The 208,938-nt window shown below is 48.2% G+C and carries 165 protein-coding genes and 1 rRNA gene; 53 read left to right on the forward strand and 113 right to left on the reverse strand.

What is annotated here, in order from left to right; genetic code table 11:
- The 3 genes from ACFQNF_RS06335 to leuB all read right to left on the reverse strand — a co-directional run.
- A 16S ribosomal RNA gene (locus ACFQNF_RS06335) occupies positions 1-185 on the reverse strand; the annotation flags it as partial.
- Between the two features lie 368 nt (positions 186-553).
- On the reverse strand, positions 554-1,516 hold the full coding sequence (locus ACFQNF_RS06340; protein ID WP_380187007.1) for an Asd/ArgC dimerization domain-containing protein: 963 nt from the start codon (positions 1,514-1,516) through the stop codon (positions 554-556).
- 214 nt (positions 1,517-1,730) lie between these two features.
- Positions 1,731-2,795: a 3-isopropylmalate dehydrogenase gene (leuB, locus tag ACFQNF_RS06345; protein WP_380187009.1), complete on the reverse strand. Its 1,065-nt coding sequence runs from the start codon at positions 2,793-2,795 to the stop codon at positions 1,731-1,733.
- Between the two features lie 344 nt (positions 2,796-3,139).
- On the opposite strand from leuB, the gene ACFQNF_RS06350 reads away from it, so the two are divergent.
- Entirely contained in the window at positions 3,140-3,355 is a 216-nt protein-coding gene (locus ACFQNF_RS06350; RefSeq protein ID WP_380187011.1) for a DUF1653 domain-containing protein, read from the forward strand.
- A gap of 80 nt (positions 3,356-3,435) precedes the next feature.
- Here ACFQNF_RS06350 and ACFQNF_RS06355 read toward each other — a convergent pair whose 3' ends face one another.
- Positions 3,436-4,230, reverse strand: a complete 795-nt coding sequence (locus ACFQNF_RS06355) for an outer membrane protein OmpK (RefSeq protein ID WP_380187013.1) — start codon at positions 4,228-4,230, stop codon at positions 3,436-3,438.
- A gap of 486 nt (positions 4,231-4,716) precedes the next feature.
- Between ACFQNF_RS06355 and purT the strand changes: the two genes are divergently transcribed.
- From purT to ACFQNF_RS06370, 3 genes are all read left to right on the forward strand, one after another.
- Positions 4,717-5,913, forward strand: coding sequence for a formate-dependent phosphoribosylglycinamide formyltransferase (gene purT / locus ACFQNF_RS06360; protein WP_380187015.1), 1,197 nt, complete (start codon positions 4,717-4,719; stop codon positions 5,911-5,913).
- 2 nt (positions 5,914-5,915) lie between these two features.
- Complete coding sequence (locus ACFQNF_RS06365; protein WP_380187017.1) at positions 5,916-6,305, forward strand: group II truncated hemoglobin; 390 nt, start codon at positions 5,916-5,918, stop codon at positions 6,303-6,305.
- A 210-nt stretch (positions 6,306-6,515) separates the two neighbouring features.
- Positions 6,516-8,147 (forward strand): methyl-accepting chemotaxis protein, encoded by a 1,632-nt coding sequence (locus ACFQNF_RS06370; protein ID WP_380187018.1) that lies wholly within the window; start codon positions 6,516-6,518, stop codon positions 8,145-8,147.
- A gap of 61 nt (positions 8,148-8,208) precedes the next feature.
- On the opposite strand, the gene ACFQNF_RS06375 is transcribed toward ACFQNF_RS06370, so the two are convergent.
- The gene (locus ACFQNF_RS06375; RefSeq protein ID WP_380187020.1) at positions 8,209-8,406 is read right to left on the reverse strand and encodes a DUF3460 family protein; all 198 of its coding nucleotides are present in this window, start codon (positions 8,404-8,406) and stop codon (positions 8,209-8,211) included.
- Between the two features lie 33 nt (positions 8,407-8,439).
- Positions 8,440-9,216 carry an inositol monophosphatase family protein gene (locus tag ACFQNF_RS06380; protein WP_380187022.1) on the reverse strand — a complete coding sequence of 259 codons (777 nt, stop codon included), beginning with the start codon at positions 9,214-9,216 and terminating at the stop codon, positions 8,440-8,442.
- Between the two features lie 347 nt (positions 9,217-9,563).
- Here ACFQNF_RS06380 and bfr (ACFQNF_RS06385) point away from each other — a divergent pair, with 347 nt between their 5' ends.
- The gene (gene bfr, locus ACFQNF_RS06385) at positions 9,564-10,034 is read left to right on the forward strand and encodes a bacterioferritin (RefSeq protein WP_046353139.1); all 471 of its coding nucleotides are present in this window, start codon (positions 9,564-9,566) and stop codon (positions 10,032-10,034) included.
- Between the two features lie 11 nt (positions 10,035-10,045).
- The gene (gene bfr, locus ACFQNF_RS06390; protein WP_380187024.1) at positions 10,046-10,513 is read left to right on the forward strand and encodes a bacterioferritin; all 468 of its coding nucleotides are present in this window, start codon (positions 10,046-10,048) and stop codon (positions 10,511-10,513) included.
- Between the two features lie 101 nt (positions 10,514-10,614).
- On the opposite strand, the gene dut is transcribed toward bfr (ACFQNF_RS06390), so the two are convergent.
- The 3 genes from dut to ACFQNF_RS06405 all read right to left on the reverse strand — a co-directional run bounded on the left by dut (position 10,615) and on the right by ACFQNF_RS06405 (position 13,621).
- Positions 10,615-11,064, reverse strand: a complete 450-nt coding sequence (dut, locus tag ACFQNF_RS06395; protein WP_380187025.1) for a dUTP diphosphatase — start codon at positions 11,062-11,064, stop codon at positions 10,615-10,617.
- Between the two features lie 4 nt (positions 11,065-11,068).
- Entirely contained in the window at positions 11,069-12,250 is a 1,182-nt protein-coding gene (coaBC, locus tag ACFQNF_RS06400) for a bifunctional phosphopantothenoylcysteine decarboxylase/phosphopantothenate--cysteine ligase CoaBC (RefSeq protein ID WP_380187027.1), read from the reverse strand.
- A gap of 426 nt (positions 12,251-12,676) precedes the next feature.
- The gene (locus ACFQNF_RS06405) at positions 12,677-13,621 is read right to left on the reverse strand and encodes a helix-turn-helix transcriptional regulator (protein WP_380187029.1); all 945 of its coding nucleotides are present in this window, start codon (positions 13,619-13,621) and stop codon (positions 12,677-12,679) included.
- Between the two features lie 173 nt (positions 13,622-13,794).
- Here ACFQNF_RS06405 and ACFQNF_RS06410 point away from each other — a divergent pair, with 173 nt between their 5' ends.
- From ACFQNF_RS06410 to ACFQNF_RS06440, 7 genes are all read left to right on the forward strand, one after another.
- Positions 13,795-15,762, forward strand: coding sequence for a TonB-dependent receptor domain-containing protein (locus tag ACFQNF_RS06410; protein ID WP_380187031.1), 1,968 nt, complete (start codon positions 13,795-13,797; stop codon positions 15,760-15,762).
- Between the two features lie 113 nt (positions 15,763-15,875).
- Positions 15,876-16,565 (forward strand): RadC family protein, encoded by a 690-nt coding sequence (gene radC, locus ACFQNF_RS06415; RefSeq protein ID WP_380187033.1) that lies wholly within the window; start codon positions 15,876-15,878, stop codon positions 16,563-16,565.
- 50 nt (positions 16,566-16,615) lie between these two features.
- Positions 16,616-17,593 carry a hypothetical protein gene (locus ACFQNF_RS06420; RefSeq protein WP_380187035.1) on the forward strand — a complete coding sequence of 326 codons (978 nt, stop codon included), beginning with the start codon at positions 16,616-16,618 and terminating at the stop codon, positions 17,591-17,593.
- Positions 17,594-17,761: 168 nt separating this feature from the next.
- The gene (locus ACFQNF_RS06425) at positions 17,762-18,970 is read left to right on the forward strand and encodes a branched-chain amino acid ABC transporter substrate-binding protein (RefSeq protein ID WP_380187037.1); all 1,209 of its coding nucleotides are present in this window, start codon (positions 17,762-17,764) and stop codon (positions 18,968-18,970) included.
- Between the two features lie 148 nt (positions 18,971-19,118).
- On the forward strand, positions 19,119-19,946 hold the full coding sequence (locus tag ACFQNF_RS06430) for an HDOD domain-containing protein (protein WP_380187039.1): 828 nt from the start codon (positions 19,119-19,121) through the stop codon (positions 19,944-19,946).
- Positions 19,947-20,245: 299 nt separating this feature from the next.
- On the forward strand, positions 20,246-20,992 hold the full coding sequence (locus ACFQNF_RS06435; RefSeq protein WP_380187040.1) for a basic amino acid ABC transporter substrate-binding protein: 747 nt from the start codon (positions 20,246-20,248) through the stop codon (positions 20,990-20,992).
- Positions 20,993-21,082: 90 nt separating this feature from the next.
- Positions 21,083-21,883 carry an amino acid ABC transporter permease gene (locus tag ACFQNF_RS06440; protein ID WP_082752573.1) on the forward strand — a complete coding sequence of 267 codons (801 nt, stop codon included), beginning with the start codon at positions 21,083-21,085 and terminating at the stop codon, positions 21,881-21,883.
- Positions 21,884-22,073: 190 nt separating this feature from the next.
- Here the strand turns inward: ACFQNF_RS06440 and ACFQNF_RS06445 are convergent, their stop codons facing one another.
- From ACFQNF_RS06445 to ACFQNF_RS06455, 3 genes are all read right to left on the reverse strand, one after another.
- Entirely contained in the window at positions 22,074-22,994 is a 921-nt protein-coding gene (locus ACFQNF_RS06445) for a hypothetical protein (protein ID WP_380187042.1), read from the reverse strand.
- Between the two features lie 313 nt (positions 22,995-23,307).
- Positions 23,308-24,048, reverse strand: coding sequence for a 23S rRNA (guanosine(2251)-2'-O)-methyltransferase RlmB (gene rlmB / locus ACFQNF_RS06450; RefSeq protein ID WP_380187044.1), 741 nt, complete (start codon positions 24,046-24,048; stop codon positions 23,308-23,310).
- Positions 24,049-24,125: 77 nt separating this feature from the next.
- Positions 24,126-26,630 carry a bifunctional diguanylate cyclase/phosphodiesterase gene (locus tag ACFQNF_RS06455; RefSeq protein WP_380187046.1) on the reverse strand — a complete coding sequence of 835 codons (2,505 nt, stop codon included), beginning with the start codon at positions 26,628-26,630 and terminating at the stop codon, positions 24,126-24,128.
- 395 nt (positions 26,631-27,025) lie between these two features.
- Here ACFQNF_RS06455 and mfd point away from each other — a divergent pair, with 395 nt between their 5' ends.
- The 6 genes from mfd to serB all read left to right on the forward strand — a co-directional run bounded on the left by mfd (position 27,026) and on the right by serB (position 37,813).
- Positions 27,026-30,427, forward strand: coding sequence for a transcription-repair coupling factor (gene mfd / locus ACFQNF_RS06460; RefSeq protein ID WP_380187047.1), 3,402 nt, complete (start codon positions 27,026-27,028; stop codon positions 30,425-30,427).
- A 224-nt stretch (positions 30,428-30,651) separates the two neighbouring features.
- Positions 30,652-30,849 carry a DUF1737 domain-containing protein gene (locus tag ACFQNF_RS06465; RefSeq protein ID WP_380187049.1) on the forward strand — a complete coding sequence of 66 codons (198 nt, stop codon included), beginning with the start codon at positions 30,652-30,654 and terminating at the stop codon, positions 30,847-30,849.
- A gap of 30 nt (positions 30,850-30,879) precedes the next feature.
- On the forward strand, positions 30,880-34,944 hold the full coding sequence (locus tag ACFQNF_RS06470) for a DEAD/DEAH box helicase (RefSeq protein ID WP_380187051.1): 4,065 nt from the start codon (positions 30,880-30,882) through the stop codon (positions 34,942-34,944).
- A 413-nt stretch (positions 34,945-35,357) separates the two neighbouring features.
- Positions 35,358-36,053 (forward strand): UPF0149 family protein, encoded by a 696-nt coding sequence (locus ACFQNF_RS06475; RefSeq protein WP_380187053.1) that lies wholly within the window; start codon positions 35,358-35,360, stop codon positions 36,051-36,053.
- Between the two features lie 71 nt (positions 36,054-36,124).
- The gene (locus tag ACFQNF_RS06480) at positions 36,125-36,874 is read left to right on the forward strand and encodes a substrate-binding periplasmic protein (protein ID WP_380187055.1); all 750 of its coding nucleotides are present in this window, start codon (positions 36,125-36,127) and stop codon (positions 36,872-36,874) included.
- Positions 36,875-36,973: 99 nt separating this feature from the next.
- Positions 36,974-37,813, forward strand: coding sequence for a phosphoserine phosphatase SerB (gene serB / locus ACFQNF_RS06485; protein WP_380187057.1), 840 nt, complete (start codon positions 36,974-36,976; stop codon positions 37,811-37,813).
- Between the two features lie 199 nt (positions 37,814-38,012).
- Here serB and ACFQNF_RS06490 read toward each other — a convergent pair whose 3' ends face one another.
- Both ACFQNF_RS06490 and ACFQNF_RS06495 read right to left on the reverse strand, forming a co-directional pair.
- Positions 38,013-38,573 carry a hypothetical protein gene (locus tag ACFQNF_RS06490; RefSeq protein ID WP_380187058.1) on the reverse strand — a complete coding sequence of 187 codons (561 nt, stop codon included), beginning with the start codon at positions 38,571-38,573 and terminating at the stop codon, positions 38,013-38,015.
- A complete protein-coding gene (locus tag ACFQNF_RS06495; protein ID WP_380187059.1) occupies positions 38,563-40,440 on the reverse strand; it encodes a hypothetical protein in 1,878 nt (625 codons plus the stop codon). The genes ACFQNF_RS06490 and ACFQNF_RS06495 overlap by 11 nt, the downstream gene beginning before the upstream one ends.
- Before the next feature lie 1,016 nt (positions 40,441-41,456).
- Here ACFQNF_RS06495 and ACFQNF_RS06500 point away from each other — a divergent pair.
- Positions 41,457-43,463, forward strand: coding sequence for an exotoxin A binding domain-containing protein (locus tag ACFQNF_RS06500; RefSeq protein ID WP_380187060.1), 2,007 nt, complete (start codon positions 41,457-41,459; stop codon positions 43,461-43,463).
- 245 nt (positions 43,464-43,708) lie between these two features.
- Here the strand turns inward: ACFQNF_RS06500 and ACFQNF_RS06505 are convergent, their stop codons facing one another.
- From ACFQNF_RS06505 to ACFQNF_RS06535, 7 genes are all read right to left on the reverse strand, one after another.
- Positions 43,709-43,924, reverse strand: a complete 216-nt coding sequence (locus tag ACFQNF_RS06505) for an integrase core domain-containing protein (RefSeq protein ID WP_380187061.1) — start codon at positions 43,922-43,924, stop codon at positions 43,709-43,711.
- Between the two features lie 20 nt (positions 43,925-43,944).
- On the reverse strand, positions 43,945-46,098 hold the full coding sequence (locus ACFQNF_RS06510) for a type I secretion system permease/ATPase (protein WP_380187062.1): 2,154 nt from the start codon (positions 46,096-46,098) through the stop codon (positions 43,945-43,947).
- Between the two features lie 73 nt (positions 46,099-46,171).
- Entirely contained in the window at positions 46,172-56,374 is a 10,203-nt protein-coding gene (locus ACFQNF_RS06515) for a calcium-binding protein (RefSeq protein ID WP_380187064.1), read from the reverse strand.
- Between the two features lies 1 nt (position 56,375).
- Positions 56,376-56,984 carry a hypothetical protein gene (locus ACFQNF_RS06520; RefSeq protein WP_380187065.1) on the reverse strand — a complete coding sequence of 203 codons (609 nt, stop codon included), beginning with the start codon at positions 56,982-56,984 and terminating at the stop codon, positions 56,376-56,378.
- Between the two features lie 23 nt (positions 56,985-57,007).
- Positions 57,008-58,423, reverse strand: a complete 1,416-nt coding sequence (locus ACFQNF_RS06525) for an HlyD family type I secretion periplasmic adaptor subunit (protein WP_380187067.1) — start codon at positions 58,421-58,423, stop codon at positions 57,008-57,010.
- A 319-nt stretch (positions 58,424-58,742) separates the two neighbouring features.
- On the reverse strand, positions 58,743-58,958 hold the full coding sequence (locus ACFQNF_RS06530) for an integrase core domain-containing protein (RefSeq protein WP_380187069.1): 216 nt from the start codon (positions 58,956-58,958) through the stop codon (positions 58,743-58,745).
- Positions 58,959-59,061: 103 nt separating this feature from the next.
- Positions 59,062-59,193, reverse strand: a complete 132-nt coding sequence (locus tag ACFQNF_RS06535; RefSeq protein ID WP_380187071.1) for a hypothetical protein — start codon at positions 59,191-59,193, stop codon at positions 59,062-59,064.
- Positions 59,194-59,674: 481 nt separating this feature from the next.
- Here ACFQNF_RS06535 and ACFQNF_RS06540 point away from each other — a divergent pair, with 481 nt between their 5' ends.
- The 6 genes from ACFQNF_RS06540 (at position 59,675) to ACFQNF_RS06565 (ending at position 67,441) form a co-directional block, all read left to right on the forward strand.
- Positions 59,675-61,621, forward strand: coding sequence for an NAD(P)-binding protein (locus ACFQNF_RS06540; RefSeq protein ID WP_380187073.1), 1,947 nt, complete (start codon positions 59,675-59,677; stop codon positions 61,619-61,621).
- A 275-nt stretch (positions 61,622-61,896) separates the two neighbouring features.
- Complete coding sequence (locus ACFQNF_RS06545; RefSeq protein ID WP_380187074.1) at positions 61,897-62,100, forward strand: hypothetical protein; 204 nt, start codon at positions 61,897-61,899, stop codon at positions 62,098-62,100.
- A 392-nt stretch (positions 62,101-62,492) separates the two neighbouring features.
- Positions 62,493-62,750: a hypothetical protein gene (locus ACFQNF_RS06550; protein WP_380187075.1), complete on the forward strand. Its 258-nt coding sequence runs from the start codon at positions 62,493-62,495 to the stop codon at positions 62,748-62,750.
- Positions 62,751-63,207: 457 nt separating this feature from the next.
- The gene (locus ACFQNF_RS06555) at positions 63,208-64,734 is read left to right on the forward strand and encodes a Fic family protein (protein ID WP_380187077.1); all 1,527 of its coding nucleotides are present in this window, start codon (positions 63,208-63,210) and stop codon (positions 64,732-64,734) included.
- A 651-nt stretch (positions 64,735-65,385) separates the two neighbouring features.
- Entirely contained in the window at positions 65,386-66,255 is an 870-nt protein-coding gene (locus tag ACFQNF_RS06560; protein WP_380187079.1) for a hypothetical protein, read from the forward strand.
- Positions 66,256-66,259: 4 nt separating this feature from the next.
- Positions 66,260-67,441 carry a hypothetical protein gene (locus tag ACFQNF_RS06565; RefSeq protein ID WP_380187081.1) on the forward strand — a complete coding sequence of 394 codons (1,182 nt, stop codon included), beginning with the start codon at positions 66,260-66,262 and terminating at the stop codon, positions 67,439-67,441.
- 224 nt (positions 67,442-67,665) lie between these two features.
- Here ACFQNF_RS06565 and guaA read toward each other — a convergent pair whose 3' ends face one another.
- Positions 67,666-69,243, reverse strand: a complete 1,578-nt coding sequence (guaA, locus tag ACFQNF_RS06570; protein ID WP_380187083.1) for a glutamine-hydrolyzing GMP synthase — start codon at positions 69,241-69,243, stop codon at positions 67,666-67,668.
- A gap of 201 nt (positions 69,244-69,444) precedes the next feature.
- On the opposite strand from guaA, the gene ACFQNF_RS06575 reads away from it, so the two are divergent.
- Complete coding sequence (locus ACFQNF_RS06575; RefSeq protein WP_380187084.1) at positions 69,445-69,873, forward strand: GNAT family N-acetyltransferase; 429 nt, start codon at positions 69,445-69,447, stop codon at positions 69,871-69,873.
- A 91-nt stretch (positions 69,874-69,964) separates the two neighbouring features.
- On the opposite strand, the gene ACFQNF_RS06580 is transcribed toward ACFQNF_RS06575, so the two are convergent.
- The 4 genes from ACFQNF_RS06580 to ACFQNF_RS06595 all read right to left on the reverse strand — a co-directional run bounded on the left by ACFQNF_RS06580 (position 69,965) and on the right by ACFQNF_RS06595 (position 75,102).
- Positions 69,965-71,539: an oleate hydratase gene (locus ACFQNF_RS06580; RefSeq protein ID WP_380187086.1), complete on the reverse strand. Its 1,575-nt coding sequence runs from the start codon at positions 71,537-71,539 to the stop codon at positions 69,965-69,967.
- Positions 71,540-72,036: 497 nt separating this feature from the next.
- Entirely contained in the window at positions 72,037-73,122 is a 1,086-nt protein-coding gene (locus ACFQNF_RS06585) for an extracellular catalytic domain type 2 short-chain-length polyhydroxyalkanoate depolymerase (protein WP_380187088.1), read from the reverse strand.
- A gap of 367 nt (positions 73,123-73,489) precedes the next feature.
- Complete coding sequence (dacB, locus tag ACFQNF_RS06590) at positions 73,490-74,908, reverse strand: D-alanyl-D-alanine carboxypeptidase/D-alanyl-D-alanine endopeptidase (RefSeq protein ID WP_380187089.1); 1,419 nt, start codon at positions 74,906-74,908, stop codon at positions 73,490-73,492.
- Positions 74,905-75,102 (reverse strand): oxidoreductase-like domain-containing protein, encoded by a 198-nt coding sequence (locus ACFQNF_RS06595; protein WP_380187091.1) that lies wholly within the window; start codon positions 75,100-75,102, stop codon positions 74,905-74,907. The genes dacB and ACFQNF_RS06595 overlap by 4 nt, the downstream gene beginning before the upstream one ends.
- 16 nt (positions 75,103-75,118) lie before the next feature.
- On the opposite strand from ACFQNF_RS06595, the gene dnaX reads away from it, so the two are divergent.
- From dnaX to recR, 3 genes are all read left to right on the forward strand, one after another.
- A complete protein-coding gene (gene dnaX, locus ACFQNF_RS06600; protein ID WP_380187093.1) occupies positions 75,119-76,876 on the forward strand; it encodes a DNA polymerase III subunit gamma/tau in 1,758 nt (585 codons plus the stop codon).
- Positions 76,877-76,892: 16 nt separating this feature from the next.
- The gene (locus tag ACFQNF_RS06605) at positions 76,893-77,222 is read left to right on the forward strand and encodes a YbaB/EbfC family nucleoid-associated protein (protein ID WP_380187095.1); all 330 of its coding nucleotides are present in this window, start codon (positions 76,893-76,895) and stop codon (positions 77,220-77,222) included.
- A gap of 282 nt (positions 77,223-77,504) precedes the next feature.
- Positions 77,505-78,101: a recombination mediator RecR gene (gene recR, locus ACFQNF_RS06610; protein WP_046353170.1), complete on the forward strand. Its 597-nt coding sequence runs from the start codon at positions 77,505-77,507 to the stop codon at positions 78,099-78,101.
- Between the two features lie 60 nt (positions 78,102-78,161).
- On the opposite strand, the gene ACFQNF_RS06615 is transcribed toward recR, so the two are convergent.
- The 14 genes from ACFQNF_RS06615 to ACFQNF_RS06680 form a co-directional block, all read right to left on the reverse strand.
- A complete protein-coding gene (locus ACFQNF_RS06615) occupies positions 78,162-78,482 on the reverse strand; it encodes a type II toxin-antitoxin system PemK/MazF family toxin (protein WP_380187097.1) in 321 nt (106 codons plus the stop codon).
- The gene (locus ACFQNF_RS06620) at positions 78,476-78,724 is read right to left on the reverse strand and encodes an AbrB/MazE/SpoVT family DNA-binding domain-containing protein (RefSeq protein WP_380187099.1); all 249 of its coding nucleotides are present in this window, start codon (positions 78,722-78,724) and stop codon (positions 78,476-78,478) included. The genes ACFQNF_RS06615 and ACFQNF_RS06620 overlap by 7 nt, the downstream gene beginning before the upstream one ends.
- 81 nt (positions 78,725-78,805) lie before the next feature.
- Entirely contained in the window at positions 78,806-79,138 is a 333-nt protein-coding gene (locus ACFQNF_RS06625; RefSeq protein WP_380187101.1) for a DMT family transporter, read from the reverse strand.
- A gap of 88 nt (positions 79,139-79,226) precedes the next feature.
- Positions 79,227-80,315 (reverse strand): ABC transporter ATP-binding protein, encoded by a 1,089-nt coding sequence (locus ACFQNF_RS06630; protein ID WP_380187103.1) that lies wholly within the window; start codon positions 80,313-80,315, stop codon positions 79,227-79,229.
- Between the two features lie 179 nt (positions 80,316-80,494).
- On the reverse strand, positions 80,495-81,346 hold the full coding sequence (locus tag ACFQNF_RS06635; RefSeq protein ID WP_380187105.1) for a carbohydrate ABC transporter permease: 852 nt from the start codon (positions 81,344-81,346) through the stop codon (positions 80,495-80,497).
- The gene (locus tag ACFQNF_RS06640) at positions 81,336-82,238 is read right to left on the reverse strand and encodes a carbohydrate ABC transporter permease (protein ID WP_380187107.1); all 903 of its coding nucleotides are present in this window, start codon (positions 82,236-82,238) and stop codon (positions 81,336-81,338) included. The genes ACFQNF_RS06635 and ACFQNF_RS06640 overlap by 11 nt, the downstream gene beginning before the upstream one ends.
- A 168-nt stretch (positions 82,239-82,406) precedes the next feature.
- Positions 82,407-83,651 carry an ABC transporter substrate-binding protein gene (locus tag ACFQNF_RS06645; RefSeq protein ID WP_380187108.1) on the reverse strand — a complete coding sequence of 415 codons (1,245 nt, stop codon included), beginning with the start codon at positions 83,649-83,651 and terminating at the stop codon, positions 82,407-82,409.
- Positions 83,652-83,812: 161 nt separating this feature from the next.
- On the reverse strand, positions 83,813-84,421 hold the full coding sequence (locus ACFQNF_RS06650; protein ID WP_046353492.1) for a response regulator transcription factor: 609 nt from the start codon (positions 84,419-84,421) through the stop codon (positions 83,813-83,815).
- A gap of 112 nt (positions 84,422-84,533) precedes the next feature.
- Complete coding sequence (locus tag ACFQNF_RS06655; RefSeq protein WP_380187110.1) at positions 84,534-86,804, reverse strand: PAS domain-containing sensor histidine kinase; 2,271 nt, start codon at positions 86,802-86,804, stop codon at positions 84,534-84,536.
- Between the two features lie 354 nt (positions 86,805-87,158).
- Positions 87,159-87,839, reverse strand: a complete 681-nt coding sequence (locus tag ACFQNF_RS06660) for a Bax inhibitor-1/YccA family protein (RefSeq protein ID WP_380187112.1) — start codon at positions 87,837-87,839, stop codon at positions 87,159-87,161.
- A 68-nt stretch (positions 87,840-87,907) separates the two neighbouring features.
- The gene (locus ACFQNF_RS06665) at positions 87,908-88,975 is read right to left on the reverse strand and encodes an enoyl-CoA hydratase/isomerase family protein (protein WP_380187114.1); all 1,068 of its coding nucleotides are present in this window, start codon (positions 88,973-88,975) and stop codon (positions 87,908-87,910) included.
- A 211-nt stretch (positions 88,976-89,186) separates the two neighbouring features.
- Entirely contained in the window at positions 89,187-90,626 is a 1,440-nt protein-coding gene (gene tldD / locus ACFQNF_RS06670) for a metalloprotease TldD (protein WP_380187116.1), read from the reverse strand.
- A 263-nt stretch (positions 90,627-90,889) separates the two neighbouring features.
- Positions 90,890-91,693: a carbon-nitrogen hydrolase family protein gene (locus ACFQNF_RS06675; RefSeq protein WP_046353180.1), complete on the reverse strand. Its 804-nt coding sequence runs from the start codon at positions 91,691-91,693 to the stop codon at positions 90,890-90,892.
- Positions 91,694-91,704: 11 nt separating this feature from the next.
- Positions 91,705-95,496 (reverse strand): YhdP family protein, encoded by a 3,792-nt coding sequence (locus ACFQNF_RS06680; protein WP_380187118.1) that lies wholly within the window; start codon positions 95,494-95,496, stop codon positions 91,705-91,707.
- Between the two features lie 134 nt (positions 95,497-95,630).
- On the opposite strand from ACFQNF_RS06680, the gene glnE reads away from it, so the two are divergent.
- Positions 95,631-98,315: a bifunctional [glutamate--ammonia ligase]-adenylyl-L-tyrosine phosphorylase/[glutamate--ammonia-ligase] adenylyltransferase gene (glnE, locus tag ACFQNF_RS06685; RefSeq protein WP_380187120.1), complete on the forward strand. Its 2,685-nt coding sequence runs from the start codon at positions 95,631-95,633 to the stop codon at positions 98,313-98,315.
- Between the two features lie 59 nt (positions 98,316-98,374).
- Here glnE and ACFQNF_RS06690 read toward each other — a convergent pair whose 3' ends face one another.
- The 9 genes from ACFQNF_RS06690 to ACFQNF_RS06730 form a co-directional block, all read right to left on the reverse strand.
- Positions 98,375-98,836 (reverse strand): hypothetical protein, encoded by a 462-nt coding sequence (locus ACFQNF_RS06690; protein ID WP_380187121.1) that lies wholly within the window; start codon positions 98,834-98,836, stop codon positions 98,375-98,377.
- 112 nt (positions 98,837-98,948) lie between these two features.
- Positions 98,949-100,754, reverse strand: a complete 1,806-nt coding sequence (aspS, locus tag ACFQNF_RS06695) for an aspartate--tRNA ligase (RefSeq protein WP_380187123.1) — start codon at positions 100,752-100,754, stop codon at positions 98,949-98,951.
- Positions 100,755-100,921: 167 nt separating this feature from the next.
- Positions 100,922-101,566, reverse strand: a complete 645-nt coding sequence (locus tag ACFQNF_RS06700) for a DUF502 domain-containing protein (RefSeq protein ID WP_380187125.1) — start codon at positions 101,564-101,566, stop codon at positions 100,922-100,924.
- An 11-nt stretch (positions 101,567-101,577) separates the two neighbouring features.
- Positions 101,578-101,793 (reverse strand): FmdB family zinc ribbon protein, encoded by a 216-nt coding sequence (locus ACFQNF_RS06705; protein WP_380187126.1) that lies wholly within the window; start codon positions 101,791-101,793, stop codon positions 101,578-101,580.
- A 120-nt stretch (positions 101,794-101,913) separates the two neighbouring features.
- Positions 101,914-102,594, reverse strand: a complete 681-nt coding sequence (locus ACFQNF_RS06710; RefSeq protein WP_380187127.1) for a Fe2+-dependent dioxygenase — start codon at positions 102,592-102,594, stop codon at positions 101,914-101,916.
- Positions 102,595-102,704: 110 nt separating this feature from the next.
- Complete coding sequence (locus ACFQNF_RS06715) at positions 102,705-104,951, reverse strand: TonB-dependent receptor (RefSeq protein ID WP_380187128.1); 2,247 nt, start codon at positions 104,949-104,951, stop codon at positions 102,705-102,707.
- 82 nt (positions 104,952-105,033) lie between these two features.
- Positions 105,034-105,450, reverse strand: a complete 417-nt coding sequence (locus tag ACFQNF_RS06720; RefSeq protein WP_380187129.1) for an ExbD/TolR family protein — start codon at positions 105,448-105,450, stop codon at positions 105,034-105,036.
- Between the two features lie 2 nt (positions 105,451-105,452).
- Entirely contained in the window at positions 105,453-106,130 is a 678-nt protein-coding gene (locus tag ACFQNF_RS06725; protein ID WP_380187131.1) for a MotA/TolQ/ExbB proton channel family protein, read from the reverse strand.
- A gap of 12 nt (positions 106,131-106,142) precedes the next feature.
- The gene (locus ACFQNF_RS06730) at positions 106,143-106,817 is read right to left on the reverse strand and encodes an energy transducer TonB (RefSeq protein WP_380187133.1); all 675 of its coding nucleotides are present in this window, start codon (positions 106,815-106,817) and stop codon (positions 106,143-106,145) included.
- Positions 106,818-107,138: 321 nt separating this feature from the next.
- Between ACFQNF_RS06730 and ACFQNF_RS06735 the strand changes: the two genes are divergently transcribed.
- Positions 107,139-107,774 carry a LysE/ArgO family amino acid transporter gene (locus ACFQNF_RS06735; protein ID WP_380187135.1) on the forward strand — a complete coding sequence of 212 codons (636 nt, stop codon included), beginning with the start codon at positions 107,139-107,141 and terminating at the stop codon, positions 107,772-107,774.
- Positions 107,775-107,885: 111 nt separating this feature from the next.
- Here ACFQNF_RS06735 and ACFQNF_RS06740 read toward each other — a convergent pair whose 3' ends face one another.
- Positions 107,886-110,612: a PAS domain S-box protein gene (locus ACFQNF_RS06740; protein ID WP_380187137.1), complete on the reverse strand. Its 2,727-nt coding sequence runs from the start codon at positions 110,610-110,612 to the stop codon at positions 107,886-107,888.
- A 443-nt stretch (positions 110,613-111,055) separates the two neighbouring features.
- Between ACFQNF_RS06740 and dapA the strand changes: the two genes are divergently transcribed.
- The 4 genes from dapA (at position 111,056) to ACFQNF_RS06760 (ending at position 114,810) form a co-directional block, all read left to right on the forward strand.
- Positions 111,056-111,934, forward strand: coding sequence for a 4-hydroxy-tetrahydrodipicolinate synthase (dapA, locus tag ACFQNF_RS06745; protein WP_380187138.1), 879 nt, complete (start codon positions 111,056-111,058; stop codon positions 111,932-111,934).
- 22 nt (positions 111,935-111,956) lie between these two features.
- Positions 111,957-113,090 carry an outer membrane protein assembly factor BamC gene (gene bamC / locus ACFQNF_RS06750; RefSeq protein ID WP_380187140.1) on the forward strand — a complete coding sequence of 378 codons (1,134 nt, stop codon included), beginning with the start codon at positions 111,957-111,959 and terminating at the stop codon, positions 113,088-113,090.
- Positions 113,091-113,316: 226 nt separating this feature from the next.
- Positions 113,317-113,532 carry a Lar family restriction alleviation protein gene (locus tag ACFQNF_RS06755; RefSeq protein WP_380187142.1) on the forward strand — a complete coding sequence of 72 codons (216 nt, stop codon included), beginning with the start codon at positions 113,317-113,319 and terminating at the stop codon, positions 113,530-113,532.
- A 297-nt stretch (positions 113,533-113,829) separates the two neighbouring features.
- Positions 113,830-114,810, forward strand: coding sequence for a serine/threonine protein kinase (locus ACFQNF_RS06760; RefSeq protein WP_380187143.1), 981 nt, complete (start codon positions 113,830-113,832; stop codon positions 114,808-114,810).
- Between the two features lie 218 nt (positions 114,811-115,028).
- Here the strand turns inward: ACFQNF_RS06760 and nagA are convergent, their stop codons facing one another.
- From nagA to ACFQNF_RS06810, 10 genes are all read right to left on the reverse strand, one after another.
- On the reverse strand, positions 115,029-116,171 hold the full coding sequence (gene nagA / locus ACFQNF_RS06765; protein WP_380187145.1) for an N-acetylglucosamine-6-phosphate deacetylase: 1,143 nt from the start codon (positions 116,169-116,171) through the stop codon (positions 115,029-115,031).
- Positions 116,161-116,592, reverse strand: coding sequence for a PTS galactosamine/N-acetylgalactosamine transporter subunit IIA (agaF, locus tag ACFQNF_RS06770; RefSeq protein WP_380187147.1), 432 nt, complete (start codon positions 116,590-116,592; stop codon positions 116,161-116,163). The genes nagA and agaF overlap by 11 nt, the downstream gene beginning before the upstream one ends.
- 53 nt (positions 116,593-116,645) lie before the next feature.
- On the reverse strand, positions 116,646-117,542 hold the full coding sequence (locus ACFQNF_RS06775; RefSeq protein ID WP_380187149.1) for a PTS system mannose/fructose/sorbose family transporter subunit IID: 897 nt from the start codon (positions 117,540-117,542) through the stop codon (positions 116,646-116,648).
- Positions 117,529-118,296: a PTS N-acetylgalactosamine transporter subunit IIC gene (gene agaW, locus ACFQNF_RS06780; protein ID WP_380187151.1), complete on the reverse strand. Its 768-nt coding sequence runs from the start codon at positions 118,294-118,296 to the stop codon at positions 117,529-117,531. The genes ACFQNF_RS06775 and agaW overlap by 14 nt, the downstream gene beginning before the upstream one ends.
- Positions 118,297-118,307: 11 nt before the next feature.
- A complete protein-coding gene (agaV, locus tag ACFQNF_RS06785) occupies positions 118,308-118,787 on the reverse strand; it encodes a PTS N-acetylgalactosamine transporter subunit IIB (RefSeq protein WP_380187153.1) in 480 nt (159 codons plus the stop codon).
- A gap of 448 nt (positions 118,788-119,235) precedes the next feature.
- The gene (locus ACFQNF_RS06790) at positions 119,236-120,396 is read right to left on the reverse strand and encodes an SIS domain-containing protein (RefSeq protein ID WP_380187155.1); all 1,161 of its coding nucleotides are present in this window, start codon (positions 120,394-120,396) and stop codon (positions 119,236-119,238) included.
- Positions 120,393-121,676: a D-tagatose-bisphosphate aldolase, class II, non-catalytic subunit gene (locus tag ACFQNF_RS06795; protein WP_380187157.1), complete on the reverse strand. Its 1,284-nt coding sequence runs from the start codon at positions 121,674-121,676 to the stop codon at positions 120,393-120,395. Before ACFQNF_RS06795 ends, ACFQNF_RS06790 begins: the two co-directional genes overlap by 4 nt.
- 24 nt (positions 121,677-121,700) lie before the next feature.
- Entirely contained in the window at positions 121,701-122,483 is a 783-nt protein-coding gene (gene agaR / locus ACFQNF_RS06800; protein ID WP_380187158.1) for a transcriptional repressor AgaR, read from the reverse strand.
- A gap of 464 nt (positions 122,484-122,947) precedes the next feature.
- A complete protein-coding gene (locus tag ACFQNF_RS06805) occupies positions 122,948-123,412 on the reverse strand; it encodes a CreA family protein (protein ID WP_380187160.1) in 465 nt (154 codons plus the stop codon).
- A 107-nt stretch (positions 123,413-123,519) separates the two neighbouring features.
- Positions 123,520-124,572: an oxidoreductase gene (locus tag ACFQNF_RS06810; protein ID WP_380187161.1), complete on the reverse strand. Its 1,053-nt coding sequence runs from the start codon at positions 124,570-124,572 to the stop codon at positions 123,520-123,522.
- 244 nt (positions 124,573-124,816) lie between these two features.
- Here ACFQNF_RS06810 and ACFQNF_RS06815 point away from each other — a divergent pair, with 244 nt between their 5' ends.
- Positions 124,817-125,947, forward strand: a complete 1,131-nt coding sequence (locus ACFQNF_RS06815) for a GNAT family N-acetyltransferase (RefSeq protein ID WP_380187163.1) — start codon at positions 124,817-124,819, stop codon at positions 125,945-125,947.
- Positions 125,948-126,354: 407 nt separating this feature from the next.
- Here ACFQNF_RS06815 and ACFQNF_RS06820 read toward each other — a convergent pair whose 3' ends face one another.
- From ACFQNF_RS06820 to ACFQNF_RS06900, 17 genes are all read right to left on the reverse strand, one after another.
- Positions 126,355-127,725 (reverse strand): class II fumarate hydratase, encoded by a 1,371-nt coding sequence (locus tag ACFQNF_RS06820; protein ID WP_380187165.1) that lies wholly within the window; start codon positions 127,723-127,725, stop codon positions 126,355-126,357.
- Between the two features lie 11 nt (positions 127,726-127,736).
- Complete coding sequence (locus tag ACFQNF_RS06825) at positions 127,737-128,102, reverse strand: hypothetical protein (RefSeq protein WP_380187167.1); 366 nt, start codon at positions 128,100-128,102, stop codon at positions 127,737-127,739.
- A gap of 337 nt (positions 128,103-128,439) precedes the next feature.
- Entirely contained in the window at positions 128,440-129,660 is a 1,221-nt protein-coding gene (locus tag ACFQNF_RS06830; RefSeq protein WP_380187169.1) for an MFS transporter, read from the reverse strand.
- Between the two features lie 187 nt (positions 129,661-129,847).
- Positions 129,848-133,213, reverse strand: a complete 3,366-nt coding sequence (locus tag ACFQNF_RS06835; RefSeq protein WP_380187171.1) for a PAS domain-containing hybrid sensor histidine kinase/response regulator — start codon at positions 133,211-133,213, stop codon at positions 129,848-129,850.
- A 129-nt stretch (positions 133,214-133,342) separates the two neighbouring features.
- Positions 133,343-133,807 (reverse strand): c-type cytochrome, encoded by a 465-nt coding sequence (locus tag ACFQNF_RS06840; protein WP_380187173.1) that lies wholly within the window; start codon positions 133,805-133,807, stop codon positions 133,343-133,345.
- A gap of 146 nt (positions 133,808-133,953) precedes the next feature.
- Entirely contained in the window at positions 133,954-136,191 is a 2,238-nt protein-coding gene (locus ACFQNF_RS06845) for an alkaline phosphatase D family protein (RefSeq protein ID WP_380187174.1), read from the reverse strand.
- 102 nt (positions 136,192-136,293) lie between these two features.
- Positions 136,294-137,181, reverse strand: coding sequence for an ABC transporter substrate-binding protein (locus ACFQNF_RS06850; RefSeq protein WP_380187175.1), 888 nt, complete (start codon positions 137,179-137,181; stop codon positions 136,294-136,296).
- Between the two features lie 150 nt (positions 137,182-137,331).
- Complete coding sequence (locus ACFQNF_RS06855; RefSeq protein ID WP_380187176.1) at positions 137,332-139,056, reverse strand: ABC transporter ATP-binding protein; 1,725 nt, start codon at positions 139,054-139,056, stop codon at positions 137,332-137,334.
- A gap of 11 nt (positions 139,057-139,067) precedes the next feature.
- On the reverse strand, positions 139,068-140,129 hold the full coding sequence (locus ACFQNF_RS06860) for an ABC transporter permease (protein ID WP_380187178.1): 1,062 nt from the start codon (positions 140,127-140,129) through the stop codon (positions 139,068-139,070).
- A gap of 13 nt (positions 140,130-140,142) precedes the next feature.
- Positions 140,143-141,081, reverse strand: a complete 939-nt coding sequence (locus tag ACFQNF_RS06865; RefSeq protein WP_380187180.1) for an ABC transporter permease — start codon at positions 141,079-141,081, stop codon at positions 140,143-140,145.
- A gap of 25 nt (positions 141,082-141,106) precedes the next feature.
- Positions 141,107-142,891, reverse strand: a complete 1,785-nt coding sequence (locus tag ACFQNF_RS06870; protein WP_380187182.1) for an ABC transporter substrate-binding protein — start codon at positions 142,889-142,891, stop codon at positions 141,107-141,109.
- 99 nt (positions 142,892-142,990) lie between these two features.
- Positions 142,991-144,976, reverse strand: coding sequence for a M3 family metallopeptidase (locus ACFQNF_RS06875; protein ID WP_380187184.1), 1,986 nt, complete (start codon positions 144,974-144,976; stop codon positions 142,991-142,993).
- A 172-nt stretch (positions 144,977-145,148) separates the two neighbouring features.
- A complete protein-coding gene (locus tag ACFQNF_RS06880) occupies positions 145,149-145,568 on the reverse strand; it encodes an ExbD/TolR family protein (RefSeq protein ID WP_380187186.1) in 420 nt (139 codons plus the stop codon).
- Positions 145,569-145,665: 97 nt separating this feature from the next.
- Complete coding sequence (locus tag ACFQNF_RS06885) at positions 145,666-146,052, reverse strand: ExbD/TolR family protein (RefSeq protein WP_380187187.1); 387 nt, start codon at positions 146,050-146,052, stop codon at positions 145,666-145,668.
- A gap of 53 nt (positions 146,053-146,105) precedes the next feature.
- A complete protein-coding gene (locus tag ACFQNF_RS06890) occupies positions 146,106-146,843 on the reverse strand; it encodes a MotA/TolQ/ExbB proton channel family protein (RefSeq protein WP_046353214.1) in 738 nt (245 codons plus the stop codon).
- Between the two features lie 36 nt (positions 146,844-146,879).
- Positions 146,880-147,530, reverse strand: a complete 651-nt coding sequence (locus tag ACFQNF_RS06895) for a hypothetical protein (RefSeq protein ID WP_380187189.1) — start codon at positions 147,528-147,530, stop codon at positions 146,880-146,882.
- Between the two features lie 379 nt (positions 147,531-147,909).
- Positions 147,910-150,411, reverse strand: a complete 2,502-nt coding sequence (locus tag ACFQNF_RS06900) for a TonB-dependent receptor plug domain-containing protein (RefSeq protein WP_380187190.1) — start codon at positions 150,409-150,411, stop codon at positions 147,910-147,912.
- 793 nt (positions 150,412-151,204) lie between these two features.
- On the opposite strand from ACFQNF_RS06900, the gene ACFQNF_RS06905 reads away from it, so the two are divergent.
- Entirely contained in the window at positions 151,205-151,900 is a 696-nt protein-coding gene (locus tag ACFQNF_RS06905; RefSeq protein ID WP_380187191.1) for a crotonase/enoyl-CoA hydratase family protein, read from the forward strand.
- A 159-nt stretch (positions 151,901-152,059) separates the two neighbouring features.
- On the opposite strand, the gene ACFQNF_RS06910 is transcribed toward ACFQNF_RS06905, so the two are convergent.
- The 3 genes from ACFQNF_RS06910 to ACFQNF_RS06920 all read right to left on the reverse strand — a co-directional run bounded on the left by ACFQNF_RS06910 (position 152,060) and on the right by ACFQNF_RS06920 (position 153,578).
- A complete protein-coding gene (locus ACFQNF_RS06910; RefSeq protein ID WP_380187193.1) occupies positions 152,060-152,530 on the reverse strand; it encodes a WbuC family cupin fold metalloprotein in 471 nt (156 codons plus the stop codon).
- Positions 152,531-152,534: 4 nt separating this feature from the next.
- A complete protein-coding gene (locus ACFQNF_RS06915; protein ID WP_046353219.1) occupies positions 152,535-152,765 on the reverse strand; it encodes an RNA-binding S4 domain-containing protein in 231 nt (76 codons plus the stop codon).
- Positions 152,766-152,837: 72 nt separating this feature from the next.
- Positions 152,838-153,578, reverse strand: a complete 741-nt coding sequence (locus ACFQNF_RS06920; RefSeq protein ID WP_380187195.1) for a spermine/spermidine synthase domain-containing protein — start codon at positions 153,576-153,578, stop codon at positions 152,838-152,840.
- A gap of 6 nt (positions 153,579-153,584) precedes the next feature.
- Here ACFQNF_RS06920 and ACFQNF_RS06925 point away from each other — a divergent pair, with 6 nt between their 5' ends.
- Positions 153,585-153,866, forward strand: a complete 282-nt coding sequence (locus ACFQNF_RS06925) for a GIY-YIG nuclease family protein (RefSeq protein ID WP_380187196.1) — start codon at positions 153,585-153,587, stop codon at positions 153,864-153,866.
- Positions 153,867-153,904: 38 nt separating this feature from the next.
- Here the strand turns inward: ACFQNF_RS06925 and ACFQNF_RS06930 are convergent, their stop codons facing one another.
- The 6 genes from ACFQNF_RS06930 to cysM form a co-directional block, all read right to left on the reverse strand.
- Entirely contained in the window at positions 153,905-154,246 is a 342-nt protein-coding gene (locus tag ACFQNF_RS06930; protein WP_380187198.1) for a LiaF transmembrane domain-containing protein, read from the reverse strand.
- A gap of 40 nt (positions 154,247-154,286) precedes the next feature.
- Positions 154,287-155,489, reverse strand: coding sequence for a tryptophan--tRNA ligase (locus tag ACFQNF_RS06935; RefSeq protein WP_380187199.1), 1,203 nt, complete (start codon positions 155,487-155,489; stop codon positions 154,287-154,289).
- 55 nt (positions 155,490-155,544) lie between these two features.
- Positions 155,545-156,186 (reverse strand): site-2 protease family protein, encoded by a 642-nt coding sequence (locus ACFQNF_RS06940; protein WP_380187200.1) that lies wholly within the window; start codon positions 156,184-156,186, stop codon positions 155,545-155,547.
- Between the two features lie 124 nt (positions 156,187-156,310).
- A complete protein-coding gene (locus tag ACFQNF_RS06945) occupies positions 156,311-156,934 on the reverse strand; it encodes an L-threonylcarbamoyladenylate synthase (RefSeq protein WP_380187202.1) in 624 nt (207 codons plus the stop codon).
- Positions 156,935-156,937: 3 nt separating this feature from the next.
- Positions 156,938-157,807: a 3',5'-nucleoside bisphosphate phosphatase gene (locus ACFQNF_RS06950; RefSeq protein ID WP_380187204.1), complete on the reverse strand. Its 870-nt coding sequence runs from the start codon at positions 157,805-157,807 to the stop codon at positions 156,938-156,940.
- Positions 157,808-157,896: 89 nt separating this feature from the next.
- Complete coding sequence (gene cysM, locus ACFQNF_RS06955; protein ID WP_380187205.1) at positions 157,897-158,775, reverse strand: cysteine synthase CysM; 879 nt, start codon at positions 158,773-158,775, stop codon at positions 157,897-157,899.
- A gap of 138 nt (positions 158,776-158,913) precedes the next feature.
- Between cysM and ACFQNF_RS06960 the strand changes: the two genes are divergently transcribed.
- Positions 158,914-160,272 carry a sodium-dependent transporter gene (locus ACFQNF_RS06960; protein WP_380187206.1) on the forward strand — a complete coding sequence of 453 codons (1,359 nt, stop codon included), beginning with the start codon at positions 158,914-158,916 and terminating at the stop codon, positions 160,270-160,272.
- Between the two features lie 195 nt (positions 160,273-160,467).
- Here the strand turns inward: ACFQNF_RS06960 and ACFQNF_RS06965 are convergent, their stop codons facing one another.
- The 22 genes from ACFQNF_RS06965 to ACFQNF_RS07070 all read right to left on the reverse strand — a co-directional run bounded on the left by ACFQNF_RS06965 (position 160,468) and on the right by ACFQNF_RS07070 (position 188,977).
- Positions 160,468-161,601, reverse strand: a complete 1,134-nt coding sequence (locus tag ACFQNF_RS06965; RefSeq protein WP_380187208.1) for an MFS transporter — start codon at positions 161,599-161,601, stop codon at positions 160,468-160,470.
- A 4-nt stretch (positions 161,602-161,605) separates the two neighbouring features.
- Complete coding sequence (locus ACFQNF_RS06970) at positions 161,606-161,935, reverse strand: EscU/YscU/HrcU family type III secretion system export apparatus switch protein (protein WP_380187210.1); 330 nt, start codon at positions 161,933-161,935, stop codon at positions 161,606-161,608.
- Complete coding sequence (fliK, locus tag ACFQNF_RS06975) at positions 161,925-162,962, reverse strand: flagellar hook-length control protein FliK (protein ID WP_380187212.1); 1,038 nt, start codon at positions 162,960-162,962, stop codon at positions 161,925-161,927. Before fliK ends, ACFQNF_RS06970 begins: the two co-directional genes overlap by 11 nt.
- Before the next feature lie 2 nt (positions 162,963-162,964).
- Entirely contained in the window at positions 162,965-163,357 is a 393-nt protein-coding gene (locus ACFQNF_RS06980) for a DUF2802 domain-containing protein (protein ID WP_380187214.1), read from the reverse strand.
- A 36-nt stretch (positions 163,358-163,393) separates the two neighbouring features.
- On the reverse strand, positions 163,394-163,711 hold the full coding sequence (locus ACFQNF_RS06985; protein ID WP_380187216.1) for a flagellar protein FliT: 318 nt from the start codon (positions 163,709-163,711) through the stop codon (positions 163,394-163,396).
- A complete protein-coding gene (gene fliS / locus ACFQNF_RS06990) occupies positions 163,698-164,159 on the reverse strand; it encodes a flagellar export chaperone FliS (protein ID WP_380187218.1) in 462 nt (153 codons plus the stop codon). Before fliS ends, ACFQNF_RS06985 begins: the two co-directional genes overlap by 14 nt.
- Before the next feature lie 104 nt (positions 164,160-164,263).
- Positions 164,264-166,645 carry a flagellar filament capping protein FliD gene (fliD, locus tag ACFQNF_RS06995; protein WP_380187219.1) on the reverse strand — a complete coding sequence of 794 codons (2,382 nt, stop codon included), beginning with the start codon at positions 166,643-166,645 and terminating at the stop codon, positions 164,264-164,266.
- Between the two features lie 39 nt (positions 166,646-166,684).
- Positions 166,685-167,071, reverse strand: a complete 387-nt coding sequence (locus tag ACFQNF_RS07000; RefSeq protein ID WP_380187221.1) for a flagellar protein FlaG — start codon at positions 167,069-167,071, stop codon at positions 166,685-166,687.
- Between the two features lie 74 nt (positions 167,072-167,145).
- Positions 167,146-168,792, reverse strand: a complete 1,647-nt coding sequence (locus tag ACFQNF_RS07005; protein WP_380187223.1) for a flagellin N-terminal helical domain-containing protein — start codon at positions 168,790-168,792, stop codon at positions 167,146-167,148.
- Positions 168,793-168,924: 132 nt separating this feature from the next.
- Complete coding sequence (locus ACFQNF_RS07010; RefSeq protein WP_380187225.1) at positions 168,925-173,682, reverse strand: glycosyltransferase; 4,758 nt, start codon at positions 173,680-173,682, stop codon at positions 168,925-168,927.
- Complete coding sequence (locus ACFQNF_RS07015; RefSeq protein WP_380187227.1) at positions 173,679-174,944, reverse strand: class I SAM-dependent methyltransferase; 1,266 nt, start codon at positions 174,942-174,944, stop codon at positions 173,679-173,681. Before ACFQNF_RS07015 ends, ACFQNF_RS07010 begins: the two co-directional genes overlap by 4 nt.
- 14 nt (positions 174,945-174,958) lie before the next feature.
- The gene (pseI, locus tag ACFQNF_RS07020) at positions 174,959-176,011 is read right to left on the reverse strand and encodes a pseudaminic acid synthase (RefSeq protein ID WP_380187228.1); all 1,053 of its coding nucleotides are present in this window, start codon (positions 176,009-176,011) and stop codon (positions 174,959-174,961) included.
- Positions 176,012-176,053: 42 nt separating this feature from the next.
- Positions 176,054-177,508 carry a UDP-2,4-diacetamido-2,4,6-trideoxy-beta-L-altropyranose hydrolase gene (pseG, locus tag ACFQNF_RS07025; RefSeq protein WP_380187229.1) on the reverse strand — a complete coding sequence of 485 codons (1,455 nt, stop codon included), beginning with the start codon at positions 177,506-177,508 and terminating at the stop codon, positions 176,054-176,056.
- Positions 177,508-178,212: a pseudaminic acid cytidylyltransferase gene (gene pseF, locus ACFQNF_RS07030; RefSeq protein ID WP_380187230.1), complete on the reverse strand. Its 705-nt coding sequence runs from the start codon at positions 178,210-178,212 to the stop codon at positions 177,508-177,510. Before pseF ends, pseG begins: the two co-directional genes overlap by 1 nt.
- Positions 178,209-179,348 (reverse strand): UDP-4-amino-4,6-dideoxy-N-acetyl-beta-L-altrosamine transaminase, encoded by a 1,140-nt coding sequence (gene pseC / locus ACFQNF_RS07035; protein ID WP_380187232.1) that lies wholly within the window; start codon positions 179,346-179,348, stop codon positions 178,209-178,211. The genes pseF and pseC overlap by 4 nt, the downstream gene beginning before the upstream one ends.
- On the reverse strand, positions 179,345-180,340 hold the full coding sequence (gene pseB, locus ACFQNF_RS07040) for a UDP-N-acetylglucosamine 4,6-dehydratase (inverting) (RefSeq protein WP_380187234.1): 996 nt from the start codon (positions 180,338-180,340) through the stop codon (positions 179,345-179,347). Before pseB ends, pseC begins: the two co-directional genes overlap by 4 nt.
- A 254-nt stretch (positions 180,341-180,594) precedes the next feature.
- Positions 180,595-181,464 (reverse strand): UTP--glucose-1-phosphate uridylyltransferase GalU, encoded by an 870-nt coding sequence (galU, locus tag ACFQNF_RS07045; protein WP_380187267.1) that lies wholly within the window; start codon positions 181,462-181,464, stop codon positions 180,595-180,597.
- 396 nt (positions 181,465-181,860) lie between these two features.
- On the reverse strand, positions 181,861-184,251 hold the full coding sequence (ligA, locus tag ACFQNF_RS07050) for an NAD-dependent DNA ligase LigA (protein WP_380187236.1): 2,391 nt from the start codon (positions 184,249-184,251) through the stop codon (positions 181,861-181,863).
- Between the two features lie 291 nt (positions 184,252-184,542).
- Positions 184,543-185,106 (reverse strand): hypothetical protein, encoded by a 564-nt coding sequence (locus ACFQNF_RS07055; protein ID WP_380187237.1) that lies wholly within the window; start codon positions 185,104-185,106, stop codon positions 184,543-184,545.
- 151 nt (positions 185,107-185,257) lie between these two features.
- Positions 185,258-186,454: a cell division protein ZipA C-terminal FtsZ-binding domain-containing protein gene (locus tag ACFQNF_RS07060; protein WP_380187239.1), complete on the reverse strand. Its 1,197-nt coding sequence runs from the start codon at positions 186,452-186,454 to the stop codon at positions 185,258-185,260.
- 677 nt (positions 186,455-187,131) lie between these two features.
- Positions 187,132-188,082: a DUF808 domain-containing protein gene (locus ACFQNF_RS07065; RefSeq protein ID WP_380187241.1), complete on the reverse strand. Its 951-nt coding sequence runs from the start codon at positions 188,080-188,082 to the stop codon at positions 187,132-187,134.
- Between the two features lie 28 nt (positions 188,083-188,110).
- Positions 188,111-188,977, reverse strand: a complete 867-nt coding sequence (locus tag ACFQNF_RS07070) for an MBL fold metallo-hydrolase (protein WP_380187243.1) — start codon at positions 188,975-188,977, stop codon at positions 188,111-188,113.
- Positions 188,978-189,060: 83 nt separating this feature from the next.
- On the opposite strand from ACFQNF_RS07070, the gene ACFQNF_RS07075 reads away from it, so the two are divergent.
- From ACFQNF_RS07075 to ACFQNF_RS07090, 4 genes are read left to right on the forward strand one after another with little or no spacing between them, the layout of a single operon-like run.
- The gene (locus ACFQNF_RS07075; protein ID WP_380187244.1) at positions 189,061-189,393 is read left to right on the forward strand and encodes an ArsR/SmtB family transcription factor; all 333 of its coding nucleotides are present in this window, start codon (positions 189,061-189,063) and stop codon (positions 189,391-189,393) included.
- The gene (locus ACFQNF_RS07080) at positions 189,383-189,814 is read left to right on the forward strand and encodes a YeeE/YedE family protein (protein ID WP_380187246.1); all 432 of its coding nucleotides are present in this window, start codon (positions 189,383-189,385) and stop codon (positions 189,812-189,814) included. The genes ACFQNF_RS07075 and ACFQNF_RS07080 overlap by 11 nt, the downstream gene beginning before the upstream one ends.
- Before the next feature lie 7 nt (positions 189,815-189,821).
- The gene (locus tag ACFQNF_RS07085) at positions 189,822-190,238 is read left to right on the forward strand and encodes a DUF6691 family protein (protein WP_380187248.1); all 417 of its coding nucleotides are present in this window, start codon (positions 189,822-189,824) and stop codon (positions 190,236-190,238) included.
- Positions 190,235-191,941: a SulP family inorganic anion transporter gene (locus ACFQNF_RS07090; protein ID WP_380187250.1), complete on the forward strand. Its 1,707-nt coding sequence runs from the start codon at positions 190,235-190,237 to the stop codon at positions 191,939-191,941. The genes ACFQNF_RS07085 and ACFQNF_RS07090 overlap by 4 nt, the downstream gene beginning before the upstream one ends.
- Positions 191,942-192,111: 170 nt before the next feature.
- Here ACFQNF_RS07090 and motD read toward each other — a convergent pair whose 3' ends face one another.
- From motD to ACFQNF_RS07115, 5 genes are all read right to left on the reverse strand, one after another.
- Positions 192,112-192,924 (reverse strand): flagellar motor protein MotD, encoded by an 813-nt coding sequence (motD, locus tag ACFQNF_RS07095; protein ID WP_380187252.1) that lies wholly within the window; start codon positions 192,922-192,924, stop codon positions 192,112-192,114.
- Between the two features lie 102 nt (positions 192,925-193,026).
- Complete coding sequence (locus ACFQNF_RS07100; protein WP_380187254.1) at positions 193,027-193,959, reverse strand: S49 family peptidase; 933 nt, start codon at positions 193,957-193,959, stop codon at positions 193,027-193,029.
- Positions 193,952-194,302, reverse strand: coding sequence for a Rieske (2Fe-2S) protein (locus tag ACFQNF_RS07105; protein WP_380187255.1), 351 nt, complete (start codon positions 194,300-194,302; stop codon positions 193,952-193,954). The genes ACFQNF_RS07100 and ACFQNF_RS07105 overlap by 8 nt, the downstream gene beginning before the upstream one ends.
- Positions 194,295-194,951, reverse strand: coding sequence for an HAD-IA family hydrolase (locus ACFQNF_RS07110; RefSeq protein WP_380187257.1), 657 nt, complete (start codon positions 194,949-194,951; stop codon positions 194,295-194,297). The genes ACFQNF_RS07105 and ACFQNF_RS07110 overlap by 8 nt, the downstream gene beginning before the upstream one ends.
- Entirely contained in the window at positions 194,944-195,900 is a 957-nt protein-coding gene (locus ACFQNF_RS07115; protein ID WP_046353254.1) for an RluA family pseudouridine synthase, read from the reverse strand. The genes ACFQNF_RS07110 and ACFQNF_RS07115 overlap by 8 nt, the downstream gene beginning before the upstream one ends.
- Positions 195,901-196,693: 793 nt before the next feature.
- Between ACFQNF_RS07115 and ACFQNF_RS07120 the strand changes: the two genes are divergently transcribed.
- From ACFQNF_RS07120 to ACFQNF_RS07160, 9 genes are all read left to right on the forward strand, one after another.
- Complete coding sequence (locus ACFQNF_RS07120) at positions 196,694-199,627, forward strand: Rne/Rng family ribonuclease (RefSeq protein ID WP_380187259.1); 2,934 nt, start codon at positions 196,694-196,696, stop codon at positions 199,625-199,627.
- 538 nt (positions 199,628-200,165) lie between these two features.
- Complete coding sequence (locus tag ACFQNF_RS07125; RefSeq protein WP_046353256.1) at positions 200,166-201,095, forward strand: branched-chain amino acid ABC transporter permease; 930 nt, start codon at positions 200,166-200,168, stop codon at positions 201,093-201,095.
- A gap of 16 nt (positions 201,096-201,111) precedes the next feature.
- On the forward strand, positions 201,112-202,221 hold the full coding sequence (locus tag ACFQNF_RS07130; protein ID WP_380187260.1) for an ABC transporter permease subunit: 1,110 nt from the start codon (positions 201,112-201,114) through the stop codon (positions 202,219-202,221).
- Positions 202,218-202,988, forward strand: coding sequence for an ABC transporter ATP-binding protein (locus tag ACFQNF_RS07135; RefSeq protein ID WP_380187261.1), 771 nt, complete (start codon positions 202,218-202,220; stop codon positions 202,986-202,988). Before ACFQNF_RS07130 ends, ACFQNF_RS07135 begins: the two co-directional genes overlap by 4 nt.
- Positions 202,989-203,061: 73 nt before the next feature.
- The gene (locus ACFQNF_RS07140; RefSeq protein WP_380187262.1) at positions 203,062-203,778 is read left to right on the forward strand and encodes an ABC transporter ATP-binding protein; all 717 of its coding nucleotides are present in this window, start codon (positions 203,062-203,064) and stop codon (positions 203,776-203,778) included.
- Between the two features lie 295 nt (positions 203,779-204,073).
- On the forward strand, positions 204,074-204,817 hold the full coding sequence (locus tag ACFQNF_RS07145; protein ID WP_380187264.1) for a YdcF family protein: 744 nt from the start codon (positions 204,074-204,076) through the stop codon (positions 204,815-204,817).
- Positions 204,818-205,223: 406 nt separating this feature from the next.
- Entirely contained in the window at positions 205,224-205,847 is a 624-nt protein-coding gene (locus ACFQNF_RS07150) for a helix-turn-helix transcriptional regulator (protein ID WP_046353261.1), read from the forward strand.
- Between the two features lie 28 nt (positions 205,848-205,875).
- Positions 205,876-207,177 (forward strand): serine/threonine transporter, encoded by a 1,302-nt coding sequence (locus ACFQNF_RS07155; RefSeq protein WP_380187265.1) that lies wholly within the window; start codon positions 205,876-205,878, stop codon positions 207,175-207,177.
- A gap of 199 nt (positions 207,178-207,376) precedes the next feature.
- Positions 207,377-208,780 (forward strand): L-serine ammonia-lyase, encoded by a 1,404-nt coding sequence (locus ACFQNF_RS07160; protein ID WP_380187266.1) that lies wholly within the window; start codon positions 207,377-207,379, stop codon positions 208,778-208,780.
- Positions 208,781-208,938 lie beyond the last annotated feature (158 nt).

Raw genomic sequence — 208,938 nt, forward strand, 5'->3', positions numbered from 1 at the left:
CCTCAGGGCGTATGCGGTATTAGCTATCCTTTCGGATAGTTATCCCCCATTACTAGGTACGTTCCGATATATTACTCACCCGTTCGCCACTCGTCAGCGGAGCAAGCTCCCTGTTACCGTTCGACTTGCATGTGTAAAGCATGCCGCCAGCGTTCAATCTGAGCCAGGATCAAACTCTTTAGTTTAATCACTAAGCTAGTACTTACTGGCTTACTTTATTCAGAGCAACCATCGCTGGTCACTCCTTACTAATGCAAGCACTTGTTTCGCTTCCGAATCAAGCACTCACACTCATCGACTGTATTTTTTTAAAGATCATTCGCTGCGGCTAGAACACTGTGTTGCTGTGCGTGCTGCAGCGAGAGGGCGAACTATACCGGCAGGGTCCTACCCGGTCAACACCCTTACTAAGATAAAACCGAGCAAGTCGCTAAGTCATTGATTAAACTGCACCACAAAAATAAATCAACACTCCCCGGCGAATAAAAGGCCAACTCAAACACTTGCTCTGGCATAGGAAAAGCCCACCAACAGGTGGGCTTCATGATAAACCTTAAGCCGCCGCGCCTAATAAGCGCAGCACCGCCATCGCGCCCAAGCGAGTATTATCCCCCGTCAGCCAAAGCGAAACACCCTGTCCACTGGAGCGTACACGGCTTACCCATACTTTATCGCCACCAATTACATCTTGTGGCGTAACCAAGCCTGCCGCGCCTTGCGCTTCTAATAGATAAACGCCTTCTGCATCTGTTAATGCCGCTTTTAAGGTATTTAAAGTCACATCATCCGCAAAGCGTACATTTAAGCTAATGCCATGACCAAAGAACATCGGCACACGGGTGCACGTCAGCGACATCGGCACATCCACACAAACGCTAGCCACTTCGGCAATGATGCGTGCCTCTTCAACACTGGCGCCAAACTCATCAATCGCACCAATGGAAGGGTGCAAATTAAACGCCATGCGCTTTGCGTAATGCTCGATTTGTACTTCGCTCTGCGCAAACAAGGCACGCGTTTGCTCGGATAGCTCGTCAATCGCCCGCTTGCCGTCTTGCGACACCGACAACATGGCCGTCACGGTTAAGCCAGAAAATGGCGCGGCTTTTGCTAATGCCTTGAGCACAGGCAACAAGACCGTGGTCACTTCGTGCGGCATGCGCGCTACACCGCCGCGTTTTAGGCGAGCATCAGCTTCCGCCAATGGCACATCGGCACCACCACTTAAATCGACCACGGCCGCGCCAGCATCCGCAGCAATTTTGGCAAAGCGCGCGGCGCAAGCGGTGTCTTCACCGCAGAACACCACCAAATCAGGCACTTCCCAGTTGAATTCTTCAACGCCCATAATCGGGAAATCTTGCCCACGAAACTCGACCATCTCGCCTTCATCCGCTACGGTCAGAGGGTAAAAAGTCGAGAATGATTGGGATGTTGCGCCCAATACTTCTAATAATGTTTCACCCGAAGTGCTATTTGCCCCAACAACAGCCAGAGAAAGCGGTTTTACAGCCATGATCAAATCCTTTTTAAAAAATACAAAAACCTAAATCTGTAGACACAGAGAACACGAAGTTAAAAACAGCACACGGAGAAAAACCGTAGGAATAGCCTCCATTAAAGAATGGCACGGCGGATCTGCTTTTGTTCACGGTTTTCGTCGTTGTACTGTCATAAAACAAACAGGGCGCAATATGCGCCCTGCTTATAGATGCGTCCATCTCACTATTTTACAAGGCCGCGACCACTGCGTCGCCCATTTCTGAGCAGCTTACTTTGCGGGTGCCTTCCTCAAAAATATCAGCGGTACGCAAACCATCGGCCAGCACTTTTTTCACCGCGCTTTCAATCCGCTGCGCAACTGCTTCTAAATTAAAGCTGTAACGCATCATCATCGCCACCGACAGAATCGTCGCGAGTGGATTAGCTAGATTTTTGCCTGCAATATCGGGCGCAGAGCCGTGACTAGGCTCGTACAGACCTTTATTATTAGCATCCAAGGACGCGGATGGCAGCATGCCGATCGAGCCAGTCAGCATCGATGCTTCATCGCTCAGAATATCGCCAAAGATATTGCCGGTGACCATCACATCAAATTGCTTAGGATTACGCACCAATTGCATGGCCGCGTTATCCACATACATATGGCTGAGCGTCACTTCAGGGTATTCCTTAGCCACATCAATCATGATTTCTTTCCAAAATTCAGTGGTTTCCAGCACATTGGCCTTATCCACCGAACACAGTTTTTTATTGCGCTTCATCGCAATACCGAAAGCCACATGGGCAATGCGGCGCACTTCTGATTCGGCGTAGAGCATGGTATTAAAACCTTCACGCTCACCGGCCGCATTGATGCGAATACCGCGTGGCTGACCAAAATAAATATCCCCCGTCAGCTCGCGCACAATCATGATATCTAGGCCACTGACCACTTCTGGCTTGAGCGTGGAAGCATTCGCCAGCTCAGGGTAAAGAATGGCTGGGCGTAAATTAGCAAATAGGCTTAAATCTTTACGAATCGCCAATAAACCACGCTCTGGGCGTAGCGGGCGATCCAGATTATCGTAAGCAGGGCCACCCACCGCCCCCAGCAACACCGCATCGGCCTCACGCGCTAATTTTTGCGTGACTTCTGGATAAGGCGAGCCGTACTGATCGTAAGCAGCACCACCCAAAGGCGCTTCTTCAAGCGTGATCGCTAGGCCTTCTTTTTGCAGCACTTCCAATACTTTGCGGGCTTCTCTGATAATTTCTGGGCCAATGCCATCGCCTGGCAATACTGCAATCTTCATACCGATCAACCTTTTGCTAGTCTTTAAATAGATTACAAGCGCAACAAGCGCTTGCGTAAAGATTCGCCCTGAATCTTACCTGCTATCGTCAAATACAGCCACTGTAAGGCACAGTTTTATCATCCCCACGCAGATTGAAGCACATGAACGCGTGGGCATAAAAACCTTGCCACCCTACAAAACCTCCTCCCCGGCAAAACTCACCTTGTGCCGTCATAAAAGAATTACTAAATCCAAACAATCAAACGGCTATTGTTTTACATGCGTAAAATAGGCAAAAAGCATATCTACTTATTTTAATATTTACCCAATACAAACAATCCATTAAACAATAAGGATATTCAATGAGCATCGTTGAAAACGGTATTTACCAGCATTATAAAGGCCCGCTTTACCAAGTAATGGGGGTCGCCAAGCACAGTGAAACCGAGGAAGAAATGGTGGTTTACCGCTGCCTTTATGGTGCGTTTGATCTTTGGGTAAGGCCGCTGGCGATGTTTACTGAGGAAGTCACTTATAACGGCGAAACGATGCCGCGCTTTCGTTGGCATTCAAAATAGTGAAATGACGTGGCATAAGTCATTTTGCACAACAAAAAACCCGCCATAGCGGGTTTTTTAAACATCATATCAATCCACAATTAGAAATTATATTTAGCCGTATAAATCATGGCATTCTGGTATGAAGCAGAGCCTAATTTATGATCTGCATAACGATATTGCAAGCCTGTGGTGAATTCTTTGCTGACATTCCACCAAAGAGAAACCGCGCCATTCTGACCCGTTGCATTACCCTTAGTAACTCCCCCTGCAGGGCTGCCCATCGTTAAGAACTGATCATCACGATTAAACTCTGTTTCGTGCCATTGCGTTGCCATAAAGGATTGGCCCAGCATCTGAAAACTATAGCCAGCCACATAACCCGCCATCACGCCATTAGCGTGTGCGCCGATATTGCGATCAAACTGCTGATGGCCACCAATAAAAGGCTTAATCCAGAAGTTACCATTTGAAAGGCTGGTACCCAAACCCAAAACACGGTTCTGGCTAAAAAAAGCACCATGATCGCGCGCATCATAAATATGCACATAGGCCTGCAATGGCACACCACCTAATTGCACTAAATTAAAGCGAGCAATGGCTTTAGCTGCATAGCGGCGCTTATCACGACCATCTGTTTCGCTGGCTCCCTTAGTTGGGTTTTCAACATCAAAGAAACCGTATGCTTCGCCCCAATCGCCACCAAAGCCACCCTCTACTTCTAAAAAGGCAAAGTCTTTTTTACCGGCAAATGCGCCTGCATTTGTGCGATCTTCGGTGCCATTAGACCAGTCCAGCCAATTAACACTCACATTCTTGAATGACCAATCATTAGCAGCAAATGCAGCAGGAGTAGCCAGGACGCTGGCTGCGACTAAAATATTGCGGAGTTTCATATTAAGCTCATCATTTTATTATTTAATTCGGTAGAAATCTGTAAACACGCAGCCCCCCAACCGATACAGGGGAGCGCAGCATAACGAGTTTATTTACGCCAGTAAATAAAATACGTTTAAAAAGCAGACTAATGGATTTAGCCGCGAATATTCTTGATAAAACATAAGAAAAGCTAACTATTACCATACGCAAACAATGCCAATGGAATAAAAAATAATAGAATTTATAAATAAAAAATCAGCAATAAATCAATACACTTACAACAATCCATTTTTATTCACACGAACAAACACACATTTCAGCTCGATTAGATTAAATCCATTTAAAAAACAAAGCACTACAATAAACACTGCAGCTCTAAGCATCTTAAGTCTGTTTCTTTTCAAGAGACAGTTTGATTGACTCATCTCGCGTTGGCAGCAAGCCAATCACGCAGCTGCATGTTAAAATCCGCCCCCTTCAAGTCTCTTGCCCCGGAAAAAACTATGCGTATCGGCACGCCTCTTTCTGCCTCCGCCACCAAAGTGATGCTGCTAGGAAGCGGCGAGCTAGGTAAAGAAGTCATCATCGCCTTGCAAAGGCTGGGCGTTGAAGTGATTGCGGTCGATCGCTATGCCAACGCGCCCGGCATGCAAGTGGCGCATCGCAGCCATGTGATTAATATGGCCGACCCGATTGCGCTGCGTGCCTTAATTGAGCTAGAACGCCCACATTTAATCGTGCCTGAAATCGAAGCAATTGCAACTTCTACCCTTTTAGAGATTGAGGCAGATGGCCTTGCCACGGTGATTCCAAGCGCGCGCGCCACTCATCTCACCATGAATCGTGAAGGAATTCGCCGCCTCGCTGCCGAAGAGCTAGGCTTGCCGACCTCCAGCTATCAATTCGCATCGTCTCTTGATGAAATGCGCAGTGCGATTGATGTTATCGGCTTACCGTGCCTGATTAAGCCCGTGATGTCGTCCTCTGGCAAAGGGCAATCGTTTATTCGTAACGCCGCCGAAATCGACGCCGCTTGGAGTTATGCCGCCAGCGGTAGCCGTGTTAATCAAGGCCGGGTGATTGTGGAAGGCTTTGTGGATTTTGAGTACGAAATCACCCTGCTGACCATCCGTGCGCTAGGCCAGTCTGGCGAGATTGAAACCTTTTTCTGCGACCCCATCGGCCATATCCAAAAAAATGGCGATTATATAGAAAGCTGGCAACCACAAGCGATGCGCCCACTGGCCTTAGAGCGCGCCCGTGATATTGCCCAGAAAATCACCCAAGATTTAGGTGGACGGGGTTTGTTTGGTGTGGAGCTGTTTGTAAAAGGCGACGATGTTTGGTTCTCCGAAGTCAGCCCGCGCCCGCACGATACCGGCCTTGTGACCCTCGCTAGCCAGCGCTTTTCAGAGTTTGAACTCCACGCCCGCGCTATTTTAATGCTGCCGATTGATGCCACGTTGCGCGAACCCGCAGCCAGCGCAGTGATTTACGGCGGCATGGAAAAAACTGCGATTGCCTTTGAAGGCCTAGAGCAAGCGCTGGCCGTACCGCGTGCCGATCTGCGACTATTTGGTAAGCCAGAAAGCTTTACCCGCCGCCGCATGGGCGTGGCACTGGCGGCAGGCGTAGACACCGATGAAGCACGTAGCCGCGCCAAGCTGGCTGCCAGTTTAGTTAAGCCAGTAAAAGGTTAAATATGCAAAAAGTAGCAGAAATGACGCCTTACCAACTCTTAGGTGGCGATGCGGTATTGCGCCAATTAGTCGATCGCTTTTACGACATTATGTATAGCGACCCACGCGCCAGCGGTATTCGCGCCATGCACAATCAAGACAGCACGCTGATTCGCGATAAGTTTTTTGATTTTTTATCGGGTTGGCTAGGCGGACCGCAGCGCTTTATTGAAAAACACGGCCACCCCATGCTACGTGCACGCCACATGCCTTTTTCGATTGGAGAAGATGAACGCGATCAATGGTTGATGTGCATGTTTCAGGCCATGGAAGAAACTCCGATGGAAACCACTTTGCGTGAGCATTTAGAAGATGCGTTTTTCCGCACGGCTGACTTTATGCGTAATAAATAACACCCACTCAATACCCTGCAATTAATACCTGATTGACCCCACATCATTATGCCAATACCGTATTCATTCAATTGAATGCGGTATTTTTTTTGCTCAAGGCGCCGATTAAATCCCTTCTTTAAAATATTCTTCGACCCATTGCGCTTTCTACTGGCAATACCGTCAATCAACTCTACAATCTATAACAACTGCTTCCCTTTGGAGAACTCCATGCTATCTAAATTTACAATTGCCGCAAGGCTGGCTGGTGGGTTTGCCCTGCTGCTTTTTTTACTCGTCAGCGTGGGTGCAATCGGCCTGTGGGGGCTTAATCGCCAAGAAAGCTTAAGCAACAATATGCTGCAACATAACTTAGGCTATTCACTCGATTTAATTGAAGCACGCCATCAAATCACCGATTTACGCCGCTTCGAAAAAGATATTTTTCTTAATTTTGAAAATGCAGAAAAAATAACCGAGTACAAAAGCAAATGGGATCAAGCACTGGATAAAACACAAGCTGCGATCAAAAGCAGCGAAAGCAATGCTGAAGCAGCCGACCTGCAAAAAATTAACGAATTAAGTCAGAATCTAAAAAGCTACGCCGAAGGATTTAAAGACGTATTTAAAGAAATCCAATCAGGTAAATATCAAAAAGCCAGTGAAATCAATGCTGCCTTTTCTAAATTTAAAGAACCTGTGCGCGCCATGCAAGATGGCCTGACCAAGCTGGCTGACGATGCCATCAACCTTGCCAAAGGGATGGACGAAACCCTCAGTACACTGACGGCAGCCACCATCAGCATCTCACTTACTCTGATGTTTTTTGCCATTTTAATTGGCATAGCCAGTGCCTTGATGATTATTCGCAGCATCCGTCGCCCGCTTGCTGCCCTGCAAGAAACGATTACAGAAATAGATAATACCGGCAATTTAGCCCTGAGATTAGATCAATCGGGACAGGATGAAATCAGCCAATCTTCAGCAGTGATTAACCGCCTGCTGATCAGCATGAGTAAAGTGATCAGCGAATCACGCAAAAACTCCAGCCTATTATTAATTTCATCTGAAACGCTTTCTACTGCAGCCCGGCAAATGACGGATTCATCAGAGATTCAATCGTCGGCATCCAGTGCCACCGCTGCCGCAGTCGAAGAGCTTTCCGTCAGTGTCAATATGATCTCCAGCAGCGCAGAAGGACTAAACGCAGAAGCACGGCGTGGCGCATCTACTGCCGCCGAAGGCGCACTCTCTGCCAACCGCACTGCAAATGAAATCCGTCAGATTGCAGAAAACATCAACAGCTCGGCCGCAGTGATCGATCAGCTCAATCAACGCTCTGGTGAAATTGGCAGCATTGTGATGGTGATTAAAGACATTGCCGATCAAACCAATCTGCTGGCGCTCAATGCCGCCATTGAAGCAGCCCGGGCAGGAGATTTAGGCCGTGGCTTTGCCGTTGTAGCTGATGAAGTCAGAAAACTGGCTGAACGCACCACCCAAGCCACCACCGAAATCACCAGCAAAATTGAAGCCGTGCAAAGAGACACCAGCACCGCCTCAGAAGGAATGCAGCACGCCAGCCGCATGGTGGAAAGCGGCGTTAGAAACACACAAAGCGTGGCTGAATCGCTGGCCAATCTGGAGCAGCAATCCAAAAACACCGTGAACGACATCGCCCAAATGGCCGATGCCATTGGCGAGCAAAGTTCGGCCAGCCAAGATATTGCCAACAATATCGAAAAAATTGCCCAGGCAAGTGAAGAAAACCACGCTACCGCCAGCAGCACCAGCGATCTTTCTGAAGAGCTACGCGGGATTGCTTCAACACTTAATACCCTGATCAGTCAATACCGCACTTAAATAACGTCCACGTAAAAACACCGCCGTTTTCTCAAACGGCGGTGTTTTTTATGCCTAAGACTTAATCAGCCTGATAAGGGTAAGGCTTTTGCTGAATCTGTGACGCCACCGTGCGAGCACGCTCGTCTAAATCCAACGGCGCTTTATCCCAAAGCAGTGCACGGCCTTCTAACTGGCCTTCAGCCACTTCAGGATTATCCCCCAAATAGCCACGCATAAACTGGGTGAATTCTGAAACGTATTGAGTGTTCTTAAACATGGTCATCCACGTTAGATGTGACGAATAAATCCATTATACCGCGTTCAGCAGAAATGGCAGAGCTGCCGCATGTAATATTGGGTTTGCAGCGGCCAAAACCCGCCCTTCGCTATGCATATCCAGCGCTTTGCCCTGCCAATCGGTCATACGCCCACCTGCACCGTTCACCACAGGGGCAAGCGCGGCAAAGTCATGTAGTTTTAAGCCTTCTTCCACCACTAGCTCCAGCCAGCCGCTTGCCACCTGCGCATACAAATAACCATCGCCACCATAGGTATTAAAGCGGCACTGCTCTGACAAACGCGCAAAGCCAGCCGCGCCTGCATCCAGGTACTGCGGCCCCGTTGTGCCTAATCTTGCCCCTTGCAGCTGCTCGATTTGATTGGCCACCACCGGCTCGCCATTGAACCAAGCCCCCTGCCCGGTAATACCCAGCCAGCGCTCATTCTGGATCGGCTGATTAATAATGCCCAATACCGGCTTGCCGTGATGTAAGAGACCTATCAGCGTTACAAACAAGGCCCTACCCACGGTAAACGACTTGGTGCCATCAATCGGGTCCAGCACCCACACCCACTCGGCGTCTTCTCGCTCGTGGCCAAACTCTTCGCCGATGATGCCATCTTGCGGACGGATTTTTTGGATCAACTCGCGCATGACACGCTCCGCCTCACGATCTGCAATGGTCACGGGGCTGTGGTCATTTTTATCATCAATCGCCAGCGGGCTACGAAAATACGGGCGTATCGCTGCAGCGCTGGCGTCCGCCAGTTGCGCCGCAAGTGCAATCATTTCATCGGGCAATCGCATTTGAACTCCGAAGCAGAAATAGAGGGATGCAAAAGTAGCATAAACCACAGTTAAATAATAATGGTTTTTATTCATTGAATAATATGATTGTAAACATTGAAGCAATTGAAATTAATCCTCATTTATATTTCAACAAAAATCCATAATATAAAAAAGAACCATTCTTAATAAAAACCAATAAATTTCAAATGGCACAATAAACAGTGGCAAAGCCTAAAAAAAAGAATAAAATGAGCGCTGAGATATAAAAATAGATTTAATGCAATTAGTTCTCATTAGGGAGCAAATCCCAAAATCACCCGCAGCTTATTAATCATAAATAAGCGCTGGCCACTGGAGAATACAAAATGCAAGGTAGCAAACTCGTCCTTAGCTCGCTCAATAGCGTACTAGGCAATGAATTAATTGCAATCAATCAATTCTTCTTACACGCGCGTATGTACCGTAACTGGGGCTTAAAAAAGCTGAACGACGCCGTATATCACGAATCAATTGATGCCATGAAACGGGCAGACAAGCTGATCACTCGCATTCTGATGCTTGAAGGCCTGCCTAATTTACAACAGCTCGGCAAATTGTATATCGGCGAAAATACGCCTGAAATGCTGGAATGTGATCTAAAACTGGTCAGCAGCCATCTCACCACTTTGCGCCAGGCCATTGAAACCTGTGAGCTGGAGCAAGACTACGTTTCACGCGATATTCTGGAAGACCTGCTCGAAGACGAAGAAGAATACGTTGATTGGCTAGAAACCCAAGCCGAATTACAAGTTTCACTCGGCCTAGCAAATTATCTCCAATCACAAATCGACGCCTAAGGAAGATCATCATGCAAGGTAAACAAAATGTAATCGCAGGCTTAAAAGAGCTGCTGGTTACCGAACTCACCTCCGTCGACCAATATTTTGTACATAGCCAGATGTATCACAACTGGGGCTATAGCAAGCTCTATGAGCGCATCGATCACGAGCGCCAGGATGAAATTGGTCATTCCACCCTTTTAATTGCCCGTATTCTCTTCCTCGGTGGCATTCCCGATGTAGCAGGCCGCGATGCCCTGCGTATTGGTGCCGATGTGCCAGCCATGCTGCACAACGATCTGCTCACCGAATACGATGTAGCCACCGCCCTTAAACGCGTTATCGCGGTTTGCGAGCAAGAGCAAGACTATGTCACCCGTAATATGCTGATTAAGCTTTTAGACGATACAGAGCAAGATCATGCACATTGGCTAGAACAACAACTCGGCCTAATTAAAGCCATTGGCCTGCCTAATTACTTGCAGAGCCAAATGTAAAGCTGGCAACCCTGCCATAAAAAAGCCGCGTCTTTCTACCTACAGAAGACGCGGCTTTTTCGTGCCATTTCAATCGGCTACTTAGCGATTGATTGGCAGAATCAATGCTTACCCGTACTACCAAACCCACCTTCACCACGATCTGAATCGGAAAATTCATCGACCAGATTAAATTCCACCTGCACCACGGGCACAATCACCAGCTGGGCGATGCGCTCCATCGGCTGGATGGTAAATGGCACTTGGCTGCGATTCCATACCGAGACAAAAATTTGTCCTTGGTAATCTGAATCGATCAATCCCACTAAATTGCCCAACACAATGCCGTGCTTATGGCCAAGACCGGAGCGCGGCAGAATCATGGCGGCAAGGCCCGGATCATCCAAATGCAGTGCCATGCCGGTTGGCACCAGCTGAGTGGCTCCCGGCGCCAGCTCCATCGGTACATCAAGGCAAGCGCGTAAATCAAGGCCAGCGGAGCCTTTGGTGGCGTATTGCGGCAGATTTTCTTTCAACCGACCATCTAAAATCTTTACATCAATCTGAGACATTTTCTTACCTTTTTTGATAAAGCCGCGCGATATGCGCAATCAAACGGCGTGCTACATCGAGCTTGGGGGCGCGAGTTAATCGGGTTTCACCATCATCATCAAGCAAAATAATTTCATTTTCATCAGAGCCCATCGCGTTTTGCACTAAATTAGCCGCCAGCAGCGGTAGTTTTTTGCGCTTACGCTTGGCTTCTGCGTATTCCAGTAGGTTTTCAGATTCAGCAGCAAAGCCCACGCAAAATGGTGGATTATCCCGCGCCGTGATATTGGCCAGAATATCCGGATTAGGGCCCAACTCCAAAGTAAGGATATGCGCGTCTTTTTTGATTTTTTGCTCAGAAGGATTAAGCACGTAATAATCAGAAACGGCGGCCACACTGATAAAGATATCGGCTTCTTCTACTTCAGCATTCACGGCTTGCAGCATTTCCTCGGCACTGACCACATCAATACGGCGGCAACCTAGTGGCGTAGGCAAGGCCGTTTCGCCTGACACCAGCACCACATCCGCACCAGACTCCCAAGCCGCACGGGCAATGGCGTAGCCCATTTTGCCTGAGCTGCTATTAGTGATGCCACGTACGGCGTCGATACGCTCGAACGTGGGGCCTGCAGTAATCAATACCCGCTTACCGGACAATAATTTAAGCTGAAAAAATGCATCGATATGCTGCAACAGCGCTTCAGGCTCCAGCATCCGGCCAAGACCTATTTCTCCGCAGGCCTGCTCGCCCTCACCCGGCCCCAGAATATGCACGCCATCAGAAATCAGCTGCGCCACATTGCGCTGATTAGGCGGGTTTTCCCACATTTGCCGATTCATGGCGGGCGCTAATAACAGCGGGCAATCTCTGGCGGCCACTAAGGTAGACAGCAAATCATCCGCAAAACCATTTGCCACTTTCGCCATAAAATCAGCCGTAGCCGGAGCCACGACAATGGCGTGAGCGCCGCGGGTTAAATCAATATGCGCCATATTATTCGGCGCGCGACCATCCCATAGATCAACAAACACGGGGCGGCCCGATACCGCTTGAAAGGTAACCGGCCCAACAAAATGGGTTGCGGCCTCAGTCATCACCACTTGAACTTCATAAGACGCTTTCGTGAGTAAGCGCACCAGTTCCACAGATTTATACGCGGCAACGCCGCCGGTGACCCCAAGTACGATGCGTTTTTGGCTCATGGCTAAGCTCTCTTAAATAAGACACAGACGATAGTTTAACTGAGGATAGACCATAAGTACTGTTGGATAGGAGTAAGCCGGAGCCAGACATTTGTAGAGAAGGCACTGAGCATTACTGACGTATGCGTAGCGCGGGCAAAGCCAGTCCATTTTTTACATACTTAGTTCAACCGCTCTACACAACAAAATTTAGATGGTCTCTCTATTTTTGACAGAAGCATTGAATGCTGTGGTTATAGCCATATATTTCGGACTGGGACGGTAGAAAGTGCTTGTTGCTGAGGTAAAGGCGTCGTTTTTTCACGGACTATGTCGACGTTCTTCTATAAGAGGTCTGACTTGCTTGTGAAGCAGGCAGCAGACTGGGATTTTACCGGCCCCGCTGTGTTAACAGGGCTTTGATTTTTCCAAACGGTGCAGGCAAGACTAAATACCCCCTCGCACCGCCTGCCTTGGTGTAAAGCCAAATTCACGCTTAAACGCAGTAGCAAAGTTAGCAGGGTTGCTATAGCCAGCCAGAAGAGCGGCATCCAGCACGCTGCACGCTTCGCCTTCCAGTGTCAGGCGGGCTTCTTGCAATTTGTGGCGACGTAGCCAGGCAAAGATACTCATGCCATGCACGGCTCTAAATTCTCTTTGCAAGGTCGTGGCATTGCTGCCCAGCGCCAAAGCCATTTGCTCCAGCGACATTATACAAGCGCCATCTGATTGTAATAATTCAATTAACTCCGCCACACGGCTGCGCGAACGAGCCTTGATAGGCACCGCTTGATTAAGCTCGCCCAAAGCAGCCAGAATCAGCTCCAGCGCAGCGCATTCACAATATATTTTATGCAAATAAGGTGTGCGATATGCGGGCTGTAACAGGCCATTGGCCAGCTGTAATATTTGGCGGCTGGCACTCAGTTTGCGATGGGCCAAATGCTGCGTGCAAAACTGGGCAACGCTCTTAAAATCAGCCATAGCAGATAATCCGCCCTCTTCGAACCAACTTGGCTCTAAAGCGATCACAACCTGACGCTGATATCCGGGCTGATTAATACTGCGCTGCAACACCTCGTCTTCAACACTGGAAACCAGCAGGCAACGATTATCTGCACCCAGCTCCAACGGCAAAGCACCGAAGCGGGCATCCACTTTTCCTTCCAGCATCATAATCAGCCTTAGACCGGGGCTAAGCGGGCCTTCACTTCGATGCGCCTGCAAAAATTCAATCTCATTGCCATGCAACGCTAAGCCCGGACGCAGATCCTCCACCACAAAGCGGCCACGCAGCAGCGGGCCTTCTTGCCGGGTCACTTCGTGCTGTGCTTCATCGCCAAATAAGCGAGCCAGGTCGGCTTGATGAAAATCAATGTCGCTCTTACTCATTTCAGACCTCTATATCGCGCGACAAAAAACACATCCCGCCGAGGAGATTTGCCGTTATCGCAAAGCTTTTATTGCCATACACAAAGGACATCAGGCACGACGTGTGTAAGAATGCCACCATTCTAATGAAAATCATTCTCATCTGAAAGATAAGAATGTTGATGGAGCTTTTGATGTTGACCCTACCCCCGCTTCCTGTGCGCGCCTTAGTGGCTTTATTGCCATTGGCCTTCAATGTTTATGCCGAAAATATTGTTCAGCTACCCGCAGTGCAAGTTGAAGCGCAAACGCCCACCCAAGATGGCGTAATTGGCCGAACTGAGCTGCAAAAAAGCCAGGCACGTGATTTACACGATGTGTTTCGCAACGATGCTGAGGTGAGCATTGGCGGAGGTGGCAGCCCGGTCACTCAAAAAATGTACGTACGCGGCGTAGAAGAAGCCCTACTCAATGTATCGGTGGATGGTGCCACGCAAAATAATCATCTGTATCACCATCAAAGCGCGCTGATTATTGATCCGGCTTTAATTAAGCGTGTTGAAGTAGAAAAAGGCACGGCAGCGGCCAGCGCTGGCCCTGGCGCTTTAGGCGGCGCGATGCGCGTACTGACTGTTGATGCGGCAGATCTATTACGGGAAGGCCAGAACACAGGGGCTATTTTGTCGGGCAGTGTAATGAGTAATGACGGCTGGAAAACCGGCGCAACGGTGTATGGCCGCTTTGGCAGCGTGGACGCCTTATTATCTGCTAGCCACCTTGATCTGGCTGATTACAAAAGCGGTAGCGGTGTAGAAGAAATCAATTCAGGCTCTGAGCAGCGCAATCTCTTATTTAAGCTGGGGCTTAATCTGGCCGAAAATCAACGCCTGTCTATCAATCATCAAGCCAGCGAAGATAAAGGCGTCCGCTATTTACGCGCCAATATGGTGGGCTTCAAACACCCCGTTTTGCCCAATGAAGCCATGCCACAAAGCCTGCTGCGTAATACCACCACATTCAAATACGATGGCAGCGGTTTTGGCCCTGTTGCCCGCATTGAATCAACGCTTTATCAATCAAAAATAGAAGGTGATCGTACCGACAAAACCGGCGCGTACAGCAGCGAATCGCTCACCACCCAAGGCTTGGATATCGGATTAAAAAGCGCCATTGGCGATCACATCGTTAAATACGGCCTGAACTTACGTAAAGAAAGCTCACAAAGCAATCAGATCCGCAACCCTTACGGCAATACCGGCAGTGGCAAAGAAGAAAATAAAATAGCGGGTGGCTATGTTGAAGGCCTGCTCGACTTTGGCAGGGTAAATCTAAGCAGCGGGCTGCGTTACGATCGCTACAACTACACTGATAATCATCAGCAAAACTTTAAAAGCGATGGCTTTTCGCCAAGCGCGGGCGTAAGCGTGCAAGTCAGCGACAGCCTCTTACTTAAAGCAGGCTATGCTCAGGCACTGCGTGGTGCGGGCCTCAATGAAGTCTTTTTACTCGATATGATCGAGTGGAAAAACGCGCCAAAAATCGAGCCAGAAAAAGCCAGCAATACTGAAGTCGGCTTTGTCTTCGCTAACAATGGCTTTAAGTTAAGCGGAAATTTATTCAAGCAGCGCATCAAAAACTTTATTGATGTCACCGAATGCAGCGCTGACGCGGATTGCAGAACGAATGTAGGCGATGCCGAAATCACTGGTTATGAGCTCAGTACAGGTTACCAACTCGGCAGCCTGCGTCTTGGCGCATCCGTCGCCAAAAGTGATTCAGATCGTAATGGCCGCGCCTTCAATGATGGCAATCAGGGCCTAGGCACCAGCTATGGCCGCAGCTGGACCACCTATGCCGCCTACGATATGCCTGCCTATGATGTACAGCTGGGCTGGCAAGGGCGCTTTGTAGAGGCCTTGGATTACCAGCCTGTATCAAGCAATGCCACGCTGACCAAGGCAGGCTATGGCGTTAACGATGTATATGTAAACTGGCTGCCGCTTAATAAAGACACACTCACCGTGCGTCTGTCGGTAAAAAATATCTTTGATCAGCAGTACTACGATCAAGCCACCTTTGCCTACCATGGCCGCCTGAAAAAAGTATTGGGCCATCCAGAAGCGGGCCGTGATGTGCGTTTAGAAGCCAGCTACAAGTTCTAAAAGCAATAATCCAAGGGGCAAAGCCTGCTAAGCGCCGAGCCCCTGTACCACCCATCATCGGATGCATGCAAAACCAGCACCACAAACGGCCTACACTCAAAACATCCTATTGAATGATGTCTTTGCTGATGGCAATCACCGACTGGCCCGAAGACGAGCGCCCCAGAGAGAAGCTACTGGCCCACGGTGCAGAAAGCCTAAGCGACGCTGAGCTGCTCGCGCTGTTTTTACGCGTCGGCGTGAAGGGTAAAAGCGCAGTCGATTTAGCCCGTGATCTGCTGCTTTACTTTGGCTCTTTAGAAAAACTATTCCATGCGCCGCATAATGCACTGTGCCAGATTCATGGCATGGGCTCGGCCAAGTACTGCCAGCTACAAGCCATCCTCGAAATGTCTAAACGCGCACTTAGCGAAGAGCTGCGCAGCAATGACGCGTTTACCTCACCCGCATCGGTTAAAGCGTTTTTAAAACTACGGTTGCGCGGCTTGGATCACGAAGAATTCCACGCCCTGTTTCTAAATACCGCCCACCAGCTCATCAGCGCCGAAACACTATTTAAAGGCTCACTTTCTGAAACCCGCATTTACCCCCGCGAAGTAGCAAGGCGCGCTTTAACCCTGAATGCGGCCGCCGTCATCGTGGCGCATAATCACCCATCGGGCAGCCCGCAGCCTTCTGATGCAGATCTCCACATCACCCAACAATTACGAAATACCTTAGAAATAATTGATGTACGCTTACTTGATCACTGCATTGTTGCCGCACATCAGGTCATCTCGATGGCAGAACTCGGCCTGCTCTAAATAAGCCAGTGTCAACGTCGATAGGAGAGAGATACTCTGGAGCCGCCATCATGCGCATCACACACAGCCAGGTCAGCCTTGTTGCTGAGCGTTATTTTCATTCCGAACAAACACAATCATTCCGCATCAATCTGCAAGCCGCCAACCGCCCTTCTCCACCCGATACCGAAGTAGAAATTTCCTCAGCGGCACACAATCAATTTTCTTTAAGTACGCTTGATCAGCGTGTTTCACTGATTAAAAGCTTGCTGGAAAGTATTCTGGGTTATGAAATCAAATTCTGGGGCTTTGATAAAGAGGCGCCCGCAGAGCCAGTACTCGAGCAAGCCGAGCAAAACCCTCCGCTGTCAACGCAAGGTGGCTTTTCTATTGAATCGGCAAATCACTATTCAGAAACAGAAAGCACTCAGTTTCAGGCAAAAGGCAAAATACAAACGTCTGATGGCCGGGAAATTCAATTTGCGGCTGAGCTGTCTTTAAGCCGCAGCTACCAGTTTTCCACACAAACAGGCGTTTATTCCGGCAATCTAGAAAAACCCAAAAAAGACCCGCTAGTGATCAATTACGCCACTCCTGCCGCCCTTTTGTCAGACAAAAAATTCAGTTTTGATCTCGCAAGCGATGGCTCGCAACAGAAAGTAAGCTTACTCAAATCTGGCAGCGGCTTTCTTGCTCTGGATAAAAATGGGGATGGCAAAATAAATCAGGGCAGCGAGCTATTTGGTACACAAAGCGGCAATGGCTTTGCTGATTTAACACAATATGATGAAGACAAAAATAGCTGGATCGACGCAGGAGACAGTATCTTTGCCCAATTAAAACTCTGGATCAAAGATGATAGCAACAATGAGCAACTGCTTAGCCTCAGCGACAAAGGCATAGGCGCGCTCTTTCTTGGCCATGCTAAAGCGAATTTTGATCTAAACAATCAGCATAATGAGCAACTGGGCCAGATACGTGCATCGGGTATTTATTTAAGGGAAGACGGCAGTGGCGGCAGCATGCAGCAAATCGACCTTACAATCTAAATTGCACAACAAAAGCAGGTAAAAATACCATACCAGAGGGATGTGTTGCGCCTTAGATACAGCTCTCTACTATTTCCCGTAATTCGATTGCGACTGCAATAGTGAATAGCCTCTAATAAGGCAGGCATCGGCCTGCTGAAGCAATAATTCACACCAAGGAATAGAGATATGACTATTGCACGTTACAGCCTTATCGCGGCTGCCATTCTGACTCTCGGCGCTTGTGGCAAACAAGAAGCCCCCAAAGATGTGGCCAGCCAAGCGGCCGCTGAAACAGCTCAGCCTGCTGCAAGCAGCAGCGGCGACACCGTAAAAATCGCTCACTCAGCCCCGCTTACCGGCAATAACGCTCACTTCGGTAAAGACAACGAAAACGGCACACGCATGGCCATTGACGAAGTCAATGCTGAAGGCGGCGCGGATATTGGCGGTAAAAAAGTAAAATTTGAACTGGTTTCTGAAGACGATCAAGCCGATCCCAAAACTGCAACCACCGTGGCCCAACGCTTTGTCGATATGAAAGTCGCTGGCATTATTGGCCATATGAATTCTGGTACATCCATTCCCGCATCCAAAATTTATGCTGACGCGGGAATTCCACAAATTTCCCCATCAGCAACTGCCGTTGCTTACACAGCACAAGGTTTTAAATCTACTTTCCGCGTGATGAGCAATGATGCTCAGCAAGGTAAAGTACTGGGTGATTTTGCAGTTAAAAAACTAGCCGCCAAAAAAGTAGCCATTATTGATGACCGTACAGCTTATGGCCAAGGCTTGGCGGATGAGTTTGAAAAAGCCGCCAAAGCAGCGGGTGCTGAAGTGGTTAAGCGTGAATTCACCACCAATCAGGAAACTGACTTCAATGCCATTTTAACCAGCATTAAAGGTGCAAAGCCTGATCTGGTGTTTTATGGTGGTATGGATGCGCAAGCCGCACCGCTTAAAAAACAAGCTAAAAAACTGGGCATTGTCGCAAAAATCATGGGCGGCGATGGCACACAAACCCCTGAATTTATTAAGCTAGCGGGTGCTGATTCTGAAGGCATGGTGTCTTCAAGCCCTGGCCAATCAAAAGAAAGCATGCCCGGTGGCGCTGAATTTTTAACAAAATTCAAAACCAAGTTTGGCGTAGATGTTAATCTCTATGCGCCTTACAACTATGACGCCACCAAAGTCATGATTGAAGCCATGAAGAAAGCAGGCTCGGTGGATCCTGCCAAGTACCTGCCTGAGCTACATAAAATCGAATACAAAGGCGTTACTGGCGTCATTAGCTTTGATGAGAAAGGCGATATTAAAAATGGCCCGATCACCGTTTACCAAGTAAAAGGTGGTAAATGGGAAGTCATCGAAGTGGTAGCAGGTGAAGCAAAGTAAGCTTCATTAAAACGCAATTAAAAAAGGCGACCCTCGTGTCGCCTTTTTTTAAAATAGCAGACTTGGATTCGCTAGCGAATAGCTTGGCCTTGATCTAGGATAAAACGGCATTCAAATAAAAATGCACGCAATACGGGAGAGCGAGACCATGAAACTTGAAGAAGTCTTTGAACAAACGCATAAACTGCCAACCATACCCAAAGTGGTTCAGGAGCTAATAGACAGCTTTAGTAAAGATGATATTGATATCGAGACCATTGCCAAGAAAATCGCACTCGATCAAGTCATTACCGCTAAAGTACTGCGCTTGGCTAATTCTGCGCACTTTGGCTCATCGAGGCAAATTGCCTCAGTGAATGAAGCCGTCGTTGTCCTTGGTTTTAACACCGTACGCACCTTAGTCGTTGCCTCCGGTGTGACCGGCGCATTTATCACTACACCAGGCTTTGATCGCAAGCGCTTCTGGAAGCACAGCCTGCGCGTTGCAACACTGGCTAAATGGCTATCCAAACAAGCCAAATACAATGGTGAAATTGCCTTTACTACCGGCATGATTCATAGCATTGGTGAAATGCTGATTCATATTGTGGCGCCTGAGCTTGCCGCAAAAATTGATCAGTATGTAGAAAACGGCGCAGCTGACCGGGTGGCCTTAGAAACCAATAATATTGGTTTTGATTATGTCATGGTGGGGGAAGAGCTTGCCCGTCGCTGGAATTTTCCGGTAGAAATCCAAATGGCTGTTAAATATCAGAACATGCCCAGCGAGCAAGATCCAAGCTCAAAACTCAGCCATATTTTGCATCTGGCGCTCCACATTGCCCACCATGAAACCACAAGCGAAAATGAGCAGGCATTAGCCAATAGCTTGCCAGCATCCTCGCTTGATGCACTTGCCCTTGATGTGGATGCTTTAAGTACCCACCTTGCAGAGACCAAAGAACTTGCCTCCGGCATGGAAGAAATGATCGGCTAGTTATTTGCCAAGCCGTGCCCTGCTGCGGACTAAAAACAACACATCCGCCTCACAAAAAACCGGCAATATGGCCGGTTTTTTGATGTGCAGGCAATGAAAACTCACCCCAAATAATACTCAATACGCATTAATATCTGAGCTAATAAAACACAAGCATCTCAGACTTCCACAATGCAAAAAAATAGCGTTTAAAATGCGGGATTAGCCTGATATTCAAACCAGAGGTCAACACTTAGTCTTGTCTTGCCGGATGCCTCATAGCAAAGAATCGGCAAACCACCCAATGCGGAGATTTAACAATGTTCAGCAAAAAAAATATAATTCTATTGCTTGCTAGTGCCTCGCTGTTTGTTTCTCCTGTATATGCTGCCAAGGTTTATCAAGTCGCAACCGATGCCGCATATGCTCCATTTGAATCCGTAAATGAAAAAAAAGAAATCGTCGGCTTCGATATGGATGTTATTAAAGCTGTTGCACTCAAAGCAGGCATGGAAGTTCAGCTGCACAACACCCCTTGGGAAGGTATTTTTGCAACGCTTAGCTCTGGCGATCGCGATTTAGTCGCCTCTGCCGTAACCATCACCCCTGAGCGCAAGCTCAGCATGGACTTCTCCGACCCTTACTTTGAAGCCAAGCAACTGATTGCTGTCGCCAAAAAAAGCAATATCAGCAACTTTACAGCACTGAAAGGTAAGAAAGTGGGTGTACAAACCGGCACAACCGGTGATGAAATCGTTCAAAAGCTGCTAGGCAAAACCAGCCCAAATATCAAGCGCTTCGAATCCACACCTTTAGCCATTAAAGAGCTGCAAAATGGCGGCGTTGATGCCGTTGTTGCTGACAATGGCGTCGTAGTCAATTTTATCACCAACAACAAAGCATCTAATTTGAAAACCATTGATGATGCAACTTTCGCAAAAGAATTCTACGGATTTGCTGTAAAGAAAGGTAATAAAGAGCTCTTAGAAAAACTAAACAAAGGCATCGCCGCAATTAAAGCCGATGGTACTTACGATAAAATCCACAAGAAATACTTCGGTAACTAAGCTTAATCATTTAAAATCGGCTTAACTCTTCATAAGCGCAAACCTGCTGGCTTGCGCTTTTTTATTCCGCAATCTGAATATGGCATGACAATGGATTTCATTACCTTTTGGCAACAGATGCAAACCGCCGTTCCCCTTCTTTCTAACTTTCAATTACAGATTGTCTGGGAATATCGCTCACTCTTTATCGATGGCATGCAGATGACCATCGGCATCACCCTAATTGCCGTGGTATTTGGTACTTTAATCGGTTTATTTGCAGGAATGGCACGCCTTGCCGATGTAAAGCACGGCCTGTGGAAATACCCCGTACTCCTCCTCATCCGCTGGCCTTCATCTGCCTACGTCACCTTTTTCCGTGGCACGCCTTTATTTGTGCAGATTTTGCTCACCCACTTTGCCGTCATGCCCATGCTGGTCCATCCAACCGATGGCTTGCTGATCAGCGGTGACCTGGCCTCAACACTTCGCCAGGATTACGGCGCATTTATGTCAGGCCTTGTGGCGCTCACCCTGAATGCGGGCGCTTATATCACCGAGATTTTCCGCGCGGGTATTCAATCCATTGCCAAAGGCCAGTTTGAAGCATCACGCTCCCTAGGGATGAATTACTGGCAAACCATGCGCTTTGTGATTATCCCGCAAGCCTTCCGCCGCATGCTGCCACCACTAGGCAACGAAGCCATTATGCTGCTCAAAGACAGCTCGCTGGTATCCGCTATTGGTCTTGCTGAGCTGGCTTACGCTGCCAGAACTGTGGCGGGTGCTTACTCCCGATACTGGGAGCCTTACCTTACGATCTCCTTCCTCTACTTAATTCTTACCCTGCTAATGGCTGCAGGCGTTAATAAGCTAGAAAAACATTATCAAGCCAGCGGGGGCATTCACTAAACCACGCCAGCCCCATTAAACCGGGCAAGCCAGGCAGTCAAAAGGGCGGAGTTCTGTGCATACAGAGCTCCGCCTTTTTGACTGCCTAATACTTGCCATTTACTGCTTTATGAGCTGCACCTTACTGCCTACATAGGAGCAAGCCAAAAAGTCAGCAATCGCACAAAACCACCATCACAGCCAGTCTAGACTATCCGCTCTGTGCGTTCAGCAAGCGATCCATCGCATTTAAAAGCTCGCTCCGCCCCGCCAAATCACTGGCATCCCAAAGTACAGACAACGCCTCGGCTAGAGTGGCGATATGGATATTACTGCGCAGCTGTAAAGCAAACTGCAATAGATGCTGAGGCCAGTCAGCATCAGAGCATTCTCGCCAAGGCAAGGGGGGCAGTAAGTGATCATCTGTTTCCCCGTACTGAACAAATACCGTGCTTGCAATAGATTGGTAAGCCTGCTGTATTTCATCCGTATTCAGCCCTATTCTGGCTTTATAAAGCCAAGCCAGCGCAATAAGGTGATGCGCAAAAAACCCTGGGCATCGTGCGCATAACTTTAATGCGCTGGCAAAATCAAATCGCTGCGCGCTCACTGAGCAATCCTCAGCAACCCCATAAAACGCATGGGCAATAAACTCGACAAAACGCTCTAATAACAAAGCGCGCTGAAAAGGATTTGTTATTACTTTTTCTGCTTCAACAAAAGAAAGCCAAATCGATAAGCGATGTGCCAAATAACTGGATTCGCTTAATGCACGCAGGCGAAAATGCATCATCAGCGCGGCTAAACCAATTTGCTCTACCCAATCTTGCGCAGCGCGATAAGCTAAAGGGAATACAGCGGAAATCATAAAACGCTCAGCCGCACGCGGGCCATATTTAATAGGGAAAGAAAGTTGCGGAGTGATGGGCCCCGCCATTGCCGGCGTATTAAAAAACTGCGCATGCTCAAGCAGCTGCTCGCTATATATCGTCCATTGTGGAAAACGCAATCGCAAAGCATTGAGTGCCAGCGCCGCTTTCACCCGATGAGGGTCTTCCACTTCGGCAACGGCCAAAAGCGCAAAAGGCAAGAGTTTTTCTAAAGAGAGGGGATGCAGATCAGATGATGGCATGGCGATCTTTAGGCAAAGAAAACCATGATAAAACGAGGAAAATTACAGATCTAATTCATTAATACAATGGCATTGATAGCCTGATGCAATCAGTAAGTCAACGCGTGAGCAGAACTACCCACGCGCTAACCGCAATGACTCATCATCATTTTTTGTAAAACTCAGGAGCGCTAAAAGCTGAATACCAGTAAAGAGTACAAAAGGCACGAAAAGAACAGATCATTCCTCATAGATTTCTCCGTGAAACTCTGTGTCCTCCGTGCTCTCTGTGGTTCAAGATTTGGGTTTTGTTCGCCTACCTGAGTCGTTACGATTACTTATTCATTTCGCGCTGACGACGGCTTTCAGCAAGGATAATCCCGCTGGCAACCGATACATTCAGGCTTTCTACAGAACCAAACATCGGGATCGACACCAAGGTATCGCACGATTCACGTGTCAGGCGGCGCATGCCTTCGCCCTCGTTACCCAATACCCAAGCCAGCGGGCCGGTTTGGTTAAAGTGATGCAAATCGGTTTTAGCGTCAGCGTCTGTACCCACAATCCAAACACTCTGGTCTTTTAAGTCACGTAAAGTACGCGCCAAGTTAGTTACCATAATGTAAGGAATGACTTCAGCAGCGCCGCAAGCCACTTTAGATACGGTAGCGTTAATGCTCACTGATTTATCTTTAGGTGCAATCACAGCATGCACACCCATCGCATCGGCCACACGCAGGCAAGCGCCCAGATTATGCGGATCGGTGATGCCATCCAGAATCAGCAAGAACGGTGGCTCGTTCAAATCTTCCAGCACGTCTTCCAGCACCACATAGGATTTGCCCGCGTCAATCATAGCGGCTACACCTTGGTGGCGAGCGTGGCCAGTCATGCCATCCAAGCGTGCGGCATCGACCATAATCACGTGCACACCCTGCTGCTCTGCTAATTTCAGCAGCTCTTTAGCGCGTGGATCGCTGCGGCTGCCGTTAAAAAACAGCTCTAGTACGCTATCTGGAAAACGCTTAATGCGTGAAGCAACGGCATGAAAGCCGTGAATAAGTTTTTTTTGCATATTTCAGTACCTAAATAAAACGCCGACGCTCATTCATAGAACAGATCAAACCGATTAAAAAGCCGTTTTGAAGTGCCTTATTGTGTGGAATCGGCAGTTACAAGCCCTTGCCGGGCCAAGTAAAGCTCGAGATCGTCTGCCGACAATGCACAGGAATATAAATACCCCTGCACACTATGGCAGCCGCTTTTGCGCAAGAATACCATTTGTTGAGACGTTTCTACGCCTTCACCCACTACAGAAAGGCGTAATTTACGTGCCATGGCAATAATTGCCTCGGTAATTGCCGCATTATCCGAATCATCCGGCAAGCCTTCAACAAAAGAGCGATCAATTTTCAGACTATCAATGGGGAAGTGTTTCAGATTAGATAGCGATGAATAACCCGTGCCAAAATCATCAATCGCCAGCATTACGCCCATGGCTTTAAGCTCGTTCAGCGTCTGCACGGCGCGCTGCGGATCTTGCATAATCATGCTTTCGGTAATTTCCAGCTCTAGCCGCGCGGCAGAAATCCCCGTTTTAGCCAACGCAGCTTGCACCTGTTGAACCAGATTCGCTTTTTGAAACTGCCGGGGCGATAAATTAACCGCTACATGGGGAATATCAAAGCCAGCATCAAGCCAAGCCCTCATTTGCCTACATGCTTCAAACAAAACCCACTCGCCAATGGCTACAATCAAACCATTTTCTTCAGCCAATGGAATAAAGCTCACAGGGGGAACTAAGCCTAAGCTGGGGTGATTCCAGCGGATTAAGCTTTCTAAGCCACTTAAGCGACCACTGACTAAATCAATTTTAGGCTGATAATGCAGGCAAAACTGCTTACGCTCTAAAGCATGACGCAGGCCATTTTCCATCATCAGGTGTTCAAACGCCATTTCATTCATATTGGCGGCAAAAAATTGCACATTGTTTTTGCCCGTTTCTTTGGCACGGTACATCGCAACATCTGCGTTTTTAAGCAGCGATGCCGGTGTTTTACCATCACAAGGGTAAACACTCACCCCAATAGAGCAACTTACAAACAACTCTTGGCCATTAATCAGGCAGGGCTGGATTAATGCTTGGCGCAGCCCTTCGGCCACTTGCCCCACTTGCTCAAGGCATACTGCGTTTTCAAGCAGAACAGTGAACTCATCGCCGCCAATACGCGCCAATACATCTTTAACACCCAAACTATTTTGTAAGCGCTCTGCCACAATAATCAGCAAGGCATCGCCCACTTCATGACCTAAGGTGTCGTTGATGGTTTTAAAACGATCCAAATCAATAAACAGCACAGCAAATTGGCTATCTTTGGCTTTTTGTACCGCGCTATTGAGCTGATCTTGCAGCGCAATCCTGTTATATAAGCCAGTGAGCGGATCATGATTAGCTAGATAAAACAACCTTTGCTCTGCTTCTTTTCTATGGGTGTAATCAGAAAAAACACCCACATAATTGCTCATCTTGCCTTGCTCATCACGCACCGAGCTTATAGATAACCACGCCGGGTAGATTTCACCATTTTTACGCCTGTCTTCCATCTCTCCCTGCCAATGCCCATAGGTATTCAGCTCGGCAAGCATGGCTCCATTCACGGCCCGCCCATAGCCACGATAATTAAACATCCTCGAAACACGACCAATGACCTCTGTAGAATCAAAGCCGGTAATACGGCTAAAAGCAGGGTTCACCGCCACAATGCGGGCATCGGCATCGGTAATTAAAATTCCCTCGCTGGCGTTACCAAACACCTGAGCTGCAAGACGCGTACTTTTGGCGGCAAGAAATTCTTCCTGATTTGAAGCGGCCAGCACCACCCCCGTCACCACCACTGAAAGCAGCAGCAATAAGCTCGATAAAAGTCCGCCTGACCAAACCGTGCCAGAATGGAAAAACACCGCCAATAAAGCGATGACGAGACCAAGCACGCCATTACCCACATGGCCTAGGCGTAAGGCAGACCAAATCATCAGGGGGAATAGCAAAAACATCAGCTCCTGATAGCCATTAAACTGAGTAAGCAAAATGGCACCCAAACCTGCAATCGCCACAATCAGCAGCATTTCTGGCAAGCGGGCAGGCCAGATCATGGTGCGCTGATGCAATAAGCCCAAGCACAGGGGAACAACAATCAGGATAAATAAGGCATCGCCCAGCCACCAGGAAACCCAGTCGAAAAATAGCGCCCTTGAAGGGACAGGAAAGAAAGCACTTTGGATGAGCACACCACAGCTTGCGCCAACAAAAGCCCCAACCAAGGGCCCTGCTAGGATCAAACGTAAGCTATCTTTCACCCTTAGCTCACCATCCAACGCAAACCGTGGCAATAAAGAAACGACCAGTAAGGGCTGAAGTACATCAAGTAAAGAGAGCTGTACCACTCCCCAAAAAGGGTAAGATTGCAAAACGGGCAGCAACCAAGAAACAGATGCAAGGGTCAGTAAGGTACGGGGGCCACAGAGTAATAAAGCCGCCACACCGACCCCTGTGTGTACATTAAATAAGTGTTGTCCCGATGATAACTTCCAGCTAAGCAAACTAGACAGGCTATATACCGAAGCAATAAGAAGCTGCTGTAGCCATGGCCTACGCATTAATATTGCTCTCCCTGAGCGAATCTTTTTTTATAACTGCTATGCACTGTCGACACTGATTTCATAGTCGGCATTGGCTGGTAAAACAAACAGCCGCGCAGGCAGAATCTGCTCTTCAAACGGCTTATTTTCACCTGATCATCAAGACGGGCAACCTGTGCTTTCGCCTTGATACCTTTCAGTAGCGATGCCTTTCTTGCCCCTATTGTGCCCAGTGATCACGACGATCCGGCACAAATACGAAACAAATCTACGCAGAGTGTATTACCAGCTAATCTAATATTTGGTAAGCATCATTAGATAGTTGCTCAAAAAAATCAAGCCCCAGCTTTCTCAAACAGATCAGGCAGGACGGGTATAATCCGCCACTACGCTTTCTAAGAATGCTATCTGCCATGACACTACCTGCACTCCCTCTTAACGGCCAACGCACCCAAATCCATGCCTTACATGGATCGGGTGACGCTTGGGCCTTAAGCCATTACGCCAATATTGCACATCCTCTGGTGGTGTTTACGTCCAATGCGCAGGTGGCCAGTCGCTTAAAAGAAGAGCTCGCCTTTTTAGCGCCACAAAAAAACATCGTCCTTTTCCCCGATTGGGAGACGCTGGCTTACGATCACTTCAGCCCGCACCACGATTTGATTTCAGAGCGCTTGGCGGCGTTGTGGCAAATTCGTCAGAACCAAGCCGATGTCGTGATCGTGCCGGTGCAAACCGCCATGGGTGTTTTGCCCCCTGTAGAGTACCTAGCCGCTTACACTTTCTTTATCAAAAAGGGTGAGAAGCTGGATGCAGATCAGTTGCGCGCCGACATGGCCTTTGCAGGCTATAGCCATGTGACGCAGGTGTATGGGCCGGGGGAGTTTTCGATTCGTGGCGGGCTGATTGATTTATTCCCGATGGGCTCTACCCTGCCGTTTCGCCTTGATCTATTTGGCGACACCATCGAAACCATCCGCACCTTTGATGTGGACACCCAGCGCAGCCTTTACCCCGTACCTGAAATCCGCCTACTGCCCGCACGCGAGTTTCCGCTAGATGAAAAGGGCCGCACGCAATTTAGACAGCGCTTTAGAGAAGTCTTTGAAGGCGACCCAAGCAAAGCACGCATTTATAAAGACATTGGCAACGGCAGCACCCCAGCGGGAATTGAATACTATCTACCGCTGTTTTTTGAACAAACCGCCACGCTGTTTGATTACCTACCCAAAGACGCTGTTTTGGCGCAGCACGGCGATCTATTGCAAGCCGCCGAGCAGTTCTGGGCCGAAACCAGCGATCGTTACCGCAATCTATCAGGAGACAAAGAACGGCCAATTCTTGCACCTAAAGACCTCTACCTCAGCCCCGATGCGCTGTTTAGCGGTTTAAACAAACATCGCCGCATCGAGTTTATTGCGGGCGAATCAACACTGACTGCGGCATTGCCGCCACTCAACGTCGACCGGCGCAGCGACAATCCGATCAGCAAGCTCACCGATTTTATCGCTAGCTATAGCGGGCAAATTTTGCTCTGCGCCGAAAGTCTGGGCCGCCGGGAAACCATGGCGCAGTTCTTTGCCGAATATGGACTAAAGCCTGAGCTGATCGAAAGCTGGGCCGCCATTCAAGAAAAAAAAACCAGCAAAGTGCTACTGACCGCCGCACCGTTTTATAACGGCTTTATCTTAAATGATGGCGCGTTAGCCATTGTGACTGAAGCCAATCTTTACGAGATGGTGGCGCAAAGCCGTGGTAAACGTCAGCAAAAGCGCAGCAATACCGATGCCATGCTGCGTGATTTATCCGAGCTAAAAATTGGTGATGCAGTGGTGCACGAAGGCCACGGTATTGGCCGCTATTCTGGCCTGACCAGTATGGATTTGGGCGAGGGTGAAACCGAATTAGTCGTCATTGAGTACGCGGGCAACGATAAGCTTTATGTGCCCGTTAGCCAGCTGCACGTCATCAGCCGTTATTCTGGCGGCAGCGCAGATGCCGCTCCATTACATAAGCTAGGCAGTGGCAACTGGGATAAATCCAAACGCAAAGCGGCCGAGCAAGTCAGAGACACCGCCGCCGAGCTACTTAATCTTTACGCCCGCCGTGCCGCGCGTAAGGGCCATGCCTTTGAGTGGGATTTCCACGATTACGCCGCCTTTAGCGCGGGCTTTGGCTTTGAAGAAACCGCCGATCAAGCCGCCGCCATCGAAGCCGTGCTGGTTGATATGCGCATAGATAAACCGATGGACAGACTGGTGTGTGGCGATGTGGGCTTTGGTAAAACCGAAGTCGCACTGCGCGCCGCCTTTGCCGCCGTGGCAGGTGGCAAGCAAGTCGCCGTACTGGTGCCCACCACCCTCTTGGCCGAGCAACATTTCCAAACCTTTAGCGATCGCTTTTCTGACTGGCCGATTAAAGTGGCTGAAATTTCGCGCTTCAGAAGCGCTAAGGAAGCCGCCGCCACAATGAAAGGCATGGCGGAAGGCACGGTGGATATTGTGATCGGCACGCATAAACTGGTGCAGCCGGATGTGGAATTCAACAAGCTGGGCCTCGTGATTATTGATGAAGAACACCGCTTTGGTGTGCGGCAAAAAGAGCAGCTGAAAGCGCTGCGCGCCGATGTGGACGTGCTCACCCTGACCGCCACGCCAATTCCGCGCACGCTGGCAATGAGCTTGGAAGGCTTGCGTGACTTTTCCGTAATTGCCACCGCGCCGAATAAACGCCTTGCGGTTAAGACCTTTCTCGCCAAATTTAGCGACGGCATTATCCGCGAAGCGGTGCTGCGCGAGCTAAAGCGCGGCGGACAGGTGTTCTTTTTGCATAACGAAGTCGACACCATCGACAATATGCGCGAAAAACTGACGGCACTGCTGCCCGAAGCCCGCGTTGGCGTAGCGCACGGACAAATGCGTGAAAGAGACCTTGAACATGTGATGCGAGATTTTTCTCAACAGCGTTTTAATATTCTGCTTTGCACCACCATTATTGAAACAGGGATCGACATCCCCAACGCCAACACCATTTTGATGAATCGTGCTGATAAATTTGGTCTGGCGCAATTACACCAAATGCGTGGCCGTGTGGGCCGCAGCCATCACCAAGCTTACGCCTACCTCTTGGTTCCTGAGCCTGATGCTTTAAAGGGCGACGCTAAAAAACGCCTCGAAGCCATTCAAATGATGGACGAATTGGGCGCAGGGTTTTATCTGGCGATGCACGATTTGGAAATCCGTGGTGCGGGTGAAGTGTTGGGCGATTCGCAATCGGGTGAGATGCAGGAAATCGGCTTCTCGCTCTACAGCCAAATGCTCAAAGAAGCGGTTAAATCGCTTAAAAAAGGCATTGAGCCTGATTTATCTCAGCCGCTCGGCGTCACCACCGAAATCAATTTGCGCGCCCCCGCACTGCTGCCCGCCGAATACTGCCCCGATGTAAACGAGCGACTCAGCCTGTATAAGCGCCTGGCCCATTGTGAAAGTAATGATGAGCTAGATGATTTGATGCAAGAGCTGATCGATCGCTTTGGCCTGCTACCGGCCCCTGCCAAAGTGCTGCTCGATTGCCACCGCCTGCGCATGATTGCAGGCGCACTCGGCATCGTTAAAATCGACGCCGCCGACAACGCCATCGTGATCAGCTTTACCACTAATACCGTGATCGAGCCGATGAAAATCATTAAGCTCATCCAAAACAAAAAGAACTACAAAATGAGCGGCCAAGATAAATTGCGCGTAGAAGGCAGCTGGCCAGAAAGCGCCTTGCGGGTGGTGAGAGTGAAAGAGTTGCTGCATGAGCTAAGCCATTGAGTCGTTGATGTATCAATTACCCGTAGGGTGGGTTAGGCCGTTGAAATGCCAAAGAAAGATAAAACGGTTTCCAGGCCGTAACCCACCACCATGCCATGGCGGGTTACGGCCGAAAGAGATCAGTGCCCTAATCCGCATAAAGAGCGGCCTAACCCACCCTACGATATTCGCATCAGCAAACTTTCGCGGCACAATCCGCTCATACAAATACATACAAAACACAAATGAATACAGAACCCAAATCCTCACCACCCAATAATCTGCCCCGCTATCGCTTAATCACCGGCCCCGATGACGCCAGCTTTTGCCATAGAATCAGCGAAGCACTGGCTCTTGGCTATCAGCTGTACGGCTCGCCCGCAGCGACTTTCAACGGTCAAAATGTCATCGTTGCCCAAGCCGTGCTCTGGTCTTCACTTTAAATTAATACTCACATTACCTAACAAGCCACTATGCCCCTGACCCAAAAAATCTCTGAACTTCATCACGACGATCTGCCGCTACTCTATGCCATGGCACTGTTTCAAGAGCCTATGCCGCAGGTTCGGCTGCTCACGCTGATGCAGCTGCGCAAAGAAAAAATGGCCAGTGGCGAGGCTTATGATCAGCCCAAGATCAAAGCCTGCCTTGCACGGTTGATGCTTAAAAAGATGGTTATCCTGCAAACGGGCATGGGTTATGCGATAGAAGACGAATATATTTTCCCCGCCTTACTTAAGCTTAAACAAAGTGGCTGGCTGCCTAGCTGGGTAGGATCTGCCCGTGATTTGCTCACGCAGCAGCATGAATACTCGCCATGGAAAAACTATCCAGAAGACTTTTGCCGACGAGAAGTGATGTTCTCTGCTTTTTGCGGGCAAATTGAAATCGTCAATGAATGGCGACCGCGTATGAGCATGGCTGACAGCCTTGCCTTGCATTTTTTTGAGAGCGACAGCGGCCAGCTTTTATTTAGCCTGCTCGATGAAGAAGTTCAAAGCCAGCTTCTGCAAGACGCCTTACAAAGCAGCGCATGGACTCTAGCCGATTGCAGCGCCATCTATCAGTACACCCTCAGCCTATTTGAGCAAAGCTTTCACGAATGGCCGCTGCTGTCTGCCCAGCTAGCCGCCCATGCCCTGCTGCGTGGTGATTTTGCCCAGCTCAAGCTAATTCAGAAAAAAACACCTGCGCAATTTCTAGCCGAAAACTTAGCCGCGCTCGCTACCTTACGGGGCGAATACGGCATTGCGATCGAGATTTACGATACGCTGCTTAAAGCGCTTAAACAGGCCAGCGGCAAGCGTAAATACTTTTTGACCGACAGCAATGGCCTGTTCTATACCGTGGCGCTATTGGGGCTAAACACCCCTGCCAGCCTGAAGCTTGCCAAGGCGCAGGTCGATGAAGGCCAAAAACAAAAACACGCTTACAGCTATTTTGCCTTGCATCCTTTAGTCGATCATCTGGCCCAAGGCACACCGCTGATCAGCGCCCGCCCCGGCTATATTCATCAGCCGAGTGATTGCGATGGCCTATTTGAAGCGCTGGCCCTTTTCTGGCAAGACGCAACGGTAGACGATAGCTGGTGCCAGAAACTGATTACCGCCAGAACTAAAGCTAACAAACACGGCTATCAATGGATTGCCGCCGAGCTGGATGTGGTGCTCTTCCAGCAATTTGGCAAGCCGCTACTCTACCCCGGCTGGCACGCCCAGCAGCAGCTCACGCCCTTGATTTCGGCCATTCAAAGAGAAGAAGGCTGGCAACGTGCGCTTGTGGCACTGAGCCAGCTCAAAGCAGGCACACCGGTCAGCACCAGCGATGTGCGTATCGCTTGGCTGATCGAAACCAATCACGGCGATATCCGGATTGACCCGCGTGAGCAAAAGAAAAGCGCCAAAGGCGTTTGGAGCAAGGGCCGCGCCGTGGCGCTGCGCCGTATGCTGCAAGAGCAAGACACCTTGCCGGGCATGACCGATCAAGACAAACGCGTCGCCAGCTGTATCAGAAAATCGTACAACAATTATTACGGCGGCAGCGAGTACGAGCTGGATGCCGAGGCAGCCGTCGGCCATTTAATCGGCCACCCTGCGCTATTTTGGTTTGACGCGCCCGATGTGCGCATCGATATAGCCAAGGGCGAAGTGGCGCTGCTGCTCAAAGAAAAGCAAGGCCAGATCACCCTGCAGCTCGATCCCGAAATGGATAGCAATGCCGCGCTGATCTGGAAAAAAGAAACCCCAACCCGCCTCGTCATTTACAGCTCCAGCGCCGAAATCAAGCAAATCGCAGGCATTTTAGGCACAGGGCTGGCCGTGCCGGTGGCAGCCAAAGCACAGCTAGTGGACGTCATTACCGCGATTGCGCCGCATATTGCCATTCACTCCGACCTGCCCGAGCTGGCCGCCCATGTAGATAGCGTGCCCGCCAATGCAACGCTTTATGCGCATCTTTTGCCGCTGCAAGAAGGGCTGCGGATGCAGCTACTGGTTCGTCCGCTAGCCGGTGGCAGCTGGATGACGCCCGCCAAGGGCAGCGTGAATGTACTGGGGGAAATCGACGGCAAGGCGGTGCAAGCCGTCCGTGATTTGGCCGCAGAAAAGAAACGCCTAAAGCGAGTGGTCGATGGCTCGCCGACCCTCAGCCAAGCCGAGCAAAATGGCATTGAGTGGGAGCTATTCCACCCCGAGCTTTGCTTAGAGCTACTGGCCGAGCTAAGAACCTTTGGCGACGACACCCTGCAACTGGTCTGGCCCGAAGGCGAGCGTTTCCGCTTAAACAGCACGCGTGGCCTTGCGCAAATGTCGCTCACGGTCAAAAAACAAGGCGAGTGGTTTGTAGCGGGTGGCGAGCTAACGCTGGATGATGGCCGTGTGCTGGCACTGAGAGAATTGCTGCAAATGATGGACAAGGCCGAGGGCCGCTTCTTGCCGCTGGGCGATGGCGATTATTTGGCACTTACCGCTGCATTTAAAAAGCGCCTCGACGAATTGCGCGTGCTGGCCGAAATCAATAAAGACGGCCTGCGCATCAGCGCACTGACCGCGCCACTGCTGGCCGAGCTGGCTAGCGAAGTGGGCGATTTGCAAAGCGATGCCGCTTGGCAAGAGCAAGTGGAAAAGCTTGATTCGCTGGCCGATTTTCAGCCGAAAGTACCCTCCACCCTGCAAGCCACCTTGCGCGATTACCAGCTGGAAGGCTTTCAATGGTTGTCCCGACTAGCACGTTGGGGCGTGGGCGCATGTCTGGCTGACGATATGGGCTTGGGCAAAACCGTGCAAGCACTGGCGCTGCTCTTAACCCGCGCACCGCAAGGCCCGGCGCTGGTGATTGCACCGCTATCGGTGGCGCTAAATTGGCAGGCCGAAGCGCTGCGCTTTGCGCCTACGCTTAAAGTGCAGACTTATCACAATAATCGCAGCCTTACTGATCTTGGCCCTTTTGATCTGGTAGTCGCCAGCTACGGCATGTTACAGCAAGACAGCGAAGCTTTCGCCGCCCAGCATTGGCACACCGTGGTATTGGATGAGGCGCAAGCGATTAAGAATTCCGCCACCAAACGCAGCCAAGCCGCGATGGCGCTCAATGCCGATTTCAAAATCATTGCCAGCGGCACGCCGGTGGAAAATCACCTTGGCGAGTTATGGAATCTGTTCCGCTTTATCAACCCTGGCCTGCTCGGATCAAAAGAGCGTTTTGCCGCCAAATTTAGCGGCCCGATAGAGCGTGGGGACAAAACCGCCAAACAGCATTTGAAAAAACTGATCCAACCGTTTATCCTGCGCCGAACCAAGACCCAAGTGCTCAGCGAATTACCGCCGCGTACCGAGATCACGCTTAAAGTTGAATTATCCAAAGACGAGCGCCATTTATACGAGGCGCTGCGCCAAGAAGCGGTAGAAAAACTCGATGCCGCCGGAGGGGATGAAAACCGCGCCATGCGTGTGCTGGCCGAAATCACCCGTTTACGCCGCTTTTGCTGCAACCCTAAGCTAACACTTCCCAATTCAACCCTAGAAGGCAGTAAACTCGCCGCCTTTGGCGAAATCACCGAAGAGCTGCTAGAAAACAATCACAAGGCGCTGGTGTTTAGCCAGTTTGTCGATCATCTGGCGATTGTGCGTGAATGGCTGGAAGAAAAAGGCATCAGCTACCAATATCTGGATGGCAGCACGCCGATCATGGAGCGCAAAAAACGCGTCGATGCTTTTCAAGCCGGAATCGGCGATGTGTTTTTAATCAGCCTAAAAGCGGGTGGCACAGGCTTAAACCTGACCGCCGCCGATTATGTGATTCACCTCGACCCATGGTGGAACCCCGCCGTTGAAGACCAAGCATCCGATCGAGCACACCGCATGGGGCAGCAAAGACCAGTAACGATTTACCGCCTTGTGGCGCAAGACACCATCGAAGAGCAAATCCTCGCCCTACACGCAGAAAAACGCGACCTCGCCGACAGCCTACTCGAAGGCGGAGACGCCACAGGCAAGATGGATACGGCAGCGTTATTGGGATTGCTAAGAGGTGGGAATTAACCCATTCAAACCCTAAATCTGTAGACACAGAGCTAAATGAGAACACAGAGCACACGGAGAAAAGCGAAGTAAATTCTTTGCTTTAATATTGATCAGTTTTGTAGGTTGGGTTAGCGGTCTGCGTGTGAGGTTTACCTCACTCAGCGATATATCGCGTAACCCAACATGATCTACCACGGCAGGTATTTAGTTACGCAAACCCAGAGGGATCAAACCAAGGGTAAACTGCAAAAAAATTAGATTTTATAGGGTGTGCAAGTCGCTTTTCTTGCGCACCGCCCTTGGTGCGCAACGACTGCGTCGTTGTACACCCTATAAAGTTTTTCTCTGTGTGCTCTGTGTTCTCCCCTGATCTCTGTGTCCACAGACTTTTTAGATTTTTTAGAATTTTTTACACTTATTGGAAATACAGTATGTCCGCACTAAAGCAAGCCGAACTTGAACGCCTTGATGCGTTTTTAATGTCTGATGCCACCGGCGCAGAGACCATGGATCTGGAAATGATGGATGGTTTCTTTGTTGCGCTGGCCATCAGCCCAGAGCAAGCGCCCGAAGAAGAATGGCTGCCACATATTTTTGAAGGCCAGGCACCAGAATTTAAAGATGCGGCAGAAAAAGACGAGATTATCGAGTTAATCCGCCGCCATCACGCCGCCATTCAAGCTGCGTTTTCGCTCAAATCTCGCAATAAAGAAACCGAAGAGCCTTTGTACGTGCCTATCGTTTTGCAAGACGAAGGCATTGATGAAAAATGGCGTGAAACGCTGGGCGCTTACTGGGCTTCGGGCTTTAGAGCCGGTGTTTTGCTGCGTGAAGACCTTTGGCAAGATACGCTGGATGAGAACGAAGATCTCTACGAAATCGTTGCCAAAATTCTGACCTTAGAGCTGGGCCATCATCCTGATGATGAAGAGCTGGTGCTGAGCATCAAGGCGCGTGATGCGCTGATCGACGAGCTGCCTTGGCTGATTGAAGACGTGCTGCACTGGTGGCTGAACAAGCAATTTGGCAAAGTAGAAACCATTGTTAATGACGGCCCAAAAATTGGCCGTAACGATCCTTGCAGCTGTGGCAGCGGCAAGAAATTCAAAAAGTGCTGTGGTGCATAATTAGCGCAGAATAAGCCAGCAAAGAGGCAGAGGCACACTATGCTAAAGATAGCTTTTAGTGAGTTAGCACCATGAAACGCCTCCTCCTCCTTGCTTGCCTGCTGGCCCTGCCCTGTGCGGCAAAAGAAACCGTAAAACTTTGTTTTAATAATGAAGATGCCTACCCCAGCACCTTAAAAAATGGCACTGGGCTTAGCTTTTTGCTGCTCAATATTGTGGCCGGGCACCTCGATTTAAACTTTACTTATCACCCCTTACCCTGGAAGCGCTGCCTAAAAGAAGTCCAAACAGGCCGCTACGATGGTGTGATTGGCATTGCTTATTTACCCGAGCGCCGAACCATTGCAGCCTATCCGCTCAATAGTCAGGCAGAACCTTTGCACGCGTATCGCCTGCTCACCACCACCCGCTCAGTTTATCGGCACAAAGACAGCGCCAGCTTTTGGAATGGCAAGCAATTCTCCCCCCTCAATGGCGCAGTCGGTGTACAAGCAGGCTATATGGCCGCCAGCGTATTAAAACAAAGACAAATCCCTAGCGAAGACAGTTCGCAATCGGTAGATGATTTATTCAGAAAGCTCAGTATGGGCCTCATCCAAATTGCGATTGCAGAAGAGCGCCAAGGTGATCGCTCGCTTAAAACTCACCCCGAATACGCTCAGCAAATAGAAAAACTCCCCCAGCCCTTTCTAATCAGCGATCTATTTCTGGCTTTTTCTCATTCATTTCAAAGCAAAAAATCCAAATTGAGCCAAGCCATTTGGCAAGATATCAGCCAAGTACGCGAATCCAGCCAATTTAAAAACACCACACAAGAATAAAGCAACAAACACGCTCTCATTATCGCGGCAAGCCGTATGTTTAGCGCTGATCAACAGTTACAATCAAGCCCTTAGATAAAAGCCCTGCAGAGAGTTGATATGTTCCGTCTTGTTATCCAAGCGCCAGAAATTGCCACGCAAAACTTAAAGCAACTCGCCCGACTATCTGGCGCGCACAGCATTGAAGCCATTCATCAGCAGGCGTTTCGCTTACAAGGCGCAGAAATAAGCAACGAAGAAGCCGTAGCCGATTTTTGCGAATCTAATCAGCTCGATTTTGCTTTTATTCCTGAAGACACCCGCGTGCGAGATATTGGCCTCGTCGTGATGGATATGGATTCCACGCTCATTACCATCGAATGCATTGATGAAATCGCCGATATGCAGGGCATTAAAGCAGAAGTATCGGCCATCACCGCCAGCGCCATGCGCGGCGAAATCGACTTTCAAGAAAGCCTCACCCGCCGCGTGGCACTCTTGGTGGGCCTTGACGAAAGTGCGCTTGAGCGGGTTTACACCGAGCGCCTTAAGCTCATGGCAGGTGCCGAAGCCATGCTTAAAGGCTTTCATGATGCGGGAGCCAAAACCCTGCTTATTTCGGGTGGATTCACTTTCTTCACCGAAAAACTACAAGCCAAGCTGGGCCTCACTCGCACCATCGCCAATGTATTAGAAATTGAAAACGGCAAACTCACTGGCAAAGTGATCGGCGATATTGTTGATGCTGAACGCAAAAAATCTGAACTCATCAAATACCGGACCGAGCTAGGCCTGCGTGTCGATCAAGTCGTTGCGATGGGAGATGGGGCCAACGATTTACCGATGCTCAAAGAAGCGGGCTTTGGCGTTGCCTGCCACGCCAAACCACTCGTGCAGCGCGAAGCACCCTATTGTATTAATCAGGTGGGGTTAGATGGCGTGTTGAATTACTTTATTTAATGGCTTTGCGGGCAAAACCCAAGCTTTGAAACATGGAGGGTGGGCAAAACGTTTTATTTTGCCCCATAAGCATCAAGCCAATGGCATGCATTTTTTTCGTAGGGCGGGTGAAACCCGCCGGTTTCGTAATTTCATGCCAAAATCTGGCGGGTTGCACCCGCCCTACGAATGATGCAATGCGGTAAGCTCAACCATCAACTCACTCACATCGCCCCTTACGTGGCAAATAACGCAGCCAATCTGCCTTGATTTGCGCTTCTTGTGCCATGCCAGAAGCCACTTTTGGCACATCATGCGTTGCAAGTAGGCGCAAACACCAACGCGCCCCTGCCTGATCTTTCATTCGCATTTTGCGCAAAAATGGCTGGCTTTCATCTCCTTGTATGAGAAGCGCCTTGCCGTCTTTAAAACCCAGCCGCCAGCCATCCTGCACCGTCGTCCCTGCGTAGCCTCCCGCAATCAACTCCAAGAAAGGCTGATCACCCGCAAGCAATCGCAAGCGGCTCACCGGCCCAGCGGGGTGTGGCGCGCGCTCTGCTGCCAGCAGCGTACCTTTGTGCAAGGCACGCCAAGCCAGCGGCCAAGGAGACACCACCGCCTCGCCATCCGCCAGCACAAAGTGCGCTGCGCCCGCTTCCAGCCTTGCCGATTGCACCGCGCCCTCAAGCGGCTTCATCATGCTGGCGCCACTAATGCGCAGCTCAGCAGCCTGAGCAAAGCTACTCAGAGCAAGCACCAGAAGCAGCCACTTAGTGCGCACGACGCACCGCCGCCATAAAGCTTGCAGAAGGCGCTGTTTCTACCGACCAGCGCTGTTTATCATTCAAGATAGGATTAATTGCAGCCACGCTTGCACTCCGTTTCATCGACGCCCCGCTATTACCACTGGCAACACGCGCAAAGGCCAAAGTAAGATTGCCCCAGTCATTGTAGTCGTGCAAATACGCTTTATTGCTATCATCATTCAAATCTAAAGCATAACTTGAGCGATTAAATTGCTGATCCAGATTCCAATCCGCATAAGCCCCAAACGAGCCTCTGCCTATCATGGCTGATTCGCTAAGATTATTTTCATCCAGCCTGCTACCGGACCCATCCGAATAATCTATTCTAAAATCCCGGCTGCACGGACCTGCATCTAATTTACACAAGGAATTCCAGCCCAAGCCATTAGCCTGCTTGGCAAAGAAATAACGATCAATTGCAGAAGCCGATTGAGCACTGCTACCCAAGCCCGTTAATTGGTAAAGATAATTCATTACACTGTAATAATTAGGCTTATTATTAGCCCCCTCATTCCCGCCATGATCCAACCCTAAGTTATGTCCTAGCTCGTGCATTATTGTTGCGGCTTGAAAATTAATTAATTTATTGATTTCATTCGTACTTGAAGTATTTAAACCCCAATCACCTAGGGTTACGATAATATCGTTGCCAATAAGCTCTGCATATCCAGACGAGCCTACCGTGCCATCTTCCTTCTGTGAATTAGCCATCATCAGATAGTGAAATACCTGCTTACGGCGAATATCCATACTCTGATCTTTATAGTCATAGATAGAAGCACAATTAAATTTTTCACTCATACCAAGGCACTGATGATAAGCCACTTCATTATGTTTACTCACACGGCTACCGCCCAAATTAAATTTGGCTGGGCTAAATTCATTACTATATAAAGCGCCTGAATCAAAATGCACGGCAATATTGCGCACTTTAAATGCATCTACTACTTTTTGCATGGCTTCTTTAGCAGGAGTAATCCCCAAATCATTAGACTTCATATGATCAATTTGAATAAAAATATCAGGTTGGCCTACTCTTGCACCCATTGCATAATAATCAATCCCCGCAAATGTACCACCTGGCACTTCTGCGCTATCGGGAATACCATCGAGATCTCGATCTACTGCTGCCGCCGCAACATCATTAAGCCCACCGGGCGTAGCAAAAGGAACCAAAGTCCAATCGTGCTTACTGCGCGAATTGACCTTCATATCACCCAAACGCACCAAGGATTGGCCATAAGTCACAGGCATCGCCCCCACATTACTACCAAGCCATGCACCCGCAGAAACCGGCATAGCCGTGCTATTACCAAAGCGGACAAAATCAAGCGTTACGCCATCCTTAACCAGCTCAACTGCGCCATTTTCATCCCAATACGGCGTGCTTTGGAAATCACTAACATACACAATCTGATCGGTATTTTGTCTTTTCTGAGCCATCTTTGCTGCCACCAGCAAATAACCGCCCGCCTTGACCCATGTATTTGCAGGCAAGAGAAATGATTCTGGCGCGCCTCGCCATCCAGACCCTGCTGTTCGCAAGCTGACGCCATTTAATAACAAATCCTGAGCGCTGCTATTGTAAATTTCCAGCCATGCTCCTGTTTGGTCTAAATAATTACTTGAAACTTCACTAATTAATAAAGCCCCCGGCAAAGCAGGGCCAGATGCGGGCACAGACGTTGGCGTTAGAGTAGGAACAATGACAGATGGAGGCGCAGTTGGCGTTACGCTGGCAGGCTCGGCATCCCCTCCGCCACCTCCGCACGCGCTTAAAATCAAGCTCAAACTTAAACCAGCCAAGCCCACACCATATTGCTGCAAACGATCGTTATTCATTAACTATCTCAAGAGAATTGCTTGGTAAAAAACGTGCTATGCCACCCTAGTTCAGACCACAACATCGCTATAAATTAAGAGTTTTCTAATGCTTACGCAGCCTACACGAATGCCAATACCATACCAAACATTTTATTATGCTTAATTACTAAACACTGACTAACTACAAGTTTCTGCCGATAACTTATGCCAGCCAACACCACACGCAAAAAAACCAGCTCATGGCAAAGAGGTCATACCTTACATTTCACTCAGAAAAAACCTACAAATATTTGCAAAGCAAGTTAAGTTGATTGCTTCATATCAAACGAAAGACCTCCCCCTAAAAGCACTCTTAAGTTTTCGCCCCACATGCGAATAAATGTCGATGCATTGCCAGCAAAACGTTGTAAATAAAGGGCTAACCCAAACACACCGACGATGAAGGGCGGGTTAGCCGAAGGGGTAACCCGCCAATATAGTTTCGACATAACAAGGGGTAATCAGCGCGGGTTGATAAAACTAAGCCGTCATACACGGCTTCACTATTTGCCAGACGCTGTATTAATGATTTCCTGTACGGCACTTACCTTACAAATACTTTTTTTGTGCATAATCACACCATACAAGCACTGAAAACCTAGTGCGAGAAACACAAAGCTTCATGTAACATATTGTTACAAATGTAAGCCATTGGTTTTTATGACATTTGATCTGCGCACTTCATTCGCCACTGCTTTCAAATCAAGATCAGCAACTCATCTCTCTTCAGCCAGGCTGACGGCGCTACATGAAGCAAACAGCTATTGCCGCGATGCATAACGGTAGAGCCCCTTTTTGCACTTTAGATACCGCCAAACTTCGCGGGTGCTGCAGGATTTATCGATCGTCAACATCGTAAAACAGCAGCTAGCCGAACATCTTAAAAGAGTTATGCAGGGGGACTACCGAACCAAGCCCACCCCCTACTGCCCCCGGTCTGGTAGACAGCTGATTGTCAGGCCACCTCATTTTCATTCAATCGCAAGGAGCACTATATGATGAGACTTTATAAAGAGTTTGCCATTGCTGCGGGACTCATTTCATTATTATCCGGATGCGTAACCGAGGAGGCCCGACCATCTGCAACCGAGGAGGCCCGTCCACCTAATGCAGTGGCTGCCGCTGGTTTCAAACAGCCCGCAAGCTCCAGCATTAAGACCGATTTCGAAATATTCAAGCAATGCGCCGACAGCTGCGTACTCTCCCCGCCCGAACCCGGCAAGTTCATCAACACCTCGCTGCCGGTGCAAATCACCCCATCACCGGAAGAGGGGGTTTTATATTATTCGATGTTTGTGCAAGACCGTTTCGCCTCCGCCGCCAATAATAGCGCCACCATCAAAATTGACAACTTCGCCAAGATTCGGATCAACAATGGTTACGATACTGGCTCCGCGCCGGGCAGTTTAATCATCGAATTGGCCATGTCCGATGGCCAGGTCAAAAAATTTACTCATAAACGCCGCACCGAATGGTTCACCCTGAATTGGGCTGTGCCGGTTGGCAAAGACGCGCCCACCAGCATCAAGCTATTTATCATGGACATCGACAGCAATAAAAAGATTGTCGATCACTCACCGCTATACAGCGTGGACTTGAACGATGCCGACTTGGCGCGCTGGCCAGCCAAGGCTAAGCTGGCGTTCAGCTCCACCAATGCCATGAACGATATCATCCTGTCTTGGCCGGGCGTGGGCTATACCGCCGCACCGGCGCAGCACAACCGGCAAAAGCGCTGGAGCGAATGGCATAGCGGCATCGTGCTGTGCTGGCTAGACCCGCTGGATGCCATCTACAACTACGTCACCCAAAACCGCTGTCAGCTGAAAAACACCTGGGAAGGCTCGCTATACAAAGTGGTGGCCGGCAAGCCCCAGATCAATGAATTCAAACCGATAGCTAAAGCACCGATCCAGCACCGGGTGCACTTCAGCAAGAAAAACGCGCTGGGCGCGCTATCCGCGCACCGCGTCTGCGGCATCCCGCTGGAATCGCTAGCCCGCACTCGTCAACCTAGGGGCTGGGAAGAGCTATCTGCCTGCGGCTTCCGGGTAGAAAACATCGTCGGCCTATACATCGCCACCAGGCTGTCTTTCGACCGTTTCCGCCAGGTGGTCGAGGATTTGATCCACTCCCGCCCAGTCAGCGGTGCTGAAAACCAAGACGCACTGGATCAGTTGGGAACCGTAGTGCGTGAAACGCCAGAACTGGCCCGCGAAGGGCTAGCCGAGGCGCAAACCCGCTTGAACGCCTACCGCGCCAACCATCCGGGCACCAGCGCCGATGACGCACAAAGAGCAGACGTGCTGTCCTTAACTTGCCCAGCCGACAGCGCGCCTTGCAACGCGCCCGATGCCACCGGCGCACACGTCAACCGCGAGTACCACCCCGGCGCAGACTATTTTGCACCAGGCGAGCCAGTAGAATTCCTCGCCAATGGCACTACCCGCAACTGGAACCAAGAGCGCCTGCTGTCCACCCATCAGCGACTGTTAGATCTGGGCTATGTCTTCGCGGGCTATCACGGTGGTTCGATCGCTGCCGCCAGAAGTATCGTAACCGGCGGCATCACTCGCCGGTCTCAGGAGCTACAGCCAATCTGGCGCGGCCTCTACATCGCCGGTAACCCAGAAGTCGCCTACGGCTACGCCCTGGATAACGATAGCGGCGCAACGGGCACCATGATGCGCGTCTATGTACCCAGAACCGCCCTCTCTCAGTTGTTCCGCACCAACCAAGCACTGAGCGACGAAGCCGCAGCGCTCAGGGAAATTGGTCGCTTGCTCGGCCGAAATATTACGCTTGCCGATACCTTGGGATATGAATCGATCACCGGACCACAAGATCCCGGCGATCCGGATGAAACCATCTTGGGTTGGGATATGGCGGTGCATGCGGTGGCGATTCCATCGATGATCCGGGGCAATAACGGCTCACAACTCAATGTGCCGGACTACGAGAAAAAGATCAGCCCGCTACCTAACTACGTCACCAAGCGCTAACAGCGCTGCCAGCAGGCTCGCCGCCCATGTGGGCGGTGAGCCTTGTTCAAAGTCTCGCGAACAAGAGCTAGAGCAAGTGTTGCGGCTGAAAAAGCGACCTTGCCCATACGGAACATAAGCCTTTCGAAGCCACCCACCGTGACATTTTCGCGAAGCTCAGCAAGCATTGAACAGACGCCCCCGCCATAATGGCCGGGGGCGCTCATAGGTAATCCCCCATTTTTAAGCTCACTTAAAAATAGAGACTAGGCATGTAATGCCAATTTCTGTTTTGCGGTAATGCCGCCTAATCCCATATGCGGGCGCTCATTATTGTAAATCCAAAGCCATTGTGTTGCGGTTTCTTGTACTTCAGCAATACTTGCAAAATCATCGCAAGCCAGCCATAGCACCATTTCCCGTTGGTTTTGCTTAAGTTGAGAGGATTGCCTAATTACCCCATCATTCTGATTAAAAAACACTACCTTCAAACCGAAAGTAATTACCCTGCCTGCATCGCATGTAAACGTGCGTAATAGCCATCCGGCTTTTGCACTAGCTCGCTATGCGGCCCCTCCTCTACAATCTGCCCCCTATCCATCGCCACAATCCGATGCGCATCCCTAACCGACGATAAACGATGAGCAATAATCAGCACCGTGCGCCCTTGGCAAATGGCTTTCATATTGTTCTGGATAATCCGCTCTGATTCATAATCCAGCGCACTGGTGGCTTCATCAAAAATCAATATCCGTGGATTGCTGACTAAGGCACGAGCAATGGCAACACGTTGTTTTTGCCCGCCAGATAAGCCACTGCCATGCTCTCCAACTACGGTGTCGTAGCCTTCAGGCAGCTCGACGATAAAATCGTGTGCTCCGGCCAGCTTGGCGGCATGAATCACTCTATCCATGCCCATGCCCGGATCAACCAAGGCGATATTGTCACGAATGCTGCGGTTAAACAGCAGATTCTCTTGTAAGACCACGCCAATCTGGCGGCGTAGCCATGCCGGATCGGCCAGGCCTAAATCAATACCATCAATCAGCACTCGGCCACGTTCTGGCACATATAGCCTTTGCAAGAGCTTAGTTAGCGTGCTTTTGCCAGAGCCCGAACGCCCAACAATGCCAATGACTTCACCGGCTTTAATACTTAAATTAATGCCACGCAAGATTTCCGGCCCATCTGCACGGTAACGAAAATGCACTTGATCAAATTCAATCTGACCAATAATGGCAGGCAATTGCGCTCTACTCTGATTAATTTCGCTGCGGGTATTTAAGATATCTCCCAAGCGCTGCATCGAGATGCCCACCTGCTGAAAATCCTGCCACAGCTGCGCCAAACGCATCACGGGGCTGGCCACTCGACCTGCCAGCATATTGAAAGCAATCAGCTGCCCCACTGTCAATTTCCCTTCAATCACCAGCTTCGCCCCCATCCACATCGTAGCTACGGTGACGATTTTTTGAATAAGGTTGACCCCCTGGCTACCGATATTCGCCAGATTGGCAACTTTAAAACCTGCAGCTACATAAGCCGCCAGCTGCTGATCCCAGCGGCGAGTCACTTGCGGCTCTACCGCCATCGATTTAACCGTTTCAATCCCGCTCACCATTTCTACGAGGAAGGATTGATTTTCCGCGCCACGGGCAAATTTCTCATCTAAGCGGGCTTTTAATACCGGGGTAATCAATACCGATAGACCGATATAGCAGGGCAAAGACACCAGCACAATTAAGGTGAGCCACCAGCTGTAGTAAGCCATCACCGCCAGAAACACCACTGAGAAAAACAGATCCAACACCGAAGTCAGCGCTTGGCCAGTCAGAAAGTTGCGAATGTTTTCTAGCTCGCGTACCCGCGCCACCGAATCCCCTACCCGCCGGGCCTGAAAGTAAGCCAAAGGCAAGGCCAGCAAATGGCGAAACAGCTTAGCGCCCAGCTCCACATCAATCCGATTGGTGGTGTGGCTAAATACATAGGTACGCAGCCCGGTCATCCCCACTTCAAATAAGGAAATCACCAATAGGCCGATGGCAATGACGTCCAGCGTGGTAACTCCATGGTGCACCAGCACCTTATCCATCACCACCTGAAAAAACAACGGGGTAGCCAAAGCCAAAAGCTGTAGAAAAAACGACACCAGCAGCACTTCGCCAAGCAATTTTCGATATTTCACTACGGCAGGGATAAACCATGAAAAATCAAACCGAGCCAAATCGCCTGCCAAGCTGGCACGGGAAGTAAACAAAATCAGTCGACCAGACCATAAAGCCTGCCACTCTTCTTTAGAGCAAGACTCGGGCCGACCACTTTGTGGATCATGGAATAACACGGCAGGATCGCTATTGGCATCGACCTTAGCCAAAATCACCCAACTACCATCCAAGCGTTGCGCCATTGCAGGCAAAGGGGTGCGATCCAAGCGATCAAAATGGGTATCAACCGCCTTAGCTTTTAATCCGGACTGTTTGGCCGCTCGCAATACATCGGATTCACTTAACAGGCCTGATTCACCCGCAAACTGATGCTTAATTTGTTCAGGCTCAATCGCCACTTGATGAAAACGCGCCAGCATAATCAGGCACGCTAAAGCAGAATCAAAAGCAGGTGCATCCGCAGAAGATTCAGGTGAGTCTAGGAGTTTCATTGCTTTTCTACTTCAGAAAAAAATAAGAAACCCAACCCCTTGCGAGGCTGGGCCTTTTGATTACATCAAGACATTAATGCCAGTTGGCCGCCAGCACAGGCTGCAGGGCATCCTGTTGCTGCTGATTGAGAGTCATCTGGCCTGCGGCAGGTGGGTTAAAGGCCGCCATGGCTGAAACCAAGGCGTTGACCTGTGTATCCAGCAGCACCTTGCCATCCGACGTTTTAAATTGCTCCACATGGTAAGCATTTCCTGAGTACCAGTTTTGCATCGTCAGCTTATCGCCAGTGCCAATGACGCTGACTTCCAGATTATTGCTCACCTTACGGAACCAAAGCTGATTGCTGGCAATACCCGCCTGAAACTGTGCAACATCGGTATTTTTAGCCGTAGCATCATTCTCGGTAACCGTATCGCTACCATCGCCACGGGCAAGCATATAAGTATCGTTGCCTGCACCACCAATCAAGGCATCAACACCCGCAGCACCACTTAAGCTGTCATTACCTTCTGCACCGGTCAGCGTATTTGCGCCTGCATTGCCCATTAAGACGTTATTCAGTGCATTACCTGTGCCGTTGATTGCAGCAGAGCCTGTAAGCGTAAGGTTTTCCAGATTAGTACCAAGCGTCCATGCCAACGATGCTTGCACCGTGTCATTGCCTTCATTGGCATTTTCTGTAATGACATCACCACTGACATCCACCACATAGCGATCATCACCCAGCCCACCCAGCAGCTTATCGGCTCCCGCGCCACCATCTAGCGTGTCGTTGCCTGCTGCGCCAGTGAGCGTATTGGCGGCAGCATTGCCAATCAATACATTCGCCAACTCATTACCCGTGCCATTTAGTGCGGTAGTGCCGATTAGAGTGAGGTTTTCCAGATTGCTGCCAAGAACCCAGCTCAGGCTGCTTTGCACCGTGTCCGTTCCCTCGCCTGCCAGCTCGGTCACCACATCGCCCGCATTATCAACGATGTAAGTATCGTTGCCCGTGCCACCCACAAGGGTATCTGCGGCAGCACCACCATTCAGCACATCATCACCGGCCAGCCCTGTTAAGGTGTCCTTGCCCACATCGCCCACTAAAGTATCGTTACCTCCAGTCCCAACTAATTTCAGGCCAGCAGCGGCAACAGCGGCATTAATGGCTACCGTGGTTAAATACGGTACGCCACCACTAGGCTGCACATAATCAATTGCCCAATCACCACCAAGGAAATGGTTCAGCACACGCACACTTTGCTGGGCATTGCCGCCTACGGTAATCAATAAATCATCGCCTGAGCGCGAGAAGCCCAACTGATCTTTAGTGACCGTGCCGCTAAAGAACACCCCATCGAAACCACCGCCGGTGTTATCAATTACATCCTGCGATTTGCCATCAAAAGTGTATTTATCATCGCCAATACCACCTTCAAGCCGATCATTACCATCCTCACCACTTAAGGTGTCGTTGCCCGCCCCTCCCATCAGCAAGTCATCACCCGTATTGACCACATTACCGTAGCCACCAGCCAAGTAATCATCGCCATCGCCGCCTTCTAAACGATCATTTCCTAAACCACCGAACAACTGATCATTGCCAGCAAAACCACGCAACAGATCCTTCGCGGCTGTACCGGACAACTTATTATTGCCCGCATCCCCATCAACCAGCGCCTCATACCCACCTGGGATGGATTGCGCACCAATCATCTGAGCAATTTTCTGTGCAGAAATCATATTGCCACCGCTAGGCTGCACATAGCTGATCGCCATATCACCGCCAAGGAAATGCTTAAGCACACGCACAGAATTTGCTGCGCTCTTATCCACCATCAGCAATAAATCATCACCATCACGGCTAAAGCTTATTCTGTCTGCGCCAATCCCATCGGCAAGGAAAATACCATCGTTCCCCCCGCCCGTGTTATCAATTACATCTTGTGAAGTGCCATCGAAAACGTAACTATCGTTGCCTGTACCGCCTTCTAGGCGATCATTACCATCCTCGCCATTCAGGGTATCGTTGCCAGCACCGCCCATCAATAGATCATCGCCACTATTGCCACTACCAAAACCACCAGAAAGGTAATCATCACCATCACCCCCCTCTAAGCGATCATTCCCCTCGCCGCCAAATAGCTGATCATTACCTGCCATTCCTCGGATTAAGTCTTTGCCGGAATCACCCTGAAGCTGATTATTAGCAGCATCGCCATCAACGACCTGATCAAAATCAGCCGGATTTGCATTACCACTTCCACCGTTATTACCACCGGTACTTGGTAAGAGCTTAGCAATATCTGCCGCCGATAAAGCATTCCCCGATTTAGGCTGCAGATACGCAATCGCCGCATCACCTCCATTAAAGTGATTCAGCACCCGCACACTACGGCCAGCATCGCCCACTACGCCAATCAATAAATCTTTACCATCTTGCTTAAAGCTCAGTTGGCTATGGTCCAGCTCTGAGAAGAACAACCAGTCTGCACCGCCGCCGGTGTTGTCAATCACATCGTTACCCCAATTACCGGTAAAGACGTATTTATCATCGCCAGCACCTGCAATTAAGCGATCATCCCCTTCACCACCAGCCAGTTGATCCTTACCTGCGCCACCTTCAAGCCGGTCATTGCCAAGGCCACCATCCAGATAATCATCGCCTTCATCGCCGCGCAGCGTGTCATTGCCTGCCTGGCCAAACAAAGAATCATTACCCGCAGCACCAGTGATTAAATCAACTTGAGCAGTGCCAGATAAATTGTCATTGCCGCTAGTGCCATTCAGAGTATTAGTACTACCGCCGCTGCCCAAGAGCTTGGCAATATCCACAGCAGACAAAGCGTAACCAGACTTAGGCTGTATATAAGCAATGGCCGCATCACCACCATTAAAGTGATTCAATAACCGCACACTGCGGCTGGCATCCCCCATCACGCCAATCAACAGATCTTTACCATCTTGCTTAAAGCTCAATTGGCTGCGCTCTAATTCAGAAAAGAACAACCAATCAGAGCCGCCACCGGTGTTATCAAGAACGTCATTTCCCCAGTTGCCGGTAAAGACGTATTTATCATCGCCAGCACCTGCCAGCAATAAATCATCGCCTTCACCGCCACTGAGCTGATCTTTACCAACACCCCCTTCTAATTTATCGTTACCTGCGCCACCATCCAGATAATCATCACCTTCCCCGCCTTGCAGTATGTCATTACCTGCAGAAGCAAATAATTGATCATTACCAGCAAAACCACGCATTAATTCATTGGACTCAGTGCCAATTAATTTATTAATTTCCTCATTCCCTTCAATCAGCTCGTCACAACCCAGCAGAATGCGCGTTCTTTCTTCCTTATATAATTTAATTACTGTTGCAGAATCCCAAACCAGACCATCCGCAAATTTTATCTGATCAATTGGATAACGTGCGGGTGAATAACTTGAATTAATGTACCCCTTAATCCGCAAGCTATCAGACGTTCCATTAATGGATAAAATAAGATCATCGCCATCACTGCTTAGAGTGATTTCACTGGCAAGTATGCCAACCCCCATACGGATTTCATCGATTTTCCCTTCGTCCATATCCCATGAAACAATAATATCTTTCCCATCACCAAGGTTAAACAAATAAGCATCACTACCACGGCCACCGTCTAAAACATCATCTCCACGACCACCACCTAAAATATCATCCCCGCTAAATGTTCTAATAGAATCATTTCCATTTCCACCATTAATAATATCATTACCTTCGTACCCCAACAAATAATCATCACCATCAGTTGGAACAATTACTTTCGACCTTACTGTATCAATATCCCAAATTGTATTATCTGAAAATCTTAAATACTTTAAATATTCTAATTTATAATTATCACTAGATGATACATTTCGTTTACTGAAATAGTTTTTAACTGTCAGCTCATCATTTGAATTAGCTATTTTTACAATCAAATCTTCATCAGAACGGCGCAACAATATATCTTCTGGCGTAATTCCAGTCTCAAATAAAACAGAATCGGAATTATTGGCAAGCGGATTATTTTTATATGAATAATCATAATTGTAATGGATATACGAAGTAGAGTCATGACCTGACCCTCTGCCAAATAAATAGACATCACTCCCATCACCACCACTTAAATCATCGTCTCCTGCGCCACCACTAAGCGTATCGTTACCAGCCCCCCCCTTGAGCGTATCATCCCCCAATCCCCCCTCAAGCAGATCATTTCCCGCGCCACCATCAAGGCTATCAGCTCCTTCTCCACCCTCTAGAATATCATCCCCTCCAAAGCCAGTAATAATGTCATTACCGCCATGGCCAATTAAATGACTACTCGATGAACGACCATATAAATTATCATCTCCAGATGTGCCTTCAGCCAATAGATTAAAAATAGCATCTCTATTCCAAACAGTGCCATTCTGAAACTTAACAAACATTATTCCTGAATAAAATCCACCACCATGAGTGAAGTTTTCTATTATCAATTGATCAGCAGTACCATTAATTGACACGAACAAGGAAGAACCATTACTAACCAACGTTATATCAGCGGGCGTAATTCCTTCCCCCAACACAATCGAACCATCATCTACTGGGCTTAAAAAGTTTTGAACAATGGTATCTACCCCATAACCACGGCCAAATAAATACGAATTAATACCTTCTCCGCCATCAAGAATATCATTACCTTTACCACCATCAAGCACATCATCCCCCAAGCCACCACGAAGGGTGTCATTACCTATTCCACCTTCAAGTATATCGTCGCCCAGATCACCAATAAGGGTATCATTGCCTGCGCCCCCACTAATCAAATCCTTGCCAGCATACCCAAGCAACACATCATCCCCATCCGTTGAAAGCAGTGTCTTGTTTTTAATGTCCGCATAATCCCAAAGTAAGCCATCAGCAAACCTAATTTGCTCCACAAAATGCTTATCAGCAGGAACATCACTATGAAAATCATTCCAAACTGTCAGTCGATCAGTCGTCCCTTTTATCTCAAGAGTAAGAGACGATTCAGTGTGCGTTAACACAAGATCACTGGTGGAAATGCCTTCACCTAATTGGATGATATCGTGCTCAAAATGATTGTTGTCTTTATCTCTATCGCCAATAACATCTTGGCCAGACCCTCTGCCAAACAAGTATGTGTCTTCGCCTACTCCACCATTAAGCCGATCATTACCTGCCCCGCCATTTAAAATATCTCTCCCCTCTCCACCATCCAGATCATCATCACCCCCCCCCCCTAATAGGTAATCATCCCCAGCCCCGCCTAATAGTCGATCTGCCCCCGCTCCACCATCAAAAGTATCATTACCAGATCGCCCATAAAACGTGTCATTGCCGCCTTGACCAAAAATCGTAGAGCCTTTAAAGAAAGCATAAAAAGCATCATCGCCATCACTTGGGATCAATGCCTGAGCTTTGATAGCATCAAGATCCCATGATGTGCCATCAGCAAAGCAGATTTGCTTTGCATTCAGGTAGTTAGCCCCCTCCTTAGGTGGCGCAGACATAGCATATTGATCAATTTTCTCAATAAAATAATTTCTAATTCTCAAACTGCTATTCGAATTTTTTACTTTTAAAACCAAATCGCCATTATCATTTCTTAGCTCCATATCATTCATCGTTATATTAGAATCAACTTTAATAGAATCTCCATCTTGCCAATAAGTAATTAAATCATTACCCGCATCTCTGGAAAAAACATATACATCATTACCAATTCCACCATCTAATTTATCATTACCACTTCCGCCATCTAAAATATCATTACCATCCTCGCCATATAATTCATCATCACCATTTCCGCCATTTAAAACATCATCCCCCCAAAAACCACCCAACCGATCATTACCCTCTCCTCCATTTAAAATATCATCGCCTTGTCCACCACCAACTTTATCATTTCCGCCACCTGCATTAATAACATCGTCAGACTTATAGCCAATTAATGAATCATTTCCTTCAGTCCCTTCAAGTAACTTACTTTTAATATCCTCCACACCCCATATTGTGCCATCAGCAAACTCAAGTACATCCACCGCATATTTGCTATAACCATCGTTATCCAGAAAATAACGAACATCCAAACGATCACTTGTACCATTAACTTTGATTTCTAAATCATTTTCCCAACGAGTTAACGTAATATTTTCAGGCGTAATCCCTGCCCCAAACAAAACTCTATCGTTAGCCACACCAGGAGCATCATTATTATTCCAAATAGAATCAGCCCCTGAACCTAAATTAAATAAATAAGTATTCCCACCGTCGCCTCCAAAAATTTTATCATCACCAAGTCCACCATCAAACGTGTCATTCCCACCTCCCCCATAGAGTTCATCATTGCCTTCGCCGCCATTGATATACTCATCGGTATTAAAACCAATTAATTTATCATTACCAATAGTAGATTCAAGCACCTTGTCCTTAATTACGGCCTGATCCCAAATTGTGCCATCTGCAAACTTAATATATTTCATTGCCTGATAGGTAGTACCTTCTTGATAGAAATTACCACCTACTACCAACTGATCATCTGTGCCTTTAATACGCAGAATTAAATCATCTCCACTATTCCCTCTTCTGCTAAGCATTACATCTGCAACAGAAACCCCCGCTGCCAGTTGTATGCAATCGATAGCTGCTTCATCAATACTTCGACTCTGATAAATATGATCACTTCCTGAGCCTCTCCCAAACAAATATATATCTGCACCCGAACCGCCATCTAGTAAATCATCACCACTGCCACCGTCCAGAATGTCGTTCCCATCCCCACCGTATAATTCATCGTTCCCAGCGCCACCCACTATAAAATCATCACCCTCTTTACCAGATAACTGATCACTCGCATTACCGCCAAAAACAAAATCTGACCGACTACTGCCTTCCCACACCCCATCAACTTTATGTATTCCTGATAATGAAATTACTTCCGCTACTACAGAGCTATATTCAGGACTGTTTAGATAAGAATCTAACAAAGGAAAACCATCAAATCCAACAAACATGAGTGTTTTTGATGCATATTTGTTTATCTCGATCAAATTTATTAAGGCTTGTTTGGGGTTTTCCTTCATTTGTTTCTCAAATAAACTATATATTCCTGAACAATCAAAGTTAATAGTGCCTAGCTCGCTGTTAGTTTTTATAGCAATGAGATCAAGATAAGGCTTTAAATTTGTTTGAAGGGCCAGTACTGAATAAACAGAATCTTTGAGATCAGAATAAGATTGATTCAAAAGATTTATTTGCTCTTGGCTATAATTAACGCTTAAGGTTGGGATTTGTGGAACGCTAGCCGCACCACTTCCACCGCCACCGCCACCGCCACCGCCACCGCCAGATAATGCAGCTCCACTTGGTATAACAGGATCAGTAGTAGTTTTTCTTTCATTAGGAAAGGTCATAAAATAGCGGCCATTAAACGCCTCTAAAATATGCATCTTCTGATTCCAATACTGAATTGTTTCAGAAAAACGTAATGAATCTTGAGCGCCAACAGAACCCACAGGTTTTTTAATATCACCAAATGCTTGATAATCAAAATAATAGCTACTCTTCGCTCTTTCCTCTAATGATTTAGCCATTCCAGAGGTATCAGCCCAAGCTGCAAGCATTTTATCGATCAGAGTGAAGCGATCTTCACCTGTATTTGTACTGCTATATTGTGAAAGCAATGATTTTAATAAATCAGACTGACTAGCCGCCTCTCTCAAATCACGGACCTTTCCCGATCCAGTCATTTCAGGAAGTGCTTTAATTTCATCAGAAATAGCAAGATGATCAGTAAATTCACGATGAAACGTGTCTTCTGCTAAATCAATATCAGCCATATCGCCAACCTCACCCAATACCGCAGTTTGGCCATCCGTGCGTGTGTAGCTGCCCAGATCTGCCAGACGATTCCCATTTTCCAATATCAAACTATGGCTTTTTTCCTTGGTGTTAAAGCTAGCAATACCCACTTGCTCTAGCGTAAGCAGCTCACCACTATCCGTAAGACCATTGCCATTGATATCGCGCCACACTCTGAGCGAAGCAAATGCGGCATCATTGATATCCACCTTGCCATCTTTATTACTATCCAAATCCGCCAGTGCATCAAAACCATTTTTTGCCAAACTACCGTCAAGCTTGTGCGTAGCATCGCCGAATAATTCGCTGCCATTATCAACGACATTATTCCCATTTAAATCACGCACCAAGAAGCCATCATCGGGTTTCACCCAGCCCGATTGCGTTTTTAAACCGTCACCATCATGGTCAAACAGTACCCCGTCCTTTGTTCCTACCGTTTCCAAGCCATCTCGATCAAGATCAAGCGTAAGTGGATCACGGCGCGGCTGCCAACGCTGAGCACCAGTAAAACCACCAGAACCACCGGGGGAGCCACCAGAACCACCGGGGGAGCCACCAGAACCAGGCGACGGAGGTGGGCCATCCTCCTCAGCAGTTAACGTAAGCCCTAAAACATTCAAGGTCCCATCCTTACCAATTTGCGAGCTATCTTTAATGGTTATGGTGCCTGCGGCCCCACCATGCACTAAAAATGTATCCGGGGCAGTGCGCACCCATGTAAATGCACCATCAGCACTACGCCACACATCTTTTTCCCCAGGAACCGGCAGCCCTCCTACCAAGCGTGTTTTTTGGGCACCGAGATAGATCTCACTGTCTTTGCCGGTTTCAATAATCGTATCGCCAGCCCCTGCGTAATAAATATCTTTTTCTTCTCCGCCATCTAAAACATCGGGTTTATAATTTGCCCCAAATAATTTATCGCTACCAGCGCCCCCCGTTAACTCCGCCCCACCATCACCAGCAATGAGCACATCATCACCACCATCTCCAAACAACTTAGACTTACCTTTTTTTGATCCAATTAATAAATCATTGCCTGCACCGCCATATGCCGTGATCCCATTACTTTCTGCACCATCAATGACATCCACCTTATCACTACCAGTAAAATCCAATCGATCTGTACTCCCAGCAATAGTAAGTACCTGTATTGAATCAAACATATCCTGTGCACTATAAAAAGCATAAGCACCTTTAGGGTCCCATACAGATTTTGTATCACGAAGTACTTTTTCCTTAATATCAGCCCACCCCTTTAAACTTTTAATACCGGAGGCACTGCCTATTTTGTCTAAATCAATACGTATCCCACCGCTTTCTTGGCTTAGTGCCGAATGATCAAAATTTTTATCTTTCTGATTATAGTAATTCTCTAAAATTATTTTAATAATTCCTTTCTTTCCGCTATCACTTTGACTCCATACTTTATTACCTGATAAAAGCTTTAAATCATCGGAAAAATGATCCAACATATGATCTTTATTACTACCAAGCTGATGTTGAACCAGCATCTCCATGAAGTTTTTATTCAATTCATCTGTTGGCCAATTAAACATATCATTATCAAAAATTAGCCGGATCACATCAGGCAATGCAAACGTTTGTTGCCTAAACTGGTCATTTTCTTTTAATGCCGCTAGCAATGCTACCGAGTGCAAATTGATTTGGTTAGTAAAATCAGGTGCGCCATGGTTAATTAGAGTTATTGCCCCAATTCTCCTCGCCCCCAAAATACCCCCTACTTTACCCGCACTCGACAGCACTTCACCTTGCGTAGCAAAAGAAATAATATTTTTTTCACCGCGAATACTGTGCCAAGATCCATCAATACCTGATTTTTTAATTGAGCTTTCGAAAAGGTCAAGGGCAATATCTGGGGGAAAATAACCCAGTTTTTCAATATAACTGGCTATTGATTTTTTATTTTGCATATTTGCAGCCAAAGCAAATGGTGCAGGATCAAAAGTCACTGCAGGAAGATCAAAAAAAACGGCCATTAATGCCGCCAAGCCTCCCCCTAATGAATGCCCGGTAAACGTAATATTGGGTCTTATGTTTTTATCAGCAGACTCCTTATAAAATTGAGCCTTTACTTCTTTATAAAGTGCAACGCACTCCAGCAACTGCGAGTGTAATAATCCAGCACCCAATGTTAAATCGGCACTCTGGTCTGGCGAAGTCCCTTCGCCTAAATGCCCAGAATTTGTCCCGGCAAAGCTAATCACAATTTCATTGCCTTTTTTAAATACAGCCGCTTCAAATCCGCTTGCTGCATTAAATTTCCTTTCACCCATCAACCCCCAACCATTAGGGATAGGAATTTTATTATTATTATGCCTTGTTTCGAAATATGCATTACCAGCCATTAAAGCCATTTCAACTATTTGTTCGTTTGTCATTTTATCGCTCACAATTTTCAAAGTTATATGAATAATCTACATTAAGTAATTTAAGGTTATCACCATCCAGATGGCTTCTATTTATTCCATCAACTTCACTCCAATTAATCAACCCCTTATGTTGCTGAATACGTTCAAGCCTTAATTCATTTTTCGGGTGAAATATTAAATTCATATAGCGATATTTTTCAGGTAAATGACCCGTATCCTCATGTTTAACGCCCCCCTCTTGCTGCACTTGCAAAACAAAAGCAGGGCTTGGCTTCCCATAGCGTAGCCATGAACCACAAGATCTAGGCGTCAGTAAAACAAAAACACGATCACCTTCCAATTGAATTAACAAAGGATCTGCTAATAGATACGGGTCATTAATTGAATTCCAAACAATAATTTTCCCTGTCTTTGGATGGGTAAATTGAATAGATTCAGCCGCCACAGGCGCGCTTTGCCCAATTTCACTCCCACCGCCCATTCTGATCGTGCGTGTGAGTAAAAGCATGCTGCCATCGGCCTGCTTTGCTTCCTCCTGCCAAGTCACTACCTTAGGGCCGCAAGCAGTTAAAATAAATATCAGTGCAAGCCCTAGTGTAAAACGCCCTATTTTCTTCATTATTCTTTATTTCCTCTATTTAATTAGCGTTCCCGTGCACTTTCTGAAACATGAGCCATAAGTGGCGATAAGAAATATTCAATAATTCTGCGCTGCCCCGTTTTAATTTCTACCGTTACCGCCATTCCCGGTGCCAGCTTTAGCCATTTACCGTCGATATTCATTTTATTTTTTTGTAATTTAATTCTGGCCTGATAAATCAATCCTAATTTTTCATCAGGTACGGCATCAAAAGAGACGTTTCTCACTAATCCTTCAATTAGGCCGTATTTGGTGTAATTAAAGGTTTCAATTTTAATAGCGGCGGCCTGCCCGGCATTGACAAAGCCGATGTCTTTGTTTTCCAGTACCACTTCGGCCTCTACGGCTTCATCTTTTGGCACGATCACCAGCAGGGCTTGCGCGGGGGTGACTACGCCGCCTACGGTGTGTACGGCCAGTTGCTGCACGATTCCGGCAACGGGCGCGGTTAGGCGGGTTTGTTTTTGTAATTGGCCTGCTTTAACCACGTCTTGGGTAAACGAGCGGGCTTGCTCGCTGGCTTGGGTAAGCAGATCGTGCTGGGTGCGGCGAAACTCTGCCTGAATGGCGATTCTTTGCTGGGCATTGCCGCGAATGGCGGCATCTAGCTCTGATTTTTTATGCCGCTGGTTGGCTAAATCTTGCTCGGTTTCTATTCTGGCCTGCTGCTTTTCCAGTACGCCGTGTTTGGAAACAAAGTTTTGCAGGGCCAAGTCCTGAAAATCTTTTTCACGCTGCTTAATAATTGGTAAGGTTTGCTCAAACTTGGCGATCTGATCTTGCACCCCTGCCCGCTCTGCCTGCTTGCGTGAAGTATCACTATCCAGGGTAGATAGCTTGGCTTGTAATTCCTGCCACTGGCTGAGCGCCAGGCGGCTGGCTTCCAGAGATTGCAGCTCCTTACCCGCTGCCACATTATTAACCACAGGCGCTTGCCCGCTATCTAAAGCGGCGAGCAAGGCTTTAGCGCGCAGGGCGTTTAATTCTGCATCGTGCAGATTGGTTTGCTGCTTGGTGTTTTCTGCACCAGAAACGGTGGCATCCAGCTCGATCAGCAATTGCCCTGCTTGCACCGTTTGCCCATCTTGCACATGAATTGATTTCACCACCCCGGCCTCTAAAGGCTGAATGGTTTTACTGCGATCAGACACAATCAACCTGCCGGGTGCTACAGCTACAATATCAATCTTGCCAAGGCAGGCCCATAGCAGGGCAATCAAGATAAAAGCGAGCAAGGCCCAAAGGGTGATGCGGGCGGCAGGGTGAGGGGGATTTTCTTGTAGCTCTAGGGCGGCGGGTAAAAAGGCAAGCTCATCTGAGCTTCTGGGTGGTAGATCTTGCTGCTTGCGAATTTGCCACGCTGCAGCAAAAATTTGTCGGTACTTTGTAAGCAATTCGCCGACAACTTGATATTTCATCTTTGCTTCACTAGATATATTTTAACAGCATATAGTAAGTATTTACAATAAAACGGTCAATTTAAAACAAACAAAAACAAAGACTAAAATCAATAAAATAGACAATAAAACAAGAAAAAAGAAAGAAATAAGTAATTTTAAGTAGGTAAAACGCCCAATTAAGCAATATATCCATCTTTTACCCTAACCAAACCCTTGTCATGTCAAAAGCATAAATTACGCACAATGCGCTTGGCACACATGCAAAAAAGCCCGCATTTCTGCGGGCTTGATGAGGAGGGGGTAATCCCCCATTTTTAAGCTCACTTTAAAATAGAGGCTAGGCATGTAATGCCAATTTCTGTTTTGCGGTAATGCCGCCTAATCCCATATGCGGGCGCTCATTATTGTAAATCCAAAGCCATTGCATTGCGGTTTCTTGTACTTCGGCAATACTTTCAAAATCATCACAAGCCAGCCATTCATAACGCACGGCGCGATTATAGCGCTCAATATAGATATATTGCTGCAGATTGCTGGGCTGAATATAGTCCAATTCAATCGCTTATTGCTCTGTCCAATTTTTTAATATGTGAGCAATGTATCCATATCTATTATCAATAGCTGATTCGCTTGGGCTAGCCACGTCATTCAATGATTTAATTCAGGCAGCGCAGCACACACCCTGCAGGCAAAGAGAAATCAACTTCCATCCCTAATTCTTCCCAATTAAAATCATCAATTACGTTAAATAAGCGAATACAGCAGCCAGCGGCTAATTGATCGTGCATAAAATCCATCGACCACGTTTCATTTTTTGCCTCTGGTACAGCTAATAGCTTAGGCGTTTCATGATCTAAACGTTTTTTGGGTTTAATCCACAGATTTAATTATAAATCGAAGATAGGGCAGGCAAAAAATCAGACATAAGAATACCTAAAGTGCTTAGATCTTTAATTGCCCTTGATTGTCATGCTCTGAATCGCCGCATAGCATGACTTTAAATCCTTGCTTAGGAATCTGGCTAGCATGCAGCAGATTTTTTAATGGCAACAGCCTATTTAACTTAAGCAGATTAGGTGTTCCCGGCGAAATAGATCTGCCATACGCACTTTATGCAGCCGCTCTTCAAAGCCTGAGGGCCGCCTCAATATCGGTTAATAAGTTATTATCAATCTCATTCCATTTAGATATGATGTTAGCTTGCCGGCGTCTTTACGAAGCCAACCCATCCTATTCCCTCATTCGATTCTTCATACAACAGGGACTTCCATGAGTATCACACGCAGAGACTTTCTTAACGGCGTAGCCATAGCGATTGCGGCGGGTGTCGCCCCCATTAGCCTGCTGCAAGCGGCACAAGGCGGCAATACGCTGGCCAACAAAACGCTAAGCTACCCACCCGCCCTCACTGGCCTGCGCGGCAACCATCCGGGCTCTTTCGAGCCGGCACACAGCGTCGCCTTCGGCGGCAAGCAATATAACTTCAAGGCAGCCCCGCTTGAAGGTGAGTATGATTTAGTGATCGTGGGCGCTGGGATTAGTGGCCTAGCAGCAGCCTGCTTTTATCAGCAATTACTGGGTGCTGATAAAAAAATCCTGCTACTCGACAACCATGACGATTTCGGCGGCCACGCCAAACGCAACGAGTTCACCACCCCTGATGGCTTGCTACTGGGCTACGGCGGCAGTGAATCCCTGCAATCCCCAAGCTCTGTCTACAGCCCAGTGGCACTAGAGCTGCTTAAGGCGCTTGAGGTGAACATCGACGAGCTGGCTAAGGGCTTCCAGCAGACCTTCTATCCAGATCTGGGCTTAAGTCGCGGCGTCTATTTCGATGAGAAACACTTTGGTGTAAACAAAATAGTAAGCGGCGATCCTGGCCACAGCGTGGCCGATGATATCCCGCGCGATCGCCTCAACGGCCGATCACTGGCCGCGTTTATCGGCGACTTCCCGTTTAATGACATCGACAAGGCCGCTTTGCTGGCCCTGCATGAAGAGAAAATCGATTACTTGAGCGGCATGACTCAAAAAGAGAAAGATCTCTGGGTGACCCGTAATAGCTACACCACCTTTTTGCGTGACAAGGTGGGCCTGAGCAAGCAAGCAATCGCTTACTTCCAGCAGCGCACCAGTGACTTCCAAGCGGTTGGCATCGACGCTACCGCTTGTTCTGATGCGCGGCTATGTGCCCTGCCAGGCTTTAGCGGCATGAACTTGACACCCCTTGATGCTGAAGAACAGGCAGAGCTGGACGACCCTTACATCTTTCACTTCCCCGATGGTAATGCGGGGCTGACGCGCCTGATGGTGCGCAAGCTTATCCCGCAGGTGGCCCCCGGCCACACCATGCAGGATGTGGTGTTAGCCAAGTTTGACTACAGCCAACTCGACCAGCCTAAACACAAAGTACGGTTGCGCCTTGGTAGCACAGCACTGCAGGCAAAAAACATCCGCCGCGCCGATAAAAGCAAGGGGGTCGAAGTCACCTACATCAAGGAGGGCAAACTTTATCGGGTGCAGGCCAAGCAGTCGATCATGGCCGGTTACAATATGATGATCCCCTACATCGTGCCCGAGCTACCGAAGCCTCAAAAGGAAGCGCTGCGCCAGAACGTTAAAGCCCCGCTGGTCTACGCCAATGTGGTGATCAAAAACTGGCAAGCCTTCGTTAAGCTCGGGGTGCATGAGGTTTATTCACCGGCGGCCCCCTATAGCCGAGTCAAGCTGGACTACCCTGTGAACCTTGGTGGCTACGAACATCCGAAGAACCCAGATCAAGCCATGTGCCTGCACATGGTCTATGTGCCAACCCTGCCAAATACGGGCCTATCAGCACGCGAGCAGTCCCGCATGGGGCGCGCCACAATCCTCGGCATGCCTTTTGAGCAACACGAGCAAATGATCCGCGAACAGCTGCAAGGAATGTTGGGCGGCGCAGGCTTTAACCATGAGCAGGATGTCCTCGCTATCACGGTAAACCGTTGGTCCCACGGCTACTCCTACAGCATTAACACCCTGTTTGATGATGAGGCACAGTGTGAGAAATGGATTGAGCTGGGTCGTCAGCCCATCGGCAACATCACCATCGCCAACTCCGACTCCGATTGGAGCCCGTACGCCCACTCCGCCATCGATCAGGCCTGGCGCGCGGTCAACGAGCTGGCCGCCATGGAACAGGGAGCGGCGCTCAAAAAGAAGGACACCAAAGATTGAAACAAAATCTAAAAACTTAATGGCATTTGGGAAGTTTGCTTAGGCCAATAAACTGCCCGCTCATGTAATCGGCGGGTGATTTTATCTATTAAGCTGCGTGAGGATATATACCGGCGGTAAGCAAAAAACCATACCCGCCGCCCTCACGCAACCTAAAACAGCCATCCCCCGTACCCCAATTTGCAAACCTTTATAAATTTTATCTTATGTAAAATGTAAGATCTGACCTCTTGCTTCTTCCGCTAACGCAAGAAATGCACACATAAGCCCATTTTTTGAAAGCAAACGATCTAGCCCATAACGCCATCAAGCAATTTCTGGAAGCGCCGGATAATGAGCTGGACAGCATTATTCGTAGCATTCGGCAGAATGGAAATACGCTATCTAATCAGCTTTGTAAGCAATATCCAATCCTTGCCGAGAATGCAGGAATTGGTGAACAGATTGTTGATGCGGTACAGCTGGCGTTTGGCGATTAAAAAATAATGGCTACAGCCAAAAACAAACCATCTATGAATTAACCGTGGTCTGTCCCCGGTTGTTGAATTTCGCGCTTTTTAATCAACGATATCTGGCGGCGTGGTGGGATTGTTCCCACTAATATCTCTTCGATGCAGGGCGGGTTAGCCAAAGGCGTGACCCGCCAATCTGATTCCGGCATAACAACGGGCGATCAGCGCGGGTTGATAAAACTAACCCGCCCTACACAGCGCATCTAACCCACCTCATCACAAGCAAACCAGCAAAGCCCACCAGCCCCAAACCCACCTGCTATAATCGTTTTTATTGGAAACCCCAATGGGGTCAGGTCTTACATTTGACATGAGTAATCAATTTAACTTGCTTTGCAAACCACTGTAAATTTCATCTGATGCAAAATGTAAGGCCTGACCCCATTGCTCCTCTCATTGCTCCTCTGGCCCTGCAGCAGGCTGGCCTCGACATCCCCGACCAACCCACCGCCAAACGTGATTTAAATAAAATCCAGCAGACCTTTAATGACTGGGCCAAAGAAACCGCCCTGCCCTATACCCATCTGGGAAAAATCGCCGCCTATTCGGTGGGGGTGAATTATGAAAGCCAGTTGATTCAGCAGGAAAGTAGTAAGTTTAAGGCGGTGATTGGGTGAGTGTGACCATCAGAAATCCAAAGACACCCTTGTTTGATAAACGTTAAGCCAAAAAACCCAATGGGGTCAAAACCCAATGGGGTCAGGTCTTACATTTGACATGAGCAATCAATTTAACTTGCTTTGCAAACCACTGTAAATTTTATCTGATGCAAAATGTAAGACCTGACCCCATTGCTTTTTTGACCCCATTGCTTTTTGGCGGCGTGGTGGGATTGTTCCCACTAATATCTCTTCGATGCAGGGCGTGTTAGCCCAAGGCGTGACCCACCAATCTGATTCCGGCATAACAACGGGCGATCAGCGCGGGTTGATAAACCTAACCCGCCCTACACGGCTCATCTAACCCACCTCATCACAAGCAAACCAGCCCACCAGCCCCAAACCCGTCTGCTATAATCGTTTTTATTAAAAAACTTCAATTTATAACTGTTTTTACGGCGGAGTAATCGATTTTATGGCTGAGATCGGCTATCAATGGCTATCGCTCACTTACAATGTCCATACAGTACATCCGCTGGCAGTACAGAGTGAGATCGGGCGAAACCGCTCCACGTCAAATGATGGCGACATTCGTTTTGAGATTTATCCAGAGTCATACCGCCCCCTTGATTCTTTTAGCGAGCAATTGGCTTTTGCCTTCAAATATGAAGGCATCCATCTAGAATTTTTGGCGCGGCTTTTTTCCCAAGCTTTGGCCAAGCAAGAGTTGGAGCAATGGATAGCGCGTGAACCAACGGGAAGTTACGCCCGCCGCGCCTGCTTCTTGTATGAATGGCTACTGGATGACACGCTAGATGTGCCTAATCTGACGCGAGGCAACTACATTGATGCACTCGACCCAGCGTTATATCTAGTCGGCAAGGCCATCAATTGCCCGCGCTGGCGTGTTCGTGACAATCTACCAGGCAATCGCGATTACTGCCCCATCGTTCGTCGAACCGCCGCCATTCAAGCGGCAGAGACCTATGATTTGCCCGCCAAACTGGCCGAGTTAGAAACGGATTTTGGCGTAGATCTGATTTTGCGCAGCACGGTATGGCTAACTGTAAAAGAAAGCCGCGCCAGTTTTCTGATTGAGCACGAACAAGATAAAGAAGACCGCATCCGCCGCTTTGCCGCCGTGATGGAAAACGAATGCGGGCAGCACGATAATCCATTCACGGCCGAAACCTTAAGCCTATTGCAACGCGGCATTTTGGGCGACATGGCACTGCGCTACGGCCTGCGCCATTCCCCTGTTTATGTAGGTCACTCGGCGCACTACCAAGCGGTTGTTGATTATATTGCTCCGCACTGGGAGCAAACTGGCGCGCTTCTCTCTGGGCTTGCACATTTTCTTGAACGCAGCCAAGGCGCATCGTCCATCGTGCGCGCCGCAGTAGCCTCTTTCGGCTTTGTCTATATTCACCCGATGGCGGATGGCAATGGCCGAATTTCGCGCTTTCTAATTAACGATATATTGCGACGCGATGGCCTCATTCCCGCTCCAATTATTCTGCCCGTATCGGCCACCATTGCAGACAGCACGCAGGCGCGCGCCGCCTACGACAAAGTGCTTGAGCGTTTTTCCCGCCGCCTGATGAAGAAATATACCGATCAATACTATTTTGGCGAGCCAGTCATCGCCGAGGATGGCGTTGAATACAATCTTTATTTCAGCGCTTATGATGATGCACTGCCCGCATGGCGCTACCCCGACCTTACCGCGCACGCCGAATATCTCGCCAAAATCATCGACACCACACTAACGCAAGAAATGCGCAAAGAAGCCCATTTCTTAAAAGCCAACGACCAAGCCCGCAGCGCCATCAAGCAATTCTTAGAAGCGCCGGATAACGAGCTGGACAGCATTATTCGTAGTGTTCGGCAGAATGGGAATACGCTATCCAATCAGCTTTGTAAGCGGTATCCAATTCTTGCCGAGAATGCAGGAATTGGAGAACGGCTTGTTGATGTGGTGAAGCAGGCTTTGGGCGATTAAAAAAATGGCGGCTACATTCAAAAAAAAGCAGCAGTGAATTAACCGTGGTCTGTCCCCGGTTGTTTCTGCCGGTTGTTTCTTGTCTTTTGCAATTTTATCTATTTACAACCAAAGAAACTAATCAACTCAGCCAGTAGGATAGAATTTAGTAAAAGACAAGGACTGCCCCCTCTACTTCCATGAATGAACTTGAAGTATCACCATGGCACCAGCGACTTCATTTCACCGGCCCCATAACCCCGCTTTGGAATAACCAATTGCATACCCTCGATTGGATATCAAAGCCTGTCTGGCAAGTTTAATATTCCAGCCCGTGCATCCTCTCAGATACAAAGCGAAATCGGAAAGTCCCACTCAACACCAATGGATCGGGATATTCGCGATCCAAAAACAACGTCTGAATTAACCGTAGTCTGTCCCCAGTTTTCAGCTTTTGATCATAAAAACTAGAAAAAACCCATTAATTTACTGACTATTAGCTTGCAAAAGGATATGCTCCAGCGATCTGACGAACGGTAGGTACATTCGAAGCGTAGCAACAATATCCCAAATACATAAGCCATAAATCAAGCGGGTGCAGCTCCATGCAAATGGTAATTATATTCCATACCCACTTAAAACTAAATATTTAGCGGAATAAGTACAATTACTATGAAAAAAATGGAAATTCACATGGATGGGGGAATGCTCAGTAGTGCTCATGAGGTGTCAGCCCGAACTCTAGGAAAGATTCTTACATCAACCCAAAGAGCCGTTGATAAAACCATTTATAATCAAAAGCATGGGTCATTAGAAAAATACTCTCAACTAAAGGCAGCTGAATTACATGAGGCCGATTTTATTGTTGAGAAATTCAAAGCTGGATCATTAATAATCCCTCTTAAACAGAAAATGGACAATGGCAATGATATTCCTTCGTTACTAAAGGGACACTTAAATGAATACTATTTAAAGTCCAAAGTGCAATTTAATAAGGAAGTTGCTCAAATTGACCTTACACTAAAACTTGATACGTATACATCAAGAACAAGATCAACACTAACAAGCAATGAGACCATTGAAAAAACAAAAGAAAAAGAAAATATTGAATACTCAAACTACGCAATAACAAAAGAGTTTAGTGATTTATTATCGATTGTCCGAGCAAAAAAGTGTAATGATGAGGCATTTGTTGAGATTAAATTTAACTCTGATTACATAATGACTTTTAGAAAATTTGAAAGCAATAATCTTCAAGAAATAATAGCAACAACAGGAGCGGGCACTCCTCTAATATATGAAGGTTATGTAACTTCTCTTGGTGAAAGTAAAAACCAACAGTTCCCATTTCAAATGAAAATCAGAAGAAAACATTCAGATAAAGAATTTAGTGTGCATATACGATCACATGCAGATGCTCAAGAGTGTAACCGTTTCAATACTCGTGATGTATTATTAAAATTCTGGGGCAGTCCCTTGATCAAAGGTAATTCAGCAGACCCAATTAGAGGTGATGTTTTTTTTCTTAACTTTATAGGATGAGCAAATGGAATACCTTAACGAAGGATTACTAGCCATATTTGGCACTGTGTTCGGTTTGGCTTTACAACGCTATTTAGATAGAGCAAAACCTTTAATTGAAGTTTCGAAATTTGGATTTAGCGGCAGCATTGTTGACATAGACAACAACTTACTTAAAGCAGTAGAAGATAGCCCATGGGAGATATGCATAAGCAAATACTCTTCATTTGAAGATTTAACATTATTAGATCAAAACGTAAGAAAGACAATTATCAAGTTAGAACGAGCACTGCAAGATATTGAATCATGGCTAAATATGCCAATCCAAAACTTGACAGGAAAGCAGTCCCGCACCTTGTTTTTTACGTCGAGCCCTTTCCTTTCACACCCAATTATATTTAACGTATTAATATCTTCAGTAGTTAGAGGTGAACTATCCGACTTACCAAAAATAGACGTGAATGAAGAACTTACTTTCAAAATAACCGAATCAGAATGCGAAGATAAAAAGACGTATTTTATTATATTCGGCTCTAAAACCAGAACAATTGATGCAAAAAAATATTACCCTCAAGACATAAATGAACAACTCGAATTATTAGCTAGGCTTATTGCTTTTTCAAGTACAGATTCAATTCACTACGCAATAAAAAAGGCTAAAGAAATAATTATCAAGGAAGTACAAAAGCTCAACAAGATAAGAGAGCTAGCCAGTACGGCATTAACAAAAAATGCTTGTCCAACTTTTATAATTACAGCATCAAACATGGGTAAGTCACCCGCTGTATTATCGCCAATATTTGTTGCTCGTTTAAATTATGGACATGAAGCAAAACAATTTTTAATGCATGCAACAGATGAAGAGAGAAAAAAACCAGAAAGTGACACTGTGTTTTCAAGTGGAATTTTAGATGGAAATACTCAGTCAAACTATATTAATATAGCAGCAGAAGATACGGTAACATTTAAAATAGTTTCAGAAGACGTATTAGGTGGGCAAGGCGATAAAATCGTAACACACTATGATTTAGGCTCACTTGAAGGTGTGATTTATGGCTGGACAACAAAAGAAAAAAAATTAAAAACATCACACTTAGTTATTGCAAAAACGATATCTCCCGATAACAAAAGTAGAATTTTAGCAAAAGCAGAAGGGAAATGGTTAAGGATAAAATCAATTATTGATGGCACGACAAAAATAGTTTAATTTATATTTTTTAATCACGAAAACACCCTGCATATTTGATAGGCAAGTATTGCCAAATCGCGACAAGCTAACGGTGTTTAGTCCTCGAAAACTCAGGGCAAAAGCAATCAACTGAACTAACCATAGCCCGCCCCTGATTTATCCACTCTCCCATCCCCAAAAACAACAAAACCCCCGCATTAGCAGGGGGTTTTTGTAATACTCAACAAACAACTAAAGCAGGATCATTCCCACTCAATCGTCGCAGGCGGTTTTCCGCTTACATCGTAAACCACGCGGTTAATGCCTTTCACTTCATTAATAATCCTGTTGGACACTTTGCCAAGTAAGTCGTAAGGCAGTTCGGCCCATTTGGCGGTCATGAAGTCAGAGGTCACCACGGCACGCAGTGCCACTACGTAATCGTAGGTGCGGCCATCACCCATTACGCCGACGGATTTTACTGGCAGGAAGACGACGAAGGCTTGACTGGTGAGTTCGTACCAGTTTTTGCCGCTTTTTTCATCGACCGTAGCGCGTAGCTCTTCGATAAAGATGGCGTCGGCAAAGCGTAGTAAGTCGGCGAATTCTTGTTTTACTTCACCAAGGATACGCACGCCTAGGCCTGGGCCTGGGAATGGGTGGCGGTAGACTAGCTCTGGGGCTAGGCCGAGCGCTACACCTAGTTCGCGCACTTCGTCTTTGAATAATTCGCGCAGAGGCTCCAGCAAGCTTAGCTTCATGGTTTCTGGCAGGCCGCCTACATTGTGGTGGCTCTTGATGGTGTGCGCTTTGCCGGTTTTTGCGCCAGCAGATTCGATCACATCAGGGTAGATGGTGCCTTGGGCTAGCCATTTTGCACTTGGCAATTTAGCGGATTCGGCTTGGAATACTTCTACGAATTCGCGGCCAATGATTTTGCGCTTGGCTTCTGGATCGGTAACACCGGCGAGATGGCCCATAAATTGCGCGGCTGCGTCAACGTGGATTACTTTTACGCCAAGGTGCTTGGCAAAGGTATCCATCACTTGCTTGCCTTCATTCAGGCGCAAGAGGCCGTTGTCGACAAATACGCAAGTCAGTTGATCGCCAATGGCGCGATGGATCAGCGCTGCGGCAACGGATGAATCTACGCCGCCAGATAGACCCAAGATCACTTCGTCTGTGCCGACTTGTTCGCGGATTTTAGCTACGGCTACGTCGATGTAGTTAGGCATGGTCCAGCTTGGCTTTGCGCCGCAAATATCCAGCACAAAGCGGTTAATCATTTCACGCCCTTTCAGGGTGTGCGTCACTTCTGGGTGGAATTGCACGGCGTAGAAGCCGCGTGCTTCATCAGAAATAGCGGCAATCGGGCAGGCTTCATTGCTGGCGATGACGGAGAAGCCCGCTGGCAGCGCGGTAACTTTGTCACCGTGGCTCATCCAGACTTCTAGCACGCTTTGGCCTGCGCTATTTTTGCGATCTTCAAGGCCGCCGAATAATTTGCTGCTTGCTTGCGCGCCAATTTCGGCAAAGCCAAACTCGCGCACCGTGCCTGCTTCTACCTTGCCGCCTAGCGATTCGGCCATCCATTGCATGCCGTAGCAAATACCGAGTACCGGCACGCCCAGCTCAAACAATTTAGGATCGGCTTGATAATCGCTCTCGTAAACCGAATTTGGGCCGCCAGAAAGAATAATACCGGTCGGCTTAAATTCACGAATAAAATCAATCGACACATCAAAAGAATGCAGCTCAGAATACACATGCGCTTCGCGAACACGGCGGGCAATCAGCTGAGTCACTTGCGAGCCAAAGTCCAAAATCAGAATTTTATCCATGCTGTCAAAATCTTTGATGTTTAAATAATCGCCGAATTTTACCTTGCTCAGCCCATTGCGGCTAGCACGTATTCAGCAAACAGCGGCTGCACGTGCAGATTTAGCCAATCGCAGCACGATAGCTGATTTTCTTTCCCACAAAGCAAGCGCAATAAATGCCAAAGGGATAAACTTGTAAGCACTACGCCAAGGAGTGCCGCCATGCCCATCAGCGATTACCATATCAGCACCGATCAGCAACGCTTTGATCTAGATGCCATTCATGCTTTCCTCAGCCAATCTTATTGGTCACCCGGCATTTCACGCGATACGGTAGCAAAAGCCACGCAAAATTCGCTGGCTTTTGGTGTGTTTTTGGGGGACCAACAAATTGGCTTTGCACGAGTGATTACGGATAGGGCCAGCTTTGCTTATTTAGCTGATGTGTATATTTTGGACACGCATCGCGGCCAAGGCTTAGCCAAGTATTTAATCGCCACCATTCAGGCCCACCCCGATTTGCAAATGATTCGGCGCTTTATGCTGGCCACCAAGGATGCGCACTCGCTGTACACCCAATTTGGCTTTACTGAACTTGGCAATCCTGCACGCTTTATGGAAATCAACCTGCCTGCGATTTATCAGTCTTAGATTAGTAAGCAAGTTGGCTGGATAAATACCGCCAGCAGGTTGCGCTGGCAATGTTTTAGCCAGACTAGCATTGGCGCTAGTCTGGCTAAGCTTATTTCAGCGCCTTTAGCAACGCTTCAAACTGAACCTTTACCGATTTATCATGTGCTGTAATCGGTGGCACCTCGTGATCTATTTTCAGTAATTGATACACCGCCAATTGCGCCACCCGCACGGAATATTCCACGGTAAAAACCACGTCCTCAGGAATTTCCACAAACTGGCTGATGAAAGCCAGATTCTTGGATTCAGCCGGCACAGGCAGTGGCCGATCACCCAGCTGGCGTGGCATAAACATGCTGGTGATATAAGGCATGCGGCAGGGAATGCAATTAGCGGTTTGCACCGTATCTAGATCAAAACGCAAGTGGCCGCATAATTCACGCAGGATTTCTTCGCCGTTGCAATCTGCCATCGGTTTGGCAACAAAATTACCGACTCGATCTGGGGATAGCGCATACCCCCAGAACACTTGCACATCAGCAGGCTGATTAGCAAAGTGCGGTTGATGCGGCAGAACGACAGACATCAACCAGTTGGAATCCTTAAATGTGACCAAGCCGCCCGTACCCGGCTGATTACCGCTGAACGCGATCATTTGATTGAAAAAAGCAGGATCGCTCAGTGTGACGGTAAACGACTCCCAGAGCGATTGAGCGATACGGCTATTAAACGTAGCAGGATTACCGAATTCTGGCCGGCCAGTGGCAATTTTTCCCCACAAATCCCAGCCTCCGCTATGCGCTTTATTGCGTTTTTCAGGTGCGCTTTGCATCGAGCCAAGGCTGGATGCATCGGTCATGGACGCATTTTGGAAAAAGACCAAATCGCCTGCGCCAATATCAATAAACCCGGTGTTGCCATCGTCCCTTTGGTAATGCAGGCCAGTGACGGTATGAGCGCCTTGCTCAGTTTGAATATCCATATCGGTGACGGTGCAATTCATTTCAAAATGCACGCCTTGCTCTTGTAACCAGCGTTGCAGCGGCAGCACCAAGGAATCATATTGGTTGTAGATGGTGCGTTTCACGCCTGCCAAGGTTTCAATGCGCGAAAACTCCATCATAAAACGATGCAAATAGCGCTTAAATTCAACCGCGCTGTGCCATGGCTGGAAGGCAAATGTGGTAACCCACATAAACCAGAATTCAGATTCAAAAAACGCGGGTGACAGCCAATCGGTAATACAGTTGGCACCCAGCTCCGCTTCATCGGCACTGCTTAATTTGAGCAATTCTAGGCGATCCTGCATGGAGAAACCCATGGAGCTGACGTGAACTTTGGCGCGCCGGCAATCAACCAAACGCGCCATAGCATGCGATTTGAATATTTCGTTAAATTCAATGGTTTCTTGAAATACCGTTTTTTCTGGGGTAATGATGGAGGGGATCGTTTTAAATAAATCCCAAGTGCATTCGTAATTATCGGTGGTGAGCATGCGCCCGCCGCGCAAGGAATAGCCCATCCTGCCGTCACCATCGGCGTCCAAACTGCCACCTAATCGCGGCAGCGCTTCCAGTATGCTGATGTTTTGTGCAGGAATGCCGCCATCACGAATCATAAAAGCAGCAGCAGCCAATGAACCAATTCCGCCACCGATCAGGGTAGCTTTGAGTGTTGTTCCCATTATTTTCTCCTGAATGCGTCATCACAAATCCGCGATTCAATTTAATAACGCTTGAAGTACAGGGTGTCACGATGCCAAGGGGAGAAAATTGATATGTATCAAGATCTGGTAGAAGGTGTGCGGCCGCTCTAATCAACTTATTCCTTGCACTGAAGCGCGGAAACCTCAGTATTTTCCATCTATTAAGCAAGGGCATTACGAATTCACCCTTATATAAATCAAGCCCTAAGCGCCACGTGCAGAGCGCTGGCAGGTTCCAGCCCAATCCTATCAACTTAAGGCAAAAAAACAGGACCAAGCCTGGTTTTGCGTAGGGTGTGCAAGTCGTTTTTCTTGCGCACCGTTTTTGGTGCGCAACGACTACGTCGTTGTACACCCTACGAAATGCCGATTTATTCTTAAGAAAAAAGCTTAAGTTGATAGGATTGGGTTCCAGCCGCCCAACAAAAAAACGCCACCCTATATATAGGGTGGCGTTTTTTGCGCTTAGCAAGCAATTAGTTTTTTGCCTGACCCAAGCGATCGAGCATGGCTTTCACTGCAGACATTTGCGGTGATGTTTTGCTGTAGAAATTAGGTGCTAAAGGGTTAAGTGGATCGGAATAGCCCCAGAAATCCCAGCAGCCCTTGGGGTTAAGCGGGGTAAAAAATCCATAGCTGGCCTTTGCTTGCGGGTAAAGCACGATGATTTTATTAGCGTCGGCCAGCTCGTTATAACCTGTGGTGCCATAAAACAGATTGCCAATTTTCTCGGCCCCCTGCTCGCAACCATGAAAGGCAACGTGCACTTTGCAGGTTTCTGCCTCGCAAGCTTTAGGCACGTACAGATAAGCATCATCACTCATGCTGGTGTAGCCAGATTTGATAAATTCACTTTGATCGAATTGAATAATCTTGCCGCTAAGCGCGGGCAGCACAGGCTGCAGATCGCCATAGATGTGCTTCAAAATATCTTGCGACTGAATAAAATCGCAATCATTGATATAAGGCGCTTGCGTATCCGCGCAAACCACGTCTTTTGCATTATTCGTAATGATGGCGTGCCCGGCATTCACGCTCTGCACATACTTAATATTTTGCGCTGGCACGCCTGCTAATTGGTAAAACGCAGTGGCTTGATCTACCACTGCCATGGCCACGGTCTTATCGGCCTTGCCGCTAAACAGATAAACTTTTTGAGTCTTTAAGAAATCGAGTTGGTCGATGGCACCAGACTGCTCAAAGCCCTTTGCCAGCCGCAAAAGCAACTGAGGGTCAGGCGGGCCGTAAGCACTCAGAGAGGGGTTCATGCAGGCTGTTTTCGCCACCGTAACAGACGGCGGCGTAGGGTAAGCCGAGCCTGAACAATAAAATGGCCCGCCAGCCACAATGCCAGCACCAAGCAATGTGCCGGAAAACGCAGTATGAAATTGCGCGGCCATAAACGCACCAGAAGACAAGCCAGAGACAGAAGTCTGGCTTAAATCCACTTTATAAGCGGGTAGTTTTGCTGCTTTATCTGCAAGTGCGATATCGGCAAACACGCTTAAGCATATAGCCCCCCCGGCTAAATGACGAAGATAGTTTATTGATTTTGCTTTCATGAAGTTTTCCCAATTAAGACACCAGTTTTAAATTAACTTTCATTAAACTTAGCAATCTTCATCGAGAAATAATACATCCGCTCTTGAATTTTTTATGACATTTGAGCAGTGTGTCTTTGAGCGCTTTAAAACTCAGGAGTATTCCTGATTATAAAAATGCTTCAGTTTGCCTTGATAGCGAGCTAAATCTTGATCCACAGAGTAAAACGAGGACACAGAGAAAGCCATCAAATCATTGGGGCTTCTCTGTGAAACGCTATGCTCTCTGTGGGCTTGAGGGATCTTAGTTTTAAGCTGAAGCCTCTTTATCGTAAAGACTCACGCAATACTGAGACATTCACGGATAAAGCCACTCCTGCCCATCAAGCTACTTCGCCACTCTGTGATGCACAAAACGCAAAATTTCATCCAGCACAGGCAAGCCCGCCACAGCCTGCGGATGATTAATCATCGCCACTACTACCGAAGTCTGGCCGTTGATATCACGCACATAGCCCGCTACGGCGCGTACATCACGCAGGGTGCCGGTTTTGATATGCGCTTCGCCCGCCATGCTGCCAAGACGCTTTTTCATCGTGCCATCAAGTGCCACCAGCGGCAAAGACGAGATAAATTCTGCGGCGTAAGGGCTTTGCCATGCGTCGATCAATAGCTCGGCCAGATGGCGCGCGCTAATTTGCTCCTGCCTTGATAAGCCCGAGCCATTTTCTATTTTTAACTCGTCAAACGTTTTGCCTCGGCCAGCAAGCCAGCGGCGCACCGCCGCAAAGGATTTAGCAGAGGAATCTTTGCCCGCTTCAGCGGCACCAAGACTTAAGTAAAGCTGCCGCGCCATCGTGTTATTGCTAAATTTATTAATATCACGAATCACATTCGCCAGATCAGGCGAGCGCGTGGTCAGCAAAACTTGCGCTTCGCTCGGCACCAGCCCCGTACGATTCACCCCCATAATTACCCCACCCAGCTCGGCCCACAGGCTGCGGAACAGGCTAGCGGTATAGCTTGGGTGATCCAGCAGCGCCAAATAACGCTCGCTAGAGCAGCCCGAAGGCATGCTGCCACTCAGTGATATTTTGGCGCTACTCCCCTGATTATCGATGGCCAGGCGGAGCTTGTTTGTTGCGCAATTAGCTGTGGGGCTGCTAGTCAGGCGATTATCAATTAATACCGTCGCCAAATTAGGCTCCAGCGAGGCAACCACGCCGCTGGCCTCGGCTCTGAGTGTTAAACGCAGGCTTTTTAAATTGCTCAGCAAGCTATCTGGGGAAACTAAAAAGGGCCGATATGGATCATCGCCATCGTCGTCATAGCTGGCGTTTTCGTCGCTGCCACTAAAAAAACTGCGATCAAGCACTAAATCACCGCGAATCTCTCTGACGCCTGCGGCTTTTAAATCGCGCAACATCAGCCAGAATCGCTCCAGATTCAGTTTTGGATCACCGTAGCCCTTAATGTAAAGATCGCCATTTAAAATGCCATTCACGGGCTTAACAGCGGACGAGATTTCAGTGGTCCATTGATACGTTGGGCCTAAAAGCGACAACCCGGCATAGGTGGTCACCAACTTCATGGTAGATGCCGGGCTGCTGGGCTTGTCTCCCTGAAAATAGAGTGCAGGCAGAGACGATTGCAACGGTACAATCGCTAGGCTCAAGGAATCGCTCGGCAGTTTTGCGGCCTTTAAAGCGCTTACAATCTCGGCAGGCAGCTCGGCGGCATGGGCCGGGGCCCAAGCGAAGGCACAAACTAATAATATTTTTTTCAAAAAATAATGGGTATTTTTCAAAGAGGTTTCTCTTTTTGAGCAGCTTGACGCGCCTGCCAAGCGGCATAATCCGCAAGGTACTGGGCGCGTAAAACATAATAAATATCAAAGACACAGCTATCCCCACAGCCGCTTCCGCAGCAGGATTCAAACTCTGGCTCTATCGGCGCTGTTGGCGGCGGATCGTTTTCGAACTGATTATCTAGTGGCAGCATCTGGTAGAATTCATCTATGGCTTATCAAGTACTGGCACGCAAATGGCGGCCCAAATCATTCGCCCAACTTGTTGGGCAAGAACATGTGATCAAAGCGCTGGCAAATGCCTTCGCAAATGATCGTTTACACCACGCCTATCTGCTAACCGGCACACGCGGTGTGGGTAAAACCACCATCGCGCGGATTATGGCAAAAGCGCTGAACTGCGAAACCGGCGTCACCGCCACGCCGTGTGGTGTGTGCTCGGCCTGCACGCAGATTGACGCGGGGCGCTTTGTTGATCTCTTAGAGATCGACGCGGCATCGAACACCGGCATCGACAATATTCGCGAAGTGCTCGACAACGCGCAGTATTCGCCGACCGCCGGGCGGTTCAAAGTGTACATTATCGACGAAGTACACATGCTGTCAAAAAGTGCTTTTAACGCCATGCTTAAAACGCTGGAAGAGCCGCCCGCCCACGTTAAATTTATTTTAGCCACTACCGACCCGCAAAAAGTGCCGATTACGGTGCTCAGCCGCTGTCTGCAATTCTCTTTACGCCAAATGACGCCGCAGCAAGTCTCCGGCCACTTGGCGCAGGTATTGCAGGCCGAAGAAATCAATTTCGAGCAAGGCGCACTCAATATCCTTGGCCACGCCGCCAATGGCTCGATGCGCGATGCGCTCAGCCTCTTGGATCAAGCGATTGCTTATGGCGGTGGCGATGTCGGCGAGCTGGCGGTACGCGCTATGCTGGGTGCGGTAGATCAAAGTTATTTATTTGATATTCTGCAAGCGCTGATTGCAGGTGATGGCAATGCCGTTTTAGCCACCGCTGACGCCATTGCTGGCCGTGGTTTGTCTTACGAATCGGCCTTACACGAGCTGGCACATTTGCTGCACCAAGTGGCCGTGGCTCAAGCCGTGCCTAAAGCCTTGGCCGACGATTTGCCGCAGCGGGCGCAAATTGCCGCACTTGCAGAGGCCATGAGTCCGGAAGACGCCCAGCTTTATTATCAAATCGCGCTGCACGGCCGCCGTGATCTGCCACTGGCCCCGGATGAATACGCTGGCTTTAGTATGACGCTGCTGCGGATGTTGGCCTTCGCTCCTGCAGAGGCCAGCCAAATAGCGCCACCAGCGGATGCAAACCAGATAACACCTGCCGCAAAGACCAGCCAAATTAATCTGCCATCGCAAGCGGCTAGCCCACTCGCAACGGCAGCTCCAGCAATAGCACCACAGCCAGCAGCACCCAATAATCCGCCGGTACAGCAGCAAGCAGCGCCACGTCCGCCGATCAGCGATGAACCCGCTCATTACGATGCGCCGCCTTGGCACGAGGAAGAGCGCGCTGCGACACCTGCTCCAGCCGCCCCTGCTACTCCTTCAGCGCCCGTCACAAAAGGCCCGTTTAATGGCGACTGGCGAGCACTGATTCTGCAACTCAAGCTAGGTGCCGCAGGCATGTTGGCGCAAAACGCCGAATTACTTGGCTATACCGCCAATTCTATCGAGCTATTAGTCGGCGAAGAACACACCGCCGTCGCCAGCCGTGCCTACCAGGAAAAACTACGTGAAGCGCTAAGCAATCACTTTGGCCATGATATTTTGCTGACAATTACCCTAGGCTCAGCCAGCGGTGACACACCTGCAGCCATTGCCTTAAGAGAAAAATTAGCTCGCCTCGCGACCGCAACGCAATCCATTCAAAACGATCCTTTTGTACAATCCGTGGTACGTGATTTTGGTGCCACGGTAATTCCTGATTCAATCAAACCACTCAATTAACCAAGGAGCAACGACAATGTTTGGTAAAGCCGGCATGGGCAATCTGATGAAACAAGCCCAACAAATGCAAGAAAACATGAAAAAAGCCCAAGATGAATTGGCAACCATAGAAGTAGAAGGCCAAGCGGGTGCGGGCATGGTAAAGGTGGTAATGACCTGCGCCAATGTTGTAAAACGCGTGTCCATCGACGACAGCCTGATGACCGACGATAAAGACATGCTAGAAGACTTGATTGCTGCGGCATTTAACGATGCAGTACGCAAAGCAGCGGCCACATCAGAAGCAAAAATGGCGGGCTTCTCGGCAGGCATGCAATTGCCACCTGGCTTTAAAATGCCGTTTTAATTGAGATTAGTTTCGTATGGTGGGTAAGCCCACAATCCTATCAACTTAAGGGAATTTGTAGGTTGGGTTAGCAAGCTTTATCGCGTAACCCAACATTCTTTTGCGCCTAAATGTTGGGTTACGCTGGTTTATCCGCCCTTACACGGCGAATAAACCAGCTAACCCAACCTACAAAGGCATCATTTTCCCTGGGCTTTGCTTAAGTTGATTGGATTGGGTAAGCCCTTCCCTACGCATCTATCCCAAAGGGGCAATCGCCCCTTTTTTACGCCAGAGCGCCCCATGTCCACACCGCCATCCCTGCATGCCCTGATCGCCGCCCTCAAAACCCTGCCCAGCATTGGCCCGAAATCCGCACAAAGAATGGCCTTTCATTTAATGCAGCGTGATCAAAAAGGCGCGGCCGATTTAGCCACCGCACTTAATAACGCCCTGATCAAGCTCAAGCATTGCAGCCTATGTAATACCTTTGCCGAAGTGGATTTATGCGATGTGTGCAGCGATGAAAAACGCCAGCATAATTTGCTCTGCGTGGTGGAAATGCCGACTGATCTGATGATGCTGGAGCAAACACTGGCGTTTCATGGCCTGTATTTTGTATTGATGGGCAGACTAAGCCCACTCGATGGCATCGGCCCCAAAGATATCGCCTTAGAAAGGCTCTTGGAACGTGCCAGTGACGGCATTGTGGAAGAAGTTATTTTAGCCACCAACTTCACCACCGAAGGCGAAGCCACCGCACATTATCTAGCTGAAATGCTCAGAGCCCGCGGCCTAAAAGTCAGCCGCATCGCCCGAGGCATGCCGGTAGGCGGCGAGCTAGAGCACGTCGATGCAGGCACGCTGGCGCAAGCCATGCTTGAGCGGCGCAGTGTTTGATTTTTAGCTCGATCTGACTGATGGGCTGTGTGTAGGAGAGCAAAGGCCCCGATTAAAGCGTTACTCCGCAAAAACCTCTTGCAGCGTTTCTAATGTAGAGGTCAACGTATCGGCACTCACTTCGCCCATTTTTTTAATCAGCCGCGTTTTGTCTAGAGTTCGCACTTGGTCTAGTAAAATTAAACCGCTCTTACCTTGAAGCGTAACTGCCACGCGAAATGGAGCTGCTTTGCTGCCTGAAGTCATCGGAGCAACAATGACTGTTTTCAAAAAATCGTGCATTTCGCTAGGTGAAATCACAACACAAGGGCGAGTTTTTTGAATTTCACTCCCTACAGTTGGGTCGAGCGCCGCCAGCCAAATTTCGCCGCGAGCTACCATACCAACTCACCATCACCCTCGTTTGCAAACTCAGGCCACGCTAGCGCGTCATCACCTGACAGTGCTAGATTTTTACTCGCCTCTGCCCAGCCCGCCCTCACCGTCGCTTGAGGCTTCACCAGCATCAAACCTTCCGCTGTCGCCCTCATCTCCACGCCTTCGTCAAACCCATATTGAGTGATTAGGCTTTTAGGGATGATCACTCCCCTTGAATTGCCAACTTGTCTTAAGGCGGATTTCATATTTTTTTCTCCTGTTACTACTATGTTATAACAGCATAACAAGTAAATCAAAAGAAATGTTCTTACATTGTTCTCACATAGTTAATGCGCCGACATCTTAGAAAACAGCTGTAACACCACCACCCCACTCACAATCAGGCTCAGGCCGATAATGGCGGGCCAATCTGGTTTCTGGCCGTAAAGCAACATCGCCACGATGGTCACCAGCACAATCCCCATTCCCGACCAAATCGCATAGGCCATACCGACCGGCACACTTTTCAACACCAAAGACAGCATCCAAAACGCCACGCCATAGCCCACAACCACCACCATACTGGGCATCAATCGGCTAAAGCCTTCAGTGGCTTTTAGAGCCGATGTAGCAATCACTTCAGCCACAATGGCTATTGCTAATAAAAAATACGCATTCATTATTGAGTCGCCTACAAAAACAAGCCCGCCATCTTACGATATGCGGGACAAGGAAGACGGGGAAATAATGACGCATCCAGTAAAAAAATTACTCGATCCTTAAGGTGGTTTCCGGATCAAACATCACTGCCTTAGTCATATCGAGCGATAGGCGCAGTGTTTCTCCCGGCCCTTTAGCCGCCCTTGGGTGAATCCGCGCTACAACGGGGGTGTGATTTATTTCTGTGAAGATCATGGTATCAGGGCCAGTGGGCTCAGTCAGTTGCACAAGGCAGCCCAAGCCCAGCTCATTATCAGCCACATCCAGTTGCTCTGGCCGAATACCCAAAAGCACTTTCTGCCCCACCCGCAGTTTAAGCGCCACACTCTGCTGCACAGCTAAAAACTGAATTTCACCATCCGATTGCAAGCTCACTCCAAGCAGCCCATCTTGTTCAGCCAAATGACAGGGAATAAAATTCATTGAAGGCGAGCCGATAAAGCCAGCCACAAATAAATTTGAGGGCTTTTCATAAATATCTTGCGGGCTACCAAATTGCTGAATAATCCCGTCTTTCATCACCGCAATTTTGTCCCCCAGCGTCATCGCCTCAATTTGATCGTGGGTCACATAAACAATGGTGGTTTTTAAGCGCTGATGCAATTGCTTAATTTCAGTACGCATTTCAACGCGCAATTTGGCATCTAAATTAGAGAGTGGCTCATCAAATAAAAACAAAGTTGGATTTCTTGCTAAAGCCCGTCCCATAGCCACCCGCTGCCGCTGCCCACCCGATAATTCAGCCGGTTTTCTATTTAATAGTGGGGTGATTTGCAGCATTTTAGAAACGCGTTCAATAATCTCTTCTTGCTCTTTTTTTGGCACGCCACGCGTTTCCAAACCAAAAGCAATATTTTGTCGCACGCTCATAGTGGGATAAAGCGCATAGCTTTGAAACACCATAGCGATATCTCTATCCTTAGGCGGCACATCATTCACCTTTCGCCCGCCAATATAAATTTCGCCACTCGTTGGCGCATCAAGACCTGCAATAATATTCATTAAAGTTGATTTACCACAGCCAGATGGCCCAACCAAAATTAGAAATTCACCTGCTTCAATGGCAATATCAATGCCTTTTAGGATATCTGTATCACCAAAGCTTTTGATGATGTTTTTAATTGCCAGTGCGCCCATTATTCAATCCTTCTAGTATTAGTGCCGTACCGCGTGGGCAAATAAACCTTGCCCTAAGGCCAAGCAAAAAAGCCGATTTTTATAGGGTGTACAAGTCGTCTTTCTTGCGCACCAGCTGGTTACGGTGCGTAACGCCTACGGCGTTTTGCACCCTATATAAATACGACAGATTAGAAACATCAGCCCTTCACCGCACCGGCCGTTAAACCACGCACAAAGTATTTACCGGCAAAGACATACACCAAAATGGTTGGCAAAGCGGCAATAATGGCAGCGGCCATATCGACGTTGTATTCTTTAACCGATGTGGAGGTATTCGCCAGATTATTTAAACCCACCGTAATCGGCTGGCTATCCCCCGCTGAAAACACCACACCAAATAAGAAATCATTCCAGATATTGGTAAATTGCCAAATCAGCGTCACCATAATAATCGGCGTCGACATGGGTAAAATAATTTTAAAGAATATCCGCCAGAATCCTGCACCATCCAGTCTTGCCGCTTTAATCAGCTCATCCGGAATGCCCACATAATAATTCCTGAAAAATAAAGTGGTGGATGCCAAGCCGCAAACGACGTGAACAAATACAAGGCCGGTTGTAGAGCTGGCAATCCCCAGCCAGCCCAAGGTTTGCGCCATAGGCAAGAGCAATACTTGAAAGGGCATAAACACGCCAAATAGAATCATGGCAAAAACGATTTCTGATCCTTTAAAACGCCATTTCGCCAATACATAGCCATTAATCGCACCCAGCGTGGTCGAGATTAATACACCAGGAATCACCATTTTGACTGAATTAAAAAAATAGGAAGATAAGCCATGGCACTCTACCCCTGTACAGGCAGATGACCATGCTTTACTCCAAGCATCAAACGATATGGAAGTAGGAAATGAAAGTAAATTGCCACTTCTTATTTCATCTAAGCCTTTAACAGAGGTAATAAACATGACATATAGCGGCAATAGATAATAAAGCGCAGCTAAGCACAACAGGGTATAAAGCAGGGCTCGGCCCATTTTATTCGCCATTCTTTTTAGCCCTTAATTCTGAATAAAGATAAGGCACCACCAGTGCAGCAACGGTTGCCAACATCATCATTGAGCTAGCCGCCCCTACCCCCATTTGCCCACGCGTAAATGCCATCGCATACATAAAGGTGGCAGGCACATCGGAAGAAAACCCTGGCCCACCACCGGTTAAGGCCATCACCAAATCAAAGCTCTTAATGGCAATATGCGACAAGATCATCAGGGTAGAAAAAAATACCGGTCTTAATGCAGGAAGAATGATTTTCCAGTAAATTCTGGGTAAAGAAGCACCATCAATTTGCGCCGCTTTTAATATAGAATCATCCACACCGCGTAAACCCGCCAGAAACAAAGCCATCACAAAACCCGATGATTGCCATACGCCAGCAATCACCACGGTATATATCGACATTTCAGAATTAACCAGCCAATCAAAGGTAAACCCAGTAAAGCCCCAATCGTGCATTAGCTTTTCTAAGCCTAATCCGGGATTTAACATCCATTTCCATGCCGTACCCGTCACCACAAAAGAAAGTGCCATCGGGTAAAGATAAATTGTGCGTAATACGCCTTCGCCACGGATTTTCTGATCTAAAAAAATAGCCAGCCCAATACCAATCGCCATCCCGCTACCAATAAATAAACCTGCAAAAATAAACAAATTCTTTACCGCTACCCACCAGCGCTCATTTTCAAACAATATTTGATACTGCGCCAAACCTGCCCATTCTAAATTAGGCATGAGTCTTGAAACGGTAAATGATAAATAACCATTCCAAAGAATAAAGCCATATAAAAAAACCAAAGTAAGTAAAAAGGATGGCGCTAACACGAGACGCGGCAGCCAGCGCTCCGCGAAGCCATATTGTGCTTCCTGAGCGGATGTAGACATTGTTTTCTCCAGAGATTCTTTATCCCGCAAGCGGGAAAGACCAATGCATAAGAAAAAATCACTTCTTATGAGAGAGGCTGGCAAGCAAAACGGGGGGCCTAGCAACTTGTCGGGCTTAAGACTGACCGCTTAAGCCCGACAAGTTGCTAGCCCCGCTAATTACAGCCTTTATTTAACTTTTGCTGCTGCCGCCAATTTCACGCTTGCTTGCTGGGCGGTCATTGAATCGTCATTCCAAAATTGCGAAATCACGTCCGCCACTGCGCCTTGGGTGGCCGAGCGCATCGCCATTCCGTGCGCCCATGATGGCAGTAGTGACCCTTTGGTCGAGGTGGCTTTAAAATCTTCGGCTGATTTTTTACCACAATCATCAAACTTGCTCATATCCATGCCTTGCCGCACGGGAATAGAGCCTTTGTTCAGATTAAATATTTCCTGGAATGCAGGGCTCATCAAGGTAATAGCTAAATCTTTTTGCCCCTTTTCTGCTTCTTTATTTGGCAGTTTAAACATGGCAAAACTATCGATATTAAAGGTGTAAGCCGCCGCGGTGCCAGGCGCTGCCACACAGAGGAAATCTTTACCTGGCACTTTGCCTGCGGCAAGAAATTCACCCTTAGCCCAGTCGCCCATGATTTGCATGGCGGCCTTGCCATTAATCACCATCGACGTGGCTAAATTCCACTCGCGCCCCGGTGCATTTTTATCTGTGTAAGGTTTAAGTTTTTTATAGGTAGTCAGCGCCTTAATCATATTGGCACTGCTCAGCGTGGCAGGATCGAGCTGAATAAACGCTTTTTTATAGAAATCGCTGCCGCCCACACCGAGGGCCACCGCTTCAAAAACTGTGGCATCTTGCCAAGGCTGGCCACCATAGGCCAAGGGTTGAATTCCGGCTTTTTGTAAGGCTGCCGCAGTAATAAAAAACTCATCCCAAGTAGTGGGTACTTTGGCATTGGCTTTTTTGAGTAAATCAGGATTCACCCATAGCCAATTAACACGATGTACATTAACCGGCGCAGCCACGTAATTGCCTTTATATTTCATGACATTAGCAACAACAGGCGGCAGTAATTTATCCCAGTTTTCTTTTTTTGCTACATCATTTAAAGAAGCCAATACGCCTTCATCACCCCACTCCTGAATCGACGGCCCTTTGATTTGAGCGGCAGCTGGCGGTTGGCCGGAAACAACACGGGTTTTAAGCGCTGTCATCGCGTTATCCCCAGCCCCACCTGCCACGGCAAAATCTTTCCACTTATGGCCTTTGGCTTCCAGCATTTTTTTAAGCTCTACGGCCGCTTTTGCCTCACCACCAGAAGTCCACCAATGTAATACCTCAACATCCGCAGCATGCACAGAAAACGCAATCGAAAAACTCGCCGCCAACAAACTCACCTTCAGTTTCTGCATGATCGTATTCCTTGTGTGGGAACGCACATTGCCAACTAAGCGTGCTGCAATGACTTTAGTTTGATGACATCGCCATTTAAATGAGGCAAAACACGATCGGGCCATTACCCTAAGGCAAATACCCTAGCAACCAAACAAAGGAATACGAATTGGCTTTTCAATTAAATTTCCGAGATTTGCACTCCTTTCAAAGATGCAGCCAAACCACCGGCAGAGCGCACTTTTAATTTGGTGTAAATGCGTGCCCGGTGCACTTCTACGGTTTTAATACTGATGTCTAATTCATCCGCAATTTGCTTATTTAAGCGGCCAGTGAGTAATTCACGCAGCACTTCACGCTCACGCGGGGTGAGGCTTTCCAAGCGCTCGTCTAAGGACTGGCGGGCCGTCCACGCGCTACGTGCTTCTTCATCCCGGGCAAGGCAAGCTTCAATTCTGGAAACCAGCAGGCCGTAATCGCATGGTTTTTCTAAGAAATCCATCACGCCATCTTTCACTGCAGCAACGGCCATAGGCACATCGGCGTGGCCCGTTAAGAAAATAACCGGCGGCAAATAAAAAGATGTTTTTAATTCGGCATAAAGCTCTAAACCACTCATGCCCGTCATACGAACATCAATAATCAGGCAGCTATACTCTGCGGCATCGGATTCTTTTAAAAAATGTTCTGCCGATTCAAAGCCAAATACCGGCCATTGATGCGCTTCAAACAAAATTTGCAAGGCATCACGAACAGCGGAGTCATCATCAATTACAGCGATAGGGCGCATACAATTACCTTTCAAGATAGTAATACTCAGGAGGCCAAAGAAAACACGGTGATTCATTCCAGATACAGCAGCAATGATTTCATCCGTATGCTTTAAATGGATAAATCCTTATTTAAGATAAAACAATAGGGAGGCGGAAAACAAAACAGCTGCCACCCTCAGGATTAGCCTGAATTTTTAAATGCCCCTGATGCTGTTCAATCACAGAGCGACAAATATTCAAACCTATCCCCATCCCCTCGGGCTTACTGGTATAAAAAGATTGGAACAATAAAGCAGGGTTTTTAATCCCCGAGCCACGATCGGCCACACACACTTCTAAACAATCTTTACTCTCATATGCCGTTACTTTTATTTCCCTTTGTTCAACAGGGGTATCAATCATTGCTTCCATGCCATTTTTTATCAGATTAAACAGCACTTGCTCCAGCATGACTCCATCCCCCATTACTTTAGGCAGTGGCTGCCCTAAATCCAGCACAATGCGGCTTTGATATTTTCTGGCCATAGGCTCGAGCAATTGCATCGGTACAGCCAATAACTCAGCAAAATCACAGGGCTCGCTACGTGATGCCCGGCGAGACGAAAAGTTGCGAATCCCGCTGATAATCTGCCCTGCGCGGCGGGCCTGTTCGCCCATTTTGGAAAGAATATGCCTTACCGAGCTTTTTTCATCGCGCGATAAAATCTCCTCGCCCGCTGCAGCATAGCCCGCAATCGCGGCCAGAGGCTGATTCAGCTCATGTGCAAGGCTGGAAGCCAGCTCGCCCATACTCACCAGTCTGGCGGTATGCTGCAGCTTTGCCTCACGGCTACGATCTTCTTCAGCCTTTTGCCGCCTTTCCGTAATATCTGCTGCAATCTCTAACCAAACCACATGCCCATCCACCCACTGAATACGGCGACGCTGTACTAAAAACCAACGCCCACTAATCGGATCCTGGCGTTCAACTGTTGCCTCGCCCAGGGGTAAGAGCGGCCATATACAGCACTCGCCATCGGCCAGCATGGGAAAGGTATAGCTGTGATGACGATTGCGATAGCGCACCACGCCGTTATCCACATCAAACACAGAAACAGCGGCATCCAAGCCTTCTAATACCGTGAGTAGCTGCTTACGCGATTCGGCCAATGCTTCACGCTCGCTTTTAAGCTCGGTCACATCATATAAAGACGCCATCCAGCCTCGGTGCTCACCACGCCCATCGACTAGACGCGATGAATAAAGCCGCACATCGAAACGCTCCCCGTCACGACGCATAAAGCGCAGTGCAAAACCACTCACAGGGCATTCTCCCGACAGCAGCGAATTCCAGGCTGCGGCACAGACACTCAGCTCCTCAGGGGCCCAATAAGGCATAGGAGAGGATTTACCCAGCAATTCGGCCTGTGTTCTGCCCACCATGCTGCAAAAAGCCAAATTAGCGTAAATCAAATGGCCGGATGTATTGATCGCCAACAAACCGGTGGTCAGTGAATCCTCCATTGCGGCGCGAAAGCGCATTTCATCCCGCAGCGCGCCTTCTGCATGCTGACGCTGCTGCATACGCTTTCTCAGCAAACTTAAAGCCCATAGCAAAGCAACTAGTAAAACAAACACCACGCCAAGCAGCCAGAGCTGAGTGACCGATGTTTTTTCATGCCGCACGCTAGCGCGTAGCTTAAGCCCATGCCCAAGTGGCTCGAACCCAACCGACCTGCTGATCCCACTGGGATTTTGCATGGCATCATGCGGTGCCAGCACATTGCCCTTACCATCCAGCAGGGATAAATCATAACGCTGCACCATCCACCAAGGCACCCGCTGCTGCAAGATTGCGGGTAGCGCGTAAGCGGCCAGCACCGAGCCCAGATAAACCGTACCTTTGAAAATAGGCACCACCAAAACAACCTGCGCCACTTTAGGCTCACCTGCCATGATTACATTGGAATACAAGACATAGCCTAAGGTTGCCGCGCCATCGAGCACCTCTAGCAAAAAAGGATCATCCAGCGGCACTAGGCTTTGCGGGCGCGAGCTATAAGCAGGCAAGCCCCATACACGGTTGCCCGATGAATTAACATAATCAACCGACAGCATTTCCGGAGACGCGCGTAACAGGCTGTCTGATCTGGCCCTGAAATCTTCTTCGCGCAAAGCATTTGCAGCAATGCCATAGGCTAGGTTTTCGATCGCATTCTGATTTGTCTGCAAATGCAAGCGCAGACCTTGCTCCTGCCAGAGTAAATCCTGCGACAGCACCGTATCCTGAGCATTACGGGCCTGGCGATAATCCAGCCAAACAAAGCTGGTCAGCGCCAAAAGCACAAGGCTGATCGCGATATAGGCGAGCCACCATAACCAATGTTGGCCAATTCGACGCATTAGAGAAGATGTGATCATTGGCCGATGCGGAGCAGGAGGAAAAAACACAGGGGTGGCCAGTTTAGTACAACAAATAAGAAGGCTTAGCTTGATACCGCTGAAAAATAATCATATTGGCTTAACTTAGTGTATCAAAAAATAATAATGAGCCACTGGCTCGGTGTATTTAATAAACAATTCATGCGTGGAGGATAGGGTGCATTGTGGCTACTCCACATATGGTAAAACCCTAATTAAAAAAAATGCCGGAGCGATTCGCTCCAGCATTTTTAATTTACACAGACTTAAAAAAACGCCCGCACTGAGTATTTCATTTTTAAAACAAGCACTTAATTAGAAAAAGAAAAACACTCATTCTCGTATATCATAAGATTAATTGCGGCTATTACCAGTAAAAGCCATAATCAAATGCAGCAGGCTGGTAAATAAATTGTAAACGTTAAGATAAAGGCTGAGCGTAGCGCTGACGTAATTGGTTTCACCACCATTTACGATACGGCTTACATCATACAAAATAAAACCCGAAAAGATCATTACAGCTACAGCAGAAATCGTCAGGGACAGCGCCGGGATTTGGAAGAAAATATTAGCCAATGCTGCCAAGATAATCACCACCAAACCAATCATCAAGAATTTCCCCATAAAGGAAAAATCTCTCTTTGTGACGGTAGCAATGGTCGCCAGGGTAAAGAAAATCGCCCCGGTACCAATAGCGGCCATCGCGATCATTTCAGCACCGTTGCTAAAGCTTAAAGCCATTTGCAGCATTTGTGACAGCCACAAGCCCATAAAGCCGGTGTAGCCCAGCAAAATAAACACACCTACTGCGCTTTCTTTGGTTTTTTCAATGGCATAGAAAGAGCCAAAGCTAATCGCCATAAAGACAATAAAGCCGATCAAAGGCGACATGCGGAACTGCATGGCAACGCCTAAGAAAGCACCGATTGCTGTTGGCACCATGGTGAGCGCCAACATAAAGTATGTATTACGTAATACGCGATTACGCTCGGTCGACAGCGCTGAGCTGCCATAAGCTGTGGTATTTAATTGCATTATCGTGTCTCTCCATTCTCACGGACTTGCCGTGTATGTCAGATAGATGGGTGCTATCTAAAAAAGTTTCAAGCGGGCTTAAAAAAACATTCAATATCTGCAAATGTTACTAAGGCTAATTCTTTGGGCGACCACCGTGGCTGATCGTCTCTGTCAATGAGTTTAGCACGCACACCCTCATGAAAATCACCATGACGCAAACAATTTCTTGCACCCAGCCATTCCATTTCCACCACCTCATCGTAAGAAAGCGACTGAGCCCGCAGTGCCATTTCCCACGTTAAGTAAATAGAAGTCGGTGAGCCCGCCGCTTGCAGCTCCGCCGCCAAACGCAAAGCAGGCGCATCGCCCTGATAATTTTGAATACGCTCGCAAATGGCAAGCAAATCATCCCCAGCGCACATGGCCTCCACTTCATCCGCCAGAGGCAACCACACCGATTCAGGCAAGGGGCAAGGCCAAGCCGCTGAGAGCGCAGCTAATGCGCCAGAGGCCAGCTCCGCATCACGTGCGCCAATGCCACTCCACGGTAACTCTTGCAGCACACTGAGCAAAGATTCAAAACTATTGCCCGATAAAGCAAATTCAGCCGCGCCAAAAGCCAGTGCATCTGCCGCATTCAGGCGGCTGCCCGTGAGTGCCAATAAACGACCTATTTTTCCTTCTAACTGTTGCAGCCAAAAGCTGGCCCCTACATCGGGAAACAGGCCGATGCTCACTTCAGGCATGGCGAGCACACTGGATTCAGTGACGATTCGATGGCTGGCTGCCGCAAAAATCCCCCAGCCACCGCCCATTACAATGCCATTGCCCCAAGCAATCACCGGCTTGGGATAGCGATGTAACTCCCGGCAGAGATCATACTCGTGCCGAAAAAAATCATCACCTTCATGCAAGAATTCTGGTTTGCTCATGGCATGGTAAAGCGCACGAATATCGCCGCCCGCACAAAAAGCCCGCTCGCCCTCTCCACGCACTAACACCGCCACCAGCAATGGATCATGCCGCCAGGCCTCAATTTGCTCACGAATTTTCAAAACCATAGGCAAGCTTTGCGCATTTAGCCTGCTCGAGGCTAATAAAATTTCACCCAAAAACAAACCATTACTCAGCGCAATCTGCTGAAAATGCACCATCTTTATATCTCTCTTTAAAACAAGGGGGAGTGCTGCCCAGCATAAAACCCAAACCTTAAACCACTGAGGAAAGGGAGAACACGGAGAAAAACATATGGGAAAAACAGGTTTTCTCCGTGAAACTCCGTGTTCTCTGTGCCCTCTGTGTTTCAAGATTTGGGTTTTGGCTAGAGGCTAATTGTCATGCAGTGTACTGGTCTTGAAAAATATATCAGCCCCCCGTGCCGCCCACGGTCAGGCCACCATCAATGCGCAAGGTAGGCTGGCCAACACCAACGGGCACGCTCTGGCCTTCTTTGCCACAGGTACCCACGCCTGGGTCGAGCGTCATATCATTACCGATCATCGATACACGGGTCAGTACATCGGGGCCGTTGCCGATTAGGGTTGCACCTTTTACCGGATACATCAGTTTGCCGTCTTCTACCCACCATGCTTCGGCGGCAGAGAATACAAATTTGCCGCTGGTGATATCAACCTGACCACCGCCAAAATTAGCCGCGTACAGGCCACGCTTGATCGAGCCGATGATTTCTTCAGGCTCTGCACTGCCGCCCAGCATCAGGGTATTGGTCATGCGCGGCATAGGCAGATGGGCAAAGCTTTCACGACGACCATTGCCCGTCAGCGGCATATTCATCAGGCGGGCATTCAAGCTGTCTTGCAGATAGCCTTTTAAAATACCGTCTTCGATCAGCACAGTGCGCTGGGTTGGGTTGCCTTCATCGTCAATATTGAGCGAGCCACGACGATCGGCGATGGTGCCGTCATCCACCACGGTTACACCCTTGGCAGCAACCTGCTGGCCCATTTTGCCGCTGAATGCAGAAGAGCCCTTACGGTTGAAATCACCTTCTAAACCATGGCCAATCGCTTCGTGCAGCAAGATACCCGGCCAGCCAGAACCCAGCACCACGGTCATTTCACCGGCAGGCGCAGGGCGGGCGTGTAAATTCAGCACGGCTTGATCAACGGCTTTTTTTGCGTAATCCAGCACCACAGCATCATCAAAATAGCCATAGGCAAAACGGCCACCACCGCCCGCACTGCCCTGCTCACGCAGGCCGTTTTCTTCCACAATCACTTGAATAGACAAGCGACACAGCGGGCGCACATCAGCAGCACGATGACCATCGTGACGCGCCACGTAAACCACTTCAAATTCGGAAGCGAGGCTGGCCATCACTTGCACCACGCGCTTATCTAAGCTGCGGGCGGTGCGCTCTAGTTTTTCTAGCAGCGCCACTTTCGCCAGCTCATCTAGGCTTGCTAGGGGATCAATCGGCTGATACAGCGAATGACCGACAATATCGCGGTTTAAGGCCACGGTATTTTGCCCACCCTGACGACCAATCGCCCGCGTAGCGGCTGCAGCTTGGCTAAGGGCAGTCAGGCTGATGTCATCAGAATAAGCAAAAGCCGTTTTCTCGCCCGATACAGCACGCACCCCAACACCGGTATCAATATTAAAGCTACCCGACTTCACAATGCCTTCATCCAGACTCCATGCCTCGCTGCGGCTGTATTGGAAATACAGATCGGCGTAATCAATATCGTGCGTCAGCATCTGCCCAAACACTTGATCGAGTTTGGCATCGTCAAGATTAAATGGTGTTAGCAACGTTTGGCGGGCAGTTTCTAAGTGAGTCATTGTTTTGTCGCTTGTGTGAATCAGATTATTGAAAGGTATTACACACTATCTTTAAGGCACAGGGAAGGCGAGAAATCCCCTTAAGCTCAAAAGGTCATATCATCTTCAGGCTAAGGGCCAAAGGGTCTGTAGACACAGAGATAAATAAGCTCACAGAGCACACAGAGAAAAGCTTGAGTTATCCCTTGGTTTTCTCTGTGTGCTCCGTGTTCTCTACCGTGCTCTGTGCCTACAGACCTTTTGCTCTTTTTATCACATTTAATTCAAAGTAAACGATGCGTTAAGGCGGGCAGGATGCGTCTTACTCTATCCATTTGACTGGCTTTTAATTCGGCCATCACCACGCCTTCGCCACTGGCTTGGCAGGCCAAAACCTTGCCCCAGGGATCGATCAGCATGCTGTGGCCAAAGGTATGGCGACCAGTGATGTGCTCGCCGCCTTGCCCTGAGGCAATCACATAGCATTGATTTTCGATCGCGCGAGCGCGAAGCAGTACTTCCCAGTGTGCCTCGCCGGTAGTCTGGGTAAACGCAGCAGGCAGAATAATAAAATCAACGGGCAGCATGGCACGAAAAAACTCGGGGAAGCGCAGATCGTAACAAACCGATAAACCTACCCGGCCAAAGGGCGTATCAAATGCGACCGGCTGCAGCCCCGCCAAAATGGTATTGGCCTCGCTAAAGCACTCCACGCCGTTATCAAAGCCAAATAAGTGCATTTTGTCGTAACGCGCCACACACTCCCCTGCTGGCGAATAAGCAAGGCAGCTATTATTAACCCGCGTTTCATCGGGGCAAACCAAAGGCACCGTACCGCCAACCAACCACACCGCATGCTCTTTGGCCAAGGCGGCCAAAAAATCTTGGATAGGGCCATGACCAAACGTTTCTTTAACCGCTACTTTATCGCTATCATTTTTGCCCATAATGGCAAAGTATTCCGGCAATACAATTAACTGAGCCCCCGCCATCGCGGCCTCTTTAACCAGACGTGCGGCGGTGGCTAAGTTGTGTGCAACTTCAGGCCCGGACACCATTTGAATCGCTGCTGCAACCAGACTATTCATGATCTTCTCGATTACTTTTTCGTAAAGGGTAGGCGTGACAAAGGGCTGCTCACGCTTTTAATTTGGGGATCGAGCATACTGCCGGTAATGTCATATTCATAAGCCACTAACTGGCCAAGCGGATCTTTAAACACCCGTTGCAATAAAAAAGTAGCCACGCCAATCACAGGATTAATAATGGTGGTCGCCACCGCCACACTATCGCCGATCACTGGCACAATCCGTACTCGCATATTTTGTGTGGCAGCCATAAAGTTGGCATCCCCTCTAAATAAAACTTGCGCAGCAGGCCCGGCAACCACTAAATTATCGGTCCGCGCCACGCCCCGATCAATCACGCTGTCTCCCCGGATTGAATCAAACTCAAAACCTTCAGAAAACACATCCCTGAAATCAAGCTGCACACGGCGAGCTAAAGATTGCAGGCTAAGAATCGATAATAAACGCCCGACGCCCGGATCAATTTTAGCAAACTGCCCTGCCTCTACATCAACACGCAGCTTGCCTTCCAAAGTGGATAAATCCGGCGGGAACAATTCACCATCCCAAGCCACATCACCACTGAGCTTGGCGGGTGCGCGGCGCATCGTATCCGGCACACCCAAACGAGTGAGTAATTTGCCAAGGTTTTCGGTTTCAATGGCAAAATGACCGCTAATCCGCCCCGGCGCTTTACCCCAAATACCGTTCATATTGAGCTTGCCATCTGGATTACTGATATTTACACCATTTAAACGCCAGCTATCCCCTTGCTGCACAGCGTCAACATCTAGCTTACCCAGCTGAATGTTTTTATAGCGAAAATCGCTGACTTCCAGATCAAGTGCAGGTAAGTGCTGCAAAGGCGAGCTAGGCGCAGTAATGCCAGAGCTCTGAAAAGGCAACCATAGCTTGCTCAGTCGGCTTTTTAATTTACCTTTATCCTTCCCCAGCCAATCAAACTGCCCTGCAAGCTCTTGGCTATCCAGCGATCCCTTCCACTGACTATCGCTTTGCCCTTGCGCACGAATACGTACGTCATTCAGCCGCTTGCCCCAGGCCGCCAAACGGGCGAAGCGCAAATCAATGGTCATAGGGGGCGCAGAAGTATTACTTTGATTGATTTTGAGCTCATCGCGCAAATCCAGCCAATTTTGCAAACTCAGCTCCGGCAAGCCGCCCGTCACACTCAAGCCCGCTTTAGGCATCGCTGGCAAAGCCCCTGCCCCCAGCACAATTTGCCCATGTAGCCCACTCCCCCCCAGCTGCAGCTGAGCTTGCACAAGCCGCTCATAAGCCCATTCCAGCTGAGCGGGCACTTGCGAGCCACCACTTAAACGCAATCTCATCGGCCTGATTTCATGGCTACTTTTTGCCAAAGGCGCAGGCAGATCAATCTCTACACCCTGCAAAGACGACTGAAGGCTAAGGGTATACTGCTGCTGCCCCGCATTTAAAGTGGCTTGATAAGGCACTTTGCCGCGTAAGCGGGATTTAAATGGCAGCGTGTAGCGCTCTGCCACCTCTTGCATCTCCGCCTGCCCGTTCATATTCAACGACAAAATCCCTTGCGCATTGCTTGCCCCTGAGAGCTTAACCAGCCCGCCCAGCCCCTGTGCCTGCGCGTCTTTAATCGTAACTGAATGCTCGGTAAACGCAATCCGTCCTTCAGCCTTGGTCAGCAAAGGCACAGCAACGCCAAAATCCAGTTTATTGCCGGCAAAATGATACTCACCCGCCAGCTTGCTGCTCTCTGGCCCGTCAAGTGGCAAAGCCAGCTGCAAAGCCAAATCGCCCTTACCCTCGGCGCTTAAGTCATCAATAAATCCCGCCGCACTTTCACGCACAGGACTTTGGCGAATAAAGTGCAAAAAGTCACTTGTTGCGCCAGCGGCATTGCCCTTAATTTTTAATAGAGGGGCAGCCACATCCATATCAGCAATAGATACATCGACCTGGCGTAAATCTGCAGCAAATATTTTGCCTTTACTGGCCCGGATATTCATCCCCGCGCCATGAAAATCGAGTGCAGCATCAATATGCTCAATGCTTGGCCAGCCATCAGCGTAGAAAAGCGCAACATCTTTTGCGTCTGCCGTAATTCTAAACAAGCCCTCTTTAGGATGGCGGAAAGGAAACTGCTCAAGATTGCCACGCACTTCTGCCTGCCCCTTCATCGCCTTCCCGCTAAGTAGCGACGTTTTCAGCCAGGCCAGCGTTTCATCGCCCACAGCACGAGGCAAATAAAGATAGGCGCGTTTGGCTTGCAGCTCACGAATATCCCCTTTTAAATTAAGGTAGCCCAAGCCCTGCCCCGGCCAGCGATACTGGGCCTTTGCGCGTAAATCAGTATCCGCATTCGCCAGCTCCGCCTGTGGAATCTCGACCGTCCAGCCCTTAGCTGCCCGCTGCCACGATGCAGCAAAGGCGGCGCGATTAAAATGCAGCGGCTCTAAAAACTGCGAGGGAATAGTCAAGGACAAATCACGACTGGAAAGCGAAGCTTTGCCCGAAGTCTGATTCAGCTTTGCATTCAAATCGACGCCACTTAACTGCGGCAAACCCAGTTGAGGTAAAGCCAGCTCAAGATCTTTTGCAGCAATTTGCAAGCTATATTGGCTAGCCTTTTGCCAAGGCCCTTGCCAGCTGGCAGAGAATTTATCGATCTGCCCCTTAAACCCTGCATCCTGAAAAGAAGCAGGCAACCACGCAGATAAAGCACCCAGCCCATCCAGTCTTAAAGCGCTACCCTCCAGGCTTTGTTTACCTGAGGCATCCCGCTGATACTCTGCCTTGCAATCCCGACACAAATCCCCACCCGAGCTTGCAATGCGTGCAGCCTTTAAACGCAAAGACTGCTGGCCTTGATCATCCTTCCAGATAAAGCCGCCATCAAACACAGGCAATAACAAGGCCTGCGGCGCATTCGGCCAGGCGGCACTCACTTGGCTTAGCTTTAACTGGGCATCTACTTTCTGAATGGTGGCTTGTGCAAAGCTCAGCGTAGCTCGCACGCCGCCCTCACCGGCTAAATAAGTAAACCATTGCGCCTCTTGCGGCAGACTGGCTGATAGTTGTTTTAAATCCACACGTGGTAAATCGAGCTTTAATTGCCCCGACCAAGCTCGCCACTCGCCTACATCATTACCCCGCCAATGGCCTGATAAGACCACTGCGCCAGCCAGAGCGGGCGGCGGTAAAAACGAGATATCAAAGCGATGCCGGCCAAAGCGCTGTTTGATTTCTGCATCCAGACCAGAAAAAACCTGCACGCCCGCACGGCCTTGCTCATCCAGCCAGCTTAGCTGGCCATCACGAATATTCAGCTCACCCTGGGCCAGCAGCCAGTTCATAAAACGATTGTCTTTATTATCTGCACCTGCTTTCAACTGAAAGCCAGCCACAAACACATCTCCCGCAGTATTTCTGCGCAGCGTTAAATGAGGCGCTTCCGTGGCAAGACGGCTAAACAACAACTCGCCGCGAAGCAGTGTCCACCATGATAAATCAGCCTCTACAGAGGCCAGCTGCAAGCCGGGTTGCTGAGCCGTATGTACCTTAAAATCATCCACCCGCACAAAGGGGTGAATGCCTCGCCACCCCCCCGATAAACGCCCTATCTCGATCTGGCTGGCTGTTGCCGTGGCCAACTTTTGAACCAGCCAGGGACGATAACTATCTAGACGGGGCAGCACATAAAACTGCCAAGCCATCATTACGGCAAACAAAGCAAAGCAAAGCCCGGCCAGCAGCCGGAGCAAGGCACGATAGTGCCAATGAACAAAAAGAGAACAGCGCTGCAATAGCTTAGAAAAAACGGGCATTCAGTATGGCTCGAGCATGCCAAAACAAGGCGGTGCTGTGTTAGGCTTTGCCGACACTCTGGCGGTAAGCCCAGTGTCAAACAGCGCCCTAGGTTAGGGGATATGCGATTTTAACCGTTTTTGAGCCACCACCTATGACTGATCTGACGCAAAACTCCAAATCCTTACTTGCCCCTGCTCTGGCGCATAGCCGATACCTGCAACAATTATTTATTCGTCATCCCGATTTAGCGCAAGAAACCCTAGAGCAGCTCTCTCAGCCCTACTCGCGCGCCAGCATGGTGCAGCAGCTTAGCCAGCCTGTGCCAGATGACAACAGCTTAAAAAAATCTTTACGGCGCTTACGCCAAGCCGTCATGGCAAGGCTGATCAGTAGAGAATTAGCGGGCTTATCGGATCTTACCGAAGTCATGCACACCATCAGCGACTTGGCCGAAGTCACCCTAGCTACGGCTTTGGCATGGGTGTCCCAGCCAGATGCACGCTATGGCCAGCCCATAGGCGAAGAATCCGGGCAGGTGCAAGAGCTGATTATTGTGGGCATGGGTAAATTAGGGGGGCGCGAGCTGAATGTATCTTCTGATATCGATCTGATTTTTATTTTTCCTGAAGACGGCCAAACCACCGGCCCGCGTAAAATCAGCAACTCCGAATACTTTGCCCTGATCGGCAAACGACTCATCAGCCTCATCGGTGAAATTACAGAAGACGGCTTTGTTTTTAGAGTAGATATGCGGCTGCGCCCTTTTGGCGATGTAGGACCACTGGCTTGCAGCTTTGCCGCACTAGAAGGCTACTTACTCACCCAAGGCCGCGAGTGGGAACGCTATGCTTGGATTAAAGCCCGAGCGCTCTCAGGTGATGAAGCAGGCCTCATGCAAATGGTAAGTCCCTTTGTTTACCGCAAATACCTCGATTACGGCGCTTACCATTCAATGCGCGAGCTACATAGCCAGATTCGCCGCGAAGTGGCGCGTAAAGACAAAATCGACAATATTAAGCTGGGGCCAGGCGGGATTCGTGAGATCGAATTTATTGGGCAAGTTTTTCAGCTTATCCGCGGCGGGCGCAATAAAATTCTGCAACAACGCCCCACACAAGCCATTCTGGACGAGCTTGCCCAGCAAGGCACGCTCACCCATGCGGCCGTAGCTGAGCTGCAAGAGGCTTACCGCTTTTTACGTAATCTGGAACATCGCCTCATGTACCTAGACGATGCACAAACCCAAATGCTGCCTTTAAACGAAGAAGACCAAGCCCGCATTGCCCAAAGTATGGGCTTTAAGCAATGGGCACAATTTAGCGAGCAGCTTGCCCTTTACCGTAATCGCGTCAACCAACACTTCGAGCATGTTTTTGTGCTACCGCCCGACGAAGGTGAAGACCACCCACAAGCAGCTATTTGGCTCAGCGCACAGGATGGCGACAGCACGGATCTAGCCGCGCTAGGCTTTGAAAACCCCAATGAAATCAACCGTCGTTTGGCTTCCATGCAAAGTAGCAGCCGCTATCAGCAGATGCCTGATCGCTGCCGCAATCGCATTGATAGCATTCTGCCACCTTTAATTGAAGTGGCCGCTAGTTTTCACAACCCTGACGCCACTTTCACCCGCATCCTCGATTTACTCGAGGCCATCAGCCGTCGCGAATCCTACCTTGCCCTGCTCGCCGAACACCCGCGCACCTTAAAGCGGCTGGCTAGCTTGTATAGCGCCAGCCCCTGGGTGTCGCAATATTTAACCCGTCACCCTATTTTACTGGATGAGCTGCTCGATTTCCGCTTACTGGAAGAGCTACCAGACTGGCCCAAACTCGGAAAAATCTTACGCCAAGAATTAAAAGACTTAGAAGATGACACCGAAGCCAAAATGGATTGCCTGCGCCATTTTCAGCACGCGCAAGTATTCAGACTGGTTTGTCAGGATTTAGACGGCCTACTGGTGTTAGAAACGGTATCGGATCATTTATCTGATTTGGCCGATTTAATGCTCACCGTGACTTTGGAGCAGGTCTGGCAAGAGTTACCCAATAAGCACCGCAGCAATCCGCAATTTGCCGTGATTGGCTATGGCAAGCTAGGCGGCAAAGAACTGGGCTTTGCCTCTGATTTAGATATTGTTTATCTCTTTGACGACGATCACCCCAATGCCACCGAAGTCTATGCCAAATACGCCAAACGCATCGTCAACTGGCTAACCGCACTCACCCCAGCCGGGCATCTTTATGATATTGATTTACGCCTGCGCCCAAATGGCACATCGGGCTTACTGGTTTCCAGCATCGGCACCTTCGCCCAATACCAGCGAGAATCGGCTTGGGTGTGGGAGCACCAAGCGCTCACTCGTGCCCGCTATTGCGCTGGGGATCGCATGGTGGGCAATGCCTTTGAAGCCATTCGCGAAGACATCCTGCGCGCGCCACGTGATTTACCCAAATTGCGAGATGAAGTACGCACCATGCGCGAGCGCATGCTGGAAACGCATCCGGCACGGCCTGAGGATGTGAAACATGTGCGTGGTGGCATTGTTGATATCGAATTTATCATGCAATACCTTATCCTTGCCCACGCCAAGACCCATAAGGAATTTTGCCTAAACCGCGGCAATATCGCACTCTTAGCCACCGCAGCACAGCAAGGCCTTATCCCGCCCGAAGCCGCTCATCTTGCCGCCAACGGCTACCGAGAATTACGCCGCCTGCAACACAGCAGCCGCCTGAATGGCACCGAACTCACGCCTAAAATGCTCTTGCCTATCCAGCCACAGCTGGCGGCAGTAAAGCTGCTCTGGAACACTTTATTCGGAGAAACAAGCGCATAAAACAAAGAATGGCCTCGTATCCGAGGCCATTCCCGTATTTAAGACAATCCATTTTCAACTCAGGGGTTTGGATCAGGAAAGGCAGCAAAACTCACAGCCGCCGCACCATTGGGCAGGTAATCCGCCAGCAAAAGTGCTTCTTCGCGAATTCTATCCATCAACGCAACCACATGAGCGGGCTGGATATTCACGTCAAACCAGAATTCTTTGCGCCATACCGGCTGCAAGCCCACCTCCCCACCCGGCTCCAGCTCACTGAGCGATGCCTGACGAAATGCAAAACCAAGTGCGGCAAGAAAATCTGCAAACTCTGGCCCGCTATCGCTCACTTCCAAAACAAAAGCCGCCATTCCTGGCGCAACCTGCTGTAAGTTAACATAAATGCGGGTATTAAACGGCACTTGCACCGACTGCATGCAGTGTGAACAAAAAAAACCAGAACGCGGAGCATACTCGCTCTCATCCGCATAAAGATCAGCGATGGGTAAGACTTGATGCCCACAACTATGATACGAATCCATCCCCGACCTTTCCCTTGCATACTATTAGCTTAGGTTTATTGTCATATACTAGCGCTCAAGCCAAAAAAAAGCACCTACATTCGCAGGTGCTTTTTTTACGACGGGCTTGAAATCAACTAGCCGCTACCTCAGCCTTCTGACGTAAGCGAATATGCAGCTCACGTAGTTGTTTTTCATCCACGCTATTTGGTGCATCAGTTAGCAAGCACTGGGCACGTTGGGTTTTAGGGAAGGCAATGACATCACGGATGGATTCTGCACCTACCATTAATGTCACCAAACGATCCAGACCAAACGCTAAACCACCATGGGGAGGCGCACCAAATTGCAAGTTTTCTAACAAGAAACCAAACTTGTTTTGCGCTTCTTCCGCATCAATTTTCAGCGCGCGGAATACTTTAGATTGCATTTCTTCGCGGTAAATACGGATCGAGCCGCCACCGATTTCAGAGCCGTTCAACACCATATCGTAAGCTTTAGCGATGCATGCGCCCGGATTGGTATCGAGCATATCTTCGTGGCCATCTTGCGGTGCAGTAAACGGATGGTGACATGCTGTCCAGCGATCCGCTTCTTCGTCGTGCTCGAACATTGGGAAGTCGATCACCCACATTGGCTTCCAGCCTTGAGCAAAGTAACCGCCCGCCTCGCCCTTCTCGTGGCCAACCTTGATACGCAATGCGCCGATGGCCTCGTTCACGATCTTGGCTTTGTCTGCACCAAAGAAAATCAAATCGCCGTCTGTTGCGCCAGTGCGAGCGATAATTTCTTTCAGCGCTGCTTCCGACAGGTTTTTAACAATCGGGGACTGCAGGCCAGAATGTTCGTCATTCGTCAGCTTAGTGACATCATTTACTTTGATGTAAGCCAGACCCTTAGCACCGTAAATCGCTACAAACTTGGTGTATTCGTCGATTTCCTTACGGCTAAGCGCAGCACCACCCGGTACGCGCAAACCCACTACGCGGCCGTTTTCCATTTCTGCGGCAGAGCGGAATACTTTGAATTCTTCTGTCTTCATCAAGTCAGTCAGCTCAACGAATTCGAGCGTCACACGCAAATCTGGCTTGTCTGAGCCGTATAAGCGCATCGCATCAGCGTATGTCATGCGTGGGAAGTCAGTTAGCTCAACACCAATTCCTTCTTTAAACACATGCTTGGCCATCGATTCGGTGATGTCCATGATTTCGTGTTCATTCAGGAACGATGTTTCGATATCGATCTGGGTGAATTCTGGCTGACGATCTGCACGCAAATCTTCATCGCGGAAGCATTTTACAATTTGGTAATAACGATCAAAACCCGCCACCATCAACAATTGTTTAAACAGCTGTGGTGATTGTGGCAGGGCAAAGAATTGACCATCGTGCACACGACTAGGCACAAGGTAATCACGCGCGCCCTCTGGTGTAGAGCGAGTCAGCATTGGTGTTTCGATATCGATAAAGCCCAAGCCATCGAGGTAATTACGGATCAGCATGGCGATGCGATAACGCAGACGCAGATTTTTTTGCATCACTGGACGACGCAAATCGATCACACGGTTTTGCAGACGCACGTTTTCAGAGAGATTTTCATCATCGATCTGGAACGGCGGAGTCACTGCGGTATTCAGAATTTTGATATCGCTCGCGACAATTTCAATTTCGCCAGAGATCAGATTTTTGTTCGCCGCGCCTTCTGGGCGGGTACGCACCAAGCCGGTGATCTCTAATACGTATTCATTACGTGAAGAATCAGCCGTCGTAAATGCCTCTGCAGTGTCTGGATTAATAACGACTTGCACTAAGCCTTCACGATCGCGCAAATCAATAAAAATCACTCCACCATGGTCACGACGACGATGCGCCCAACCTTTAATCGTGACGGTTTGCCCAAGGTAACGGCTATCAATAAGACCACAGTAATCTGTACGCATTTAGTTTTCTCTTAGATTTAATCAATGTTTATGATGCTGGCAAGCGATTGAAAAACAGAACGGAAAAGCAAAAGGCGAAAAATACGCGGTAAAACTCAGAAAGTACTTACTGTAAATAAAGAGTTCCGGCCGTTTTTTAATGCTTCCATTGGCTTTCCGTAGCCGCTTTACAATGTCTTGCCGGGTGTAACGACACCCATGGAAATCACATACTTCAAGGCCTCATCAACGCTCATATCCAGCTCAATCACGTCGGCCTTTTTAACCATAATAAAGTAACCCGAAGTTGGATTAGGCGTAGTAGGCACATACACACTGACATAATCCCCCTCCAGCACGGCAGCGACTTCCCCTCCCGGCGTTCCGGTCATAAAAGCAATGGTCCAGGCATCGGCATGCGGAAAACGCACCAGTAAAGCCTGACGAAACGCCTGGCCTGAATCAGAAAACAAGGTGTCTGATACTTGCTTTACGCTGCTATAGATAGAACGGACAATCGGAATTCGATTGAGTATTTTCTCACCAATCAGCAGTAAGCGTAAGCCAAGCACGTTTGTCGCAAAGATACCCGTCAGCAGCAAAACAACAACGGTTAGAATAACCCCAAAGCCCGGAATACGATGCGAGCCCTCCAAAAAGGGGAAAGGGCCTTCTAATGCCTGTAATAGCCATGAATCAGGGCGCAGAGATGCGGGCAGCAAAGCACTGATCTGATCCATCGTGCCAATAATCAACTGCAAGACCCATAGTGTGATTGCCAAAGGCACCCACACTAATAAACCTGTCAGTAAATATTTTTTGAAATGCATCATAAGCATAGTATTCAATGGTCACCTGAAGGTGCTTTGGCTGAGGATCCGCCTTTAAAATCGGTCACATACCAGCCATTGCCTTTCAACTGAAAGCCTGCTGCAGTGAGCTGCTTTTCATAAGAAGGTGCATGACACGCCGGACAGGCGCTCAGCGCATCATCCGACATCTTCTGAATATGCTCGTCAGAATGACCGCAAGCAGCACAGCGATAAGCATAAATAGGCATTACGTGTAAGCTCACACAAAAAACACGGATTATACCGCGTCTAGGCACGCGGATCGAACCTGCATGCACTGTGAGGGCATAAAAATTTTCACTTTCTACGATTTATGCCGCTCGTGCGGATCAAAGATCGGCCCAGCGACGTAATAAATTATGGTAAGTCCCCGTCAGCTGAGTGGCAATATCGTGCGAGCCTACTTGCTGGCGCAATTGCCTGATCGAGGTATCCAAATCAAATAACACCGCACGCTCGCCCACATCGCGCACCATGCTTTGTACCCAAAAGAAAGAAGCAAGGCGTACACCACGCGTAACCGGCTCTACCCGATGCAAGCTGGTGGATGGATATAAAATCATGTCCCCTGCAGCCAACTTCACTTCATGCACGCCGTAAGTGTCTTCAATCACCAGCTCGCCGCCTTCGTAGTCTTCCGGCTCAGCAAAAAACACCGTGGCCGATAAATCAGCACGAATACGCTCTTGGGTGCCAAAAATGCCCTGCACCGCATTATCAATATGATTGCCCAAATCCATACTGTTTTCATAACGATTAAATTGCGGCGGCATCACGAAGCTCGGCAGCGCGGCCGAAAAAAACATTTCATTGGCATTCAAAGCTTGCAGAACAATCGCCCCCAGCTCCTTCGCAACGGCGCTGTCTTTGGCCAACTGCTGATTGCGCTTGATCGACGCCGACAAACTACCCGAAGTGATTTTGCCGTCTTCCCACTGGGCAGCTTCAAGACGCTGCCGACAGAACGCCACGGTTTGGGCATCCAGCAGTTGTGGAATATGTAACAACATGGTGAAATCCTTTAATCAAACCCTGAATGCAAAAAACCGCCATATACACTGATATGGCGGTTATCACGTAATTCATAAGAAACATGAACTTCGTCTAAAGATGCAACTTCTTAGAAACGATAGCTCGCTGACAAGCGCGCAGTACGGCCTGTACCTGGCACAGCAAAGCCTGCGTATAGGCTTTCAAAGTGATCGGTATCAAACAGATTATTCACATTCAGCTGCACGCTGTAATCACGCAGACGCCATTCTGCCATCGCATCCCAGCGGATATAAGCAGGCAAATTCACTGTGTTTAGATTGCTGGTATAACGCTTATCCATCGCATTAAAACCACCACCTACTTTCCAATTGCTATTGAGCTGGTAAGTGGACCACAGATTACCGGTATAACGCGGAGCATTTTCTGCGTAATTGCCTTCTACGGTCTTGGGTGTTTGACCCGCAACAATATCAATGCGGGGGTTCATCAATGCAATGCCAGCAAAAACTTGCCAATCTGCAGTGATGCGCCCTGCACCTTCAAGCTCAATACCATCAGTATGGCGACGGCCAGATAATACATTTGGTTTATTCACGCCAACTTCAATATCTGTCTGACGCTCATTGGTTTTTTCTGTACGGAAAATCGCTGTACGCAGGCTTAAGTCACCGTCAAGTAATGTCCACTTGGCACCCATTTCCATATTGCGGTTTTTTTCTGGGTCAAGATTTTCATTCTTTGGATCTGTTGAATAGGCTTCAGCAGATGGATTAAATGAAGTGCCATAAGAGGCATAGTAAGACTGATTAGCTGTTGGCTGATAAATCACACCTGTACGCCAGCTCCAGATATTGTCTGTACGGCCTGTATCAGGAGATGCGGTTGCTGCGGTGAATGATTTATTCTCTGTCTGTGCTTTAAAGTGATCAAAGCGAGCACCAGCCAGCACCTTCCATTGCGGCGTAAGCTCAATCAAATCTTGCGCATAAAAAGCCATCGTATCCGCTGTAGAATCCGCAGTTGCAAATTTCACTGGAGCTAGACAAGCCGCATGGCTGCCAGAAGTCGGATTTCCAACCGTGGTGGAAGGTAAACAATTTCCACCCTTTGCATCAAGCTGAGTGCGCCCTGTGCTTAACAATTTTTCACGAGTCAGCTCTACTCCAGCTAAAACATTGTGACGCACAGTACCTGTTTCAAAATCCCAAAGTAAGTCAGTGACATTCGAGTAAATTTCTTGATCACGCATCCGCAATTTACGACCACGAGTGATAATCGTATTTTCGTTAAGCACCTCGTCTTTTGAAAAAACAATCCCTGGCGCGCTTGCACGCAGATCTAATTCATACAAACCCATACGCGTTGAGTTTTTCAACAACATATTGGCATTTAAACGGTGCTGCAAATTAAAGCTGAATACATCAGTTTTAGTGGTTTCCGAATCAAAATCTTTTAAACCATAAAACTTATCCGCGTGTGGAATAGGCTGATTGCTACCGCCAATACTATCGCGATAATAGCCCTTCATCCCTTTGATTTCTTCACGCGCTCCAGGCGCCACTGCTCTGTAATAAGGCACACCATAATCCGGCACATTGTCTTCTTGGTAATGCATATAAGACAGTGTCACTTCTGTTTGCTCGCCCAAACCAAATGCCACGGATGGCGCAAAGCCCCAGCGATTCATTTCAGCACCTTCACGGGTGCTGCCGGCTTTTTGGCCCATCACGTTCACGCGAAACGCCGCATTATCATCCAAGCTACGGTTTAAATCGGCTTCGGCACGATAGTAGTTTGCTGTGCCTACGCTGGCAGAGAATTGATTTAAATCACCACGAAATGGCGTTTTGCTCACTTGGTTGATAATGCCGCCCGTTGATCCTCGGCCATAAATCATCGAAGCCGGGCCACGCAATACTTCTACCGTATCGGTATTAAATGTATCGCGGTTGTATTGCGCTGCATCGCGGAAGTTATCTAAATACAAATCGTTAGATGCACCAAAGCCGCGCACGCGAACGCCATCGCCGCTGCTACCGCCTTCGGAAGCATTAAAAGTAATCCCTACGGCATTACGCAGCGCTTCTTTCAGAGAGTTACTGTCCTGATCGGCCATCAGCAGCTTGGTAATGCTGGTGGTGGATTGCGGAATATCCCGCGCGGCCTGTGGTGTGCGGCCTACACGGGTCACCGGTGCGTTATAGGTTTTATCGGTGTCTTTCGTGTTTTTCACATCCGCTTTTACTTCAACCGGCGCTAATTTCACTTCTGCAACCGGTGCGGCGCTGGCATTCATCGCACCAAACAAGGCCGCAGCAACAGGTAATTTGGCCAAGTGACGAATTGCCGATTTAGGCTTGTGTATCTCTCTCATGGTGTATCTTCTTTTTTTAAAGCCAAAAAAAAGCGGTGATCTTTCGCCACCGCCCACTGCAAACAACAGCTATACAGCCTGATTAGCTGCCGTTTCCATCTGTAAGCAAACCAATTTTAGTTAAACCCGCTTGCCTTGCTGCCGACATGGTTTGCGCAATCAGCTCGTAGCGAACTTCTTTATCCGCCAATAAATGCAATTCAGTTTGAGCATCTTTAGCCATGGCGGTTGCAAAACGAATCGGCAGTTCTTCCGCTTTAATAGGCGTCTTTTCCCACTCAACCTGCCCCGTTGCGGTCAGCGTAACGCGCAATACTGCTGGCGGGATTTGTGTCACCTCTGCTTTAGCCTTAGGTAAATCAACCCGAATCGAATGCGTCATCACAGGCGCGGTCACAATAAACACCACCAGCAGCACCAACATCACATCCACCAAGGGAGTGGTATTAATTTCTGACATCGGGGCATTATCGTTTTGATCAAAACCACCAAAAGCCATGCTTATTTACCTTCTTTTTCTACTGCGGCAGCAGTCAGTAGCTGTGCATGTAAATCATGAGCAAAACCATCTAAACCCTGAGCAATCACGCGATTAGCACGTACAAAAGCGTTGTATGCCACAACGGCAGGGATCGCTACAGCCAAACCCGCAGCAGTCGCTACCAAAGCCTCACCAATCGGGCCAGCAACGGTAGCCAGCGAGGCATCACCCTTAGTTGCAATCGCCACCAGCGCGTGATAAATACCCCAAACTGTGCCGAATAAGCCTACAAAAGGAGAAATCGATCCTACGGTGGCTAACCAAGACAAACCCTGCTCTAAGCGTGCATTTTCTTGGCTTAAGCGGGTACGCAAAGTGCGCACCAAGTAGTCATCTAAAGACACCGCTAAACCAAGGCCTTTGCCCGCATTGCTGCGGTAATGAGTTAACCCTTCCCAACCTGCACGGGCCAGCTTAGCTTCAGGCGCAATAGCATGAGCAGCAAGGCCAGTCGCCTCATCCCAATCAGAGGCAGTCCAGAAACTAGCCAAAAAACGTTTCTGCCCACGTTTAATCCGAAGCAACAAGCTACTGCGTAATAAAATCAGACACCAGCTTACAACCGACATCAGCAACAACAAACCAAACACCGATACCAAAACAGGATCACCAGAATTCCAAATCAATGCTAAATCCATTACAAACCTCTTTTAAATAACAAAATCAACCGGCACGATAGCATTCATAACAACCGCCACATCACCACGACGGCCCGGTACAAATTTCCAACGCTCCACAGCCCTCTTCGCGGCATCATCCAAGCGGCGATAGCCACTGCTGCGCGCCAATTCAACCTCCAGAGGCAAGCCTGACTCACTGACTTTAACCCTTAGCATTACACGGCCTTTTTCACCTAAAGCCATCGACTGGGGAGGGTAAGGAGGGCGAGGATTAGCAAGGTAGCTGGTATTAAATAGCGGCAGCGTTTCTACTGGCACATCATCAGATGCCAGCTTACTGGTCTTGCTTCCTGCGGTTGGGGCAGCAGGTGCTGCTTCTGCCGGAGCAGCCGTCGGCGCAGCAGCAGCCATTTGGCCCTCTGCTGACTGCTCAGGTACTTTGGCTGTTTCAGGAGCTTTACTCACCGCCTTCGCCAAAGCGGGTTTCACCGGTGCAGGTTTTTTAAGCACTGGTTTGGGCTGAGGCTTGCTTTCTGGCTGTTTAGGCACCTCTTCCCCCATCGGCATTGGGGCAGGGGCAAGCAGCATCACCACCTGCTCTGGCTTCTCAGGCTGAATCGACATGGTCGTCAAGCCGTAAAGCAGTGCAGAGTGGCCGAGCAGCGCCACAGCAACAGTGAGTATTCTATTGATAATCATTCTCATAGGTTAAACGAGAACAATTCTTCTTACAAGTACTATCTGGCGAGGCACTATCAATGCATTCGTCATAACTGTCATTGTTTCACTTTTAAACGGCCGCGTTCATTTGCAAACAACGAAAGAATTAGCTTCATCACCTAAGTAAAACATTTGTATATCCCTTGATTTATCAGGCAAAAACAATCATCAGGAACTCGGATCATGAGCCTTCAAACAGGCCGCACCTGCCTTCAACAAATGAGGCTCAGGGTTTTAAATTAGATGTGTTTTTATGATAAAAACCTTACAGTAAGCACATTACGTACACTTCCCAGGCCTTTTCCAATGCCCTACCCCGTGTCTTTTGCAACCATTGCTAACGGTGCCGCACTCTCCGCCAGCCTCATCATGGCGATTGGTGCACAGAACACCTTTGTGTTACGCCAAGGGCTAACCAAACAGCATGTCTTTTTAACTGCGCTCATTTGCTCGCTCTGTGATTTAGTTTTGATGTCTATTGGCGTGGCAGGTATGGGACATGCATTAAACACCATGCCTGACTTACAACGCTGGATGGCTGTTTTTGGCACGATATTTGTGCTTTGGTACGGGTTCAACGCCTTTAAAAAAGCGCTTCACCCTGATGTACTCGGTGAAGATCACCGGGAACGTGCCTTTGGCACGCCCAGCAAAGTGATTATGGCTGGGCTGGCATTTTCCTTACTTAATCCACACGCTCTCTTGGATACTGTGGTTTTGGTCGGCTCGATTGGCGCGCAGCAGGCCCCAGCCGAGCGGCCATTATTTGTCATAGGCGCGGTAGGCTTTTCATTTATCTGGTTTTTTTCATTGGCCTATGGCTCAAGCAAATTAAGCCATCTGTTTAACAAGCCGCTTGCCTGGCGAATTCTGGATATTTTAATTGGCTTAATGATGATGGTGATTGCTTACTCACTCATCAAAATGACAGGGTTTTTCTAAAAAACAAGATAAGGACGGCGGCGCTGATTAAAAAATAAGCAGGGCTGCTCGTCTGCAACAAGATCAATACCTTACATGACTTATCCACAATTCACACACCTTGCTATCCCCTTATTCTGTGTGGCGATTTGCACCCGCTACAAAATAACGGTTTCTGCCCAGATTTTTAGCCTGGTATAGCGCCTGGTCTGCCGCTTGTACCAGACAACAGGCATCTACTCCCTGCAAAGGCAGCATCACAGCAATGCCCGCACTCATCGTCACCACGCTGGCCACATCGGAGGTGTGATGCTCGATAGCCAAATCACGCACCTTGCTTAATACCATCTCCACCACCTGAACAGCCCCTTCTTGATCGGTTCCGGGCAGAACCAGAACAAACTCCTCACCCCCATAGCGCGCCACAAAATCACCCGGCCGATGCAAGGCCAATGCAATTGCCGCTGCCACGCGCTTCAAGCATTCATCGCCAGCCTGATGACCAAAATAATCGTTATAACGCTTGAAGTAATCCACATCCAGCATCACCAGTGCAAGGCATTCTCCGCTTCGAGCCGCCCGCGCCCACTCTTGCACCAAAATTTGATCAAATAAGCGCCGGTTAGCAATCCCTGTTAAGCCATCCATATGCGCAAGCCTGGATAATTCTTGATTAGCCAAATAAAGCTGCTCATGGCTGCCGCTTAAACTCGCTTGCACCGCCTCCAGCTCTTCAATGGTTTCCTGCATTTTTTGCTCATCCAGCTTGTGCTGAGTCAAATCGTGCAAGGTGGCGATATAAACACGCTCGCCCTCCACCTCAACCACCGCCAGCGCCATGTCCATTAAAACCTCGACCCCCTCGCTATTTATAGCCACCACTTCGCGCATGCCCTGTGTATCAACCCCCAAACGTGCAAACAAGGCCTCAGCCGAGCCATCTTGCCACTGTGCATTACCCCCATGAGGAAACAGAATGCTTAATGGTTTGCCGCTTAAGCGCTCATAAGCAAATACTTTTAAAGCCGCTGGATTGGCCTCCAGAATCACGCCATCCATTCCTACAGACAATACACAATCATGCAAGCTGTTTAATATGGCCGAAGTGCGCGATTCATTTTGTTGTATTTTTAATTCCGCCTGTTTACGCACGCTAATATCATTAGCAATTCCCATATAACCGGTAATTTCACCTTGCTGATTACGTACTACATTCATCGTTAATTCAACTGAAAAAGCACGGCCATCTTTGTGCTGATAAATCCAGTCGCTTTGAATATACCGCTTGGCTTGCATGGTAAAAATATCGCCATCATTAAAAGCTTTCTCTCCTACTTCTTTTTTAAATTCATGAATTAAATGAGATGCTGCTGCGGCCTGATGGAAAAGCGCAGGCGTTTCTTTAGCAATCAGCTCCGTAGCCTGATAGCCCAGCATTTTTTCAGCAGCCTGATTAAACAAACGGATGGTATTAGATAAATCAGTGACAATGATAGCCGAGCCTGCGGAATCCAGAATAGCCTGTTGCAAATCACTGAATTCCGCCAAAGACAGCTCCGATTTTTTTCGCTGGCTAATATCACTTACAGTGAGAACTACGCCATTAGTGATGGGAACCACGCTAAATAGCAACCACTCATAGCCACACTCTGGGTTTAAACACTTCTCTTCGGCCAGATATTTATTTTTGTTAACAAATACCTCATAACAAACATCAAACAAATAACTATATTTTATGCTTACCAAAGTCTGTTTTAAATAGCAATGAGCATCACCATGATGATTGACATTTAGAAAATCAAATCCGTTCGGATTAACCACGGCAATTTCAAAATCTCTGATATGCCAGCGCTCATCCTTAATCACCTCTAAAACATAAATAGCATCCACACTAGATTGTGTTGCCGCTTTAAATAATTCTTCGCTTCTTTGTAAAGCATGCTCGGTTTGCGCTGACAGTGTCACATCATGTAAAACATTAATTGCGCCAATTTGTTCGCCTGCAGAATTTAATTGCGGGCTAAACGACAAATCAAACACACGAAGTTTTTGATCGTAGCCATGCAATGCACGTCGAACCACAAAAGACTCACCTTGCAAAACACGCCCCCAAAAAGTAATCAGATTAGAGCGGTCTTCCTCCGAGCTTAATTCGTATTGCAATAAACAATCACTGCGTGCCACCTGAACGCCATACAAAAGATAGAACAGACTGGCATAGCTTTGATTAAATACGCTGAAACGAAACTCCATATCAATAGCAACAATCGGATCATTAGAGCTACTCAAAATACTTTCTAACTCTTCTCTCAGCTGTTTTTGCTCAAGCAGCAAGGTGGCTCGCTCAGCATCCTGACGCTTGGCATCACTCAAATCAATAATCTGCTCTTGGTACGCTACATTCGCGTAAGCAGGCATGGGCAACATTGAAGAAGAAATCCAAACCAGCAGGCCATCGCTGCGTAACAGGCGGTATTCTAAAACCACAAGGCGACCTTGCTGCACGGCGGCTTGCATGGCAAGCACGCGGGCTTGATCTTCAGGATGAATCGCCGCCAGCCACCCATCCCCCAGAGCGTCCTGCCGCAGCAAGCCAAATAACAAGCACCATTTTTCATTGACATAACAGCACTGCCCATTGCGATCTGCCAATAACACCGCAAAAGGTGAGCAATCAAACATTGCCGTATTACAAACAGACCTTTTTTGCCATCGTAAAATAAAAAACATGACACAGAGTAAGAGATAAACCGGCCATTGCAGCTGATTGAAGGCAAGCAGCAGCGAGAGCGCGAGTAACCCCAAACCTTCTCGCCACCCCAATCTGCTCATCCATTCAAAGCCCTTAGCAAATTGCACTCTTCCTCCTTATCGAAACCCCAATACGACGCAATCAGATTAAAGCCGCCTATTCAAACTACTTTAAGCAAACATCCACATTAAGACAGCATAAGTAGGGGCTAAAGTCAGTATAGATAAGTAAATCTAAATCGCTTTACATGATGTTTACCTTCATTTTTAAGTATTTTTTTGTAAGATTTTGAGTTTAGATTGGGCATATCCAATAAAACCCGCACTGAAATGCTGGCATTTTGTGTGAAAAACCAAGACTTTATTCGGAACAAAAAAGGATAAAAATGAGCAGCTAAGCCTTGAATTTTAAGGAAAGGCGTACTTTACTCCCGCCAAAAGGGTGGCATAGGGCTTCAGCTATCCGGCATAAAGCGCCCCATCACAGGTTTCCCGCTGCTTCATCGTTCGGTTAGAATAGGACTTTGTGTTTATGACTGGATTACAGGCTCATGCTGACAGGTAGTCTGGTGGCGATTGTCACCCCCATGTTCGAGGACGGAAGCCTCGATTTCGCGAGCCTTAGAAAACTCGTCGACTGGCATATCGAACAAGGTACCGACGGCATTGTTGCCGTAGGGACCACGGGAGAGTCGCCAACGGTTGATGTAGATGAGCACATTGAAATTGTTCGTGTTGTGGTTGAGCAAACCAGAGGCCGCGTGCCGGTGATTGCAGGTACAGGGGCTAATTCAACCCGCGAAGCGATTAATCTGTCACTGCGAGCGAAAGCCGTTGGCGCAGATTATGGTCTTTCTGTTGTGCCCTACTACAATCGCCCAACGCAAGAAGGCATGTTTCAGCACTTTAAAGCCATTGCTGAGCAAAGCGAATTGCCAACCATTTTATATAATGTGCCTGGCCGTACCGTGGCTGATTTATCTAATGACACCGCCTTGCGCCTTGCAGAGTTACCCTTTATCGTCGGCATTAAAGACGCCACTGGCAATCTAGAACGCGCTGCTGATTTAGTTAAACGTGCGCCAAAAGACTTTGCGCTTTACACTGGCGACGATGCATCGGCCATGGCGTTTATGCTGATTGGTGGGCACGGTGTCATTACCGTGACAGGCAATATCGCCCCTCAGCAAATGCATATCATGTGCAAAAAAGCCATTGCTGGCGATGCAGCAGGCGCTCGTGAAATAAACGATCCGCTACAAGACTTGCACAAGCACTTATTTATTGAAGCAAATCCTATTCCTGTGAAGTGGGCTGTAGAGCAGCTTGGTCGTATCCAAGCTGGCATTCGTCTGCCCCTTACCCCCCTTTCACAAGGCGCACAAGCCGTGGTTACAGATGCCATGGCCGCAGCCGGACTGACCCACTGAGAAGATGCCAATAATGCGCCAGATGAAAAAATCCTCAACACTGCTTGCCATGAGCCTGTGCATTGCCATGGCGGGCTGCACCACAGATCAACTTTTACTACAAAAGAAAGTGGATTACCGCAGTGGCAGTGACAATATTGGCAAAAACAATTTAGAGCTCCCACCCGAGCTCACCACGCCAGCCAGCAACAATCACTTTAATGTGCAGCAAAGCACCGTACTCAGCAGCGTAGCTCCGGCTAATGCAAGCGCTACCCAAGCGGTTTTAGCCGCTGGCAGCCGCGCCAAGATCGTCCAGGCGGGTAATCAGCGCTGGCTAGTGGTGAAGGGCGATCCTGAAAAACTATGGCCGGAAATCCATGAATTTTGGCTGGATAACGGCTTTTTGCTGACGCTGGATAATCCGGCCATCGGCATTATGGAAACAGACTGGCTGGAAAACCGCGCCAAGCTGCCAAAAGACTTAATGACACGGATGATTTCTAAAATCTCTGATCGCATTTTGTCGACAGGCGAGCTTGATCGCTACCGCACCCGCGTAGAGCGTGGCAGCGAGCCGGGCACGAGCGAGATCTATATCTCGCACCGCGGCATGATGGAGGTCTATAGCAAAGATGGCAGCAGCGATGCCGCCACCAGCCTTAGCAAAAACAGCGACAATAATAAAACCATCTGGACGCCTAAAAAGCCTGATCCAGAAATGGAAGTTGAAATGCTATCCCTACTGCTGCAACGCTTTGGTCTCGATCAAGCCACGGCACAAGCAGTAGTGGCTAAGCCTTATCAGGCTCCAGCCGCCGCCAGCCTGATCGACAATGGCAAGGCGCTGACGATTGCGGACAACTTTGATCGCGCTTGGCGACGTGTTGGCTTGGCTCTGGATCGCTCAGGCTATGTCGTTTACGACCGCGATCGCAGCAAGGGCGTTTATATGATTCGCCGTGCGGACACCGATATCGCAGGTGAAGACAATAGCAGCATCTTTAGCAAACTAGCCTTCTGGAAGAAAGACGCCACGCCAGAACAAAAACAAGCCAATGAATACGAAGTGCGCTTGGTGGAAGGGATCAACCAAACCAAGTTAACCGTCACTTCTAAAAACAAGAGCGATGACAACGGTAAGATTCTTTCTGCCCTGCTGAGTGAATTGAAATAAAACCCAGCAGCCTCGGACTTAAGCTGCTCGAAAAAAATCGCATAATCGAGCCCCACTTTCGCCGGATTTGCAGTGCCAATAACACGTTATTGGTCAATAATACGGTGAAATATGGGCCAATTAGGTGATTTTGTAGCTGACTGACAGGCTGCTCACTCCGCCGAACCAATGCCCGCTACTGCGGGCATTTTTCTTTTTCTGGCTTTACCTTAAGGCAACACCCTCCATGCTTAATTCAAGACCCGTTCCAAAAATCACCACCGCCGAAGGCGATCCTCAAGCGTGCCCTAAGTGCGGCTCCAAGCCTGAAGTCACCAAAGCCGGATCAAACCGCTGCTGGGTGCAATGTTCTAAATTCGGTAAAAGTGGCAATTGCAGCGCCATCTCCCAGCAAGGCACCACAAAAAAAGAAGCCATTGCTTTGTGGAATAAGCTGAAATAAAAAGTAGCTTGGGTTAGCAGCCCTATCGCTTAACCCTATACGCATCAAGTTAAGATTTCATCATGGAGCAAATCGGTTTTTATAGGGTGTACAACGACGCAGTCGGAGCGCAGAAAACGGTGCGCAAGAAAAACGACTTGCACACCCTATGAAAAGCAGCTTTTTTGCTATGTATTTGTCTTAACTTGATGCGCATAAGCAGCCTTATCGCGTAAGCCAACATGCTCCACCCTTTCCACCCCTTTCTGTACCCCGCCAAAACTCCCCCACCTCCCGCTTTAGCCGTACAATCTCCCCATGAATACTATCCCTCCATTTGCCAATCTCACGCCCGATTGCGTCATGAACGCCATCGACAGCCTAGGCCTGCCTTGCGACGGCAGGCTGCTTGCGCTTAACAGCTATGAAAACCGTGTTTATCAAGTAGGCCAAGACGATGGCCCGCCGCTGGTGGCTAAGTTTTATCGGCCGGAGCGCTGGAGCCGTGAAGCCATCCTTGAAGAACACGCTTTTACCCTAGAGCTATTTGAGCGCGAGCTGCCGGTTGTGCCGCCCATTATTCATCAGGGCAATACACTACATAGCTTTGAAGGCTTTCAATTTGCGATATTTAATAAACACGGCGGCCGCGCGCCCGAGCTGGAATCGGCGTCGACTTTAGAATGGATGGGGCGCTTTATTGGCCGGATTCATGCCGTGGGCGCACTCGCCCCCTTTGTTTACCGCCCTGCACTCAATATCGAAACCTTTGGCACTGGCCCGCGTGATTTTCTGCTTAGCCATGACTTTATCCCCGCCTCGCTCAAACCCGCATGGGAAAGCGCCGTTGCCCTTGCCCTCGATGGCGTGCGCCATAGCTTTGATAGAGCGGGTGATGTGGCCAATATCCGCGTGCATGGCGATTGCCATATTGGCAATGTGCTGTGGACCGACGCTGGCCCGCACTTTGTAGACTTTGACGACAGCCGCAGCGCCCCTGCCGTGCAGGATTTATGGATGCTGCTGTCAGGCGACAGACAAGAAATGAGCCGCCAATTGGTGGATGTGCTGATCGGCTACGAAGACTTTTGCGATTTTGACCCGCGAGAGCTGCACTTAATTGAAGCGCTACGCACCTTACGCCTGATTCATTACTCAGGCTGGCTAGCCCGCCGCTGGCACGATCCGGCTTTCCCTGCGGCTTTTCCTTGGTTTAATACCGAGCATTATTGGCAAGATCGCATCTTAGAATTACGCGAACAAATCGCCTTAATGGATGAGCCACCGCTGGTGGTTTAAAGACCTAGCAAGGCAGACGCATGCTTTATGTGCAGGCAGCGCATCTTTTGTAGGGCGGGTGAAACCCGCCGGACTTTGGCATAAAATCCGACGAAATCGGCGGGTTTCACCCGCCCTACGAATAATGCAATGCTTGCAAACGAGCAGCAAGCAACATACCAAATACGTATCACGGTAACGCAACAGCCCATTAAAATTGGCAAAAACACTTCCCCACCCTAGCAAACAATCCTCACGCCCTTCACCCATGTTTCTACCACGTCCAGTTCAGGCGTAATCACCGTAAAGCTCGCTTTTTTGCCGATTGCAATGCTGCCCAAATTACTCAAGCCTAATGATCTGGCCGGATTACGGCTGGCGAGCGCCCATGCTCGCTCCAGTGGTAGGCCCAGCCATTCTTTTGCGTGGCGAACCGCATCAATCAGATGCAGCGTGCTGCCCGCCAACCCGCCAGCCTCGGTGCGCACGACGCCGTTTTGCATGGTCACAGGCATCTCGCCCAGCTGATAAGGGCCATCGGCCATGCCGGTTGCGCGCATGGCGTCGGTGATTAGCACTAAACGCTCTTCACCGCAGCAAGACAAAGCAATTTGCACAGCGGCAGGGTGAACATGGTGGCCGTCGGCAATCATTTCGATATCACATGCTGAGGTCAGCCCCGCCCCCACCACACCCGGATCGCGATGATGCAGGCCGCGCATGCCGTTATAACAATGCACAATCCCCTGAGCACCGGCATGCAGAGCTTGCCGCGTTTGATCATAGCTGGCATCGCTATGGCCAATCAGCACGCGGATGCCCTTACGGCGCAGCCAGGCGATGGCCTCATCCGAGCCTGCCAACTCAGGCGCAAGCGCCACGGTGTGCAAAGAGTCCCCTGCAATATCCAGCCAGTGCTGTAGCTCGGCGATATCTAAAGGGCGCATCCACTGCACCGGATGTGCGCCGCAGCATTTGGCGGTGAAATATGGGCCTTCCAAATAGCTGCCGATCAGCTCAGCCCCCGGCAAACCCCGCTCGCGGCTGGCTTTTACCTCGCGCAGCGCAGCTTCAATCGCAGGCAGCGGTGCAGTTACGGTGGTGGCTAAAAAAGCCCCTACGCCAAAGCGGGCAAAGTGCATCGAGATCTGATCGAGCGCCTCGCTGCTGGCATCCATGGTGTCGAAACCTGCTGCGCCATGCACATGGCTATCGATCAAGGCGGGCATCAGCCAAACCGGCCCCAGATCAAGATCAAACTCGCCCTGAGGCACGATGGCGGCAATCAGGCCTGCGGTGTCGATCTCGACCACCGCATGCTCCAGCCAGCCCTGCTCCGCCAGCACCCGTGCAGCACGCAGGCGTAGCGGTTTACAAGGCATCAGCTGGCTCCGCCCGTTTGCGCGCAAGGCGCTCGGCAAGGCTCACCACGCCGCTTTTGCCTGCTGCAACTAGCCGCTGGCGAAACTCGGCTACATCGCTGACTTCATCACGCTCGAACAGCATCTCAGCAAACATTTGCAAATTCAGCCCAGCCACCACTTCAATATCGCTGCGCTCTTGGGCAATGGTGGCCGCCAGCCTAAAGGGCGAGCCGCCCAATAAATCGCAAACAAACACCACGCCCGCGCCCTGATCCACGGCGGCCAGCGCCTGCCTTAAAGAAGCATCGAGCACTGCCGTGCTATTGCCTTCGGGGAAATCCACCGCAATCAGCTGCGCCTGCTCGCCAAACACCTGCACAATCGCTTCATAAGTGCCGCTGGCGATGCGGCCATGACCTGTCAAAATTAAGGCAATCATTTTCTAATCCTTTAAAGCTGCAGCGCCTGCCAAAACACGCGCTGCAGCGGTGATTACAAGAAACCTAATAATTTTCCAGCCAGACCAAACAACACCGTTACGCCAATCAGCTTCACGGGTGAATAGCCTTTTTTCATCAAGGCAAACATCAAAAAGGTGAACAGCAGCGGCAAGAGATTAGGCATCAGCTTATCGAGCACATCGGCTTGCAGCGCAATTTTGGCTTTACCGGCATGAATTTCCAGCGGCGTAGACAGCCTGACATAAGACGCCACCAGCGCACCAATCACCGTCATCCCCACAATCGATGCGGCATGCGATATTTTCTTGGTATTGGCCTTTAAAGCGCTAATCGCCCCCAGCCCCGCCCTGTAGCCATAATGCGCCAAACCAAAACGCAGGCCAAAGTGCAATGCATTAAACAGCAGCAGAAACACAATCGGCCCAAATAAACTGCCTTCCAGCGCCAGCGCAGCACCAATCCCCGCGCAAATCGGCAGCCAGGTCAGCCAGAACATCGCGTCCCCAATCCCGCCCAAAGGCCCCATCAGCGCCACTTTTACGGCGCGTATGGTGGAGATTTTCTCCTTGCTCTGCTCCATCGCCAGCACAAGGCCAGATAGAAAAGTCACATCAAAGGGGTGGACGTTAATAAATTCCATATGCATCTGTGCGGAATTTTTTAAGTCTTCCGGGTTTTTATGGATTTTGCGCAGAGCCGGTAAAATCGTATATAACCAGCCCCCCGCCTGCATCCGCTCGTAATTAAACGAGGCTTGCAAAGCCAAAGAGCGCCAGGCCATGCGGTTAATGTCTCTTTTAGTGAGCGGCTCAGCCGGTGAGGTATCGATATAGTCGTCGCGCTCTACATGGCTGGTGGAGAGGGCTTGCTGCATACGCAGCTCGGCTTTGGCCGCATTTGCGGCTTCAGTATCATTAAATCCCATCATCCACCTCCACATTGCGGGCAGCTTGAGGCTGTGCGCGGTTTTGATTAAAGTAATCGGCCATTGCAATCGCTAAAGCGCCCAATGCCACTGCTAGAATCGGCAGTTTTAGATAAGTGACCGCCACAAAACCCATAATGAAATAAGCGATGTAATTGGTTTTCAGCATGATTTTCATCAGCAGCGCAAAACCAATCGCTGGCATCATACCGCCCGCCACGCTCAGGCCATCCAACACCCATTTCGGCGCTTTTTGCACCGCAGCACCCGCCGCTTCGGCCCCAAAATAAATCGGCAAAAAAGCCATCACAAAGTAAAAGACAAACAGCGTGATCATGCCCAGATAATTCACCCACTCGATGCCACGCCAATTGCCCCGCTTCACCATCTCATCGCATTTGTGCATCATCGGCGAGAACGCGGTAAAGAGCAGAGTAATACAGCCTTGCACCGCAATCGAAAACGGCACCGCCACGCCAATCGCCACCGTAGGCTCGGCCTTGGTCAAAATGGCAAAAGCCGTGCCGATAATCCCGCCGATAACCACATTGGGCGGCTGCGCCCCAGCCAGCGGCACCATGCCCATCCAAACCAGCTCTAAAGTGCCGCCCACCAGCAAGCCGGTTTGCACATCACCTAAAATCAGCCCTACCAAAGGGCCAATCACCACAGGCCGGTGCATATGCGTTAGGCCGTCAAATAAATCGACCCCCGCCACACCCGCCAACAGCGCAATCAATAAGGCTTCAAATAGCATGATTTCAATCCTTACAGCAGTTTAGAAACAAGATCACCCGATTCATCGGGCACTCGACGAATTTCGCAAACCACCTTAAGGGCAGCCAGCTCGCGAAAAGCTTGCACATCGGCATCGTCCACCGACACTGTTTTATGAATTTGACGTTTTCCTTCGGCAAAATGCATATTGCCCACATTCACGGCATGAATGGGCACGCCACCTTTCACCAGCGTCAGCACATCCTGTGGGGTTTTACACACCAACAAAATCTTTTGATGCGCCGCCGCTTTATGAATCACATCGATGGTTTTTTGCAGGGTGAAATAACGCGTTTGCACGCCATCGCTGACCACCATATCCATTAAGTTTTGCTGCACCGGATCGGCCGCCGCGGCGTCATTGGCCACCAACACCAAATTCGCCCCAAGGCTACCCGCCCAAGTCACCCCCACCTGACCATGCACAAGCCGGTTATCAATACGGGTAAGTAAAATATTTGGCCCAGCCATGACGTGCTCCTTGTTTTTTAATTAATTTAAAGTGACTCAACGACCATCTTGACCATTTTTTAAGTGCCTTCGGCACGTTGTTTAGTGCGGGCGTCCCGCTGGACCTTCCTTTCTTGTGTGGCCAAGAAACGAAGCCAAAGAAGGCCACCCCACGAAACACGAAGGCTCCTGCGCTGCGGACAATCGAGTCGGCGGCAGGCGGGATTGGCTCGCTGCCTCGCTCCCTGGCCGAAACCCCGCCCCGCTTGTTCCTCACTCCGGCGTGTTTCAAGGGGAGATTTAAGCCCCGTGCCACTCCCTGCGACACAAATCCAGATTTCAAAAATTTTAAAATACTTAAAACTGACAAAAAAACTTAATTCAAGCCTTGGTTTCCTCCGTGAAACTCCGTGTCCTCTGTGCTCTCTGTGGTTCAAGATTTGGGTTTTCGCGGCTTGGCATCAGTGAGTTAAGCCGAATAGGGATAAATTTTTACGCCTTGCACCACGCGGTTTACTTCGCCAGTTGGGCAGGGGTTATCGGGAGCCAGGCCCAGTGCCAAGGAGCTTTCAAAGGCAAAGAGCTGGGCAAATAGCAGATAAGGCAGTGATAAATACAGCTCATCCACGCCCTCCATCGCCACTTCAATCAGGGGTAAGGCGGCACTGCTTTTCGGCCCCAAAGCCACCACTTGCTGGGCAATTCCATTGGCGATCACTTCCGCTTGCAGATCGTCGTCGTAGCTGCGGGTGTACGAATCCGCCGCGGCCATAAACATCACTACGCAGCTTTGGCTATCGATCATAAATTTGGGGCCGTGACGCACCCCCAAGGTGGAATCAAAACGCGTGGCAATTTGCCCTGCGCTTAGCTCCAGCATTTTTAAGGCGGCTTCTTCTGCCAGCCCTGCCATTTCGCCACTGCCCAGATAAATCACACGTTTAAAGCCCTTGCCTGCCAGCGCCTTGGCTTGGGACGCCCAGCTCTCCAGCTGCGATTCGCAAAAGGCCGCCACAGTTTCGATTTGCTCTTTGGCGCGATTTAATAAAATGCCCGGCGTCAGTATCATGGCCGCGGCCACAAACATGCAGCTAAAGCTGGACGTCATGGCGAAGCTTTGATCGTTTGCGCCTTCAGGCATCAGCACGCAATAGGCAAGGGGATTATCTTGGCTGTATTTCGCCAGCTCGCCTTCAGGATTACATGTCAGCACTAAATGACGGCAGTAAGGCAACAGCTGATTAGCCAAATTCACCGCAGCCACGCTTTCTGGGCTATTACCAGAGCGGGCAAAAGACACCATCAAGGTGGGGCGCGATGGGTCTAAGTAAGCGAGCGGCTGGCTGACAATATCGGTGGTCGAAATCGCCTCGGCGGCAAGGCCAAAAGAGGCCCGCAGCCATGGCTCCAAAGTGCGCCCTGCAAAGGCTGATGTGCCCGCGCCACACAGGATAATCCGTAAATTTGGCGTGGATAGCACATCCAGCATCCATGCCTTCCACGCTAATTTGTCGTGGATCAGCCCCGTCATCAGCTCACGCCAAAGCCTAGGTTGCTGGCTAATTTCACGGGCGGTGTGCACAGCACCACGGTCGGCAAGCACGCTTTGTTCATAGTTAAGGTAATTCATGATTGTGCCTCCATGCCGCAAGCACGGGCATAGAGCTGGGTGACTTCCATGATCTTATCCACCACCCATGCCTCAGGCTCAGCAGGCAATAAGCCTGCGCTGATTTTTTTGGCTTGCTCAGGCATGTATTGGCTGATTAAGGTCGGTAGCGGCGGCTGGCGGCGTAAATTATCAAAGAGTTTTGCTGCCGCAGCGCTCACTTCAGGATGTGGCCAGTAGTAGCGAATCCGGTCAGACAGGCTGTAATTGCGATCTAGATACTGCTGATGCCCAGCCTGATCGTAATAAGCCAGCCAGTAATCCGGCTCTTCTTTCATCACTTGAGTAAGCGTGTCTTTTAAATGTGAAGCGGCAAATTCGCCGATGGCTTCGCGCTCAATCGCATCCAGCGCAAACATCGCCTCACGCAGGGCAAACGTTAAGCCAGGGCCTACTTTTAAAATGGCAAAGTGATCTTGCACCAGCGCCCGAAGCGAGGCTTCTGTTTGGTAATCCGTAGAGTGCGCCTCAAACACCAGCGCTTCTTTGGCAATAAATGCACTGAGCGCGGTGGCCTTATCACGCTGATAACGCACCACCTTATGATGATCAAACTCAACGCCCGGCTGCACGACCATCGCAATCACCCTAGGCCAAGCCGCCGCGCAGCCTGCTTCGGCAAATACCTGCTCATGTACGGCCAGCGTTTGCGCTGCGGCCTCTGGCGAGGTGACTTCCACAGCATCGAGTGATTCTTGCGCTCCGCCTGGCACCGGCACTTCGGTACCAATCACATATACAGGCGCTTCCCCTCCTGCGGTATGCCAAGCGCCTTCGGCCACCTGACACAAAGCCGCGGCACGTTTAGCCACCGTGGCATCGCTCAGCGGCACAGGGTCCCCCGCGCATGACATCGAGCAATCTAAATGAATTTTGCGAAAGCCTGCCAATACATAGGCGCTCACCATTTCGGCGGCCTTGGCCATGGCCTGAGCGGCTGGCTCTTTTTGCCAAGCATTTGGGCCTAAATGATCTCCGCCTAAAATAATGCGCGCCTTTGCAAATCCCACTTTATCGGCAATTGCAAATACATAGTCTTTAAAATCGGCCGGCTTCATGCCGGTATAGCCACCAAACTGATTGACTTGGTTAGAAGTGGCTTCAATTAAAATATAACTATCGTCTTGCAGGCCCTGCTGCAATGCCGCCTCTAAAACCAGCGGATGGGCAGAGCAAATTGAATAAATACCATTAGCTTGCCCTGCTTTATGCTGCGCGATCATTTCTATTAAATAAGACATAAAGGCTTACTCCTTTAAAAAACTTTATTCCGCCACAATCACGGTTACGCCCATTTGCGTTAATGCTTGCCGATATTCATCGCTGATTCCGCTATCTGTTACCAGAATATCGACCTGCGGCATTTTGCAAATCACACAAAAACTACGTTTGCCAAATTTACTGGAATCAGACAATAAAATAATCTGATCGCAAGCAGCCAACATGGCGCGATTAAGTTGCGCATCCTGCGCATTAGTGGTGCTCACGCCAGCTAATAAATCAATGCCATCTGCACCAATAAATAGTTTATTAAAATGATGTAATCTAACGGCCTGCTCAGCCTCTGGCCCGCATAGGGAATAAGAATCAGCGCGCAAAGTGCCGCCGGTCATCATCACGGTAAAGCGCGGGTCAGCCACTAATTCGCTGGCTAAATTTAGCGCATTGGTCATTAAAGTAATTTTTTTATTGCTTGCAATATAGCGAGCCAATAAAGCAACAGTGGAGCCTGAATCCACAATAATTGAATCGCCGTTTTCAACTAAATCTGCAGCCCTGCGAGCAATTAATTGTTTTGATTCTGAGCGGATATTTTCTTTTTCTCTGAATTCCAATTCAAAAGAAAAATTTTGCGAAAGCGTGGCGCGGCCATAAGAGCGGCGAATACAACCGCTTTGCTCTAATTCATCTAAATCATGCCGAATAGTGACGGTAGAAACACCTAATTCCTGAGCCAATACACTGACATTACAACTTTCATATTGGCGCAATAAATCAACAATTTTTTCATGCCGTTTATGCATGTTTTTTAAATGGCTACTGGGCATGGCAACCTCTGTATTTATTCATTCACTGCTTGTAAAAAAACTGAAGACAACAAGGAAGTGACTCGAATTTATTCCTACAGAGCAAAGGGTGTCAACGCATTAATTTTCGACTTAAAACGGCTAAATTTTCGACTTAATCGAGAGTTGATAGTGATGTAAAACGGGGTTATGTAGTATTAATACATGCAAAATAAATATTAAATCAGCAAAATCACTTCTAATTCCTAGACAAATACAGCACCTACTTTTAAAAATGACACAATACTACGTAACAAACAAAAACATGCCCCCACAAGATCAGACCATGACAATGAAAGTAAATCGAAAGGACTACATTTTAATAACTTTCGTTTGAAGCTATAAAAACACTGCTTTTTTGCAAAAAAAAATCAAAAAAAACGCGGCTAGGCCGCGTTAAAATTGATTTATTTGCAAAGACTTAAAAACAGCGAAGCACTGAATGTTTATTTAGTAGGGATTTTTATATCCCCAGCTGGCACCGCTGTCACACTATTTTGCGGGCTGCCCTCAATCAGCTTGTCTGAGTAGGTCAGGTAAATCAGCGTATTGCGCTTAACATCCACCATACGCACCACTTGCACCGATTTAAAAAAGATAGAAGCCGATTCAGAAAACACTTCTTCTTGCTTAGCCAAAGGACCTTTAAAAACAAGCTTAGCGGTCTGACGACAAGCAATCGAAAACTCTGCTTTATCTTCCGCCAAACCAAGCGAGCCTTTCACGCCCCCTGTTTTAGCCCGCGATATATAGCAAGTGACCCCTGCTACTTTAGGATCATCAAAGGCATCGACTTGCACACGGTGATTGCGGCCTATCAGCTTAAAAGCCGTTGTTACCGAGCCCACTTCTTCGGCCAAAGCGGGTCCTGCCAGCGTTAAAGCCAATAAGGCCATCAATAGTTTATTCATCGCCTGCTCCGTTTAATTGAATCCAAGTATCCGTATCTGCACTTTGATATACGGCTTTCACGCTCAGAATAATTAGGCATCGACTTGCACACGATAATTGCGCCCATTTATTCATAAAATGCCTCCATATCCACCCAAGCACCCATATCTGCGCTCTGCTGCGCAGCTTCCACGATCTGCATAATAAGCAAACCTTCTGATGGCGTAACCGGATTTTTGCCCAGCCCCAGCACCGCATCGCGCACAGCAGCGTAATAAGCCACATATTGCCCCAGCGGCATGACAATCTCTTCACTCTGGATTTGATCATTCACGCTATGGTGCAATAAACCCCGTATAGGATCGAGACCAAAGCCTGCGGCAGTCGGCAACAGCCCTGCTTTTAGCTGAGATTCTTGTACATCCAATCCCTGCTTGCTAAAGCTTGCCAAGCTGCCGTGCAATACATAGCGCGGCGTGCCACCGCTGACTAAACAGCTGGCAGACAGCTTCACCCGCATCGTTGGGTAGCGCAGCAAAACATGAAAATCATCCACCGCTTGTGCGCCAGTGCGGCGCATTTGTAAATCGGCAAATACCGCTTGCGGCGGGCCAAATAGCTGCAACGTTTGATCGATCAAATGCGGGCCCAAATCAAACCATAGTCCGCTACCCAGCTCAGCACTTTCGCGCCAGCGATCTCTGATTTGCGGGCGATAGCGATCAAACTGGCTTTCAAACTGTACAATCTCGCCAAGGCGACCACTGGCCAGTAGCGCTTTTAAACCTAGAAAATCAGCATCCCAGCGGCGGTTATGAAAAATAGACAAAATCTTGCCACTGGCTGCGGCACGGCTCACCAAATCTCTGGCCTCTGCCACCGTAAGCGTAAACGGCTTATCCACCACCACATGCTTACCGGCAGCTAAAGCCGCACACGCCAGCGGATAATGGCTGGCGTTGGGCGTAGCCAGCACCACCAGATCGACGCGCTCATCGGTAATTAAAGCCTCGGCATTCGCCACCACATCGGCCTGCGGATATTTGCTGGTGACCAGATCTGGCTGGCTAGACGCCACGACGCGCAAATTAAAACCTGCCGTTGCGGCAATCAAAGGTGCATGAAAGGTTTGGCCTGCATAGCCGAAACCCACAAGGCCAATATTTATATTCTTTTGCATGTTTTTCCTTTTCAAGGACAATGCACCAAGCTTACCCCAAGCTAAGCACTTGGCTCATATTAACTTCCCGTTTTCGAAACGTCGTCATTCCCGCGTTTATTTGGCAGGGATCCAGCTTTTCCGCAGTAGATCAGTCTTAAGTCCGACAGGCTGCTAGATCCCCGATAAAACCCCTCGAGGATGACGGGTTTGCGTTAATAAGTTATTTCGAGCCACATCCAAAGCACTTTAAACTGGATATCGCATGATCAGCCTTCACTCGCACATTGACGAGCTTTCCGCCACAGACTGGGATGCACTCGCAGGCACTCAGCCTTTTGTTAGCCATGCTTACTTAGCGGCCTTAGAAAACACGGGCGCAGTAGGGGGCAATAGCGGCTGGACACCTTGTCATTTGGCGATTACAGACGCTAATCAGCAGTTAATCGGCGCAATGCCGCTGTATAGAAAGACGCATTCCTACGGTGAATATGTATTTGACTGGGCATGGGCAGAGGCTTACCAGCGCCACGGCCTAGATTACTATCCCAAGCTGATTAGCGCGATTCCCTTTACGCCGATCACGGGGCCAAGATTACTAGCCAAAACAGACGCTACGCGCCAACACTTACTCTCCGCTGCCGTAGCCATTGCGCAAGAATCAGGCGATTCATCGTTTCATCTTTTATTTCCGCCCAGCACCGAGGCCAGTTTAGCGCAGAATGCAGAGCTGCTTAGTCGCCACGATGTACAGTTTCATTGGCTACGCGGTGATTGGCGTGATTACGCTGATTTTAGCGATGCACTGACTCGGGACAAGCGTAAAAAATTACGTCAGGAGCGGCGTAAGGTTAGTGATGCGGGAGTGAGCATGATTCGTAAGCGCGGCAGCGAGATTAGCGAGGCCGATTGGGCTTTTTTCTACCGCTGCTATAGCAATACTTATCTGGAGCACCGCTCCACGCCCTATTTAAGCCTGGCGTTCTTTTTACAAATCGCCAGCGCCATGCCGCAATCCTGCCTACTGGTTTTGGCCTATCAAGACGGCCAAGCCATTGCCGCAGCACTGAATATTATCGGCCCAGATCGCCTCTATGGCCGTTATTGGGGCGCGGCTTGGGGTCCTGCAGGCTATGTGGCTAATCTGCACTTTGAGCTGTGTTTTTATCAAGGGATAGAGTTTGCACTGGAAGCGGGCTTAGCTGCTTTTGAAGGTGGCGCACAGGGCGCGCATAAATTAGCCCGTGGCTTTGTACCCGTCGCCACCCAATCAGCCCACTGGCTGGCCCACCCCGGCTTTAGTGATGCCATCGATCAGCATTTAAACAGGGAGCGCGCCGCCGTGGCGAACTGGCAGAGCGAACTGGAACAACATAAGCCGTTTAAATCAAGCTAAGGCAGGCCACTCCGGCGGGTTTGCTTAAATTGATCGCATTGGGCTTCACCCCCATGTGCGCTAACCAAAGTCAAAAAGATCAGAGCCTTCGGCACGTTGGTTTAGGTGCGGGCGTCCCGCTGGACCTTCCTTTCTTGTGTGGCCAAGAAACGAAGCCAAAGAAGGCCACCCCACGAAACACGAAGGCCCCTACGCTGCGGACAATCGAGTCGGCGGCGGGCGGGATTGGCTCGCTGCCTCGCTCCCTTGCCGAAACCCCGCCCCGCTTGTTCCTCGCTCCGGCGTGTTTCAAGGGGACTTTAAAAAGCCCTATGCAAAGAGTGTGGTTATTATGCTTTTTCGCTGTTTGCTAATGAAAAACAATTTGCTTAGCGCATTGGGCTTCACCCCCACTCCCTCCTCTTCGTCTACAAACCGCCATCCGCCAATTTAGCCGGGTCTAGCAAGCTCAATAATTCATCGCGTGATAAATCGGTTTGCTCTACAGCGACATCAATCACCGGACGTTTTTCTTTGTAGGCCTGCTTGGCAATATCAGCAGCCTTGGCGTAACCAATTAAGGGGTTAAGCGCGGTCACTAGGATAGGGTTGCGTGCCAAGGCATGCTGTAGCTGATCTTCATTGACTTTAAAGCTGGCAATGGCTTTATCGGCCAATAAGCGGCAGGCATTGCTGAGTAAGCTCAAGCTTTCTAATAAATTGCGCGCCACCAGCGGCAGCATCACATTCAGCTCAAAATTACCTGACTGCCCGGCAATGGTGATGGCGGCATCATTGCCGATCACCTGCGCCGCCACCATGGCTACCGATTCTGGAATCACCGGATTCACCTTGCCCGGCATAATGGACGAGCCAGGCTGCAGGGCTTCCAGCTCAATCTCTGCAAGGCCAGCTAGGGGGCCAGAATTCATCCAACGTAAGTCATTGGCTATTTTCATCAGGCTAACCGCCAGCCCGCGTAAAGCGCCCGACAGCGCCACGGCCGCATCTTGCGAGCCAAGCGCGGCAAAGAAATCAGGGGCAGGTGTAAAGCGAAGATTGCAGCGCTCGCTCAGTACATCGCAAAAAGCCAGCGAGAAATCAGGATGCGCATTAATCCCCGTCCCTACCGCCGTACCGCCCTGCGCCAAGCCCTGAATCCGTGGCTGCAGGCTTTGTAGCTGGGCTATTTGCGCCCTAATTTGCGCCTGCCAGCCATCAAGCACCTGTCCTAAGCGCACCGGCATTGCATCCATTAAATGCGTGCGGCCAGTTTTAACATGGTGGCCCACTTGCTCGCTTTTCTTTTGCAGCGTAGCCGTTAAATGTTCTAAAGCAGGGAGGAGTTGCTGGTGCAGGGCAAGGCTGGCCGCAATATGAATCGCAGTGGGAATCGCATCATTGCTGCTCTGGCCGTAATTCACATGATCGTTAGCACTGACCGCCACGCCGCTGCGGCTTGCCAGTGTAGCCAGCACTTCATTGGCGTTCATATTGCTGCTGGTACCCGATCCTGTCTGAAAAACATCCAGCGGAAAATGCGGCATAAAATCACTCTCAAGCAATTGCTGAGCCGCTTGATCAATGGCTTGTGCAATCGGGGCAGGCAGTAATCCCAAGCCCAAATTAGCACGCGCTGCGGCCTGCTTTAGCATAATCAAAGCGGCAATAAAGCCCTCTGGCAGGCGCTGCCCGCTCACAGGAAAATTAAGCACAGCACGCTGGGTTTGCGCGCCATATAAGGCATCCGCGGGCACGGCCATTTCACCCATGCTATCGCGCTCTAATCGATTGCTCATATCAATAATCCTTACTGCAAAGGAGGAATCAGCTCGGTGTGAGCTAAACGGAGACGAATATCCAATAATGCACAGCGCAGCCTGTCATCTTGCTGAGCTAATCGCTCGAAATCCGCTAGGGGCCAGACAATGGCGTCCATACACTGCATTCGCCAGTACCAAGGCAAGGACAAATCACAAGCACTGCGATGCAAAAGCAAAATACTACGCTGCGCACAGCAAGCAGGGCAGATCAAGCCATGCTGCTGCAGCGCCCTGCCTGCTGCAAAATAATGCTGAATCAAGGCGGGCTCATCCGGCTCTAAAGCCCAGCTTATCTTACAAGCCAGCCATTGCCATAAATCCAGCGGCGGCAAATCCAGCTGAGTACCCTGCATAAGATCACCATACGATAATAACAATCATTATCATAATATGCTGGCTTGAGTGATCGATGCAAGGCCTCTACTTCATGCATCAAGCTCAAAACTTAAAATACAAACCTAAGCAAGGCACTAAGAAAAGTATTTCACCCCAATCATGCTCTCTGCGCTTTCAAGTTTAGCTTGGCTGCGTGGGCACAAAAACCGTGCCCCCCTACAACTGGCCATGAATACGCCTTAAAGCGCAAAGAAAATAAAGCAATGTTACAAAAAGAGCGCCAAAAATGCAGATTGCCTTCGTGTTTCAGACAGATCTCAGCCAGCCTGCTTTAAAACCAACCCCATGGCGCTTTCAGGTCTTTCTGAGCAGAGCAAGCTTGATGGGTGCGGTTTCAATGAGAAAACAGCTTAATATTGTTGCGATCAGCGATCCGCCTGCCGCAATCCACATCACAATCGACAAGCCATAACGATCTGCAGCGATCCCGGCAATCGTTGGAGTGACAAAACCACCAAATACTTCACCCACGCCCATAATCAAGCCCAGCGATGTAGCCACCAAATTTGCGGCTACCGTTTCAGCGGGTATTGTTGCCATAAATAAGGTAAAACAGCCTAGCCCCGTGTAGCTAAAAAACACCAACAACATCATTGATTCCGGCGTATCAGCATAAAGCAGGGTCAGCGGGCAAAAAGTGGCAATGATAGAGAAAAAAATCACAGCAGGCTTACGGCCAATCTGATCCGAAATAGCCGACACCACAAACCCCCAAAACACAGAGGCAATCCCGAACACACTCATCACCTTGCCCATGGTTTCGGGTGGAAAATGCTTTACGGTAATTAAAAAAGTAGGGGTAAACGAAATAATGGTGATAAACCATGAAATATAAAAACAAGAAATCAGCATGCAAATAAGGATATTTCTATTTTTAAGTAAATCTTTGTATTTCACAGGCACTTTATAAACCCGCTCTGCCTTAGGAATACTGGCCGTGGGACAGTTTTTAATATAGAGCCACACCAGCAAAGCCATGATCAGCCCAGGGATAATCGTCACATAAAAAGCATTACGCCAGCCATAGCTGGTGGCAATCGCAATCAGCAAGGGGGGGGCAATCACGGAGCCTAATAAACCCGGTGCCGTTGCATTCACCAAGCCCATATTTAAACCCCGCCGATGCGGCGTGGATTCTGCAGCCAAAAGCGATTGAGAAATCGGCAAAACAGCGCCTTCTGCTACGCCCATTAAGGCACGGTAAATCAGCAGGCTGATAAATGAAGTCACCGCCCCCGATAAGGCAGATAAAATAGAAAACGCCAGCACCATCACAATCAGCAGTGCTTTTTTAGAGGGCGCACGATCTGCATATGCACCCAGTAAAATACCAGACAAAGCCCATGTTAATGCCAGCGTAGAAGACAACAGGCCTAAATGGGTGTTATTAAGCTGAAGCTCTTGAGCCACAAAAGGAAATAAAAACGACATGGCTAGCCGGTCAAAAAAAACCAAGCCAAAGCAACCGCAAAGAATAATCACCAATCTATTTTCATAGCTATTGATCTTATTCATTTCTCTTTCCTTTTTGATAAAGGCGGATACTAAACTAGCGTTTCATCACGTTTTATTTGTCCTAAAAAAACAATAGTGCACTTAAATTACAACAAACAAAAATATGCTTACAAAAAAAGCTCTCCGATTACACAAAGTGACTTTAACGAATACATAGATACCTGCACGCTACTATTTCGTAGCAAGCTCAGTGCAGCGCATCATGTGGAATAACCGACAAGGCGGCGTGGATTGCAGCAATTTGCTTGATCAGCGAGGCATGCAATACCGATAATGTTTCTTCCCGCAGCGTAGCCGTTTGAATACCCTGTTCCACCGCCGCAGCCACACGATGCAAACTGCTTGCCCCGATATTGCCCGCCTCGCCCTTGAAGGCATTCGCCAAACGTGCTGCTTTGGCCTGATCATTTGCCGCCAGCGCAACGCGAATCTCATCTACCACCGTTTGATGATGAGAAAAACCATGCAACATAGCAAGGTAACGAGACACCTCCCCACCAACGCTTCGCAAGCCTTTCTCCCGATCTAACCCGGTAATTTTTTCTGGCAAAGGCAATACGATGGACGGAAGAGCGGCCTCTTGCTCTGCGCGCGGTTTAATCCAGCGTAATAGAGTTTTATACAGCTCATCTGGCTCAATAGGCTTAGTCACAAAATCAACCATGCCGGCTTCCATACAGCGATCCCGATCAACCTGCATGGCATTGGCCGTCATAGCCACAATGGGCAAATGGGCCAGCGAAGGCAAGGCTCGGATACGGCGAGTGGCTTCTAAGCCATCCATTTCCGGCATTTGCATATCCATCAGCACCAGCTCATAGGCGCAAGCCTGTGCCATTTCCAAAGCACAAAGCCCATTTTCGGCAACATCAACGCTCAAACCCAAGCCGCTTAACATTTCTGATGCCACCATTTGATTGAGCAAATTGTCTTCTGCCAGCAAGACCCTCACCCCTTGCAGATAAGCTGCGCCTTCAAAGCTTCGCAGTGGTCGCACTGCCAGCTCCGCCTTGGCCGAACCTAAAAGATGCATTAAGGAATCAAACATAATGGAGGCATTCACCGGCTTATTCAGAATATATTCGATCCCAATCTCTTTGCACTCAGGCAATACATCATCCCGCCCATACGCCGTAATAATGGCCATTTGTGGCGACATAACAAGCTTCAGCGCCTGAATACGCCTTGCTGTTTCAACGCCGGTAATGCCCGGCATTTGCCAATCTAGTAGCACCACATCAAAAGGATTAGTTGCTTGCTGAACCGCTTTTATCGCTTCCAGGCCAGAGCTGGCTTGCTCAACAATAAAACTCATGCTGGATAACATATCAGCCAGCACCATACGGGCACTTTGATTATCATCCACCACCAAAATATGCCTCCCCCGTAAATTAAGACGGGGCAAATGAGCGGGCCGGGTTTGCGTGCTAAGCCCCAGCTTGGCGGTAAACCAAAAAGTGGCGCCACGGCCATACTCGCTCTCCACACCCACCTCCCCCCCCATCAGCTCGGCCAGCTTTTTAGAAATCGCTAGGCCCAACCCTGTACCGCCATATTTACGTGAAGTAGAGGTATCGGCCTGTTGAAAGCTCTGAAACAAACGGCCAATCTGCTCGCTGCTCAGGCCAATTCCCGTATCTCGTACCGAAAAATAAAGCAGGGCTTCGTTCTCGTAGCGCTCACGCACACGAATCATGACTTCTATTTCGCCATATTCAGTAAACTTAATCGCATTATTGGCGTAATTAATCAAAATCTGGCTTAATCGCAACGAATCACCCACTAGGTAATTAGGTACATCGAGGCCAGAATCAAAAATTAACTCTAATCCTTTATCACTGGCTTTTTCTGAAATAAGATTAGCCACATTATCCAGCAAGGCTTCTAAATCAAATTCACATTTCTCTACACTAAGCTTGCCTGCTTCAATTTTAGAAAAATCCAGCACATCATTAATAATCCCCAGTAGATGCTGGCCAGATTGTTGAATTTTTTGCAGATAATCATTTTGCCGGTCATCCAAATCTGTTTTAAGCGTCAGATAACTCAAGCCAAGAATAGCATTCATGGGGGTGCGGATTTCATGGCTCATATTGGCTAAAAAATCCGACTTCATCCGGGCAGCGTCTTCTGCAATTTCTTTTGCTCTAATCATTTCGGCTTCTGCAATTTTTTGCGCCGTGATATCTTTTACGGTAGTGATAATTTGTACTCTTTCATCATCCTCTGCCAGAAAGATTGTGATATCTACATTAAGCATTTCGCCATTAGCGCGCCGATGGCGGCTTTCAAAATTAACTGGCTTGCCTGTTTCACGCAAAATATTTAAATTACGCGGAAAGTTTTCCATATCGAAATCAGGATCAAAATCAGAGACAAACATCCCCAAACACTGCTCATATGAATAGCCAAAGTGCTCAAGCGCAGCTTTATTGGCATACGTTATTTTTGCTGTCTCGGTATCGATCCAGATCATTGGGCCAGCATTTTCTACCACATACCGGTTAAATAAATTATTTTTCTCAATTCGCTTGCGCTCAGTAATATCATCCAAATTAATTTGCAATAATTTTCTTCCACGATAATTAAACAGCATTAAATTGACCATGGCATCCCAAATCTCACCATTCGCCCTTTGGCAACGCCATTCAAAGGTTTCAATTCCTTGCTCTAATGCAAAATGATCCTGCTGTGCAATAGCCGTTTTACTATCGGTGCCGTCGTATTGGAATGGCGCAGAAAAATCGATGGGCGATTTTCCTAGTAATTCTTCACGGCAAGTAAGGCCATTAATTTTAATGGCGGCAGGATTGCAATCAATATAGCCCCCGCCTTCAGGATCATGAATCACAATAGGACGATGCGATTCTTGAAATAGCATTTTATTATAAGCTTCACTATCCCTCAGCTCATCTTCTGCCCGCTTACGCTCACTAATATCCTGATAAAACCCATTCCAGATCACCGAATCATCGACCTCAACAGAAGACGGCGTGCCGCTGAATAATATCCAGTGCAAGGTATCATCAAAATAAAAGCGAACAATCATTTCAACCGCTTGCGATGATCCACCTTCACGAAAGGCAATAGATGCCGCACGCAATGCTTGCTGCGCATACGCTTTATCATCGGGGTGCACATTGCGCCAGCGCTGCTCTGGATCAAGCCGCAGCACTTCTGCGCTCACACCCAACACCTCTTTAATCCGATCATTAATGACGTTATAGTGATGCACCCCCTGCCTGCTGGTCTGCATTTGAAAAACCACCAGCGGCAGCGCATTAGAAATACCGATCACTTGCTGGCGAACAATCTGAGCATCACGGCGGGCATGATCAATCACGGCTTGCAGCTCGCTCTTTGCCGATTTCGATTGCTCTGCCAACAAGAAAAACAAAGCTGCAAAAGCTAAAATCAGCAGGCCCAACAAAATTTGCGATGTAATATCAGATGCGAAATAAAGGATTGCGCCAAAGATACAGAGAATCAAGGCACTACAGAGCTGCATGGCAATGCGCTTTCCCAGAGAGGATTGGAAAAATCGTTGCAGCATCTAAAATATTTTCCGGATAGATTTGAAAGCATCTGATAAGGCAAGCGCTAAGTTACCCTATCAAAGTAGACCGCCAGCACAAAAAGTGCCACGTCGATCAAAGGCTTACCTACCCGAAAACCCGCAAAACTAGCCCGGCCGAAACTGCTGATGGCAGCGAATACACGCGTCTTCTACTGCTTTGTAAGAAGCACGAATACGATCTTCCTGCCCGGCTTGCGCTGCCTCTTTTAAAGCGCTGCTCTGCTGCTGCATATTGTCTGCTGCGGCATGAAAATCGGCAGAATCGGCTTTTTGCTTTGCATCAGACTGATTGCTTACGGTGAATTCAGCAAAATACGCCCAAGGCTTGGTCGATTTTTCTTGCAGCTTAATTGCTTCTTGCAACACGCTATCGGCTTTATAAGGCTTAGCCCCCGTCAACATGCCATTAATCGCCTCGCGCGATTTTAACATTTCTTTGAAAGTGGCTTTTCTAAGGGAGACAGGGGAATTAGGATCGCTGCGCTGGCAAGCTGTTAAAGCCAGCAGCGTGAGTAAAACAAGTGTAAATCGTTGCATAGCAAGCGGATCATTTATAGCAAAAAGGGGCATGATACGCCCCCTTTTCGATCCCTTCAAAAAATCGCCGTAGAGCGGGTGCAACCCGCCGTTTTCGCTTCACACCAAAGTCCGGCGGGTTTCACCCGCCCTACGGAAGATGTGCATCGGGCATGATTCATTATCATGCCCATCCGCCATTAATCCGTAATGGTCAAATCTAAACTCCCCGCTTTTACCGTAATTGTTTTCACACTGCTCACGGCTTTTTGTGGAGCAACGCTGCCTTGCAATGGGGCGATTTTTCTAAACTCAGCTTTCAAACCTGCGGCTGTCAACTCAACCACAGTAAAGCCCTGTGCATCGGTATCGGCGTATTTAATCCACGGGTTATTGGCCGCAGGCGCGGTGCCTGCTGCTTGATTAGCAAACGGATTCAGGCGTTTTACCACTTCGGCAGCAGGCACTTGCGCCGTCGTAATGCCCATTGCGCCAGCTAGCTGTTGGGCAATCATGCCGTACAGCGTTTGCGCCGCCACCGAGCGCCCTGCTGCGGCAAGCGCGGCAATTTGCCCGCCAATTAGCGTACCCATATTGCCGGCCAGCGTTTCATTGAAAGTGTTAATCGCCGTTGTCAACAAACTCGCCGTTGGGGTAAGAGCTGCCGCTGGTAATTTGCCTGCTGCTATTGCACCCTTCACTGCAGCGGCAATCAGAGCAGTATTTGTTAAATCAACAACCCCCGCTTGCATCGCCACACCCGCCGAGATCATTTGAATGGCGATACCTTCTGCTGCGGCTTCTGAAGTGAACACCAGCGGCTGCACCGCGGCAAAGCTCTTATCACCCACTGCTTTTACAAAGTAGCTATAAAAAGAATCGCTACTCATGCCTGCGGTAACCAAATCAATCATCACTGGCTTGCCGCTGGTGTAATCGTCATACACTTGCCCAGCGTAAAAAGAATGAATATCGCCGGTAAGCGCCACCACATTTTTGATCTGATTGCTGCTCAAAAACTGCATCAAGGCTTTACGCTCGGCGTTGTAGCCATCCCATTGATCGGCGTTCAAGATGATTTCGGTTTGGAAATCTTTCGGCGCAGCCGTGAGTGATTTGCCGTTGACGCACATTTTGAGTAGCGATACTTCATTGCCCCACAGCTTCCAAGTGGCAGTCGAAGCTTTCATGGTGTTTTGCCACCAATCACGCTGAGTTTTGCCGAGGATAGAGACCAAGGCCAGCTCATCACCTGATGGCTTAGCTGCGGCCATTTTTTGCGCTTCAGCCCCCGCCAATACGGCGGTTGGCACCATATAACGCGAACCAATCGAGCTGCCAGCGGCGGCCTCCGGGATCACATGGTCGGCGCGGTAAAGGCGCTGATCGGTCATCACCAGATGCAGCAATTTGCCAAAGCGAAAATCTCGGTAAAGGCGGATGTTCTGGAAGCCTTTATCGGTGATATCAAACTTCACATCGGCGGGCATAAATTCAAACCAAGCTTGATTGGCGCTACGGCGGCGCTCGGTTTCGTGCTTATTATCGGCCTTACCCGTTTTGGCATCGAAGCTGCCATTATCGTAAGTGGTGGAGTCCCCCCAACAATCATCAGAAAACTCGTGATCATCCCAAATGGCGATCATGGCAAAGCGCTCGTGCACCGCTTGCAAGCGGGCATCCGAGCGATATTGCTTATAAAGAGTGCGGTAATCGGCGGTGGTATTGGCAAAGCGTGCGCCGTCCTTACCATTTTTGAACGGGCCATCGGGCAATTTGATGGCGGTGTGAGCGGCCTCTACTGCACCTTTTTGGAAATCCTCACCCACGGTTTCGTAAATATAGTCACCCAAATGCACCACAAAATCTAACTCTTCACTCGCCAAGGCAGTAAAGCCTGCCCAGTGATTAATGCTCCAGTCTTGGCAGGATAAGTAAGCAAAGCGCAGCTTGTTTACATCGGCATCTACCGCAGGAGCGGTCTTAAAGCGCCCTACACGGCTGATGCTATTACCCGCAATAAACTGATAGAAATAGGTAGTTGCTGGGCTTAAGCCTTCAACCTTGTGACGAATCGTGTGATCCCAATCGGCTTTCGCACTCAGCAATACTTCATGCGCCATCACGCCCGTCAGCGGCTTATTGCTGCCCAAAAGTGCCGATTGATCGCTACTGCTAATCACCAAACGCACCGCAATATCCGCAGCCTTAGCCGAGATCACATTATCGGCATCGCTAGGCACCACGCGGGTCCACAGCATAATGCTATTGGCTGCCGGATCGCCCGAGGCAATACTTTGCGGGAATTTACAAGGAATAGACGGGGTAAGAGCTAAGACAGCATCATCGTCGCTACTATTACAGCCCACGAGCAATGCAGGGCCTACAGTTGAAACAGTAACAAAGCCGGTCCACTTTAAAAACTGACGACGATTCATGCTGTGCATCCAAAAGAGTAAGGACAGCAACATAACTTACGAGCATGACAAATGGATTAAAACAATTGTTTCACTTACCAAGCAAGCACTAAGCCCAAGCCATTAAGGCCTGTTGATATTCCCAGCAATAAGCCGAGGGTTAGGATCATATTGCACTGGAATATCCTGCAACGCCGTCCCTTTTTGATGCATTACAATGATTCGCGCAGCCAGCATACCTTGCACACGATAATCGCTTACCGTGCCTACGGTACAGTGATAAAGAATAAAAGCTTCAATACTACAAATACTTGCAATACCTGCCTCATTAAGTGCCCGCATTAACTCTGGCGCAACTGAAATTAAATAACTATCCGCCGGAATAAAAACCACACTTTCTTTAGCATCTTGTTGTAAACGCAGTAATTCTGTTTTAAGTAATGCTTTATCAGGATTAATTCGCCATGTTTCTAATGCCCATTGATAATCAGCGGCTACAGACTTTAACTGTTCACCAATCAATTGCGTATTTCGCTCCCGTGGATTAACCGGTAGCAGCATTTTGCTGCCTTTAGGCAAATATTTGCGGGCATTACTCATCTGTAATGGCAGAAAAACCATATTGCTCACCCCTGCCACCGTTTTATTGTCTTCTTTATTCACCGACACAATGCCCGCTCCAATCGGGTCATACACCGCGTTAAAAATCAATGGCTTGCGCCCTAATAAAAGGCGTTTACTCATTAAAGTCGCTGTTGTGCCAAAGCTATACACATAATCATACGATGCTAAGTGAGGCTCTAACTTTGTACGCAGCATCGTTGCTAAGGCGGTACGATCCTGATTTGCATTAAAAACCGTCACCTCAGGTTTTAAACCCAGTTTCTTTAATTCGTCCCGAAACCCCTGCTCCGCGGCCGTTTCACCGCGCCACAGCACCATCGCAATTTTCAGTGCATAAGCCGACGCAGGCATCAGCCATAAGCAGCAACAAAGCAAAATACGTATCATCACATGCACCTAATGGGCTCATTGCACTCTATTTAACTTAGACCATATCCGCCCTCTCACCCATGACACATATTCAAATCGCCCCACCTCTCTCTGCAAAAAAAAACCGTCCAGACTTTCTGTCTGAACGGCTGATACTTAAAAACCAGCTTATAAAGTGACTAAATCACTTTTTAGATACTGCTGATTCTGCACACGGCCACGGCCTTGCGGAATAGACGAAAGAAGCTTGCGGGTGTAATCAGCAGTAGGATTAAGATAAATAGCATCCGCATCAGCCTGCTCAACCACTTCGCCCTTATTCATCACCATCACCTGATCTGAAATATGCTTAACCACCGCCAAATCATGTGAAATAAACAAGTAGGACATTTTGAACTCATCTTGTAAATCTTGCAGCAGATTCAATACCTGCGCTTGCACCGATACATCCAGGGCCGATACTGACTCATCACAAATCAGAATTTCTGGCTTCATGGTTAAGCAACGTGCAATGGCAATTCGCTGACGCTGACCTCCTGAAAACTCATGCGGGTATTTAGCTAGCGCATTCCACGGCAGGCATACTTTATTCAGCAAATCGCGCGCTAACTTAATGCGCTCGCTATCATTTGCGCCAATGCCATGCAACTTCATTGGCTCAGTCAGAATTTGCTCAACCGTAAAGCGCGGATTTAAAGACGCATAAGGATTCTGGAAAATAATCTGAATACGACGTTTGTATTCATTAAATTCACGCGGGCTCATGGCAAATAAATCTTTGCCATTAAAAAAGGCTTGGCCGCTAGTGGCCTGATGCAAGCGCACCAAGGTTAAGCCTACCGTGGTCTTGCCCGATCCCGACTCGCCCACAATGCCCAGCGTCTTGCCACGCGCCAACTTAAACGACACATCTTTGGCCGCGTGGAATACCCGCTTACCAAATAGGCCTTCACGCGATTCAAACGATTTACCGAGGCCTTTCACCTCCAGCACAATCTCGTCATCGGCCTTATAGCCGCGCTCACGATTGGCAGGCTCGGCATAACCACCCGGCTTTAAAAAGTCGTCAATCACAGCAAGGCGCTCTGGGCGGCGATCCAAGTGCGGGCGGCAAGCCAGCAGCGCCTTGGTGTAGCTGTCTTTAGGCGAATCAAAAATCTGCTCTACCGTACCCGCTTCACGGATTTCACCATCACGCATCACCACCACATCATGGGCAAATTCACCGACCAAACCCAGATCATGAGTAATAAACAGCACAGACATGCCGTGCTTTTTTTGCAGATCGGCAATCAATTGCAAAATTTGCTTTTGGATGGTGACGTCCAGCGCCGTAGTTGGCTCGTCCGCAATCAACAGCTTTGGCTCGCAAGCAATCGCCATAGCGATCATCACGCGCTGCTGCTGGCCACCCGACAATTCATGCGGGTAGCTCTTTGCTTTTTTCTCTGGATCAGGCAAGCCCACTTCAGTGAGCAGCTCAATCACGCGTTTGCCCGCTTCTCGGCGGCCAAGCTTTGCATGCAGCATCAGCGTTTCAGCAATTTGCTCGCCCACGCTAAACACGGGATTTAATGAGCTCATTGGCTCTTGAAAAATCATGGCAATATCTTTGCCGCGTAGCTGGCGCAGTTCTCTACCACGCATATCCAATAGACTTCGGCCTTCAAATTCAATCTTGCTCTGCGGATCAATCTCTAAACCTGATGTCGGCAAGAGCTGCATAATCGCCATAGAGGTCACAGATTTACCAGAGCCAGACTCACCCACCAGTGCAACAGTGCGATGGCGTGGAATATCAAAGCTAATATTTTTCAGCACTTGAGTCCGCTCGCCTTGTTTTGAACCAAAGCTGAGCGAAAGATTACGAATAGACAATAGTGGGGCTGACATATCCCTGCTCCTTATTTAACTTTTGGATCCAGCGCATCGCGCAGGGCATCAACCAACAAACTAAACGCCGTAACCAATACCGACATCACCAAGGTAACAGCCAGCATTTGCCACCAGTAGCCTTGAACCAACTCAGCAGGTGTTTCTGCAAGAATAGAACCCAAGCTCACTTGCCCAACTCCCACCCCAAAACCTAAGAAAGAAAGAATCGCCTCGTATTTAATCAGCGCTACAGTCAGCAAGGAGAATTGAATCAGCAATAAATGGCTGATATTAGGCAAGATATGCACAAACATTCGACGAGCGTGGCTTGCGCCAATTGCGTCTGCTGCTTGAACATATTCACGGTTTTTGAGCTTCATATATTCAGCCCGAACCAGACGATAAGTCCCTGTCCAAGCGGTCAGCGCCATTACAAGGACAATGGTGGAAATACCTCGTCCAGCGACTGCCGCAAAGGCCAGCAATAAAAGCATATCGGGAACCGAAGTAAATACGCTGTAAAACCACGTCAGTACATCATCAACCTTACCGCCGAAATAGCCAGATAAAGCCCCAAATACAGTACCCAGCGTCAAAGCAAGCAATGCCCCTGAAATACCCACTAAAACCGAAACAGAAGCCCCTTTAATTACTTTTTGAATCACATCACGGCCACGCGTATCGGCACCAAAAAACAAAGATTTCAGCTTTTCTGGATCCTGCACAAAATACTTAGGCGCTTCACGTTTTGCCTCCGCAAGCTCTTTGGCAATCGGATCATCTTCGGCCTGCAAATAAACCGGCTTTTCTGTTGTGCCAGCTAACTCTGCCAGCTCTTCTGGTGTGGCTGGCGGTAAAACATCATCCGCAGTCTGCGCCAGCCATGAAGGAGGTGCATAGGGAACAGCCCTCTCCTCTGCCCAATTGCTCACCAACAAATTGCACCAGCCCCCCACAGACAGCAGCAGATACACAGCCACAATCCAGAAAGAAACAAAACCAACTTTATTACGCTTAAGCCTTTGCCATCCTTGCCCCCAAAAACCGAGTGAAGGAATAAGCTCATTATTATTTAATACGGTGGCAGTCATTTTAGTTTCCCGTTTATTTTAGTTGCACACGTGGATCGATAAGTTTGTAAACCAGATCCGCCAGCAAGTTAAAAATCATAGTCGCGATGGCGATATAAACTGTAATCGCCTTAATCACAGGGAAATCACTGCTATTTACCGATTTCACAACCTGTAAGCCCATGCCGGGAATACTAAAAAATGTTTCCAGAACCAAAGCGCCTAATAGTAAATAAGGCAAAGATGACAATACCGATGTAACAACCGGAATTAAAGCATTACGCAATACATGCTTCATCATCACGGTGCGCTCTGATAGGCCTTTTGCTCTAGCCGTGCGCACATAATCATTACCAATTTCATCGACAAAGAAACTACGATAAAAGCGGATATTCGGCCCTAAAGAAACCATTAAGCCCATCAATAATGGCAAAGGCACATAAAGCAATAAATTGGTTAGCGTAGAATCGCTCCAGCCACGCACAGGAAATAGCTCCATTTTATAAGCTAATAAGTACTGCCCCCCCACGGCATAAACCAAAGCACTTACAGACATTGCAACGGTACAAATAATCGTCAAAATACGATCTGTCATACCACCACGGTAATAAGCCACGGTAGCGGCCAGAGGAATTGCAATTAATAGATCAACAAATAACAATGACCCCATCAGCAACATAGATGGGCCAACACGGCTGGCAATCAGTTCGTTCACAGGGCGCTCTGTAGCCCATGAGGAACCAAAATCCATTGTTGCTACTTGCTTTACAAACAACCAGAACTGCTCAGGCAAAGTTTTATCTAAGCCCAGCTGGCTACGGATATTCGCCAGCGTTTCACTCCCCAGATTCTTGCCAGCAAGAATATAGGAAGGATCGCCACCCACCACGTTAAATAAAATAAAAACCAGCAACATCACCCCAAATAAAGTAGGGATCATTTGCAAAATACGGCGTATCAAATAGGAGAGCATGTCGATTCCTTCGTTTAATCAGGGCTTATTTCTGGATATCAAGATAACGCCAGAGGCTACCTAATTGCGGATGCATCTTCACACCCTTTACCCAGTTGTGATACACGCCATTTCTAATTCGAGTATCTGAGAAAATAATCGGCGCATCAGCAGCTACGATTTTATTCATTTTCTGATAAAGCGCTTCACGCTCTGGACCGTCTGCCATGCTTTCAGTCTTGGCATACATTGCATCATACTTTTCGGATTTGTAGCAGGCATTATTGGTTTGCCCAATATTTTTACCTGCCAGCAATTGCATAAAGTTGCTGCCATCCGGGAAATCTGCGCCCCACGCCGAGCCATTAATCATATATTGGCATTCATTCATCGCTTTTAATGTTTCATTAAAAGGAACCGCCTTAAATTTCACTTTAATTTTAATTCGGTCAAAAGCCTTCTTCCAGTATTCATCCCACTGCCGGCCAATTGCACCTTCATTTGACATAAAATCAATCAGCAGCGGATGCCCACCGGGCAAAGTACGATAGCCATCTCCACCAATTTTATAATTAAACCGCTCTAATAATGCATTAGCCAGCGCCGGGTTGTACTCGGAAGCCAGTTTATATTCCGGGCGATGCCCCACAACGCCATCAGGTATTAAATATTGCATGCGAATAGCCTGATTTCGGCGAATATCTCGGATTGATTCATTAAAATCAAATGCCATACCGATCGCACGACGCAAAGCAATTTTTTCCTTGCTATACCCTCCAACCACAGGATCTTGCATATTAAAGTGGAAGTAAGTCACTTCAGGGGATAATTTTCGCTTTAACTCAATGCCCTGTTCTTTTAATTTTGATTTTAATTCTGCACGTAAAGGATTATTTGGATCCATGACCAAAGCCTGTCTGGTAACAGGCTGAGGCAGGCTCGGGTTTTCAGTTAAAAGGTCAATTTCTCCACCTTTAAAAGCCAGCCAGGTCGGCTGCTCTTCAGTAATCACAGAGATTTCAATACGGCCAATTTGCGGAACAGTTTTACCATTCATTTCACGTGCAATTTGCTGGTCTTCTTTATTATTGCCAGGCTGGTAATTGAATACTTCTTTACGGAAATGAGGATTTACAACCAGAGAAGTATGTACACTCGGCTTCCAGTCTTTCAGCATATATGGGCCTGTGCCCACCGGATGAGCATGGGTATCACTGCCGTAAGCTTCAATCACTTCACGCGCAACAGCACCAAACTGTGGCATAGCTAAAACATAAGGCAGGCTAGGATAAGCTTCAGTTGTTGTTAATTGTAGAGTATATCGATCCAATACCCGAATGCCCTCAATGGGCGTGTCGTAATCTAGGTGACCTTTATTTGCTTTTTTAACTAAACCATCAATACCAATAAATTTGCCAGATACCAAATAAGCCTGCGGCGATCTTAATTGCGGATCGACCATACGTTTGATCGAATAAGCATAATCTTCGGCGGTTAATTCACGCTTCTTGCCTTTAAATGCAGCGTCGGGAGCAAAGAAAATCCCTTTTTTCAAATGAAATGTAAAGGTCTGATTATCTTCGCTAACCACTGGCATCGCGGTCAGAACATTAGGAATAAGCTTGGCTGGGCGAGCAAGATAATCATAAGTTAAGAGAGGATCAAACAAATGCTCGTAAACCATATTGCCATAGGCGTCTGATGTTTTTGCCGGGTCATAACCCGATTCAGGCGCATTAAATGCCACCCGCAATACCTTATTCATATCCGCCGCTAACACTGGCTGGCTAAATAGCGCCCCCGCTATGGCGATGCTTAATAGTTTTTTCATCACCGTCTCCTCTTCATCTCTTTAACAATACAATGGCGAATCGATCCATCTTTTGAATAGAAACATTCACCCTTATCTAAATAAATAGCCAGATGGATATTATTGCTTAGCCGTCTTGGTAGGTACGCCACGCTGGCCAGTAATTTCTTGAAAGAAGGCATCGGCATTAGGCTTGCGGCCAATAAATTCTTCAACTAATTCCATCGCCGGGCGCTGACCGCCATTTTCTAAAATCAGTTCGCGATAACGCTTGCCCTGCTTTACGTCCATCACATTACTACCGTAAGCCGACAACATATCCAGCGCTAGAACTTCAGACCACATATAGCCGTAATACCCTGCCGCATAGCCGCCCACAATATGGCCGAAGGTGCCGGGGAATTCTGTACCCGCTACATAACCCAGCGGCGTATTACCTTCCATGGTCTGCCATACCGCCTGTGGATCACCTGCATCCGCAGCGGCTAAAGCCATATCGTAAGCAGAGTACAGGCCTTGACGGGCGTATTTGAGGCCACGGCCAAAGCGGCGAGCATCATCCATTTTGGCGATCAGCTTAGGATCAATCGGTTTGCAGCTTGAGCAGGTATCGTTAAACAACGCGCCCGCTTCTGGGCGACGCGCCCATTCTTCAAACATTTGCGAAGGTGCTTCCACAAAATCACGTTTCACCGAAGTACCCGCCTGCATGGTGTAACGCGTTTTCGACAATACGCCGTGCATGATGTGGCCAAATTCGTGGTAAAGCGTTTCTAATTCATCCTGATTAAAACCTTCGCGGCTGAAATTGGTGACTAAAACGCTAACTGGTGTTTGCCCGCCCACGGTGCTTACACCGCGCACAGGAAAAGCCGCCGCATGCTTGTATTTGCCATCACGCGGGAAGAGATCTAGGTAAAAACTAGAGAGGTATTTTTTGCTGCTGCGATCAAATACATCGTAAGCGCGTACATCTTTATGCCATGCTTTTAATTTGGCATTCGGGCGGAAATCAACGCCATACAGTGTGCCGGTGACATTCATCATCCAGGCAATGGTCGGCTCGGTAGGAAATTGCTCACGCACTTGTTTTTGATCGAGCTGGTAGCGGCTGGCTTTAAGCTGCTCTTCATAAAACTGCACATCCCAGCGCTTTAACACGCTATCGGCCTTGCCGGTAAAGCGGGCTTTTTCTTGGCGCAGCTCTTCGATATCTGATTTTTCTAAAGTGGCAACACGGGCTTGCACATCAGCGAGGAAGGTCTTGACCGCTTCTGGCGTAGCGGCCATTTTATTGCGAATGGCAAACGCGGCATAACTTGGGTAGCCGGTTAATTGGGCAATTTTTTTTCTTAATTCAACCACTTCTTTTAGAATTTGCAAATTGGCCGCGCCGCCAATTTTCATTCTGCCGGTGTAATAGCGCTCACGCGTGGCTTCATTTTCTGCATAGCCCATTACAGCATCAATTTCGGGATAGTCAAATCCCAACACATAGAGACCTGCTGCATCTTTTTTGGCGGTGGCTAAAAAGCTAGCAGAAACGCCTTTTAATTCTGCGGCAGTAAAACTCATTCTGGCTTGGTTATCCCGCATATTGCGCGAGAAATCTTGTTGTAGCTTTTCTATTTTATTAAAAATAGCCGCTAATTCTGTGCGTTTTTCTTTGGGTAAATTAACGCCGCGATCTTCAAAATTACTCAGCAAATCAGCACGTGCCTCAGCATCAATGGCATCTTTTGGCTTTAAAGCTTTAAACCGGCTATACAAAGCTTCGCTTTGCAAAACATCACTGATAAGTGCAGACATTTTTAAATTGCATGCATCTGCTGCCGTACGCACTGGCGCAGATGGGCTTACTTCAGATAATAAACCTGCTGGCCCGCCAAAGTAATCCAAACCCTGATTGATTCTATTCCATTCACCCAGTGTATTTGCCGCATTCACTTTAGCCAGTGGCAATTTTTCTAATGCAGCAATTTTTATTTTTGCTTGGGAAATCGTTTGCTGACACTGGCGTGCTATATCGGCAGCATCAGGCAAAAGCAATGCGCCACCCTGCGCTGCAAATAGCGGTGCAGAAGAAAACAATACGGCGAGGCTCATGGCTATTTTTTTCAATTTATTCCCCAGCAAAGGTTAATTGGATGGTTATTGGCAATTATTTTTAATCGGCAGACGTAGCAAAACTGGCACACGCAAACGCCTGCTGCCATTCAGTTTTATCTATCTTTTTGAGTAAAACAGGATAGCTGGGCGAAAGCCGCCCAGCTTTAAATTACTGCATAAATTGTTCGTGACCCACAATACCGATCTTCTTTACTCCCAGCCGCTGCGAGCTAGCTAAGACCATTGCAACCGCTTCATAATTTGCGTCTTTATCAGGGCGAATATGAAACTCAGGCTGTACCGCTCTTTGTGAAGCCTCAGATAAGTTTTTTTCTAATGCAGCACGATCAGCCAAAGGAACACCAGCCCAAGAAATGACATTGTTGCTACCAATATCAATCTGAACGACTTCCGGCTTTTCCGTTACGTTAGAAGGCGAATTAACAGGCATATCCAATTTTACGGCATGCGTTTGAATTGGGATGGTGATAATCAGCATAATCAACAAAACCAACATCACGTCAATCAATGGCGTGGTATTGATTTCCATCATCATATCATCGTCATTACCACCGACTTGCATTCCCATAATCGTTCTCCACAGCGTATTTGCTGTCTAAAGAGTCAGTGAATCGGGCCAGCGATTTCAGTGAAATAAACCGTGGCCCAACCCTTACACACAGCCATTAATTTCTAGCAGGAGGCTCGGTAATAAAAGCGATTTTTACAATTCCCGCCCTTTGTACTGCCAAAACAATCCGCCCTACCGAGCTGTATTTAGAAGACATATCGCCGCGAATATGGACTTCCGGTTGCGGATCCATTTTTGCAACTTTCACCAAGCGAGCCAGTAATTCTTCATCTGACTTCACCGGGCTGATATTCCAAAAAATATTGCTCTTATCATCCACGCCCAAAATAATATTCTCAGGCTTGGTTTGCGTCGGAAGATTGACTTCTTTTGGCAGTGTTAATTGAATCGTTTGCGTTACAACTGGAATAGTGATCAAAAAGATAATAAGCAAAACCAACATCACATCCACTAATGGTGTGGTATTGATCGCTGAGATCACATCATCCTCTTGGCTAGATGCCCTTTGTCCTGGCCGCAAGTAGCTCATAATGATTACTTAGGTGTGCTAAGCAAATTGGTGTGCAAGCGAGCAGCTACGGTGTGAACCATTTCTACTACCAACTTGTTACGACGCACCAGCCAGTTGTAACCCAACACTGCAGGTACAGCTACAGCCAAACCAATTGCCGTCATAATCAAGGATTCACCCACTGGGCCAGCCACTTTATCGATCGATGCCTGGCCAGAAATACCAATCGCTGTCAGCGCGTGGTAAATACCCCAAACAGTACCAAACAGACCAACAAAAGGTGCAGTAGAGCCCACAGTTGCAATCACCGACATACCTGCTTGCATCTGGCTACTTGCATTAGCAGCCGCATCGTAAGTTGCCATTGAAACCCAAGTATTCAGATCAACGTTTTTGCTTAATTCACCGTGATGCTCGCTTGCCGCATTAGCGCCAGCATGAGCCACGGAGCTGTAAATACCGTCGTCTTTCAATACTTTAGTTTTTGCCAGCAGCTCAGGACCGCGCTCTTTAAGCAACTCACGGCCTAATTTAATCAGGCGGCGCTGATCCAGAATTTTAACGATCGCTACATACCAAGTTGCAGCAGACATCGTCAGCAAAATAACTAAAGTACCTTTAGCAACGATATCGCCCTGAGCCCACAGCGCTTCAAGCCCATAAGGGTTTGCAACAGCAACCGTGGAATTCGCCAATACTGGCAGTGCACATGCTGCAGCCGCGGCTGCAAGCATAAAGAATTGGCGGGAGAACTTGGCCATGATTTAGATACTCCATAAAAAAAGTGAGGGGCTTAGTTATTCTGTATCAAGCTTAAAAGAAAGCTCTTGCTCAAAAATCGTATCAGGCTTGCAGCTATTGCCTTGTAAAGACTGCTTTGCTGCTTGTAAAAACTGACTACGGAAAGAAGGCGGGATTCCACTTGAAAACTTAGAGCTGATAATTTCGCTCAGTTTCCCATCAGCATTTGTTTTGTAAACAAGAGTAACTACGCCACTGATGTCTTCACTCAAAGCCTTACGAGGGAACTCCAAACCACCAAATTTACTACAATTACCGGCCGTAGAAATCGGGCCCGCTGGGGCTGCCACAGGAGCAGCTGTCGCCTGAGGTACAGCCGGAGCAGAAGGCGCTTTAACTTCCGAAGTTGCCTGAACCGTATTTGTCGACTGGGTAGTCGGTGCAACGATAGGAGGTGGAACATAAGCGGGTTGTTGCTGCGGAGGTGGAGGAGCGGTGTCCTTAATCACTTTCTCAATCTTTGGTGGCGGTGGTGGCGGTGGTGGCGGCTCACTGATCACAGCCACTTCAACTTTTTGCTGAATGACTTTTACCAAGTTCTTGCCCAAGCCGGTAAGAAGCGCATAGGCTACGAGCACATGCAAGGCAGCCACTCCAGCCAAGCCCACGGCACGACGATCACGTGCGTTCTGGCCAAAAGCTTCCACGATGCTCTCCTTTAGATAATTTACAAAATGACTTAATCAAATAATTAAGCGGCTGCATGACTAAGATACGCTAGTCATTTAAAAATTTTTACTAGGGTTTACTCTAATTCAGCCAATATAATTTCAAAAAAACCAGCAAGAATAAATACTTGGTGGGGTAATTAATAAATATTAGTGAATAAAAAAACCACTCGTTTTTTTCTAATTTTTAGACACAAATAAATTAACGGATACTAGAAAATAAGAATAACCACTAACCTATCGCATAGTAAACATAAAAGATAAACACTCAAAAAATGAATAGTTATATCGTTATACTGCTCAATAAAACGAGCAGCTAAAACCTGTGAGGGGATCCCCTCACAGGAAATACAACTTTTTAGAACGAGTACTTAGCACCTAAAGTAAAGAAACGGCCTCGCGCACTATAAATTGGTGCATAACCTGGGTACTGGAATGTTGTCCCAATGTTAGAGAATGGAGGTTCAGCATCTAACGCATTTTTTACCGTAAAATCAAGCTTTAACCCTTTAAAACCGGTGTAGCTAAGGTTAAGGTCAACCTCGGTAAAACCATCAACGCGTTTAGTATCAGGATCGTAATTCGCTTTATCATCAACACTAACTTTTGAATCTTTAAAGCCAGCAGTGGAACGAATAGCAGCGCCACCCGACCAGCCTGATTTTTCAATATCGACCCGGAATGTATTGCGCCAAATTGGGGTAGGAGTGCCATTAATCATTACATCCAGCCCATCCTCCATATCTCCTGCTGCATTTGTAGATTTGCTATACAGATAGTAAGAGTTACTATTTGAGAAAGTAACCGTAGCAATTTCCAGTGGCAGGCGTACTCTTAAATCAGTATCAATACCAGATGATTCAAACTTACCGCGATTCAGCAATTGTTTGAACACAACAGGTTGTTTATCCCGAACAAACCACTGACCTGCAAGCAATGCCTCTGATTCTGTTGGTGTAGTGATAACATCGTCTTTTTTCATTAACCACCAATCAAGACTACCGCTAAACACACCCACATCGACTACTGCACCGAAATTAAATGAATTACCAATTTCAGGCTTTAAATTAGCATTTCCTTTGGTTTGCGTATAGCCACTAACATTACAACCAGCAGGCTTATTTATATATTTACAATCGCCATCAGAAAATTTATATGCACCTTCCGACGGGTTTTCGCTAATTTGCTTAAGCGAAGGCATACGGAAACTCTCAGAGAACGAAGACCGGAACATCAGTTCAGGAATAGGCTGAAAACGAACCGCCAAACGTGGGGATACATGTGACTCTGACTCATACTGATCGTAACGAGCTGCAGCTTGGAATTCTAGCGCCTTGGTAACCGGAATCGCTAGTTCAGCAAACAATCCTTTTCCTGTACGAGAAACATCTGTAGCCGCTTGTTTAATAGAGCCCTTCACCAAGCCTGCCTGAGTTAATAAATCAGGCGTATCAACCAATGACTCCTTAACCAGACTCACACCAACAGCAAATGCAACTGCCCCACCATCTAAAACAATGCCTGTCTCGCCACTAACCTTGGCATTCAGGAAAGATTGTTTATTTTCAGCTTCACGCAGTGGGCTCACCTTAATGCTATCAACTAACGCTTGATCATTAGTCGTTACTGTGGCGTCAATCTTGTCCTTATTTTGCTTATACTTCACTGCATGCAAATAGTTGCTATCTTGATTAGTTGATTTACTTACACCATATCCAGCAGAAACACTCCAGTCAAAGCCCCCAGTGCTTCCATCCAAACCAGCGGTCAATTGAGATAACGTAGACTCACGATCCGTTGTACGTGGACCAGCCTGCATAAATCGACCCAAGTATTCTTTGCCATCTTTAGTTAAAAATATATCGGGAACGGGATGAGCTTCAAAATGGTCTGTTGACTTAGAATAGAAACCCTGAACCATTGCCGTAATATTGTCAGTAACTTTTACGCTACCTTGCAACATTCCACCAACTCGATCCGCGGCATTGTTAATCGTTAGTAATGATGCCAGAGGATCGTACTTACACCCTTTTCCAACTTGCGATTCTGCTGGGCAGCCTGCCTTAACCGTCCCGATAATATCGCCATCATCATTCAATAGGTTACCGTAGGGCGAATAATCACTACGGTCGTCTGATCCACCAAAACGCCTAAAATCATTAGACTTGGTCATATCCCTATCTTTTGCGTAGATTGCTTCACGCTTCAACACATCAAACGTAGCTAAAACATTGAACCCTTGCTCATTCAGATCACCATATCCCCCCGTCATACCAAAGGTTTTTTCAGTACCATCTCCGCGACTGGACTGCCCTAAGCCACCGCGGATTTCACCACCCTGATAATTTTTCTTGGTAATAAAGTTTACAACACCCGCAACAGCGTCTGAACCATAGATAGCAGAACCGCCGTCCTTTAATACTTCTACACGCTCAATAGCAGACAAAGGAATCATATTAATATCTACCGCAGCACCTGCACCACTTACATCAGTGAATGCAGCAGTAGGAATACGACGACCATTCATCAAAACCAATACATCAGTTTCATTCAAGCCGCGCATTTTGATGTTTGAAGCGCCAGAGCTTGTAGGAGAGTTGGCTTTTTGATCACCATAATCAAAAAAATCAACTGCTGTAATGTTCTTTACCAACTCTTGGACGGTAGTGGCACCCGTTTTTTCAATCGCTTTGCGATTGACAGTTTCTACAGCTGTTGCACCTTCTTTCTTAACACGCTTAATACTCGACCCAGTTACCTCAACGCGCTCAACTTTATTTACTTTTTCTTCTGCCTGAGCACTGATTGTTGCACCGGCACCGATTAAAGCGATCGCAACCGCTAGTTGTTTCATCCGCATGAAAGCCCCCTGATTTTTAGACTTACAAATACTCACCTTAAAAGTGAGATTCCTCGCTCTGCTTGCCGCTGTCTTTGTGTCCGCGGCTTTCGCTAAGTAAAAATTACCATAGGTGAATGTTGTAAATGTAACGATATGTAACCAAAACAAGGGACGGATGGCTGTGGTTTTAAATGTTTGTTTTTTGTTTTGTTTTGATGCAAATCAAGAAATGATCAGCAAGCTAGGGATACTCCTAACTTGAGTCGCTTACAGGCAAACTTCTGTTTTTTCATTATTTTTTACAATAAAAATAGCAATAAGATAAAATACTTATTTTAATATAATCAACAAGATAGAAACAAATCTTTCACTAACCCAATTAATAATCAGCAAATTATCGAAGCATATTGTAAGCAAAATAAGTAGCAACCACTTATCAATAAGTGAGTGAAGCTCTATAATTGAAAGAAATTACAAGCATTTTTATGCTTTCTTTATGCTCTAGCTTGTACTATTAATACGTTTTCCCCAATGAAAACGGGGTGAAAATACTCAACAATTTGTAGTTTTCAGCCACAATTTATTTATCTGCCATTACCTGCCTAACATTACAAATGAGTGATATCTACCACACTATTTACATGGTGCACCGCAGCATAAAAAAATATGAAATACTCAGGTAATCACTTTGTGCAGCCGCATAAAGTACGCCGAAATCAAACGATAGACTGATGCAAGCGGGCTAGCCCTACTTTACCGACTCAGATGGAATCGTTAAGGTCTAGTCCACTCCTTTTTGCAGAGCAAAATTATGAATTCACTTGTTAATTACCAATATAACGATGGCATTGCCACTTTAACGCTGGCCAATGGCAAAGTTAATGCTATTTCTATGGCTGTTATTGATGCTTTTAACCAAGCTTTGGATCAGGCCGAGCAAGATCAGGCGGTGGTTTTAATCACCGCAGGCGCGGGCGTTTTATCTGCAGGTTACGATTTGAAGGTAATGACTTCAGGCTTAGATCATGCCATTCCGCTCGTCACCGCTGGCTCCACGCTTAGCCGCCGACTATTGTCACACCCTTATCCAGTGATCGTGGCTTGCCCGGGCCATGCTATTGCAAAAGGCGCATTTCTCTTGCTCTCTGCGGATTACCGCATCGGGGTGGCCGGGCCGTTTAGTATTGGATTAAATGAGGTGCAAATTGGCATGACCATGCCTTACACGGGCATAGAGATCGCACGCAATCGCTTAAGCCCGGCGGCATTTCAACGCTCGGTGGTCAATGGGGAGATGTTTAATCCGGAAAACGCTTTAGCCGCCGGATTTTTAGACTTACTGGTAGAACCGGAAGCGCTGGCCAGCAGCGCGCAGGCCATCGCAGAATCACTTAAAAAAATCAGCATGAAAGCGCACAAAAACACCAAGCTTAAAGTGCGCAAAGAGCTGCTTGCCTCACTGGATACAGCGATAGAGCTAGATAAAACAACGCTCAGCTTAGATTAAAACCTGCCTAGGGTCTTTTGCCTTGTTCACCCCCAAAACTGCAGTCAGCGCAGCCGTGAATGAAACGTCAACAGACCCTAGCCATTACAGCTTACTAAACAAGACTTCGTGACCTGCAAACTATCTTGTTGCAGGTCTACTGTAAGCTCACATTACCTATCAACCAGGCCAGCGCTCACCCACTTGAGCATTGGCATACCAGGCCAGTAAATCAGCAACACGTGCCTCGCCCTGAGGGCCCCATGGTGCGAAGTCTTCCTCGGCAATCGGCCTATACGGGCCATGCTTTACTTCAAAGATCACCCCGCCTGCATCAAGAGAAAGCACTGCATGCCACACGCCGGCGGCTGTTTCCAGTACGGCGCTTTCTTCACCCAAGATACGGCGCTCGATCACATAGCCTGCTTCATCAAAATTCAGCACCACAAACCGCCCTGCCAAGGGATAAAGCAGCTCCCATGTATGCGGATGGCGGTGCGGGCGAACCAGTGTATCTGGCTCCATTGCTATGGCCAGCCGCTGAATCGGATCGCTTAATTCGGCGTGTAAATTAAGATTTGCACGGCGGCGTGGCGAAGCATGAGCCTGCCCTGCTAATTGCGTGACATCAAGTGAAGAAATTTGCTTCATATCATTATTCTGCCGCTACAGCCACAACACGGATCAGCACTGCATCACCCACCTGCACCACTTGTCCGGCGCGGATTTTGCACGCTTTACGCAGCTCTTGCTGTCCATCCACCTGCACAGCGCCTGAGGCCACAATTTGCTTGCCTTCACCGCCGGAAGTCGCCACTTGGGTGATTTTCAGCAGATTATGCAACTCGATAAATTCATTACTGAGTTCAACTTCAAATTCTTGCATTGCTTTATCTCTTGTTAATACTTCAATAAAGGCGGGATCATACCAGCTTATAGTCAAAGCGAAAAATCACGACTAATAAGGCAGGCCCGCACGTAAACGCCGCACAATACCTTGTAAATCCACATGATGCTGAGATTCTAATCTGGAAGCTAAAAACAATAATTTGATCCAGTTTATTTTAAAATTTTCATCGTTACTGGCAAATACAATCACGTTATAGCTATGAAATGCACGACAAAACCATACCCGGCCATTAAATACCCGCTTTAATCGCTCTATATAAATATTAAGCTGCGGATCAGTGCCCCACAAATTAATCACCAATACACCTTGCTCGGATAAAGCCATGCGGCAATGATCGTAATAAGATTCAGTGGCTAATACTGCGGGCAAACCTTCTTCATCATAAGCATCGAGCATAATCACATCTGCTTCAGCCAAACCTTGAGTGATATAATCTACGGCATCGGTTTGAATAATCGTAAATCGTTCATTATCACGAGGGATTAAAAACTCATCACGAAGCGCAATCACGTTTTCACTAATTTCTAATGTGCTTACTTTGCAATCAGGCAGGTAGCGATAGCAATACTTAGGCAAAGAACCTCCGCCCAAGCCCACAATCAACACATGCTTTGGCGCTGGATTAAATAGCAAAAAGCCCATCATGGTTTGCGAATAACCCAAAGCCAGTGAATAGGGATCATCTAAACTCATTGCACTTTGTATTGAATGGCTATCAAAGCGCAGGGATTTATGGCCATCTTCCACAGTAAGATAGAGTGATTTTTCAAGAGATTCAGAAAAGGTCATTGCAATATGCCTAAAGAACGAGCAAGCCCCCACAAACTATGGTTTTTATACCTGATCGAATGTCAGGATAATTCCATCTATACTGGCATTACCGTCAATGTGGAAAAACGCTATGCTGCACATGTAAAAGGAAAAGGTGCACGCTATACGCGAATCCGCCCACCCATTAAATTATTAGCCGTTATTGAGTTTAGCGACCGCGCAAGCGCAGCCAGCACCGAATACACCATCAAACAATGGACACCATTGCAAAAACGCGAATTTGCCGGCAAACATCCTATTGTTTAATCTTTATTTACAAACAAGCCAGAATTTTTCCCTGTTGTTTAATCCTGCTCTGGCTCAATCCGCTCCGCAATATGCCGGGATCTGGCTAACAGCATCAAGATGCCTGCTAAAACCATCAGTGCTGGAATAGAAAGTTTCAATCCAATGGCATGATAGTCTTTCAAATAAATAGCAAAACCCGTGGCAATCAGCATCGGTGCGGTCACCACGCTGGATTTATTAAGCCCCTCAACAGCCAGCACCGCAATTCCTGCCCCAATTAAGCCCAAAATAATCAACGTACTTATTTGCGGCATCAACTGTAGCTCGTTCACCAACCAGCCGCCGCCAATCGCAATTAAAACTATGGGCAATACCGCACTCCGTTTTTGTTCCAACATAAGCCCTAACCTTTATTTAAACCCATCATTTAACAATGCCTTAGCTATACACTAGGCCCATCGCTTCCCGTACATCCCGCATCGTGTCGCGAGCCAAATCTCTGGCGCGCTCACAGCCATCCGCCACAATGCTTTTTACTAATGTAAGGTCTTCCAAATAAGGCTGGGCACGCTCCAGCATGGGTTTTTGTTCTGCCAAGATGCCATCAATTACCGGCTGCTTACATTCAAGGCAGCCGATACCTGCGCTCTTACAGCCTTCCACCACCCATTTCTGAAGAAGAGCATCTGAGTAAACCTGATGCAGCTTCCACACTGGGCAGCGCTCCGGATCCCCCGCATCAGCACGGCGGGCACGAGCCGGATCAGTCGGCATTTGCTTAATCTTTTTCACTACAGAATCAGCCGTTTCACGCAAATTAATGGTGTTGCCATACGATTTAGACATTTTCTGCCCATCTAAGCCGGCTAAACGCGGTGCATCCGTCAGCAAGGGCTGAGCCTCTGGCAAAATCATTTTACCGCCACCTTCCAGATACCCAAATAAGCGCTCTCTGTCACCATGGCTTAGATTTTGCGTTTCTTGCAATAGAGAACGAGCCGCTTCCAAGGCCTCAACATCGCCATCCTGCTGATACCGGGTGCGTAAACCATCGTATAACTTGCCCTTTTTCCCGCCAATTTTCTTGATAGCCGCTTCGGCTTTCTCTGCAAAACCTAATTCTTTGCCAAATACATGATTAAAGCGGCGCGCCACTTCCCGCGTAATTTCGATATGCGGCACTTGGTCTTCACCCACAGGCACCAAATTACTGCGGTAAAGCAAGATATCTGCCGCTTGCAGCATCGGATAGCCCAAGAAACCAAAGGTATCCAAATCTTTATGGCTTAGCTTTTCAATTTGATCTTTATAACTGGGTACTCGCTCCAGCCAGGAAAGCGGAGTAATCATCGATAATAAAAGTTGAAGCTCCGCATGTTCTGGCACGCGACTTTGAATAAAAATGGTGGCTTGTGCGGGATCAACACCCGCGGCAATCCAGTCAATCACCATATCCCAGACATTTTTTTCAATCACCGCCACATCATCATAATTGGTGGTGAGTGCATGCCAGTCAGCCACCATAAATAAACACGGGTACTCGCTTTGCAGCTGCACCCAATTCTTCAGCACACCATGATAATGGCCCAGATGCAGCTTGCCTGTAGGGCGCATACCAGAAAGAACACGATCGGGAAACATTGCAAATCCTTAGCCACAGAGCAGGTGGTTTATAAACACGCATCCACTTTACTAATCAGACAATAAAATGAATCAGGCGATAAGCCAAAGCAATAAACGGCGACATAATGCCGTTCAGCAGCCCCGTTGCCATCAGGCCGATTAATACAAATAAACCATAAGGCTCTACCAAAGCAAGCTTAGCGGCCAAATGATCGGGCAATACTGACATCAGCATGCGCCCGCCATCCAGTGGTGGCACAGGGATTAAATTCAGCACCATCAGCACCACATTAATGCTGATCCCTGCTTGTGACATATAGGCTAAGGGCAATTGAAAAGAGCTGCCATCCATGCCTTCTGCCAGTTTAAAGAAAAGGCCCCAGATAATCGCCATTATAAAATTAGCAGCTGGCCCTGCGGCGGACACCCACAACATATCCCGCTTAGGATGGTTTAAACGCCCAAAATCAACCGGCACAGGTTTAGCCCAGCCAAACAAAAAACCACCGGGCAGCATAAGAAAAATCAAGGGCAGTAAGATCGTACCAATTGGATCAATATGCTTTAGGGGATTAAACGTCACACGGCCTAATAAGTAAGCCGTTGGATCGCCCAATCTTTTCGCCGCATAGGCATGCGCCGCTTCATGTGCCGTAATAGCAAACAAGACCGGCAATGCCCAAACAGCAACTTTCTGAATCAGAGTCAATTCCATTCAATGCCCTTATTTATTAGAGATGTTGCAAAGCAATGCGCCTTACGCCATCAACGGCAACCTTAGCTCATGAGCGAACTGCATTCATGTCCAGCGGCTCGCCAAAAACTTCACTCACTCTTTTTTATAAACCCAAGGGAGCTAAGCTGCCTTTTCCGGTGCGTAATAGCTCGCTTTCATCGCCCGATAAATCCACGACAGTCGTTGGCTCCAAACCGCAATAGCCGCCTTCAATCACCAAATCAACCTCATGCTCTAGGCGATCTCGAATCTCCCAGGCATCGGTTAAAGGATCTTCATCACCTGGTAAAATTAAAGTAGACGATAAAATCGGCTCGCCTAATTCTTCCAGCATCGCCAAAGCAATCGGATGATCGGGCACACGTAAACCAATTGTGGATTTTTTAAGATTCCAGACACGGCGCGGTACTTCTTTAGTGGCTTCCAGAATAAAAGTATAGCTGCCAGGCGTGGTGGCTTTCAGAATACGATAAACACGGTTATCCACTTTAGCGTAAGTGCCAAGCTGCGATAAATCGCTGCAGACTAAAGTGAAGTGATGCTTATCATCCAGCTGGCGAATGCGTTTGATTCGCTCTAAGGCATCTTTGGAATCAAGCTTACAGCCAATGGCATAACAGGAATCCGTGGGGTAAACCACCACGCCGCCCTTACGAATAATATCAACCGCTTGTTTAATTAAACGTGCTTGTGGATTTTCTGCGTGAATCGAAAAAAACTGAGACATTATTTAACCTGCTGAAATTGAAGAGGACATCGTCTCTGGCGGCAGCCAGCGATGCCAAACGGGCATGCAATCCATAGGCAGATCGGGATTTAAACCAGGCTCGCGCGCGCCTTCGCCCGTTGCGTGATAATCCGTGCCACATGAGGCCAAAAAGCCAAATTCCTGCGCTAGCCGACCAAATCGCGCCGCATCAGGAATGCCGTGGCAGCCAGAAACCACTTCAATGGCTTCGCCACCAAGGCGTTTATATTCGGTGAGCAACACTCTGAGTGTTTCATTACCCATTTCATAACGCGCAGGGTGGGCCAGTACAGCAACACCGCCCGCGCCAGTAATCCATTCAATCGCCTCGTGCAATCTAGCCCATTCGTGCTCAACAAAACCGGGTTTGCCACGCACCAGATAGCGCTTAAACACCGTGCCCATATCTTTACACACGCCGGTTTTAACTAAATGACGGGCAAAGTGCGCACGGCTCAGGATTTCTGGATTATCCGCATACTGCCGAGCGCCTTCTAAGGTGCCATAAATACCCACCTTATCCAGCTCGGCCGCCATACGCTCGGCACGCTCACCACGGCCAGAGCGCACGCTGGCGAGCCCTGCCAGCAATGCTTCATTATTGCGATCAAAGCCAAGGCCAACGATATGCAAAATATGCTTGCCCCAGCTCACCGAAATTTCTACGCCATTAATAAACTTCATGCCTAATTGCTGGGCTTCGTCTTCCGCCTCGGCAAGGCCGCGCGTTTCATCATGATCGGTGAGCGCAAATAGCTGGCAGCCGCGATCAAACGCTTTACGCACCACTTCACGAGCAGGAAGCAGGCCATCGGAATGGTTTGAATGGCAATGTAGATCGACGGGGGTCATGCTTGTTCCTTGCTAATACAGCTAAATGATGACTTAAAAGTACGAAATTATATAACTTATAGCGCAAGGCTCTAAAGCCTGACTGAAATCTAAGCAGGAAATACGCCGGTCGAAAGATAGCGGTCTCCGCGATCACACACAATGGAAACAATCACTGCGTTTTCTACTTCTTGTGATAATTGCAAAGCCGCAGCCAAAGCACCACCCGATGAAATCCCTGCAAAAATGCCTTCTTCTCTCGCTAGGCGACGCGTGGTTTCTTCGGCAATGGCCTGATTAACTTCCATCATCCGATCTAATTTAGAAAAATCACAAATGGCAGGAACATATTCCACTGGCCATTTACGAATACCCGGTATTTGCGCGCCATCGCAAGGCTGCACACCGATGACTTGCACGGCTGGATTTTGCTGCTTTAAATAACGGCCCGTGCCCATAATCGTACCGGTCGTACCCATACTAGAAACAAAGTGGGTAATCAAACCCTGAGTGTCCTGCCAGATTTCTGGCCCTGTGCTTTCAAAATGCGCTAGCGGATTATCGCTATTGGCAAATTGATCCAGTACGATGCCCTGCCCTTTTTCCACCATTGTTTGCGCCAAATCACGCGCGCTTTCCATGCTTTCTTCCAAAATTACTTCCGCACCATAGGCTTTCATGCTTTGCACACGTTCAATACTGGCGCTCTTGGGCATGATTAAAACCATTCGATACCCCATCACGGCAGCGGCCATCGCCAAGGCAATACCTGTGTTTCCCGAAGTCGCTTCGATCAAAGTATCGCCTGTTTTTATATCTCCCCGTAGCGCTGCGTGCTGAATCATGGATAATGCGGGCCGGTCTTTAACAGATCCAGCAGGGTTGTTTCCTTCGAGCTTTACTAAAATAATATTACTGGTATGGCCAGGCATCCGTTTCAAACGCACTAAAGGCGTGTGGCCGATAAAGTCTTCTAGATACTTAAACATGCAGGGCTCCGCGTTATCTTAAGCCGATTATACCCGTGCAGCCCTAGCCACACTGAACAAGTAAGCTGAGCTAGACGTTAAAAGACGCCTTAAAAACTAAAACATTGTTAATTTGCTTTCAAGAACAGGAAATACATTATGAGCAGTTCATCCCGCGACGGCTTCACCTCTACCTTTGGTGTGCTGGTTGCCACCTTGGGCTCTGCCGTCGGCCTTGGTAATATCTGGAAATTTCCTTACCTGACAGGCACAAATGGTGGTGCAAGCTTTCTATTGGTTTATATCATTGCTACGCTTTTAGTTGGCTTACCCGTAATGATTACAGAAATCATGCTGGGCCGGGCATCCCGAGCTAATGCGATCACTACCTTTGAAAAGCTGGCTCCAAAAGGCCAAGGTGCCTGGCAATTGATTGGCTATATGGGCGTGGCAGCTGCTGTGCTTATTCTGGCCTTTTACACCGAAGTAGCCGGCTGGGTTTTTGCCTATATTTTTAAAGCGCTCTCTGGACAACTCGGCTCTACCGACCCCGCCCACACCAAGGCTGTATTCGGCGAATTGGTTGCCAATCCACAATCGGCTTTGATTTGGCAATGGATTGTACTAGCCTTTACTGGTGCCATTATTATGTGTGGCGTATCCAAAGGCATTGAAGCCGTTAGCAAAAAACTAATGCCGATATTGTTTTTACTACTCATTGCGCTTTGTATCCGCAGCCTGACTTTACCCGGTGCAATGCGCGGCCTTGAATTCCTATTTACCCCCGACTTTAGCAAAATCAATGCGACCGTTATTCTGACTGCAGTAGGGCTAGCTTTCTTCAAATTATCCATCGGTATGGGCACGATGCTCACTTACGGCAGCTATTTCCGTGCCGAGCAAAATATTCCACTCACTGCCACTCGTGTGATGTTTGCTGATTTAACCGTTTCCTTACTGGCTGGGATTGCGATTTTCCCTGCGGTCTTTGCCTTTGGTTTTGAACCTGCAGCTGGCCCATCGCTGGTGTTTATTACGATTCCAGCGGTATTTCACAGCATGCCAGGCGGCAGCATCTTTATGGCGCTGTTTTTTATTCTAACGGCCATCGCAGCCACTGGCGCGATTCTTTCGATTTTAGAAGTCCCTGTTGCCATGCTAATTGAGCGCTGCAATTGGAGCCGCAAAAAAGCCACAGCAATCAGCATTCTCACCATTGCCCTCTTTGGCTTGCCTGCTGCGCTATCGCAATCGCTTACCGCTAACTGGAAATTATTCGGTTTGAATGCTTTTGATTTATTTGACTATATCAGCTCAAATATTCTGATGCCGATAGGGGGCATTTTGATTTGCTTATTTGCAGGCTGGTCTTATGGATTACCTAAACTAAAAGAAGCACTGTCTAATGGCGGAACTTTAAATAATCCAATACTGATCAAAGTGCTATTTATTTTACTGCGCTATATTGCACCGCTTTTAATCGGCATTATTTTATTAAATGGCTTTGGTTTAATTTAAGCGCTATTTAGAAAAGCATCGTGGGCAGATCATCACCCCAATCAACTCAAAGGAATTTGTAGGTTGGGTTAGCAATCTGCGTGCGCAGGTTTACCTCGCCCAGCGATATATCGCATAACCCAATCTACAAAAGCATTATGTCCCGCGAATTTTGCTTAAGTTAAGAGGATTGGACAAATCATGCCCACGATACCTCTAAACTGGCCAAGTAATTTTTCTAACTAACACGGCAATCATCAGCGCACCCAGCGCCACCAAGGCCAAGCCCCAAGTCAGACTACTCATGTGCGCAACAAAGCCAATCATCGGCGGCCCCATCAAAGCACCAATCGATCCCATCGTCGTTACCGCAGCCAAGGCCACAGCGCCCTGTCTTGCTGCTGCCATATAAACGCACGGCGATACAGCGGCCACACCCAAACCCACCAAAGCAAAAGCAATCAACGCGGGAATCACCCCTCCAACAGCCAAACCAAGTAACAAGCCCACTCCTGCAAAGCTACTCCCCGCAAGAAGGAGTTTGCGACTACCCCAGCGTGCACGCCAGCCGTCACCAAACCAGCGTGCCAGGAGCATTGCGCCAGAAAAACTTGCTAAGCCCAGCGGGGCAACCCATTGCTCCGCATTTAAATCATTGCGTAAATACAGGGCGGTCCAATCGACCATTGAGCCTTCAACAATGGTGCCGAATAAGGCCGTTAAGCCTAGCAAAACCACCATTCCTGTAGGCAAAGAAAAGCGCTTTCCTCCCGATACTGCGCATTCAGAACGATCGGCCAATAAACGTGGCGAAGCCCAAAGTACCGTAGTCCAGATCAATGCCGCCACAATACATAAATGCAAAGATAGATCTGGCGAAATCCCCGTCATCAGGGATGCAAACAATGCCGCAGCCAAGCCACCCAAGCTAAATACAGCGTGCAGCCTTGACATAATCGGCTTGCCATTTTCTAACTCCACCGCCACACCTTGCGCATTCATCGCCACATTCAAGCAGCTATGCGCCACACCTTCAAGTGCCATAATCGCCAAGGCAAAACCGTAATTAGGCGCAAAAGCCAAAGCAGGTAAAACTAGGGGCAAAGCCAGCCCCGCACCTAGACACACTTTTTTCGACCCAAAGCGTTGTAAGACGGCCGTTGTCACAGGAAAAGAAAAAACCGCCCCCAAGCCTGCCGCCAAGAGCAAAAAGCCAACTTGGGCTGGATCTAAATTAAGTTGTGATTTAATGGCAGGTAAACGAGAAGCCCAACTACCGTAGTTAAAACCGAGGGCAAAGAAAAGCGCGGCAACCGCATAAGTGGCTGTTTTTAAATGATGGCGAAGCATGGATTTACTCTGGCTGATCGTCGACGAGGGGCGGTAAATCAAAAACAGGCGCAATCGCTGTTTCTCCGCGCTCCAAATGATAAACGAAGGCCAGCAATTCGGCGATGGCGCGGTACAGCTGAGGGGGAATATGTTGATCTAAATCCACTTGCATCAGCATCGCCACCAGCTCTGGCGATTCATGCACAAATACGCCAGCCTCTTGTGCGCGCTCAATAATCCGCTCGGCCAGCAAGCCCTGACCTTTGGCGACAACACGAGGAGAGTTACTACCTTGCTGATATGCAAGCGCAACCGCTTGCTGACGAGTGCGACTTAAACGTTTACGTGACATTCATAAGCTCTGTATTCACCACCACCTGACTAGATGCCAGTGTTAAACCTGCGGCTTCAAAGCGATTTTGTAAAGCGGTGGTTTCTGCTCGGATTTTTTCAGCTGTTTCTGAAGACGCTTCAAAACGCAATAAAAACTCACCATTGCGTAAAACAGCAACAATCCCGATATCGCCCAGCTGCGGCAGTTGTAAATCAAGCCGTGATTGCCAGCTGCGCAAGGCTTCATTCTGCCCGCCGCTGGCCTGACGCTCCTTATCTGCTTCTACCTCCCAGCGTAAAGGCTGACCGGGCCAAGCCTCTCCCATCCAAACAATGGGCCGCTGCTCCAAGACATCCAGTTGCTGCTGAACCAAATAGCGCAAAGTAGCATTGGCCTCAGGAGCCAGCGCGGCTTTTTCACTAGCAGGCATGCTCTGCGCGGCAGCCTGCTCAGGCTTTACCTCAAGACCTTGTAACGGCAATTTACCAAGCCCTGCCTGAGGCTCTTTCAGCAGAGATTGCAAAGGTCGCTCACCATTCACCCATTCGGCCTGATGAGACTCATAAAATAAGCCGCTATCTGCTAATTTTTGCGAAAGCTTACCCGCCAAACTAGCGGTATCAGGCACACCATCAAACAGAGGTGCATGAGCTAAAACTGCCACCCCATCTTTTGCTGGCTCGCCCTTGCCTAATAAAGCGGATAAAAAACGGGCCCCCTGACTTAAAGTCATTTCTTGTGGCAAAGCAGGCTGGGAAGGCACGCCAGTATTAATAGAGAAAGAGAGCTTTGGGCCGCTGCTCACCACAGTGAGATCCAGCTTTTCACCCGGCTCAGTGTTTCTAGGTAAATTAAGATCAAGCAGCTGGTCTTTAATCAGCACCGCAAAGCGGCCATTAGGCAGTAAGCCCGCCACCGTGGCATGCACGCGCTCGCCCACCGTATAACGCACATCATCGGCAGAGATGCGGGTAACCTCAGCCACTCCCTCTTGTGCATTGAGGTAATGCTGAACCAAGCTGATTGGGCTAGTACCGGGTAACATGATTATCTTTGCGTGCTAGATCGATAAAGGGCCACGATCAAATCAGCCTCACCACGTGATATGCCACACTGATGAGCAACACTGTTTGAATCCGCCCCCAGTTTAGCCAAACGAATAGCATGGCTGTATGGGCTCTCTTGCTTGGAGTCTAAAACCAACTCAGCAGGCTGGTTCCACTCTGCTTGCGTTGCAAGCAAACGCAATTTAAGCGCATCCATCTCAAAGCGCAGCTGAGCAATTTCCTTTCGAAGCAATTCAGCCTCAAGCGGATCGGTGCCCACGCTTCGCTGCGCAGATGCTTTACGCATAAACAGGAGTAATTCAGCCACATAAAATAAAATTAATATAAGGCTGATATAAAGTAACTGCACCCAGGTAATGACGATGCCATTCATAAGACGATCTCCCCCGCCGGGGCTGGCAGGTCATTATTAGACGTCATACGCGCGTTGTAGTTTTCCGGTGTTATGCATATTTTGCAAAAGTGTAGCCAGCTCCCCACGCTGAGTTACTGCCTTTTGCTCTAGCTCTTGCACGTCTTGATTACACTTTTGCAAAAGCTCAGCAAGCTGCTGTTGCTCCAAGCCAGTTAACGCGCCCCATTGAATCATAGGCAAATTCGCGCTTAATTCCGCAAATAATTGCGCTTGCAACAACATATTATCCCAATCTTGGGCCTGAGCTGCAGACAGCATTTTGGTAACGCACGCACTTAAAGCCGTATAGGCCGCAAAATCAGATGCGACCATAGCTTAATGCGCTCCGGTCTTGCTCATCACGCTCAGCGGCAGGTGCAGCAAGCTCTACCTTACTAAAGCCAATTGACAGCCAAGCATCTTTTAATTGATCAAGCAGAGCCAGCATTTCATCTAGACGCTCGGGCACGTTATTGATATTGGCCTGCAGCAGCTCAAAGCTGATGTAGTCATACAAAGCATCTAAATTCTCAGCCAGCTCGCCACCGTTTTCCTTATCCAAAGCCAAACGTAAACCATCTTCAATAATCGCAATCGCCTTAGAAATCGCCGCACCTTTTTGCGCAATAAGACCCTGCTGCATATAAATTTTACCAAGCTGAATCGCTTTAATAGCCCCTTCATACAACAGCACAATTAATTGGTGCGGGCTGGCAGATTCAACCACCGTATCTAGGCTGGTTTGCCCATAAGCAGAAAGCGCTTTTTTGACAGCACTCATAGAAATAACTCTCTTGAATAATTCGGGAAATACAGGCTCATTATGAGCTTTAATTAAACAGCCACAACACTTAAGGCCCTATGCCTATTGGAATAGGACCTTGCTTATTTTGACAAGCCAGCAAGCTGTGCAGTTAAGCTATTACTGGTGTTTTTCAAGGTTGCAATCGCAATGTCCATGGCAGTAAATTGCTTACGATACAGCGCTTCAGTGGCATCATACTGGCGATTCATGCGCACTCGCTTCTGCTCCAGCTGCGTAATACTACTAGTTACCCCTTGTGTTTGCTTCGCCAGAAAACCAGAATTTTCTTTCAGCATACCCTCAAGCGTTTTATCTAGGGAATAGGCAACACCACGGTTAAACGACACATAGCCATAATCTCCTGCCGTACTGGCCGTTACGATTAAATTCATACCTTCGCTCAAACCCGTACCGGTTAAAGCTTGCCCAACCCCCTTCGCAGTTTCTCCACCAATTTTCCCCTCTACGTCAGTGCCTCTGTTATATCCGCCAACAGTTAGGCCAAGCGTAGCAGCGGTTGTACTCGTACCCACATCACCTGTACCCGTAATCTGTATTTCAGATTTACTGCCATATTCTGAAGAAAAAATATCAAACTTACTCGTCAACTCATTAAACACTACACCAACAGTTTTACCCGCTTTAGATAAAGTCTCATCCCCATTAATTTTAGATTGCATTTCAGCAGCCAAATCAGCCATCGTGGCATAATTGCCTTTAGTTAAAGCAATTGCCTGACTTGAAGTACCATTTACCGACAGCATTAAGGTTTTATTATCATCAGTAATTTCAACAGGATTAGCTGCTGTTGTCATCGGCAAAACCATTGAAGTCGTTGTTCCAGACCGCAAGCGGCTAATATCAAAGTTTTTACTAAGGCTATTAAAAACCACGCTGACCGTGTCACCTGCAGTATAAAGTGTACTATCTGCTTCAATTTTCGACTTAATCTGAGCCGCCAAAGCATCCGTTGTATAATTATTATTATCCAGCGTTAAATTAGCTGTTACTCCATCAAAAGTAACGGCCTTACTATGGTTACTGACATCGACTTTGAAAAAAGATAGAGCAGATGCAGAAGCGTATTTAGCCTGAGCAGCAGGCGTGGTTACTTCCACAGCATAATTACCTGCTTGTGTTGCTAATGATCCAGATAAAAAAGTAACTTGGTTATTACTGGCCACACCATTCACAGTAAACAAATTAGCGACATCATTCGGATGACTAGTAATTGCTGCTTGCAATTTTGCTTCATTTAAAACCAAATCACCTTTAGGTGATGCGCCACCAACAATTACGCCTTTTGCGTCGGTTGTATAGCCACTAAAAGACACACCAACATCACTGAGAGATTTAAAGTAACTACCCTCGCCTTGCATCTGATTAACAACTGAACGCATCTGATTTTGAATTGCACGAATAGATGATTCGCCATTAAGAGGCGCTGCTTTTGCCGCCGAAGCTCCATTACCCGGCGTATAGCTCGAGACTTCTTTCAGTATTTTATTAAGTTCGTTATATGCTTTAACAAAACCCTTAATAGAGTCTTTAATCCCATTTAAATCAGAACCCACAGTAATCGTTGTAGGCGCCAGTGTAGTCGCCCCCGTACTCGTAGGTGAAGAGACTTTCGTTAAATTAATAGTTAAACCTTGAATTGCATCACCCACTAAATTTGTAGGTTTAGATACACTAATACCATCAATTTTAAATTTTGCATCTTTAGCCGATTGTGTTTCAGCTAAATTACGAACCCCTGCCGGATCATAAGCCAGAGCAGATAATCCACCTATATCTGTTGAGTTACCATCAGCATCACTTACCGAAATTTTCAATGAGTTTTCAGCACCCGTTTCTTTACTTGTCAATACTAATCTATTACCTGTGCCATCATTTAAAATGCTTGCACTGACACCCGTATTATTTTTACTATTATTAATCGCGTCGCGAACACCACTTAATGTGTTATTTTTTCCATCAATCACAATAGAAAAAGCCGCTTTTTTAACATTAGCATTCGCAGTAAACGTATCATCCGCGGTTGAATCTGTATTTTGTGTATTAACCGTGCCAAACTGAATAGTCAGCGTACCGGTACCAATGCCTGCATTTGGGCTGCTGAATGCAGTAGAAGTCAGTTTTTGATTTTGTGCCAGCTGGGAAACTTCTAGGCTATACGAGCCAGGCTGAGCCAAGCTACTTGAGCTAACCGTTGCAATTGAAGCGTCCGCTAGCGAAGCTGATGTGCTTTTAAACCCCTGCACACTAGAAAGACTTTTGACTGATGTTTGAAAAGCAGACAACGCACTTTTCACTGAACCAAAAGCAGAGATTTTTGATTGGTACGACGCTTCCTTAAGCAATAAATCTTTTAACGGTGCTTTTTCCGCGGCCATAAGCTTATCGATCAGCCCATTTAAGTCCATTCCTGAACCTGAGCCTAAAGAAGAAATTCCAGCCATGACGCTCTCCCGTTTACATATATGCTATTAATCGGCAAATTATGCCCGATCTTTAATTAATAAACCTTGAAATCGATCAATTGCCTTGGCAATAGAGATTGCTTCTTCGCTTGGAAACTGGCGAATCACTTCTTTGGTTTTTATATCAATCAGTTTCACGATAGGCAATTTAGTTTCTTCCTCAACCGAAAACTGTAAGGTATTAGAGAATCCTTGTACAGCCTGATTCAACTTCTCTACCGCCTGCTTAACATCTTTCGGGTCTACTGCGGGCTTTAAAGCTTGAACCGCATCAGGGCTAACTTTAACTGGCTCAGCACTCACCACTTTTGCTAAGTCACTGGGCGCATCATGAAACCGCTCGTTCACACTTTTAGCAGCAACGGGAGAGGGCAACACAAGCGATGATGTAGATTGAATGTCCATGATACACCTTCCTGTAGAAATGCCCCGACAACACAAGTTTGCCGGGGCCTTACTCATTTAAGCCAAACTTAAACTTAACCGCGTAGCAAGCTTAACACTTGGTTAGGCAAGGCATTCGCTTGACCTAACATAGCCGTACCTGCTTGTTGCAATACCTGAGCCCGTGTCAGCGCGGCAGTTTCACTTGCAAAGTCTGCATCTCTAATTCGACTTCGTGCCGCACTCATATTCTCTGATGTTGTGGCCAGATTATTAATGGTAGCAGTGAAGCGGCTTTGCAGCGCACCAAACTTAGCACGTTGATCATTTACAGTCGACAAAGCGTCATCCACAACTCGTAAAGCTTGATTTGCCCCTTCAACCGTTGAAATATCTAGCTTCTCAACTGTTTTAAGCGTTGACGCGTATGCAGTTCCTGAGCTCAATACAGAACCGCTGGATGCTACAGAACCAGTACCGCCAATCGCCAACACCCCAGAAGCAAATGAAGCTCCACTTGTAGTAACTGAGTAAGAACTGGAAGAATTCAACACTACCTGACCGCCAAAAATCGCCATCCCAGAACCTGCGGCACTACTTGATATACCTGCCGCGCTACCACTAGACATAAATTGAATAGAGCCACTAGACGCCCCAACATCCATATCCCATTTGGTCACGGCACCACCAAAGCCACTTGCGTTGCTTGGGTCACCAATCGCGATATTTGATCCATCAGCAGCAACCAATTTCAATGCGTACTTTGTTTGACGATCAACAGTTTGGAATGTGGCCAATTCCGCAGTAATCCCCGTTTTCGAAGATTTTGAGTTAAAGGCCTGAATTGCCTGAGAATACTCATCCGCATCAATCGTACTGTTATTGTTTAAATCGGTCACGTTAAACGAAACAGATTCAAAAGTACTGCTCTTTGATGCTGCTGTTATGCTATATGAGCCTGAAGCCAAGCCCAGGTTAACTTCTGTACGTGCTGTTGCAGTAACACCTGTCCCTGCAGCATTAATTTTATTAGCAATATCCTTGGCCATATCAGTACCTGAGACAGAAATTGTTGTCCCATTGATACTAAAATCACCACTTGCTGACACAGCCGCGCCGTTTGCATTGACAACACCCGATGCACCCGCTGTTACACCATTTGCTGTCGCTCCGGACGTTGAGTTTGTAATGGCCAAATTCCCTGTACCATTACCCACACCCATTTGATAAGTACCATACTGGTTAGTACGCAAATTGGCGGTATTAGCAGAAATAGTTTGGTTGGTATTGGCACCAACTTGGTAAGTCGCGGCGGTAAAGCTACCATCAAATAACTTCTGACCGTTAAACTCAGTTGATGTAGCAAAACGATCAAGCTCTGAAACTAACTGTGTTACTTCAGAGTTAATCGCCAAGCGATCGTTGGTAGTGTTAGTGGCATTGGCAGACTGCACAGCCAATTCACGTACACGTTGTAAGATATCGCCCATTTGGCCTAAAGCGCCCTCACCCGTCTGAGCGAGTGACACGCCATCATTGGCATTGCGCTTGGCTTGATCCATACCGCGAATCTGTGATGTAAAGCGCTCTGAAATTGCCAAACCCGCTGCATCATCCTTCGCGCTATTAATACGCAGACCCGAGGACAAGCGTTGCAGAGAGTTAGTTAAACTCATGGACGACGTACCTAAGTTACGCTGTGCATTGAGTGATGGTACGTTGGTGTTAATGACTTGAGACATGATGCTTACCCCTTGCTTGTCCTAGAATCGGTGCTTTAGTGTTTCAGGCATATAAGTAAGCCCTTGTATGCTGTATCGGTAGTAATCCACCAAACTTTAGGGCTAGATGTAATTTTTTTAAGCCACTGAAAGCTAACTAGGCAGCCAAGCTTCACGCCACCTCTCCAAATTATCCCCCTCAAGCATCCAACTTTTTAATACTTCTGCCTTTAGAGCATCCCCACACTCAGCAGCGGCATCCAGATCCGCCAAATGATCACGAATCGCATCCACCCAATCTTTATGTTTATTCTTCACCCGCGTAACAGGCAAATCACCAAGATACGGGGCAATATCTGTGCAAATCACAGGAAACCCGCAAGCGCCATACTCTAATAAGCGCAAATTACTCTTACATAAATTAAACGTATTGTGCTCAAGCGGCGCCAGAGCCAAATCGAGATTTAAGCTAGCAAGCTTGCTAGGGTAATGCTCGATTGGAACGCCAGAATGAAACTCATGCACAAAAGGCCGTAGCTTATCTGGGCACATTCCAAAAAATACCCACTCCACCTCTGCAGCCAAAGCCTGAACAACACTTGCTATTAACTCTAAATCGCCGGTATGGCTAATTCCCCCAGCCCAACCCACGCGCGGCTTCTCACCGACCCGTCGGGCCGCTGACAAAGTCCCCCAAATAGAAACAGGAAGATAGTTATTAACCACATGGATCTGTGTATGCATGCTTTGGTAAGCATTAGCTAACTCACTCGTCGACACCACAAATCGGTCGACAAAAGTAAGCGCCTTACGCAGGGACTTAACAATATCCTTAGGCATATGCTCGCGATGCGCGCTTTTGAGCGGCAAATTTGGCAAATAGTCATCTAACTCATAAATCTTAAACGCAGGCGAACACAGCTTCGAGCGCCGCAGAAAATCAATCTGCCCCTCGGTAATTTGTCGCTGATAAACAATCACATCAGGTGCTAGCTTGGCCAGCTCAAACACAGGGTAAAGCTCTAGAGCAATGACACCCGATATTTTCAACTCATCTTCTAGAGCAGCAAATGGCTGAAAAATACGGTAGCGACCGCAGCCCATCTGATCTGCCGGATGACAAAGCACAGAGGGCACTGGTCGCCAACTTAAAGGCTGCCATGTCAGTAAAGAGCGTTGCTCTAACTCAAAACCAGCACCACTTAATGTTAAGTTTTTGTTATAAGCAGGATCATTTCCTATCTCAAACAACCACTTGTTATACATCGCCGTTTGCTCACCCTCAAAACGCTTTTGTTTGGCAACGGCAAGATCAGGATCAACTGCATTCTGGCTCACACTTCCTTCGTGCATCACAACCGCATAAGGCGTCCATACCGTGAGGTACCCCAGCTTTCCAACTTTTAGGCATAAATCAACGTCGTTATACGACACTTTAAAGTCAACTTCATCCATACCCCCTGCTTGCTCATAAACCGATTTACGAATCATTAAGCAAGCCGCCGTCACTGCCGAGTAGTTTTGATCCAACTGCAAGCGGTGCATATAGCCAGAGTCTTCTAATGTTGTACCCAGGCAAGGATGATCTGCCGGCCCACGCAAACCGAGTACCACACCTGCATGCTGCACAAGACCTGTGGGGTAGAGTAGCTTTGCCCCAACAACCCCTACTTCTGGGCGTTGAGCATGATGCAACATCGACTGCAACCAATCCCCTTCAACAATCGCAGTATCATTATTTAGCAAGACAAGATACTCACCCTTTGCCTCATTCACCGCCATATTATTCATTGCAGAAAAATTAAAGGCATGAGGATAGGAAATAACGCGAATTTTTTCCTCGCAAATCAATGCAAGGCTACTTAAATAAGCTTTAGCCTGTAAGGTTTCACTTTGGTTATCAATGATGATAATTTCATACGATAAGTACGTTGTTTTTTCTAGCAGGCTTTCAACACACCTTTGCAGCATTCCTAATTGATCCTTGCTAGGAATCAAAATACTCACTAAAGGCTGAGTCTCATGCTGATAAACAATACGTAAACTACCTTCGACACGGGCACCAAGCAGCAACTCAGCATCAACCTGCCAGCGCTGCAAGTGAGCATGCACCGCCTTTGCAAATGCCAGCTGGCGCAACTCACTGCCAAGTGCTCGCGCATCATTAAGCTGAAGATGGCAGACAATCTCCGCGACATGGCCGATACTTTGTGGGCCCGACGTATCTAACACGCGCAAAATTAAATCAACCTGCTCAGCACCGTCCCCCTCTAAATCCTGCCAATTTATCCCATTCATCGCCAAGCGACGAATCACAATAAATCCATCGGCATAGGGCATACTGCGAAGCAAATCAAGATTTAAATCAGGTTTAAACCTTGGATTAGATGGTGACATCTTTTCATTTAAGATATCGTCATCCATATAAATTAAATCCCAATGGAAATTTTCAACAATTTTCTGAACAGCAAGCAATAAACCAGTAACCGTGAATAAATCCCCCCCCTCAAGAAAACCAATATAATCATCATCTAAGCTCGCAGAATATGCCAGTGCCTCTACATACACATTATTCTGACATTTAATCCAATTAATTTCAGATGTGGGCATTGGATTTTGAGTAATGGATACCACACTAAAACTAATATTTTTATATAGCTGCCCTGTAATGCTTTTTATCGTTCTCACTATTGCATCAAGATCACCATATCGATCTAGAATCAATATTTTTAATATTGGATAGTTAAATTGGCTAATGCCGGCTTCACCAAGATAGCCCATAGCCATATCAAAATGCCGTGCTTCACTGGTGCTCAAATAACGATGATCTAAAAACTGCTCATAAGGATCCAGTTGTACCACGGGCAATAACGGAGCCGCACCTTCCTTTGCCGTAGCAACAATGTAAAACTGTAAAGAGCACAGCTCAAGCAGCTCTTCATTATTTACAGCAGAAAGCTTCATGCGACCTAATTCAAGATCCATGATTTGTTTGTTTTTATTGGCTTCGTATACCGACATCAAACGCTGATCAATGGTGTAATTCAATACACGAACGTTATAACCTGTTTCATCTAAAAATCGATTAAATTCTTTTAATGTAAAAAAACGAATATGCGTAATATCAAGCAAGCCCGCTGAATCATATCGCCAAAATCCATCTGCAAGATCCTCCATTAACTTCAGATTTCTCACATTGGGAATACTAATAATGACCTGAGCAGTAGGCGACAAATAAGGCTGCAGCGCAGTCATTACAGACCAAGGGTTGTACATATGTTCAAGTACATCCGCCAATATCACGCCATCCAGCGAGCCTTTAAGTAAGCCCTCTTTCTCAAAATCAAACTCCTCAAACTTTCCAACAAGCACTCGATCCAATCTTTCCGATGCAATTTTAGCCGCTGAGCGACTCGTTTCCACTCCCCAAACTTGGCACTCTGGGTACTGTTTTTTTAACAACTCACCATTTGCACCCGCAGCGCAGCCAATATCTAGAACAATCCTAGGATTATTACTAAACATGCCAATTAATTCTTTACGCGCACTATCATGGTAATAAGAATTAACATCCAATTCCTCAACATCAAGGTATTGTTGCCAAACATATTGCGTAGCATTAACCGGCCCGTTTTTATGTACCATTTCAAGCATGAGTCCGGCCACACGTTCAGCGGCAGTTCCTGCCCCAGAAAAATGATAGTGTGGTAGCCGTAGTTTAGTTTGATTTAAATGTACATCTCTAAATGACTTATTACTCAGCAATTCTTGAATAGCTGACGCCAATTCACCCGCTTCAACTTCAACAACACCAGATTCAACCTCAAAAGCACCACCGTACAATCCACCTGCTGAGCATAGAAGATTAATACACGGCGTTCCACAAATCATGGCCTCCACTGTGTAGTTAGAATCTACAGCAATCAATACATCAGCAACTACAGCCCAACCCTCGCTATCTTCTAAGGTATAAATAAACAAAGACGGATCAATATTCATCGACAAACAAAGATCGTTTAGTTTTTTATTTCCATAGGCCAAGTTTGAAACTCTATCTTTAATTATTGCATTAAAAACAAAGCCCTCTTTATGCAGATCATGGCAAGCATAAATAAAAGAAGTTAGTGTTTCAGAAAATATGTTTTCATTACAAAATGCACTTAAATTTGCTGACCATGTTGTCGCAAAAACAACAATTGGAATATCACCTTTCAAATGATACTTATCAACAAAAGCGCTAAGCAGTTCTTTTTTATTTTTGCACAGTGTTTGATAAACATCCCAAGCAGGATTTCCTGTAATACACATCCGCTCAGAAGGAATACCAAGGTCTAAATAGCCCTCCATTCCCCGCGAACAAAACACCGCCAACTTATCTGCAAGAAGCTTAGAATGAACAGTATATGGATCAGCTAATGAGATCGAATGAGCAAGATGTAATGAGGGTATTGTATGCGCTTTGGCCCACAAGGTGGCAGGACGGCCTACATTAGTTAAATCTTCATTAACCAGCAAAAGACTAACGTTAAAGTTGACTCTAGCCCATTCTAAGGAGTTAAGTAAATTAGTAACAAGTGGTAATTCACTCGCCATACATTCTTCAACAACATCAATGAGTTTAATACGACTATATTTAACATCATCACTATTTATTACAAAATTTATATTTTTTAATTTATCTTCAAACCCAGACATCAAATCAGATAAAAAAGGCTTTACATCTTTCTCATACAATATCTGCTGATCAAGCAAGACAATTGTGCCACCCGCTCGTTCAATCACATCAGCCATTTTTTGATCAATAAAACCACTTAGTGTCAATATTGTGCATGGCCCTTTTTTCTTCAAAAAACACTCTAATACACTTATATTTTTACCCCATATTAGACTGATAATCGCAGGCTGAGTCATGCACGCATTCCTGTAAATTTTTTATAAAATTTCGTCAATAATTCCCCCATTAACGGATATGGCAGGGATGCCGTCATCTCCACGCCACAAACAATGGGCAAATCTTTTTCAGTACATACTTTTTCAACAATACTCACACACTGTTCATCTAAAGTGCGGCATTGCCTCCAACTCAATAGCTCTTTTGATACTGAAGAACCAAGCAACGCTAAAAAATCACACTCTCCAAAACGAGAAAATATTGAATCCATAAACAATAAAAAGAAACGTTTACTTCGTAAAGGTTTTAACAAGCCTAAAAATTTATTTTGATAATACTCTTTCTCATAAGGCAGAAATAACATTAACTCTGACACAAGCCTGTTCTGAATTAGCTTATCAAGCTTAAATAGCTTAGCTCTTAGCACTTCATTCTCACTAATCCCTTTTCGTTTTTCCAGCACTACAAATAAACGCCCAGTTGCTTTCGGCGTGAGATGCGCAATGATGTCATTCTCTATAAATTCACCTAAAGCATTTAAATCAGAATCCACAGCAAACCAAGACAACACTCTTCGCCAGCTATTTTTTCGATCTAAATATGAATACAGTAGCCAGTTGATATTACCTCCGCCTAAGAATGCACCATAGGGCACCAAAGCCTTCACAACAAAGCCCTGCTCATTTGCGAAATCAATAATTTCATCGGCACTCAATCTCGCCATATAGCTCCCAAAATCATTGGGATCATTACTCTTATTTAACGCATCAGGCCATTGTTCAGTACGATCTCCATACGCTGACATAACATGATCTTTAGAGTGGATATCAAAAATAATTCTGCCATTTGGCCGAATCACTCTACCCCACTCCAATAATGCCTCCCGCCAATTTGGAAAATGCACTAAAACATTTAAAGAAACCGCACAATCAAAAGCCGCATCTTTAAATGAAAGCTTCTGAATATCTGCTTTTTTTAGTGTAATTGGCATCCCATCTGCCAACCTCCTTGTTTCATCCAACATAGCTTGTGAGCTATCAACGCCTGTTACAGCATAACCATCACGCACCAGAGGCAATGCAGCTCGCCCGGTTCCTGTTCCAATATCAATAACATCATGCCCAGTGACATATGAGCGAATAATTCCTATTTCTACGGTATTTTTCAGATGATTTGTACTTGAATTTTCCACCATACGGCCTGAATACCAAGCAACCATATCTGGGTTTTGCCATGCATTTGTTTTCCACTGAATCAATTCAGCATTATTAACATCACTCACAATGCACACTCCATTTATTTAAAATGATCCCAAGATAAGGCAGTCCCTTTTTTAAGGGGGCGTGTTACACGTAACCCCAGCACCTTATCCATAAAACATGGAGCAAGCCCTAACCCTGGCCGGATAGCTCTTACATTCAATGCGGACACAACTTCACCCTCTTCAATATCTGTAACAACATATAATGAGCGCCTAAAAGTGAGGCTGTTTTTTTCGGAATGGCTCACACCATAACGGACTACCCCCAGTGCCTGCCACGCCGTCTTTGTTTCCCTAACCAGAGAGGCCATTTCATCAGGTTCCAATGAAAATGCCGCGTCCACGCCTCCTTCCGCCCGATTTAAAGTGAAGTGTTTTTCGATCACCGTTGCCCCAAGCGCAACCGCAGCGACGGCAGCCCCCACGCCCATCGTGTGATCAGACAAACCCACTTCACAGACAAACAACTCCCGCATATGGGGAATGGTGCGGACATGGCTGTTTTCTGGGCTAGCCGGATAGGTACTGGTGCATTTAAGTAAAATTAAATCTTTGCAGCCCGCATCCCGCGCCGCTTTTACTGCTTCATCCAGCTCGGCCACACTGGCCATGCCTGTTGAGATAATCATCGGCTTGCCGGTCGCGGCCACTTTACGAATCAAAGGCAAATCGGTATTTTCAAAGCTGGCAATCTTGTACGCAGGCACATTGAGACTTTCTAAGAAATCAACGGCAGTTTCATCAAAAGGAGTGGAGAATGCCAGCATTCCTAATTCATGTGCACGATCAAAAATAGGCTTATGCCATTCCCATGGCGTATAGGCTTCTTGATAAAGTTTATAGAGTGAGGTACCTGTCCACAAACTAGCTGGGTCTGAAATATGAAACTCACCCTCATCAATATCTAAAGTCATCGTGTCTGCAGTATACGTCTGCAATTTAAGCGCATGTGCGCCCGCCTTGGCGGCAGCTTCTACAATTGCTAAAGCACGATCCAGTGATTGATTATGATTGCCACTCATTTCGGCAATGATAAAAGGGGGAGCAGCGGGGCCGATTTGACGATTACCAATAAAAAAACCACTCACGATAGCATTCCTTTTCGCTTCTTATTTGAAGTCATGTTCAAACTACTGGATATAATGAAGGTAATAGTCTTGCTCCGGCTGATACCCTGCCGCCACAAACATTCTGATTGATACACTATTCTCGTCTTTAATAAACGCTCTAATGCATATGGTATCTGGCCAATTTTTAATCAAATAATTTTCAGCTGCGCGTAATAAAGCACTGCCCCAACCCATTTGATAACGCCCTTGCAATAAATAAATAGAAATTTCAACTTGTTGGTCCATAAATCGATCGAAACGCGCAATACCCACCGGACCATCAATCGCTTCACCAATCAACAACAGGGTATCGGAGCTGCTCAACTTATTCTTCAACCAAGCACAATGCGCCTCCCAGCTCAGCACATCTGATTCCAAAGACCAAATTCTGACTTCAGGCGCATTACGGGCCGTAAATAATAAGGAGGCGTCATCAAAGACAACATTGCGCATCTGCAAAGTAGATTGAAGCAAAGCAGCGGCAACTCTCCCTACCCCCTTGGCATCGACAAGAGCAAATGATTTTTCAGCCCAGCTTAAGCGCTGCGATAAATCACTTAGCGCGGCCACCTGCTGCCGGATATCAGCAGCAGTTACAGAGGCCGAATCACCAAGATAACAATGCATGCCTTTAGCGTGCATCACTTGCGCAATCGACACCTGATTTTCCGCAACCGCAATACAAATAGAAGGCAAACCTAATGCAGCCCGCTCCCAAGTGGAACTTCCTCCTGCGCCAATAAATAAATCGGCTTGGCGCATGAGCTGCGAAAAATCATCCACATAATGATAAAAATGCCAATTAGGCTGACTTAAAATAAGTTGCTGTAATTCATGCCAAGCAAGATTACTCCTGCCCGCCACAAAATCCACATGAATACCCTGCATTTCTTGCAAGGCATCCATCACTTTAAACATTTCTCGACCTGGATCTGCCCCACCAAAATTAACCAAGATGCGTTCAATTTGTGGCTTTATGGTGATGGGCTCACCAATAAACTCAGACCGCAATAAAGCATACTTTGGCCCTAATAATAACTGGCAATGTTTAGGTACCCATTGCTCGTATGCTTCCCTTTCCGCACTCAGATTCTGGTCGAGTAATAAATTTGCATCGTGTGGCCGATTGCAAAGATCATCGATCACGGCTATGTATTTAGTAAAGGGGCGCATTGCGCATTCCCAGTCTTTATCTATTCCATAGTGATCGACAATGATCCAATCAAAATCTGGGGTGATTTTTACTTGCAAAGAATACGCATCAGCCTGCCAATTTAGGGGCAAGGAAGGCGCGGCAAGGGGAATGACCTCAAAAGCTTGAGCACCGATATATGCAATTAAATGCCCGGAAAACTCACTGCATGCAAAAACGATTTCAGCGCCACGAGCACGTAACTCATTTGCCAGAGTAAGACAGCGCATTACATGCCCTACACCAATTAAAGAAGAGGCATCGGCACGTATTAACACTTTCATTATACGATGACCTCATGAGCCAATACCGCTGCAAACATATGCTCTGCCATTAGCCAGTCTTCTGGTGTATCAATATCTTGAACCAAATATCGAGGAAGTCGCACGGGAAGCGAGCACGGCGAAAAAATAGTATCTCCCCGCAGCCAGGCATCACAACGCCCCCAATAAAATTGCCCTGCATCATGCAAAGCTTCGGGTAAGTCTTGCGAGCGCGTATTGCGATACTCTGGGTAGAGTGCCCCCACTCGGCCAGATGCATCCAGGCAAATCGCCCTTTGTACCGGAAAAGCAAAGGTAGTCACAGAAAACGCATAAGAGGCACTAGGGCAATTTATTAAAAACTGCACGCCCTGACTCAGAAAGCTAGCTCGCAAGAAAGGGGCCGTCGCATAGATGCAGCATACAAAATCAAAAAAATGCCCTTGATCTTGCAAGGTTTGGATAGCGTGCTGGATGACATCAATCGTGCTCGTATGATCGCCACTCAAATGAGCCGGACGCATAAAAGGGACCTCTGCGCCCAATTTTTCAGCCAATAATGCAATTTCAGCATCGTCGGTACTTACAATAATCCGATCAAATTCACCTGATGCTTTTGCTGCTGCAATGGAATAAGCCAACAAAGGCTGCCCATGAAATAATTTAATATTTTTACGTGGAATACGCTTACTACCGCCACGCGCAGGGATAATCGCAAGCTTCATTGACAAGCCTTTGTCAGAATGCTCACCACAAAATCTTGCTGCGCCTCACTTAAGTTTGCGTATAAGGGCAAAGTAATTGCACCGGCGTAATAAGCTTCCGCATTTGGAAAATCACCCAATTTAAAGCCAAATTCACGATAATAAGGCTGCAAATGTACCGGAATATAATGCACATTAACGCCAATATCTGCCGCACGTAAGGCAGAGAAAATAGCGGCTCTTTGTGCGGCATCTACCTCAATGACATATAAATGCCAAGCTGAGTGCTCACTTTTTACTGGCAGCTGTATGGGTAAACCCGCTAAAAGCTGATGATAACGATGCGCCAAATCACGGCGGCGCTGAATAAACGCCGCTAGCTCATTGAGTTGACTTCTACCCAGTGCCGCCTGCAAATCACTCAAACGATAATTAAATCCGAGTTCCAGCTGTTGGTAATACCAAGGACCATCACATTGATCCATCGCCCCTGAATCTCGCGTAATGCCATGGCTACGTAAGCGATTAAGCCTTGCAAACAAAGCATCATCCTGACAAAGCAAAGCGCCACCTTCAGCGGTCGTAATAATTTTGACGGGATGGAAACTAAACACAGTCAGCTCAGCGTATTGCCCCCCCCCCACAGTGCTCCCATTTTTATACCGAGCTCCGATCGCATGGGAAGCATCCTCAATCACCTTGATCCCATACTGCTTGGCAAGTGCCGATATTGCGGCCATATCACAAGGTTCACCCGAAAAATGAACGGGAATCAGCACCTTAGGCAGCGCGTTCTTCAGTGCAGCAAGCCGCAGTTTCTCTGCCAGTGCCTGTGCACACATATTGCGTGTTCGCGGGTCAATATCTACAAAATCGACCTCTGCCCCGCAATATCTGGCGCAATTTGCACTGGCAACAAATGTATTGGGGCTAGTCCAAACTCGGTCTCCTTGCCCCACTTCTAGAGCCAAGCAAGCCAAATGCAAAGCGGCTGTTGCACTACTTACGCCCAATGCATGCTTACTCTGGCAAAGATCAGCAAGAGCCCGCTCAAAAAGAGGCCCTGCAGGCCCTTGCGTTAACCAATCTGATTGCAGCACCTCAGTAACGGCAGCAATGTCTGCGGCACTGATCAATTGATGCCCATAAGGAATCATAGCGTTGCCTGATCCATTGATTGCAACTCAGGCACGCTTAAAAAATGCTCATTCTGATCTGAGACATATTTAAACCCCTGCTCTACCAATACACCCTGCTCTGATAAACCATTCATTGAAAAATCACGAGCAGCAACAAATTGAATACTTGGTGTAATCACATAATGATCATGAAACTCTAGGGTATGCAGACTATCATCCCTAGAAATCATCATTTCATGCAATTTTTCACCGGGCCGAATACCAATTATTTTCTGAGATAAATCAGGCGCCATGGCCAGCGCCAAATCGGTAATACGCACCGACGGAATTTTAGGCACAAATAATTCACCACCATACATTCTGGCAAAGCCCTGCATCACAAATTCCACCCCATGTTGCAAGGTAATCCAAAAACGCGTCATACGTGGGTCAGTAATAGGCAAATGATCTGCATTGTTATGAATGAGCTGCTTGAAAAAGGGGACCACAGACCCTCTCGAACCCACCACATTGCCATAACGAACCACAGCAAAACGAGTTGGATGATCACCCACCATATTATTTGCAGCCACAAATAATTTATCTGAAAGTAGCTTTGTTGCACCATATAAATTAATAGGACTAGATGCTTTATCCGTTGAAAGTGCAATAACCTTTTCAATACCATTTTCAATAGCAGCATTAATCACATTTTCTGCGCCATTTACATTTGTTCTGATACATTCAGTAGGGTTATATTCTGCAGCAGGCACTTGCTTTAACGCTGCAGCATGCACAACAAAATGAATCCCTCTCATCGCCTGCTTTAAACGAGCAGCATCGCGCACATCCCCTAAAAAATAGCGCATGCACGGAGCATTAAATTCCTGCTGCATTTCAAACTGCTTCAACTCATCCCTTGAAAAAACCACCACTCGGCTAGGTTGATACTTGGCTAGCAGCGTACGAATAAACTGCTTACCAAATGAGCCTGTTCCACCAGTAATTAGAATTGATTTATGATTAAACACACCCGTCTCCACCCAAAATTATCGCGACAAAACAAAAACAGAATGAATAAAAATTGAATATAAAGTCACACTAGAAAGACAATCACCTTGATTATATAAATTTAAAAAATTTCTATAATCCAATCAGCAATATCAGTAGACTCTTTCAATAAATTCAGAAAAAATCAAAATTAATTAATGCTAATTCATCATAGCGCAAAAAAAAAGGCGACACCAGTGGTGCCGCCTTTTTTGCAAGCCTATTGAAATAGCACTTAAGCTTTTAGACCCTTCACGTAAGCCGAGAATTCTTCTCCTACTTCGCCATGCTTCATGCCATAAGCCATTGTCGCTTTTAAATAGCCTAGCTTAGAGCCACAATCGTAGCGGGTGCCGATGATTTTATGCGCGAGGATATGTTGTTCTTGCATCAGAGCAAAGATGCCATCGGTAAGCTGGATTTCACCGCCCTTACCGGGCTGCACATGCTGCAAGTGATGAAAAATACGCGGCGTTAAGATATAACGGCCAACAACAGCTAGATTGGATGGCGCTTCTTCTGGTTTTGGTTTTTCGACGATATTGGTGATTTTCAAGCGCCCATTGCCATCTTGAATTTCTACAATGCCGTAAGAGCCGGTGTCTTGTTGCGGCACTTGTTCAACCCCCAAGATAGAGCAATGGGTGTCGCTGAATACATCAACCATGCGTTTCATTTCGCTAGTTGAGCCACCATCGATCAAATCGTCCGCCAGAATCACCGCAAATGGCTCATCGCCGACTACAGGTTTAGCGCAGAGCACGGCGTGGCCTAAGCCCAGCGCCTCTGGTTGGCGGATATAAATGCAGCTAACTGATTTTGGAATAATGCCACGCAGAATTTCCAGCAGCGCTTGCTTGTTTTTGGCTTCCAGCTCAACTTCTAATTCATACGCTTTATCAAAGTGATCTTCAATGCTGCGTTTATTACGGCCGGTAATAAAGATCATTTCGGTAATGCCTGCCGCCAGCGCTTCCTCCACCGCATACTGAATCAGCGGTTTATCCACAACGGGCATCATTTCTTTTGGGCTAGCCTTGGTAGCGGGCAGAAAACGTGTGCCCATGCCTGCGACAGGGAATACAGCCTTGCGTACTTTTTGCATTTGGGAATCCTGATATGAAGTAGAGAGTAAACCTAATCTAAGGGCGGCACCCAATACCTGATCCGCCTGGCGCTGAAGCAGCGTGCCTGGCCACTGGGAAACAGCAGAGCGCCCAAGCCCTAGCGCATCGGCCAAGCGGGTTTGGGTACCAAACAATTTGATTGCTTCAGACTTTTGCATGACGTAATGTTTATCCAAATAAACACCACCGTCAAGGTATAAAGTTGGATTCATGAATGTTTAATAAAATAAACATTGCTACGCCAATCCTTAGCTAAAGCAAAATACTTAGGAAAAGGCGTTTTTTGCAGGAGTGGCTTTCTGCAAAGCGCTAGCCAGGCAATCGTAACTAAAACACTCCTGCGGTAGCGCCCCTTAAGAAAGGTAAAAAGACCCTTAGCCCGCCAACATCCTTAGCAATGCCGGCTCATCTAAAATAGACACCCCCAAATCCTGCGCCTTAGTCAGCTTGCTACCTGCATCGCTCCCCGCCACCACGTAGTGGGTTTTTTTCGAAACGCTGCCAGATACTTTACCTCCTGCGGCTTCGATCAGATCCTTGGCCGCATCGCGCGATAAAGTTGGCAGCGTGCCGGTTAGCACCAGCGTTTTATCTTTAAACACCCCGGCGATCGATTCAAGCTGTTCGGGCAACTGGCTTTCTAAATCTGCACACCATTTAGCCAAGCTCTGTAGTGATGCACGCCGCCCCTCTTCATCCAGCCAAGCCAGCAAAGCCTTGGCCACATCGCTAGGCAAAAAGGTGAGCGAAAGCCAATCGGCCTCAGCCAAGGCAGTTAAGCTGATGACTCGCTCAGCCAATTGACCACTACGCACAGTCGATAATTTAGGCACGCCCAGATGGGCGTAAAGCACAGCGGGCTTTATTTTTTCGCGCAGCAAGCCACTTGGAGCATGCTCGTCTTTTGGGGTAATACCCGCAGCCAGCAAGGCATCGAGCGCGAGTTGGTTTTTAGGCTCAGCAAAAAATTCGCTAATCGCCACCGCCACGGTGTCACCAATATCAGGCAGGGATCGCAATAGCGGCGCCGGGGCATGGCGAATCAACTCCAAACGTCCCAGCCAATCAGCCAGCGTTTTGGCGGTTGATTCACCCACATGGCGAATTCCCAGTGCAAATAAGAAACGAGCCAAGAGCGGTGTTTTGCTCGCAGCAATGCCGGTCAGCAAGTTTTCTGCCCATTTGGTTGCAAGGCGGCCCTGCGCAATGCTTTCCTCACTCACTCCTACGGCCCCATCTGCGGCGGCCTTCATATTCTGAAAATCGGCCAGCGTTAAGGCGTATAAATCAGCCAGTGATTTCACATAGCCTAGATCAACCAAGCTCTCCACATAGCGCTCGCCAAGGCCGTCGATATCCATCATGCGGCGGCCTGCAAAGTGACGAATGGCTTCTTTGCGCTGCGCGGAACAGCTCAAGCCGCCTGAGCAACGCGCAATCGCCTCGCCTTCTTCACGCACCACGTGCGAGCCACAGACCGGGCAGGCTTTGGGTAGTGAAAACGCAGGGTAAAGCGGCTCTTGTGCGGGCGAGAATAAATCCACACCCGGCATGTCTTTCATGGGGCGGCGCTCCAGCACCACACTCACTACCTCCGGAATCACATCTCCGGCGCGGCGCACGGCTACGGTATCGCCTACCCGCACATCTTTGCGTCTTGCTTCGTCTTCGTTATGCAGCGTGGCATTGGTTACGGTCACCCCCCCAACAAACACCGGCTGCAAGCGCGCCACAGGGGTGATCGCACCAGTGCGCCCCACCTGCACATCAATCGCCTCCACAATGGTTAAGGCTTCTTGAGCGGGGAATTTATGCGCCACTGCCCAGCGCGGCTCGCGGGTTCTGAAGCCCAGCTCTTTTTGCAGCGCCATGCTGTTGACTTTGTAAACCACGCCGTCGATATCAAAAGGCAAGCTGTCGCGAATCTCGGCAACATGGGCATGAAATTCGGCCAAGCCCGCTCCACCTTGCAGCACCGCCCGCTCCGCACAAACCGGAAAACCCAAACCTGCCAGCGCATCCAGCACGGCCGAATGCAAAGCAGGCTGCGGCCAGCCTTCAAGCACACCTAATCCATAGGCAAAGAAAGACAGCGGCCTTGCAGCGGCAATCGCTGGATCGAGCTGGCGCACTGCACCGGCAGCGGTATTTCTTGGATTTACAAAGGTTTTATCCCCTGCTGCCAATTGGCGCTCGTTCAGGCGATCAAAATCGTCGCGGCGCATATACACCTCGCCACGCACCTCTAAAAGCTGCGGCAGCACCTCACCGTGCAAACGCAGTGGAATCTGCAAAATGGTACGAATATTTTGTGTAACATCCTCGCCGGTCGCGCCATCCCCTCGTGTAGCGGCTTGTACCAGCACGCCGTTTTCATAGCGCAGGCTAATGGCCAAGCCATCGAACTTTAGCTCCGCCGCGTATTCAATCGCAGCGGCACTTAAAGGCAAATCCAGCTCTTTACGCACACTGATATCAAAAGCCAATGCACCCGCTGGCGTAACATCGGTTTCGGTACGAATCGACAACATGGCAATGGTGTGGGTAACCGGCTCAAACTGCGGCAGCGGCTTGCCGCCCACTCGCAGCGTGGGCGAATCGGGCGTCGCCAATTCTGGATGCGCCATTTCCAGCCCTTGCAGCTCACGAAACAGGCGATCGTACTCAGCATCAGGCACGGTGGGTGCGTCGAGTACATAGTATTCATGAGCATATTGGTGGAGTTGTTTGCGCAGAGATTGCGCCTGTTCTGGCAGAGTTGTCATTTTGTGGTCGTAGGCTGATTTTGGAATTAAAACGAGATAAATTTCAGAGGAAAGATCGCAATATCCTGACTATGCAGATAGCCAATCCCGTCAACTTAAACATCATGTTTTTCGTAGGGAGGGTAAAACCCGCGAGCGATGTTGAAAAATGCGCGGGTTGCACCCGCCCTACGATGATTCAATATTGGTCATTGTGCTGCAGCGACATGGCAAATAACTCAGTTAATAAGATTGACTTCTACCACTCCTGCGGCATTGGGGCCGTCCGTGCCACTCCCAACATACGCCATGCTAGCGGGTAAAAATAGAAATCCCCATGCCTTGAAATGGCCCAAGCGGAGTGTTTTCTTGTTCAAACTGCTCGATACTGGGTGTGCCGCTCCAGAGCTTATAAACCAGCACGCCATCCTGAATGATAAAGATCACGTCAAAATGCCAGCCCGAAATAATTGTTTTTCGCTCAAAGTTTAAAAAATCCGCCCAGAAATTACCATAGCGCTTTCTGACCGAGCTTTTTTGCTCAATTTCATAAGCAAAGCACGATGTTTGTGCCGCGATGCATGCCTGAATTTGCGGCGCTAATAAACGCGGCTCACCTGCCCCGCTCAAAGCTAAGCGGCGCATTAAATCTGCGTAGCTCAGTACCACAATATTAGGTGTTTTAAGCGGATCCAGCCCCATTGCGTGCAATTGCTGCAAGCTGGTGGTTTCCAGAGAAATACTTTTAAATGCGTGCTCTGCCGTTTGATAATCGGGCCAAGGCGTACGGCTAATTTGCTCGGAATCGGGCAGAAGGGCAGCACAGGAAGTCAGGACTACACTGGCAATCGCACAGCTTACTTGGGCGCGTTTCATACACCCTCCTGCAGCGTAACAGCGATATACTCATATCGTCACTTTAGCCGAAAAATGCAGCACAATCTGCCTGTATTCACCCCAAAGTAGCAATGCCGCTGACGAGCAGCGGCATTGTTGTAAAACTTATCACCCTGCGCCTCTGCACAACTCAGGCAAATAAGCGTAAAGCCGCTACCGACCCTGGCGCAATGCCTTTGTCGTCCATTTTGGCGTACAAAACACCTAGCTGCTTACGGATATTATCAAGGCTGGCCTCAGTCAGCGGCTTACTATTATCGTCTACCAGCTCACCGGATAAGGCTACAGATAAGTGCTGGGCAAACTCAGCAAAGTAATCGAATACCGAAACACCACCCGCTACCCGGGGCACGTCAAACAGTAGCGTCAGGCCCGTCGATGTATTACCAAAATGGCTATGGTCATGATTGGATAAAGTAAAGAGAGTCTTACCCGAATCACTACGATAATGGAACGCGCCTTCAGGGCTGCGGATCAGGCCGGCATTTTCTGCCAGTAAGCGCACCCGCTCCATGGGGAACGGGCGGCTGGCCGCCATCACATTCAAGCCAATCAGCACATCTACGCCAGCGCAAAATTCGTCCAGATTAGTAGCCGCCACCAGTTTGGCCGAGCGCTGAGGAAAAGTCACCACCGCTTCATGCTCATCGACAAACTGCTGCACAGACATGCAAAAAGCATTGAGCTGCTCCGAGCTTAATGCCCCTTGACGATCTGCTAGCTGCAAACCAATTTTCAATTCTTTATAACGTGAGCGCGCACTGGGCACACAGGCTTCCCAGCGACGATCCTGCGTAAAGCCCATTACCTGCACGCGTTTAGAGCCGCGAAACACGGGCAACTCTGTAGCGGCAATCAGCTCGGTGGCATGGATTTCAGCAATAAAATCAAGAGCAGGATCGAGCAAGCTGCTGGCCAGAGCCTCATGATCATCGCCCACAATCGCTGCAGGCTGAGCAGGCACTTCCACTGCAGTCACTGGCGCGCTGGGTACGGGGGCCGCAAGCGAAGAAGGCACAACAACAGGCTCTACATAAGGCTCACGCACTGGCGGAACTGCAACTTCAGCTTCGAATTCCGGCTCGGCAAACTGAGGCTCAAAACGATCAGCCACCTGTTCAGCGCGCTCTAAAGAGGGCTCCATACGGCTGGCTTCGCCAGTGCGCACCATGTTTTTGGGCACATCAAGTAAGGCATCACTTTCATTACGCGCAAACGCTTTGGAAGCTTGCTTACGATAGCGATATTCCTGCCACCAATTGAAGGCGTAAACGGTGGCGACAATCACGCCACCCACAATCAGCGATCCTAGTTGCAAATCGGTCATTCTTTAGGTCTCTTGGCAAGTCGATCTATCATTGCGAATAGCACCCCAAGCAAAAGCTGATGCAACAAGGGTGAAATATCCGGGCCGATATCGGACCAGTCTATATTCAGTGTTAATTAGATAAGCGGCCTAACCATCTATTCAGCCACAACAGTTTTTCATCGGCACATGCAAAAATATCCATTACAAATAGCCTTGATGAAAAAATCGTGACCCTATTCGGCCATTTTCTTACTTTATATGAGTTTATTTGCCAGCCAAGCCACATTGCCCATTGAGACATTTACGCGGCACTAAACTGCATTCATGTAAAAGGATACCAGACTTAAGCAACTCAGTATTCTTACTAAGCCTTATATTAGCTCAATTTTACTGTACTTTTTACCTAGAGCCAGCGTGGCTAAACATCACAAGACACCGTTTCTACCCAGGTCATTCATGCTATTAATCACATTAGTATGCACTCATTAACAGCAAGGCAAAAACCACGCGCCACACCGAACTCTTTTGCCTGGTGATAAAACTCAACGTCTTCAAATACTTACTCGCAATAAATCAAATAAAAAATAAACTACTTTAGAAAACACTAATACAATTGTCACCATAAAAAAACAATCAAGGGCAAATCAATTGCCCTTGATATTTAAAGCAGTGTCAAACACACCCTAAAACCTAGCTTAAGACTTCACTGCTTTCAAAACCGTTGATAAACCCATCCAAGCCGCGAGTAAAGCAGCTCCGGCCAGTACACCCACCACGGCATCCAGCAAGCTAGGCAAGATCACATGCAATACCGCACCTATGCCACTTAAGCGGCTTGCCGCTTCACTTAAGTGCTCAATCAATTCATGCGCAGGGGCAAAGCCATGGGTTAGGATGCCGCCACCCACCATAAACATGGCGACCGTTCCCACTACGGCAAGCGTTTTCATAAGGTAAGGGGCACCCAACAAGCAGGCCGTGCCAATTTTATGCTGGATTTTTGTCAGCATATCGCTGCCTTGCTTTTTGCAGAGATAAAGCCCCGCGTCATCCAGCTTCACAATCCCCGCCACCAAGCCATAAACGCCCACTGTCATCACAATGGCAATAATAGAAAGCACCGTCAGTTGCGACACAAACGGTGCTGCCGCAACAGTGCCAAGCGAGATCACGATAATTTCGGCAGAAAGCACAAAATCCGTCCGAATCGCGCCTTTAATTTTATCTTTTTCAAATGCCACCAAATCAATCGCCGGATTATCCAGAGCATGAGCCAGTGCTTCTTTTCCAGCCTGATCTTCGCCGCTGTGGTGTAAAAATTTATGCGCGAGCTTTTCAAAGCCTTCAAAACAAAGATAAGCGCCACCCAGCATCAGCAGCGGCGTAATCAGAATGGGAGCAATGGCACTGATCGCCAAGGCAGCAGGCACCAGAATCAGCTTGTTGATAAACGAGCCTTTTGCCACTGCCCACACCACAGGTAGCTCACGCTCGGCACGCACGCCTGAAACTTGCTCGGCATTTAAGGCCAGATCGTCTCCCAAAACGCCTGCGGTTTTTTTTGCTGCGATTTTGGTCATCAGCGCAACATCGTCTAAAACTGCGGCGATATCATCAAGTAATACTAAAAGACTGGTTCCGGCCATGTTTGCTCTCGTTAATTAATTTGTTTTTTTACAGCACATCCAAGGGGATTTTTAAGTAGCGCTGTCCATCTGCTTCAGCCTCTGGAAAGCCCCCGGCACGGATATTGATTTGAATCGCCGGTAAAATCAACTGCGGCATATCCAGTGTTTTGTCCCGCGCTTCACGCATCGCAATAAATGCCGCTTTATTGACCCCCTGATGCAAATGGATATTGGCCTTACGCTGCTCTGCAATGCTGGTTTGCCATTGCACCTGTGAGCGCCCTGCGGGCAAATAATCATGGCAAACAAATACGCGCGTTGTATCAGGCAAAGCCAGGAGCTGCTGAATTGAATCGTAAAGCAATGCAGCATCACCCCCCGGAAAATCGCAACGGGCCGAGCCCACATCCGGCATAAACAGGGTGTCGCCCACAAACAGGGCATCGGCAATTAAATAGGCAATATCAGCCGGAGTATGCCCCGGCACAGACAGCACGGTGGCGTTTAATTGGCCAATTTGAAACACTTCACCCGCCGCAAACAAAACATCAAACTGGCTGCCATCTACGGCAAAACCAGCTTCCAGACCAAACACCGGCTTAAAAATACGCTGCACTTGGTGAATCTGCTGGCCAATCGCTACTTTTCCTCCCAACTTTGCTTTTAAATATGCCGCAGCAGAAAGATGATCGGCATGAGCATGGGTTTCCAGTATCCATTCCACTTTTAAGGTATGGGCTGCCACAAACTCGATCAGGCGATCGGCACTGGCTGTGGAGGTGCGCCCAGATTTGGCATCGTAATCCAGCACCGTATCAATTAAAGCAGCACGACCACCCTGCCGATCAAACACGACGTAGCTAACTGTAGAAGTATTCGGATCAAAAAAGGCTTCAACTTGAGGCAGCAGCATTTTTTCTACTCCAGATTAAATATATTTGAAAATATTATATATAAAACTATAATATATCAAAGATGCTTCCAACGGTACACACAATGACCCCTCAACAAATCCTCGTCATGCGTGAAGCGGCGCATGGCGCAACCCGTATTTTAAAAGTCATGGCAAATGAAGATCGGCTCTTGCTGCTCTGCCAGATGGTAGACAGCGAGAAATGCGTTTCAGACTTTGAAGCCTTGCTCGACATCCGCCAACCCACACTATCCCAGCAACTCACCGTATTGCGCAAAGAAGGGCTGGTCAACACGCGCCGGGAAGGCAAACGCATTTATTACAGCTTAGCCAGTGCCGAAGTACAACAACTGCTTGAAGTGCTCTACGACCTTTACTGCCCAATCGATCTCAAGGAAATCCCCGATGCAAATTGACTGGATTCATTTCACCCCGTGGAGCGCCTTGCTGGGCGGGGCATTACTTGGGCTAGCCAGTGGATTACTTGCGCTGCTAGCCGGGAAAATCGCAGGAATCAGCGGCATTTTAGGCGGTTTACTTAGCTCGCACTCCAGCAAAGAGATGGCATGGCGCAGCTCTTTTTTAATCGGCCTGCTCTTAACACCCTTGCTTTGGCTGGTATTTAACTCCCCTGCAGACATCCAGATTAGCGCCAATATACCCACGCTCATTATTGCTGGGCTGTTGGTTGGCATTGGCACCCGCTATAGCAATGGCTGCACCAGTGGTCATGGCGTTTGCGGCTTATCCCGGCTTTCGATTCGATCACTGGCCGCCGTAGCCAGCTTTATGGGTGCAGGATTTATCACCGTGCTGATTGCACGCCACTTATTCTGAGGCCAAGATGCTTAAATTAATTGCTTTACTCTCAGGGCTATTATTTAGCTTAGGGCTGATTATTTCCGGCATGGTGAACCCCGCCAAGGTGATTGGATTTCTTGATCTGGCAGGCCAGTGGGACCCCAGCCTTGCCCTTGTTATGGCCGGCGCCATTGCTACAGCCACACCCTTTTTTATCTGGTCAAAAAGCCGCAAGCAGACCTTACTGACCCATGAAAAAATGTCCCTGCCCGATAGTAAAATCATCGACCGCACCCTGATTGGCGGCAGCATTTTGTTTGGCATTGGCTGGGGCTTAGCGGGCATTTGCCCGGGGCCGGGCATTGTTGCGCTAGCGATGGGCGAAGCCAAAGCGTTTATTTTTGTCATTGCCATGCTTGTGGGCATGTTTATTTTTACCCTACTGCCTAAGAAGCCATGAGTAAACTCAAGTCGCTAAGCAAGCTGCTGCCTATTTTGCATTGGCTACCGCTTTATCAAAGGAAAACCTTTATCGGGGATTTGGGAGCCAGTTTAATTGTGGCCGTTTTACTTATCCCCCAAAGTCTGGCCTACGCCCTATTGGCAGGATTGCCACCGCAAGCAGGTATTTACGCCAGTATTTTGCCGCTAGTGGTCTATGCCTTTTTTGCCAGCAGCATGGTGCAGTCTGTTGGCCCGATGGCAATTAGCGCAGCCATGACCGCCAGCGCACTCGCCCCCTTAGCGGCCATTGGCTCGCCAGAATACAGCGTGCTGGCAGCCAGCCTTGCTTTACTTTCCGGGCTTTTTTTAGCACTACTGGGCTTGCTGCGGCTTGGTTTTATCACGCAACTTTTATCCCACCCCGTCATCAATGGCTTTACTAGCGGTGCCGCCATTTTGATTATTGTCGGGCAAATCGGCCCCCTACTCGGCATACGACTTGAGGGCGAGCATCTGGGGCAATTACTCTGGCAACTTAGCCATGCCCTGCCCCAAATCCAAGTTTTTGGATTAGTTTGCCTAGTATTACTTTGGCTGGCCGGCCGACCTCTGACTCAATTACTCAGCAAAATAAGCTACGGCGCAGTCCTCGCCAAATTAAGTCCGCTCTTACTGATGCTGATCATAAGCGCTGCCGCGTATTTTTTAAAAATCAACACACCGCTCACAGGCTCTTTTAGCAGCAGTATGCCCCGCTTATTTTGGCCAGTGCTCAATCAAAGCACGTTTAACCAGCTTTGGCTCCCCGCCATCACCATCGGCCTAGCCGGCTTTTTGCAAAGCATTACCATCGCCCAAAGTTTGGCCTTAAAAGCCAAACGTAGCGTCGATAGCAATCAAGAATTAATCGGCCTGGGCGCCGCCAATATTGCCGCAGCGGCCAGCGGGGGGTTTCCGGTAAACGGCGGATTTTCCCGCACTGCCGTCAATGCCGCATCGGGTGCCAACACGCCATTAGCAGGCGTAATGACAGCCCTATGGATTGCCCTTGCCGCATCTTGGCTCAGTGATTACTTAGCGCTTATCCCGCAATCACTGCTTGCGGCAACCATTATTCTGGTCGCCATTCGCCTCATTGATTTTGATTTTTTAATTCGCAGCTGGCGCTACGACTGGCGTGATGGCGCGGCCTTTGCCTGTACCGTACTTGCTGTTTTAGCCTTGGGTGTGATGCAGGGTATTCTGGCAGGGGTTGGATTATCTCTTTTGCTCTTTCTATATCGCAGCAGCCAGCCGCATATTGCGGTAGTTGGCCGAATTGCCGGCACAGAGCATTACCGCAATATCAATCGCTTTAACACGCAAACAAACGATCATATTGTGGCCGTGCGAATTGATGAGAGTCTTTACTTTGGCAACAGCGCCAAAATACAAGCCGAGCTGATGCACATTTTAGAAAAAGCCCCTAAAACCCAGCACCTCGTCTTGATTCTGTCGGCCGTAAATAGCATCGACTACAGCGCCATGCAGGCGATTGGCCTGCTGCAAGAAAATTTACGCGCAAACCAAATTAAAATTCACCTGAGCGACGTCAAAGGGCCGGTCATGGATCACTTATTACGCAGTGAGATGCTGAGCACGCTGGATGGGAAGATCTTTCTAAGCGCCCACTTAGCCATGCAGGCTTTAAGTGGAGAGAACGAGGATTTTTCGATTTAAATAGAAGGCCCCAACCCTAAACCTGTAGACACAGAGATAAGTGAGAACACAGAGCACACAGAGAAAAGCTAAATGCCTTAATCCCTTAAGGTTTTCTCAGTGTGCTGCTTTTTAACTCTATGTTCTCTGTGTCTACAGATCTTTTTGCTTTTAAGTGGGTGAACCCTAGTTTATTTAGGAGCAGGGGAAGCGGGCGCTGGTTTGGCCTCGTTTCCTAGGGGCAGCACGGCGACTTCGTCTTTATTATCGGCCAAGATATTCAGCGTAACGCGGCGATTGCTGGCCCGCCCTTCTGGTGTGTCATTACTGACTTGTGGCCGGAACTCGCCATAACCAATCGCCACCAAACGCTGTGGCGCCACCCCCACATCCACAAACAATCGCACCACGCTAGCGGCACGGGCGGCCGATAGTTCCCAATTAGAAGGAAACTGCCCAGAACGCATCGCTTGGTTGTCGGTATTGCCTTCAATTTGGATTAAGTTATCAGTATTTTTAACCATCTCAGCCACCGCAATCAAGGCAGTGGCCGATTCGGTATGTAAATCTGCTTTTGCTGTATCAAATAGCACAGAATCGCTGATTTCAACGGCAATGCCGCGCTTGGATTGAGTTACCCGTACCTTGCCCTGATCAATCAGCGCGCCGAGCGATTTTTTCAAATCCCCTGCCATGCCCTGCATTTTTTGCGTTTGCTCGGCAAGCTTCGGGCTAGGTGTAGGCGTCGAAACCACATTCAGCACCACCAGCTTATCTGGCACACCCGCCACAGACTGATTCTGTTTGATCACTTCCTTGCTGGTTGGCGTTTGCTTAAAAGCATCAATCATTGAATTAGACAAAACTTTGTACTTGCCTTCATTCACCGAAGAAATAGCGTACATCACCACAAAAAAAGCAAACAACAGGGTAATAAAATCAGCATACGACACTAGCCAGCGCTCGTGGTTTTCATGCTCCTCGGGCCTGCGTTTACGTGCCATGCTGAATTCCTTTTCAAGGTGAAGGTGGGTACGTTTCTATGCCCACGCGTACAAGCAAATAGTCTAGAACGCGTGGGCACAAAAATGTGCCCACCCTACACATTACTTCAACTGCACATTAAACTCAGAGACCAGCTTATTCGCAGCTGATACACCAATCTGACGCGCCAAACGATCTGCATAGCTAGGCCGCGGCGTAAAATCAACGATCTCTTTGGCTTTAACTACATCACGCGCCACGCTATCTACTGAGCCTAAAGCATCGACCAAGCCCATCTTGATGCTGGCAGCACCACTCCATACAAGGCCGGAAAAGAGATCAGGATTATCAGCCAGCTTATTACCACGCCCTGCTTTAACCACGCCAATAAACTGCTGATGAATTTCATCGAGCATCACTTGCGCTTTATCACGCTGGACCTGGCTCATCGGTGAATAAGGATCTAAAAATCCTTTATTCGCACCGGCAGTTAACAGACGGCGCTCAACACCTAGTTTTTCCATCACACCACTAAAACCAAAGCCATCCATCAATACGCCGATCGAGCCCACCATTGAGGCTTTATCTGCATAAATCTTGTCTGCTCCTGCTGCTGCGTAGTAGCAACCTGAAGCGCAGATTTCTTCGATCACCACATAAAAAGGGATCTTCGGATGCAGCTTTTTCAAGCGTGCAATTTCATCGGCCATCATCCCTGCCTGCACAGGGCTGCCACCGGGGCTATTGGCCTGCAAGATTACGGCCTTGGTGTTTTTATCTTCAAATGCCGCGGTTAAGCCTTCGATCAAGGTGGAAGCATCCGCCTCACCTCCCGCAGAAATCGCACCCTCCAGACGAACCACGGCCGTATGCGGGCCAGTCAGCTCATCCCCCGCCTTACCGCCAATCCAGCCCATGCTCACAGCCAAAATCATGATCACAATGCTAAAGGCCAGCAATCTAAAAAAGATATTCCAGCGGCGTGCGCTACGGCGCTCTTTAATACCGGCATGCAGCAAACTTTGTAATTGTTCGCGTTCCCAAGATTCATTCATGCTGTTCCTCGATCAAATAAACTTGATTCGCGTATTCACGAACCGGCAAAGAAATAAGCTTGCGGCCGGAGCAAGGCCCGCCCAAGCAAAGACCTGTATTTGGCGCGTAATATGCGCCATGTGTAGAACAAACCAGCCAGGAGTGAGAATAATCGAAAAAATCCCCCGGGTTAAAATCCAGCTCAATCGGAATATGCGCACACTCGTTAATATAAGCGTAAACACCGCCATCATATCGAAACACAAAGGCACTGCGCTCACGCCCTCCCCATTGCAAGGTAAAACGCTGCGCCAAGCCCCGTTCAAGCAAATCTTGGCTTTGACACAATACCCGCTCAGGCATTGAGCAAAATCCAATCTTTTAAAGCATGGAAATCATCAAAATGCGCCAGCGGCTTACACGTCAGCAACTCAGGCAATTTATGCGCACCATAAGTCAGCGCCACACTTTGCGTTCCCGCATTCTGTGCCAGCTGTAAATCATGCGTGGTATCGCCAATCATCAAGGCACGGCTCGCATCTATATGACACTTATCTAAAATGTAATGCAGCATCGCCGGATGAGGCTTAGAAAACGCTTCATCTGCTGTTCGGGTCACTTTAAAAAAGCCCCCCAAACCGGTGGATGCCAAGACGCGGTCTAACCCCGCTCTGGACTTACCCGTTGCCACCGCCAGCTGAAATCCTGCCTCAATAAAAAGCGGCAAAGATTCCATCACTCCGTCGTACAAAGTCACTTCCTGATCCTGGGCCAGATAATGACGACGATAGATATTCACCACTTCAGTGATTTGTTCAGGCTTTGCATCCGGGGCAAGATATTGCATTGCCTCTTGCATGCCATAGCCAATCACATAGCGAGCCTCTATATCTGTCGGCACCGCAAGGCCCACATCGGCAAACGCCGATTGAATGGCACGGGCAATGGTGCCGGTGGAATCCATCAAGGTGCCATCCCAATCAAACACCAGCAAATCAAACTGCTTAGGCATGCGTTTTCTCAAGTAGGTCAATATAAGATTGTAATTCAGGCGGCAAAGGCGCTTCCAGCTCCAAAGGCTTACCTGTGATCGGGTGATCAACGATTAATCGCCAAGCATGTAAAAACATGCGCCGCAGCCCCTGTCTTGGCAAGATTTTATTTAAGGCAAAGTCACCATACTTTTCATCGCCCAAAATAGGGTGCTCGCTGGCCGCCAGATGCACCCGAATTTGATGCGTTCGGCCGGTTTTAAGCTCACACTCAAGCAAAGAGCAATCTTTCCATACCTTACGACGATTCACCACGGTATGTGAAATTTTTCCTTCAGGTGAAACACGCACACGGCGCTCGCCTTCAGCTGTGTTGTATTTCAGCAAAGAAAACTTAACATGACTGCGCGGATTCTCCCACACACCTTTCACCAAAGCCAAGTATCGCTTATCGATGCGGTGATTATCACGCAAGGCATCTTGCAGCACCGTCAGCGCAGAGCGCTTTTTGGCCACCATTAAAATACCTGAGGTTTCTCTATCCAGCCGATGTACTAATTCCAAAAATTTGGCTTGCGGGCGCTGGGCACGAATCAACTCAATCAAGCCAAAGCTCACACCAGAGCCGCCATGCACAGCCAAACCTGCAGGCTTATTCAGAATAAGAATTGCATCATCTTCAAAGATAATTGGAATATCAATCCGGTGTGAGGCCGCCACCGCAGGCGCTGCGTCTGGCTTTTCTGCCACGCGCACCGGAGGCAAGCGCAAAATATCGCCGGCAACGATGCGATAAGTCACATCACTACGGCCTTTATTTACGCGTACTTCACCACTACGCACAATGCGATAAACATGACTTTTGGGTACGCCCTTGAGGTGTTTTAACAAAAAATTATCCAGCCTTTGGCCGGCATCTTCTTCGTCCACAGTCAGGAACGTGACGGATGCTTTGCTACTGCCCTTCATCTTGACTTATACTCTCCGCACGCCACAACCCAGAAGGTTGTAGCAGGTTGGCCGAAGCGATAAAAACGCAACGGCAACGATTACCGCAAGGGCTTGTTTTGACAAGGGACTTTTAATTACCCGCTTCAAACAAGCACTGCGCAAGGTGGCTAAGGCCACTTTTAGATCCCGCTCTTAAAGCAATACTGCAGGGCGATACAGTCGGCGATTACCTTCCCGCCGTAGAGTAAAAACACTCTACGCCTCCCAACTGGCACAAAAAGCCAGTCTTAGTAAAACAGGGAGCGCAAGCGCGGGGCTCGCCTATCTGCCGTCAGGCTTATGCAACAAGTTCCGGGAAGCGGTTATCTCGCTCACCGCAAAAAGCAGCGATGGTAATTGATTTGTATATATAAAGCACTCATCGGATTCTTATTAGCGTACTGGCCTACTTTTACAAAAAGACAAGTAAAAACGCCGGTATGGTACGTTCGGCAGCTAAGCACCTTGTAATGGCCTTCTAAAAAAAAGGTGAGAGAAGAATAAAAACCAGCAAGAAAAGCTGACTCAAATCCTTGTTAATCTTTATCTAACAAGGATTTTAGGCCGATTTCCGAGGCTAGGTATGAACTTCACCGCCGTTTTGTAGGCCACTGTAAATAATTGCATGGAGTAGCCTCTCCCCCGCGCCACCAATACTTCCTGATTAAGGATACGGGCACACATGATTAAGCCTTTATCTCAATCTTGCCGGATGCGCTGGGCTTGCCAGAACCTAATTCCTGCCGCGTGAGTGCGAGCCGGAGCATTTTTTATGAAACGTATGCTATTTAACGCAACACAAGCCGAAGAGCTGCGCGTTGCGATTGTTGATGGTCAGAAGCTGGTCGACCTCGACATCGAAACCGTTGGCAAAGAACAACGGAAATCCAATATCTACAAGGGTGTGATTACCCGCGTAGAACCTAGCCTTGAAGCCTGCTTCATTGATTATGGCTGCGATCGCCACGGCTTCCTGCCGTTTAAGGAAGTAGCTCGTGCCTATCTCAATGACAGCGGTGACGGTCATGGCCGCCCTCGCATCGGCGATTCGCTCAAAGAAGGTCAGGAGCTGATCGTTCAAGTCGAAAAAGACGAACGCGGCAATAAAGGCGCAGCCCTCACGACCTACATCAGTTTGGCAGGTCGTTATTTGGTGCTGATGCCTAATAACCCACGTGGCGGCGGCGTTTCTCGCCGTATCGAGGGCGAAGAGCGTAATGAGCTTCGCGCTGTACTCGACCAACTCGAAACACCAAACGGCATGAGCCTGATCGCACGCACGGCGGCTATTGGCCGTAATGCTGAAGAATTGCAGTGGGATTTAAACTACCTATTGCAACTTTGGCGTGCGGTTGAAGGTGCTGCCTCTACTCAAACTGGCGCATTCCTGATTTATCAAGAATCAAGCCTAGTGATCCGCGCAATCCGTGATTACTTCCAGCCAGAAATCGGCGAACTTCTGATTGATAAGCTCGATATTTATGAGCAAGCACGCCAGTTTATGAGCCATGTGATGCCGGCTAATGTAAACCGCGTAAAATTTTATCAAGATGATGTGCCGCTATTTTCGCGCTTCCAGATTGAGCATCAAATTGAAACCGCTTTTGCCCGCGAAGTGAATTTGCCTTCCGGCGGCGCAATTGTGATCGACAAGACCGAAGCGCTGTACTCCATCGACGTGAACTCGGCCCGCTCTACCAAGGGTGCAGATATCGAAGAAACCGCGCTGCGTACCAATATGGAAGCCGCTGACGAAATCGCCCGTCAGATGCGCCTGCGTGACGTGGGTGGTTTGATCGTGATCGATTTTATCGACATGGAAAACCCAAAGAATCAGCGTGAAGTCGAAAACCGCCTGCGGGACGCCCTGCACCACGACCGTGCTCGCGTTCAGACTGGCAAAATCAGCCGCTTTGGCCTGATGGAATTATCCCGTCAACGCTTACAGCCTTCCTTAGAAGAAACTAGCCATATCGCCTGCCCGCGCTGCCACGGTACTGGCTTTACACGCGGCATTGAATCTTCTGCGCTCAATATCCTGCGTATTATTCAAGAAGAATCAATGAAAGAAAACACCGGCGCAATCCATGCACAAGTGCCGGTTGATGTTGCAACCTTCTTGCTCAATGAAAAACGCGCCGAGATTTTTGCACTTGAAGCACGCCTGAAAGTAAGCGTGATTTTGATTCCAAATACCCATTTGGAAACGCCAAACTACAATCTGTCACGTCTGCGCCACGAAGATATCGGCAATATTGAAGATGTAGTGCCCTCTTATAAAATGGTCGATTTGCCAAGCGAAACAGGCTATCAGCCAGGTAAAGTAAAAGAAGAGCAAACCAAGCGCCAAGAAGCCATGGTCAAAGGCATTACGCCAGATCAGCCAGCGCCGATTTCCGCTCGTGACCGTATTGCCGCGCCAAGCGATGATGTCGTTGTTCCATCTCTCTGGAAAAAACTCGTTACTTGGTTCCAAGGCGAGCCTGCTGCTGCGCCAGTAGAAGCACCTAAACCGGTTGCTGCTGCCCGCCCGCAAAATAACTCACGCAATCGCAATGATCGTGGCCAGCGCCCTCCTCGTGAACCACGTGAAGGCCAAGCTCCTCGTGCAGAGCGCCCGGCCCGTAACGAAGAAGCGCCTGCCCAGCCGCGCCGCAGCAGTGGCAAGCCACGTATCGAAGAAGACTTGCAAAAGAGCCGCGAAACCCGTGAAGCGCGTGAAAACCGCGAACCACGTGAACGCACTCCAAGCAATGATCGCACCGAACGCAACGAAACCCCGGCGGTAGAACAGCGCCCTCGCAACGAGCGTCCTCCGCGCCAGGAACGTCAGCCACGCAAAGAAGCTGCTGTTGCCCAGACCGAAGCCTTGCTGACTACGCCCGCTGTAGAAAACAACACGGATGACGCCAGCGAGCAACAACGTAGCCGTCGTCGTCGCAGCCGTCGTGGTGAGCGCCGTGGTGAGCGTGTTGAATCAGCATCGGGTACAGAAGCGGCATTCACTGCAATTGATGCACCCGCACCTGGTTTTGTAGCCACAGCCCCAACACATACTGCGCCTGTAGCAGCAAGTGCAGCAGCGCCCGTTACTACTGCACCGGTTGTGGTTGTGGCTGCACCTGCACCAGTACATGTACCTGTTGCACCCGTCGCAGAAGTGCCTGCTCCAGTACATGTGCCTGCTGTACCAGTTGTGGCAGCGCCTGCTCCGGTAGTGGCTCCAGAAGTTATGATTCCTGTAGCAGCATCCGTACCCGCTCCTGTTGCCGAGCCTGCACCTGCTCCAGTAGCTGCGCCAGCGCCAGTTCCGGCGCCTGTGGTTATCGCTGCACCGGTAGCTCCCGTGCCCGCCCCTGTACTCGCTCCCGCTCCGGTAGCGATCCCTGCGGCACCCGCACTTGTTATTGGTACGCCGGAAGCGGCAGGATTGGTTATGGTTGCAACGCGTGCTTTAGCAGCAGAAAGCGATCCTGTGGCAGCCGCTCCGGTACGCCGTCGCCGCCGTGATACGCAAGCAAGCAACACCATAGCCAGCAGCGAAGCACCTATGTTGCAGCAAGTGGAAACACAAGCCGCCAGCAATGCAGCAGTTGCATCACAAGCAGCCAATGATGCGCCGATACGCGTTCGACGCGAGACGGCCGCAGCGCCGGTGGATACATCCGCCGAACCACTTGTACAAGTTCAAACCAAGCAGTTTTAATCTCGTTTGAATAAAAAAAAGCCACCGAAAATAACTCGGTGGCTTTTTTTATGCTTTTAGCAATGCCTTTCAAGCTCAGTACGCTCTACACACGGCAACGCAAGGTTTTTACACGCCGCTTATCCTATTTATGCCGCGCTACATGACAAGCGCTTAAGGCATTCTATTTACCCGCATTCCCCTTTATCCAAAAAACAATAACCCTCCCAGCAAGCCCCTGTATAAGCCCCTATATTTCTACTCACATTTAAAATCATTGTTTCACAATCAATCCCCCCCCTACACCTTATCTGCTTGTTTAAAAAAGAATAAACATTTCAAAATAATGAATATTAGAATTATTTCAGGCTAGTATCTAAATGGAATCCATTACTTAATTAATGGCAATCTTTTTGTTTAAAACAGCCTGGTTCAAGATTGCCAGTTGGGGAAATTCACAAGTATCCGCAGGTATTATTCAAGGTTAATTTTCGCACTCAGACCAAACTGTAATGGTCTTATTCAATCGCATCTGCACTCCTCACTTGGGCTAAACAACGTGGATATTTTTCTCCAGCAAATTTTTAATGGCTTGGTTGTCGGTAGCATTTATGCGCTGATTGCCCTTGGCTATACCATGGTGTACGGCATCATGCAGCTGATCAATTTTGCCCATGGCGAAATCGTAATGATCGGCGCAATGGTAACCATTACATGTATCAATCTTTTGCTAGGGCAAAATGTTTCGCTGCCCGGCCCGATGTTATTGCTCGTCGGGTTTATGATGGCCGTGCCGGTATCGATTCTTTTAGGCTACGCCATCGAAAAAATCGCTTACCGCCCGCTGCGTAAAGCACCAAGACTAGCGCCTTTGATTACCGCGATTGGCGTATCGATTGTATTGCAACAAGTGGCCATGCTGATCTGGGGCCGTAACTACCGTCCTTTTCCAGCCATTATGCCTACCACAATCCACGAAATTGGCGGCGCGACCATTACCAGCTTGCAGATCTCCATTATTGGCTTGGCGCTGGCTTTGATGGCAGGCTTGTTCTTCCTGATTGAACGTACCAAATTAGGCCGTGCTATGCGTGCCACAGCTCAAAACCCGGAAGTCGCCGGCCTGATGGGCGTCAATATCAATTCCATTATTTCTATGGTGTTTATGATTGGCTCAGCGCTGGGCGCTGTAGCAGGCGTCATGGTTGCCGCAAATTACGATCAGGCACACGCCTATATGGGCTTCTTAATTGGGCTGAAAGCCTTTACAGCGGCAGTACTGGGCGGGATTGGCAATTTAGGTGGCGCGGTGTTGGGCGGACTATTGCTTGGCCTCATCGAAAGCCTAGGCTCTGGCTATCTGGGCGATTTAACCGGCGGTGCATTTGGTAGTAACTACAAAGACATCTTCGCCTTTATCGTGCTGATTATCGTACTGGTGTTCCGTCCGTCCGGATTACTGGGCGAACGTGTAGCAGACCGCGCTTAAGCCCAAGGGAAAAATCATGTTATTAAAACTAGAAAATCCCCGTGCCCGGCTGATCGGCATGGCCGTGCTAGCGGTGATCATGCTTATCCTGCCCTTTGTATTAACGGGTAGCTTTGAAAGCGGTAAATCGTGGATTCGCACCATCGATTTTGCCCTGCTCTATATCATGCTGGCACTCGGACTCAATATTGTTGTGGGCTATGCCGGGCTATTAGATTTAGGCTATATCGCCTTTTATGCGGTGGGCGCTTATTTATACGCCATTCTTAATTCACCCCATCTGGCAGCCGTATTACCCGCTTGGCTCATTTACCCCTCTTTCCCGGTCATGATTGCTATGGCAGGGCTGGTTGCGGGCATCTTCGGGGTTTTGCTGGGATCCCCCACCTTAAAACTACGCGGAGATTATCTGGCGATTGTAACGCTGGGATTCGGTGAAATTATCCGCATCTTTATGAACAACCTTGATCGCCCGATCAATATCACCAATGGCCCGCAAGGGATTAACAATATCAAGACCGTGCAGATTGCAGGTTACGATTTTGGTCGCCCGATTGAGTTTTTAGGCCTGTCTTTTGAAAAAGTGCATCTTTACTACTACTTGATTTTAGCCTTCTGCCTCTTGATTATCTTTGTCTCAGTACGCTTGCAAAACTCCCGTATTGGCCGTGCATGGGTTGCGATTCGCGAAGATGAAATTGCTGCCAACGCCATGGGTATCAATACCCGCAATATCAAGTTGCTCGCTTTTGCGATGGGCGCGAGCTTTGGCGGTGTATCAGGCGCTCTATTTGCCAGCTTTCAGGGTTTTGTTTCACCAGAATCATTTGTGCTGATGGAATCCATCATGGTGCTATGTATGGTGGTATTGGGCGGCATGGGGCATATTCCTGGCGTAATTTTAGGTGCAATTATTGTATCGATCACACCAGAGATTTTGCGCGATGTAATCAACCCGCTACAACACGCCCTTGTTGGCCGCAAAGTGGTCGATCCGGAAAACTTACGCATGCTGATTTTTGGTCTTTCCATGATTGTGATTATGCTGCTGCGCCCTGAAGGCCTCTGGCCCTCCCAGCGCCGTAAAGCAGAGTTTCATGAAAAAGATGAAGAGGCAAAAGCATGAGCGAATTACTTCTAAAAATTGACGGCATTACCAAGCGCTTTGGCGGTCTGCACGCCCTATCCGGTGTAGGCCTAACCATCAATAAGGGTGAGATTTACGGCCTGATCGGCCCCAATGGCGCAGGCAAAACCACGCTATTTAATGTACTAACCGGCCTTTATCAGCCTGACGAAGGTAGCTTTAGTTTTAATGGCCTGGATTTATTCCGCCAAAAGCCAAACGTAGTCGTTGAATCTGGCATTGCCCGTACCTTTCAGAATATTCGCTTATTTGCCAATATGACCGCACTAGAAAACGTAATGGTTGGCCAGCATGTGCGAACTCGCTCTGGCATTTTGGGCGCAATTTTCCACAGCCCTAAGGCAGTCAAAGAAGAAAATGATATCCATAACAAAGCCACTGAATTACTGGCTTATGTGGGCATCAGCAAGCATGGCAAAGAGCTAGCGCGTAATTTGTCTTATGGGGATCAGCGCCGCCTAGAGATTGCCCGTGCATTGGCAACCCGCCCTACGCTGCTGGCGCTGGACGAGCCTGCGGCAGGGATGAACCCAAAAGAAACAGACGATCTTAAAAAACTGATGGAAAAGATCAGAAACGATGGCGTCACCATTTTGCTGATTGAACACGATGTAAAGCTGATGATGGACCTGTGTGATCGCATCGCGGTGTTGGATTACGGCAAGAAAATCGCTGAGGGTGTGCCCAACATGGTAAAAAACGATCCACGCGTGATCGAGGCCTATCTAGGGGTTGCTCCAGAATGAACAAGCAATTACTGCAAATCAATACAAGCCAAATCAATAAGCTGCAAGTGGCGTTTCAAGGAGTTGCAAGAGCATGAGTGGCCCATTACTACAAGTAAAAGACCTGAAAGTGGCCTACGGCGGGATCCACGCAGTAAAAGGCATTGATTTAGAAATTAACCAAGGTGAGCTGGTTGCGCTGATTGGTGCCAATGGCGCGGGTAAAACCACCACGCTTAAAACACTGATCGGCATGTGCAACCCCAGCTCTGGCGAAATCTTATTTGACGGCAAATCGACGGCAAAAAAGCCAATTTACGATTACGTTAAGCAGGGGCTGATTATGGTGCCTGAAGGACGAGGTATTTTTAGCCGCCTGACCGTTGAAGAAAACCTTTTAATGGGGGCTTATACGCGCAACGATAAAGCAGGTATTGAGCATGATCTGGAGCGTGTTTACTACCTCTTTCCCCGCCTGAAAGAACGTATGAAACAGCTGGCAGGTACGCTGTCCGGTGGTGAGCAGCAGATGGTTGCAATTGGCCGCGCTATTTTAGGCAGGCCTAAGCTCTTGCTACTGGATGAGCCATCGATGGGCCTGGCACCCATTATTGTGCAAAAGATTTTTGAAATTATCAAAATGATCGCCGCCGAAGGCGTCACCATGCTGCTGGTTGAGCAAAACGCCAAACTGGCACTACAAACCGCCAACCGCGGCTATGTGATGGAATCAGGCAAGATTACGCTGGCCGACACCGCAGCAAACCTCTTGGCCAACCCAAAGATTCAGCAAGCGTATCTGGGCGAGTAAGCCCCGCATTTTAAGCCGCACACAACGAGCCGCACACTGCGGCTCGTTTTTTTATGCCAAGCATCTCAAAATCAATCCTCTCCATTTAAACCATTCTTGGCTAAAGCCGCTCCTATGGTATTTGTACTTAAATTGGCAAGGTTTGGCTTCAAAACGTACCTAGTGCTAGCCTTCAAGCATCGTAGAGACATACAGAGTGGATATTATTTAAGCCACACAGAGCAACAAGGGAAGATCGCTTTCTAACTTCCCTTATATAATCCTGCCTGCTTCATCTCTACTCCTCTGGAAACTCATGCATTCTGCCGTACTTGCTAAAAATGCCATTGCAGCCTGGCTCTTACCGCCCGGCCTTTTTTTACTCTTGATTGCCATTGGCCTGCTCCTCATTACCCGCAAGCCTCGCCTGGCCCGCAGCCTTATTGCAAGCAGTCTGCTATTGCTCACAACACTCTCCATGCCGCTGGTGGCCAATGCACTCCTGCTGATGGTTGAGCCACCAGCACTCAAGCTTATTCCAGACGATGCCATCGCGATTGTCAGCTTAGGCGGCGGAAAACGTTTTACGGCTTACGACCAAATTGAAGGCGAGACGATCAACAATGCCACCTTAATGCGCCTGCGTTATACCGCCCAGCTGGCAAAAAAAAGTAAATTGCCTGTCTTAGTCAGCGGTGGAAAACCATTGGGTGGCATCAGCGAGGCCACACTGATGGCCGATATTTTGCAAAAAGAATTCAATACCCCCGTACGCTGGGTAGAAAGTGAATCAGTGGATACCCAAGAAAATGCCAGCTTAAGTGCTCAGCTTTTGCCTAAAAACGCAAAAATCATCCTTGTGACTCAGGCTGTCCATATGCCACGCGCGCAAAGTGCATTTACCAAGCAAGGATTTAACGTTATTCCAGCGGCAACTGATTATGCAAATCAGGAGACATTATCTATCTTGTCATTTATGCCAAAAGCACAGGCAATGAGCGACAGCAGCTTCGCCCTGCATGAGCTTTTAGGCATGCTCTGGTACAAGCTACGGCCTTGATGGCCTTCTTTTTTACTGAATATAATATTTCTCGCATAAATAAAAACCACTGACCTACGACTCCCCAAGCCTTATAAAACAAGGCTTGGCGCATAAAAAAACCAACATTGTCCTTAATAGCAAAGGCATGTTGGTTTTTTTACGCCATTAATACCAACAAACATAAAAGTAAATTTTGCAACAAATAAACAAAATTGCAACAATTCACAAAAAATGCGCTAAACACTCAACAACCAGAACAAAATTTAACAAACAAAATATAAATTAGAACATCATGCTAATAATAAATTATTTACATGAAAAATTATTTATTGATGCGGGTCAAAAAACGTACTAAATCCAACATAAAGGACAGGATATCGGGAGTAAAATCCACATCAACTTATCAAGACAAGAATTTTTTATCATGAAGATCTCGATAGACCTCGACACGCTTTCAAGCTTTCTCTCTCAAGTACTAGGCACACATGCAGAGATTGCGGTGCACGATATGACCCAGCTGGAAAACTCCCTGCGCATCATTAAAAACCCAATTTCCGGCCGTGAGCCAGGTGCCCCCGCTACAGACTTTGCCCTGCGTCTGCTGCGCGAATGCCAAGACAGTAGCAAAGCACCTTTTCGCACCAATTATCCCGGCAAGACGCTCGATGGCCATCGTCTGCGCAGCTCCAGCATGCTACTTAAAGACGAAACCGGCACCTCAGTTGCCATGCTTTGCATTAATCGCAACGATCATCAACTACAACACGCCAGCGAATTGCTCCATCAGTTTTTTCAGCACGAAGAAAATAGCCCGAGCGAAGAGTTACTCAGCCATTCGGTAGAGCAATTAGGCGACGATATTATTCAGCAGGCCTTAGCCAGCTACCCTATCGACGCCAAGCACTTAAGCAGTGCCGATAAAAAAGACATTGTGCAAAAACTAGAACAAAACGGTGTTTTCCTTGTGAAAGGATTTATCGCCAAAACGGCTTCATTACTGGCTATTTCAGAGCCCACGCTTTATCGCTACTTAAAAAACAACAACTAAATCACTATTTTTTAATCGAGAAAACATCATGTCTGATACCACACTCAATGATCTAGCGCTGCCACACAGCGCAGCAACATGGACCAAACAAGATACGGTCTGGATGCTTGGCCTCTATGGCACCGCGGTTGGCGCGGGGACTTTATTCTTGCCGATTAATGCGGGGATTGGTGGCTTATGGCCATTGATTATGATGGCGCTACTGGCCTTGCCAATGACCTTTTTTGCACACCGAGGGCTGAGCCGATTTGTGCTTTCTGGATCAACTAAAGATGGCGATATCACCGAGGTAGTAGAAGAGCACTTTGGCAAGGGCGCAGGCAAACTCATTACTCTGCTTTATTTCTTTGCCATCTACCCCATTCTCTTGGTTTACAGCGTGGCGATTACCAACACGGTATTGTCTTTCCTCACCCATCAAATGCATATTGCCGTAGGCACTGATCTCGTCACACGCGGTATTTTTGCGCTGTGTTTGATTTTGGGGCTGATGTCGATTGTGCGATTAGGTGGTGATTTTATTGTTAAAGCCATGAGCGTACTGGTCTACCCCTTTGTGATTGCGCTGATGGTTTTAGCGGTTTATCTAATCCCAAACTGGAATAGCTCCGTGCTTGATCATGCAGGCAGCCTAGGCGATGCACTGAGCAGCGGCTCTTTCTACAAAACGCTGTGGCTAGCGATCCCGGTGATGGTGTTCTCGTTTAACCACTCACCTATCATTTCTTCTTTTGCTGTGAGCCAAAAAAAGCTGCATCCAGGCAAAGAAGACCAAGTGGCTTCTAAAATCTTGTTACACAGCCATATCATGATGGTGTTGTCGGTGATGTTCTTTGTATTTAGCTGTGTATTTAGCTTGGCTCCTACCGATTTGATTGCCGCTAAAGCGCAAAATATTTCAATATTGTCCTACCTTGCTAACCACTTTGATAACCCGGTGATTGCATGGCTTGCTCCGATTATTGCCTTTATCGCCATTACTAAATCCTACCTTGGTCACTACCTTGGCGCAAAAGAAGGCCTGCATGGCTTGGTAATCAAACAATTGCGTGAAAAAGGTAAAACCATTTCAACACCTAAGCTTGAACGTTACACCTCGATCTTTATGCTGATTACCACTTGGCTAGTCGCCACCATCAACCCAAATATCTTGGGAATGATTGAAACACTAGGCGGCCCAGTGATTGCGGTACTGCTGTTCCTGATGCCGATGTACGCCATCCGTAAAGTGCCTGCCATGCGTAAGTATTCCGGCGCAGCCAGCAATGTGTTCGTTGTGCTGATTGGTGTGATTGCCATCTCTGCCATCTTCTTTAGCCTCATGTCCTAGCCGCCTATCGGACATAAGACTGTCCTACTACGAAAACGCCGGACTTGGCCAGATTTCGATGCTTTTCTCATTAAACAGCCAGATCAAAATCTGTCTCAAACCGGAAGTTCTCTCGCTACGAACGCTTATGTCCGACAGGCCGCCCAATATATACAGCCTGCACTCATGCAGAGCAGGCTGTATTCACAAGGAAGTAGCCATGTTTAGCACTTTAGATATCTACAAAATTGGCATTGGCCCGTCAAGCTCGCACACCATTGGCCCCATGAAAGCTGGGCATCAGTTTTTAGGCACACTTAAAGAAACAGGGCAGTTTAATGCGGTCACCAAAATCGCAGTGGATTGCTACGGCTCGCTCTCCCTTACAGGAAAAGGCCATTGCACCGATCACGCCATCATGCTGGGCCTAGCAGGCAATTTGCCCGACACGATTGATTTAGACAATATGGCTAGCATCGTGCACGAAGTAGAGCAAAATGGCACGATCAGCCTAGGCCGCACTCAGCAACGCGTAGGCTTTAGCTTGGTGTTTCAAGACAGCTACCTACCCCTACACGAAAACGGCATGATGATCCGCGCCTTTGTCGGCGATGTTTGTTGCCTGAGCAAGACTTACTACTCAATTGGTGGCGGCTTTATTGTTGATGAAGAGCACTTCAATCAAGGCAGTTGCAACGATATTCCCGTGCCGCATCACTTTTTAAGCGCGGATGATTTGCTCAATATGTGCGAAGACAGCGGCCTATCTATTTCTGCCCTTGTTCTCGAAAACGAAAAAGCATTTCACGACTTAAGCGAGATCAAAGCCCACTTCGTCCGCGTTTGGAGTGTCATGCAAAGCAGTATCGAGCGCGGCATGAAAACCGAAGGCAATCTGCCAGGCCCAATGCGCATTCCCCGACGCGCTCCTGCGCTACATCACCTCTTGACTAGCTCGCTTGATGTCGCCAATGACCCACTCAATGTGATGGACTGGGTGAATATGTACGCGATGGCGATGTCAGAAGAAAACGCCGCAGGTGGCCGCGTGATTACCGCTCCCACCAATGGCGCTTGCGGCATCGTTCCTGGCGTGATGTCCTACTACAATCACTTTATTCAGCCACTGGATGAAGAAAGCGCACTGCGTTTCTTCTTAGCCTCTGGCGCAATTGGCTGCTTGTATAAGCTCAACGCATCCATCTCTGGCGCTGAAGTAGGTTGCCAAGGTGAAGTCGGCGTCGCCTGCTCTATGGCCGCTGCTGGCCTTGCTGAATTGATGGGAGGCAGCCCTGCCCAAGTCTGTATGGCGGCCGAAATCGCCATGGAACACAATCTGGGCCTCACTTGCGATCCAGTCGGCGGACAAGTGCAAATTCCATGTATCGAGCGCAACGCGATTGGCGCAGTTAAAGCCATCAACGCCGCCCGCATGGCCATGCACCGCAGCAGCAGCCCCAAAGTGTCTTTAGACAAAGTGATTGCAGCGATGTACGCCACGGGCAAAGACATGGACGCAAAATACCGCGAAACATCTTGCGGCGGACTCGCCCTGCAAATTACCGCCCCTGCACTAAAAACTATTACTTTTGTTGATAAAGCAACTTGCGAGCATTGCGGTTAAAAATTGCCCGCCCTTATTTAATAAGGGCGGAGTAACTTTTTAGAGCCAGGGTAATCCTCCCACAAAACCAGCTCATTTTTAAGTAGAATTTTCTCGCAGTCTTTGAGGAGCTCTACATGAAAGCAGCACGTTATTCCGACAGCCAGATTATGGCGATT

The organism is Iodobacter arcticus (assembly GCF_042664895.1).
GTDB lineage: Bacteria > Pseudomonadota > Gammaproteobacteria > Burkholderiales > Chitinibacteraceae > Iodobacter > Iodobacter arcticus.

Excerpts from the sequence above, each read along its gene's own strand:
- ACFQNF_RS06525 (WP_380187067.1), bottom strand. The coding sequence starts at position 58,423 with ATGAAATATCAAGTTGTCGGCGAATTGCTTACAAAGTACCGACAAATT.
- ACFQNF_RS06980 (WP_380187214.1), bottom strand. The coding sequence starts at position 163,357 with ATGAATGGCATCGTCATTACCTGGGTGCAGTTACTTTATATCAGCCTT.
- ACFQNF_RS06575 (WP_380187084.1), top strand. The coding sequence starts at position 69,445 with ATGCCCATCAGCGATTACCATATCAGCACCGATCAGCAACGCTTTGAT.
- pseF (WP_380187230.1), bottom strand. The coding sequence starts at position 178,212 with ATGAAGCTTGCGATTATCCCTGCGCGTGGCGGTAGTAAGCGTATTCCA.
- ACFQNF_RS06830 (WP_380187169.1), bottom strand. The coding sequence starts at position 129,660 with ATGAATAAGATCAATAGCTATGAAAATAGATTGGTGATTATTCTTTGC.
- ACFQNF_RS06380 (WP_380187022.1), bottom strand. The coding sequence starts at position 9,216 with ATGCGATTGCCCGATGAAATGATTGCACTTGCGGCGCAACTGGCGGAC.
- ACFQNF_RS06810 (WP_380187161.1), bottom strand. The coding sequence starts at position 124,572 with ATGCAAAAGAATATAAATATTGGCCTTGTGGGTTTCGGCTATGCAGGC.
- ACFQNF_RS06715 (WP_380187128.1), bottom strand. The coding sequence starts at position 104,951 with ATGAGAGAGATACACAAGCCTAAATCGGCAATTCGTCACTTGGCCAAA.
- ACFQNF_RS07140 (WP_380187262.1), top strand. The coding sequence starts at position 203,062 with ATGAGTGGCCCATTACTACAAGTAAAAGACCTGAAAGTGGCCTACGGC.
- ACFQNF_RS06555 (WP_380187077.1), top strand. The coding sequence starts at position 63,208 with ATGGCTGAGATCGGCTATCAATGGCTATCGCTCACTTACAATGTCCAT.
- ACFQNF_RS06515 (WP_380187064.1), bottom strand. The coding sequence starts at position 56,374 with ATGACAAACGAACAAATAGTTGAAATGGCTTTAATGGCTGGTAATGCA.
- ACFQNF_RS06755 (WP_380187142.1), top strand. The coding sequence starts at position 113,317 with ATGCTTAATTCAAGACCCGTTCCAAAAATCACCACCGCCGAAGGCGAT.
- ACFQNF_RS06470 (WP_380187051.1), top strand. The coding sequence starts at position 30,880 with ATGCCCCTGACCCAAAAAATCTCTGAACTTCATCACGACGATCTGCCG.
- ACFQNF_RS06825 (WP_380187167.1), bottom strand. The coding sequence starts at position 128,102 with ATGCAGGGTACTCAGCTGGATTTGCCGCCGCTGGATTTATGGCAATGG.
- ACFQNF_RS06370 (WP_380187018.1), top strand. The coding sequence starts at position 6,516 with ATGCTATCTAAATTTACAATTGCCGCAAGGCTGGCTGGTGGGTTTGCC.
- ACFQNF_RS07145 (WP_380187264.1), top strand. The coding sequence starts at position 204,074 with ATGCATTCTGCCGTACTTGCTAAAAATGCCATTGCAGCCTGGCTCTTA.
- ACFQNF_RS07150 (WP_046353261.1), top strand. The coding sequence starts at position 205,224 with ATGAAGATCTCGATAGACCTCGACACGCTTTCAAGCTTTCTCTCTCAA.
- ACFQNF_RS06840 (WP_380187173.1), bottom strand. The coding sequence starts at position 133,807 with ATGCCCCTTTTTGCTATAAATGATCCGCTTGCTATGCAACGATTTACA.
- dnaX (WP_380187093.1), top strand. The coding sequence starts at position 75,119 with ATGGCTTATCAAGTACTGGCACGCAAATGGCGGCCCAAATCATTCGCC.
- dapA (WP_380187138.1), top strand. The coding sequence starts at position 111,056 with ATGCTGACAGGTAGTCTGGTGGCGATTGTCACCCCCATGTTCGAGGAC.
- rlmB (WP_380187044.1), bottom strand. The coding sequence starts at position 24,048 with ATGCAAAAAAAACTTATTCACGGCTTTCATGCCGTTGCTTCACGCATT.
- ACFQNF_RS07090 (WP_380187250.1), top strand. The coding sequence starts at position 190,235 with ATGAGTAAACTCAAGTCGCTAAGCAAGCTGCTGCCTATTTTGCATTGG.
- ACFQNF_RS07155 (WP_380187265.1), top strand. The coding sequence starts at position 205,876 with ATGTCTGATACCACACTCAATGATCTAGCGCTGCCACACAGCGCAGCA.
- ACFQNF_RS07100 (WP_380187254.1), bottom strand. The coding sequence starts at position 193,959 with ATGAATGAATCTTGGGAACGCGAACAATTACAAAGTTTGCTGCATGCC.
- ACFQNF_RS06605 (WP_380187095.1), top strand. The coding sequence starts at position 76,893 with ATGTTTGGTAAAGCCGGCATGGGCAATCTGATGAAACAAGCCCAACAA.
- ACFQNF_RS06760 (WP_380187143.1), top strand. The coding sequence starts at position 113,830 with ATGAATACTATCCCTCCATTTGCCAATCTCACGCCCGATTGCGTCATG.
- ACFQNF_RS06875 (WP_380187184.1), bottom strand. The coding sequence starts at position 144,976 with ATGAGCCTCGCCGTATTGTTTTCTTCTGCACCGCTATTTGCAGCGCAG.
- cysM (WP_380187205.1), bottom strand. The coding sequence starts at position 158,775 with ATGTTTAAGTATCTAGAAGACTTTATCGGCCACACGCCTTTAGTGCGT.
- ACFQNF_RS06645 (WP_380187108.1), bottom strand. The coding sequence starts at position 83,651 with ATGCAGAAACTGAAGGTGAGTTTGTTGGCGGCGAGTTTTTCGATTGCG.
- agaF (WP_380187147.1), bottom strand. The coding sequence starts at position 116,592 with ATGATTGCCTTAATTTTGACAGGTCATGGCCGCATCGCCAGCGGCACT.
- ACFQNF_RS06520 (WP_380187065.1), bottom strand. The coding sequence starts at position 56,984 with ATGAAGAAAATAGGGCGTTTTACACTAGGGCTTGCACTGATATTTATT.
- agaW (WP_380187151.1), bottom strand. The coding sequence starts at position 118,296 with ATGCTATTTGAAGCCTTATTGATTGCGCTGTTGGCGGGTGTGGCGGGG.
- ACFQNF_RS07010 (WP_380187225.1), bottom strand. The coding sequence starts at position 173,682 with ATGACTCAGCCTGCGATTATCAGTCTAATATGGGGTAAAAATATAAGT.
- ACFQNF_RS06550 (WP_380187075.1), top strand. The coding sequence starts at position 62,493 with ATGCAAAATGTAAGGCCTGACCCCATTGCTCCTCTCATTGCTCCTCTG.
- pseC (WP_380187232.1), bottom strand. The coding sequence starts at position 179,348 with ATGATTCCTTATGGGCATCAATTGATCAGTGCCGCAGACATTGCTGCC.
- ACFQNF_RS06350 (WP_380187011.1), top strand. The coding sequence starts at position 3,140 with ATGAGCATCGTTGAAAACGGTATTTACCAGCATTATAAAGGCCCGCTT.
- fliK (WP_380187212.1), bottom strand. The coding sequence starts at position 162,962 with ATGTTACCCGGTACTAGCCCAATCAGCTTGGTTCAGCATTACCTCAAT.
- agaR (WP_380187158.1), bottom strand. The coding sequence starts at position 122,483 with ATGCCCAGTAGCCATTTAAAAAACATGCATAAACGGCATGAAAAAATT.
- ACFQNF_RS06455 (WP_380187046.1), bottom strand. The coding sequence starts at position 26,630 with ATGCGTAGGCCATGGCTACAGCAGCTTCTTATTGCTTCGGTATATAGC.
- ACFQNF_RS06535 (WP_380187071.1), bottom strand. The coding sequence starts at position 59,193 with ATGCACGATCAATTAGCCGCTGGCTGCTGTATTCGCTTATTTAACGTA.
- ACFQNF_RS06920 (WP_380187195.1), bottom strand. The coding sequence starts at position 153,578 with ATGACCTTTTCTGAATCTCTTGAAAAATCACTCTATCTTACTGTGGAA.
- ACFQNF_RS06665 (WP_380187114.1), bottom strand. The coding sequence starts at position 88,975 with ATGGTGCATTTTCAGCAGATTGCGCTGAGTAATGGTTTGTTTTTGGGT.
- fliD (WP_380187219.1), bottom strand. The coding sequence starts at position 166,645 with ATGGCTGGAATTTCTTCTTTAGGCTCAGGTTCAGGAATGGACTTAAAT.
- ACFQNF_RS06850 (WP_380187175.1), bottom strand. The coding sequence starts at position 137,181 with ATGATACGTATTTTGCTTTGTTGCTGCTTATGGCTGATGCCTGCGTCG.
- ACFQNF_RS06935 (WP_380187199.1), bottom strand. The coding sequence starts at position 155,489 with ATGTTTCCCGATCGTGTTCTTTCTGGTATGCGCCCTACAGGCAAGCTG.
- ACFQNF_RS07005 (WP_380187223.1), bottom strand. The coding sequence starts at position 168,792 with ATGTCTCAAGTCATTAACACCAACGTACCATCACTCAATGCACAGCGT.
- ACFQNF_RS06890 (WP_046353214.1), bottom strand. The coding sequence starts at position 146,843 with ATGGCCAAGTTCTCCCGCCAATTCTTTATGCTTGCAGCCGCGGCTGCA.
- ACFQNF_RS06405 (WP_380187029.1), bottom strand. The coding sequence starts at position 13,621 with ATGAGTAAGAGCGACATTGATTTTCATCAAGCCGACCTGGCTCGCTTA.
- ACFQNF_RS06940 (WP_380187200.1), bottom strand. The coding sequence starts at position 156,186 with ATGGAATTGACTCTGATTCAGAAAGTTGCTGTTTGGGCATTGCCGGTC.
- ligA (WP_380187236.1), bottom strand. The coding sequence starts at position 184,251 with ATGACAACTCTGCCAGAACAGGCGCAATCTCTGCGCAAACAACTCCAC.
- ACFQNF_RS06730 (WP_380187133.1), bottom strand. The coding sequence starts at position 106,817 with ATGAGAATGATTATCAATAGAATACTCACTGTTGCTGTGGCGCTGCTC.
- ACFQNF_RS06900 (WP_380187190.1), bottom strand. The coding sequence starts at position 150,411 with ATGCGGATGAAACAACTAGCGGTTGCGATCGCTTTAATCGGTGCCGGT.
- ACFQNF_RS06815 (WP_380187163.1), top strand. The coding sequence starts at position 124,817 with ATGATCAGCCTTCACTCGCACATTGACGAGCTTTCCGCCACAGACTGG.
- ACFQNF_RS06445 (WP_380187042.1), bottom strand. The coding sequence starts at position 22,994 with ATGCCATCATCTGATCTGCATCCCCTCTCTTTAGAAAAACTCTTGCCT.
- ACFQNF_RS06355 (WP_380187013.1), bottom strand. The coding sequence starts at position 4,230 with ATGAAACTCCGCAATATTTTAGTCGCAGCCAGCGTCCTGGCTACTCCT.
- ACFQNF_RS06835 (WP_380187171.1), bottom strand. The coding sequence starts at position 133,213 with ATGCTGCAACGATTTTTCCAATCCTCTCTGGGAAAGCGCATTGCCATG.
- ACFQNF_RS07075 (WP_380187244.1), top strand. The coding sequence starts at position 189,061 with ATGACCCCTCAACAAATCCTCGTCATGCGTGAAGCGGCGCATGGCGCA.
- ACFQNF_RS06620 (WP_380187099.1), bottom strand. The coding sequence starts at position 78,724 with ATGAAATCCGCCTTAAGACAAGTTGGCAATTCAAGGGGAGTGATCATC.
- ACFQNF_RS06640 (WP_380187107.1), bottom strand. The coding sequence starts at position 82,238 with ATGTCTACATCCGCTCAGGAAGCACAATATGGCTTCGCGGAGCGCTGG.
- ACFQNF_RS06615 (WP_380187097.1), bottom strand. The coding sequence starts at position 78,482 with ATGGTAGCTCGCGGCGAAATTTGGCTGGCGGCGCTCGACCCAACTGTA.
- ACFQNF_RS06965 (WP_380187208.1), bottom strand. The coding sequence starts at position 161,601 with ATGCTTCGCCATCATTTAAAAACAGCCACTTATGCGGTTGCCGCGCTT.
- ACFQNF_RS06795 (WP_380187157.1), bottom strand. The coding sequence starts at position 121,676 with ATGTCTTATTTAATAGAAATGATCGCGCAGCATAAAGCAGGGCAAGCT.
- serB (WP_380187057.1), top strand. The coding sequence starts at position 36,974 with ATGTTCCGTCTTGTTATCCAAGCGCCAGAAATTGCCACGCAAAACTTA.
- ACFQNF_RS07110 (WP_380187257.1), bottom strand. The coding sequence starts at position 194,951 with ATGCCTAAGCAGTTTGATTTGCTGGTGTTTGATTGGGATGGCACCTTG.
- ACFQNF_RS07055 (WP_380187237.1), bottom strand. The coding sequence starts at position 185,106 with ATGAAACGCGCCCAAGTAAGCTGTGCGATTGCCAGTGTAGTCCTGACT.
- ACFQNF_RS06985 (WP_380187216.1), bottom strand. The coding sequence starts at position 163,711 with ATGGTCGCATCTGATTTTGCGGCCTATACGGCTTTAAGTGCGTGCGTT.
- ACFQNF_RS06680 (WP_380187118.1), bottom strand. The coding sequence starts at position 95,496 with ATGCCCGTTTTTTCTAAGCTATTGCAGCGCTGTTCTCTTTTTGTTCAT.
- ACFQNF_RS06910 (WP_380187193.1), bottom strand. The coding sequence starts at position 152,530 with ATGAAGCAAATTTCTTCACTTGATGTCACGCAATTAGCAGGGCAGGCT.
- ACFQNF_RS06375 (WP_380187020.1), bottom strand. The coding sequence starts at position 8,406 with ATGTTTAAGAACACTCAATACGTTTCAGAATTCACCCAGTTTATGCGT.
- ACFQNF_RS06705 (WP_380187126.1), bottom strand. The coding sequence starts at position 101,793 with ATGCCTATTTATGCTTATCGCTGTGCTGCTTGCGGTCATTCTGACGAG.
- ACFQNF_RS06635 (WP_380187105.1), bottom strand. The coding sequence starts at position 81,346 with ATGGCGAATAAAATGGGCCGAGCCCTGCTTTATACCCTGTTGTGCTTA.
- ACFQNF_RS06925 (WP_380187196.1), top strand. The coding sequence starts at position 153,585 with ATGCCTAAAGAACGAGCAAGCCCCCACAAACTATGGTTTTTATACCTG.
- ACFQNF_RS06710 (WP_380187127.1), bottom strand. The coding sequence starts at position 102,594 with ATGTTGTTACATATTCCACAACTGCTGGATGCCCAAACCGTGGCGTTC.
- ACFQNF_RS06365 (WP_380187017.1), top strand. The coding sequence starts at position 5,916 with ATGCAAAAAGTAGCAGAAATGACGCCTTACCAACTCTTAGGTGGCGAT.
- pseG (WP_380187229.1), bottom strand. The coding sequence starts at position 177,508 with ATGAAAGTGTTAATACGTGCCGATGCCTCTTCTTTAATTGGTGTAGGG.
- ACFQNF_RS06880 (WP_380187186.1), bottom strand. The coding sequence starts at position 145,568 with ATGGGAATGCAAGTCGGTGGTAATGACGATGATATGATGATGGAAATC.
- ACFQNF_RS07105 (WP_380187255.1), bottom strand. The coding sequence starts at position 194,302 with ATGCCTGAGCGGGTATTGTGTCAAAGCCAAGATTTGCTTGAACGGGGC.
- ACFQNF_RS06870 (WP_380187182.1), bottom strand. The coding sequence starts at position 142,891 with ATGAAAAAACTATTAAGCATCGCCATAGCGGGGGCGCTATTTAGCCAG.
- mfd (WP_380187047.1), top strand. The coding sequence starts at position 27,026 with ATGACACTACCTGCACTCCCTCTTAACGGCCAACGCACCCAAATCCAT.
- ACFQNF_RS06625 (WP_380187101.1), bottom strand. The coding sequence starts at position 79,138 with ATGAATGCGTATTTTTTATTAGCAATAGCCATTGTGGCTGAAGTGATT.
- motD (WP_380187252.1), bottom strand. The coding sequence starts at position 192,924 with ATGGCACGTAAACGCAGGCCCGAGGAGCATGAAAACCACGAGCGCTGG.
- ACFQNF_RS06905 (WP_380187191.1), top strand. The coding sequence starts at position 151,205 with ATGAATTCACTTGTTAATTACCAATATAACGATGGCATTGCCACTTTA.
- ACFQNF_RS06735 (WP_380187135.1), top strand. The coding sequence starts at position 107,139 with ATGCCCTACCCCGTGTCTTTTGCAACCATTGCTAACGGTGCCGCACTC.
- ACFQNF_RS07115 (WP_046353254.1), bottom strand. The coding sequence starts at position 195,900 with ATGAAGGGCAGTAGCAAAGCATCCGTCACGTTCCTGACTGTGGACGAA.
- ACFQNF_RS06700 (WP_380187125.1), bottom strand. The coding sequence starts at position 101,566 with ATGATGCATTTCAAAAAATATTTACTGACAGGTTTATTAGTGTGGGTG.
- ACFQNF_RS06790 (WP_380187155.1), bottom strand. The coding sequence starts at position 120,396 with ATGAATTACCTTAACTATGAACAAAGCGTGCTTGCCGACCGTGGTGCT.
- galU (WP_380187267.1), bottom strand. The coding sequence starts at position 181,464 with ATGCAAAAAGTACGCAAGGCTGTATTCCCTGTCGCAGGCATGGGCACA.
- ACFQNF_RS06410 (WP_380187031.1), top strand. The coding sequence starts at position 13,795 with ATGTTGACCCTACCCCCGCTTCCTGTGCGCGCCTTAGTGGCTTTATTG.
- ACFQNF_RS06580 (WP_380187086.1), bottom strand. The coding sequence starts at position 71,539 with ATGGGAACAACACTCAAAGCTACCCTGATCGGTGGCGGAATTGGTTCA.
- ACFQNF_RS06950 (WP_380187204.1), bottom strand. The coding sequence starts at position 157,807 with ATGACCCCCGTCGATCTACATTGCCATTCAAACCATTCCGATGGCCTG.
- ACFQNF_RS07130 (WP_380187260.1), top strand. The coding sequence starts at position 201,112 with ATGTTATTAAAACTAGAAAATCCCCGTGCCCGGCTGATCGGCATGGCC.
- ACFQNF_RS06720 (WP_380187129.1), bottom strand. The coding sequence starts at position 105,450 with ATGGCTTTTGGTGGTTTTGATCAAAACGATAATGCCCCGATGTCAGAA.
- purT (WP_380187015.1), top strand. The coding sequence starts at position 4,717 with ATGCGTATCGGCACGCCTCTTTCTGCCTCCGCCACCAAAGTGATGCTG.
- glnE (WP_380187120.1), top strand. The coding sequence starts at position 95,631 with ATGACTGATCTGACGCAAAACTCCAAATCCTTACTTGCCCCTGCTCTG.
- fliS (WP_380187218.1), bottom strand. The coding sequence starts at position 164,159 with ATGAGTGCTGTCAAAAAAGCGCTTTCTGCTTATGGGCAAACCAGCCTA.
- ACFQNF_RS06725 (WP_380187131.1), bottom strand. The coding sequence starts at position 106,130 with ATGGATTTAGCATTGATTTGGAATTCTGGTGATCCTGTTTTGGTATCG.
- ACFQNF_RS06480 (WP_380187055.1), top strand. The coding sequence starts at position 36,125 with ATGAAACGCCTCCTCCTCCTTGCTTGCCTGCTGGCCCTGCCCTGTGCG.
- ACFQNF_RS06660 (WP_380187112.1), bottom strand. The coding sequence starts at position 87,839 with ATGCAATTAAATACCACAGCTTATGGCAGCTCAGCGCTGTCGACCGAG.
- ACFQNF_RS06340 (WP_380187007.1), bottom strand. The coding sequence starts at position 1,516 with ATGGCTGTAAAACCGCTTTCTCTGGCTGTTGTTGGGGCAAATAGCACT.
- ACFQNF_RS06435 (WP_380187040.1), top strand. The coding sequence starts at position 20,246 with ATGTTCAGCAAAAAAAATATAATTCTATTGCTTGCTAGTGCCTCGCTG.
- ACFQNF_RS06650 (WP_046353492.1), bottom strand. The coding sequence starts at position 84,421 with ATGCGCCCTATCGCTGTAATTGATGATGACTCCGCTGTTCGTGATGCC.
- ACFQNF_RS06915 (WP_046353219.1), bottom strand. The coding sequence starts at position 152,765 with ATGCAAGAATTTGAAGTTGAACTCAGTAATGAATTTATCGAGTTGCAT.
- guaA (WP_380187083.1), bottom strand. The coding sequence starts at position 69,243 with ATGGATAAAATTCTGATTTTGGACTTTGGCTCGCAAGTGACTCAGCTG.
- bamC (WP_380187140.1), top strand. The coding sequence starts at position 111,957 with ATGAAAAAATCCTCAACACTGCTTGCCATGAGCCTGTGCATTGCCATG.
- ACFQNF_RS06420 (WP_380187035.1), top strand. The coding sequence starts at position 16,616 with ATGCGCATCACACACAGCCAGGTCAGCCTTGTTGCTGAGCGTTATTTT.
- ACFQNF_RS07120 (WP_380187259.1), top strand. The coding sequence starts at position 196,694 with ATGAAACGTATGCTATTTAACGCAACACAAGCCGAAGAGCTGCGCGTT.
- ACFQNF_RS06465 (WP_380187049.1), top strand. The coding sequence starts at position 30,652 with ATGAATACAGAACCCAAATCCTCACCACCCAATAATCTGCCCCGCTAT.
- ACFQNF_RS06945 (WP_380187202.1), bottom strand. The coding sequence starts at position 156,934 with ATGTCTCAGTTTTTTTCGATTCACGCAGAAAATCCACAAGCACGTTTA.
- ACFQNF_RS07080 (WP_380187246.1), top strand. The coding sequence starts at position 189,383 with ATGCAAATTGACTGGATTCATTTCACCCCGTGGAGCGCCTTGCTGGGC.
- ACFQNF_RS06775 (WP_380187149.1), bottom strand. The coding sequence starts at position 117,542 with ATGATGGGATTTAATGATACTGAAGCCGCAAATGCGGCCAAAGCCGAG.
- ACFQNF_RS06845 (WP_380187174.1), bottom strand. The coding sequence starts at position 136,191 with ATGAATCGTCGTCAGTTTTTAAAGTGGACCGGCTTTGTTACTGTTTCA.
- bfr (WP_380187024.1), top strand. The coding sequence starts at position 10,046 with ATGCAAGGTAAACAAAATGTAATCGCAGGCTTAAAAGAGCTGCTGGTT.
- ACFQNF_RS06675 (WP_046353180.1), bottom strand. The coding sequence starts at position 91,693 with ATGAATAGTCTGGTTGCAGCAGCGATTCAAATGGTGTCCGGGCCTGAA.
- ACFQNF_RS06865 (WP_380187180.1), bottom strand. The coding sequence starts at position 141,081 with ATGCTCTCCTATTTGATACGCCGTATTTTGCAAATGATCCCTACTTTA.
- recR (WP_046353170.1), top strand. The coding sequence starts at position 77,505 with ATGTCCACACCGCCATCCCTGCATGCCCTGATCGCCGCCCTCAAAACC.
- ACFQNF_RS06930 (WP_380187198.1), bottom strand. The coding sequence starts at position 154,246 with ATGTTGGAACAAAAACGGAGTGCGGTATTGCCCATAGTTTTAATTGCG.
- ACFQNF_RS07135 (WP_380187261.1), top strand. The coding sequence starts at position 202,218 with ATGAGCGAATTACTTCTAAAAATTGACGGCATTACCAAGCGCTTTGGC.
- ACFQNF_RS07060 (WP_380187239.1), bottom strand. The coding sequence starts at position 186,454 with ATGACCGATTTGCAACTAGGATCGCTGATTGTGGGTGGCGTGATTGTC.
- ACFQNF_RS06440 (WP_082752573.1), top strand. The coding sequence starts at position 21,083 with ATGGATTTCATTACCTTTTGGCAACAGATGCAAACCGCCGTTCCCCTT.
- radC (WP_380187033.1), top strand. The coding sequence starts at position 15,876 with ATGATGTCTTTGCTGATGGCAATCACCGACTGGCCCGAAGACGAGCGC.
- ACFQNF_RS06585 (WP_380187088.1), bottom strand. The coding sequence starts at position 73,122 with ATGAAAGCAAAATCAATAAACTATCTTCGTCATTTAGCCGGGGGGGCT.
- ACFQNF_RS06430 (WP_380187039.1), top strand. The coding sequence starts at position 19,119 with ATGAAACTTGAAGAAGTCTTTGAACAAACGCATAAACTGCCAACCATA.
- ACFQNF_RS06960 (WP_380187206.1), top strand. The coding sequence starts at position 158,914 with ATGAGCAGTTCATCCCGCGACGGCTTCACCTCTACCTTTGGTGTGCTG.
- ACFQNF_RS06500 (WP_380187060.1), top strand. The coding sequence starts at position 41,457 with ATGATGAGACTTTATAAAGAGTTTGCCATTGCTGCGGGACTCATTTCA.
- ACFQNF_RS06495 (WP_380187059.1), bottom strand. The coding sequence starts at position 40,440 with ATGAATAACGATCGTTTGCAGCAATATGGTGTGGGCTTGGCTGGTTTA.
- ACFQNF_RS07085 (WP_380187248.1), top strand. The coding sequence starts at position 189,822 with ATGCTTAAATTAATTGCTTTACTCTCAGGGCTATTATTTAGCTTAGGG.
- aspS (WP_380187123.1), bottom strand. The coding sequence starts at position 100,754 with ATGCGTACAGATTACTGTGGTCTTATTGATAGCCGTTACCTTGGGCAA.
- leuB (WP_380187009.1), bottom strand. The coding sequence starts at position 2,795 with ATGAAGATTGCAGTATTGCCAGGCGATGGCATTGGCCCAGAAATTATC.
- ACFQNF_RS06630 (WP_380187103.1), bottom strand. The coding sequence starts at position 80,315 with ATGGGCGCACTGGCAATTAAAAACATCATCAAAAGCTTTGGTGATACA.
- ACFQNF_RS06860 (WP_380187178.1), bottom strand. The coding sequence starts at position 140,129 with ATGACTGCCACCGTATTAAATAATAATGAGCTTATTCCTTCACTCGGT.
- ACFQNF_RS06540 (WP_380187073.1), top strand. The coding sequence starts at position 59,675 with ATGAGTATCACACGCAGAGACTTTCTTAACGGCGTAGCCATAGCGATT.
- dut (WP_380187025.1), bottom strand. The coding sequence starts at position 11,064 with ATGTCTCAGATTGATGTAAAGATTTTAGATGGTCGGTTGAAAGAAAAT.
- ACFQNF_RS06475 (WP_380187053.1), top strand. The coding sequence starts at position 35,358 with ATGTCCGCACTAAAGCAAGCCGAACTTGAACGCCTTGATGCGTTTTTA.
- ACFQNF_RS06655 (WP_380187110.1), bottom strand. The coding sequence starts at position 86,804 with ATGATCACATCTTCTCTAATGCGTCGAATTGGCCAACATTGGTTATGG.
- ACFQNF_RS07065 (WP_380187241.1), bottom strand. The coding sequence starts at position 188,082 with ATGGCCGGAACCAGTCTTTTAGTATTACTTGATGATATCGCCGCAGTT.
- ACFQNF_RS06560 (WP_380187079.1), top strand. The coding sequence starts at position 65,386 with ATGAAAAAAATGGAAATTCACATGGATGGGGGAATGCTCAGTAGTGCT.
- coaBC (WP_380187027.1), bottom strand. The coding sequence starts at position 12,250 with ATGAGCCAAAAACGCATCGTACTTGGGGTCACCGGCGGCGTTGCCGCG.
- agaV (WP_380187153.1), bottom strand. The coding sequence starts at position 118,787 with ATGGCTGGGCCAAATATTTTACTTACCCGTATTGATAACCGGCTTGTG.
- ACFQNF_RS06805 (WP_380187160.1), bottom strand. The coding sequence starts at position 123,412 with ATGAATAAACTATTGATGGCCTTATTGGCTTTAACGCTGGCAGGACCC.
- ACFQNF_RS07160 (WP_380187266.1), top strand. The coding sequence starts at position 207,377 with ATGTTTAGCACTTTAGATATCTACAAAATTGGCATTGGCCCGTCAAGC.
- ACFQNF_RS06970 (WP_380187210.1), bottom strand. The coding sequence starts at position 161,935 with ATGTCACGTAAACGTTTAAGTCGCACTCGTCAGCAAGCGGTTGCGCTT.
- tldD (WP_380187116.1), bottom strand. The coding sequence starts at position 90,626 with ATGACTCACTTAGAAACTGCCCGCCAAACGTTGCTAACACCATTTAAT.
- ACFQNF_RS06565 (WP_380187081.1), top strand. The coding sequence starts at position 66,260 with ATGGAATACCTTAACGAAGGATTACTAGCCATATTTGGCACTGTGTTC.
- ACFQNF_RS06855 (WP_380187176.1), bottom strand. The coding sequence starts at position 139,056 with ATGTCAGCCCCACTATTGTCTATTCGTAATCTTTCGCTCAGCTTTGGT.
- ACFQNF_RS06595 (WP_380187091.1), bottom strand. The coding sequence starts at position 75,102 with ATGCTGCCACTAGATAATCAGTTCGAAAACGATCCGCCGCCAACAGCG.
- ACFQNF_RS06820 (WP_380187165.1), bottom strand. The coding sequence starts at position 127,725 with ATGAGCAATCGATTAGAGCGCGATAGCATGGGTGAAATGGCCGTGCCC.
- ACFQNF_RS06510 (WP_380187062.1), bottom strand. The coding sequence starts at position 46,098 with ATGAAACTCCTAGACTCACCTGAATCTTCTGCGGATGCACCTGCTTTT.
- ACFQNF_RS06425 (WP_380187037.1), top strand. The coding sequence starts at position 17,762 with ATGACTATTGCACGTTACAGCCTTATCGCGGCTGCCATTCTGACTCTC.
- ACFQNF_RS07000 (WP_380187221.1), bottom strand. The coding sequence starts at position 167,071 with ATGGACATTCAATCTACATCATCGCTTGTGTTGCCCTCTCCCGTTGCT.
- bfr (WP_046353139.1), top strand. The coding sequence starts at position 9,564 with ATGCAAGGTAGCAAACTCGTCCTTAGCTCGCTCAATAGCGTACTAGGC.
- nagA (WP_380187145.1), bottom strand. The coding sequence starts at position 116,171 with ATGCCTTGTAAACCGCTACGCCTGCGTGCTGCACGGGTGCTGGCGGAG.
- ACFQNF_RS06690 (WP_380187121.1), bottom strand. The coding sequence starts at position 98,836 with ATGGATTCGTATCATAGTTGTGGGCATCAAGTCTTACCCATCGCTGAT.
- ACFQNF_RS07070 (WP_380187243.1), bottom strand. The coding sequence starts at position 188,977 with ATGCTGCTGCCTCAAGTTGAAGCCTTTTTTGATCCGAATACTTCTACA.